Source organism: Amycolatopsis keratiniphila, from assembly GCF_000400635.2.
Classification (GTDB): domain Bacteria; phylum Actinomycetota; class Actinomycetes; order Mycobacteriales; family Pseudonocardiaceae; genus Amycolatopsis; species Amycolatopsis keratiniphila.
This window is the reverse complement of record NC_021252.1, coordinates 7,821,348-8,043,616: the sequence shown is the minus strand read 5'-3', so window position 1 is coordinate 8,043,616 and position 222,269 is coordinate 7,821,348. Positions and strand designations below refer to the sequence as shown.

Sequence of the window (222,269 nt, the reverse complement as noted above, 5' to 3'; positions counted from 1 at the left end):
CGACGGCGTGGCGTGGTCAGAACCACCTGGTCGTCGACGAGCTCGCCGAGCCCATGCAATCGAGCGGCCGACCCGTGGGAGATCACTCCTCCGTCCGGGTCGAGAAGCGGACGCTTCCACGCCGGTTCGGCGGCGTTGAGCATCAGCCAGACCGCCTGCTCGTGCCTGGCTTCGGTCACGACGGCGGTCGTCGCCGCGTAGACGCCGTGACGGACACGGTCGAAGTGTCCGACCTTCTCCAAGCGATGCAGTGTGACGCCGTCGACGCCGGCACCCTTGGCCTGCCGTGACGTGACCATGCCCCACTGAGCACTGGTGAACGCACTCAACCGCAGCAGTGCGTCACTCGTCTTCATACAGCGAAGTTTACATCGATTGACAGCGTTAGTTACATGCAGACGTAACTAACGCTGCACTGACGGAGTCAGGAGGGTGCGCACGGAGGTTTCGAGGGACGGAAGGAGAGCGGCGGGGTCGGCGGCGGTGAGCATCCGGTTCGCGAAGCCGTCCGACAGGGCGAGGACGGCATCGGCCAGGTCGCTCGCCGCGAGGTCGTCCCGGACGTGGCCCTCCGCCTGCGCTTTCGAGATGTACTGCGTCGTGATTTCCGCGAGCTCGTCGTAGCCGGTGCGGATGAACTCGGCCCAGGACGGCCGGACGGCGGCGCGGGCGGTGAAGGCGTTGATGACGATCACCTCCGCGCGGCGCTGCTCGTCGAGCGGCATCGCCTCGAAAAGCAGGCGCAGCAGCAGATCCAGCAGGTCGCCGGACTGATCGAGGGTTTCCCAGCGTTGTTCCAGGAACTCGCTCGTCATGTCGAGAGCGAAGCGGAACAGGTCTTCCTTGGTGGAGAAGTACTTCTGGACCGCGCCCGCGGACACCCCGGCTTCGACGGCGACCGAGCGCACGCTGACGGCCTCGACGCCTTCGCGCGCGACGATGCGCAGGAGGGCGCCGGCGATCTCCCGGCGGCGTTCGGCGCGGTCCACGATCTTCGGCACGGATGCATCTTCCTCTCCTGTGGCGGGTCGGTCAGGTGGGTCGTGAGTGGCGTTTCGGGTTAGAACCCGAAACGCCACTCACGACCCACCTGGACCGACTGGGCACCCGACGCCTTGCCTGGCCGCCACTTTATAGAATACAGTCGTATCCGAACAAGGGGGACTGGGGTGGACGAGGTAGCACACAAGAAACGCGCCGAGGAGAACCAGCTCGCCGCCGCGCTGACCAAAGGTCCGGCGGAGGTGCTCGATTTCCTCCTGCCGCTGTGGGTGGGGAGCCAGCTCGGCGCGTCGGCCGCCGAGGTCGGGGCGTTGACCGCGCTGGAGACGTTGGTGTCGTTCGTGGTCCGGCCGATCGCGGGTTCGCTCGCGGACCGGTTCGACCGGGGGCGGATCGCGGCCGTCGGTGCGGTCCTCTATGGACTGTCCTTTGTGGTATACGCGGTGACGCCGGGCATCGGGGTCGCCTATCTGGCCGCGGTTCTCGGCGGCGCGGGTGGCGCGCTGTTCTGGGTCGCGTTGCGGGCACGGGTCGGGGAGGGGCTCGCGGCGGACGACGGCGCGTTCAGCAAGCTGTTCGCGGCCGAGGGCGGCGGCACGTGGATCGCCTTCGTGGTCGCGCTGACCGCGATCGCCTGGATCGACTACCGGGGCGTTTTCTGGCTCGGCGCGGCGGCCTGTGCGGTGGCCGCGGTGGTCCTGCTGGGCACGAAGTCCGTGCAGGTACGCGAGGAGGACGCGCCACGGCTGCTGCAACTGGGCAAGAGAATGCGCCCGATGCTCGCGCTCGTCGCGTTGACCGCGATGGCCGAGGCCGGCGTCGCCCTGTTGCTCCTGATGCACCTGCAACGCGGGCATCAGCTCCAACTCGGCGAGATCGCGGCGGTCTTCATCCCCGGTTTCATCGTGTACAGCCTGCTGCCGGACTACCTGCACGGTTTCGTCCGGAAGGTCGGCCGGACGCGGGTGCTCGCGCTGGCGATGGTGGCGAGCGCGATCTTCGCCGCCGGGCTGTCCTTCGCGCCGAGCCCGCCGGTGCTCGCGGTCATGTGGGTTCTGTCCGCGGCGGCGTTCGCGGCGGCCATCCCGGTCGAGCAGGCGGTGGTCGCCGAGGCGGCCGGGCTGAGCCTCGGCCGGGCGATGGGGATCTACGAGAGCGCGACGCTACTCGGAGCGACGGCCGGAACCTTTCTCGCGGGACAGCTCTACGGCTCGGACGCCGGATGGCGGGTCGCCTGCTTCGGCGCGGCGGGGCTCCTGCTCTTCGGATCGTTCGTGGTTCGTGCCGCCGTACGGCGTGTCGGAGTTGCGGAGTTTCCCGTGGAACCACGAAAAACGGTGTCACAAAAGGAAAAGCCGGTACCCCGCACGATCGAGGACCGTCCACAAGCGGCCGAATCGGTGACGGAGGAGGCGAACAAGCGCGCGAATCCGCTCCGGAACTGGGCCATCCACGCCGGGGTCTACATCGTCGCGCAGGTGGCGCTGGCTGTCGCCGGCCACAGCTGGCCCGTCGAAGCCTTGTTCGGCGGCTCTCACCCGGCCGACTGGTACTGGAACTCCAGTGGTCACTGGCTGTTGAACCTCGGGCGTATCTGGACCTTTGTCCTCGTGATCGACACCGCGTGGACCTTCGGCCGCGCGCTCTTCAAAAAGCGGCCTTATTGACAAGTTGTCTAACATGACACTATGTCTCACAAGTGGGTGACGGCCAGCGACGGTGTCCGCCTTTCGGTCCGGGTGACCGGCGTCGACGACGCGCCCACGGTGGTGCTCGTCCACGGCTATCCGGACAACGGCTCCATGTGGGACGGCATCGCCGCCCTGCTGGAACGCCGCTACCGGGTGGTCGTCTACGACGTTCGCGGCGCGGGCCGCTCGGACAAGCCTTCTGGACGCGCGTCCTACAAACTGGACCAGCTGTCCGAAGACCTCGCCGCGATCGTCGACGAGGTCCAGCCCGAGGGCATGGTCCACCTGCTCGCGCACGACTGGGGCTCCATCCAGACCTGGCATTCGGTCACCGGGGACAGGCTCCGAGGACGGCTCGCGTCGTTCACCTCGATCTCCGGGCCGAGCCTCGACCACGCGGGCGCGTGGTTCCGCGCGCAGGTGCGCCCGAGCCCGAAACGGCTGAAGAACGCGCTCGTCCAGTGGGCGCATTCGACGTACATCCTCGGCTTCCAGATTCCCCTGATCCCGCAGGTGCTCTGGCGCACCGGCGCGATGGGCGCGCTGATCGGCCGGATGGATCCGGCGGCCGCCACTCCGTCCACTTCGGACGGCCTGTACGGCCTCAACCTCTACCGCGCCAACATGTTCACGCGCCTTTCCCGGCCGAGGCCGCGGCCTGCCGAGATCCCGGTGCAGGTGCTCGCGCCCACCGGCGACAAGTTCGTCACGACGCCGCTGCAGACCGAGATCGAGCGCTGGGCGCCGGACCTCCGGATCCGCCGCATCGTCGGCACGCACTGGGTGGTCCGCGAGAAGCCGCAGGTGATCGCCGACGCCACCGCCGAGCTGATCGACCACGTCGAAGGCGGTGAGGAGAGCCGTGCGCTCAAACAGGCCAGGACGAAAGGCTTCGCGCACAAGCTCGTCGTGATCACCGGCGCCGGCAGCGGGATCGGCCGCGCGACGGCGCTCGCGTTCGCGGAGAGGGGCGCGGACGTCGTCATCACCGACATCAACGGCTCCGCCGCCGCCGACACCGCGAAATTGCTGCGGGACAGGGGTGTGACCGTCGGCGAGTACACAGTGGACTCTTCCGACGCCGAAGCGGTGGAGAAGTTCGCTCAGCGGGTCAAAGAAGAGTTCGGCGTCCCGGACATCGTCATCAACAACGCGGGGATCGGCCTTTCCGGACCGTTCCTCGACACGACGGTCAAAGACTGGGAACGCCTCATCGACGTGAACCTGTGGGGCGTCATCCACGGCTGCCGCGTCTTCGCCGAGCAGATGCGGGAACGGGCGGAAGGCGGCCAGATCGTCAACGTCGCCTCGGCCGCCGCGTACCTGCCGTCGAAGATCCTTTCCGCCTACGCCACCACGAAATCCGCCGTGCTGACCTTGAGCATCTGCCTGCGGGCGGAACTCGCGGCCGAGAACATCGGCGTCACCGCGATCTGTCCCGGCATCGTGAACACGAACATCACCAGCACCACCCGTTTCGTCGGCGTCGACGACATCGAGCAGAAGCGGCGCCAGAAGTCGAGCAGCAAGCTGTACGCGAAGCGCGGCTTCGGCCCGGAGAAGGTCGCGCGCGACATCCTGCGCGCCGTCGAGAAGGACAAGGCGATCCAGCCGTCGACGCCGGAGGCCAAGGCCGCGCTCGTCCTCTCCCGGCTCACCCCCGGACTGCTGCGGGCCGCGGCGAAACTGGACGTCACCCCGTGACCGGACGTCCGCGCCGGATGTCGCCGGAAGCGCGCCGAGAGGACCTGATCCGCGCCGCGCTGGACCTGTTCGGCTCGCGCGCGCCCGAACTCGTCACGGTCGACGACATCATCGCCCGCGCCGAGGTCTCCCGGCCGCTGTTCTACCGGTACTTCTCGAGCCTGCGGGAACTGCAGGTCGAGGCGCTGAAAACGGTCACCGAAGGGCTCATCGACGGCCTCGCCGGGCTTGAGGAAGGCCCGCCCGAAACCCGGCTGCGGGCCGCCGTCCGCGGGCTGATCGACGTCGCCGACCACTACCGGGCGGGGTATGTCGCGCTGTTGCGCAGCGGCTCGGTGATCGCGACTTCGGAGACGGACGCGGCGATCGACGAGGTCCGCAACCGCGCCGTCGAGCTCATCCTCGGCGCGCTGGGGGTGTCGGAGCCTTCGCCTATGCTCCTGCTGACCTTGCGGTGCTGGACCGCGGTGGTGGAGGGCGCCCTGCTGAGCTGGCTGCAGGAGCGTTCCGTGCCGCGCGAGGCGCTGGACGGGTGGCTGGTCGATCAGCTGACGGCGATGCTCTCGACGACCGCGGCGCACGATTCTTCGGTCCCGCAGATGCTATGAACGGTCCGTTCCTTGCAAATTTTGCAAGGAACGGACCGTTCATAGCGCGCGTCAGGACTGCTTGACCACCAGGTCCCAGCCTTCGACGTCTTCCGGCTTCCGCGGCTCCGGCCCGACGTACTTGGCCGACGGGCGCACGAGGCGGCCGGTCTTCTTCTGCTCCAGGATGTGCGCGGCCCAGCCCGCGGTGCGTGCCGAGCTGAACATCGCGGGCATCATGTGCGGCGGCACCTGGGCGAAGTCCAGGATCACGGCCGCCCAGAACTCGACGTTGGTCTCGATCGGGTGGTCCGGACGCCGCTCGCGCAGCTCCTTCAGCGCCACCTGCTCCAGCTCCGCGGCCGCCTCGTAGCGCGACGCGCCGAGCTCCTGGCAGGTCCGGCGCAGCACACGCGCCCGCGGGTCCTCCGCGCGGTACACGCGGTGCCCGAAGCCCATCATCCGTTCCTTGCGGTCCAGGATGCCCTTCACCAGGCCGACCGCGTCACCGGTCTTCTCGACCTCTTCGATCATCGGCAGCACCCGCGCCGGCGCGCCGCCGTGCAGCGGGCCGGACATCGCGCCGATCGCGCCGGACAGCGCCGCGGCGACGTCGGCGCCGGTCGAGGCGATCACCCGGGCGGTGAAGGTCGAGGCGTTGAGACCGTGCTCGGCGGCCGACACCCAGTAGGCGTCGATGGCCTTGACGTGGGCCGGGTCGGGCTCGCCGCGCCAGCGGACCATGAAGCGTTCGGTGATCGACTTCGCCTCGTCGACCCGGGTCTGCGGGACGGCGGGCTGCCCGATGCCGCGAGCGGACTGGGCGACGTACGAAAGCGCCATCACCGAGGCGCGGGCCAGCTGGTCGCGCGCCTCGTCGTCGGTGATGTCCAGCAGCGGCCGGTAGCCCCAGATGGGGGCGAGCATGGCCAGCGCGGCCTGGACGTCGACGCGGACGTCACCGGTGTGCACCGGCAGCGGGAACGGCTCGGCGGGCGGTAGCCCATGGCCGAAACGGCTGTCGACGAGAAGACCCCAGACGTCACCGAAGGTCACCTTGCCGGCGAGATCCTCGATGTCGACACCGCGATAACGCAGCGCGCCGCCGTCACGGTCGGGCTCGGCGATTTCGGTCTTGAAGGCGACCACGCCTTCGAGACCCGGTCGGAAACCGTCGTCGACCTGCTCGGACGGCTGATTGGTGCTGATCGTGGAGGTACTCACTGTGGTGAAACCTTTCGATGCGCATTCCCCGGCTTTGTGTTCATGCGTGGACGGGATACACGCAGCGAAGGCGCGCCTCATCGCACGGATGGACAAACTTTGCTCCACGTCGCGGCCCGGGGCAATCGAAAGATGTGGTGCTTTCGGTCACGATTACGAGAACGATTCAGTGAAAAGTACCTTCGTACGCGAAGAGTTACGGCGACGTTCACTTTGCGTGTACCGCGCGCCGACGTAAATCCTGTGTTTCGAGAACCGGCGGCGGGCCGTTTCCGGTGATAGACCTTTCCCATGCACCTGAGCCCCCAGGAGCGGGACAAACTGCTCATCCACGTCGCGGCGGACGTAGCTCGCAAACGCCTGGAGCGCGGGGTCCTGCTGAACTACCCCGAGGCGGTCGCCCTGATCACCGATCACGTCCTCGAAGGCGCTCGCGACGGCCGGACGGTGAGCGAACTCGTCGCGAGCGGCCGGTCGGTGCTCGGCCGGGCCCAGGTGCTGGACGGAGTGCCGGAGATGGTCGATTCCGTGCAGGTCGAAGCCACTTTCCCGGACGGCACGAAGCTCGTCACCGTGCACGACCCGATCGTCTAGAAAGGGCCGCGAGTGCGACCAGGAGAGATCATCACCGGCGACGCGCCGATCGAGCTGAACCCGGGCAGGCCGCGCGTCCGGCTGCTGGTGCGGAACCTCGGCGACCGGCCCGTCCAGGTCGGTTCGCACTACCATTTCGCGGCGGTCAATCCGGGGCTCGAATTCGACCGCGAAGCCGCCCGGGGACATCGGCTCGACGTGCCCGCGGGAACGTCCGTCCGTTTCGAACCGGGGGTCGAACGCGAAGTCGACCTCGTCCCGCTGGCCGGGAATCGCTCGGTGCCCGGACTGCGGAAGGAGTCCTGATGCCGTCGATCGATCGCGAGCGGTACGCCGAACTGTTCGGCCCGACCACCGGCGACCGGATCCGCCTCGCTGACACCGATCTGCTCATCGAAGTCACCGAAGACCGCAGCATGGGGCCGGCGGGTAGCGGCGACGAGGTGCTGTTCGGCGGCGGCAAGGTGATCCGCGAATCCATGGGCCAGGGGATGGCGACGCGGGCCGAAGGCGCGCCCGACCTGATCATCACCGGCGCGGTGATCCTCGACCACTGGGGGATCGTCAAGGCCGACGTCGGTGTCTGCGACGGCCGGATCGTCGGCATCGGCAAGGCGGGCAACCCGGACACGATGGACGGGGTCGACCCGGCGCTGGTCGTCGGGCCGTCCACGGAGGTGCTGTCCGGCAACGGGAAGATCCTCACCGCGGGCGGCATCGACTGCCACGTCCACTTCATCTGCCCGCAGCTGACCGACACCGCGCTGGCGTCCGGGCTCACCACGCTCGTCGGCGGCGGGACCGGGCCGGTCGAGGGCAGCAAGGCCACGACCGTCACACCGGGCGCGTGGAACCTCGGCCGGATGCTGCAGGCGATGGACGGCCAGCCGGTCAACGTCCTGTTGCTGGGCAAGGGGAACACCGTCCGGCACGAGGCGCTGCGCGAACAGCTCGCCGCCGGCGCGGGCGGGTTCAAACTGCACGAGGATTGGGGCAGCACCCCGGCCGCGATCGACGCCTGCCTGACCGTGGCGGGCGAATCCGGTGTCCAGGTGGCGATCCACACCGACACGCTGAACGAGGCGGGCTTCCTGGAGTCCACTGTGGACGCCATCGGCGGCCGGTCGATCAACGCGTACCACACCGAAGGCGCGGGCGGCGGGCACGCGCCGGACATCATCCAGGTCGCCGGGCTGCCCAACATTCTGCCGTCGTCGACGAACCCGACGCGCCCGCACACCGCGAACACCCTCGACGAACACCTCGACATGCTCGTCGTCTGCCATCACCTGAACCCGTCCGTGCCCGAGGACCTGGCGTTCGCCGAAAGCCGGATCCGGCCGACGACCATCGCCGCCGAGGACGTCCTGCACGACCTCGGCGCGATCTCGATGATGAGCTCGGATTCGCAGGCGATGGGCCGCATCGGCGAGGTGATCATCCGGACCTGGCAGACCGCGCACGTCATGAAACGGCGGCGTGGCGCGCTTCCCGGCGACGGCGCGGCCGACAACCTGCGGGCCCGTCGCTATGTCGCCAAATACACGATCAACCCCGCGATCGCGCACGGAATGGAGCGCGAGATCGGCTCGGTGGAGGTCGGGAAACTCGCCGATCTCGTGCTCTGGGAGCCGAAGTTCTTCGGCGTGCGGCCGCATGTGGTGCTCAAGGGCGGATTCCCGGCGTGGGCGGCGATGGGCGACGCGAACGCGTCCATCCCGACGCCGCAGCCGGTGCTCGCCCGGCCGATGTTCGGTGCCGCGCCGGTGGTCGCCGCCGCGAGCAGCTTCCATTTCGTGGCCCCGGAAGCGCTGGATAGCGGCGTGGCGGAGCGGTTCGGCATCGCGCGGAAGCTCGTGCCGGTCTCGAACACCCGGGCCCGGGGCAAGGCCGACATGGTGCTCAACGACGCGACGCCGGACATCCGGGTGGAGCCGGACAGTTTCGCCGTGCACGTCGACGGCGAGCTGATCGAGCCGCGGCCGGTGACCGAACTGCCCATGACGCAACGGTACTTCTTGTTCTGATGGATCTTTCAGCGATCATCTTGGCCGACTCCCGGTTTCCCGGGGGCGGGCACGTCCACTCCGGCGGGCTCGAAGAAGTCGTGACCCGGAAGCTGATCACGCACGAACGTGACCTTCCGGGCTTTCTCGCCGGGCGTTTGCGCACGGCGGGCGCGCTGGCCGCGGTGTTCGCCGCCGCGTCGGCACACGCGGCCGCACGTAACGTCCGAAGTGGACACTGGCGCAGGCTCGACCTGGAACTGGACGCCAGGACGCCTTCGCTCGCGCAGCGGGAGGCGTCCCGGGCCCAGGGGCGGGGGACCGCCAGGGCGGGAAAGGCGGCCTGGCCGTCGCCGGTGCTTTCCCAGCTGCTGAAGGAAACCCCGCGACCGCATCATCCGGTGATCGTCGGCGCGCTGATCGGGGTGCCCTTCGACGCCGCGATGGCGGTGGCCTACCTCGCGATCAGTGGTCCCGCGAGCGCGGCCGTACGGCTGCTCGGCCTCGACCCGTTCGCCGTCAACGCCGTCGTGGCCCGCCTCGCGGAGGAGGTCCGGGAGGTTTCCCGGCGGGCCGCCGAGGTCGCGGGCGACGATCCGGCCGATCTCCCGGCGCCGGGTTCACCGGCGCTCGATCTGTTCGCCGAGGCACACGCCCGGCATCACAAGGAAGAGGTGCGTCTCTTTGCCAGCTGAGCATGGTCACGGTCACGGACATGTGCACCCGGTCAACTTCGACCCGACCGCCGCGGAACCCGACCACTACGAGCAGGCGCCGACCGCCGGGCGCGCGTACCGGATCGGGATCGGCGGGCCGGTGGGGAGCGGGAAGACCGCGCTCACCGCGGCGCTGTGCCGGGCGCTCGGCGACGAGGTGAACCTCGCCGTCGTCACCAACGACATCTACACCACCGAGGACGCCGACTTCCTGCGCAAGGCCGGGGTGCTCGATCCGGAGCGGATCGAGGCCGTGCAGACCGGCGCGTGCCCGCACACCGCGATCCGTGACGACATCACCGCGAATCTCGACGCGGTCGAGCGGCTGGAGGAGCGGTTCCCCGGGCTGGACCTGGTGATCATCGAGAGCGGCGGGGACAACCTCACCGCGGTGTTCAGCCGGGGACTCGCCGACAGTCAGGTGTTCGTGGTCGACGTCGCCGGTGGTGACAAGGTGCCGCGCAAGGGCGGGCCAGGCGTGACGACGGCGGATCTGCTGGTGATCAACAAGATCGACATCGCGCATCTGGTCGGGGCGGACATGGAGGTGATGACCTCGGACGCGCACCGGATGCGGGGTGAACTGCCGGTGATCACGCAGTCCCTTGTGGACACTCCGAACGCACCGGCGGTGGCGGACTGGGTCCGCTCGCTGCTCCCGGTCCGCGCGGGGTGAAGGCGCACGCGCGGCTGACCGCCTGCTTCGAGGGCGGCCGGACCGTACTGCGTGAGCTGCGCTCGATGGCGCCGCTCACGCTCCTTCCCAAGCGGGGCACCGGTGCGACGGCGGTGGTGCATCTGGTCAATTCGGCGACGTCGCCGCTGGGCGGCGACGAGCTGAAGCTGACCATCCGGGTCGGTGCCGGTGCTTCGCTGAGGCTTTCCGGGGTGGCGGCGACGATCGCGCTGCCCGGCTTGCACGGTGAAGGAAGTTCGTCCCTTGTGGACATCGTCGTGGACGACGGTGGGTCTCTGGAGTACCTGCCGGAGCCGACCGTGGTGACCGCCCGCGCCCGGCACGCCGCCGTGTTCCGGGCCTCGTTGGCGCCCGGCGCCTTCCTGCACACACGAGAGGTGCTGGTGCTCGGGCGGGCGGGCGAACGGCCTGGTTCTCTGGTGACGACGCAGCAGGTGACCCGGGATTCCGTGCCGGTGCTGCGGCAGACGCTGGAGATCGGGGACTCTGCTTTGGACGCCAGTCTCGCGCATCTGGCCGGGCGGCGGGTGCTGGCGACCGATCTGGTCGTCGGTGGTCCCGTGGTGCCCGAGGCTTCCGGTGAGTGGTGGTCGCGTACGCCGCTCGCCGCCGGTGGGACGCTCACGACTTCCCTGGCGCCGGACGCCGTCACCGCGCTTCGGGTGTTCGAAAATCCGTGAAGGCCCCCTTGCCTACCCTGAGGGTAGTGAAGGAGGCCTTCACGGACCGACTCCCCGTCAGAACTTGGTGCCCAGCCAGGTCATCGCGACCGGCCCGCCCGCCGACACCCCGCCGATGTGTTCCAGCAGCGGGAATTCCTGCCAGGTGACGTCGGCGCCGAGGGCGCGGTAGCGGTCGAGCAGGCCCTTGCCGACCGAAAGCGGGATCAGTTCGTCCAGCGACGCGTGGTACAGGAAGACCGGCGCGCCCGGTTTGGTCTTGCCCGCGAGGTTCTCGCCGAGCCGGGCCTGCCAGCGCGGGTCCGACGAAACGTTCGGCACGGTCGTGAAGTCGTTCAGCCGCGCGAAAGGCGCAGCCGCGCCGAGTTCGACGGTGCACGCTTCCTTGACCTTCGCGACGGCCCTCTCACCCTTCGCGTTGAGCACCTCGGTGAACGGCAGTTCCGGATACGCGGTCGCGTAGCCGACGGCGGCGCCGAGCACCAGACCGAAAGCCGGACCGCCGTCGTTGAACTTCAGGACCGCGTTCAGATCCGCCGGGACACCACCCTCCGCGACCCCGACCAGGTTGACGTCGGGTGCGTAGGACGGTTGCAGTTCGCCGGCGAACGCCGCGGCCTGGCCTCCTTGCGAGTAACCGAAAACGCCGACCGGCCCGGTCTTGGACAGGCCCGCTTCGGGGACGTTCGACGCGGCGCGGGCGGCGTCGAGGACGGCCCGGCCCTCGGACTGGCCGACGGCGTAGGTGTGCGTGCCCGGGGTGCCGAGGCCTTCGTAGTCGGTCACGACGACCGCCCAGCCGCGCGAAAGCGCCTGGCTCATCAGGAGGACTTCGTTCTCGGACCCGTTCGTCAGCCGGGTCGACGGCGCGCAGCGGTCGCCGAGGCCGTGGGTGCCGACGGCGTAGCTGACCAGCGGGCGCGCGCCCTTCGTCCACGGCGAATGCGGGACCAGCAGGATGCCCGACACCGTGTTCGGCTGTCCCGTCGCCGAAGTGGAGCGGTAGTGGAGTTTCCAGGCCTTCGCCGGGGCGGTGGCGACGACCGGTTTGTAGTCGACCAGGTCCCCGGGCGCGCTCGGCGCGGCTTGCGCGGCGGGCGCGCCGATCAGGGTGGCTGCGAGGGCCGAGACCAGAACTGTCCGAAGCACCGTTGCCTCCAGTTTGGTAATCGAGATTTTCGCAATGTAGGCGCTGTTGCTAGCATCTGGCAATCCCTGTTACCGAATCGGGGGAGGTCGAGTGGCCCGCACCTATGGCGGGGTCGCGCCCGAGCAGCGGCGCGCCGAACGGCGTGAACGCCTGCTCCTGGCGGCCCTGGACCTGTTCACCTCGACGGGCTACCAGCACGCGAAGATCACCGAGTTGTGCACCCGCGCCGGCGTCTCCACGCGGAACTTCTACGAAGAGTTCGAGAGCAAGGAGAAGGTGCTGCTCACCCTGCACGAGCGCATCAACGCCCTCGCGCTGGAGCACGTCACCGGCACCCTGGAACGGCTGGAGGACGCCGACGCGGTCACTCGGATCGGGACGCTGCTGGACGTCTTCGTCAGCACGGTCACCTCGGATCCCCGGATGCCGCGGCTGAACTACGTCGAGGCGGTCGGCGTCAGCGCCGCCTTGGAGGCACAGCACCAGGAATGGGTCGACCGGTGGGCCGCGTTCATCGAAGCCGAGGCGCGGCACGCCGCCGCGCACGGGGTGGCGCCCGATCGCGACTACCACCTGACGGCGATCACGCTCGTCGGTGCGGCGACCGGCCTGCTGCGCGAGTGGCAGGCGCACACCCCGCCGCTGCCGGTCGCCGACGTCGCCGCTGAACTCCGGGCCCTGATGCTGGCCGCGATCACCCGGCCCATCTGACGCCCGCCGGATGTCATGAAAGGGTCGTTCAGGACGAAAAACGTCAGGAACGACCCTTTCATGACACTCGGGGCACGCGTCAGGAGGCGGCCGAGGCCCGCCGGAAGGTGTTGTGCAGCACGGCGAGCAGGGCGTCCCGCACGGAGAGGCGTTGCCGCGCGTCGAAGGTGATCAGCGGGACGTCTTCGCCCACCGCGAGCGCCCAGCGCACGTCTTCGAGATCGTGCTTGAGCGAGCCGTCGAAGACGTTTACCCCGACCACGAACGGCAATCCGGCCTTCTCGAAGTAGTCGACGGCCGGGTAGCAGTCGTCGAGCCGCCGGGTGTCGACGATGACGAGCGCGCCGAGCGCGCCCAGCACGAGGTCGTGCCACATGAACCCGAACCGGTCCTGCCCCGGCGTGCCGAAGAGGTACAGCTTCACCTCTTCGTCGATGGTGATGCAGCCGAAGTCCAGCGCCACCGTGGTGGTGGTCTTCGACGGCACCTCCCCGCCGGAGCCGTCGACGGCCGCGCCCGCCGAGGTCATGGCCGCCTCGGTGGTCAGCGGTTTGATCTCGGAGATCGCGCCGACGGTGGTCGTCTTGCCGACCCCGAACCCGCCGGCGATGACGATCTTGACCGGTGTCGGCGGCTTGGCCGACGCCGGTTCAGCGAATTGCTTCGAGTCCACGAATGACCCTTTCGATCATGCCGAGGTCCTGGGTGAAGGCTCCCGCCGGGCGACGGAGCACGACGTAGCCGAGCGCGGCGAGATCCGCCACGAGCACCCTGGCCACGCCGATGTGCAGGCCGAGCATCGCCGCCACTTCGGCGACGGATTTCGTTTCCCGGCAAAGGGAAACGATCTCCCGTCGTTCGAAGGTCAGCCTCGCGTGCGAGGCCGCGCCGAGCCTGCTCGTGAGCACCTGAGCCTCGATTTCGAGCGTGCCGTCCACCGGCTGCGCGCGGCCGGCGGTGAGCAGATACGGGCGTAGCGGCGAGATGCCCTGTCCGGCGCCTCGCGGCTGGGGTACCTGATCGTCGCTCATTCCCTTGTCCCCTCGTCAGTTCAGCTGCCGACGCTCTTCTTGAGTTCCTCGATCAGCGCGGGGGTGAGCACCTCGGTGGCCCGGTTGGCGAACATCGCCATCTCGTAGGCGATCGTGCCGAGACTGGCCTGTTTGGTGGCGAGCACGCCGAGCGAACAGCCGATGCTGATCGTGCAGACCAGCAGGTAGCCCTGCTCCAGCTCGATGATGATCTTGTCGGGCGAACCGAGCGGGTGGCTCTCGGAGACGCCGTGCGCGAGGCCGAGCATCGCCGAGCAGATCGCGGCCAGCCGGTCGGCGTTGGCCCGTTCCAGCTCGGACGACATCGCGATCAGCAGGCCGTCGGCCGAGACGGCGATCGCACCCATCGCGCTCGCCGTGTTCTGTGCGAAGCGCGTCACCAACCAGTTGAAGTTCCGGGCTTCGACGCTGACTCCGGTCGTCATCTCTTGCTCTTCTCTCTCTGTTGCATCTCCGGGTTGACGGCTTTCTCCAACCCGTCACTGAAGGCGTCGAACGCGGCACGCTCGGCCTCGGGGTCACGCATGCCCTTGGGCTTGGTGGTGTTCAGCGCCGCCCGCGCGGTCTGGTGCCGCGCGGCCGGACCTTTCGCCAGTCCCGGCGCCAGTTGCGCGCCGGGGACCCGCCTGGTGAGACCGCCGCGGGAAGCGGCGGGCACCGGTGTCGGGGTCGGCATCGGTGCCGGGGCGGCGGCCGGTGGTGGTGACGCGGTGGCCTTCGCGAGTCCGGCCTCGAACCCGTCGAAGGCCGCTTTGGCCGCTTCTGGATCATGCCTGGACTTCTGCCGCGCCGGCGCTTCGGGGGCACCGGGAAGCTGCGCGCCCTTGACCCGCCGTCGCAGCCCGCCGCGGGTCTCGCCGGGTTCGGCGGCGGTGAGCGTCGGCGCGGGAGCCTGGTACACGGGCTCGGGCACCGGTGTCGGCAGGGGCGGTGGTTCCAAGATCTCTCCGTCGGTCTTGCGGAACCACCGGAAATCCTTGGGTTGCCTGCCGTCGCGCGGGATCATCCCGGCGATCGCCAATGTCGGCGGTTCGCTCGGAGCCGCCTTCAGCCGCGGCTCGGGCAGCGACGGCGGTTCGGGCTCGTCGCCCGGTTCCGCCGTCGGCCACACCGGCGGCGCCGGGACGGATTTCGGCGCGGGCGGCCGGTAGGTCAGCAGATTCGGCGGGACGGTGAGCCGCGCGGTGATACCCGCGCCCGGCTCGGTCTCGGTCAGCTCGACCTTGAGCCCGTGCCGCCGCGCGAGCCGTCCGACCACGAACAGCCCGAGCACACTGGTCGGCGCCAATTCGAGCCGCTCGCGTTCGACCAGCCGCCGGTTCTCCTCGGCGAGCCGTTCGGCGGTCATGCCGATGCCCTGGTCCACGATCACGATCAGGCAGGAGCCGTCGGGCAGGATCTTCGTTCCGACGTCCACAAAGGACTCCGGCGGGGAGAACGACGTCGCGTTCTCCAGCAGCTCGGCGAAGATCAGCACCAGATCGGAGCCGAACGGCGACGACAGCAGGACGTCGCCCATCGAGCCGAGCCGCACCCGCTGGTAGTCCTCGATCTCCGCGAGCGCCGAACGCAGCGCGGTCGAGAGTTCGATCGGCCCGGAAATCCGTGCCTCGTCCCGGTTTCCCGAAACGACGAGCAGGTTGTCCGCGTTCCGGCGCAGGCGGGTGGAGAGGTGGTCGAGCCGGTAGAGGCTCGCCAGCAGGGCGACGTCCTGCTCGTTGCGCTCCAGCTCGTCGACCAGCGCGAGCTGCCTGCCCACCAGGTTCTGTGTGCGCTTCGCGACGTTGGCGAACATGAGGCCGACGTTGCGCCGCGTGACGGCCTGCCGTTCCACCAGTTCGGCCGCGGTGGCCTGCACCCGGTTGAACGCCTCGGCCAGCTTGCCGAGTTCGTCCTGCGAGGACACGTCGATCGTGGCCAGCCGCGGCGCGAGTTCTTCGTCCTGCTCGGTGTCGGTGACGCGGACGAGTTCGGTGCTCGCGAGGTCCGCGACCGACGTCGCCGCCGTGGTCAGCTTCCGCAGCGGATCGGCGATCGACCGGCTGACCGCGATCGCGAGGCCACCGACCAGCAGGAACAGCACACCGGCGCCGACACCGATCGTCCACGCCAGGTTCTGCGCGGCGTCCGCTCGCGCGGTCGCCGCGTCGGTGATGCCGGTGGTGACGGCGTCCTGCGCGAGGCGCCGCTGGTTCGACTGGGCGTCGACGGCGCCGAGGATGTCCGGCAACAGGCTCTGCACGGCCTGCGGACCGCGAGCTTCGGGGATCCTGGCCTCCAGCGCGTCGACCCGGCGGCCCGTGTCGCCCTGCTCGACCGCGACGACCTGCGTGGCCTGGGTGACGTCGGCCTGCTGCACGAACCGTTCGAGGAACAGCGAAGACTGCTGCTTCGCGTCGGCCAGCACCGGCGCGCCCGATTCGGGGGTGATCAGCACGATGATCAACGCCATCCCGCGCAACGAGTTCTCCTCGTTCGCGCGCAGCAGCGCGTCGAGCGCCGTCAGCTGCTGGGTGCCCGCCGCGTCACTGGTCTGCTGCGGGACGAGGCGGAGCGCGTTGATGACCGCGTCGATCACCGCGTGATACGTCCGCGCCACGCTGTCGAGTGAGGCACCGCGCCGCAGCGCGTTTTCCCGGATCTCGTTCAGCGACCCGATGCGCACCAGTGCCGCCGCGAGTTCCTCCGGAGCGTCGGCGCTCAGCCCCGCCCGCACCTGGTTCACCGTTTCCGCGACCACGCCCTGCTGCTTCAGCATCGCCGAACTGCTCGCCGACGTGGACGCGATGTAGTGCGCCGTCAGCAGCCGCTCGCGCTGCAGTTCCCAGGCGAGCGTGCCGAGCGCGCGGGCCTGCGACGCGACGTCGGCGGTGGTGCGGGCGGACCGGGCGTCGTCGATCTCCCCGGCGACGTAAGGCACCGACACCAGGACGACGGCGGTCAGCGGCAGCATCAGGAGCAGGTTGAGCTTGCCCCGGATGCCGAGTCTGCCCAGCAGTCCGGATCGCGACCCGCGGTCCGGCCGGGTCTTCCCGTGCCTCATGGTCACCTTTCTCCCCGGCTCCGCCCGAGATGTCCGCGGTGCTGTTCCCGGACGAGGTCTTCGATGGACGCGCGCAACGAGACGAACTCGGGCGTGCGTTTGATCCCCAGGTCGCGTTCACCGGGCAGGTCGACCGCGATGTCCGCGGCCACCCGGCCCGGATCCGAGGCCAGCACCACGACGCGCCCGCCGAGGAACACGGCCTCCTCGACGTCGTGGGTCACCATCAGCACGGTGGTGTGCGTGTCGGTCCAGATCCGGCGGATCAGCACCTGCATGTCCTCTTTGGTCTGGACGTCCAGCGCGCCGAAGGGTTCGTCCAGCAGCAGCACGTCGGGCTCGCACACCAGCGCCCGCGCGATCGCGACCCGCTGCTTCTGCCCGCCGGAAAGCTGTTTGGGCAACGACTTGCGCAGATGATCGAGCCCGGTCTCTTCGAGATACCAGTCGATCCGGCGCGCCCGCTCGGCCTTGTCGAGGCTCAGCAGTTCGAGTCCGAACGCGACATTGCCCTCCACCGTGCGCCACGGGTACAGCGCGCCGTGCTGGAACACCAGCCCACGCTCCGGGCCCGGCCCGGTCACCGCGTCACCGTCGAGGGTGATGAGGCCTTCGGTCGGTTCGGTCAGCCCGGCGATCAGCGACAGCAGCGTCGATTTGCCGGACCCGCTCGCGCCGACCACGCAGACGAAGTCGCCGCGCGCGATGTCGAGGTCGATCCCGTCGAGGGCCCGGGTGGTCTTGCCGCGGACCGTGTAGTCCTTGGCGACCGCTTTCAGCTGAAGCGTCATGCCGCCCACTTCCCGACTCTGGCCCGCAGGAGCCGCAGCGCGATGTCGATGACCAGTCCGAGCAGGCCGATCACGATCAGCAGCGCGAAGATCCGGTCGGTCTGGGTGAACCGCTGCGCCCGCATGATCCGCAGGCCGAGCCCGGCGGTGGCGTTGATCAGTTCGGCGACCACCACGAAGTTCCACGCGGCCGCCGCGTTGACGCGGGTCGCGTCGATCATGCCGGGCAGGGCGTGCGGGACGATCACCTTGCGCAGCACCTCGCCGCGCCGCGCGCCGAGCGTGTAGGACACGTCGAGCAGCGAACGCGGCACCCCGCGGACGGCGTCGGCGATCATCAGCGTGTTGAAGAAGACCGTGCCGAGGAACAGCACCGCGACCTTCGACGGCTCGCCGAGGCCGAGCCAGATCATCAGCAGCGGGATGAACGCGCTCGCCGGCAGATAGCGCAGCATCGCGATGACCGGCTCGAACAGCGCCAGCCCAGCGTCGAACGTCCCCATCACGATGCCGAGCGGCACCGAGACGAGGATCGCGAGCCCGAAGCCGAGCAGCACCCGCTGGGTAGTGGCCCAGAGGTCGCTGAACAGTTCACCCGACTCGATCATCTTCGCCAGCGCGTCGAACACCGCGACCGGCGTCGGCAGGAACATCGGCTTGATCGTGCCGAGCGCGTTCAGCGTCACCCAGATCAGCAGCGGGATGACGAACGAGGCCACCGCCAGCGTCCACCGCCACCGCGCGGGGATCGGCGTCCGGAGCGAGAACAGCGGGGAGGCGTTCGGCTTGAGGCCCGCCCGGCGGGGCAGCGGCGACCAGTCGGGTCGCGCGCCGCGCCGCTCTTCCTGCGCCTCGGCGAGCCGCTGCTCGTGTTCGAGACGGCGTGCCTCGGCCTCGTCAGCGGCGTCCGTCCGCTGAGCGGCCCGCCCTGACGCGTCCGTGGCGCTCACTTCACCGCCTTGACGTACTGGTCGTCGAACAGCCCGTCGAAGTTCGGCCTGCTCTGGGCGAGGCCGTTGGAGACGATGAAGTCGGCGATCTTGCCTGCCTGGAAGTTCAGGTGGGCCGGGGTGACGCCGGGGGTGAACGCGTCGAGGTTCTGCTGCTTGGTGAAGATCGTGGTGCCCGCGTCGTAGGACTTGTACTCGTCGATCGACACCGCGCCGCGTTTCGCCATGATCTTCACGGCCTCTTCGCGGTTCTGCTTGATCCAGTCGATGGTCTCGAACCAGGTGTTCACCAGCGCCTGGACCTCCTTCTTGCGCTCCTTCGACATCTGCTCGGAGACGACGAGGTGGTCCGGGATGGCGCCGGGGAACTCGGCGGACGTCGCGATCGCGCGGCTGCCGGGGCGCTCGAGCGCCTTCGAGGTGAAGGGGGCGAAGGCGGCGACGGCGTCGACCTGCTCGCCGACGAACGCGGCCGCGGCGGCGTCGGTCAGCAGCGGGACGATTTCGACGTCCTTCTCGGTCAGCTTCGCCTCCTGCAGCGCGAGCAGCAGCAGGTAGTGGTCGACGGTGCCCTGCTCGACGGCGATCTTCTTGCCCTTGAGGTCGGCGACGCCGGTGATGCCCCGGCGGGCGATGATCTTGTCGTTGCCGGTCGAGTTGTCGTTGACCAGCACCACCGACAGTTTCGCCCCACCGCTGACCGAGGCGAGGGTGTCGTTCAGGGTCTGGCTGTTGGCGTCGATCGCGCCCGAGGAGAGGGCGTTGATGCTTTCGGTGTAGCTGTCGAACCACTTCAGGTCGACGTTCACGCCGTTCTTCTCGAAGAGGCCCTTCTCCTGGGCCACCGCCCACGGGAACCACCCCGGCCAGGCGCTGTAACCGATGGTGACCTTGGTGCCGGAAGCGGCCGTGCTGTCGGAACAAGCCGAAAGGGCGGTCACGCCCGCCAGCGAAAGGGCGCACAACAACGCCGTCAGCAGACGGCGGGAACGGGAAATCACAACGCACTCCTGGGGAAGGGGAGTAACTCGGGCGTGGAAAGTTCCGGCTGTTCGAGCGCAGGACTGATCGACCGGTGTCGGACTCCCTCCCGGAAGCCCGGCCGGCAATGGCGGATGGTGCGGCCGCACACCCGGCCGTCCCGTCCAAACCTCTGAACATATTGGATAGAGGTGATCACCCCGTTGCTCTCGGCGGCGATCCTATCGAGTGGCGCAAGGTCTACCTAGTGTGATCGTCGGCTCTTGCACGATTCGCTGTCACATTCTGCTAAATCCGGCCGTTCGCCCCAAAGGGCGGAGTCTCGGGGAGTGGACAACCCGGTCCCGGACGCCGTACGTCCATCGGGTGGCGGGTGAAAATTTCCGGAGGGAGCAGAGGATGAAAATTCGTTCGGCCGCGTTGTGCGTCGCGGGGGCGGCGATCTTGTCCACCTTGGCGGGCGCGGGGCAGGCGAACGCGACGAGACCGTCCAGTCTGGTCATCAGCCCGAGTGCCGTCGTCGCAGGTGGGACGGTCACCGCGGACATCTACTGCCTGCGCCCGTCGGGTGCGGGTGAGCTCGCGACGTCCCTTGTCGCGGACGGTCTAGCGGCCCCGATCCCCTTGCGGGTGGTGGGCGACGGCGGCACGGGCGGCATCGGTGTCGCGTTGCGCGGCGACGGCCCGGTGGGGACGGTGCCGGGGCGCTACACGGCCACTTACGACTGCTGGGGCTGGATCGTCCGGGCGGAGTTCACTGTCACGAACTGACAGAAGCGAAGGCCGGTTTCGGGACGCGAATTGCCGTCCCGGAGCCGGCCTTCGCTGACACATCCGGGGGAGATGTTCCGGGCGGTAATTTCTGTCAATCGACAGAATTGCCCGGGCCGGGCCCGGCGGCCGCCGTGAAAACCGGAAGAATTGTTCGCGGAGTCCCGAAATATCGGCGAAACAAAAGCGGAAAGAATTCCTCGCCGATCCGCGTGCACCCGGTCTGTCCAGGGCATTTCCGTCATTGGTGAAGCCGGGCGCGATTTCGCGGGCGGGCGGAAGGAATCGGAGTGAAGGCTTCGGGCGGCCGACGTTCGACCTTGATCGATCAGGCTCGGCCAGGTAACGGGGAGGTGACGGCTTGCGGTCCAGCGGCTACACACAGATGATCCTGCAGGGGTGGCGGGTGTCACCGTTCAGTGGGTTTCGCCGCCGCGTCGGAGGCAATACCGTCGGCGGCAAAGCCGAAGTCACAGATGCCCCGACCGGGTACGGAGGTTTGGCGGATGATGCCGGAGATCAAAGAAGGCGCTGCCGGGAACGGCGACGCCGTCGTGCGCCTGCCCGGGATGCGGGTGGCCTACGAAGGGGCCGCCTTCGACGAGTCCGCGCTGGCGGAGACCTGGACCGACCAACTGCAGGATTGGCTGAACCAGGCCGTCTCCGCCGGGATCGCCGAACCGAACGCGATGGTGCTCGCCACCGCCGACCCGGAGGGCAGGCCGTCCTCCCGGACCGTCCTGTGCAAGGGCCTCGACGAGCGTGGCGTCGTGTTCTACACGAACTACACCTCCACCAAGAGCCACGACCTCACCGCGACGCGCTACGCGTCCGTCACCTTCCCGTGGTACCCGCTGCAGCGTCAGGTCCACGTGCGCGGCGAGGTGGAGAAGGTCAACGTCGCCGAGACCGCCGAGTACTGGGCGTCCCGCCCGAGGGGTTCGCAGCTCGGGGCCTGGGCCTCGCCGCAGTCGCGCGTCGTCGACGGCCGCCGCGCCCTCGAGACCGCGCTGCACGGCATCGAGCGCCGCTTCGCCGACGTCGAGCACATCCCGTTCCCGCCGCACTGGGGCGGGTGGCGCATCCGGCCCGACGTCGTCGAGTTCTGGCAGGGCCGCGAGGACCGCATGCACGACAGGCTCCGCTACGTCCGGACCGACGACGGCTGGCAGATCGAGCGCGTCGCGCCGTAATTCAAAGCGCGTGAAGGCCCCCTTCCCTCGGCTCAGCCGAGGGAAGGGGGCCTTCACGCGTGACCGGGTGACATAAATCGCGCGCGGATGGTTAGTTAGCGCGGCTAAGCTGTCTGGTTGTGAGTGACGACGTGGGGGTTGAACAGCGCAAGGGTGTCCGCAAGCTGTTCGGCTCGATCGTCGTCGACACCCGGCCGCTCAAGATCCCCGCGTTCCGCCGCCTCTGGCTCTCCACCGCGGTCACCGCGATCGGCAGCCAGCTCACCGCCGTCGCGGTCCCCAAACAGGTCTTCGACCTCACCGGCTCGTCGGCGTACGTCGGCCTGACCGGCCTGGTCGCCCTGATCCCGCTCCTCGTCTTCGGCCTCTGGGGCGGCGCCATCGCGGACGCCGTCGACCGCCGCAAGCTGCTCCTCGTCACCAACGTCGGCGTCACGCTCACTTCGGTGGTCCTGTGGCTCCAGGCGTTCCTGAACGTCGGCTCCGTCTGGCTGGTGCTGGGGCTGCTCGCGGTCAACCAGGCGTTCTTCGCGGTCAACATGCCGACCCGCAGCGCCGTCGTCGCCCGGCTGGTCCCGGACAACCTGATCGCGCCCGCGACCGCGCTGAGCAGCACGATGGCCACCTTCGGCGCGGTCTTCGGCCCCTTGCTCGCCGGATCGCTGATCCCGATCCTCGGCCTCTCGACGCTCTACCTGATCGACGTTCTCGCACTGACCTTGACCCTCGTCGCGGTCTACCGGCTTCCGCCGATCCCGCCGCTCGGCGAGATCGCGCGCCGGGCCGGGATCCGCGACATCATCGACGGCTTCAAGTACCTGGCCACGCAGAAGATCCTGCTGGCGTCGTTCCTCGTCGACATCATCGCGATGGTCGCGGGCATGCCGCGTGCGCTGATCCCGGAGATGGCGGAGCGCACCTTCGGCGACCCGCCCGGCGGCGGTCCGGCGCTGGGCTGGCTGTACGCCGCGCTCCCGGCGGGCGCGATGCTGATCGGCCTCTTCTCCGGCTGGCTGACCAGGATCCGCAACCAGGGCGCGGGCGTGATCGTCTCGGTCTGCGTCTGGGGCGCCGCCGTCGCCGGTTTCGGGCTCGCGAACTCGCTGTGGCTCGCGGTCTTCTTCATGGCGCTCGCCGGCGCGGCCGACATGGTCAGCGCGATCTACCGGATGTCGATCCTGCAGGTCGCCACCACCGACGAGATGCGCGGACGGCTGCAGGGCGTGTTCACCGTCGTCGTCGCGGGCGGCCCGCGGATCGCCGACCTCACCCACGGCTGGGCGGCCGCCGGGGTCGGCACGGCCGCCGCGGCCTCCGGTGGCGGGGTGCTGGTCATCGTGCTGGTCGTCGGCGCGGCGCTGCTGATCCCGTCGTTCTGGCGGTACCGGGCCCCGGCGGACTGAGCCGTCCCGTCTATCGTCGGGCCCATGCGTATTTCACGGGCGATCGTCCTGTTCGCCGCTGTCATCGCGACCCTTTCCGCCTGTTCGTCCGGGGGCGAAAAGACGGACAACGCGGCCAAGCCGTCGAGCCAGGCCCCCTCGTCCTCCGCCGCGCCGAGTTCCTCGGCCGCGCCCACCGGTGGCGCCGGTGCGAAGGAACCGTGTGCGCTGCTGTCAGCCGAGGCCGTCGGCAAGGCCGTCTCCATCCAGGGCGTGACGTCGGCGCCGGGCCCGGTGCAGGACAACGCCGCCAACGGGGGCAAGGCCAAAAGCTGCGTCTACTCGGCCGCCGGAAAGCAGATCGGCGCGCTCGCCGTGACCCGCTTCGAAGGCAACAAGATCAAGCCCCCGGAGATGGTCGCGGCGCTGAAGAAGGCGAAACAGAACGCGAAGGACGTCGCCGGTGTCGGCGAGGGCGCCATCTACTACACCGACGAGAACAAGACCGCGACGCTGGCGGCCGCCGAACTCGTGGACGACGTCCCGGTGCTGATCAACTACACCGGCCCGGCGAAGATGACGCAGGACATGATGCTCCCGCTGGTGAAGACCGCGGTCGACGCCAACTGAGCGAATTACCCAAAGGCGCCCTTCGTCAACCCGTGACGAAGAACTGACCAAACCGGACTGTCGGCACCAGACGTGATGCGGCACACTCTTGCCGCATGGCGGACACGACGACAACAGAACAGACCGGTCCGGCCGGTCAGCCGAGCCTCAAACGGGTCATGGGTTCAAAGCTCCTGCTGTTCTTCGTGGTGGGGGACATCATCGGGACGGGCGTGTACGCGCTCACCGGGCAGGTGGCCGGCCGGGTGGGCGGCGCGCTCTGGCTGCCGTTCCTGATCGCGTTCGTGGTCGCGTTCATGACCGCGTTCAGCTACCTGGAACTGGTCGGGAAGTACCCGCAGGCGGCGGGGGCCGCGCTCTACACGCACAAGGCGTTCAAGATCCGCTTCCTCACCTTCATGGTGGCGTTCGCGGTCATGTGCTCCGGGATCACATCGGCTTCGTCTGCGGCGAAGGCCTTCGGGGACACCTATCTCAAGGAGTTCATCACCGCGCCGATGCCGCTGGTGGCGATCCTGTTCGTGATCGGCCTCGCGCTGATCAACTTCCGCGGGGTCTCCGAATCGGTGAAGACCAACGTGGTGCTGACCTGCATCGAGATCAGCGGTCTGCTGATCATCATCGGGGTCGGTGTGTGGGCGGTGCTGAACGGCAACGGGGACGCCTCGCGACTGGTCGAGTTCGACACCGAGAACCAGACGATGCTGGTGGCGATCACCTCGGCGACGTCGCTGGCGTTCTTCGCGATGGTCGGTTTCGAGGACTCGGTGAACATGGCCGAGGAGTGCAAGGACCCGATCCGGATCTTCCCGAAGGCGATGCTGTGGGGCATGGTCATCGCCGCGACCATCTACATCATGGTGTCGGTGACCTCTTCGCTGCTGGTGCCCGCGGACGAGCTGGCGGCGGCCAAGAGCAGCGCGCTGCTGAAGGTGCTCGACGTCGGGGCGCCCGGCTTCCCGCGCGAGGTGTTCTCCGCGATCGGTCTCTTCGCGGTCATCAACTCGGCGCTGATCAACATGCTGATGGCCAGCCGTCTGCTCTACGGTATGGCGAACCAGCGGATCATCCCCAAGCAGCTGGGCACCGTGCACCCGTTCCGCCGCAGCCCGTGGGTGGCGATCGTGTTCACCAGCCTGATCGCGATCGGCCTCGTGTCCTTTGTGGACATCGGCGTGCTCGGTGGCACGACGGCGTTGCTGCTGCTGGCGGTGTTCGCCATCGTCAACGTCGCGGTCTTGGTGCTGCGCAAGGAGAAGGCGGCGCACAAGCATTTCCGGGCGCCGACGATCATCCCGGTGCTGGCCGCGATCTTCTGCGTCTACCTGGTGACGCCGTTGTCCGGGCGGCCCGCGCGTGACTACAAGGTCGCCGCGATCCTGCTCGGCGTCGGCATCGTGCTGTGGGGGATCAACTGGCTCGTCATGCGGGCCACGCACAGTGAAGAAGACCGGCAGCCCGTCGAGCCGCCGGTCGGCTAGGCGCTAGCCGCGGCTGAGCGCCTGGTACTCCACCGGGCTGTGGGCCGAGAACACGGTGACCTCGTCGGCGTGTTCTCGGCTCAGCTCGCGCAGCCGCTCGACGTTCTCCAGCCGCGGTTTGCGCAGCGTCTGCACCATGTTCTGGAACGCGGTCATCCCCGGCGGGCAGTGCGGCTTCACCGGATCCATCTGACCGTGGAAGAAGTACGCGTCGCCCGCGTGCAGCAGCCAGCCGTCGCCGGTGTCGACCGCGACGCCGGTGTGGCCCTTGGTGTGGCCCGCGAGCGGCACGAGCAGGATCTCCGGCGGCAGACCCTTGAGCTCACGGACGGCCTGGAAGCCGAACCAGTCGTCCCCGGCCTCGTCGTACATGCTCCACAGTGGACGGTGGGCGAACTGGTTGGCCCGGAACCGCAGCTTCTCGCTCTGGTTGGCCGGCGACGTCGCCGCGTCGTGCTCCGCGGTGCGGACGTGCACGACGGCGTTCGGGAAGTCCGCGAGCCCGCCCGCGTGGTCGACGTCGAGGTGGGTGCAGATGATGTGCCGGACGTCTTCGAGCTGGTGGCCGAGCGCCTCGACGTGGTGGGCCGCCGTCTCCGTCTCGACCGGCTTCGCGCCGACCATGATCGTGAACGGCGTCCCGAGCCACGCGCCGGGATCCGCGACGCCCTTGCGGCCGAAGCCGGTGTCCACCAGTACGAGCCCGTCGCCGGTCTCGATGAGCAGGCAGTGCGCCACCAGCTCCGAGCGGCGCAGCAGCCCGGGCTGGCCGTCGAGCAGCTTGCCTCCCGGTGCGCGCATCGTGCCGCAGTTCAGGTGGTGCACCTTCATAGCCTGCTCCTCTGGCTGAGCCGTTCGAATGCGGTGGCGTCGTGCGCGGCGAAGACCGTCACTTCGGCACCGTTGTTACTGACAAGTTCGCGCAGCCGGCGCTGGTTGTCCAGTCGTGCCGTCTTCTCCGTCTGCATGTACGACTCGAAGAAGCCCAAGGCCAGAGGGATATGCGGTTTTCGCTCCAGCTCGCCGCCGTGGAAGACGGCGTCACCGGCGTTGAGGAGCCAGCCGTCACCCGTGTCGACCGCGACGCCGGCGTGGCCGCGGGTGTGCCCGGCGAGGGGGATGATCAGGACGTCCGGGACCCCGTCGAGCTCGCGGACGGCGTCGAAACCGAACCACGGCTCGCCGTCGGCGCGGTACGAGCGCCAGATCGGCCCGTGATCGAACTGGACCTTGCGGTAGCGGCTCGCCTCCTTGCGGTCGATCGGCTTCTCCAGCGCCTGGAGCTCGCGATCGTGGACGTGGACCCGCGCGTGGGGGAAGTCGACGAGCCCGCCCGCGTGGTCGAGGTCGAGGTGGGTGAGCACGATGTCGCGCACGTCGGCCGGGTCGAAGCCGAGCTTGCGGATCTGGGTGGGGGCGCTCAGGTCGTCGTCGCTGTCGGGGTGCACCAGCCGGACGAAACCGGCGCCGAGCCATTCGACCGGCCGGGTGACCGTGGGGGTGCCGACACCGGTCTCGACGAGCACGAGCCCACTGTCGGTTTCCAGCAGCAGGCAGTGACAGATCAGCTCGGCGCGGCGGAACAGGCCGGGCTTGCCGTCGATGAGTTTGCCGCCGACCGGCCGCATGGTTCCGCAGTTCAGGTGATGGACGCGCATCAGGAGAGCTCCCGTTCGAGTGTGGTGCGAAGGTGCGGGGCGATCGCGCGCAAGGGCGCGGTGTCGTGCAAGGTCTTGGCCAGCAGCAAGCCGCCCTCGATGGCGGCGAGGACGACCGTCGCCAGGTGGTCCGCCTTGTCGGTGTCCAGCGCGTCGGCGATGACGGTGTGCCAGGACTCGTAGCCGTCGGCGCAGGCCTGGCGGATCACCTCGCTGTCCCCCGACGCGTCGAGCGCGACCGTCGCGAGCGGGCAGCCGCGCTGGAAATCCGACTCCTCCAGCGAGGTCGCCAGCGCGTCGACCACGTTCTCGATACCGGTGACGATGTCGGGCGCGTTCGCGGCGATCGTGCGCAGCTGGTCGCACAGCCGGTCGGCGGACTGGCGGATCGCTTCGGCGGCCAACTGCTCCTTGCCGCCGGGGAAGTGGAAGTAGAGCGACCCCTTGGGCGCGCCCACTGCGGCGACAAGCTGGTTGAGCCCGGTGGCGTGGTAACCCTGCTGGTGGAAGAGATCGGCGGCGGAGTCGAGCATGCGCTGCCGGGTGTCGGTGCGGCGGACCATGCGGCCGACTGTAGCCCAAACTATGACGACCGGTCTAGTAAGCCTCGGGTGATCCAACGCGGATCTCGCGTGATTGGAGGCGTAACTCGCGTGATCAGACGCCGCACTCATGAGTTCGCCGTCCAATCACGCGAGTTGCGCCTCTGATCACGTGAGTTACGTGTCTGATCACGCGAGTCACGCCTTGCCGCTCACAAGGCCGGGTAACGTCCGGCCCGTGTACACGCCCTACACCGAACTCGACCAGGTCCTCACCGACCTGGTCGACTCAGCCCGCGAGATCCTCGGCGACACGTACGTCGGCGCGTACGTCCAGGGCTCCTTCGCGCTCGGCGCCGGTGACCTCCACAGCGACTGCGACTTCATCATCGCGACCACCGAACCGCCGAGCGGCCGGATCGAAGCCGATCTCCGTGTGCTCCACGACGAGCTCCCCGCCGGAGAAGGCTTCTGGTGCAAGGAAATCGAGGGCTCGTACGCGGACATCGCGTCGCTGAAGACCAGCCAGGGGCTCGGCACCCCGTGGCTGTACTGCGACCACGGCCATCGCGTCCTGATCTGGGACACCCACTGCAACAGCCTCCACACGCGCTGGATCCTGCGCCACAAGGGCATCGTGCTCGACGGCCCGCCGATCGCGAGCCTCGTCGACGAGCCGCCGCCGGACGCGATGCGCGCGGCGATGCGCGAGGAACTGCACGGCTTGGTCGACGGCGTCCGGGCGTGGGCGCCCTTCGACATCGCCTGGACCCAGCGCTACATCGTGTCGACTTGTTGCCGCGTGCTCTACACCTTGCGCACGGCCGAGGTCGAGTCGAAACGCGGCGCGCTCGAATGGGCGCGCGAGCAGCTCGATCCGCGCTGGCGCCCGTTGCTCACGCAGGTGCTCCAAGACCGCGAACTCGGCTGGGACCCCGGCGATCCGCCGCGTCCCGGCAGTCTCGAAGCGGCCTGCGAATTCGCCGCGTACGCCGAGTCGCTAGACGCCGATCGCGGACGCTGACCCGCCGAACTGTTGCCGCAGCTCGCGTTTGAGCAGTTTCCCGGACGCGTTCTTCGGCAGTTCGCCGACGAAATGCACCGACTTCGGCACCTTGTGCGCCGCCAGCGACTTCTTCGCGAACTCGATCAGTTCCGCTTCTCCGACGGGTTCCTTCACCACGACGATCGCGGCGATCGCCTCGATCCAGCGTTCGTGCGGCAGGCCGACAACAGCGACCTCGGCGACGGCGGGATGCGCGTACAGCGCGTCTTCCACCTCGCGCGACGCGACGAGCACGCCGCCGGTGTTGACGACGTCCTTGATCCGGTCGACGACGAACAGGTAGCCCTCCTCGTCCTGCCGCACCAGGTCGCCGGAATGGAACCAGCCGCCCGCGAACGCCTCCACCGATTCCTCGGGTTTGCCCCAGTAACCGGTGCACAACTGGGGAGAGCGGTAGACGACTTCGCCGAGTTCGCCCGGCGGGAGGTCGTTCATCTCGGCGTCCACCACGCGCGTCTCGACGAAAAGGATCGGGCGGCCGACGGAATCCGGGCGTGCGTCGTGCTCTTCGGGCCGCAGCACCGTCGCGAGTGGACCGATCTCCGACTGCCCGAAGCAGTTGTAGAACCCGACTTCCGGCAGCCGTGCGCGGAGCGCGTTCAGCACCGGGACAGGCATGATCGAAGCGCCGTAGTACGCCTTGGTGAGGCAGCTCAGATCCGCGTCGGCGAGGCCGGGATGATTCGCGAGTCCCACCCAGACGGTCGGCGGGAAGAACAGCGAAGTGATGCCCTGACGGGGAATCCGCGCCAGGATGTCGCCGAGGTCTGGCCCCTCGACGAGATGGTTCGTCGCGCCGACGGCCAGCCCGGGCATGAGGAACACGTGCATCTGCGCCGAGTGGTACAGCGGCAACGCGTGCAGCGGCACGTCGCGGTCGCTCAGGTCGAGCGCGGCGATGCAGGACGAGTACTCGTGCACGAGCGCGCGGTGGGTGAGCATCGCGCCCTTCGGCCGCGAGGTCGTCCCGGACGTGTAGAGCAGCTGGACGAGGTCGTCGTCCGCGACCCCGGATTCCTCGTGCGGCTCGACGGTCTCGTCCAGAGCCCAGTCCAGAACGTCCAGTGTGGACACATGATCGACGCCGACGTGCTCGGCCAGCGCGGGGTCGACGAAGGCGACGGCGGGCTCGGACTGGGTGAGCAGGTACTCGAGTTCCTCGCCGCGGGCGTTGAAGTTCACCGGCACGTGCACCAGCCCTGCCCGCGCGCAACCGAGGTACAGCAACAAGTACGCGTCGGAGTTCTTGCCGAAGGCCGCGACCCGATCACCGTGGACGAGCCCGCGATCGAGCAGCTTCGCCGCGACCCGGCCCGCCGCGCGGTCGAGCTCCGCGTACGTCCACACGCGATCGGCGAAGGTGAGGGCGACCCGGCCCGGGACGCGGCGCGCGCTCCGTTCCAGGACACGGCCGACGGTGCTGGGGTAGCCGGGAACGGTCATCGCGGCGGTCTCCTTCGTCCGGGCGTGGCGTTCTCACAGTAACCTCGTCGGCATGGCCAATCCCACCGGAGAGCAGTTCGAGATCACCCGCGGCAACGCGCGAGCCGTCATCACCGAGATCGGTGCCGGGCTGCGCGCGTTCGAGGTCGGCGGGGTGCCGTACGTCGAGGCGTTCGCCGAAGACGAGAAGCCGCCGAAGGGCGCCGGGCAGGTGCTGCTGCCCTGGCCGAACCGCACCAAGGGCGGCCAGTGGGACTACCAGGGCGAGAAACAGCAGCTCCCGATCACCGAAGGGGCGCGCGGCAACGCGATCCACGGCCTGACCCGGCATGAGGAGTGGGAGCTCCTCGAACACGCGGAGTCGTCGATCACCCTGGCCATCGACGTCCCGGCGCAGGAGGGCTGGCCGGTGCCGCTGCGCGCGACGATCACCTACGAGATCTCGCCGCGCGAGCTGGTCGTCACGCACGAGATCCGCAACGAGGGCGAGAGCCCGATCGGCGTCGGGCTCGGCACGCACCCGTATTTCCGCATCGGCGACGCGCCCACCGACGAGCTGACCCTGACGCTGCCCGCGAGCCGGGTCCGGCCGTATCTCGGCGACGAGCAGATGCCGTACGCCGACGAGCAGGACGTCGAGGGCACCGAGTACGACTTCCGGTCCGGCAAGCTGCTCGAGGGCGTCGACCTCGACACGGCGTTCGGCGGGCTGAGCCTCGCCGAGGACGGCAACCACCACCACGTCCTCTCGCACGGGGACCGGGAGCTGCTGGTCTGGGCCGGGCCGGACTTCCGCTGGGCACAGGTCTTCACGCCGGACGATTTGGTCGGCCGTGGCCGGGCGGTGGCGATCGAGCCGATGACCTGCCCCGCCGACGCGCTCAACACCGGCACCGACCTGATCGAGCTGGAGCCCGCTTCGTCGTGGACCGGGAGCTGGGGAATCCGGGTGCGCTGAGATGTCGCTTCTCCGCCTGGGGCCCGCTGACGCGGGCGAAGTGCTCACGCTGCAGCGCGCGGCGTACGTCCCGGAGGCCAGGGCGCACGAGAACATCGACCTCCCGCCGCTGATGGAGACCTTCGAGCAGACCGTGGCGGCTCTGGGCGATCCCGCGTGTTCCACCTGGGGCATCAGGGAATCCGGGCGGCTGGTGGCGAGCGTGCGGATCGTCGTGGACGGCGACGCCGGTCTCGTCGGCAGGCTCATCGTCGCCCCGGACAGGCAGGGACACGGGCTCGGCAGCTCCTTGCTGCTCGCCGCCGAAGACGCCGCGCCGCCTTCGGTGACCGTGTTCCGCCTGTTCACCGGGGAGCGCAGCGCCGGTCCGCTGCGGATGTACCGGAAGCTCGGCTACGTCGAGACGCACCGCACTCCCGAGAAGCACTACGAACTGGTCCATTTCGAAAAGCCCCGCGTGCGGACCGGCGGCCCAGTTCGTTAGCGTGTCAAAGTATGTCTGACAAAGCACAGGTCAAGGCCATCGTCGGTGGTTACGTCGTCCCGGTCGACGGTGATCCCATCGACGGCGGCACGGTCCTCATCGAGAACGGGAAGATCGCCGCGGTCGGCACGGCCGCCGACGTCGACATCCCCGACGACGCCGAACTGATCGACGCCGCGGGCAGCTGGGTGCTGCCCGGGTTCATCGACGCGCACGCCCACCTCGGCGTGCACGAAGACGGCGAAGGCTGGTCCGGGAACGACACCAACGAGATGACCGACCCCAACGGCGCGCGGTTCCGCGCGATCGACGGGATCGACCCGTACGAGCCCGGCTTCGACGACGCGCTGGCGGGCGGCGTCACCAGCGTCGTCATCAAGCCCGGCTCGGGGAACCCCATCGGCGGGCAGACGATCGGCGTCAAGACCTGGGGCCGGACCGTGCTCGACATGATCTTCGCCGAAGGTGTCAGCGTGAAGAGCGCGCTCGGCGAGAACCCGAAACGCGTGTACGGCGAGAAGAAGCAGACGCCGTCGACCAGGCTCGGTGTCGCGTCCACCATCCGTGACGCCTTCACCGCCGCGCGCAACTACGCCGCCCAGCGCGAGCACGCCGCCGGCGAGGGCAAGCCGTTCGACGTCGACCTCACCAAGGAGACGCTGGCCAAGGTCCTCGACGGCGAGCTGTACTGGGACCAGCACGTCCACCGCGCCGACGACATGGTCACCGCGATCCGGCTGGCCGACGAGTTCGGCTACAAACTGGTGATCAACCACGGCACCGAAGGCCATCTGATCGCGGACCTGCTCGCCGAGCGGGACGTGCCGGTGATCCTCGGGCCGCTGTTCACCACCAAGTCCAAAGTGGAGCTGCGCAACCGCACCCTGCGCGCGCCCGGCATCCTCGCCAGGGCGGGCGTGCGGATCGCGATCACCACGGACCACCCCGTCGTGCCGATCAACTTCCTGGTCTACCAGGCCGCGCTGTCGGTGAAGGACGGCCTGGACCCGGAGACCGCGCTGAAGGCGCTGACCGTCAATCCCGCCGCGATGCTCGACCTTGACGACCAGGTCGGCTCGCTGAAGCCGGGCCTCGACGCCGACGTGGTCATCTGGTCGGGTGACCCGCTGGACGTGATGAACCGGGCGATGCGCGTGTTCGTGCGCGGTCGCGAGGTCTATCACTTCGACGAGGAGACCGGGGTCGGCGTCACCGAGGAGCGGCGTTACCGCGAGGCCTGACCTGGTCTTGCCATGGCGGCTCCACCTGTGCTCTCATGTGTGACACATTGGGGAGGGTGTGTAACACATGAAGCGCTGGGTCTTCGTCTTGGTCGTCGGTATCGGATTCTTGGTCGTCACCTTGCTGTTCTCGCGAGAGGACCCGAATCTCATCAAATGCGGGGGCCGGATCATGTCGCCCGGGGACGTCTGCGAGACCACGAAGAACGGTCGCACCACCGGCGAGGACACCTACGCCGAGATGAAGGCCGCCGCCGAGTCCCGTGCCGAGACGTTCCGGAATCACGGTCTCTGGATGGCAGGGGTCGGTGTCGCGCTGACCGGCTTGGGGGCGACGATGCTGATCCGCGGGAAACGGCGCAAGGACCGCGCCATCGCCGCGGCTCGGCAGGACGTGCAGTGGCAGGCGCAGCCGGGTTTCCCGCAGCAGCAGGGTTTTCCGCAGCCCCAGTGGCAACCCGCACCGGGGCAGCAGCCTTATCCGCCGCAGAACGGATGGCCGCGGCAGCCCGGTCCGCCGCCACAGCAGTTTGGTCCGCCGGGGCACGGAGGCTCGTGAGTGTTTCGGGTCGTTCTAACGACCCAAAACACTCACGAGGCGACACCTGCGGCCGAACCGCCGCTCCCCGTGGCCGACCGGGGGCGAAGGCTCCTTTCGTCGCATCAGACTCGGTGAAGGGAGCCTTCAGCCCACACCACTCCGCTAGTGCCTACTGACGCAGGTTGGATCAGCCGCAGCCGCGCTCCGCGTAGATGCTTAAGACACCCTTGGCTCTAACGACCCGAAACACTCACGACAGCAGCCGGTCGAGATCCAGCTTCACCGGAAACGGTTCGACGGCCTGGAATTCGCCTGTCATGGCCGGAGCGTCCTGATAGCCGAGTTCGCCCGCCTGGTGACAGGCGACAAGCGAGACCGGTTCGCTGAGGTCGACGATCCAGTAATGCGGGATCCCCGCGTCGGCGTACTCGCCGTGTTTGGTCACGTAGTCGGTGCGCTTCGAGCCAGGTGACACGATCTCGACCACCACGACGACGTCGTCCGCGTGATACATCGTGTCTTCTTCGTCGATCCGTTCGCCCGCCTCGCGAAGGGCGATGATCAGATCCGGTCGCCTGGCGAAGCCAGGCTCGCCTGGCGGCACCAACCCCAGATCGACGTCGATGTCCTGGACGAATTCGAGGTGATCGGGCAGCTGCGACTCCAGCTGCCTGGCCAAGGCGTACAGCGCCTTGTTGTGTCTCCTCTTGGGGCTCGGTGACATGACGAGGCGGCCTTCCACGAGCTCGGTGAATCCGGAATCGGGCTCACCGAGCGCCGCGTACTCCGCGACCGACAGCAGGTGATCCGGGATGGCCCACCCTGGTTCACCGTGCGACCCGGTCGTGGAATGGGGAACGGCTGTCACAGCGTCTCCTCACGTCATCCACAGTGTCTCACGGCCAACGAGATGACCATCGGTGATCGTATCAGCGCGGAGTGTCAGCCTTTCCGCAGTTCCCGCGCGATCACCATGCGCTGGATCTGGTTCGTGCCCTCGAAGATCTGCGGCACCTTCGCCTCCCGCATGTACCGCTCCACCGGGAAGTCCTTCGTGTAGCCGGCGCCGCCGAGGACCTGCACGGCGTCGGTGGTCACCTTCATCGCGCCGTCGGTCGCGACGAGCTTCGCGATGGACGCCTGCCGCTGGAACGGCAGCCCGCGGTCGCGGCGGCGGGCCGCGTCAAGGTACATCGCGCGCGAGGTCTCGACTGTCGCGGCCATGTCGGCCAGCAGGAACTCCAGGCCCTGGAACTCGATGATCGGCCGCCCGAACTGCGTGCGGCCCTTCGCGTACTCGAGTGCTTCGTCCAGCGCGGCCTGCGCGAGCCCGACGGCGCACGCGGCGATGCCCAGTCGCCCGGAGCTGAGCGACGACAGCGCGATCTTCAGCCCCTGGCCCTCTTCGCCGATCCGGCGTTCGGCGTCGACGGCGGCGTCTTCGAACATCAGCTGGGCCGTGGTCGACCCGGTGAGGCCCATCTTCCGCTCGGGCGGCGCGGCCGAGAGGCCGGGCGTCGCCGCGTCGATGAGCAGGCAGCTGATGCCCTGCCCGCCCTCGTCGCTGGTGCGCACCATCGTCGTGTAGAAATCGGCCTCACCCGCATGGGTGATCCACGCCTTCGTGCCGTTCACGACGTACTGGTCACCGTCGAGCCGCGCGCGAGTGGACAACGCGGCCGCGTCGGAGCCGGCGTGGGTCTCCGAGAGCGCGTACGCGCCCAGCAGGCCGCCTTCGAGCATCGCGGGCAGCCAGCGGTCACGCTGTTCGTCGGTGCCGTGGTGCGCCAGCGCGAAGCAGGACATCGTGTGCACGGAGAGCCCGACGCCCACCGACATCCACGCCGCGGCGATCTCCTCCAGAACCTGCAGGTAGACCTCATACGACAGCTCGCCGCCACCCCAGCGCTCCGAGTACGGCAGGCCGAGGAGCCCCGCCTGGCCGAGCAATCGGAACTGCTCGCGCGGGAAGTGCGCGGTCTCTTCGTACTTGCTCGCGATCGGGGCGAGTTCCTCGCGCGCGATCTCCTTGGCCAGGTCGATCAGGTCCTGGGCCTCGGTGCTGGGCAGCAGACGGTCCGCCGGCATGGCTCCTCCGAGCTGAACGGTACTAAAAACAGTACTGTGGGCTGATTCAGCGTACAGTAGACGGCGCTGGGGGTACATCGTTCGCGTAGGGGATAGTGATCCGATGACCTCGCGCCGCCAGCCCACCGCGCGCCAGAGAGCACTGCTCTCGGAACTTGAAGCGCTCTTCCTCGCCGAGGGGTTCTCCCAGTTCACGCTGGACGACCTGGCCGCGAGGCTCCGCTGCTCGAAATCGACCCTCTACGCGCTCGCCCCCAGCAAGGAGCAGCTCGCGGTGAAGGTCGTCACCCACTTTTTCAAGGGGGCCGCCGAGCTGCTGGAGGAGCGGATCGCCGGGATCGACGACGCCCGCAAGATCCTCGGCGAGTATCTCGCTGGGATCTCCGAATACCTGAATCGCGCCTCGGCCGCTTTCATGACCGACATCGCCGAATTCGCGCCGGCGCGGGACGCGTATCAGCTCAACAGCCGCGCCGCGGCCGCCCGGATCCGGTCGTTCATCGACCGAGGGGTCACCGACGGTGTTTTCCGTGAGGTGCACGCGCGGCTGATCGCGGAAATGGCGGGATTGATCATCGAGGGAATCCAGACCGGCGTGATCGGGCAGCGCGCCGGGGTGACCGACGCCGAAGCGTTCACCGCGTTGTCGGAGCTTTTGCTTGGCGGCCTGGCGACAAAAAATGTCCTGAACTGACAATTCTGGTGGTGGAACCACCGCCTCGGCTAGCATCGCGCCCGTGATCGTGGTGGGTGGAGAGGCGCTGGTCGACCTCGTTCCTGGTGAACCGTTGGATTCCACTGTGGACGGTGGGTTGCGCGCGCTGCTGCCCCGGATGGGTGGTGGTCCCTACAACGTCGCGCTCGCCGCCGGGCGGCTCGGTGTCCCGACGGGTTTCCTCTCGCGCGTCTCGAACGACCGTTTCGGTGTCGCGCTGGTGGACCGCCTGCACGCCTCCGGCGTCGACACCGCGTTGCTGCAGCGGGGAAACGAGCCGACGACGCTGGCCGTGGTCGCGCTCGACGACACCGGCTCCGCCCGGTACACCTTCTACACCGAGGGCACCGCGGACCGGCTCGTCGCCGACCCCGGCCCGCTCCCCGAAGATGTGACGGCGCTCTCCCTCGGCACCCTCGGCATGGTCCTGGAGCCGGGCGCGAGCACGTACGAAACGCTGTTGCGCCGCGAATCCGCGCGCGGCGTGCTGACCGTCCTCGATCCGAACATCCGTGCGGCGCTGATCGAGGATCCGGCGGCGTACCGGGCGCGGTTCGAGTCCTGGCTGCCGCATGTCCGCCTGCTCAAGATCTCCGACGACGACACGGAATGGCTCGCCGAAGGCGCCGACCCGATCGACGCGGCAAAGGTCTGGACCTCTTGCGGAGTCGATGCCGTCGTGCTCACCCGCGGCGCGCGCGGGTTGTCCGTCATCACACGAGCGGGCGAAATCGCGCAGGTCCCGTCACGCCGGGTCGACGTGGTCGACACGATCGGCGCCGGTGACACCGTGCAAGGCGCCCTGCTGGCCTGGCTGTACTCGAACGGCGTGCGGGACGTGTCCACTCTCGACCCCGGCGGCTGGCGTACGGCGCTCGAATTCGCGGCGAAAGCGGCGTCGATCACCGTCTCGCGGAGCGGGGCGGAACCGCCGACGGCCGAAGATATGGCATCCGCCGTGTGAACCTGGTCCCAAAGGGGCTGTTGTGAGCAACTCACCCGCTGCGCGTTGACCCCATTCTCGACTAGCGTGGAGGGGAATTCATACCCCAGCGGGGCGGTGTGCAGCGAGGCCGTGGGTCACGCGCGTGAAAGAGGGCGTACCTGTGGAACCTACAGGCGCCGCCGGCCCGTGCTGAACGTGAGAGGGACTTACATGTCCGACGCGACGACGGCTGCGGGGCAGTCCGGCGAGACCGCGACGCTGCGCCTGCCCAATGGCGAGCACGAGTTCAAGGTGATCCACCCGGTGGAGGGTGCGCCTGGGATCGAGCTGGGGAAGCTGCTGGCGACGACCGGGTACATCACCCACGACCCGGGCTTCGTGAACACCGGCGCCGCGTCCTCGGCCATCACCTACATCGACGGTGACGCCGGCATCCTGCGCTACCGCGGGTACCCGATCGAGCAGCTGGCCGAGAAGTCGACCTTCATCGAGGTCTCGTACCTGCTCATCTACGGCGAGCTGCCCACGCAGGCTCAGCTGGAAGAGTTCACCGGGAAGATCCAGCGGCACACCCTGCTGCACGAGGACCTCAAGGCCTTCTTCAGCGGCTTCCCGCGCGACGCGCACCCGATGCCGGTGCTGTCCAGCGCCGTATCCGCGCTGTCGACCTTCTACCAGGACTCGCTCAACCCGTTCGACGAAGCGAACGTGGAGCTGTCCACCATCCGCCTGCTGGCCAAGGTCCCCACCCTGGCCGCGTACGCGTACAAGAAGTCCGTCGGCCAGCCGCTGCTGTACCCGGACAACTCGCTCGGCCTGGTCGAGAACTTCCTGCGGATGACCTTCGGCTTCCCGGCCGAGCCCTACGAGGTCGACCCGGACGTCGCCAAGGCGCTCGACCTGCTGTTCATCCTGCACGCCGACCACGAGCAGAACTGCTCCACCTCGACCGTGCGCCTCGTCGGCTCCTCCGAGGCGAACCTGTTCGCCTCGATCTCGGCCGGCATCAACGCGCTCTTCGGCCCGCTGCACGGTGGCGCCAACAGCGCGGTCCTGGACATGCTCGAGGGCATCCAGGCCGAGGGCGGCGACGTCGCGAACTTCGTCCAGCGCGTGAAGAACAAGGAAAAGGGTGTCCGCCTGATGGGCTTCGGGCACCGGGTCTACAAGAACTACGACCCGCGCGCGAAGATCATCAAGAACACCGCGGACGAGATCCTCTCCAAGCTCAAGGGCGGCGACCAGCTGCTCGACATCGCGAAGAAGCTGGAAGAGACCGCGCTCTCGGACGACTACTTCATCGAGCGCAAGCTGTACCCGAACGTCGACTTCTACACCGGCCTGATCTACCGGGCGCTCGGCTTCCCGACCAAGTACTTCACGGTGCTGTTCGCGCTCGGCCGCCTGCCGGGCTGGATCGCGCACTGGCGCGAGATGATCCAGGACCCGGCCACCAAGATCGGCCGCCCGCGGCAGATCTACACCGGCTACGCGTCGCGGGACTACGCGCCCATCTCGGAGCGCTGATCCTCCCTCCCGCAAGTGTCATGAAAGGGTCGTTCCTGACGTTTTTCGTCAGGAACGACCCTTTCATGACATCCGGGCGTGCGGAGGCGCGAGAGCACGCTTAGGGTTTCCCGAGTGACCAGAGAAGCCCCGGTAGTCCTGTGGTTCCGCCGCGACCTCCGCCTCGGCGACCACGCCGCCCTCCTTGAGGCCTCGAAGCACAGCAAGCACGTCCTCGCGCTGTACGTCCTCGACGACGCGCTCCTCAAACCCTCCGGCGCCCCGCGCGTCGCGTTCCTGCACGGCTGCCTGAAGGCGCTGGACGACCAGCTCGGCGGACGCCTGATGCTGGTCAAGGGCGACCCGGTCAAGGAGGTCGTCAAGGCCGCGCGCGAGGTCGGCGCCGCGACCGTGCACGTCAGCGCCGACACCGGCCCGTACGGCCGCCGCCGCGACGACGAGGTCGAGAAGGCGTTGGCGGAGCACGACATCGCCTGGGCCGAGACGGGTTCGTCGTACGCGATCACGCCCGGCCGCATCACCAAACCCGACGGGGATCCGTATCGCGTGTTCACCCCGTTCTACCGTGCGTGGGTGCGCCACGGCTGGCCGCGCCCCGCCGACACCGGGAAGTCCATTGTGGACTGGGTGGAGCCGCCGCGATCGGTCGAACTCCCGAAATCCCCGTCGCTCAAAGGGATGGAGCTGCCCGAGCCCGGCGAGAAGGCGGCGTTGGAGCGCTGGCACGAGTTCCTGGACGACGGCCTGGAAACCTACGACGAGGATCGTGACCGTCCCGATCGTCCCGGTACGACAAGGCTTTCACCGTATCTGCGCTGGGGTTGCGTCCATCCGCGCACCCTGCTGGCGGACCTCGCCGGGAACGAAGGCTCCGGCGCCAAGGCACTGCGCGGTGAGTTCGCCTGGCGCGAGTTCCACGCCGACGTCCTGTGGCACCGCCCCGAAACCGCGCGGAAGAACTACGATTCGCGGTTCGACGCCATGGAACACGAGAGCGACGACGAGGCTTTCCGGCGGTGGTGCGAGGGACGCACCGGGTTCCCGATCGTCGACGCCGGGATGCGCCAGTTGCTCGCCGAGGGCTGGATGCACAACCGCGTCCGGATGATCGTGGCGAGCTTCCTGGTCAAGGACCTGCATCTGCCGTGGTGGCTCGGCGCCCGGCATTTCATGAAGCATCTGGTCGACGGCGATCTCGCGTCGAACCAGCTGAACTGGCAGTGGGTCGCGGGCAGCGGCACCGACGCCGCGCCCTACTTCCGGGTCTTCAACCCGACCACACAGGGGGAGAAGTTCGACCCCGCCGGTGACTACGTCCGCCGCTACGTCCCCGAACTCCGGTCTGTGCCGGGCAAAGCCGTGCACAAACCGGAGAACGTGAAGGACTATCCGGCGCCGATGGTCGACCACGCGCACGAACGTCAGGTCGCCCTGGAGCGCTACGGCGCCATCAAAGGTTAGCCGCGCAGGGCTTCCGAAAGCTTGATCCGGCTGCCGACCCGCAGGACGCTGTTCTGGTAGATCCGCGCGCCCAGCCAGGTGAACAGGGCGATGGCGGCCACGGTCAGGCCCAGTGACGCCACGATCTCCCACACCTCGACGGTGCCCGCCGCGATCCGCGCGGGCATCAGCACCGGGGAAAGCAGCGGCACCAGGGAAAGCACCTTCGTCCCGGTGCCTTCCGGTGCCTGGGCCAGCAGGTTGAAGCCGACGACGAAGCCGAGGATCAGCACGATGTTGACCGGCCCGATCACCGACTGGGTGTCCTCCTGCCGGGAGACCAGCGAACCCATGGCGCCGTAGACGGTGGCGTAGAGCAGGAAACCGAGCAGGTACCACACGACACCCCACAGCAGGGCGCTCGTCGCGACCCCGGACAGCGTCAGCACGTCGGTCGCCGAGGCGACGATGAATCCGGCGCCGCCGATGATCACCAGCTGCGTCAGCCCGACCAGGCCGAGCCCGATCACCTTGCCCAGCAACAGATGCCACGGCCGGACCGTGGACAGCAGGATCTCCACCACCCGGCTGGACTTCTCTTCGACCACACCCTGCGCGACCAGCGTCCCGTAGGTCACGATGCTCATGTACAGCAGCACCGCGACGATCAGCCCGATCACCATCCGCTGCGACTTCTCGGGATCCGGCGGTTTGATCGAGTCGACCTCGACCTGCGTCTGGTGGACCGTACGCATCACCTGCTCAGGGGACTCCTGGGCTTCGGAAAGGATGCCGTTCAACACTTCCTGCTGGGAAACGCCGTTCAGCAGCGCGCGCAGCTTGGTGTCCAATTCGGACTTGACGAGCACCTTCAGCTCGGTGGCGTTGCCGGACAGCAGCGCGTCGAGATCACCGTTTTCGACCTGCGAGCGGCCCTGCGCCGGATCGGCGACCGTGACGGTCTCGATCTTCTCGCCGATGGCTTCGCCCGCGGTCTTGAGCTGCTGCGCGATCCCGGCGGTCTGCCCGGTGAGGCCGACCTTGCTCTTGTCCTCGTTGCTGATCAGCGTGGACTGCAGCAGGACGTAACCCATCAGCATGACCAGCAGGACGGCGGTGCCGACCACGAAGGACCTGGTGCGCAGCCGGGTGTTCAGCTCGCGTTTGGCGATGAGCCAGACCGCGCGCCATGAGGAAACGGTGTTCATGCGGAAACTCCCTGTGCCGCCGGCTTCTCGGCGACGGCGTCGCGGAAGAGCTCGGTCAGCGAACGCCTGCGTTTGGTGAATTCGGTGACCGGCCCGGTCGCCAGCGCCGCGGCGAGCACGGCCTGATCGTCGGCACCCGTCTCGAGTTCGAGGATCGTCGTCGGGCCGTTCTGCTCGATCGTCCGGACGCCGGGAACGGCCGAAGCCCAGCCGGGGGCGGCGGCGGGCGCGGTGACGACGAGCCCGTTGCCCGCGCCGGCGGTCAGCTCCTCGACGGTGCCGGAGGCGACCATCCGTCCACTTCGGATGATGCCGACCCGGTCGCACAGCCGCTCGACCAGATCCAGCTGGTGACTGGAGAACACCACCGGCACGCCGGTCGCGGCCTTCTCCCGCAGCACCCCGCTCATCACGTCCACGGCCAGCGGGTCGAGGCCGGAGAACGGCTCGTCCAGTACGAGGACCTTCGGATCGTGCACCAGCGCGGCGGCGAGCTGCACGCGCTGCTGGTTGCCGAGGCTCAGCTTCTGCACCTCGTCCTTGCGCCGTTCGGTCAGCCCGAGCCGGGCGATCCAGTTCTCGGCGCTGCGGTGGGCGTCGTTGGCCGACATCCCGTGCAGCTCGGCGAGATAGACCAGCTGCTCCAGCACCTTCATCTTCGGGTACAGCCCGCGTTCCTCCGGCATGTACCCGATATGCGTGCGGGTCTCGTGCGTGATCGGGGCGCCGCCGAAGCGCACCTCGCCGGAGTCGGCCGCCAGCACCCCGAGCACGATCCGCATCGTGGTGGTCTTGCCCGCGCCGTTGCTGCCGACGAAACCGAACAGCTCACCGGGCTGGACCTCGAAGCTCACCTCGTCCAGCGCCACCTTCGCGCCGTAGCGCTTGGAGATCTTGTCGATCTCCAGCTTCCCCTCGCTCATTTCCACTTCCCCTCTTCGAAATACCGCACCAGCGCCGCGAATCCCCGATGGACGCCGGAAACCGTGCGGTTCCGTTCGATCAGCCCGTCCAGCTTGACGTTGCTCACCACCGAGGTGGCCCGGTACACCAGGACCGCCCTCCCCGCGCCGGCGAGGACCCCACCCGCCACCAGCACGACGGCGACCACGCCGATGGACATCTTGTGCCGCTTCTTCTCCCCGGTCATGCCGGAGTCACCCCCTCGAAGTCTTCGGGGTCGTCGTCCGGCAGCCGCCACGCGAGCCACAGCGCCGGTAGCGACGTCCCGAAGACGAACAACGCCGCTGTCATCGCGGACAGCAGGGAACCGGAATCCGGTTGCCCCGCCGCGTAAAGCCCGTACCCGAGATCCACCAGCATCAGCACGCAGATCCCCTGGAACGCAGCGTAGTGCGCGCGATTTCGCAGCAGCAGTTCGCGTTCGTCGAGATCCTTCGCCGCGGAGCCGGGCCTGCCGACGGCCTTGCGCAGCACCGCCGCGGTGCCGACGCAGAGACACAGCCCCGGGCCCATCAGGCCCACGGCGAACCACAAGGTCGGCTCGCGCAGCAACGCGGCACCGGCGATCACGACCAGATGGCCGATCACGGCCGCGACGGCGAGCCGTCGGCGATCCGCTCGTGTCCGGGTGGTGGTCATGCGGGGCTCACCCCTTCGAAATCCTCGGGGTCGTCGTCCGGCAGCGACCAGCCAAGGATGACGGCGGACACCGTGGTGCCGGTGATCAGCAGCGCGCAGGCCATCATCGCGCCGCCGGCTTTGGGCCCGGGGACCAGGAGCCCGTACAGCACCGCGAGCAGCATCAGCCCCACGAGGATCTGGTAACTGACATAGGTGACGCGGTGGCGCATCTCCCGCTCGCGCTCGTCGAGCCACATCGAAAAACCGCCGCTCATCTTGCCGGTGAGGATCCGCAGCAGGTACTGCGCGCCACCCGCCACGACACCGCCGCCGAGCCAGCACACGAGGAAGGCCCCCGTCTGCCCTGTCTGGTAGAAGACCGCTCCGGCGATCAGGATCAGATCACCCGCCAGCACCAGCACACTCAACGCCCGTCGCCGTTTCCGCGTGCGCCACGTCGGCAGCTTGAGCGCTCGCTTGCGTTCCACCTCGTCCAGCCGCTCCTGCTGACGCTCCCAGTACGCCGCGAGACGGCCTCGCTCCTCGCTCATGTTCCCCCCTCCCGGTAGACCTGAGTGGACAGCGGCGTGAACGGTTCGCGGCTGAACACGGCTTCGACCGGGAGGTCGAACACCGCGCAGATGCGGAACGCCAGGTCCAGGCTCGGGTAGTGGTCTCCCCGTTCGAGCGCGCCGATGGTCTGCGGGTTGACCTCGACGGCCGTCGCGAGGGCGGCTCTGCTCAGTCCACGCTCCGCCCGGAGCACGGGAAGCCGGTTGTAGATCGGCAGCTCTTTGCCGCGTCTTACCGGGCTCATGGAACATACTGTTGCAAAAACCCAACGACTCGTCAAGCTGAGGGCATGACTCGCCGCATTTATCGAGGGGTAAGTCGAATGTGGCGCGTCCGCGCCGCTGCGGCGCAGACCTTCTTCGTGGGCCGACCGGTCCTGAGTGCCTGCAAGGGGCGTCTCGTGTCGATCGGATGTCCGATTGATACCTGTGTATCCGTTTCCATGCTGGGGTCGTGAGTGGCAAAGAGGGTTAGAACGAGCATCGCCACTCACGACCCCGGGCCGAAGGCTCCGTTGGCCGCGTCGGACGCGGCCAAGGGAGCTTTCACCCCGGCGGAGGCCTCGATCACGAACACGACACGTTTGACTTGCCCCTCAATAGAACCACCCAAATCACTCACGACCCTCGCGCACGGTGGCAATCGGACGTTTCGCTCGAACAAAGCGGGAGGGTCAGGCGAGGCCGGCGAGCGACTTGTCGACAAGCTCCTGGACGCGGGCGTGGGCTGCCGCGGCGTCGGGGGCGACCAGGCCGAGCCGGGTGCGGCGCTCCAGGATGTCCTCGACGTCGAGAGCGCCTTCGTGCCGCACGGCCCAGACGACCTCCGCCGCGCTGATGTCGCTCCCGTCGCACAGGGGCAGCCCCAGTTCCGGGTCGACCTCGCCGAGTGCCGCCACCCGCGGCGCTTCGGTGCCGTACTTCGCGACCAGCCGAGGCGGCGCGTCCACAGTGGACAGACGATCGCGCGGGGTCGCGCCGAGCAGCGGAAGCCGGGACGTGGTCGACGGCCCGGCGAGCAGCCCGGACCGCTTCAGTGCGGCGTCGACGGCGTCCTCGGCCATCTTCCGGTACGTCGTCAGCTTGCCGCCGACGACGGTGAGCACGCCATCGGCACCGGTCACCACCGCGTGCTTGCGCGAGAGATCCGCACTGCGACCACCACCGCCTTCGACCAACGGCCGCAGCCCGGCGAACGAGCCCGCGACATCGGCGCGAGTCAGCGGGCGGGTGAACGCCGTCGACGCCACTTCGAGCAGGAAGTCCACATCGGACTCCGGCACGGTCGGCACCCGCGGCACCGGGCCGTCGATCGGTTCGTCGGTCACCCCGACGAACACCCGGCCGTCCGGTTGCGGCAGCAGGAAGACGAAGCGATTGTTCTCGCCGGGGACGGGCACGTTGACCGAAGTCGCGCCGATCCGCGCCGCTCCTGAGGCCAGGATGAGATGCGATCCGCGCGAGGGCCGCAGCCGGACCGACTCCGCCAGTTCGCCCGCCCAGACACCTGTCGCGTTGATCACCTGACGGGCGTGGATCTCGATTTCCTGCCCGGTGAGCCTGTCCCTGGCCAGCACCGATTCCGCGTCGAGCCGGAGCGCCTCGACCCTCGTCAGGATCTTCGCGCCGCGTGCCGCGGCTGTGCGGGCGAGGCTCACCACCAGGCGCGCGTCGTCGGTCAGCGCGCCGTCGTAGGCCAGCAGCGCCCCGCGCAGGCCTCGCGGGGACAGGCCGGGCGCGAGCGCCAGCGCCTCCGCGGCCGGGATCGACCTCGGGCGGGGCAGTACCGACGCGGGAGTTCCGGCCGCGCGGCGAAGGCCGTCGCCGGCCACGAGACCGGTCATGATGAAGGCCTGCTGGCCGCGGGAGGTCTTGCGGTACATGGGGAACAGCTGCGGGATCGCCCTGGTGAGATGCGGGGCGGTGCGGGTCATCAGGATGCCGCGTTCGACGGCGCTTTCGTGTGCCAGCGCCAGATCGCCCTTGGCGAGATACCGGAGCCCGCCGTGGACCAGCTTGCTGGACCAGCGCGATGTCCCGTACGCCAGGTCGTACGCTTCGATCAAGGCGACCGAGAGCCCGCGCGCGGCCGCGTCCAACGCGATGCCGGTGCCGGTGACACCGCCGCCGACCACCACCAGATCGACCCGCTCGCCACCGGCCAGCGCCGTGAGTTCCCGGTCGCGTCGCAGGGCGTTGAGCGAGCCCGGCGTCACGGGCGCAGCGCCGCGTCGAGCACGTTGGCGAATTCCGCCATCAGCTTCTTCTCGTCCACGTCCGCGATGGCGGGACGGTACGAGAACGCGAAGGACTGGATGAGCAGCAGCAGCGTGCGAGCCTGCGAGGCCGGATCACCCTTGCGGATCGAGCCGTCCTCGTGGCCGGACTTCAACAGGTGCAGGATCACGCCTTCGGCGAAGCGCTGGGTCTTCCCGAACCGTTCGACGATGTAGGGCAGGACCAGTTCCGAATCGAGGTCCAGCAGGGTGCGGAACAGCGGGTCGCCCGACAGCGCGGCGACGGCGGCGGAAGAGCTCTGGACGAGCTTCTCGCGGAAGTGGGCGGGCTCGACCTCGGGTTCCGCGGCGCCCTGCAACAGGCTGCCGAACTCACGGGTCATGAGGGTCGCGAGCACACTGCGCACGTCCGGGAACCGGCGGTAGACGGTCATGCGGCTGACCTTGGCCGTCCGGGCGATCTCGGCGAGGGTGGTCCGCCGCACCCCGACGGCGAGCACGCACTTCTTCGCGGCGTCGAGCAGAACGTCGTCGGACACACGTGTCGAGGCCTGGCGGGATCGGGTGTCCGCCAGCGCCGAAACGCCTGTTTCCGCAGGTGAGTGACGTTTTACGTCCATATGTAACACTGTAGTCGTGACCGAGCTTATTGACCACCGGTTAAGACGATCCTGGACGCCCGAGGCCGGTGACGCCGCCCACCTTCCGGCCAAGGCCTTGAGGTGGCTCGTCCAGCGTATCGGCCCGTTGGGCTCCGCGGCGCCCTTCGCGCCCGATTCGGCGCTGTCCGTTCCCGAACCGGTGCTGGACGAACGGCCCAAGCGAGACCTCGAAGAGCTCGTCGGCGCCGAGCACGTCCTGACGGCGCCGGGGGAACGGCTCGCGCGGGCCAGTGGTCTGTCCTATCTGGACTTGATACGGCGACGGGGGTTCGGTGATTTTCCGGTGCCGGACGCCGTCGTCCTGCCGGAGAATCCCGCCGAAGTCCAGTCGGTGCTGGAAATCTGCGCACGGCACGACGTCGGCGTCGTCCCGTTCGGCGGCGGGACGTCGGTGGTCGGCGGGGTCGCCGCACTGCGCGGTGACAAGACCTCGGTGATCGCGCTCGACCTCACCCGGCTCGATGAACTGGTCTCGGTCGATCCCGTTTCCCGGATCGCGGTCCTGCAGGCGGGGGTCACCGGCCCGGAGGCCGATCGGCTGCTCGCCGCGCACGGTTTCACCCTCGGGCACGTGCCGCAGTCCTACGAACGTGCCACCATCGGCGGCTTCGCCGCGACCCGGTCCGCAGGGCAGGCCTCGTCGGGCTACGGCCGGTTCGAGGACATGGTCAAGGGGGTGCGGCTCGCGACCCCGCGCGGGGAATGGAAACTCGGCGTCGCGCCGGCTTCGGCCGCGGGGCCGGACCTGCGGCATCTCGCCATCGGCAGCGAAGGCGCGCTCGGCGTGATCACCGAGGTCGCTCTCCGCGTCCGGCCGGTGCCGGAAGTGCGCCGTTATGAGGGTTTCGTCCTCGACGGCTGGGAGAAGGGCACCGACGCGGTCCGCGAACTCGCCCAGCGGCACGTGCTCGCGGACGTGACGCGACTGTCCGATGTGGACGAAAGCGAGGTTTCGCTCGCGCTCAACGACAGTGTGAAGACCAAGGCGCTGCGCCGGTATCTCAAGGCGCGGGGAGTGCACGCGCCGTGCCTGCTGATCGTCGGCTGGGAAGGCGCGTCGAAACGCGAGGTCGCCCGGCGACGGCAGGAGACCACCGGCGTACTGAAGGAGTTCGGCGCCGTCCGGATCGGGGCCGCGCTCGGGGAATCCTGGCGCCGCGGCCGGTTCTCCGGTCCTCGGCAGCGGGACGCCTTGATGGACAACGGGGTCTGCGTCGAAACCCTGGAAACCGCCGCGTACTGGAACGAACTGGGTGACCTGCGGGACGCCGTCCGCGCCGCGCTCACCGCGACCCTCGGCAACGCCATCATCATGTGCCACGTCTCGCACGCCTACGAAACGGGCGCGTCGCTGTACTTCACCGTGCTCACGCCGCGCGACGAGGCCGACCCGATCGCCCAATGGCAGCGGGCGAAGGCGGCGGCCTCGGAGGCGATCACCGGCATCGGCACGATCTCGCATCACCACGCCGTCGGTGTCGACCACGCCCGCTATCTGGCGGCGGAGATCGGCGAGATCGGCGTCGAAGTGTTGCGAGCGGCGAAGAAGGCCGTCGACCCGGGCGGGATCCTCAATCCCGGGAAGCTGGTCTGATCAGCGTGCAGTCCAGACCGTGTGTTTCGGCGGGGATCCCGTCCAGCGCCGCGGCCCGGCGCTGTTCGAGGTCGGCGACGCGGATATGCCTGCCGTCCACCAGGATCGGCAGGCGGATGTCCGCAGCGCCGACGTACGCCACCACGTCGTCGAGCACGGTGCCGTCGTCGAGGGTGATGGCCGGGGCGGTCAGCCGCACCAGGTTGTAGCGCATGCCGTTGCCCTCGCATTTGTCGAGCACGGCCAGCTGTTCGGGGGTCGCGAACCAGACGGCGTGCTCCTCGACGACGCCAGGGGCGGCGGCCAGCGTCGCGGGGCGCTGCCCGTCCCGGAACCGCAGGCCGGACGCCCAGACCGCGGCGAGATCGGTGCAGCGCGCGTGGCAGACGACGACCGGGCCCTCCAAGCCCATGTTCTCCCGCAACCAGGTGATCTTGGACGGGCAAGCATTCGAGCCGTAGGCGAGTACGGCTTGGCGTTCGCGCCAGCCCTCCGGTGCGGTGTCGAGGCTGTGCCCGGCACCGTCGAAGTGGACGAACGAATGCCCCGGCCGCGCTCCCGGATACGGATCGGCCGGGAAATCGGCGTCGGTGAAGAGTTTCACCACGTCACCACGCTGCGGAGGACGTCTCCGTCGTGCATGCGCCCGAAGGCCTGCTCGACACCGTCGAGGGCGATCCGCTCGGTGACGAACTTGTCGAGCGGGAGCCTGCCCTGGAGGTAGAGGTCGATCAGCATCGGGAAGTCGCGCGAGGGCAGGCAATCGCCGTACCACGAAGACTTGAGCGAGCCGCCACGCGAGAAGAAGTCGATCAGCGGCAGATCCAGCCGCATGTCCGGGGTCGGGACGCCGACGAGCACCACCGTGCCCGCCAGGTCGCGCCCGTAGAACGCCTGCCGCCAGGTTTCGGGCCTGCCGACCGCGTCGATCACGACGTCCGCGCCGAACGAATCGGTGTACTCCCGGATCGCCTCGACGACCTGGTCTTCGCTCAGTCCCTTGCTGTTCAGCGTGTGCGTGGCGCCGAAATCCCCGGCCCACGCGAGTTTCCGGTCGTCGGTGTCGACGGCGACGATGGTCTTCGCGCCGGCCAGGTTCGCCCCCGCGATCGCGGCGTCACCGACACCGCCGCAGCCGATGACCGCGACGGAATCGCCGCGGCTCACCGCGCCGGTGTTCAACGCGGCACCGAGGCCGGCCATCACCCCGCAGCCGAGCAGTCCGGCGACGGCGGGCTCGGCGGCGGGGTCGACCTTCGTGCATTGTCCACTGTGGACGAGCGTCTTTTCGAGGAACGCCCCGACGCCGAGCGCGGGCGACAAGGCGGTGCCGTCGGCCAGGGTCATCGGCCGGGCGGCGTTGAACGTGGAGAAGCAGTACCAGGGCCTGCCCCGGCGGCAGGCGCGGCAGGTGCCACAGACCGCGCGCCAGTTCAGGATCACGTAGTCGCCGGGTTCGAGGCCGGTCACGCCGTCGCCTACGGCTTCCACGAATCCCGCGGCCTCGTGGCCGAGAAGGAACGGGAACTCGTCGTTGATCCCGCCTTCGCGGTAGTGCAGGTCGGTATGGCAGACACCGCACGCCTTGACCGAGACGACGGCCTCGCCGGGCCCGGGATCGGGCACCGTCACGGACTCCAGCGAGACCGGTTCACCCTTGGCGCGGGAAACGACGCCTTGGACCTCGTACGGCATGCCCACCTCCGAGTAGTCCATCCATGCCCCCGCCACCGCCCTCAACGGACGCGCTGGCGCGCGCGATATCGATCCACGCAGCCTGCCATGGATGCAGGCCACGTCGCGACATCCGCTCGGGTGGGGAACCGATTCAGTGTCCGGGCGTGATGATGTAAGCGATGCCGCCGGGACCGCTCGAAACTCCGCCATTCGTGTTGTACCGCTTGGTGCGCTGCCAAATCGTTTCGAACTGGTGTCGTTTGTAGACATTTCGGACCCGGTCGTTGCTGCTCGCGGCGGGGTCGTTCGCGATCACGTCACCGTCCTTCGTGAAGCCGACGACGACCATGATGTGCCCGGCCGTGCCGTAGCCCGCGCCGTCGAGTTCCTCGGCCTTGAACGACTGCGACGTGATCACCGGGATGCCGCGCGCGATGTACTTCTCGAGTTCGTTCAAGGAGTGCAAACGGGTGATGTGCCCACGCAGTCCGAGTGAAGCGGCGTACGCGGTGTTGAACGGCCAGTTGCCGGTTCCGTCGTAGGCGTAGTCGAACGTGTAGCGGGCGGCGTACGCGACGGTCGGGTCGACGTAACCCTCCGGGATCCACTTCATGTCTTCGGGCTTGGGCCGTTTGCCCCAGTATTCGGCGACCATTTCGGTGGACGTCGGGCTGCACCAGTTCTCGCCGCCGCCGCCGTACTCCGGGAACTGTCCTTTGTGGAGGTTCTGCGCGTAGGCTGGCACCTTGAGCTCGATCCCGGTGGCGCGGCCCGGTTTCGTCGCCTGGACCTCGAAGCGGTCCGGGACCAGCGATGTCATCGCGCCGACCGACGTCACCGACGGCGTGGCGCGGGAACCGGCTTCGCGGTACAGGCTGACGCGGAGCTGGTACGAGCGGAGCGCCACACCCGCCTTCATGACCAGCGTGTCGACGTCGACCGCGGCGTTGGCGTCGCTCTGGCCGTCGACGCTGGTGCGCTTGATGTCGGCGTCCCCGCTGGCCCAGCGGCCCATCACGTACCAGGAGGTCTCGGTGCCCGACGCGGTGCGGCCCTTCGCCTCCACCTTGACCCAGGTCTTGGCCGGCGTCTTCGCGTTCCACGAGGCGACCAGCTGGGAGGCGTCGAAGCCGTGGGTGTGGCTCCGCGACGTCCATTGGCCGTATTCGTAGGTCTTAGTGGTGCCGAGGGTGGGTTCGGTGTGCTCGATCGTGCCGATCGGGCGATCGATGCGCAGGGCGCCGTGGTCGATGCCGAGCCCTTCGAGCCTGCCGTCGCGGAAGCCGGGGTGACCGGACCATTCGTGGTAGTCGATCGACTCGTCGTCCGGACGGCCGGGACCCGCCTCCGCCGTCTGTGCCGTCACCGCGGTCATCGTCGCGATCGTCAGCAGCGTGACCAGCCCTCGTCTGCGCATCCCGGCTCCATCCCTCGATTCCACCCAGTAGGGAAGGGATTTTCGCGGGTCACGCGAGGTATGTAAACAGTTGCCTGCAAGACGGCCCGAGTCTGTGTCGCTTTCGCGACCGGCACGCGGGGGAATCAGGCGAGCGGGTGGGGCAGCAGCAGCTCCGTGTTCTGATCCTGGGCCGTCCCGACCGCGCCCAGCGAGGCGTGGATGTCGTTGTACGAGAACTCCCGGTACAGCGACGCAAGCGCTTGCGTCGAGGTGTCCGAGTACGAAGCCTCGTACGGCGCTTCCGCCTCGATCAACGTCGTGAACAGCGACAACGTGCCGTCCGCGTTGTCGGCGACCTCGATGATCCGCGCGTGCTGCGGGAAATCGATGTGCGAGGCGGTGTTGATCTCCCAGAAGCCCTGTTTCGCGGTCTTGCCGACGTGCGGGGTGATCTTGTTGTGGTGCGTGTGCCCGTTGACCCACGCCAGCACGTTCGGGAACCGGTGCAGCAGCGAGACGAACGTGTCGCCGTTGAGCCGGATCTCCAGCGGATGCCGCGCGTCCGGCAGCACGTTGCCCATGGTGTCGCTGGTGTGGTGGCTGAACAGGATGAACAGCTCGTCGGTCACGTTCTGCGTGACCTTGCGCCCGAAGAAGTCGTAGTACGTCGAGCTGTTGCGCTTGAGCGTGTTCTCCACCCAGGTGAACTGCCCGAGCCCGATCGACCCGTCGGCCAGCCCGGCCATCGTCGTGGTGTCGAGGCTGATGCCGGTGATCCCCGGCGCGATGCGGAAGGTGTAGTACACGTTCCGCCCGTCGGCGTTGTTCCCGCTGAACCCGTGGCCCACCGGGCCGGGGCCGGTGTTGGCGGAGTCGAGGTGGTGCTGGACGAACTCCGCGGTGCTGAACGGCCGCCGCCGCTCGTCCGGGGTGATCTCGCGGATCGTGCCGGAGCCGCCGAACAGCTCGGTGATCGGCACGCCGGAGCCGGACCCGATCGCGTTGGCGAGCTTCCGCGACGTCGTCTCGTCCTTGCCGATGACCTTGAAGCGGCCGGTGTACCAGGCGTCCATCCCCGGCAGATCCGGCACCGTGCCGACGATGCTGTCGTCGTGGTTGCCGAAGGTGCAGAACCACGGGACGTCGAGGCCGGGCGAGGTGAAAGTGTTCGACGCCGCGCCGAGCAGGCCGGGCAGCTGCGGGAAGCCCTTCTTCGTGTACGCGTCGTCGAGCGGCTTGCCGGGGTTCCAGTAGTGCGAGGACCCGGACGTCTGGACACCCTCGTGCACGTTCGGGTCGCCCGAGGTCGGGTTCACCGTGCCGCCGTTGAGCACCTTGAGGAACCATTCGAGCTCGATCAGCTCGTGGTTGTCGGTGTTGTCGCCGGTGGTGACCATGAAGTCGATCGCCCGCCCGGTGAACGGGCCCGTCTTCAGGCTGTTCACGCGTTCGACCAGCGCCGTCGTCGCGACCGGGCCGAGGGTCTCCTGCGGCCGGTGCGCCGAGCCGACGAACGGGTGCAGGTACTCGAAGCGCGCCGGGCTTTCGGCGTCGGTGAAGTGCAGGTCGGTGAACTGCGCGAAGGACGCCATCGCGCGGCGCCGGTCGTCGCGGCCGGACTTCGGCGCGGCGAGGTCGCCGCGGACCACGAGCGGCCAGCCGGGGCCCGCGGTCAGCCGCGTGTAGCCGGGACCGCTGGTCCGCGGGGCCGCCGCGGCCTCCAGTGTGGTGCCCGCGGTGCGGACCGCGCGGGACGCGGTGCGCGCCAGCGCGCGGTCGAGCGCGTTGGCGGTCGGTGTGCACAGCAGCAGGCCGACGCCGGCGGCGCCCGCCGCGGTGAAGGTGCGCCTGGAGATGACGGACATGGCGGTGCCCCCAGTCGTCGCGGGTGGGTATCGCGGAAGGACGATGCCGGACGACGTTAGCCGTGGGGTGAACGCCAGAAAAGGGTAATGCGAAAATTTGTCACGTTCGGCCGAATACGCAAGTAGCCAAGCGGGCTGGTTACGCTGGCCGCTCGACGAGCGAGGAGGTGGCCAGGTGGGTGCTTCGGCTTGGTCCGTCCGCGGCCGGTTCGACGGCGACCCGGAAGCGGCGCTGGACGCGATGAAGGCGCGTGTCTTCGAAGAGGGCGACTACCTCTGGGAAGAGGACGAACTCGGCCGCCCGGACTCGATCGACGAGCTGTACGAGGTGGAGAGCGTCCAGGAGTCCGGGACCCATTCCGTGCTCGACGTCCACGAGTTCATCAGCGCCACGGGTGAGGACGACTTCGGCACGATCCGGCCGCTGACCGACGCCGAACTCGTCGCCGCGTTCGGCACCGAGGAGCCGTCCGTGGCCGACTTCGACGAGCTCGACAAGGCGGGGCGGTTGCCGTACGAGCGTCGGCCGCGCTGGAGCGCGAACTGCGCGCTGCTCTACGAGAACGACGTCGCCGTCGAGCTGGCGATCTGGGGTGTGTCCGGCGACTAGGGCCGGTCCAGGTGGTCGTGAGTGGCGATTCGGGTTCTAACCCGAAACGCCACTCACGACGTTGGCCTTGACCCGAATCGCGACCCACTACAGCCGTGTCGCGAGCCCGTCGAGAATCACCTCGACACCCAGCTCGAACAGCTCCTCGCCGCTCTGCGCCGCGAAAGCCGGACCCAGCCTGCCGACATGCGGATACGCCTCGAGCCGGGCGAGGAACCCTTCGTCCGGCTCCCGCGCGGGGAGCGTTTCGACCGACGCCAGGACATGCGCCGTGAGCAGTCGCGAAATCCCCGCGGTGTCCTCTTCGGAGAAGCCCGCCTCCAGCAGGATCCGCGCGGTCGTCTCGATATGGCCCAGCCGGTGCGGCCCGGCCGGCGGCCGCTCGCGCAGCAGCGCGGCCGCGTCCCGATGCCGCAGCAGCAGGGCGCGGAACTGGCGGAGCCCGCTCGCGAGCTGATCGCGCCACGGCAGTGATCGATCGATCTCGAAGGCGTCGGCGCAGATCGCTTCGGCGACGAGGTCCAGCAGTTCCGCCTTGTCCTTCACGTGCCAGTACAGCGTCGGTGAGCTGACGCCGAGCTTCGCCGCCAGCCGCCGGGTCGTCAGCTCCGGGAGGCCGGCCTCGTCGAGCAGTTCGACGGCCGCCTCGGTGATCTTGGCGAGGTCGAGCGAGCCTTTGCGTGCCACTCGCGGACTCTATCAGTGATAGATTTGTCTCTATCACTGATAGAGAACGGGGGAAGTGATGCTCTGGACACCGAAGATCCGCCTGGTCACGGTGCTGTGCTCGATCGTCTTCGTGCTCGGCACGGCGGTGCAGAACTACCTGATCATCGATCTGGGCCTGATCGAGGCGAGCATGCGGCTCAAGGGCGCGGACACCGCCGGCGCGCCCGCGTACCTGAGCGCGTTGCGGCTGGTGGGGAACGTCTTCATCGTCGGCAACGCGCTGGGGCTGTTGGTGTGGTTCGGGTGGCGTCGGCTGTTCTGGCCGGTGCTCGCGGTCAACGTCGCCCAGGCCTTCGGCGTGTACGTCGTGCCGTTCGAGGTGCACCGGGCGGCGATCGCCGAACACGGCTGGCCGGGCGTGCTCCCGTCCCTGGTCACCGACGGTGGCGCGGTGATCCTGTCGATCGTGCTGATCACCGCTTATGTGCGGTCGTTCAGGCGGAAAGGCGACCCAGCTCGGCTTTGACGGCCTCGACGGCGGCTTTGGTCTCGGTGGCCGGGTCGGCGCCGTCACGGGCGATCCGGCCCAGCGCGTCGACGAGCGCGGTGTTCGCCGCCGGTGTCCACAGTGGACCGGTGGCGCGGCCGTTCTCCTTGACCAGCTTCGCGGCGTCGCCCGCCGCGGTGACCTTGTCGAGCACGCTCAGCCGAGCGGGCAGATGGAAGCCGAACTTGGTGGCGAACTCCTGCTGGAAGTCGACCCGCTCCAGCCACAGCCATTTGACGAAATCCTTGGCGGCGTTGGGGTTCAGGCTCTTGGCGTGCACCATCGAGCTCAGCCCGCCGACCGGGACGGACGGCGCGCCCGCCGCGTCGAGCCGGGGGAAGGCCAGGACACCGAAGTCGTCTTTCAAGGTGTCCTGGATCTTCGGCAGGTTCCACAGCCAGGTCCACTGCATGGCGGTGAGCCCGTCGATGAACGGGAGCGGATCCGGCCAGTCCGTCGCGGCGCCCAGCAGCAGCGAACCGTTGAGCTCGTGGAGTTTCGCGAACGCCGTGGCGGTGCGCGGATCGTCGAAGCCGACGGACTTCCCGTCCTTGACGTGGTCGAGCCCGGCCGACCACACCAGCGGCCCGGCGAGCGCCGCCGCGCCCGCGTCGTTGCCGGCGAAAAGTCCTTTGACGCCGTCCTTGGAGAGCTTCTTCGCCGCGTCGACGAGTTCGTCGAGCGTCTGCGGCGGCTGAACCCCGGCCTCCTGCAGGAAACTCTTGCGGTAGAAGAGGACCTGTGTGTCGAGCGACTGCGGAATGCCGTAAAGCTTGCCGTCGACGGACTGCGCCGCGAGCACCGAGGGGTTGAAGTCCCCGCGTACGGGCCCGACGACGTCGTCCAGCGGGACGAGAAGGCCCTGCCGGACCCGCTCGACGGTGACCTGTCCTTCGAAGACGTCCGGCACCGGGCCCGCCTGCAGCGCGGCGTTCAGTTTCGTTTCGTAGTCGTCGGGATTCCACTGCACCGCGACCTTGGACTTCTGGTACGCGGCCGCGTAACGCGTGACGGCTTCCTGCACCCCCGCCTCGGGATACGGGTGGTACCACTGCGCGAGATCCACCGGTTTCGGTTTCGGCCTGGTCACCCCGGCGGAGTAGGCGGTCGAGGGCGGCGGGCTTCCTCTTTGGACGGTGTTGGACCCGCAGGCGGAGAGTATCGTCGTCCCCGCCAGTGCCAGGAACGCCCGCCTGCTTGTCTTGCGCACCAACAAAACCCTTCGCCGAACGCCGTGAAGGCCATCTTCAGGGACCAGCGTCCCTCAAGATGGCCTTCACTGAAGCGCAGGCGCGCGGGAGATTAACCCGTTAGAGCTGACTGACGTCGAGTTTGCCCTCGGAGTGGAACGCCCGGAGCCGCTTCTTGTCGAACTTGCCGACACTGGTCTTCGGGACTTCGTCCACAAAGGTCCAATTCTCCGGAAGCTGCCATTTCGCGACCTTGTCGGACAGGAAGTCGCGGAGGTCCTCGGCCGTGGCGCTCTGGCCCTCCTTGAGCACGACGGCGACCAGCGGGCGCTCGTCCCACTTCTCGTCGGGGATGCCGACCACGGCCGCCTCGGCCACCGCGGGATGCGCCATCACCTGGTTCTCCAGGTCCACCGACGAGATCCACTCGCCGCCGGACTTGATGACGTCCTTCGCGCGGTCGGTCAGCGTCAGGTAGCCGTCGGGGCTGATCTTGCCGACGTCGCCGGTGCGCAGCCAGCCGTCGTGGAACTTCTCCGGGTCGGGTTCGTCACCGGCCTTGCCGCCGTAGTACGACGCCGCGATCCACGGGCCCTGCACTTCGAGCTCGCCGACGCTTTCGTTGTCCCACGGCAGTTCCTCGCCGTTGTCGCCGATCAGCCTGGCGCTGACGGACGCCGGGAAGCGGCCCTGGGTGTAGCGGTAGTCCCACGCCTTCTCGCCGGTCGCGGAGGCGGGCGGACGCGCGACGCTGCCCAGCGGCGACGTCTCGGTCATGCCCCACGCGTGGAGGATCGGCACGCCGTAACGGTCTTCGAAGGCGTGCATCAGCGACGGCGGCGCCGCCGAGCCGCCGACGACGACCTCGCGCAGATGCGAGATGTCCTGCGGGTTCGCGTCGAGGTGGGAGAGCAGGCCCTGCCAGATCGTCGGGACGGCGCCGGCGAAGGTCGGCTTCTCGGCGGCGAGCATCTGCGCGATCGGCGCGGGCTGGAGGAAGCGGTCCGGCATGAGCAGCGAGGCGCCGACCATCATGGCCGCGTACGGCATGCCCCACGCCATCGCGTGGAACATCGGGACGATCGCGAGGGCCTTGTCGTGCTGGGCCAGCCGCATGCTGTCGGACATCGTGACCTGCATCGAGTGCAGCCAGATCGACCGATGGGAGTACGCGACGCCCTTCGGATCACCCGTGGTGCCCGACGTGTAACACATCGCGGCGGCCGACCGCTCGTCCACCTCGGGCCAGTCGAAGGTGTCCGGCTGGCCGGACAGCAGTTCGTCGTAGGAGTGCACCTGGACGCCGTCCGGCGCGGGGAGGGTGGAGGCGTCGCCGTTGGCCACGATGACGTGACGCACGGTCTTCAGCTCGGGCAGCTGCTTGGCCAGCAGCGGGACGAGCGTGCCGTCGACGATGACGACCTGGTCTTCGGCGTGGTTGGCGACGAAGACGAGCTGCTCGGGGAACAGCCGGATGTTCAGCGTGTGCAGCACCGCGCCCATCGCCGGGATGGCCAGGTACGCGGCCATGTGCTCGGCGTTGTTCCACATGAAGGTGCCGACGCGCTGGTCGCCGGTGACGCCGAGGCTCCGGAGCGCGTTCGCCAGGCGAGCGGCGTGTTTGCCGAGCTCGCCGTAGGTCTCGCGGCGGGCTTCTGAACCGGTCCAGGTGATGACTTCGCTCTCGGAGTGCACCGTGGTGCCGTGGCGGAGCAGCCTGCCCAGTGACAGCTGCCCGTCCTGCATCGTGCTCAACATCGCGTACTCCCGTGGTGCTCGTTCTCCGGTGAACTGGGGTTGCGCCGACTCTAATCCGGGAGGGGTGAACCGGTCAGTAACATCGCAGGCAACCGTTCGGTCACAGTGTCGCGCTAACGGGTGTTCGCCGGTTCGGGCCAAGATCATCAATAATTCGTATTTTTCTTACCATGAAACGAAAAATGGCTGACTGTGCGAAGTGATGGCATCGCTCATAAGGGTGATGAACACAGGCGAATCGCCGCTCGAACGGCGTGTTTCCGCAGGCTGGGGCGGGTTGCCCGTGGCGTGGTCGAGGGGTAATAAGTGCGTGTCGGTTTCACGGCCGAGGAACGGGTGGCGTTTACTGGAGCCGTGGTACAGAGACGGCTGGCCAGCGCTTGCTCTTGCAAGCATGGTTAAAGGCCGTCGGCCGCGAAAGCGGAGACCTGAGATGAAAGGACTACTACGTTGGCTCTGCCCACGTTGACTCCGGAGCAGCGCGCCGATGCCCTCGCCAAGGCGGCTGAGGCTCGCAAAGCGCGCTCCGAGCTGCTTGCGTCGATCAAGTCCGGCAAGGAGAGCATCGACAAGGTGCTCAAGCAGGCCAAGGAGAACAAGACCATCGGCAAGACGAAGGTCACGCAGCTGCTGAAGGCCGTGCCCGGCCTGGGCGCGGTCAAGGTCGCCGCCCTGCTGGAGCAGGCCGGGATCGACCCGGACCGGCGTGCCGCCGGCCTGGGCGAGCGGCAGCGCGAGGCCCTTCTCGAGGCGCTGAAGTAACGCTTCCGCAGGTCACGGGCTGTCCGGGGGAAGGTGTTGCCTGAGAGGCTGTTGCCCGGGCAACACTTTCCCCTGGTCTCAGCCGGAGCCTGGGACGCTGGTGGGGTGACGACCAGTACCGCACCGGCGACCCCGGCAGACCTGGCCGCCCGCTACGAGCGGGGCGACTTCCTCCTGGCCACGGCACGGCACGCGCTCCTCGCGAGCGGGGCCGTGGCCACCGCGACCGACACCGAGCCGTCGCGGCTGTCCGGGGCGCTCCCCGGGCTGTTCACCGACTCGGGTGCTTCGATCGCGGTCGGTGTGCTGCCCTTCGACACCAGTGACACCACGTCGACACCGGGGCATCTGGTGCTCCCGCGCGCGGTCCATCGCGCGTCGTCCGACCACGCGGCCGTTCCGCCGCGCACCTCGCTTCCGCGGCCGGTCAAGGTCACGCCCGTGCCGGAACCGGAGGCCCATCTGGCCGCCGTCCGCGCGGCCGTCTCCGCGCTGAGCGACCGTGACCTGCGCAAAGTCGTCCTGGCCCGCGCTCTCGATCTCGACTTCGACGAGGCCGTCCCGGTCGCCGAAGTCGTCCGGAACCTGGCGAACGGGAACCCCCGGCACACCACGTACGCCGCGCAGCTGCCCGACGGGCGCACGCTGGTCGGCGCGACCCCCGAACTCCTGCTTTCCCGCACCGGCGGTGCCGTCGTGTCCCGGCCACATGCCGGGTCGATGCCCCGGTCGGCCGACCCGGCGATCGACAAGGCGAACGGTGAGGCGTTGCTGGCGTCCGAAAAGGACCACGTCGAGCACGCCGTGGTGGTGGAGTCCGTCGTCGAGATCCTGCGGCCGTTCTGCCGCACGCTCGACGTCCGGGGGCCCGAGCTGGTCTCGACGCCGGCCATCTGGCATCTGTCGACCACCGTCACCGGCGAGCTGATCGACCAGGACGTCACCGCGCTCGACCTCGCCGCCGCGCTGCATCCGACGCCGGCGATCTGCGGCACGCCGACCGATGCCGCGCGTTCGCTGGTCAAGGAGCTGGAGCCGTTCGACCGCGCGTACTACGCGGGCGCCGTCGGCTGGGTCGACGCGGCGGGGGACGGCGAATGGGCAGTCGGGATCCGGTGCGCGGAGATCGCCGACACCGCCATGCGGCTGTACGCCGGCGGCGGCATCGTGCCCGCCTCCGACCCGCGGACCGAACTCGACGAGACCTCGGCGAAGTTCCGCACCCTGCTGGCCGCGATGGGCCTGGAGATCTGACGCGTTTCGTCCTCTGGATGCGGTCCTTGCGTGTGCAACTACCGGATTCAGAGGACGAAACGCGGGAGGTCAGAGGGGGCCTTCGCGCGCCGCCGGCGTTACTGAGCGGCGATCTCGTGTGATTGGGCGGCGCACACGCGTGATTGGAGGGCGCACACGCGTGATTGGGCGGCGAACAGCGCGGTCAGAGGGGTGCGAAGTCTTCGGTGACCGAGATGTCGTCCGAGGTGATCAGCGCGACGGCCGCCCGGTAGCCCTCGGCCGCCTTCAGGTCCGCGAGCCGCGTCCGGTCCGGGTCGAGCGCCTGGTGGGTCGACCGGACCAGCCGCGCCTGCTCGTCGTAGCCGGAGAACGTGATGCTCTGCAGCGGGATCTTGAGGCCCTTCCCGGTGGCCTTCATGACCGCTTCCTTGCGCGTCCAGTAGGTGAAGAACGCCGTCGCGCGCTGCTCGTCGGAGAGCCCGGAGATCGCGGCCAGCTCCGCGGGCGTCAGCGCGTACTCCATGAGCGAGTCCTCGGCCCGCCTGGTGGCCGTCTCGACGTCGAGGCCGACCGGGGTGCCCGCGGTGGCCGCGACGCCGATGAGGTCGCCGGAATGCGAGATCGACAGCATCAGCGGCGCGCCGGGGACCTTAGGCCTCCCGTGCGGTTTGCCGCAGTCTTCGCAGGTCGCGTCGAACTTCACGGCCTCGACGGCCAGGCCCAGCCGCTCGGCGGCGACGGTCTTCGCCAGCACCCGGCCGGTCAGGAACCGGCGTTTGTCGATGTCCTGGCGGTAGTTCGCGTACCGGCCCTGCTCCGGCTCGTCGAGCAGGGCCAGGAACCGGGGTTCAGCGGGCAGGGGCTCCGACCAGCGGACGGCGCATTCGATCACGTCTCCTTCATACCCGATTCCGTGGTCGACTCACTCGCGTTTTCGTCGAGCAGGGTCGCTTCGTCGAACGGTGACTCGCCGTTCAGCGTACGGTCCAGCTGCTCCCGGTCGATCTCGTTGGTCCAGGTGCCGATCAGCACGGTCGCGACGGCGTTGCCCGCGAAGTTCGTCAGCGCGCGGGCCTCGGACATGAACCGGTCGATGCCGACGATGAACCCGACGCCGTCGACCAGCTCCGGCCGGTGCGAGGACAGCCCGCCCGCCAGCGTCGCGAGCCCCGCGCCGGTGACCCCGGCCGCACCCTTCGACGCGATGATCATGAACACCAGCAACGAGATCTGCTCGCCGATGGTCAGCGGTTTGTCGAGCGCGTCCGCGATGAAGATGGACGCCATCGTCAGGTAGATCGCGGTGCCGTCGAGGTTGAACGAGTACCCGGTGGGCACGGTGATGCCGACGACCGGTTTGGAGACGCCGGCGTGCTCCATCTTCGCGATCAGCCGCGGCAGGGCCGACTCCGACGACGACGTGGACAGGATCAGCAGGAACTCGCGGCCGAGGTATTTCAGCAGCTTGAAGATGTTGACCCTGGCGAGCAGGCCGATGATCAGCCCGAGCACCACGAACACGAACAGCGCGCAGGTGATGTAGAAGCCGAGCATGATCACCGCGAGGCTCTGCAGTGCCTTCCAGCCGGTCTCGCCGACGACGGCGGCGATCGCGCCGAACGCGCCGACCGGGGCCGCCCACATGATCATCGCGAGGATCCGGAACACGAGCCGCTGGATGTGCTCGATGCCCCGGCGGATCGGCTCGCCCTTGGTGCCCAGTTTCTGCAGCGCGAACCCCGCGAGCAGGGCGACCAGCAGTGTCTGCAGCACCTCGCCCTCGGTGAACGCCGAGACCAGCGTCTTCGGGATGATCCCGAGCAGGAACTCGACGGTGCCTTCGCTCTTGGCGATCTGGCCCTGTCCCTTTTCGGCGATCTCGGGCGTCAGGTGCAGGCCGGTGCCGGGCTGCAGGATGTTGCCGACGACCAGGCCGATGACCAGCGCGACCGTCGACATGATCAGGAAGTAGCCGATCGCCAGCCCGCCGACGCGGCCGACCTTCGCCGCCTTCGCCACCGAGCCGACGCCGAGTGCGATCGTGCAGAAGATGATCGGCGAGATCATCATCTTGATCAGGTTCACGAACCCGGTCCCGAGCGGTTTCAGCTCCTTGCCGACCTCGGGGAGCAGGATGCCGACCGCGATGCCGAGGCCCACCGCCACGATGACGGCGATGTAGAGGTAATGGGTGCGATCCCGCTTCGCCGCGGGTGCTGCCGTGCTCATGGGTGCCCTTCGACGAGATGGGGACAGGTTGCGAAAACTTATGACAACTCCTCGGCTAACGACAACCGAAGCGGTACGCTGAACTAAGCGAGCGCTTAGTCACTGTCGAACAGGAGCGGGCTGACCATGGATTTCTCTCTGAGCGTCGAGGAACGCGAGGTGCGCGACTGGGTCCGCACGTTCGTCCAGCGCGACCTCATGCCGCGTGAGCAGGAGGTGCTGCGCCGCGAACGCGCCGGCCAGCCCGGCCTGACCGGCGACGAGCTGCGCGAGCTGCAGCTGAAGGCCAAGGAGTCCGGGTTCTGGGGTGTGCAGACGCCGGAGGAATACGGCGGCATGGGCCTGTCCGCGGTGATGACCGCGCTGCTGGAGGCCGAACTCGGCCGCACGTTCGTGCCGTTCCGCTTCGGCGGCGCCGCGGACAACATCCTGTACTACGCCAACGACGAGCAGAAGGAGCGCTACCTGCTCCCGACGATCTCGGGCGAACGCAAGTCGTGCTTCGCGATCACCGAACCCGGCGCGGGCTCGGACGCCAAGGCCATCCGCACCTCCGCCCGCAAGGACGGCACCGACTGGGTCATCAACGGCGAGAAGACCTTCATCACCGGCGGAAACGAGGCCGACTTCGTGATGGTCTTCGCGATCACCGACCCGGAGAAGGGCGCGAACGGCGGCGTCACCTGCTTCCTCGTCGACCGTGACGCGGGCTGGAAGTCCGAATACATCGACACCATGGGCGAATGGGGCCCGGCGGCGCTGGTCTTCGAGGACGTCCGCGTGCCGGAGACGCAGATCCTCGGCGAGCTCGGCCACGGCTTCGACCTGGCCATGCAGTGGATCGGAGCGGGCCGCTACCTGCTGCCCGCGCGCGCCATCGGCTCCTGCGAGCGGCTGATCTCGATGGCCATCGAGCACGCCAACACGCGGGAGACGTTCGGGCAGAAGATCGCCGAGCGCCAGGCCATCCAGTGGATGATCGCGGATTCCGGCACCGAGCTGGAGGCGCTGCGCTGGCTGGTCCTGCACGCCGCCTGGCAGGTCGACCAGAAGCTGGACTCGCGGCACGCGCAGTCGATGGCGAAGCTGTACGGCGGCGTGAAGGCGAACGAGATCGTCGACCGTGTCCTGCAGATCCACGGCGGAATGGGCTACACGCGGGAACTGCCGGTCGAGCGGTGGTACCGCGAACTGCGGCTGCTGCGGATCTACGAGGGCACCGACGAGATCCAGCGCCGGACCATCGCGCGCAACCTGCTCAAGGGGCACGTCAAGGTCGGCGGCACGCTGGGCTGACGCTCGCCCGTGCAGGTGGTCGTGAGTGGCGATTCGGGTTAGAACACGAATCGTCACTCACGACGGCCGGGCGGCGACTCGCTACGCGAAAGACGCTGTACCCGCATGTCATGCGACGAAGGCTCCCTTCGCCGAGCTGAGGCGCCGGAGCGTCCCCTTCGGCCCACGCGGGTGCCCGCCACATGCGATGAACGGGCCGTTCCTCGCAGATTTCGCAAGGAACGGCCCGTTCATCGCGTCGGCCCTAGTCTTCGTCCTTCTGGTTCCGCATCGCGATCGGGACCCCGGCCAGGTCCTCCTCGTTGCAGAGAAGCTTCACGTCGTAGTAGGGCGAACCCTTGCGGTCGTCATAGTCGAGATGGACGGCCAGCACATCGACCGGTTCCCCGAGCCACTCCTGAGCCTGGCGTAGCCATGTCGCGCACCGTTCGAGGGCCGTGGGCAGGTCGTCGTCCCGGAATCCCACCGGGCGGTAGGGGACGTCCTGCACCTGATCACGGGGGTTCGAAGGCACCGGCAACGCCGGCGAGAGACCCGAGTCGTCCAGTTCGAGTTGGATCGTTTGCTCAGTCACCCTTCGAGCGTCCCCCAGAGAAGCCGTCTGAGCAAGGCGTACAGGCCTAAAGTCGGCGCTAAACGGGCACTCGCCACACTCCCGAGACCACTTCACGGCAGTTTTGCAACGCTGTGACGTCGAGCCGCCGTTCGCAGGCGAGCGCCCGAAGCGCCAGCTCCGCGTAATGGGACGCCAGCTGATCCAGGGTGAGCGGCCCCTTCGGCGAATACCAGCGCGCGACCCCGCTGCACATCTCCACCAGTGCGAGCCGGGTGACCGAAGGCTGCCCGGTGTGGAAGACGCCGGCCGCGACACCGTCTTCGATGGCGTCCGCCCACAGCTTTTCGTAGGCATCGCGCAGGGCCACCACGTCGGCCCTGGCGCCGGGGGTGAGCGCGTGGACCTCGTTGTCCACCACGCGGGTGTCATCCGGTTGGATGGCGTGCGCGAGCACGTGCAGCGCCACCAGGGATCCGAGCCGTGACACGGGATCGGTGAGCCCGGCGGTCGCCTGCTCGGCCGCGTCGAGCAGCCGCCGCAGCGACTCGTTCATGATGGCGACCAGCAGATCCTCTTTGGTGCCCATGTAGTGGTACAGGCTGGCGGACGACAGCTCCGCCTCCTGCGCCAGATCCCGGATGCCGGTGCCGTGGAACCCCTTGGCGGCGAACAGTTTCACCGCCGCCTGCCGGACCCTTTCCCGGGTGCTCACAACCATGTTCCGGTGGTCCTGTCCCACGAACCGGCGCGGAGGTCTTCCACCTTCTTGAGCTCGCCCTTCGCGACCCGCTCCGACGGCGTCATCGGCAGCTCCGTCACGATCGCCCAGAACCGGGGAACCTTGAAGTAGGCCAGTTTCGCCGAGCAGAACTCCGCCAGCTCGGCCGGTTCGCACCGGTGCCCCTCGTTCTCGTCGAGGACGATGTACGCCTTGACCTCTTCGCCGCGGATGTCGTCCGGCACCGCGATGACGGCGGCGAGCTTGACCGCGGGGTGCAGCTGCAGCGCCCGTTCGACCTCGTCGGCGGAGATGTTCTCCCCGCTGCGGCGGATCATGTCCTTGGTGCGGCCCACGTAGTACACGCGGCCTTCGTCGTCCATTGTGGCCAGATCGCCGGTGTGGAACCAGCCGCCGTCGAAGGCGCGCCTGGTCGCTTCGGGATCGTCGTGGTAGCCGTGCATCAGGCCGACCCCGCGGATCAGCAGCTCGCCGGTTTCCCCGCGCGGCAGCGGTTTCCCGTCCGTATCCGCGATCATCACCTCACGGGTGGGCGCCGGCCTGCCGAGGCAGCCGGTGCCGACGGTCTCCTCGTGATCCGCCGGGTACATCCGGATGTCGCCGCCGGTCTCGGTCATGCCGAAGGCCTCGAACCACGGCGCGCCCCAGCGTGCTTCGAGCGCGGCGTGCAGGTCGCGCGGGATGGCCGAAGCGCAGATCGCGCGGACCTGGTGCGCCTTGTCGAGCTCGCTTTCCGGCTGGCGCAGCAGAAGGGTGGGCATCAGGCCGAGGCAGTAGAACCAGGTGACGCCGTGTTCGCGGATCTTCTCCCAGAACGTCGACGGGTGGAAGCGGTCGAGCACCACCAGTGTCGCGCCGCCCGCGAGCCCGAGCGCCACGTTCCACTGTGGATCGATGTAGTGGAACGGTTGCGCGGTCAGGATGACGTCGTCCGCGCCGACCGCCGGGAAGTCCGTGGCCAGGCTGATCGCCAGTGTCGTCCAATACCTGTTCGGCAGTACGCAACCCTTGGGGGCGCCCGTGGTGCCCGAGGTGTACTGGATGTTGACCGGGCGTTCGCCCTCGCTCGTGAAGTCCGGGGCGGCCCCGGAACCGGTGAGTTCGCCGGGGGTGAGCACGCGTTCCAGCGAGGTCTCCGGCGCGATCTTGTTCAGCAGTTCCAGGAATTCCTCGGCGGCGACGGCGAACCTGGCTCCGGAATGCCGCAGCACGTGGGCGCCGTCGAACTCGCGGTACCCGGTGTTGACCGGGACGAGCACCCCGCCGATCTTGGCCAGGGCCAGCCACAGCAACGGGAATTCGGGCTGGTTGCGCAGCATCACCGCGACCCGGTCGCCCGGTGTCACGCCGAGGTCGAGCAGTGCGCGGGCGAACTCGGTGCTGCGCGCGTCGACGTCGGCGAAGGTGAAGCTCTCCCCGGTGGAGTCGAAGATCCACGCCGTCTTGTCCGGCCAGAGCGCGGCGGCCCTCGCGGTCAGGCGGGAGAGGGTGTCGATCCCGGCGAGCGAGGTCATGACCGGCTCCGGAAGGCCTCGGACGAAGCGGCGACCTCGGCGGAGTGTTCGGTGATCAGCGCGTGGCTGACTTCGAGTTCGAGCGCGGCGTCGAGTGAGCTGTCGATGCCGGAGTCGAGGGCGCGTTTGGCCATGGTGGCCGCGGCGGCCGGATGCGCGGCGATCCTGGCCGCCCACGCGAGCGCGGTGTCCATCAGGTCGTCGACGGGCAGGGCGGCGTTGACCAGGCCGAGCTTGGCCGCCTCGGTGCCGCTCACGCGTTCGCCCAGCAGCAGGAGCTCCTTGGCCTTCAGCGGCCCGACCAGCAGCGGCAGCAACCGCGACGCCGCCCCCGTGACGCTCAGGCCGAGGGAGACCTCGGGGAAGGCGAACACCGCGTCTTCGGCGGCGAGGATCAGGTCGCAGCCCATCGCGAACTCGGCACCCGCGCCGATCGCGTAACCGTGGACGGCGGCGATGACGGGCTGGCGAAGGCCGCGAAGGCGGCGCGTCACGTCCTGTAGCCGGTCGAGTCGCGGGCGTGAATCACCCTCCGGGGTGGGCTCCTTCAGGTCGTGGCCGGCGCAGAACGCGCGCCCGCGACCGGCGAGCACGACGGCGCGCGCGTCCGACTTCGCGGCGGCGTCGAGCGCCTCCAGCAGGTCGTCGACCAGTTCGGCGACCACCGCGTTGAGCCGTTCGGGGCGGTTCAGCCAGATCACGGCGATGCCGTCGTCGAGTGCGTAGTCCACGGTGCTCATGACACCGAGCCTAGACGACCGATCGATCGATCGATAGGGTCGAATCCATGCGGGTCGACACGGTCTACGAGAACGCCCGGTTCCTCACTGGAACGGGGGAATCCGTAGCGCTTGCTGCGCTCAATGGACGAATTGTGGCGTTAGGGCACGACGCGGCGGCGCTTTCCGCAAAGCGCCGCGTGGACCTCGGCGGCTCGGTGGTGGTGCCCGGGTTCCACGACGCGCACAACCACATGGCCTGGTTCGGCATGGCCCTCGACGACGTCGCCCTTTCGGATTGCCGCAGCGTCGACGAGGTGTACGACGCCGTCGCGCGGCGCGCGGCCGAGACCCCGCCGGGCGGCTGGATCATCGGCAGCGGCTACGACCAGAACAAGCTCGCGGGCGGCCATCCGACGAGGCAAGGGCTCGATCGCGCGGCTCCCGGGCATCTCGTGCGGCTCAAGCACACGTCCGGGCATATGACCGTGGTCAACTCCGCGGTGCTGGAGAAACTCGACCTGGGCGACGTGCCCGTCGGCGGCGACGTCGTCCGCGACGAGGACGGTTCGCCGACCGGGCTGCTGCGGGAGCAGGCCCAGCTGATGCTGCGGCCGCTGACCTACCCGACGCCGGTCGAGCGGGTCGTCCGCGGGCTGGACCGGGCGAGCGAGCGCTACCTGGCCGAGGGCATCACGAGTGTCCAGGAGGCCGGGATCGGCGGGGGTCTCGTGGGGGAGACCCCCGCCGAGCTGGCCGCGTACCAGCTGGCGCGCGAACGCGGCGTGCTGCGGGTGCGAAGCACGGTGATGGTCGCGGCGAGCGTGCTCCACGACCTCGATGCGGGAGCCGGCTTCGGCCTGGACCTGGGGATGCGCACCGGCTTCGGCGACGAATGGCTGCGGATCGGCGCGATGAAGCTGTTCGCCGACGGCTCGCTGATCGGCCGCACCTGCGCCATGCACGAGCCGTTCGCCGGCGAAACGGACAACGTCGGCTACTTCCAGGTGCCCGAGGACGAGATCGCGCGGACGATCGCCGCCGCGCACAAGGCCGGCTGGCAGATCGCGACGCACGCCATCGGCGACCGCGCGATCACCGTCGTCCTCGACGCCTACGAGGCCGCGCTGAAGGCCGATCCGCGTCCCGGCCACCGGCACCGCATCGAGCACTGCGCGGTGCTGCGGCCCGAGGAGCTGAAGCGCCTGGCGGCGCTGGGGCTGATCGCGTCGCCGCAGGGCAGGTTCGTCAACGAGATCGGCGACGGCATGCGGGCCGCCCTCGGCCCCGAACGCGAGCCCTGGTGCTACCGGCTCAAGAGCCTGCTCGACGCGGGATGCGTGCTGCCCGCCAGCTCGGACCGCCCGGTCGTCGAGGGGGCGCCGCTGCTCGCGCTGGCCGACATGGTGCGGCGGAAGACCGCGTCCGGGGTCGTGCTGGGTCCCGATGAGCGGCTCACCCCCGCCGAAGCCCTGCGCGCGTACACCTACGGATCCGCGTACGCCGCTTTCGCCGAGAAGGACCTGGGCACGCTCGAGATCGGCAAGCTCGCGGACTTCGCCGTCCTCTCGGCCGACCCGACCGACGAGTCCACTTTGGATTCGATCCACGTCGTCGCCACCGCCGTCGGCGGCGACATCGTCTACGAACGGAGCTGAGACCCATGCCGGTGCGGGACGCGGTCGCGGACGACATCGAGGAGATCTGCGCGCTCATCGAGGAGCACGCGGTCTACGAGGACAAACACGATCTGAAGCTCGACAGGCAGGAGATGGCCGGGTTCCTCTTCGGGCCCGATCCGAAGGCCTGGGTGCTGCTGGCCACCCCGCCGGGTGAGCCGGGCAAGGTCGCGGGCTTCGCCTTCTGCAGCTGGAACTTCTCCACCTGGGAGGCGCGTCCGGGGATCTGGCTCGACGATCTCTTCGTGCGCCCTGAGCACCGTCGTTTCGGCCTCGGGCGGGAGCTGCTCGAAGAGCTGAGCGCGCGGACCCCCGGCCGGGTCGAATGGGACATGCAGGAGGGCAACGAGAAGGGCGAGGCGTTCTACGCCCAGCTCGGCGCCGACCCCGTCCCCGGCTGGATCCGGTACCGCTGGCGGCCGCACGCTGGGTGATCCGCGACCGGGCGGCAAGCCGTAAACTCGCACCCATGGGTGAAGGGGCAAGTCGCAGGTCGTCGTCCGTGGAGGACTACGTCCGGGTGATCTACGGGCTGGTGGAGCGCGGCGAGGCCGTCACCAACACGTCGCTGGCCGGACGGCTGGAGGTCAGCCCGTCGTCGGCGTCCGGCATGGTCACCAAGCTGTCCCAGCTGGGACTGGTCGCGCACGTGCCGTACCGCGGGATCGAGCTGACCACCGAGGGCAGGCTGCTGGCCCGCTCGGTGCTCCGCCGCCACCGGCTGATCGAGACCTACCTGGTGTCCGAACTCGGCTACACCTGGGACGAGGTGCACTCGGAGGCCGACGCGCTCGAACACGCGGTCTCGGACCGGCTCGTCGAGCGGATCGCGGCCAAGCTCGGCAACCCGATGCGCGACCCGCACGGCGACCCCATCCCCGCCCCCGACGGCAGCGTCGAGGAGATGCCGATGCGCATCCTCGACGACCTCCCGCCCGGCGCGGTCGGCGAGATCGTCCGCGTCTGGGACACCGATCCGGAGCTCCTGCGGTACCTGACCGAGCATTCGATCGGCCTCGGCGAGCGGATCGAGGTCGTGGAGCGCCAGCCGTTCGGCGGCCCGATGGTGGTCAAGGTCGGCTCGCCGCCCGACGCGGCCACCCACGCGATCGGCAAGGAGATCGCGCAGGCGCTTTCGGTCGCGCTGCGCTGAACCGTGTCCATTGTGGACCGGTATCGGCCGCGGTGGGAATTTTCCTATGTCTCTGCATAATTACGTCACCCGCCTGCCACGCCGATAGGTGATCTAAGGCCCTTCCGATCATGTGTTCGCCCGCCTAGGCTGCGCTATTCCGGGTGGCTAGCGAGCGTGCGAAGGCGATGAAGATGACCGGTCAGCGGACACACACCATCGACCGGGGGGTGGCGGAAGGACGTGAACTCAGGCGGCTCTTGGAGACCGGACCGTTCGCGGACGCCCTCAGGGCGGCGATCAGGGCGAGGGGCCTCGGGCTCGATCGGATCCGGTACCGGCTGAGAGGGCGGGGTTGCTCGGTGAGCCTCGCGACCCTGAGCCACTGGCAGTCGGGGCGCTGCCGTCCCGAACGGCCGGAATCCCTGCTGGTGCTCAAGAATCTCGAGGAGATCCTCGGGGTGCCGCCGGAGTCGCTGTCGCGGCTTCTCGGGCCGCCGCGCGGGCGGGCGGCCCGGTGTACGGTGCCCGGCGAGGGCCTCGTGATGCCGAGAGGCCGGGACACTTAGGGAGCGCGGGTGCGGGCGGTCGTCTTCGAGGAGTTCGGGGTGCTGCCCGAGGTACGCGACGTGCCGGATCCGGTCGCGCCGCCGGGCGGGGTGGTGATCGCCGTCGAGGCGACCGGGGTGTGCCGCAGCGACTGGCACTCCTGGCAGGGGCACGACACGTCGGTGAAGCTGCCGCACGTCGCCGGGCACGAACTCGCCGGCCGCATCGCGTCGCTCGGCGAGGGTGTCCGGGGCTGGTCGGCGGGCGACCGGGTGACCGTGCCGTTCGTCTGCGCGTGCGGCACCTGTGCCCAGTGCGCCGCCGGTGACCAGCAGATCTGCGACCGCGAGTTCCAGCCGGGCGCGACCCACTGGGGCTCGTTCGCCGAGTACGTCGCCATCGAAAACGCCGAGGTCAACCTCGTGGCGCTGCCCGGCACGCTGTCCGCCGCCGAGGCCGCGGCGCTGGGCTGCCGGTTCGGGACGGCGTTCCGGGCCGTGCTGCGCCAGGGCGGGGTCCGGCCTGGTCAGTGGGTCGCGGTCTACGGCTGCGGTGGCGTGGGTATCTCGTCGATCCTGCTCGCCGTCGCGGCCGGTGCGTCGGTCGTCGCCGTCGACCCGTCTCCGCAGGCCAGGGCGCTGGCCTCGCGGATGGGGGCTGCCGTGTGCGTCGACCCGTCCGCGTTCGACGGGCACGAGGCGGTCTCCGCGCACGTCCGGGAGCTGACCGGCGGCGGCGCGCACGTCTCGCTCGACTGCCTCGGCTCGCCGGCCACCTGCGCCGCCTCGATCGGGAGCCTCCGCAAACGCGGACGGCATGTCCAGGCCGGGCTGATGCCGCCCGCGCAGGGCATCGCGCCGATCCCGATGCACCGCGTGATCGGCGGGGAACTGGAGATCGTCGGCATCCACGGCCTGCAGGCGCACGAGTACCCCGAGATGCTGCGCGTGGTGGAGACGGCCGGGATCGACCTCGAAGGCATGATCGGCAAGCGGGTCGGCCTCGACGACGTCCCCGCGGTGCTCGCGGAGATGAACGACCCGGTGCCCGCGCGGGCCGGGGTGACGGTGGTCGAATTCGCACAGTGACCGGGTGAACGCACTGCGGTCAACCGGCCGATCGGAGTAGCCCGAAAGGTGGCTTCTCCCGCCGCTTTGTGGCAGCTTCGTTGGCCGTGACAGTCATGGATGCCCCGGTGGAGCCACGATTCGGCCGTCGCGTGCTGCGCTTGTTCGCCATGGCCGGTGTCATGGTGCGGGGCCACCGGATCATCGGCGCGCGCCCTGGCAGACTCGACGTGTGGACGCGCTGATCCCCCGACCGCGGACCGAAGTCGCGCCCGGTGCCGTGCATGTTCCGGACTGGCTCGACCTCGACAGTCAACGACGTCTGGTCGAAGCCTGCCGCGGCTGGCGCGGTTACCGGCGGACGCGGCTGCCGAACGGCGGCGTCATGTCGGTGCGGACGGTGTGCCTCGGCTGGCACTGGCATCCGTACCGGTACGCGAAGGTGACCGAAGACGGCTCCCCGGTGCTGCCGTTTCCTGCGTGGCTGGGGGATCTCGGGCGGCGGGCCGTCTCCGACGCCTACGGGACTTCGTCGTACGAGCCGGACATCGCGCTGGTGAACTTCTACGATCCCGCCGCGAAAATGGGGCAGCATCAGGACAAGGACGAGGCTTCACTGGAGCCCGTCGTGTCGCTGAGTCTCGGGGACGCCTGCGTCTTCCGGTTCGGGAACACGATCGATCGCGGGCGGCCCTATACGGACGTGGATCTGCGCTCGGGGGATCTGTTCGTGTTCGGCGGGGAGTCCAGGCTGGCTTTCCATGGGGTGCCCCGGGTTTTGCCGGGGACCGCCGATCCGGCGCTGGGGTTGGCGGGGCGGTTGAACATCACTTTGCGGGTTTCGGGCCTCGTGAGTGGTAAGGACGGTTAGAACCGTCCTTACCACTCACGAGAGCCGGAAAAGCACCCGTTGCCCCGGCCGCACCTGCGCGGCCAGATCCAGATCCGCTTCCTCCACCACCGCGATCACCGGATAGCCCCCGGTCACCGGGTGGTCGGCCAGGAACAGGATCGGCTGCCCCGAAGGAGGTACCTGCAACGCCCCCGGCACGGCGGCCTCGGGAGGCAATTCGCCACCGCGCGCCCGCGACAACACGGGACCGTCCAGCCGCACGCCCACCCGATCGACGTCGGCGGTGGCGACGTAACCCGTGGAGACCAAAGTGGACAGTGCGTCGTGAACGAACCACGACACCCGGGGCCCCGGAGTCACTCGCAGGACCGGGACGTCCGGCAAGGGCGCACGAGGAGCGAGATCCACGCCAGGATGGGGCAGCACCCGCTGTCCCACCGGCAAGGTCGTCCCGGCCGAGAGCGCGGGCGGGCCGAGTTTGCCCAGTGTGTCGGTCGCCCGCGCGCCCAGCACCGAGGGGACGTCTATGCCGCCGCGCACGGCGACATAGGAACGCAAACCGTGAGAAGCCATCCCCAGGACGAGTTCTTCGCCGGGGCCGACCGGGATCGGTGAGCCGGGGCCGAAGGCACGCGCGCCGACGGTGATCGAGCACGGCGCGCCGGTGACGGCGACGGTCGCCGGAGCCGGGAACCGGAGGGCGAGGCCGCCCAGAACGCATTCCAGGGCCGCGTGGCCCTCCGGGTTGCCGACCAGCCGGTTTGCCAGCCGCAGCGAACCGCGGTCGGCGGCGCCGGACCGGCCGACGCCGATCGCGGCCAGCCCCGGTCGCCCGAGGTCCTGCACGGTGGTGAAAACGCCGGGCCGGAGCACTTCGATCTTCGCGGTCATGAAGTGAACCGGATCCGCGTGCCGGGGGCCAGCAGGTTCGGCGGCTCGCGTTCGACGTCCCACACCGGCAGCGTCGTGCGCCCGATCAGTTGCCAGCCGCCGGGTGAGGAGTTCGGGTACACCGCCGTGTACTCGCCCGCGATCGCGACCGAGCCGGCGGGCACCCGGGTGCGCGGGCTCGTCCGGCGCGGCAGGTGCAGCGCGGGGTCCAGCCCGGTCAGATAGGCGAAACCCGGGGCGAAGCCGCAGAACGCCGACACGTAGGTGCCGTCCTCATGCCGCCGGACGACCGCCTCCGCGGACATGCCGGACGCGGCCGCGACGTCGGCCAGGTCCGGGCCGTCGTAGCGCACCGGCACGACGATCTCGGCCGCCTCGCGTGGCTTGGTGTCCACTCCTGCCCGATGGAGGACGTCTTCGGCGAGCCGGTCGTGGTGGGTGCGGCCGGGGTCGAACCGGATGAGCAGCGTCCGCGCGGCCGGGACCAGTTCGAGGACGCCGTCCGGCGGGTCCTGCTCCAGTGACGCGTGCAGCCCGAGCACCTCCGACGGATCGTCGAAGTCGGCCATGGCCGCACGCGCCCCATAGGGCAGCAATCGCATCATGCGGCCTCGATGAACGATCCGATGTGGACACCGGAGGCGTCGAGTCCCGCGCGGATCCGGCGCGCCAGTTCGACGGCGCCGGGGGTGTCGCCGTGCACGCACAGCGAATGCGGCTGAAGCGCCAGCTCGGTCCCGTCGGCGGCGACGACCTTGCCGGTGGTCGCCATCGCGACCGCCCGGGAAGCGACCTCGTCGGCGTCGTGGAGCACGGCGCCCGGCAGTTTCCGGGAGACGAGAAGGCCTTCGGGGGTGTACGCGCGGTCCGCGAACGCCTCGGCGTACGCGGGGAACCCGGCCTTTTCCGCCTGCTTGGCCATTTCCGATCCCGGCGGGCACAGCAGCGCGAGCCCGGGACGGAACCGCCGGATCCCCTCGACCACAGCGGCCGCCTGCTCCGGATCGACCGCCGCCGTGTTGTACAGCGCCCCGTGCGGTTTGACGTACCGCACGCTCGTTCCCGCCGCGCGGGCGAACGCGTCGAGCGCGCCGATCTGGTAGAGCACGTCGTCGGCCAGATCGGCGGGGGCCACGTCCATCGCCCGACGCCCGAAGCCCGCCAGATCGCGGTAGGCGACGTGGGCGCCGATGACGACGCCGCGCTCGGCCGCGCGTTCGCAGACGCGCCGCATCACCGACGGGTCGCCGGCGTGGAAGCCGCAGGCGACGTTCGCGCTGGTGACGATGTCGAGCATGGCGTCGTCGTCACCCATCTTCCAGGCGCCGAAACCTTCGCCGAGGTCACTGTTGAGATCCATCAAGCCACCCTGAACTCACTGTCGAGCTTGTCGGTCACGAACATGTAGCCCGGCGCGTGCGTGATCGCGAACGGCGGCCGCGAAGCCATCAGCGCCGCCTGCGGGGTCACGCCACACGCCCAGAACACCGGCACGTCACCGGGTTCCGCGACGACCGGGTCGCCGAAATCAGGCTTGCCGAGATCGGCGATGCCGAGTGCGGCGGGATCGCCGATGTGCACCGGCGCACCGTGCACGGCGGGCATCCCGCGGGTGATCCGCACGGCGTCGTCCACACGGTCTTCGGGGATCTGCCGCATCGAGACCACCATCGGCCCGTGCAGCCGCCCGGCCGGGACGCATTCGCGGTTCGTCACGTACATCGCCACATTGCGGCCCTGCTCGACGTGCCGCAGCGGGATGCCCTCCGCGGCCAGCGCCGATTCGAAGGTGAAACTGCAGCCGATCGAGAACGTGACCATGTCGCTGCGCCACAACCCGGTCGCGTCCGCGAGCTCGCCTGCCAGCGCGCCGTTCTGCCAGACGCGGTAGCGCGGCAGGTCGGTGCGCAGATCCGCGCCGGGAGCCAGCCTGGTCGACGGGTCGCCCGGGTCGCTGACGTCCAGCACCGGACAGGGCTGCGGGTTCCGCTGGCAGAACAGCAGGACGTCGTAGGCCCAGTCCTCGGGGACGGCGATCAGGTTGGTCTGGGTGAACCCGTTCGCCCAGCCGGTGGTCGGGCGGGCCGTGCCCGCGCGGAACAGGGCACGCGCCTCGCCGGGGGACAACGTCGCCGGGTCGTCGAAGGTGGTCATCGTGGTGCCTCCTCTTCCGATTGTGGTCACAGCAGTTCGCGGCCGCGAGTCTCGGGCAGGCCGAGCAGCGCCAGCACGGCGATGCCGTAGCCGACCGCGCCGAACACCATCGCGCCGCCCGCGCCGAGGAAACCGACCACGGCGGGGAACGTCGCGCCGATGGCCCGGCCGAGGTTGTAGGTGAAGCCCTGCCCGGTCCCGCGCAGCGCCGACGGGTACAGCTCGGCGAGGAAGGCGCCGAACCCGCTGAAGATCGCGGACATCGAGAACCCGAGCGGGAAGCCGAGGAACAGCACGAGCGTGTTCGCGCCCGCCGGGATCTGCGTGTAGGCGACGATGAGGCCCGCCGACAGCACCGAGAACAGCAGGAACGTTTTCTTACGGCCCAGGAGATCCGTGAGGTAGCCGCCGGTGACGTATCCGATGAAGGCGCCGGAGATCAGGAACGCGAGATAGCCGCCGGTGCCGATGACGGTGAGACCGCGGGTGGTCTTCAGGTAGCTCGGCAGCCAGGTCGCGAGCGTGTAGTAACCGCCCTGGACACCGGTGGCGAGCAGCGCGGCGAAGAACGTCGTGCGCAGCAGGTCCGGTTTGAAGATGCCCGCCAGCGAACCGCGCTCCTTCTTCGTGGCGCGGGCGGCCTCCGCGACGGGCGCGTCCTGGACGTTCCGCCGGACCCAGAGGACCAGCAGCGCCGGGATGACGCCGGTCCAGAACATGACGCGCCACGCGACGTCCGGGCTCCAGATGCTGAAGACCACCGTGTAGACGACGACGGACAGCGCCCAGCCGACCGCCCACGCGCTCTGCACGAAGGCGACTGTCCGGCCGCGGTACTTCGCCTGCGAGTACTCCGCGACCAGTGCGGCTCCGGCCGCCCATTCGCCACCGAAGCCAAGGCCCTGCAGGGCGCGGAAGACCAGGAGCGTCTCGAAGTTCGGCGCGAACCCGCACAGCACGGTGAAGATCGTGTACATCGCGATGGTGAGCTGGAGGGTGCGGACCCGGCCGATCCGGTCGGCCAGGATGCCGGCCCCGATCCCGCCGATCGCCGAGACCACCAGCGTGGTGGTGCCGAGCAGACCCGCCTCGCCGCCGGAGAGGCCGTAGTAGGCGGTGATCGCGGCCAGGCCCAGCGGGAGGGTTTGGTAGTCGAACGAGTCGAGCCCGTAGCCGCCGAACGCGCCGACGAAGGCCCGGCGGCCTCGTGAACCGAGCGTGCGGAACCAGGCGAAGGGGCGTGTGTCTTCGGTAGTGGCTGTCGCGTCCATCGGCACCTCCAGAGGGTGAATCCATCGTGGCACGGGTCACATGGATAGCCACTGTAGGTATTGTTCAACAATTCCACAAGAGGATCCTTGGCCCGCTCTCTTGTAGCCGGTTAGAATCGGTCACGTGACGATCGCGGAGGGTGGGCCTGCTTCGGTTCAAGGACTCGAAGCGGATCGCGGCATGGTGAGCCGCACCAGCACGGCCGAAAGGGTCGCGGGCGTCCTCCGCACGCGCATCGCGGAAGGGTTCTTCCTGCCCGGCGTCCGGCTGTCGGAGCACGACATCGGCTCGGCGCTCGGCGTCTCCCGCAACACGCTGCGCGAGGCGTTCCGGCTGCTCACGCACGAACGCCTGCTCACCCACGAGCTCAACCGCGGGGTCTTCGTGCGGGTGCTGCCCGTCGAGGACGTCGTCGACCTCTACAAGGTGCGCAAGGTCGTCGAGTGCTCGGCGGTGCGTGCGGTGACGGAGAAGCCGCCGACGTTCGCGAAGCTCGCGCGTCTGGTCGAGGACGGCAGGGTCGCCGAGCGGAGTGAGCGCTGGCAGGACCTCGGCACGGCGAACATCCGGTTCCATTCGGCGATCGCCGAGCTGAGCGGCAGCGAGCGGATCGACGAGCTGATGCGCGGCATCCTGGCCGAGCTGCGGCTGGTGTTCCACATGATGGCCGACCCGCGGCGTTTCCACGAGCCGTACCTCAAGCGCAACGCGGAAATCCTCGAGCGTATCGAGGCCGGCGACGGCCTCGGCGCCGAAAAGCTCCTCGCGCAGTACCTCACCGACGCCGAAAACCAGCTCGTCGAGGCCTACGCCGAGCGTTCCCAAACGCGTTCAGAGGACTGAATGCGGTAGTTCGTAGCCGAACCACCGCATTCAGAGGACGAAACGCGTGCGCGCTCTTTGGTCTCGGGGTGGGTGAAGGGGACTTTCACCGCATGTGATGCGGGTAAGGCGCCCTTCGCTGCGTGAGATGAGAGGGCCGGCGAACTTCTGGCTCGGAACTAGGGCGTCGTCCACTTCTGGTTCGCGCCGCCCCCGCAGGTCCAGATCTGGAGTCTGGTCCCGTTCGCGGAGCTGTTCCCGGTGGCGTCCAGACATTTGTTCGCCTGAGGGTTCACGATGTCCCGCGCCCCGCTGATCGCCCACTTCTGCGCGCCGGATCCGTTGCAGTCCCACAGTTGCACGGCGGTGCCGTCCGCGGTCCCGCCGCCGGAGACGTCCATGCACTTGCCGAGCGCGCGGATCGTCCCGTCGCCGCCGACGGTCCAGTTCTGCGCGGCGTTCCCATTGCAGTCGGTGATCTGGATCGGGGTGCCGTTGGCGGTGTTCGCCCCGGCGACGTCGACGCATTTGCCGCCGATGCCGGTGATCCGCCCGGTCCGCCCGGCGGTGTCGCTGGAGTTGACGTGCACGTAGTCGACCACGAGCCGCTGCGGGAAGACGGTGCTGGAGTTCGGGTCACCCGGCCAGTAGCCGCCGACGGCGAGGTTCAGGATCAGGTAGAAGGGGTGGTCGAACACCCAGCGGTTGCCGTTGAGATCGGCGGGCGTGCGGGTCTGGTAGAGATTTCCGTCCACGTACCACTTGATCTGGTTCGGCGCCCAGTCGACGGCGTAGGTGTGGAAGTCGTCGGAGAAGTTCGGGCCGTTGTAGGCCGCGCCGATACCGCCCGCGCCGGAGTAGCCGGGGCCGTGGAGGGTGCCGTGCACCGTGTTCGGCTCGAAGCCGACGTTCTCCATGATGTCGATCTCGCCGCTGTTGGGCCAGCCGACGTTGCCGATGTCGGCGCCGAGCATCCAGAACGCGGGCCACATCCCTTGTCCGCGCGGCAGTTTCATCCGCGCTTCGAACCGGCCGTAGGTCTGGGTGAACTGGCCCTGCGTGGACAGTCGCGCCGAGGTGTACTCGCAGCGCCCGTACCAGCAGTTGTAGTTGCCGGGGTTCTCCTTCTTCGCGGTGATGACCAGGTTGCCCTGGCCGTCGAGCGCCGCGTTGTTCGTCCCGGACGTGTACCACTGCCGCTCGTGGTTGTTCACGTTGTCGCCGGTCTCGAAATGCCACTTCGAGGTGTCGATGCCCGCGCCGGCGGGCCCGTTGAAGTCGTCGGTGAAGGTCGCGGCCATGACGGCGGCCTCGGCCGGGGCCGGTGCGGTGGCGGGGAGTGAGCCGAGGAGAACGCCGGCGGCGAGGACTGCCGCCCAGCGAAAACGGGAGGAGATGGACATCGTTGTCGCCTCTCTTCGCAGGCAGAAAACTACTTTGTTGTGCCTGACAACAAAGTATGCATGGTCTCTACCACTGCGACAAGACGTATTTTTCGACCTCGAATTAAGGTTAGGCGGCGGTACCCCGCTTCGATCCGGCCGTGCGCGGGTCCGCGCCCTGCTCCAGGAGGGCGGCGACCGGGAGGGTGGCGGCTCCTATGGCGACGGCGTCCGGCCCCAGCTGCCCGAGCTCGATCTCGGTCTGGTCGAACACGTGCGCCAGCGCGTGCTCGCCGGCCACGCGCCGGATCTCGGGCAGGTAGTGCTCGCCGAGCGCGAGCCCGGCCCAGCCGCCCAGCACGATCCGCTCCGGATTGAACAGATTGATCAGATTGCCGATGCCGGCGCCGAGATAACCCGCGGTCTCTTCCAGCACCTTGGCCGCTGCCTTGGCCTTGCCCGCCGACTCCAGCAGGGCCGCGAACTGCGTCTGCTCGTCTTCGTCCGAGGCCGTCTTTCCGCCGCGCGCCTTGCGATAGCGGGCGAGGACGCCCTCCGCGCCGACGTAGGACTCCAGGCAACCGCGTGCCCCGCAACGGCATTCCTGTCCGCCATAGACGATCGTCGTATGGCCCCATTCGCCCGCGCTGCTGGTGGAGCCCCGGTACGTGGTGCCGTCGGTGACCACGGCCGCGCCGACGCCGGAGCCGATCAGGGCGATCACCGCGTGCCGGGCGCCGCGGCCGGCGCCGAACCACATTTCGCCCTGTCCCTGGGTTTTCGCGCCGTTGTCGACGAACAGCGGCAGCTCGACACCCTCCGCGCGCAGGAGGTCGACCAGCGGGACCTCTTTCCAGCCGATGGTGGGCGCGTGCACGCGAAGCGCCTCGCCCTGCTGGACGGTGCCGGGGACGCCGACGCCGACACCGAGCACGGTCGCCTCGTCGATCCCCGATTCCGCGATCACTTCCCGGAGCCCGGACGCCACCTGGGTGACCGCCGCGGCCGCGTCCGGCCGCGGGGAGGCCAGCGGGTGTTCGACGGTGGCGAGCCGGTTCATGGTGAGGTCGAACAGCTCGACCTTCACCCCGGTCTCGCCGATGTCGACGCCCGCGACGTGGCCGTACGCCGGATCGACGCGGAGAAGCACGCGCGGCCTGCCGCCATCGGACTCGACGAGACCGGCTTCGACGATGAGGCGTTCCTCGCCGAGTTCGGCGGTCACGTTGCTGACGGTCGCGGCGCTCAAACCGGTCAGACCGCTCAATTCGTGGCGGCTGAGCGGGCCGTCGAAGTAGAGTTTCGACAGGAGGAGGGAACGGTTGTGCCGCCGCAGGTCACGGACGGTGGTGCGCTTGGCAGGCATGCGGATACCCATCTTATGGCGGCGGACCTTTCCAGGATGCCCCACGACCTTAGCCTCCGCCATGTATCAACTGGTGAAATAAGGCGGGAAGAGGGTCATGACGCGGGAGGACGAGCTCATCGGCTCCTTGCCGCCGGACTTCCGGTGGGGCGTCGGCAGCTCGGCGTACCAGATCGAAGGCGCGGTCGCCGAAGACGGAAGAACACCGTCCATTTGGGACACCTGGGCCCGCTCGCCGTGGTCGGTCGACAACGGTGACACCGGCGAGATCGCCTGCGACCACTACCACCGGATGCCCGCCGACATCGCGCTGATCAAGGAACTCGGTGTCGACACCTACCGCTTCTCCGTCTCCTGGCCCCGCGTGCAGCCGCGCGGACGCGGCGGCGTCAACCCCGCCGGGATCGCCTTCTACGACCGGCTGGTCGACGAACTGCTCAACAACGGCATCGATCCCTGGCTGACGCTGTATCACTGGGATCTGCCCCAGCATCTCGAAGACGCGGGCGGCTGGCCCGCGCGCGACACCGCCGTCCGGTTCGCCGACTACGCGATGCTCGTGTTCGAGCGGCTCGGCGATCGTGTCCGCCACTGGACCACGCTGAGCGAGCCGTGGTGCACGGCGATGCACGGGTACGTCCACGGCGTGATGGCGCCCGGCCGCCGGGACGCGAAGGCGGGGATGGCGGCGGCGCATCACCTCCTGCTCGGCCATGGGCTCGCCGTGCGGCGGATGCGGGAACTCGCGAAACCCGGCACGGAATTCGGCATCACGCTCAACCTGAGCACCGCGGACCCGGCCACGCCTAGCGAGGCCGATCGCGAAGCCGCCCGCTTCGAGGACGGGCTCGGGACGCGGTTCTACCTCGACGCGCTGGTGCACGGCCGGTACCCGGAGGACGTCCTCGAGACCCTCGCGCGCCAGGGCATCCGCCTGCCGTCCGAGCCGTGGGATCCGTCGATCATCGCGGCACCACTCGATTTCCTCGGCGTCGACTACTACTTCGGAACGCGGTATTCCGGCGTGGAGGAGAACGGCGACGCGGTGGAGCATTTCGGGTTGCCCGCGTTCCGCAAGGTGCCGTTCGGGGCGCCGTCGACGGCGCTGGGCTGGGAGATCCTGCCGCAGAAGCTCACCGAACTGCTCGTTCGCGTCGGCCGGGATTACCCGGGCCTGCCGCTTTACGTCACCGAAAACGGCGCCGCGTTCGCCGACGTCCCCGACGAGACGGGGTTCGTCCGCGACGACGACCGCGCCGCGTACCTGTCCGCGCATATCGCCGCCACGGCCGCGGCGCGACAGGCGGGCGCGGACGTCCGCGGCTATTTCGCCTGGTCCTTTTTGGACGGTTTCGAATGGGCGTACGGCTACGCGAAACGGCTCGGCCTGGTCCGGGTCGACCGCGAGACGCAGGCGCGGACGATCAAGCAGAGCGGCCTGGCCTACCGCGACGTCGTCCATCGGGTGCGTGGCAGCCGGCGGTAGGGCCCGCTCCACCATCGAACCGGCGGCCCGCTCCATTCTTCCGCCACGCCCCGCGTTCTAGGTTCGACAGCGAAAGTTCTTCGCCGGTACCGGAAACGTGGGGGATAGTGATGACCGTCAGGCTGGAACGTCGTGATCGGCCGGAGACGGCGCCGCGGAAAACGTGGTGGCGAAGGCCTTGGATAGCGCCGATGGCCGTCATCATCGTGGTGTTCCTGGCCTTTTCGATGCCGCCGTATCTGTCGCTGGACCCGTCGCAGTCGCGGGTGCCGCAGCCGCCGGGGTTCACGTCGCACTATTGGTTCCTTTCGGCGCATGTGCTGTTCGGCTCGATCGCGATGATCTCCGCGTTGCTCCAGATCTGGCCGTGGTTCCGGGCGAAGTACCCGGCGGTGCACCGGAAGCTCGGCCGCGTGTACGTCTTCGCGGGGGTGCTCCCGGCCGGATCGATGGCGCTGACCGTCGGCGCCCTGAGCCCGTTCGGCCCGGCGACGCGGGTGGCCAACGTGGTGGCCGGGGTGTTGTGGCTGGGGTGCACGTTCGCCGGCTGGCACGCGGCACGGCAGCGCCGGTTCGCCGATCACCGTCGCTGGATGGTCCGCAGTTTCGCGCTGACCATGTCGATCATCGTCAGCCGGGTGACCGGGCCGATCGCGCTGATCACGTTGCAGCCGCAGCTGGAGACCACGTTCGGCGGAAGCGAACTGGCCTTGACCCAGTCGGTCGCCGCGATCTCGGCCTGGGTGAGCACGACGCTGGTCCTGTTCGCCGCGCAGTGGCACCTCGACCGGCGTCCGGCTAGGAAGAAGCCAGCGACCGCGCGATGATCGTGCGCTGCACTTCGGACGCGCCCTCGTAGATACGCGGCGCCCGGACCTCGCGGTAGAGGTGTTCGAGCAGATGGCCTCGCCGCAGCGCCCGGGCGCCGTGGATCTGCACGGCCGAGTCGACGACGTACTGCGCGGTCTCGGTGGCGAACAGTTTCGCCATCGCGGCCCGGCCGGCGAGGTTCCGCTCGCCCGCGTCGTACGCGGCGGCCGCGGCGTAGACGAGCAGGCGTGACGCTTCGGTGCGGGTCGCCATTTCGGCGAGGGTGTGCGCCACGGTCTGCTGCTTCAGCAGCGGCCCGCCGAACGCCACCCGGCTCTGGGCGTGGGCGACGGCGGCGTCGAGCGCGGCCTGCGCCATCCCGACGGCGAACGCGCCGACACTCGGCCGGAACAGGTCCAGCGTCCGCATCGCCACGCCGAAGCCGCGGTCCTGCTCGCCGAGCAGTTCGTCGCGTTCGACGCGGACGCCGTCGAAGACCAGGGTGCCGATGGGATGCGGACTGACGAGGTCGAGGTGTTCGCCCGACAGCCCGGCCCGGTCGGCGGGGACGATGAACGCGGAGACCCCGCGCGATCCGGCTTCCGGTGTGGTGCGGGCGAAAACGCTGTAGAAATCGGCCTCGGGGGCGTTGGAGATCCACATCTTCTCGCCGGTGAGCCGCCAGCCGTCGCCGTCGGGCTCGGCGGCGAGTTCCAGCGCGGCCGCGTCCGAACCCGCGTTCGGCTCGGTGAGCGCGAAAGCGGCGACGGCGTCGCCCGCGGCCACGGCGGGAACCCACTTCGCGACCTGCGAGTCCTGCCCGGATTGCAGCACCGGATACGTGCCCAAACCCTGCAGCGCCAACGCCGTCTCGGCTTCGGTGCTCTGGCTCGCGAGTGATTCCCGCAGGATGCAGAGATCCGTCGCGGCGGCCTCCCGGCTCGGGCTGCCACCGTCGACGCCGGGGAACAGCCGGGCGAGCAGGCCCAGCGCGCCCATTTCCTTGAGCAGCGGCCGGTTGACCGCGCCTTCGGTGCCGGATTCGGCCAGCGGGCGGAGTTTTTCGGCGCCCAGCCGCCGGACTTCTTCGGCGAAGGACTGCTGATCGGGGCTCAGTGCGAAGGCGGTCATCGGTCGCTCCCAGGTCGCCAGCGGGCGTGCGCGGTGCCGGGTTCTCCCGAGCGCAGCAGTTCCAGCCGTGGTTTCGGCCCGTCGGTGCGGCCGCCCTGCGGTTTCCGGCTGCCCGCCGCGAACTGCTTCGGCCACGGCATCGGATAGCCCTGCTCGGCGGCGGCGTGCAGTGTCCACTGTGGATCGTAAAGGTGGGTTCTGCCGAGCGCGCACAGATCCGCGCGGCCCGCGAGGATCAGCGAGTTGACGTCGTCGTAGGAGGAGATCGCGCCGACGGCGATCACCGCGATCCCGTATTCGCGGCCGATCTCGTTGCGGATCCGGTCGGCGTACGGCGTCTGGTAGCTGCGGCCGTACTCGGGTTTCTCCTCGCTGACGACCTGCCCGGTCGACACGTCGATGCCGTCCGTGCCGTGCTCGGCGAACGCGCGGGCGATCTCGACGGCGTCGTCGACGTCGATCCCGCCGTCGTACCAGTCGGTCGCGGAGATGCGGACCGTCATCGGCCGCTCGGCGGGCCATGCGGCACGGACGGCGTCGAAGACTTCGAGCGGGAAACGCAGCCTGTTCTCCAATGAGCCGCCGTACTCGTCGGTGCGCCGGTTGGTCAGCGGGGACAGGAACGACGACAACAGGTAGCCGTGCGCGCAGTGCAGTTCGAGGAGGTCGAACCCCGCCCGTGCGGCGGCTCGGGCGGACTGTGCGAACTGGTCGCGGATCTCTTGTAGTTCAGCGACCGTGAGTTCGCGCGGGGTCTGGTTCGCTTCGCTGTACGGGATCGCGGACGGGCCGCAGATCTCCCAATTGCCCTCGGGGAGCGGCTGGTCGATGCCGTCCCACATCAGTTTCGTGGAGCCCTTGCGCCCGGAATGGCCGAGCTGGACGCCGATCCGCGCGGGCGAGTGCCCGTGGACGAAGTCGGTGACCCGCCTCCACGCTTGTTCTTGTTCCTCGGTGTACAGCCCGCCGCAACCTGGGGTGATCCGGCCGGTCTCGGAGACGCAGACCATTTCCGTCATCACCAGGCCGGCGCCGCCGAGCGCCTTGCTTCCCAGATGTACCAAGTGGAAGTCGGTCGGGACACCGTCCTCGGAGGAGTACATGTCCATCGGCGAGACGACGACGCGGTTCGGCAGGTCGAGGTTCCCGATGCGGAACGGCTGGAACATCGGCGGCCGGACTTCGGAGTCCAAAGTGGACGCGAACCAGCTGTCCAGTTCCGCGGCGAACTCGGGATCGCGCAGCCGGAGGTTGTCGTAGGTGACGCGGCGGCTGCGGGTGAGGATGTTGAAGGCGAACTGCGCCGGATCCTGGTGGGTGTACTGGCCCAGGTTCTCGAACCATTCGAGGCTCGCCTGCGCGGCGCGCTGGGTCGAGGTGACGACCGGCCTTCGTTCCGCCTCGTAAGCTGCCAAGGCACTGTCCATATCGGACTGCTCGTGCAAGCAGGCGGCGAGCGCGAGCGCGTCCTCCATGGCGAGCTTCGTGCCGGAACCGATGGAGAAATGCGCCGTGTGCGCGGCGTCGCCGAGCAGGACGACGTTCTCGTGCCGCCAGCTCGCGCAGCGGACGGTGGCGAAGGCGGTCCACTTCGAATTGTTGGCGAACACCTGATGGTCGCCGAGGACGTCCGCGCACAGCTCGCGGATGACCTCGATCGACTTCTCGTCGCTCTCGCCCGGCGCCAGTGACGTGGCGGCGATCTCGCCGAACGCGCGCTGCCAGACGTCCTCGTGCAGTTCGAGGATGAACGTGCTCGCGGTGTCGCTGTACGGATAGCCGTGGATCTGCATGATCCCGTGCGGGGTTTCCAGGACGTGGAACTTGAAGGCGTCGAAGACGAGGTCCGTGCCGAGCCAGATGTACTTGCAGCGCCTGGTCTGGAGGCTCGGCCGGAAGCTCTCCGCGAAGGCGTTGCGGGTCGGCGAGTTGACGCCGTCCGCCGCGACGACGAGGTCGTACTCGGCGCTCGCCTCGGCCGCGCTCGGCGCCTCGGTGCGGAACCGGACGTCGACGCCGAGCTCCGCGCAGCGTTCCTGGAGGATGCCGAGCAGCCGTTTGCGGCTCATCGCGGCGAACCCGTGCCCGCCGGAGGTGTGCACCGTGCCGCGGAAGTGGACGTCGATGTCGTCCCAGCGCGCGAACTCCCGGCGCATGGCCGCGTGGATCACCGGATCGGCGTGCTCGATGCCGCCGAGTGTCTCGTCGGAGAACACCACCCCGAACCCGAAGGTGTCGTCGGGCGCGTTGCGCTCCCAGACGGTGATCTCGTGATCGGGATGGAGCTGTTTCGCCAGCGTGGCGAAGTAGAGCCCCGCCGGGCCGCCGCCTAACACCGCGATACGCACGCCGCTCAGGGTATGTCGCGGTATGTACGACCGTCAACGATACGGGATATGCTGACCCGTATGGAGCGCATCAACCCGCCCGAGCTCGGCCGCCCCTCCGGCTTCTCGCACGCCGTCGCGGCGAGTGGCCGGTTCGTCTTCCTCGCCGGTCAGACGGCGTTGGACGAGGAGAACCGCATCGTCGGCGACGGCGTGGTCGAGCAGTTCGAACGCGCGCTGTCCAACCTGCTCACCGCGTTGCGCGCGGCGGGCGGGAAGCCGTCGGACCTGTGCAGCGTGACCATCTACATCGTCGACATGGACGACTACCGGGCCCACGCGCGCGAGATCGGCGCGGTGTGGAAGCGGCTCGCGGGGAGCGAGTACCCCGCGATGGCGGGGATCGGCGTCAGCCGGCTTTGGGACGTGGAGGCGCTGGTGGAGGTGCAGGGCTTCGCGGTCGTCTAGGGCAGGGTGCGCGAGACGTGCGCGGCCGCGGCCTCACCCAACCGCGAGTGCAGCGTGAAGAACAGGTCCGCGGCCCGGATCCCGGCCCAGCCCGGCGGCAGCAACTCGGCGGGTAGGCCCGGGTCGAGGTACGGCAGGCGCCGCCAGTCGGTCAGCACCCGGACGTAGTCGGCGAACGCTTCGGCCTCGTCCGTGGTCTTGCGCCGCTGCCACCGCCGGAGCGCGGCCGCGTGCTCGTCGACGAAGGCGGTGTACAGCGCTTCGAGCTGGTCGAGGTCCCACCACTCGCGGATCTTCTCCCGCACGTCGCCGAACGCGAGGTGCTCGGCGTGGAAAAGGTCGGCGTAGCCCTCGAGTTCGAGCCGCCGGAGCATGTCGGACGTCGCGTCCCGCAGATGCGCGGGCGCGATCCAGACGCCGGAAGACGCGGTCCCGAAGCCGAGCCGGGCCAGTTGCGTGCGCAGAACGTGCCTTTTGTGCCGTTCAGCCTCCGGGACGGAGAACACCGCGAGCAGCCAGCCGTCGCCGGGGGTGGCGCGTTCGCGGCGGAAGATCCGCTCGTCGCCTTCGCGCAGGATCGCCAGCGCGGTCTCGGAAAGCTCGTACCCGGCGGCCCCGTCGCGGCGCACCGCGGACAGGATCCCGCGCCGCTTCAGCCGGGAGATCGACGACCGGACGGCCGGTTCGTCGACGTCCACACCGGCCAGCAGGTCGATCAGGGAACGGACGGAGAGCCAGCCGCCCTCGCCGCGCGAGTAGAGGCCGTACACGGTCACGATCAACTGGCGCGGTTGCGCCGTTCGCCCCGCGCCGTCGACTTCGGTTGCCTCCGACACGGCCGTCACCCGGTCACCATACAACGACGATGAGCTCATGTTTCGGCCGTGACCGAAGCGTTCCGCACTTAGCGTCACGGTATGGAGAATCCCCTGATCGAAGCCCCCGTTCCGCCGGTGCCCCAGGACGTCGAGCCGGGTGGCGTCCGGTGGTTGCGGGCGAACGTCGCCCGGTTCAGCCGCCCCGAGGACCACGCGCGGCGGCGAGCGCTCGTGCTCACCGAGCTGGCGCCGATGGGCTCCTTGCGGGACAAGGCTTTCACGCTCGCCATGGTGATGCGGGACGAGGTGGAGCGGGTTCCGGTCGCCGTACTGGCCGCGGAACTCGGCCTGCCCGACGTTTCCCGCGACATCGCGGCGGTTTCCGCCGCCTATCACCCGCATACGGAAATCGGAGCCGACGCCGAAGAAGCCATGCGCAGGCTGGTCGAGGTCTGCGGCGGTGACGCCGACGAGCGGACGGCCGCGCGGATCGGGCTTCTCGTGCAGGCCTGCGACGCGACGGCCAAACTGCTCGGCAAGGCGCTGGCCGCCCATCGGCCCGGTGAGGACGCCGAAAGCCTGATCGACCGCGTGCTGCGCGAGGATCCACCGGTCCGGATCACCCGGCGGTGGGTCGGCGGCGAAGTGGTCGAGGTGGACCTGTCGGGGCATCCGTTCGGAGCAGGGCCGAAACAATGCCCCGGGGAAGCGTCGGCGCGGCAAGTGGCCGCGGGAATTCTCGACGCCCTGCTGTGCTAAGACTTACCCCGGTCATCTGGAACTGGGGAGTCTTTCGATGCTGTATTTCAATGGTTTCTTCGGCGTTCTCACGCTCGGTCTGTGGATCTTCTGCATCGTCGACGTGATCACCACGGACGAGGGATCGTGCCGCAACATGCCCAAGGGGATGTGGCTGCTGCTGGTGCTGATCGTCCCGCTGATCGGCTCGATCGTCTGGCTGGTCGCCGGGCGCCCGCAGCACGCCGCCCGCGCGCCGCGCGGACGGTACGAAAGGGAGACGCCGGCGTTCCCGGAGTACGACCGTCCGGGCCGGTTCGCCGCGACGAGCGCGGCCGACGACGAAGAGTTCCTCCGCAAGTGCCGGGAGCGCGCCGAGGAGCAGCGCCGCAAGGCCCGTGAAGGCTGAGTAGCCTCGGCGGAGAGATCGACACTGGAGGAAGACATGTCCGAAGCACTCGACTGGAACAAGAACATCATCAAGGAGTTCCGCGAGAACGAGGGGAAGGTGGGCGGCCCGTTCGAGGGTGGCTCGCTGCTGCTGCTCACCACCATCGGGGCGAAGAGCGGCGAGCCGCGCACGTCGCCGCTCGCGTACGCGATGGAGGACGGCAAGTACGTCGTCGCCGCGTCGTACGCCGGGGCGGACAAGAACCCGGCCTGGTACCACAACATCGTCGCGAACCCGAAGGTCACCATCGAGGTGGGCACGGAGAAGTTCGAAGCGACCGCGACCGTCGTCCTCGAAGACCGCGCCGAGCGCGACCGTCTGTACGCGAAGATGGTCAGCATGATGCCGGGCTTCGCCGAGTACGAGCAGAAGACCGACCGGGTGATCCCGATCGTCACCATCTCGCGCTGACCTCCCCGCGCGCCGCTGGGTGGGCGGCGACCGATCGTGCGTGGGCTGAAGGCTCCCTTCACCGCGTCTGATGCGGCAAAAGGAGCCTTCACCCCGGCCGGATGCGGGTCGTGAGTGGCGCTTCGGGTCAGACCCCTGTCCTCTGTACCTACCGGTCCGAAGTCCGTGAAGGCCTCCTTGAGGGACCCAGGGTCCCTCAAGGAGGCCTTCACGGACTAGGCACACAGGCGCGCGGTGTGAGCCAAGGCGTGACTCGCGTGATCAGGGACGTAACTCGCGTGACTGGAGGCCGCACTAGCGTGTTCCGCCGCTGATCACGCGAGTTCCGCCTTCAATCACGTGAGTGCGTGCCGTGTCCTCGTGAGTGGCGTTTCGGGTTAGAACCCGAAACGCCACTCACGACCAGCTGTACAGACGCGTGCAACGACCGCATTCAGAGGACGGAACGCGAGGGGTCAGCGCGCGCCGCTCGGGGCTTCCACGGCGTCCGGCCGCTTGAGTTCGGCTTCGGCCGCGCGCAGCGCCTTGCGCTCCTGGCGGCGCGCGATCAGCTTCTTGCCGGTGAGGATCATCGGCTGCTCCACCCAGCGGTGGATCAGGTCCGCGATCGCGAGCCCGACCGCGAACACGGTCAGCGCGCTGATCATCCGGTGCTCGCCCAGCGGCGGGATCGCCGCGACCACGGCGAAGTGCACCGGCCCCTGCAGCAGGTAGAGCGAGTACGAGCGCTCGCCGACGAACCGCATCACCTTCGTCGCCAGCAGCCAGCGCAGCGGCCCCGGCGAGACCAACACGACCAGCAACATCGCCGAGAGCAGGCCGTAGGCGATCAGCAGGCCGAGGTTGCTGCCGGTCTCCCACCACAGGCTTTCCATGTTGACGTGCAGCACGGCGAACGCGCCGAACACCGGGATCGCCGCGAGCGGATGGGTCAGCGGTTTGATCACCGCGTAGGACCGCCGGTAGTGCATCGCGATCGCCAGCACGCAGCCGATCAGCAGGATCGCGTAGTGCACGGTCGAGCGGTAGATCGGCACCTGCGGCCCGTTGAGCACCCAGCCGCTGGTGACCCCGACCAGCCCGGCCATCAGCGCGAACGCGGCGATCGCCAGCGCGAGTTTGCGCCACGCCGCGGCCAGCCCGACGGCGCCCGCGACCACCAGCAGGAACGGCCAGAACAGGTAGAACTTCTCCTCGATGCCCAGCGTCCACGAGCCGCTGAAGAAGTTGTCCGAGCCGTTGCCCCCGCTGGCGGGGAAGAACTCGTTGAAGAAGGTCAGGTAGTACTTCAGCGCGTGCGGGAAGTCGCGGGTGAAGAACTCCCCGCGCAGCCACACGAACACGATGATCCCGCCGAGGATCACCAGATACGGCGGCAGGATCCGGAACACCCGCCGCAGGTAGAACGCCGAAAGCGAGATCCGGCCGGTCCGGTCCTGCTCACGCAGCAGCAGCGTCGTGATCAGGAAACCGGACAGCACGAAGAAGATGTAGACACCGACCCAGCCGGACAGCCAGCTCCACTTCGGACCCGCGAAGTGGAAGAGGATCACGATGGTGGCCGCGATCGCGCGCAGCCCGTCGAGCGCGGGGAACCGACGCATGGCGAGGAACTCGTCATGGTCCAAAGTGCGCACAGTGCCCCCTAATGGCGGTATCGGCCCGGAAGTATACGGGTGCCGCCCACTGTGCCTTCGCCCCGCATGGGGGCCTCCTACCAGCGGATTTCGGAGATCACCCAGCGTTACGCGCGGGTTCGACGTTATGGGTCAGCCGGAACCGGTTCGCCGGATCGACGGCCGCTTTGACCTCGGCGAGCCGCCGCAGATCGGCGGGCGAGTACACGTTGGCCGCCTCGTCGCCAGCGCCGCTGTCGCCGTAGACGAAGGTCAGGAGCTTGCCGGTCGACTTGGGCTTCAGCGCGTCGAACAGCTTCCCGTGGGCCGCCTTGATCTCGGCCATGCCCGCGTCGTCCACTACGGACAGTGCCCGGACGGTGAAGCGGGCCTCGCGGTCCCAGCCGACGCCGGGGTGTTCGGGCAGATCGGACAGCGCGCCGCCGAGCAGGTCCAGCAGGACGACGGTCGGCACCGGGGCGCCGGGGCCGGCGTGTTCGAGGATCGCGTCGAGCATCGTGTCGTCCAGTTCGGACACGGTGGCGTTGTCGGCCCGGTAGCCGTGCGGGAACGGCGGCTCGTTCGCGATCTTCCCCGATTCGGTGAAGGGGATCTCGGCGAGCGTGTCACCCAGTACGGGGGCGGCGGCGCGCAGCGGGGCGACCAGGCGTTCACCCTCGGCGGCGTCGCCGAGGTAGGCGATGCGGATCTGCGCGACGTGCTGTCCGCGCAGCGGCTCGGGCACCATCGGCAGGTCCGGCATCGGGACCATGCCCAGCGACGACGTCATCTCGCGCGGCAGGTCCGCCGCCCAGTCGCGCCAGGCGTGGAGCACCGCGGACAGCGACGCGGTGCCGAACTGCAGGCTCCCGCCGTACAGCCGGGTGACCGGGACGAGCCGGAACTCCAGCGCGGTGACGATCCCGAAGTTGTCGCGGCCGCCCCGCAGCGCCCAGAACAGGTCGCTTTCGGTGTCCGGGGTGGCGCGGCGGAGTTCGCCGTCGGCGGTCACGACCTCGATCGCGGTCACCTGGTCGGCGGCCAGCCCGTACTTGCGGCCGAGCAGGCTGAACCCGCCGCCGAGGGTGTACCCGACGACGCCGACTCCAGGGAAGGAACCGCTCAGCGGCGCGAGCCCGTGCTTCGCGGCCGCCTCGATGACCGCACCCCAGCGCACGCCCGCGTCGACTCGTGCGATGCCGTCTTCGATCCGGATCCCGGTCATGCGGTGGGTGGTGACGAGGACGCCGCCCTCGAAGGGGACGCCCACGCCGTGCCCGGTCGAGTGGACGGCGATCGGGAGATCGTGCTCGGCGGCGTGACGGACCGCCTCGACGACGTCGGCGGCCGAAGCGGCGGGCACGATGACGTCGGGACGGCGGGGCACTGCGGTCTGGAAACCGGCGAGTTCGGTGTCGTAATCGGGGTCGCCGGAGCGGAGCATCGTGGTCATGAGACCAGCGTGATCTCGATTCGGCCAGAAGTCCAAGATCTGGTTTGTCTGGCAACTAGAATCATCGGTTATGGAACTGCGCCAGCTCGAATACTTCGTCGCGGTGGCCGAGGAAGCGAACTTCACCCGCGCCGCCGAGCGGCTGCACGTCGCGCAGCCCGGCGTCAGTGCCCAGATCCGCCGCCTCGAACGCGAACTCGGGCAGCCGCTGCTCGACCGGTCGGCCAGGGCGGTGCGGCTGACCGAGGTCGGTGCCGCCGCGCTCCCGCACGCGCGGGCCGCGCTCGCCGCCGTGGCCGGGGTGCGGCAGGCGGTTGACGATCTCACCGGGCTGGTCCGCGGCCAGGTCGCGATGGGCATGGTGTCCTCGCGCGGGCCGGTCAACCTGCCCGATCTGCTCGCGCGCTTCCACGAGCGGCATCCGGCCGTCGACATCACGCTCGCCGAGGCGACCTCCGACGTCCTGCTCGCGGGCGTCGCCGACGGCCGGTTCGACGTCGCGCTGATCGGCGTCTCCGGCGAACCGCCGCCGGGGATCGGCCTCGAGGTTGTCCTCGACGAGCCGCTGGTCGCCATCTCCGGTCCGGACGATCCGCTCACCGGGCAGGCCACGATCACGTTGTCGGAGCTCGAAAGCCGGTCGCTGGTGAGCCTGCCGAAGGGCACCGGCATGCGTGCGATCGTCGACGCGGCGTTCCTCGCCGACGGCGCGCAGCCTCGGGTGACGCTGGAGGCGGGCGATCCGAACGTCGTCGCCGAACTGGTCGGGCGCGGGCTCGGTGTCGCCGTGGTGCCGATGTCACTGGCGACGCATTACACGAAACTGCACGCCATGAAGATCACGCGGCCGGCCGGGCTGCGCGCGAAACTGGCGCTGGCCTGGCGGACGGAGGGGCCGGTCAGCCCCGCCGCCCGCGTGTTCATCAGTCAGGCACGGGCGCTGCTCGGGTTGTGAGCCGCCACAGCGAAGTCACCTCCTTCGCGTCGGCCCGTCGATGCCTCGGCCGGATGTCCTCCCTGCCCACCACTTCGAGACCGGACCGCTCGAACATGTCGAGGAGTTCTTCGCGACGGCGCAGGCCCAGTAGTTCGGCAAGATCCGAGAGGATCAGCCACGCCTCCCCGCCGGGTTCGAGATGCCGCGGCAGCCGGTCGAGGAACGCCTTCAGCATCCGGCTTCCCGGGTCGTACACGGCGCGTTCGAGCGGGGTGTGCGCGCGGGCGGGCAGCCAGGGCGGATTGCAGACGATCAGCGGTGCGCGGCCCGGCGGGAACACGTCCGCCTCAAGGATTTCGATCCCGCCGAAACCCAGGCGATCGAAGTTCTCCCGCGCGCAGGCGAGCGCGAGGGGTTCGTTGTCCGTCGCCACCACGCGTTCGACGCCCCGATGGGCGAGGACCGCGGCGAGCACGCCGGTCCCGGTGCCGATGTCGAACGCGAGTTCCTTGGCGGGCAGGGGAGTTCTCGCCACCAGATCGACGTACTCGCCGCGGACGGGGGAGAAGACCCCGTGGTGCGGGTGGATCCTCGCGCCGAGCGCCGGGATCTCGACGCCCTTCATGCGCCATTCGTGCGCGCCGACGACGCCGAGCAGTTCACGCAAGGACACCAGCGACGCGGCTTCGGACGGCCCGTAGACCTCGGTGCAGGCCTCGCGGACGTCCGGCCCGCGGCGCAACGGCAGGACGTGGCCCGGATCCAGCGGGACCAGCAGCCTGCCGAGGATCCGCGCCCGGCGTGACCGCTGGTTCCGCTGGTCCGGAAAGGGTTTCCCGGCCGCCGTGCCGCATCGCCGGGACATCGCGGCGAGCAGGTTCCGTGCGCCGGGGAAGTCGCCGTACCAGACGAGTCCGGTGCCGGACACGGCGAGCCGGAACGCCTCGTCGGCGGTGATGCGATCGTCGACGTCGACGAGGCGTTCGGGGCGTTTCGTGCCGACGGCGGTCAGCCAGCGCCGACCACCGTCCTTTGTGGACAGGGGGTTCATGGTTTCCGTTCCTGTTTTCGCCCGCGGCGAAGAGGCCCCGCGGGCTCCGTGGGGTGATTTCAGGAACGGCGGTTAGTGGACCACCGCGGCATGAACCGGTGTCGACACGAAGCCGAGTTTAGCGGAACGACGCCGCGTGATCGGCGGTCCAGACCTCGAAGTCCAGCCCTGGCCTGCCGGTGACGTCCTGGACGGTCGAGGTGACTTCGCCCGGTTTCGTCACCAGTTCCCGGAATCCGGCCAGCATCGTGTCGACGATGAAGTCCGGCATCCTGGTGAGCAGGGCGGCACGTGCTTCGCCGAGCGGGATCTCCTCCCAGCGCGCCGGACGGCCCGCGGCCTCGCCGATGATGCGGACCTGCTCGGCCTGCGTGATCGGCCGTGTGCCGGTGAGCGTGTACTTCGCCCTCGCGTGCCCGTCGCCGGTCAGCGCTTCGACGGCCACCGCGGCGATGTCCTTCTCGTGGACCAACGGCATCGACGCCTCGCCGTACGCGCCGCGGACGACGCCGTCCGTGCGGACCGACGGCGCCCAGGCGAGGGTGTTGGCCGCGAACGCGTGCGGCCGCAGGAAGGTCCACTCCACGCCCGCGGCTTCGATCGCCTCCTCGACGGTGCGATGCCAGGCGCCGATGGCGTTGTCCTGCTCCGCGAGGGAATCGTCGACGGCACCCGAGGAAAGGAACACCACCCGCTTCACCCGTTCCCCGAGCAGCGACACCGTGGGGACCAGGGCCTCGGCGGCGCCGGAGAGCATCAGGAACACGGTGTCGACGCCGTCGAGCACCGGCGCGATCGTTTCCGGTTTCGCCAGGTCGCCGCGGACGCCGTCCGGCGGCGGGTTCCGGCTCAGCGGCCGGACCGGGACGTCTCGCTCCCGCAACTGGGCGACGACCTGCGAGCCGACGTTGCCCGTCGCGCCGGCGACCAGGATCGGCTTCATGCCGCCACCGCCGAGAAGACCGGGCGGTACCGCTTGACCGACCCGCCCGACATCCCCGGGTAGGTCTGCACCTTCTTCCACTCGTCCGTCGTGCCGATGCCGTCGGCGCCGGGGGCCGCGAGCGCGGCGAGGTGGGCTTCGGCGCTGACCCATTCGGCGTAGTTCAGCACGCGGGTGCCGTCGGTGCTCACGTGGAAGTACCCCGAGATCCCGCCTTTGGGGTACGCGGGTTCGGATGCCAGCGCTTCGAAGACGAGGTCGATCCAGTCGCGTTGCCGCCGCTCGTCGGGTCCTTCGAACTCGACCGAGACGATCACGAGGCAGCCTGGCACTCCTTCGCCGCGGTGGCCGCGGTAGAGGTGGAACACGGGTGCGCCGTCCAGGTTCCGGATGGCTTCTTCGCTGGTCCACTGCTCGTAAGTGAAGGCGTCGTCGTGGTCGATGCCTTCGTACGCGGTGAAGGAAACGAGCCCTTCGTGGCTCTTGTACGCCGCCCGTGCCGCGTCGGCGTCCGGCCATTCCCGCGCCACGACGACGGTCGCGTCGTCGGGCGTCGGCCAATGTCCTTTGTGGATGGTCATTTCGGAGGTCCCCTGTACTGTCATGCCTCCAGCATGAAACTTAAACAAGGGTTGAAGTCAAGCTAGGATCACGGGCATGTCCGAACTCCCGGCCGAACTCACCATCGGGGAGCTGTCGCGGCGCAGCGGTGTCGCCACCTCCGCCCTGCGGTTCTACGAACGCCAGGGCCTCATCAGCAGCAGGCGGACCAGCGGAAACCAACGTCGGTATCCCCGAAGCACGCTTCGCCTCGTCGCGTTCATCCGCGCGTCGCATCATCTCGGCATCCCGCTCGAGGTGATCGGCGGCGTACTCGACTTCCTGCCGGAGGGCGCCGCGCCGGATCACGCGTTCTGGCGGCGGGCTTCGGCCTGCTGGAGCGCCGAGCTGAACAAACGCATCGAGCAGCTGGAGTGCATGCGGGACCGGTTCACCGAATGCATCGGCTGCGGCTGCCTGTCCTTCGATCAGTGCGTGCTGGTGAACCCCGGCGACTTCCTCGCCGCCAAGGGACCCGGCCCGGCGCGGCTGATCAACGACTGAGCACGGCCAGTTTTCGTTCCAGCAGCCGTCGTTCGGCGCTGTTGCCCGCCTGCCGGATCGCCTCTTCGTACTCCTGGGCGGCTTCGGCCGTGCGGCCCGCGCGGTGCAGCAGATCGGCGCGGATGGCGTGGTAGAGGTGGTATCCCTCCAGGTCGAGGGCGTCGATCACGTCGAGCGCCTTCTCCGGGCCGCGTACCTCGGCGACCGCGACGGCCCGGTTGAGCGCCACGACCGGCGTCGGATTCATCGCGAGCAGCAGGTCGTACAGCTCGACGACCTGCGACCAGTCGGTGCTCGCCGTGTCGGCGGCGTCGCTGTGGACGGCGTTGATCGCCGCCTGGATCTGATACGGCCCCGGCTGGTTCCGGCGCAGGCAGGCGCGGACCAGCTCCTGCCCTTCGGCGATGAGCGCCCGGTCCCAGCGTGACCTGTCCTGCTCCGCCAGCAGCACGACGTCGCCGTCTTCACCGGTGCGGGCGGCGCGGCGCGATTCGGTGAGCAGCATCAGCGCCAGCAGGCCGGTGGCCTCCGGTTCGTCGGGCATGAGGCCGGCCAGCAGCCTGCCGAGCTGGATCGCCTCGGCGCACAGGTCCTCCCGCACCAGCCGCTCACCCGAGCTGGCCGTGTATCCCTCGTTGAACACGAGGTAGATCACGGCGAGCACCGAACGCAGCCGGTCCGGCAGGTCGGCGTCGCCGGGGACGCGATACGGGATCTTCGCGTCGCGGATCTTGCCCTTCGCGCGGACCAGCCGCTGGGCCATCGTCGTCTCGGGGACGAAGAACGCGTGCGCGATTTCGGCGGTGGTCAAGCCGCCCAGCAGTTTCAGCGTCAGCGCGACCTGCGCGGGGACGGCCAGCGCGGGGTGACAGCAGGTGAAGATCAGGCGTAGGCGGTCGTCGCGCACCGGGCCCTCCTCCACTGGTTCGCTGTCCGCGTTGAGCAGCGCGGCCTGGGCGTGCTTGTCGTCGCGCGCGGCTTCCCGGCGCAGACGGTCGACGGCCTTGTTGCGGGCGGTCGTGATGATCCAGCCCGCCGGGCTCGGCGGTGGACCGCTGGACGGCCACCGGTCCACCGCCTCGGCGAAGGCGTCCTGGACCGCGTCTTCGGCGATGTCGATGCTGCCGAAGACGCGGACCAGCACGGATACCGCGCGGCCGTACTCCTGTGCGAAGACCCGGCCGATGTCTTCGGAGGTCAGGGCACGCACGAAGGGTCTTCCACACCCTGGAACGGCCGGACCTCGACCGGGAGATAGGTGATCTCGGCGATCCGGCGGCCCCAGTCGAGCGCGGCGTCCAGATCCGGCACCTCGACGATGGTGAAACCGCCGAGATGTTCCTTCCCTTCGAGGTACGGGCCGTCGAGCGTCGCGATCTGACCGTTCTCCGAGGCCCGCAGCACGGTCGCGGTGGTCGGCGGGTGCAGGCCGGCGGCGAACACCCACACCCCCGCGGTCTTCATCTCGTCGTTGAGCGCCTGGATCTTGCGCGTCACCGACTCGAGGAACTCCGGCGGCGGAAGGGGGCCGTCGGGGTGGTAGAGGCTGATCAGGTACTGGGTCATGGCGTCCTCCTCGTTCGTGCGGACTTTCACTCCCTATACGAAGGGCGACCCGCCGATTCGACAGCGACGGCGATCTTTCCGGTTTTTTTCTTTCCGCGCATTTCGTCGCAGGTCAGGCGGGCAGACGGCAGCCGGGGCGGGACAGGTCGAGCCGTGCGCCCTTGGTCAGGCAGGCCGAGATCCGATGGACCTGCTGGCCGTAGCCGCGGCCCTGCACCGCGGTCACGGTGCCGTCCCGGCCGACCTCGCACGGGTTGCCCTCGGTGCATCGCCCACCGTCCCGGTTGTGGGTGTTGTTGACGCCCATCACCGTATTCCCGTCGAGGGACAAAAGCGCCGAGCCGGAGGCGCCGGGCCTGCTCATACAGGTGTCGCTCTGGGCGTAACGGACCGCGTCGTCCTGCTGGTACCCGGCCTCACGCAGATGCGGCACCACCGCCTCGATCGTGCACTGCGGGCGGCCGCTGGAGTAGGACATGAGCAGCCGGTCTCCGGCGCGCATCGGGGTGGTGGTCAGCCGGAAGACCTTCGCGCCTTCCCTGGCCAGCTGTGCGTACGTCTTGTTCAGCCGGTACAGCGCGATGTCGGTGCCGGTCATCGTCGCGTACACCAATCGGGTGGCGCCGGCGCTGCTCTTCGGATAGCCGTCCCGGCCGGCGATGGTGACCGGACGGGGCAGGTCGGCGGGCCGGTCGACCAGGGCCTTCCCCGGTGCGGGCCGTCCGCTCGGCACGCAATGGCCGTTGGTCAGCACCAGCGCCGGATCGTGGGGACGCGCGGAGGCCGGGCGCACCACCGCGCCCACGCAGTCGCCCACCGCGGCGGTGCCCTCCACGTTCGGGCCGGGGTCGTCCGGCGGGACGTCGGTGCCGGTCACGATGCCGTCGATCCAGGCCGAGTTCTTCGCGACGTCGGTGTACATGTCGGGGAAGTCGGAGCCGCGGATACCCGGTCCGATGACCGTTCCCGCCAGCGCCCAGCCGTCACCCGAACGGATCAGAGCGGGACCGCCGGAATCCGTCATCCCCGGCCCGACCGGCGGATCGGTGCGGCCGACGCACAACGGCAGGGTGTGCCCGTCGTCGTCCCAGCAGCGGTCGAGCGGCACGACCTCGGTATCCGCTTCACGCAGCTTGCTCGGGTAGCACTTCGGGTCGGCGAAGTCGCCGCAGCCGGTCGAAGCGGCGCCCCAGCCGAGGATGCGCACGGGGGTTCCGACGGCAGGGGAGCTCGCGGCGAGCCGGATCGGCTTGGCCCGCACCGGTTCGCGCAGGTGCAGCAGCGCGATGTCCTCACCGGGCGGGTTGTAGGAGAGGTGGCGCCGGTAGAACTTGTCGACTTCGGTGACCTCGCCCCCGGCGGTGGTGTCCAGCGAGCCGACGCGGACCTTCCAGCCGCGGGGGACGCCCGCCGTCGCGCCGTTCGGGGTGTTGGCGCAGTGGCCGGCGGTCACCGCCCACTGCGGGGCGATGAGCACCGCCCCACACCGATGACCGTCCGGGCGGGGAGCCTCGTATTGGAGCGAGACCATGAAGTCGTAGGGCGTGGTGGACTCGGTGCCGCCGATGACGGCCGCCGCGGGGGCGGCGGTCGCCGTCATCAGGGTCAGCGCGAGCGCGAGGGATCGGATTCGCATGCGGATCACGGTGGCCGGTCCGTGTCCGCGGAACTCGATGAGCACGTAACAGTTCCGTGCGCGGCCTGACTGGTACTGCCGGACCCAGGCTGGACAGACCGTGCCATCTCCGCGCGTGGCCCGGTTTTCTGGACTCATCACCCGAGTCCACTTAGGAGAAACAGAGATGACGAATTCCCCGGCACCGCACGCGAACAGGGTCGCCGTCGTCACCGGAGCGTCCAGCGGGATCGGCGAAGCGGCCGCGCGGCGGCTCGCCGTCTCCGGTGCGGCGGTACCGCGCTCGTGCTCGCGGCCGACGTCGCCGACGCCGAGGCGATGCGGGCCGCCGCGGCCGAGGTCGAAGCGAAACTGGGCCGCGCGGACCTGCTGTTCAACAACGCCGGCGTGATGCTGGCCGCGCCGATCGACGAACTCGCCACCGGCGACTGGCAGCGCATGATCGACGTCAACATGACGGGCCTGATGAACGCCATCGGCGCCTTCGTCCCGCATCTGGTCGCTTCGGCGGCCGAAAAGGGCGTCGCGGACCTGGTGAACACCTCGTCCATCGGCGCGCAGGCCGTCTTCCCCTCCTTCGCCGTGTACGTCGCTTCGAAGGCATACGTGACGCACCTGTCGAAGAACCTTCGCGCCGACCTCGGCCCGAAGGGGGTGCGAGTCGCGGCGATCGAGCCGGGCTTGGTCGAGACCGAACTGCAGGGTCACGTCACCGACGCCGGCGCGCTGGAGTGGCTGGACGGCGCGCGCGAGACGCTGACCTGGCTGAAGCCGGAGGACATCGCCGAGACCGTGGCGTTCCTGACCTCGCTCCCGGCGCGGGTGAACCTCCAGCAGGTCACCGTGATGCCCACCGCGCAGGTTTGATCACGGGAACAGGATCCGGGCGATCGCGCGGGCGGCGGTGTCCGGATCCTCCTGGAGCTCGGCGCGCAGCGCGCCGGTGAGCCACAGGTTCGCGAACCCGTGCATCAACGACCACGCGGCGACCCCCGCCATCGCGTCGTCGCTGACCGACGACGCGCCGCTGGTCAGCAGGGCCCCCGCGCGGTCACGGGCCGCGGTCAGCGCCTCGTCGTCCTCGCGGTGGAGCTCGGGGCGGAACATCACCTCGAAATGCGCGCGATGCTCGATCGCGAAGCGCACGTACGCCACCCCGACCTCGACGAAGCCCTGGTCGCCCTCGTCCGCGAGCGCGTCCGCGAGCAGGTCGAACCCCTCGGCGGCCAGCGCGGTGAGCACCCCGGCCTTGTCGCCGAAATGGTGCACCGGCCCGGCGTGCGAGACCCCCGCGCGCCGGGCGAGGTCGCGGAGGCTGATCCCGGCCGGGCCGTGTTCGGTGATGGCCGCGACGGCGGCGTCGAGCACGGCCCGGCGGAGGTCGCCGTGGTGGTAGGGACTCATGACGATGAATCTAGTCATTGACAAGATGGCCTGCAACAGCGCATCTTGTCACTGGAAAGATTCACTGCTCGGAAGGCAAGGTCATGGATCCCGGTCTCGTACCCGTACTGATGCTGATCACCGTCACGGCGACGCTGTTCCTGCTGGGCGTCTTCGGCGTCCGGCGCTTGAAGCCGTGGCCGGTGGCCGTGCGCGGCGGTGTCGCGGCACTGTTCGTCACCACCGGTCTCGCGCACTTCATCGGCATGCGCGAGGAACTCGTCGCGATGGTGCCGCCCGCGCTGCCCGCGCCGGGGCTGCTGGTCACCGTCACCGGCGTTCTCGAACTCGCGGGCGCCGCGGGGGTGCTGTGGTCGCGGACCGCGCCGTGGGCGTCCGCCGGGCTGACGCTGTTGTTGCTGGGGATGTTCCCGGCGAACGTGTACAAGGCCCTGCACGGCCCGGTGACTTCGACGATGGACGAACTGGTGCCGCGCAGCCTGATGCAGGTGGTCTTCCTGGCCGCGACGGTGTCGCTGGTGGTGTATTACGCGCGTACGCCGGACAGACCCTTTTCTCAAAGGAGACCTTAAGTCTTTCCCAAGTTCGGGGCCTCGCACCGAGAACGGCCCTACCCTCTGAGAATGAAGATCTCATTGTGGATCGGATTCTGTGGGCTGTGCATCCTCGCCGGGCACATGCTTCTCGGTGCTGTCGGTGTCGTACTGCTGATGAGCTGCCTCCCGGCGGGGCACGAACACGAATCCGGTGAAAGGAAAGCGCCCGCACGGCTGGCCTGAGCTCACCCCAGCGCGCTGGCGAAGGCGAGGCCGCCCAAAACGGGAACGGCGATCGCCGCGAACAACACCGTCCGGCGGCTCGGTTTGGGACTTTCCAGTAATGCGCGGACACCGGCCGGAACCAACGCGAGACAAAGTCCGGCGGTGCCGATGATCGACACGATTTCGGTGCCCTTCAAAACACCCAGCGGCAGAAGTCCCATCGTCGCCAGCCCGATCGACCCGGCGATGCCGAGCACTTTCGCCCGGTAAGCGGCGAACGCGAGCACGTACCAGCCGAACATGATCGTGAACGACAGAAAACTGAACAGATGCAGATCCTGGTACGACTCGCTGACCACACTTTCGGCGAATCCGGCTCCGCGTCGTTCGGCAAGGCTGAGGGCGGCTTGGTCGATCCCGGCGTGAAAGGTCCGCTCGAAGAGTCCGAAAAGGACGAACAGGCCGCCCCAGGCGGCCAACGCCGGCCTGGTACGGCCGATCTTCGTGGCGAGCGCGACGATCGCGGGCCACAACACGACGTTGCCCGCCAGGAAACACGTGTACGCGGCCGTCATCAGCGCGGGATGCTCGCTCATCGCTTTCAGCTGGTCGGGGAAGAAGAAGTCGAAGCGTGACCGCAACAGCGTCCCGGTGAGCAGCAGGAGCGGGCCGAGGATCATCGAGACCGCGGCTATGCGGCGGCCGGGGAAGGCGTGGTCGGTTTCCATGCTTGGTGAGCGTGCCGGTCGCGGTGGGTTCGCGGATCGGGTCAGGGGCCGATTTGCGGGGTCCGCCCGTGGGTGGAGTCTTTGAGCGGTGGGCTGGGTGGTGTTTCGGCGACCGGCCGGGCTGTCGCCGTTTTCCGGCGACGGGCCGGAACAGTGAAACTTTGTCAGCGGTGGGTCGCAGCTGAGTCCGGCAACTCGCCTGTCGCCGTTATTCGGCGACCCTCCGCACACGACCCGGGCGTCGCCGTTTTCCGGCGACAGCCTCAGCACGGTGGTGGTTCGTCGTTCGTTGGGCGGGGTTCGTGGAGCGGCGGCGGTGTGCTGTCGTGGCGCTGCCCGGTGGGAGTGGTGATGGTGAGGGTGCCGTCAGAGGAGAGGTGGTAGGTCCAGCCGGGTTCGTCTTTCAGCCGGTGGTCACGGCGGCAGAGGTCGACGAGTTCGGTGTCGGCGGTGTGCCCGCCGTGCTGCCACGGCACCGCATGATCGAGGTCGCACGCCTGAGCCGGCCGATGACAGCCGGGTCTTCGGCACTCACGATCCCGCACCCGCACGAACTCCGCCAAACCCGCCGTCGGCCGGTACCGATCCCGGCCGAGATCCAGAACCTGCCCGGACAGCGGATCGGTGACGATCCGCCGCAACACACTGTTCTCACCGCTAGCGATGTGCCGGGCCAACGCCGCGGGGATCGTGCCATGCCCTGCCAGTTCCGCGGGGTCGTCGTTCAAACCGAGATAGGTGAACAAGTCCATATAGAGGAACACTTCGCTGCGCTCGCTCACCCCGCCCTGGCCGCCGAGCAGCAGATCGAGCGCGACATCCGCCCGCAACTGATCCAGAGTTCGAGTCTCGCCAGCGCCTCTGAGGGCGCGTGCTTCCCGATCGATCCGCTGATACGCGGCAGCGACCTTCTCCACCGGGCCGTCCTCGACCTCGAGCGACGCCACCCCCGTTTCGCCGTGCCGCATAGTGAGGCGACGGCCTTCGCGATGCTGCTCGGCCCGTTTGCCGGCACCGTCGGGGTCGATGGTGTTCGCCGCGTGGTTGGCGGCTTTCCGAACCTGATCCGGATTCTTCTTCGCGATCCGACCCTCCAGCAACGCGTCCACCGCACGAGCGTCCTCATCGGAGAGCCATACGGTCGCCGAAGCGACTTTCATCGCGCTGAAACCGGCTAGCTTTCCCTCATCCATCAGGTGCAGAGTGCGGGGCGGGCGGGTGGTCAACGCGTCGGCCGCGGCGACCATCGCACCCGCATGATTGTCCGTGACAGACAACGCCAACGCGACCTCCTGCGCCACACTCCGCACCCCCTCACGGTGCCGGTTCAGCTGCGCGAGTGCCCGGAACCGCACCGCCTCCAGCCGGGCGATCCCGGCCGACGCGGCTTGCGCCAACGCCACGGAATCCTTGTCGTCCAACCTATTCGCGGCATCGTTCACCGCTGCCAGCACCTCGGGGTCGGTGAGGCTTTCCAGGAGCGCCACAGGCGCGGAATGAGTATCCACCCCACGAACCTACGACCCACCACCGACAATTCCGGGGCCTCACGGGCAAGCGAAGCATTACCGATTTTCGGCAACAAGGAATCGGTAAAGGGCGGCTGGTCTCGCGGGTTGGTGCCGCCGTCTTCCGGCAACGCGCCCCTTCGGAAAGCCGCAGGGTTCAGTCATCACACCGAATCGCCGATTTCCGGTAACGAGCACTCAGCGGAAGAAGCGTCGCCGATTCCCGGCCACCGCATGCCGGCGGAAGACCGCAGCCCGCGATCACCGAGCAACGTCGCCGTTTTCCGGCAACGAGGCCGAGCAAGCGGATCGGGCAGCCCGTTCACTTCTGCCGACTCCGGGGTCTTCGGCGCAATGCCCACACACCACAATCCGGTGCCCGCCCCAAAGGCCGGACACCGGACAGCGGCGTTCCCCACTCAGTTCGTATCGAGCGCCACCGCGACATCCGCGATCGGCAACGGAAAATCGCCGACCTTAGCGGCAGCACCGGTCAACAGATTGACGCTGTAGAAACTCGAAGGCCCGGAGGCCGGGTTGAGCACGGCGAAAGCGCTCACCGAAGTCGTCTTGCCGTTGGTCAGGTCGCTGTAGATGTCGAATCCCGCCACCGGGCCGGTGTCGACGCCGAGCGCACCGGTCGGGCTGAGGAAGCCGTTGTTGGCGGGCGCTTGGACGAGTACCTGGTCGGTGAGCGTGCCGATGTCGAACAACGTGGTCGCGGTGTCGGGGTTGAGATCGTTGTTCGTGTAGGCGGCCGCCGTGACGCCCCTGGTCGGCCCGCCCGCCGGCGGTGTGGTCAGGATGGTGTCTTCGATCGTGACGTGGTCGGCGAGGTTGTGCCGCAGGTTCTGGCCGTAGTCGCTGATCACCCGGAGCCGGTCGGCGGCCGGGTTGAAGTCGACGCCGAAGTCCTTGCCGTACAACGGAACGCTCAGTTGCGAGACCTTCGTGACGACGACATCGGGTGCCGCGGGCGGGAACTTGATCGTGTAGATACAGCCTTTCTCGCCCACGCCGTACAGCAAACCGTTCTGGACGCGGAAATCGAGCCCGATCAGGCGCGTCTCCCCGCAGGTGAGCCCCTGCACGAGCCGGACCCAGTCGAGGACCTGGGGTGTGTCGGTGTAGAAGGTGGCCATCAGCTTGCCGTCCGACGAGATCGCGAACGCCCGCGGACCGGCGGCCTGCGCCGAGTTCGCGGTCCCGACGACGAGCGCCGTCGCGAGCGCCGCCACGGCCAAGACCTTCGTGAGTCGTGCCCTCATCCGTACTCCCCTCAGCGGAAACTGTGCGAGCACAAGCTATTCGGCGGCACTGGACGGCCATTGGACGTCGATTGGACCCGGCATCCGGCGGCTTGCGGCCGGGCGGATGCGGCGGAACAGTGGGAGAGATGAACATCCTTGCCTGCTCGATGGTCCTCGGCGCCGGCCTCGTCTTCGCCGCACCCGGTGAGGCGGAAGCGGCCCGGGAATGCGGTTCCGGCGTCAAGGTCATCGAGCCGGTCGTGCTCGAAGATCCGGGGAGGTGGACCTACACGTTCGACCTCGCGTGGTGCGCGGACGGTGGCAGCATCATTTGGGCGGAGCCCTCGGTGACGCCGCGGGTGCACAGCCCGGCCTGCCGTTGGGTCGGCCGTGTCGAGGAGTCGATCAGGCAACTCCCGGACAAGGCGTGGAGCGTGTTCGACATGAGCGAGTTCTCCTGCCAGGACGGCGCGGGCAAGGAACACGGCGTCAATCCGTGGGTGGTCGTGACCTTCCATCCGGCGGGCGCGTACGACACCAGCGGCGACATCGCGGTCTAGGCCCGGAGGATCGACTCCACCGCGGCCGCCGCCCGTCTTCGCAACGCGCGATAACCCGCTCGCTCGGCGAGCGCGAGCGCGTGACGGGCCTGCCCGAGGTCGCCGGTGACGGTGGCGAGCCCGATGAGCGCGTCGACCTCGGGATACCGGTCGCCGGTCTCCCGCAACAGGACCAGCGCTTGCCGGTACCGGCGGACGGCCTCCTGCCGGTGTCCCGCGCGCTGGTGCACGCTCGCGAGCGCGACGAGCGCTTCGCCTTCACCGCGCGGTTCACCGGTCTCCCGCGCGAGCCGTAGTCCTTCGCGCGCGTGGTCGAGCGCGTCGGCGCGACGGCCGAGATCGCAGTACACCGAGGCGAGCCTTCCGAGCGTTTCCGCTTCCCCAGCGTGATTCCCGGCTTCGCGATGCAGTGCGAGCGCCTTGGCGAGCAGCCCGGCGGCCTCGGTGACCCGGCCGCGGGCGTGCTGCGTCTGCCCGAGGTTGGCCAGGTTGATCGCCTCCCCGTACCGCGAGCCGACGCCGCGATACCGGCGCAGCGCCTCGACGTAGTTTCCGGCGGCTCCGGGCAGATCGCCCATCTCCCACCGCACCAGCCCCAGATTGCCCAGCGCGACGGCCTCCCCGGCGGTTGTTCCGGCGCGTCTGCTCAGCTCCAGCCCCCGCGAGAACCGTGCCGCGGCCGCCGGGAGCCGTCCTGATTGCCAGTACACGCAACCGAGATTGCCCAGCACCGCGGCCTGCGCCTCCATCCAGCCCGCCCGCCGGGCGAGCACGAGCGCGCCGGTGTAGCCACGGACGGCCTCCCGATACCGCCCCTGCCGGAAACCCAGGTCCGCCAGGCTGAACCGGGCGGACGCGCGGGCACGGAGATCGCCGTCCTCCTCGGCGGCGGACAGCGCGGCCCCGGCGGCCGCCCGCCATTCCACCTGGCGCGACGACATCCAGAAGTAGCCACGCAGGGCGTCGGACAGCAGCCAGGCGACCGGAAGCGGTCCGGTCCGCGCCGCGTCTTCGGCGACGGCGGCAAGACTTCCCAGTTCGGTTTCCAGCCACTCCGCCGACGCGGCGGGAACCGGGCCGTCGGGCACGGACAGCGGGAGACGGAACATGTGCGGGTACAACAGTTTCGCCGCGACGTCGACGCCACGCAGGTACCACTCGTGCAGGCGGCGGCGGGCGGACGCGCGTTCCGCCGGGGATTCCCGCGCTTCCAGGCGATCGGCCGCATAACGGCGAAGCAGATCATGGAAGTGATAGCGGCCCGGCGCGTGTTGCTCGACGAGATGCGCGCACGCGAGTGTGTCCAATATCCGGCCCGCCCGATCGGAACCGGTGAGGATCTCGACCGCCTCGACGCCGATGTCGTTGCCCGGCACCAGGCTCAGCAGCCGGAACAGGCGGCGTGTTTCGGCGGGCAAGCCCGCGTACGAAAGGTCGAAGGCGGTCCGGACGGCGATCTGCTCGTCGCCCGGTACGGTGAGCGCGGCGAGCAGATTCCCCTTGCGCAGCTCGATGGCGTAGTCCTCGATGCCGTTCCCGGGATCGTCGGCCAGGTTGGCCGCGGCGATCCTCAGCGCCAGCGGCAGATACGCGCACAGCCCGGCCACCTCGGCGGCCGCTTCGTGTTCGGCCCGGATCCGCTCGGCGCCGAGCAGCCGCGCGAGCAGTTCCAGCGCTTCGCCGGTATCGAGCATGCCCAAAGTGAGCCGCCGGGCGCCGTGGAAGGCGACCAGACCGGCCATCCGATCCCGGGCGGTGACCAGCACCAGGCAGCCCGGACCGGCGGGCAGCAGCGGCCGGACCTGAGCGACGTCGACGGCGTTGTCCAGCACCACCAGCGCCTTCCGGTCGGTCATCAGCGTCCGGTACAGCGCGGACGCGGTCTCCGTGTCCGCGGGAAGGCGTTCGGCGGGCACCTCCAGCGCGGCCAGGAACTGGGTGAGCACTTCGAGTGCCGTCGCGGGCGCGCCACCGGAATGGCCGCGCAGGTTCGCGTACAACTGCCCGTCCGGGAACCGGCCCTTCACCCGATGCGCCCAGTGCACGGCCAGGGCGGTCTTCCCGGCGCCCGCGGTCCCCGTGACGGCCGCGAGGGCCACCGTCCCGCCGGAGCCGCCGGGCCGCGGCACCAATTCGTCCAAAATGGACAGTTCGATCGCCCGTCCGGTGAAGCCGGGTGGTTCGGCGGGCAACTGCCGGGGGACCCGGGCGGCGGAAGGCGGGCCCGGGAGCGGTTCCCCGTCTTCGAGCAGCGCGGCGTGCGCCGCCACGAGTTCCGGCCCGGGTTCGACCCCCAGTTCTTCGAGCAGCCGCTCACGAACCTCCTGGTAGAGTCGGAAAGCCGACGCCCGCTGGCCCGCGAGATGGTACGCGCGGAGCAACCGGGCCTGCGCGGGTTCGTCCAGCGGCTGATCCGCGGCGGCTTCGACCAGTTCGGTCAGCACCTCGTCGGCGGCGCCGATCGCGAGCATCGCGTCGCCGTACCGGGCGAGCAGCGCGCGGCGTTCCGCGAGCAGGGCCACGACCTTCGGATGCGTTGCGAGCAAAGGGACATCGGCCAGCGGCCTGCCACGCCACCGGCGCAGGGCCTCGCCGAACAGCGCCGCGGCGCGCCCGGTCTCGCCGTCGCGCTGGGCGCCGGTCGCCTCGGCGACGAGCCCGCGGACGTGCGGCAGGTCGATTTCGACGGCGTCCCAGCGCACCGCGTAACCGCCGCCGACATGCGGCAGGATCTCGCTCCCGGACCGCGACGGACGGCCTGGTTCCAGCAGCCGCCGCAGATGTTTGACGTGGGTCTGGAGGACGTTCACCGCGCTGCGCGGCGGCCGGTCACCCCACAGCGCGTCCACCAGTTCCTGCTTGGACATCGCCTCGCCGCCGGCGAGCACGAGCAAGCCGAGGACGGCGCGGCGGCCCGGTGGGCCCAGGTCGACTTCCGCCCCGGCCAGCCATACGCGCAGCGAGCCCAGCACCTGGATCCGCACAGCCACCGGCAGGAACGTAGCGAGCCCTCCCGCGCCGCACAAGGAACAACGACGGAAAGGGCCCCGCTGCGCCCGGCTTTGGGGCCGCTCAGGCTAATGCCCCGCGGGCTGGAGGTCGTGGCCGTTCCAGGTGAACCGGGCCGTGGTGACCGCGTCGTCGCCGTCGCCGCCGGTGATGAGCTGATGGATCCCGACGCCGCCGAGTTCGGCGTAGGTGCACCATTCGTGGTCCGAGGTCAGCATCAGGTCGAGGTCGAGTGCGGACAGCAGGCCGAACACCTGCCCCCGGTTGGTGGTGTCGACGCCGACGAACACCTCGTCGAGCAGGATCACCCTCGGCGCCTCGGGCGCGGCCTGGTAGTGCGCGGCGACGGCGGCGAACAGCGGCAGATGCAGCGCGATCGCCTTCTCCCCACCGGAAAGCGCGCCGTGCAGCTTCTTGGTCAGCAGCTGCCAGCCCGCCCCGTTCGCGCGGTCCACCTTGACCACGAACCGGTGCCACGACGTGTAGTCGAAGACCTGCGCGAGCTGCTGTTCCCAGCTGGTCGCCGTGTCGTCCGCCTTCGCCTGCTCGACGCGTTCACGGAAGAACTTGTGCAGTGACACGCGATCTTCGGCGGTCAGCTGATCCGGATCCTTCAGCAGCAGATCCCGCGCGGTCTTGGTGCCCGGCGGCAGATCCGGGGAGACCTGCCAGACCAGCCGGACGGCGACCCGCGACGCGGTCCGCACGCGTTCCAGCCGCGCGTTCATGCCGTCGACGAGGTCGTTGGCCTGCCGGATGCGGGCCGCGAGATGACGGCGGGTGTCGCCGGTGAGGGTCTTGTCGAACAGGTCGCTCTCGCGGTCGGTGATCTCGTGCCTGCTCTGTTCCGCTTCCGCGTAAAGGATCTTGAGCAGTTCGGCCGCGCCGACCCGCAGCCCGTCGACGACGGCGGTGAAGATCTGGACGTCCTCGTCGGTCTCCAGATCGAGTTCCGCGCGCGAGCTGAGCGTGTTCCGGCACGTGTGCACGGCTTCCGACAGCCGGTGCAGTGCCTCGCCGAGGTTGCTCGGCGCGTGCGGCACGGACGGCCACGCCGCGGCCACCAGCCGGGCGGTGTCGAGCGCGGCACGGACACTCTCGGACGCGGACAGGGTGGCCTGGAACTTCGGCAGATCCTCGATCCCGCCGTCCGCGGGGAAGATGCCGGTGGCGAGCTTCCGGAACCGGAGCGCTGCCGCGTCCTGTTTCTTGGCCGCCTCTTCGCGTGCCCGCGCGTCGGTCGTCCGGCGGACGCCGAGCGCGCCCAGCGACACCGCGAGTTCCTTGGCGTCGGCGTTCGCCGCGCGGAGTTCACCCGAAAGCTCGCGCAGTTTCGTGCGCAGGCCGTCGATTTCGGCGAGCACCTCGCGCTGGCCGGTGCCGACCGTGCCGTCGATCGCGTCGAGCATCGCGGTGAGCTTGGTGCGTTCGGCTTCCGCGTCGGCGGCCTCCTCCTCGCGCCGGGCCGCGTTCCCCTCCGACCGGTCCGCCTGTTCGGCGCACAGCTCGGCCCGCTGGGTCGCGGTGAGCAGGTTCCCGTGCTCGTACAGCCAGTTCTCGCCCTGGTCGGAGTACGTGCGCAGGGCCGTGGCGAGCGCGGCCAGCGGCGCGCGTTCGGTCGGCAACCCGGATTCCGAAGCCCGGGCGGTCAGCTCGTGCAGCGCCGTCTTGGCCTCGGTCTCCAGCGTGGAGACGGTGGCCTCCAGATGCCGGACGGCGGCGTCGGCCGCGGTCAGCTCCGCCTCGGCCGTGGTCAGGTTCCCGGTCGCGACAAGGAGATCGTCGTGACCGGGACGGGCCGCGCGTTCGATCTTGATCAGCTCGCGCCTGCCGCGCAGCGCGGCCAGCTCGCCCTCCAGCTCGGCGATGGTCTTCTCACGGAGGGAGATCTTGTCCCGCAGCGCGGCGATGCGGCGTTCGCGGGCGCGCAGCCGGGCGGAACCGCCGATGTACGCCGGGGCGTCCTTCGTCCAGCTGCCCGACAGGCCGCCCATCCGCCAGGCGCCGTCCGCGCCGATCGCCGCGGGACCGGCGGGGAGCGTGTCGTCGAAGGCGATCACTTCCAGGATCCGGCGGATCTTCGTAGGGGAAACCTCCGCGTCGGGTTCCGGCACGAGGACGTCGGCGAGCGAACGACCGGAGGCCACCGGCAGCGTGCCGGACTCCGCGAGCACGTCGTGCCCGTCGACGACACCGTGGGAGTTCACCCAGGCGTCGAGCAGCCCGGCGCCTTCGAGCGCGGCCTCGATCCCCGCATGCGTGCTTTCCGGGACCGAGCCGGCGAAATCGACCAGCCGCCACAACGGCGCGCCGCTCATCTCGGCCCGGTCCGTCGTGCGGGTGCGGGGCGGCTCGGGCGCGAGGACGTCCTCGGTTTCGAGCACGCCCGCCTCGACGAGGAGTTCGTCGTGCTCGGTGCGCGCGGTGGCCAGCGCGGCACCGGTCGCCGCCTCCCGCCGGATGATGTCTTCGAGCACGGTCTCGGCGACGGCGCCGAGCCTGCCCAGCAGTGAGACCTCCGCCTCGGCGTCCCGGACGACCGCTTCCACGTCGGGGAACCGCAGCTCGCGGCAGCCGATCGCCCATTCGGCGAGCCGGGTGCGCAGATCGCTCAGCGCGAGTTCCCGCGTCGCCGTGGTGAGTTCCACCCGCTCCTGCGCGACGGAGAAATCCGCTCGCGCGCGGTCCAGGTCCGCCTCGGCCTGGTGGCGCCGCCCGACGGCGCGTTCGTGTTTGTCCAGCGCCCGGCCGATCGTCTCGACCTGGTCGCGTTTGCCGCGCACGGCGGCCTGCAGCAACGGGCGGAGCCGGGCCGGTTCGTCCAGTCCGGCGACGAGTTCGTCGTGCACCCCGGCCAGGTTCGCGCGGGTCGCGGCGGCGCGGACCTCGGTCTCCAGTGAGCGCACGAGGTCGGCCTGTCGTTTCGCGGCCTGCTTCGCCACCCGCGAGCGCTCCTCGTCGGCGTCCGCCTCGGCACGGAGCCGGTCCGCGTCCGCGCGCAGTGCCTCCGCTTTCTCGCGCGTGGACAAGGTCCGTTGCCGCAGCTTGTCGAGCTCCTGGCCCTTGCGGTACGACTCGGATTCGGTCAGCCCCGACAGACGCGCTTCGGTCTCTTCGACGTCCTTTTCCAGCTTCGCCGCCCGTTCCTCGGCGGCCTCCTTCTTCGCGGCGACCTCGTCGTGCTCCTCGGCCGAACGGCGGGCGGCCGCGGCGAGTTCGTCGAGTTCCGTTGTGGCGTTGATGAGGTTCGCGGCGCCCGCGCGCAGCACACGCTGTGCGTAGGTCTTCTGCCGCGCGGCGAGCGCGCGGGTCGCGTCGACCTCGGTCTCCAGTGAGCCCAGCCGTTCGCGTTGCGCGTCGAGCCGCTCGAAACCCTCGGCGAGATCCGCGATCTCCTGCTGTCCCAACGGCGGAAGCGCGCGGGAGAGCAGGTTGGACAGCAGGCTCGGGTCGAGCCGCTGCGAGAGTTTGGGCATCCGCAGCTGGAGCAGCGCGGTGATCAGCGCGTCGTACCGCTGTTCGCTCAAGGTGGGGAACAGTTTCGCGCGGATCTCCGCGCGGTACTCGGCCGCGCCGTCGTGCACCGTCCCGTGCTCGCCGAGCGCCTCCTCCAGCGCGCCCTTGGTCAGCGGCTGACCGGCCTCGTTGACCAGCGGCAAGCCGTCGCCCACGCGCTGATCGGTGGTGAAGAAGTCGGCGTGCACCGTGCTGGTGTGCGTGCTGGCCTGGAGCCGCGCGCCGCAGGTGAACCACTTCTCGCCCGCCATGCCGAATTCGAGCCAGACGTACCCGACCCGCGTGGCGCCGGAAGCGCCTTCGCCCATCAGGTTCCAGTGCATGCTGCGCTCGCTGGTGCCGAAGGTCGACAACCGGTTGGCGCGCAGGCTCGCGTCGAACAGGAACGGCAGCAGCAGCTCCAGCGCCTTCGACTTCCCGCTCCCGTTGGGGCCGCGCAGCAGCAGGCGCCCGTCGTGGAACTCGAAGATCTCGTCGTAGTAGCGCCAGATGTTGAGGATGCCCGCACGGGAGGGGATCCACCTCGTCACGGTCACGGCGCCTCCTCGGTGCGGTCGGTGTACCTCGCGGCGGCCGGGAGCGGCCGGACGAGTTCGGCTTCGGTGCGGACCAGCCCGAAGCCGGTCAGCACGGCGAGCGCGTCGACGGTCAGCCGTCGCACGCCGTCCTTGCCCCGGTAGGTCTTGGCCCAGCGCGGGAAGCGTTTCAGCAGTTTGGCCGTGGCCTTCTGCAGATAATCGATGGTCCGCGGCTCGTCGAGCGCGTCGAGCAGGAGGAGCGCGGCGACCTTGGCGTTGCTGCCGTCGTCCGGGAACCGCTCGTCGGTGGCCAGCCCGTCGACGTCGACGAGTAGCACACCCTCCGCGCGTTCTTCGAGGACGAAACCGCCCTGCTCGGCGGCACGCCGCAGCAACTGGCGTCCGGTCGGCGTGCCGAGGTACGCGCGTTCCTCCGCGGTCAGCTCGGCGAAGTACAGCACCGGATCGTCGACGAGACGGCGGAACACCGTGTGCCGCAGCCAAAGGTTGCGCTGGACGTCCGACGCGCTCGGCGTGTCCTCGTGGCGGCCGGAGGAAAGGCCGTAGCGCTGCTCGTGCGACACCGCCTCCAGCAGTTCCTCGAACCGCAGCGCGACGTCGTCGGCGGGCACGGCGAGCTGGGAAGGGCCGACCGGCGCGGCGAGCAGCCGCAGCAGCAGCGTCGCGTCGACCCGGAACAGCACCTTCGCCGCCGGATCGTCCACAAAGGACTCCGGATCGCCGTCGGCGGCTTCGAGCACGCCGTAGGACTCCAGGAGCTTGAGGACGTCCACGAACGCCAGCCGCTCCGCCCTGGTGGCGACGTCGAACGTGGTGACGAGGTCGTCGGCGGCGCTCGCCTGCGCGACGCGGCCGGCGAGCAGGCCGATGGTCGTCACCGGCACGGTCAGCAGTTCGGCCGCCACCACGCACAGCAGGACGTAGCGGCGGCGGTCGAACGCCGCGCGCCCCGAGCGCAGCCGTCGCGCCGGGCGGGTGGGGTCGGCGGCCGCGCGGACCTTGACCAGCCGGGCGTAGCCGAGCCGCGGTTCGACCGTGAGCGTCCAGCCGCAGTAGTAGTCGAACCACTGCCGGATGGGCTCGCGGCGGCGCCGGATGAGGTCGAAGGTCTCGGGGGAGCCGCGTTCGCCGATCAATGGGGTGGCCAGCAGGGCCCGGATCCCGCGCGCGACCTCTTCGCGTTCCGCGATGACCAGTTGGTTCGTGAGGCTCACGCACCGCCTCCGGCCGTGCTGATCTCGATCTCGTAATCGGGGCCGCGGAAGACGCCGCTCGTGGTGGTCAAGCGGGCGACCGCGCCGTTCCTCGGTGGCCGCAGGACGATCTCGATCTGGCCGTCGGACGTCGTGCTCCGCCTGGTGCCCTCCGCGCCGGGCGGCCTGCCCAGCGCCTGACCCAGCAGGTCCAGCAGCCGCTCGAAAACGGTGTGATCCAGCTTCTCGAACGCCGAAAGCCGCACGACGCCGCCGGTGTCGAGCATGTTCCACGCCGCTTCGAGTTCGGCGCGTTCCTGCAGGGCTTTTTCGGCTCTCGCGGCTCTGATCGCGCTGACGTCGCGGACCCGTCCGGTCCGGGTGAACCGCTCGGTGCGGCCCGCGGAGCGCAGCAGCTCCGACACCTCGACCGGCGGCGCGTCGAGCCACGAGGCCGTCGTGCTGACCACTTCCGGGTCGGCGTGCGCGAGATGCGCGTGCCGCGCGGAGCTCAGCCCGAACATCGTGGACCACAGGCGATGCAAGTCCTCCTGCGCCGGGACGACGGTGAACCACCGCGCCAGCTCACGGAAATCGGCGACCGCGCTGCTCGCGCGCCGCCGCGACTCGGTGATCCGGTCCAGGACCTGGAGAAGCGTGATGATCGCCCGCCGCGCGAGGTTGTGGAGATCCTCGACCCGCGGCGTCGCCCCGTCCTCGGGCAGGAACCACGCGCGGAGCCCGTCCCAGCGCGCCTTGCGGACGTCGAGCCAGCGCTGATCCGGATTGAGGAGGGCCGCCCCGTTGAGCGCCCGCCGGTGCACGCGCTCGATGCCGTGGTCGTCGATCTCCTTGATGCGGGTGGCGATGGTGTGGGTGTGATGCTCGAGGTCGTTCAAGAACTCTTGCAGATACGCGACCGTGGCCGCCTTGACCTCGTGGAACGTCGCCATGTCGGCCTCCGCGTGCAGGAGGCGCTGGAGGTCGCCGTTGAAGCGCTTCGTGTTGTCGCGGAACGCTTCGAGGTGGCCCTCGACTTCGGTGAGCGTGCTGAACACGCGCCTGTCGGTGCCGTCTTCGAGCTGCTTCGCGAGCTCACCGAGCCGCTCACCGAGCGCTTCGAGCGTCGCGGTCTGAAGCGCGCCCGTCGCGTTGAGCACCTCGTTCGCGCGGACCACACCCGCGTACGCCGCTTCGCCCTGCCTGGTCAGCGCGTACTGGAGATTGCGGCGCTCGTACTCGGACGCGGTCCGGTAGTCGCCCGCGTGGCTCTGAACGGTTTCCAGATGGCCCTGGTCCTTGAGCTGGTCCAGCGTTTTGACGAGGTCATCGTCGTCGAGCGTCTCCAGCCAGCCGACTTCGCGCAGCCGAGTGCGGACGTCGTCGATCCCGAGCGCCGTCTCGAGCCGCTCGTTCGCCTCACCGAAGGCGTGCAGGATCGCCAGGGGGAGCCCTGATCTGCTGCCGTCGGTGAAACGGAACAGCTCGGGCGGTACACGGAACGGATCCATGCGTCCTCCGGCGGATGATGCGTGGAGGTACACGTTAGGGGGTCACCCAGGCGAGTCCGAACGGCCCATCTTTTTCACGCAGAGTGCTCACGTAGTGAACATCTCGAGGCGCACCGTGGTCCCCTCGACGGTGACCTTGCGGACCACGCGGCGGCCGTCCACGAGCCGGTCGTCCTCCATGACCCCTGGCGCGAAGTTCGACGCTTCGAGCAGCTTGGGCACGTCCTCCACCGGCAGGGTGAGGACGACGACGTAGCGCGAGTCGATGCCCCGGTCGTACTGCGTTTCCAGCACCTTGCCACTCGCGGGCATCGAGATCCCGCCGAACCGGAAGGCGTCCTCGGGCGTCGGGCTTGGCGGGGCCGTCGCACAGCCGGTGAGGAGGAGGACGAGGACCGCGAGGAGGGCTTTCACCTAGCGTGAGACGCACGGTGGACGTAAGCGTTCCGTCACGTCGGCGATCAGAAGATCCCCGCGGTCGAGCGGTGAGACCTCCAGTAGTTCTGCGAATATCTCGAGCATCGCCCGATGCTCGGTGGCACGTCCGGTAAAGGGTTCCTTGCCGGACCAGCGGAGCCATCCACCGTCCACCATGGCGCCACCGTCGAGGGTCGAGAACGGCGCGTCCGGCGTTCCCACGCCGTGCAGGTGCTCCGACTTGGCATCGAAGAAACCGGGAGTCGGGCCCTCGACCAAGGCCCCGGCCGCGCGCAGGTCCGAGACGATCGAGCACCGGCCGTGGGACGAGGTCGGCCGCAGCATGAACAGGGCGAGACATTCCAGCGGTTCGGTTCTCACCGCGTAGCCGACAAAGCTGACCGGATCCAGTGCGGGGTCCGGCCTGCCTCGCAACCGAAGTCCATGACCGCCGGAAATCGAGAAGTACGGCACGCCCAAGGCGGACACCATGACCGCGGCCGCGCGTCGCGCCGGCTGATCCGGTACTTCCGGTGGGACGGCCGCGAGACGGACATAGCGCCGAAGATCGTCCATCCCTTGCCTCCGCCGGTCGTCACGTTGTCAGAGTTCCAGACCATGGAACGCGCGTTCTCGCCTCGGGACAGGGCTGTGTGCTCGATCGGCAACAACTTTGCGGAACTGTCAAATTGCGATCCGGGCAACGCCCTACTGCCGCGGCTGCCCGTTGCGGGACCATCGCCGGGGAGGTCGCCATGGACGCACTCCACCCGTTTTGGTCGTCGCCCGAGATAGTGCAGGCCGCTGCGATGGCTCGGTACGGCTCGTTGGCCAGGGCCGTCCGGCGCGCTCGACAGCTGACGCTGGCGCAGGTGGCGGGCCGCTGTCATCTCTCCCTGAGCACGTTGTCGAGGATGGAGACGGGCCAACGCAAACTCATCGATGTCCATTACTTGCGGACTCTCTCCGAGGTACTCGAAATCCCGCCCCACCTCTTCGGTCTCGCACCCGCAATCACCGGCGCGGCGCAAATGCGCGAGGATGGCACGCCGGTTAATGTCGGCACTGCTATCCCCGGTGGACAGGACGGTGACGAGGCGATGCGGCGACGATAGGTGCTCGCGGGGCTGGTCGGTGTCACGATCGCCGGGGTCTTGCCTGGCACAGCGCGTGCGTCCGCAGGCGAGGAATCTTTAGAGGCCTTGTTGCTGGCGAAGTCACAGTGCCCCGCTGTGCCGGTGCCACTGGTCTCGCTTTCCCAGGCGCTCGCCGAAGCGCAGAGAAAATTCGAAGCCTGCGAGTATGCGCATCTCAGCCGAGCGCTGCCTCAATTGATAGCCACCGCACACGTGAGCAAGGACGCGTCCGCCGGGCAAATGCGGGAGCGGATGTCCGCGGCACTCTCCAGGGCGTATCTGCTCGGTTCGGAACTGGCGGTCAAACAACACCGCGATTGCGTCGCACGCGTCGCCGCCGATCGGTCACACTCGGCGGCGGAGTCGAGCGGCGACCCGTTGGTGATCGCCGCGAGTTCCCGGGCCATCGCGATCGGAATGCGGCGGCATGCGCTCAGCGCTCCCGAGAAGATCGACAGAGACGCCGGTCTGAACGGTGCCATCACCATGCTCACCAGGACCGCTTTCGACCTGGGAGCCGATCAAGGCAGTCCTCCGGATCGGCAACTCGCGTCCTATGGCTCGCTCTTGTGCACGGCGAGCTATTCGGCGGCCCAGAACGGGAACAGCGCTCAGGCCGTCGCACTCATCGAAGAAGCAGAGGACGCCGCGCGGCGGCTGAAGGCCACCGGAAGTGGAATGGGCAACGCGCAATTCAGCGCGACCACGGTCGCCGTCTATCGCATCGGTGTGCACACCACTCTCGGTGACACCGCCCGCGCGCTGACGTATTTCGACTCGGTCGATCCGCAGCGGCTGCCGAGCGCCGAGCGACGTGCACGAGCGTTCGTGGACGGCGCCCGAGCCTGGAAGGACCATGGCGACGTCGAGCGCGCCACCGAGGCGTTGAACCGTGCCCACGACTGTGCGCCTCAAGAGCTCAGCAGGCCGTCGGTCCAGCGGCTCATCGCCGCCATGGTCGATGCACCCGGGCGTACCCCGGCCGCCCTCTTTGCGCTGGTCCGTCGGACGTAAGCGTTCCGTCACACTTGGACGGGGATGACAGGGGCGGTGCGACACGTTGTACTGGGTGTCAACGACCGAAGGAGATCTACAGTGACGGAAAAGGCTGTTCTCGCGGGCGGCTGCTTCTGGGGCATGCAGGACCTGTTCCGCCGGCACCCCGGGGTCGTTTCCACCAGGGTCGGCTACACCGGTGGCGACGTGGAGAACGCGACCTACCGCAACCACGGCTCCCACGCCGAAGGCATCGAGATCGTCTTCGACCCGGCGCAGCTGACGTATCGGCAGATCCTGGAGTTCTTCTTCCAGATCCACGACCCGACGACCCGCAACCGCCAGGGCAACGACATCGGCACGAGCTACCGGTCGGCGATCTTCTACACCGACGACAAGCAGAAGCAGGTCGCCGAGCAGACGATCGCGGACGTCGACGCCTCCGGGAAGTGGCCGGGCAAGGTGGTCACCGAGGTGACCCAGGCCGGTGACTTCTGGGAAGCCGAGCCGGAGCACCAGGACTACCTGGAGCGCATCCCGAACGGCTATACCTGCCACTACGTGCGGCCGGAATGGCAGCTCGGCGAGCGCTGATCGTCGCGCTGCACGTCTCTTCCGTGCACGCGTACGAGGGCCGTCCCGCCTTGGGGGCGCGCCCTGATCCGTCCCCGGTCTCGCGCGACCATGTCGAGGTGCGCGCGGGACTGGGGCTGGTGGGGGACCGGTACTTCAACCACCCCGCGCATCGTTCCGCCGCGGTCACGCTCTTCTCTTCCGCTGTCCCTGGTGATCCGCTGCTGGCCCGGCGGAACATCGTGCTGTCGGGCTTCGATGTGGACGCTTTGCCGCGGGGCTCGGTCGTGACTCTGGACTCCGGTGACGGCCCTGTGCGCTTCGAGGTCCACCGGCCCGCGAATCCGTGCGCCTGGATGGACGTCGTCTACCCGGTCGGGACTTTCGCGGCTTTGCGGGGCCGCGGTGGGAAGCGGTGCGTACCGCTGGACGACGGTGTTCTACGCGTTGGGCCGGTAGAGATCTACTAAGCCATTGGCCACGGCGAGGCGCTGGTCGGCTTCGTCGAGGTCGAAGTGAGCGGGATCGAACTGGCCAGGGTCGTCGAGACCGAACCAGTCGACTATGTCCTGGTGTTCCGGATGCCCGGGATCGCCGAGGATCTCGATCAGTCGGGTATACCCACCGGTTCCGCCGACGTCCTCCGGCGGGCAGGCCGATTCGCCCGCGATACACCTCGGATAACGCCCATTTGACGTGGCGACCGTGGCTTCCTCGACGAGGACTTCGTGGTCCCAGCTGTCGCCGAAGTCGTAGTTGTACAAGAGGCGGCCGCCGGGCTTCACGAGGTCGTCCAGCCGCACCTGCCGCTCGTCGCGGTACTGCAGCTCGGGCTCGGCTTCGCCGTAGTAGGTCTCCCCGTCGAGGAAGTAGTGCAGGTGGTAGTTCTCCCAGCCCATCGCGGCCTGGATGACGATGTGCAACCTGTCGAGCGGGATGGCCGACGGGACCAGCAAGCGTCGCCATACCGGGAGACTCTCGTTGTCCAGCAGAGTGATTTTCACCTGGTAGATCGGATCGCCGACGTCCGGCTCGCCCAAGAGCCGTCGCATACCCGATCGGCCGAGCTCGGTCATCTCGGCTGATTCGTCCCGGAGGATTACGGCCCCCAATTGACGAAGGGCATCGAGTGCGCGCTCGGTGTCGCGATCGGTGGCGATGCGCAAAGTCTCGAGCTGGAGCTCGTTGAGATCTTCCAGCACATAAGGCGCGCTTACGACGTCCCAGACCAGCGCACACAAGCTGGCGATCGCGACAGCACCGTCCGCGGCGTACAACGACGCCAACGCGGCGCGGCTGCCATGCGTGAACTCGGGGCGCAGCAATGACTCGCCGAATCCCGAGTGCAGGAACGCCTCGCCAAGTTTTTCGAAACCGGTGAATAAGGCGAGCCACAGTTTCCGTGGGTCCTTGAGAAGCGACTGATTCTTCTTCACCGGAACCAGCCGTTGCCCCGTCCTGCGAACCAGCCCCGCCGCCTTGGCGCACTCCACGACAAGCATCAGATTGAGAAGGCGCTCGCTCGACCTGGTCCGGTATACGTGGCTGCCGATGGTCTGCTCGAGCACGTCACCGGTCTTCAACAACGGCACCAGCGCTTTGGCATCTGCCAAGGTGATACGCCCGGTCTGGGTGAGTTTCCGTCCTGCACCCACCCATTCGACGAACGCACGCACCTGCTCGACCAGTTCGGACTTTATCGCGAGATCCATGCCACCCCTTCCGGACTTGCCGCGACACTAGTCATCGAGCCGGCATAGGTCGTTCAAGCCCGCTTTGATCTGCTCCGGCGTCATGCTCTGGCGCTGGTAGACGTACTGTGCCGCCGCCAGTGGCGCGAGGAGCGCATCGGCCCTGAAGTGAGCGTCCGCTTCCGGCTCGATCTCGCTGATCAACGCGACCAGGTGACTGTGGTGCAGCCGGTACGCGCCGGTCACGAACCGCGCCATCGGCGTCTCTGTCTCCGCGACCATGAGCAGCTCGCCATGCGTCTCAAGCCTGTCGACGTACGCTTCCAGGAACGCCTTCAGCCTTTGGGGCGTGGGTGCCCCCGGCCCGAGTGGCGGCGGCCCGCCGATGAACGCTTCCTGGAACTCGCGCTCGTTCTCGTCGAGTAGCGCCTGCGCCAGCGCGCCCTTGTCCGGGAACCGGCGATACACGGTCCCGATCCCGACGCCCGCCTCCGCCGCGACCTCGTCCAACGCGAGCCCGTCGATCCCTTTGGCCGCAACGAGCTTGGCCGCCGCACGGACGATCTTCTGCCGGTTGCGAGCCGCGTCCGCCCGCTCTACCGGCCCGGATCTTGCGATGGGAAGCACCCAGTGAGCCTAACCGGTAGACAAGTGGAACTTTCTCCAGTTAACTAAGTGGAAGAACTTCCACTTAAGGAGACCTGGATGTCCGTCGAACACTTCACGAGCGATGACGCTTCGACCTGGTTTCAGAGACTCGACCAGCAGATCTTCTTGGCCGACGTCCTCGCACAAGACAGCGGCGCGTCCATATCCGTCGGCTTCGCCCGCTATGGCAAAGGCGAGAAGAACCCCTGGAAGATGACCTACGACGAAGCCCTCGTCATCACCTCGGGCGTCTTCACCGTCGAGGGCCCTTCGGGTTCGGTGACGGCTCGGGCCGGCGAGGTGATCTACCTGCGTTCCGGTGCCGAGGTCGTCTATGTGGCCGATGAGGACACGGAACTGGTCTATGTCACCTATCCGCATTGGCTGGCCGCCACGGAGTCGTCGGCCGAGGCGCATCGCCTCCACGACTTCCACGAGGCCTGACGGCGGCTTGAACCTCTCAAATAGGACAAGTAGTCTCAATCTGAGGGGGAGGGGTCTATGACGGGGTTCGAAGCTGATCCGAAAGCATTGCGGGATGCGGCCGATCAGGCCAAGCGAGCCGCGGGAATCGTGCGTGCGCTGGATTTGGAGCGGGTGGCGGCGCTTTCGGGCGCATTGACCGGTAGCGAGTCCGCGAAGACCGCCGCCCAGCTCGGTCCGCATTGGGAGAATTCCATCGGCGTCTGGGCGAAGGGTGTGGATTCCTACGCCGCGTCGCTGACCACTGCCGCGACTGCGTACCGCGCTCGAGATGGCGCCGGTGAGCAGGAATTCGGCGGGCCGGGTGGTAATTGATGGTCACCTGGGCCGATGTCAGCCAATGGAAGGCTGACGGGATAGGACAGATCGGTGACCACTTGGCCGCGCAGAACCGCCAGGTGCTGGGGTTGCAGGACGAGATCGACGGTGCCAAGCCCGCCGGGTGGGCCGGAGAAGCGGCGGACGCGGCGGCCGAGAACTTTCGCGCCCGATGCCAGGAACTCGAGGATCTTGCGGCGCGCCTGTCCGCGGCTGTGAAGATCATTGATGACACGGAGCAGGCGGTGCGCGATTTGGTGCGCAGTGTCGAGACGACCGAGGACTTCGCCGCCAAGAACGGCTTCCGGATCGACAACGGCAAGGTCGTCGAGACCGAAGAAGCCACCGGGTTTCTCTCCAGCGTGCTCTTGCAAGTCGAAGTGGAAGCGATCCTGGCCCGCGCCGGCCAGATCGACACCGAACTGAACTCCGTGCTTCAGCGCATCATGGCCGGCGAGATCGGTGACGCCGGCGCGACAACCTTGGCTGCGGCCGCCGCGGCGGGTGAAGACCGTATCGCCGATGAACAGCGGCACCGCGACCTCCTGGCGAAATACCAGGTCAAGACGGACGGCACGACAGTGTGGCCGAGCGGCTTGACCGGCTGGCTCGCGGAACGGGCGGGTTTTTCGAAGGAGAAGATCACCCAGTCCGAGGCCAAGTTGCTCGACGATCTGCAGATGCGCAAGGGCTTGCTCGGGCTCAAGGAATTCGCCGACATCCGGCAGGACGCCCTGCACGTCGCCGAAGGCAAGTTCGAGGGCAAAGGCCTGACCGACGGGCACGCCGACGCGTTCCGCCACGCCTACTGGAACGCGATGATGACGCAGCGGTACGGAGAGGAATGGGCCCGCGACTTCGCCACGGCGCACGAGCGGAACCCGAGCAGCCACCACGTCCCGGTCGCCATGGACCTGCACAACAACGAAGTCGGCCGCGCGATCGCCCGAGCCAACCCGGACGCCAGCCCCGAGGAGATGGCGAACCTGATCGAACAGGCGGTCAAGGACGGCAAAATGGTGGTCATCGACAAGAACGACACACTGGTATCGTCCAACGAATCGTCTCCTGGCGAGACCCGCGAAACCAAGAATAAGCCTTGGCCCACGGACAATCCGGGGCGCAACGACGACCACGACCCCGGCGACCCGTCGGCGTATCCGGACCAATACTGACCATGCGCTTGATAGTGACTCTGCTCGCCCTGCTCGCCCTCGTGGCGGGCTGTGGCCCGAGCACCCCAGGAGTGACAGTGGAATTCGACGAAGGTCTCGAAAAGACGATCGGCGATCTCGCCAGGACCGGCGGCTCACGACCGCTCAAGGAACTGGCACCCGGCGATTGGACGTCGGTCCACATCCTCACCGGCCCCGCTTCAGGCGCACGAATCGAACGAGAACTCGGCCGGCCCGTCACTGTCGAGGGCGATGGCACCCACAGTGGCGACTACGTCCAGGACGGCAACCTGCTGGTATTCGACCGCGACGGCGCCACCACACGGATGGTCAGCCTCGGCACCCTCGCCGCCCTGGGCGAGGGGAAGTACCGTGCCGACGTGGTCCTGCAGGCGCGGGGCGGCGCCATCACGATGACAGACCCGGACGGCCGTCCCGCGGGTCGCTGATCAGGGCGCGTTGGGTGCGGAGATTGTTCGTTGGTGCGATCTCATCGGCATATGGGCGGTCGCAGCGCATGTTGGTCGCCCGCATCGCGCAAAGCTCGATGAACTCGTATCCCTAATCGAGGCCTATCCGTCATCGCCTTCCTGAATGCGGACCGCGACATCGAGAATGTGCATCGGACGGATGCGATCGTTTGCACCAGAGGCTGTGCTGAGTGTCAGATCGCTCCGGCTGCCGACCCACATGCCTATGAGCAGGTCTCGAAGGTATTGGCTGAGTCCGATTGCCGCGTGTCGGATCTCGGTGTACCGGACAGTTATGGATTTTGCGGCGTTGGTCACCGAGTGTGCGCCTGTCTTCGCGGAGGTGATCGCGTGCAGAAGTTTTGCTGGTAAACACAGTACGCTTCCGGATTTCTGGATCAGCCAGTACGCTGAAGTTGGACTATGCTCTATGATGTCATTCAGCTGTTTGATGTCGATACGCCAAGACTCACTTGCCCCGGTGGCACCGTGAAGTTGCTTTGACTTCTTGACTTGAATCAGCTCACCAAAACTGACTCGTAGTCTCTGTGGAAGTTCAATGGTGATAACCAGACCGATGTCGGCACCGATTGCCCTTTCATCTGACTTGCGTACCGGGCGCTGCGCAAGCGATATCTCGGGTATGCGCGCAGCGTGAGGCGTTGTGATCTCCATATGAGTATCGATTTTCGAAAACTCTTGCTCGAGGCAGCCGAGAAGTCGTGTCGTGAGCACGTCTTCCTCTGCCGAGCCTTGAAGATGGACAATCTCAGAAAAACTGACAAGGCTGAAATCGATATGATTTTTTATCAGGTTCTCAAGAGGGCCATGAGACAGCCAGGTATGGGTCGGGGCCGCAAGAGGTTGAGGGAACGCCTGAATGCGTCTTCGGTCGCCGTCGAGAACACCGGCGACTATTTCGAGCAAATGTTCACTGAGCTCGACCTCGGCTGTACCTTCTGCGCGAGCCAGTACGCCATCTGCTGGCATCCTTATAGCCAGGTGCGGATGATTTGCGGCTGACTCGACTGCCTTGCGGAAACGGCTGTCTCCCATGGCCACTGTGGCTACGAGCAGGGAATCCAGATATCCATGCGAATTCTTGCTCGACGCTAATAGCCAAGGCATCGCTTCCGTCCATGCCTCGGGGTGCTCGTGCAGGTGCTGCTCAAGTCGGCTACGTACAGCCGTATCGTGTAGGGCAGGTTGGTCCCGGTGCCTTAGCCGCCTCAACTCGACGAGCATTGTCAGGTTGGCCCATAGATCGCAGTGGCTTTTCGGTGCCACCTGAGCCAAGCGAACCCGGGATAGATCTTCCGTATGACCTTCCTCGTACCGTCTCCAGTGGTGCAGTTGGCTTTCTCCGATGATTTCGCGGACAGCCTGCCGTCCGGTCAGTACGCCGGCGGCCACGCCAACGGCAATTCGGAGCTCGTGCCACACTCGCTCGTCAAAGTACTTGGATTTCTCTGCTAGCCACTCCACGACTAGTGGCGCTTGTCGGTCGGCCAAGAGATCTTCGTGGCTAGCCGTCAATAGCGCCTGTTCCACGGATCCGGCGTCGTATGCGGCGATTAACGCACTTTCGCGCTCGTCATAGGCGTACTTCAGCGAGTTCGGGTTGTGCCGTAGCTCGCCGATGATCTTCGGGAGGTGCGCAGCGAGGTCTCGTCCTTCCTGGGTGGCTACCTCGTCCGGCGGCGATAGTCGCCACAGTTCGGATGGTCCGTTCGCGCTCGGCATTCGCCGAGTGTAGTAACACGCGTTGTATGGCGATCCGGATCCTCGGAGGCCGGTGAACGAACAGACGACTGTGTCGCAAAGTGTGGCGGTCGGTCTGAGATGTGCCCCCGGCAGGATTCGAACCTGCGACACCCGCTTTAGGAGAGCGGTGCTCTATCCCCTGAGCTACGAGGGCATGTACTGCCAGGCGCAGCCTACCGGGTGACGCGAGCCGCCCGAGCGCGAGGTCGCAAGTCACACCCGGGCGGACCAAGCGGCCGGCCCCGAATGCCCCGAACGGCGGTTGCGCGCCAGGCGGCCCAAGATCGGCGGCCGGACAGCGACAGTGGCCGTCCAGTGACACTCGACCTGCGGATCCGACCGGGAGCGGCGACACTCGACCCAGGCAAAACAGGGTCTGAATCGACGCCTAGATCGACACAGATGACCCGCGTGGGTCACTCGTACGTGTCTGGTTTCGAAACCCTGAACAACAGTAGGTAATCTTCGTTAACGGGACGCGAGACGCCGCTCCCCCGGCTGCCGGAGGGCTTCGTTGATCAAGCTCATGTTCGCCGACGACGAGGAACTGGTCCGTTCGGGCCTGCGTGCCATGATGTCGGGCGCTGCCGATATCGAGATCGTGGGCGAGGCGAGCGACGGGAGATCAGCGGTCGAGGTCGCCCGGAGGTACCACCCCGACGTCGCGCTGCTCGACATCAAGATGCGGGCGCCTGACGACGGCATTCGCGCGCTGAGGGCCATCCTCGCCCTGCCGGATCCGCCGACCGTGGCCATGTTGACCACGTTCGACATCGACGACTACGTCAGTCTCGCGCTCAGGCTCGGGGCCAACGGCTTCCTCCTCAAGGACATCGACCCGGCGGCGCTGCTCAGGGCCGTCCGCGACCTGGCCCGCGGCGGCGCGGTGCTCGACCCGGGGGTCGCGGCGCGCATGGTCCAGTCGCATCGGGACGAGCAGCGGGCCGCGCAGCCGGCGCGCAAGCTGCTCGCGTCGCTGTCCGAGCGGGAGCGTGAGGTCGTCGGGCTGATCGGCCAGGGGCTGTCCAATGCCGAGATCGGCGGCCGCCTGCATCTGTCCGAGGCCACGGTCAAGGGCTACGTCTCGGCCGTCCTGTCCAAGATCGGCGCGGCGAACCGGGTGCAGGCCGCGCTGCTGGCCTACCGCGGTGGCCTGCTCGACCAGTAATGATCCTCACCGCCCTCGAGTTCCTCGGCTTGATCGCGTTCGCCGCTTCGGGGGCGCTCGCGGCGGTGCGGTCCAGGTTGGACGTCTTCGGGGTCGTGGTCGTCGGGTTGACGACCGCGCTCGGCGGCGGGGTCATCCGCGACGTCCTGCTCGGGATCACGCCGCCCACGACCCTGCGGACCTGGCCCTATCTCGCGGTCTGCGGCGGGACCGCGCTGGTCGTGTTCGTCTTCCATCCGCAGATCGCGAAGCTGCGGCGCGCGGTACTCCTCGCCGACGCGCTCGGGCTCGGGGTCTTCGCGACGGCGGGGACCACCATCGCGTTGAACGCGGGCGCCACCCCCTACGCGGCGTGCCTGATCGGCATGACGACGGGTATCGGCGGCGGTGCGGTGCGTGATCTCCTGCTGCGGGAAATCCCGCTCGTGCTGCGGAAGGAGATCTACGCGGTCGCGGCGCTCGCGGGGGCCGTGCTCGTCGTGATCGGTCACGCTCTGCGACTGCCGCCGGGGCCGGTGACGGTGGTAGCAGCCGCCGCCGTCGTGGGGGTCCGGATGCTCGCTTTGTGGCGGAGATGGAACGCACCCGTTGCAAAAGGCCCCGAGACCGGCTGAAACGTCTTCCGGACCGCCGGATTTCCTTTGTTGGTTCTGTGTGTGTTCTTAGGCGAGTCTCAGCACTCTGCGTAAGACTGTCGCCATGCGCATCCTCGTAGTGGACGACGACAGGGCCGTCCGTGAATCACTCAGGCGATCCCTTGAGTTCAACGGCTACCAGGTGGAGCTGGCCGGGGACGGCGCGCAGGCCCTGGAAGCGATCATCGCCAACAGACCCGACGCGATGGTCCTCGACGTGATGATGCCGCGGCTCGACGGCCTGGAGGTCGCCCGGAGGCTGCGAAGCACCGGCGACGACCTGCCGATTCTCGTGCTGACCGCGCGGGACACCGTGTCCGACCGCGTCTCCGGCCTCGACGCGGGCGCGGACGACTACTTGCCGAAGCCCTTCGCGCTCGAAGAGCTGCTCGCGCGCCTTCGTGCGCTTCTGCGACGCGCGATCCCGGATCCGCAGGCCGCCCAGAACGCCGAGGTCCTCTCGTTCGCCGACCTCACCTTGGACCCGGGGACGCGCGAGGTGCGCCGCGCCGGGCGGGAGATCAGTCTCACCAGGACCGAATTCGCCCTGCTGGAGCTGTTCCTCTCGTACCCGAAGCACGTGTTGACCCGCAGCCGGATCCTGGAGGAAGTATGGGGATACGACTTCCCGACGTCGGGCAACGCGCTGGAGGTCTACGTCGGCTATTTGCGCCGAAAGACCGAGGCTGGGAGCGAACCGAGGCTGATCCACACGGTGCGGGGAGTGGGCTACGTCCTGAGGGAAACCCCGCCGTGACGGAGCCGGTGCCGGTCGTCGACGTGTCCGAAAAGGATCCGCGCGGCGACCGCTGGGGCACGCGGCGCTTCTCGCTCCGCGGCCGGGTGACGCTGCTCGCGGCCGCGTCGGTGGCGGGCGCGGTGGCCCTGGTGTCCCTTGGCGCGTACCTCGTCGTGCGCGACAACCTCTACCAGCAGGTGGACGACAACCTGCTCGCCCGCGCGCAGGCCGCGGTCGAATCGCCGCAGGTGCAGACCGAGCTGCAGCAGGTGCCCGGCGCCTTCCTGGCCAGCGCGGACCTGCAGATCGGCCAGCTGACGGTGGGGCAGAAGGTGCGGCTGACCTATCCGCAGTCCGGCAGCCGCCCGCCGTACGGCGACGACGAGATCGCCGTCGCCTCCGGGGACAAGGCCTTCTCCCTGCGCACCGACCCGAAGACCGACAGCCGGGTCGTCGCCCTCCCGCAGGGCGCCGGTCAGGCGATGGTGCTCGCGCAGTCGCTCGGCCCGACCAAACGCACCCTGAACGAGCTTTCCGTGGTCCTGTTCCTGATCGGCGGCGCCGGGATCCTGGTCGCCGCGGCCGCGGGAACGGCCGTCGCGAGAGCGGGGCTGAGGCCGGTCGACCGGCTCACGTCGGCGGCGGAACGCGTCGCCACCACGGGTGACCTGCGGCCGATCCCGGTCAGCGGCGACGACGAACTCGCACGTCTCACCCAAAGCTTCAACACGATGCTGGGCACGGTCGCCGAATCGCAGGAACGCCAACGACAACTCGTCGCGGACGCCGGACACGAACTCCGCACGCCGCTGACGTCGCTGCGAACGAACCTGGAACTCCTCCTGTCCGCGAGCAGGCCGGGCGCGCGGACGTTGTCCGACGAGGACCGCAGCGACATCGAGGCCGACATCCGCGGCCAGCTCGACGAGCTGACCCAGCTGATCGGCGACCTCGTCGAGCTCGCACGCCAGGACGAGCCGCGGATCGAGCACGAGCGGGTCGAGATGGTCGACGTCGTCGAGCGCGCGCTGGACCGGGCACGCCGCCGCGCGGGCGAGATCGAGTTCGACGTCTCGCTCCAGCCGTGGGTGCTGACCGGCGACACCAGCGCACTGGAGCGTGCGGTGCTGAACCTGCTGGACAACGCGGTGAAGTTCTCGCCGGAAGGGTCGACGGTCGGGGTCCGGCTGTACCCGGTCGGCGACGGCACCGCGGTGCTCGAAGTCGAGGACTCCGGGCCGGGGATCGCCGACGAGGACCTGCCGAAGGTGTTCGACCGCTTCTACCGCTCGTCGGAGGCGCGGACGCTGCCCGGTTCCGGGCTCGGCCTGGCCATCGTCCAGCACGCGGCGCAGCGGCACGGCGGTGACGTCTACGCGGGCCGCGCGGCCACCGGCGGCGCGCTGATGACCTTGCGGCTCCCGGGAGCCCCGGCCTGATGGGTGACTACGACAAGGGCATCGAACTGCTCCGGCTTCTCGGCGGCGTCGAGAACCCGGCCGTGCTGGAGCTGTTCGACGCCGTCGAGGCGGTGGACTACGGCAGGGAAGCGGTCGCCTTCGTCTACGGCGGCGTGTACCAGCGGCCGGGGCTTTCGCTGCCACAGCGGCAATTGATCACCGTCGCGGCGCTGGAGGCGTTGGGATACGCGGAGGCGCAGCTTCGGTTCCACCGCGACGCCGTGGCGAACGTCGGCGGTGACCTGGCGCAGGACGACGAAACGACCAGGCGGCTCAAGCGAATCGCGGTGTACACGGCGAAGGGCGGCGTGGCGCCGGAGTTGGCCGACGTCCTTCGCGAGGCGCGGGAGGCGGGAGAGCTCCGGGAAGCTGTCGAGGCGATCCTCCATCTCGCCGTCTACGTGGGCTTCCCCGCCGCGCTCAACGCGCTCGCCATTACGCTGACGGGTGATGAGCACCGAGAACGCGCCTGAGCCGCCGCCCCGCCGTCTGCTGTGGACACTGCTGGTGGCCGCGGTGCTGCTGGCCGCGGACCAGCTGACCAAATGGTGGGCCGTCGACGCCCTCACCGGACACGCACCGATCCCGGTGATCGGCGACTTCATCCGGTTCCGGCTGCTCTACAACCCGGGCGCGGCGTTCTCGCTGGGGGCGAACTCCACCTGGATCTTCGCGATCCTGGCCGCGGTCGCGGTGGTCGCGCTGCTGTGGATCTCGCGCAAGGTCCGTTCGGCGGGCTGGGCGATCTCGCTCGGGCTGCTGCTCGGCGGCGCGACGACGCATCTGGGCGACCGCCTGTTCCGCGAGCCCGGTTTCGCGCGTGGTCACGTCGTCGACTTCATCGACTACAACGGCTGGTTCGTCGGGAACGTCGCCGACATCGCGCTGTTCTTCGGCGCGGTCTCGCTTTTCGTGCTGAGTTTCCGCGGCGTCCCGATCGAGGGCGTCAAGGAGACGGCCGAGGAGTAACGAGACAGAACTCGTTCCCTTCGGGATCCGCGAGCACGACCAACCCGTCTTCGGGTTGTGCGAGTACGTGTGCGCCCAAGCCGACGAGCCGTTCGACGCTGTCTCCGGTCAGGTCCAGATGCACGCGGTTCTTGACGACCTTCGATTCCGGCACCAGGTTGAAGAAGAGCCGCGGTCCCGACGCGGCTTCGACCAACACCGAAGGGTCTTCTTCGGGACCGGAAAACCCCAGCGAACGAAGGCGATCAAGCTCCTCTTCTTCATAGGGTGCGATTTCGTAGCCGTCGAGCGCGGCCGCCCAGAAACGGGCGAGCGAAGCCGGATGCCGGCAGTCGAAGACGACGTCGCGAAGCCTGGCCATGGCCTCATGGTGGCAGGCGGCACGGCTCGTCGCGCCATGTTTGATCGCGTAGGATTTTGTGTAGTTGATCCAGGGAGGATTCGTGCTCGCGCGGCAGCGACAGGCGGTGATCCTCGAGGAGGCGCGCCGGACCGGGGCGGTCCGGGTCAGCGATCTCGTCGTGAGGCTCGGCGTTTCCGATATGACGGTGCGCCGCGACCTCGACGTGCTCGCGAGCCGCGGCCTCGTCGAGAAGGTCTACGGCGGCGCCACCTCCGTCGTCGGCAAGAGCACCGACGAACCCGGTTTCGAGGCCAAATCCGTGCGCCAGCGCGCGCAGAAGGAGGCCATCGCCGCCCTCGCGGCCGGGCTGGTCCGGCCGGGCACCGCGATCGGCATCTCCGCCGGCACCACCACGTGGACGCTGGCCAGGGCGCTCGACGATATCCCCGGCCTGACGATCGTCACGAACTCCATCCAGGTCGCCGACGTGCTGCGCGGCGCGAACCAGCCGGATCGCACGGTCGTCCTCACCGGCGGTGTCCGCACCCCGTCGGACGCGCTGGTCGGGCCGGTCGCCGTGCAGAGCCTGCGGTCGCTGCACCTGGACGTCGTGTTCCTCGGCGTGCACGGGATGGCCGACGGCCCCGGCTTCACCACGCCGAACCTCACCGAATCCGAGACCGATCGCGCGCTGGTCGAAGCGGGCCGCAAGCTGGTCGTGCTGGCCGACCACACCAAATGGGGCATCGTCGGGATCTCCACCATCGCCGGGCTCGAAGAGGCCGACGTGGTCGTCTCGGACGACGGTTTGTCCGACAACGCAAGGGAAACGCTCGCCGAGCAGGCGGGTGAGCTGATGATCGCCGAAACGGCGGAGACGGCTGAGGCCGAAGAAGCCTGATAAGCAGCGCGCCACCCGCCGATGGGGCCATACTTCATGTGCGATGCACAGCTTTGGCTCAGGAACCTCTCAGGACCATCCCGCAAGGTGAAGACATGACCGAGAACGACGCCGAGAAGGCGCGGCCCGCCGGCGATCGGCCGGACGCGGAGCAGAGCGCGAACTGGGCGGCTCAGCCCGCGCCGCAACAGCCTGACGCGACCGGCCTCGGCGGCCATGCCACTCCGCACACCGGAGCGCAGCAGGCCTACCCCGCGGAGCAGCAGCAGTACAACCCGTGGTCGCCTCAAGCCCAGCAGACTCAGACCCAGGAGCACCAGGCGCAGGGGCAGTACACCCAGGGCCACCAGATCCCCGGCCAGCAGACGCCGTTCACCCAGCCGGGTCCGTCGGTCTACGCGGTCCCGCAGCAGCGCCAGGCGCAGAAGTCCACCTCGGGCAAGCTGCTCGCCGGTGTCGCGGCGATCGCGCTCGTGGTCGGCGGCGTCGCGGGTGGCACGGTCGGCTACCTGACCGGTGACGGGTCCGGCGGTTCCGCCGTGAACGCGCTCGACGCGCCGAAGCCGGCCCAGCAGACGGGCAACCTGCCCGCCGGTTCGGTCGAATCCGTGGCGCAGAAGCTGTCGCCGAGCGTGGTCGAGCTGCAGGTGTCCGGCCGGTCGGGTGCGGGCGAGGGCTCCGGCTTCGTGCTCAGCACCGACGGTTACGTGCTGACCAACAACCACGTCGTCGAGGTCGCCGCCGGTGGCGGGCAGATCCAGGCGGTGTTCCAGGACGGCAAGAAGGGCACGGCGACGGTCGTCGGCCGCGACCCCACGACGGACATCGCCGTGGTGAAGGTCAGCGGTGTCAGCGGCCTGACCCCGGTGGAGCTCGGCCGCTCCGACGACCTGCGGGTCGGCCAGCCGGTGGTCGCGATCGGTTCGCCGTTCGAGCTGACGGGCACGGTCACTTCGGGCATCGTCAGCGCGCTGAACCGGCCGGTGAGCGCCGGTGGCAATGGCGACCAGACCACGGTGATGTCGGCGGTGCAGACCGACGCGGCGATCAACCCCGGGAACTCGGGTGGCCCGCTCGCGAACATGGCGGGCCAGGTCATCGGCATCAACTCGGCGATCTACAGCCCGAAGTCCGCGCAGGGGCAGGGCGGCGAGACCGGCGGCAACGTCGGCATCGGCTTCGCGATCCCGATCGACCAGGCGCGCCGCACGGCCGACGACATCATCAACACCGGCCAAGCGACGCAGACCTTCATCGGCGCGCGAGTGCAGACGGCGCCGACCGGCGGAGCGCAGCTCGGTGAGATCTCGCCGGGCAGCCCCGCGGAGAAGGCGGGCCTCAAATCCGGCGACGTCGTGACGAAGCTGGACGACCGGTCGATCCCGAACGCGGACGCGCTCGTCGCCGAAATCCGCACCAGGGCGCCGAACGACAAGGTGAAGTTCACCCTCAGCGGGGGCAAGGTCATCGAGGTGACCCTCGGCGGCCAGCCCGTCACCCCGAACTAAGAGACGCTCGGCCGCAGTGCGCGGCCGAGACCAGCTCCGGCTCGAACCCCCAGCGGGCCGGACCCAAGAGGCCACGTGCGACCGGCTGCCAATCCCGGTCGCGCGTGGCCCCTTTTTATCGAGGTATAGGGCAAGGGCGCTACCCAGGTCAGGGTGCGTGGTGTTTCGCCCTCCGGCACGGCCGCTGGACGTCCCCGAGCGGGCAGCCCGGGCCTCACCAATGTGTCTTCCGCCTGAGGAACACGGCCACGAGCACGCCGAGCCAGACGACCGCCAGGGTGACGAGCAGGCCGGTGACGGTGTCGGCGTCGTGCAGGCCCGGGTTCCGCGCGCCGCCGAACGGCCGCCACAGCAACGGGAACGCGAGCAGCGTCAGGACACCGGTGAGTACCGCGCCCGTTTTGACCGGCGTCTTCCATCGGTCCGGGAGGAACCTGCTCAGCGCGATACCCACGGCGCCGACCAGTGGCGCGACCAGCAGGTCGTGGACCAGCGGACCGCCGGCGAGCCAGCCGAGCGTCCCGAAGACGTCCGGGCGCAGCGGGAAAGCGTACTCGGCGAACAGCACCACACCCCACGCGAGCGCGGCGAGCCCGGGCAGGAACAGCAGCAGCCGCAACGTCTTCACAGCGTCTCCAAGCGGGTGACCCATTTCGTCTGCAGGACACCGGGCCGGTTCGGGGCGATGATCCGGCACGGGAAGCCGTGGTCGGCGTCGAGCACCTCACCGTTGAGTTCCAGTGCCAGCAGGGTGAGTTCGTCCGCGGTGTGCTCGCCGGGGAGATCGCTGATCCCGTACGGCCCAGCCTTCTCCAGCGAGAACACGCGGACCGGCGTGCCCGGTCTGCTTCCGGCGTGCCGCAGCAGTTCCGGCAGGGAGACGCCGCTCCAGTGCGCGGATTCACTCCACCCCTCGACGCACGCGATCGGCAGTTCCGCCGAAGTTCTCGGCAGGGCACGGAGCTCGTCCAGCGAATAGGTTTTCGTGCCGCGCGGCGTCACTACCGCGAGCCGCCAGTTCGGGTCTCTCGCCGAGTCGAGGACACCGGCGGCCTCGGCGGTCCGGTTCACCGGCAGCCCCTGCGGTCCCTTGCCGCTCCGCCAGGACAGCCCGGAAACGTTACGCAGCAACGGAACCGTCGCTCCGGCCGTCGCCACGACGGCGACCCCCGCGGCCAGCCAGGTCGTCCGGAGGAAGGCGCGCCGCGACGGTTCGGGCTTCGTCGCGAGCGAGCGGCGGACGATGGGGAGCTTCACCGCGATGTGCACCAGGATCGAGCCGATCGCCACCCACGCGACCGCGTAGTGCAGCTGCGGGAAGTAGAAGTTCCACGGATAGTTCTGCGCGACGTTGAACAGGCCGGTGACGAGTTCGAAGAACGCGGCCGCGGAAAGCACGAGGATCGACAGGCGTTCGAGCGCGTGCGGCAGCGACCGGATCACCGGACGCTCGAAGAGTTTCGGGTAGACACTCCAGAGTTTGGCCAGCAGCAACGGAATCGACGCGATCCCGGAGATCACGTGCGTGCCCTGGGTGACCCGGTACAGCCAGACCGGACGGCTCGGCCAGCCGAACCACGACGGCGGATGCTGGATGAGATGGCTGAGCAGGCCGGTGACGAAACACAGGGTGAAGGTGACGGCGAGGGCGAGCCCGATCCGGGACGTCACGCGCTCCGAAGGCGTGTTCATGCTTTCTCCAGGCAGGCGAACCAGCGGTGGCCGTGGCTGGTGGACCAGGCGACGCGGAACGCGGTGCGGGCGGCGAGGTCCGCGATCGCCTCGACACCGACCCACGCCCAGGTGAACCAGGCGCCGTCCTCGGGCCGCAGCCGGACCCGGTCCTGGCGAAGGCCGCGGCCGGGCGGGTCGAGTTCGACGAGCACGGTCCCGCTCTCGGTGAGCAGTTCAGACATCCGCGTCAGGAGGCGGTGTGGATCGCCACCGATGCCGATGTTCCCGTCTGCCAGCAAAACGTGCCGCCAGCGTCCTTCGCCGGGAAGCCGATCGAAGATGTCTCGATGGAGCGCGGCGGCGCCCCGGTCGTGGGTGAGCCGCACGGCGGTGGCGGAGATGTCGACGCCGAGCGCGGCAACTCCGCGTTCGGACAGCGCGGCGGTGAGCCTGCCGGGGCCGCAGCCGACGTCGAGGGTCGGGCCCTCACAGGCGTCGAGAAGGACTTCGTCGCCCTCGCAGGGGATGGCCGTCCAGCGGTCCACCGGCAGGTCGACGCGTTCGCCGGTCGCCAGTTCCAGCCAGCAGCGGTGGCCGAGCAGGCCGCGGTCGAAGGCGGTCACCGGACTTCGGCCACCGCTCGGGCGAACCGGCCGTGTGGTGCCACTTCGGCGACCCGGCGCGCGTCCGCGATCGTGTCCACATCGGACAGTGTGGCTAGGTGTCCTGGAGACAGCCCTGCTTCGCTCAGCGCGCGCAGGGTCTGCCGCCCGGTGTCGTCACGCGACATCGGGACCCCGGCGAGAGCCTTGGCGTGTAACGGGTCCTTGAGTCCCAGAGCCCACCAGCCGCCGTCTTCGGCAGGCCCAAGCACCGAGTTATCGGCCCGGCTCGCCGCTTGAGCCAGGAGTGCCGGGGTGACCTGCGGGGTGTCCATCCCGATCTGCAGCACCGATTCCCCGGGGCGAGAGGCGTCCGCGTGCGCGTTGACGAGCCGCATGTCGAAACCTTCACCGCGCTGGGGGATCACCTCCGCTTTTCGCAGTACCGCGGCGATTTCCGTGCCGCGGGCGGCTTCGCCGAGTTCGCCGGTCATGGCGACGACCACGCGCGCGTCCGGGGTCGCGAGGGCGGCGTCGAGGGTGTCGAGCAGTGAGGCGGCCGCGATCTCGGCGGCCTGTTCCGGTGTCGCGGGCGGGCACAGCCGCGTCTTCGCGAAACCGGGCACGGGCGCTTTGGCGACGATGAGCAGGCAGAAGGTCATCGGCTCAGCACCCGCCCGAAATCCCGTGCGGCGCGCAGGGTGCCCCGCAGCGAGCCGGAGACCTTCGACTTCGTGCCCTTCGCGCGTTCGCCGTAGGACACGTCGAATTCGGTGACCCGCCAGCCCGCGCGCCTCGCCTTGACCAGCAGTTCGAGCGGGTAGCCGAAGGCGCGATCGGTGACGCCGAGATCGAGGAGCGCCCGTCGCCGGACGGCCCGCAGCGGCGCGATGTCCCGGACCGGCAATCCCTTGTGCCGCAACAACGACGAGATCAGCGCGTTGCCGGCTCTCGCGTGCCATGGCCAGACTCCCGGCCCGGACGGCACCCGCCGCCCGACCGCCAGATCCGCGTCCGCGAGGCCGCGGACGAGCATCGGGAGTTCGGCGAGATCGAGAGAGCCGTCGGCATCGGCGAAGCAGACGACGTCCGCCGTCGCCGCTTCCAGCCCGGTGTGCACCGCGGCGCCGTAGCCGCGCCGGGGTTCGTGGACGACCTTCGCCCCGAGCCCGGCCGCGATCTCGGCGGAACCGTCCGTGGAGCCGTTGTCGACCACGATCGCCCGATACCGCTCGGGCAGCGCCGCCAGTACGCCGGGCAGGGCGCCGGCCTCGTCGAGACAGGGGAGCACGACGTCAACCTGGTCATCGTTCACGCAACGCACGTTAAATCCGGGATGGACGGACGAAAACCCTTGCCGTGCTTACCGAATCATGACGTCGGCGAAGTCCTTACCGAGTTCTGACGGATCCCGCGTTCAGCCCGATGGGCGCGGGGAACGCGGTTATGGTGCCGGTGATGTCCACTGTCACCGCCCCTTCCCGTACCGGTCGCCGGGCCGATCTGATCGCCGTGGGGCTGGCGATGCTCGTGGTCGCCGCCGCGATCGGCGTCGGCCTCTACTACAACCGGCCCGGCTCCGGCGTGGTGATCTACGCGTTCGCGCCGCCGCTGTTCGGTTTGTGGCTGCCGCATGTGGGGCCGGGTTCGGTCGCCGCCGTCGTGCTCGCGCTGCTGGTCGTCACCAAAGGTCCCTCGCTCGCCGCGCGGCTGCGATGGCGTCCGCTGCTCGCGCTCGGCTACGTGACCGCGCTGGCGTGGACGTTCTCGCTGGCGATGATCGACGGCTGGGCGCGCGGTTTCACCGGCAGGCTCACCACGGAACACGAGTACCTGCACGAGGTCCCCGGCATCACCGACATCCCGGCGATGCTGAACGAATTCTCCTCCCGCATCCTCGACTTCCAGCCGGATTCGTGGACGACACACGTTTCCGGGCATCCGCCGGGCGCGACGCTGGTCTTCGTCTGGCTCGACAGACTCGGCCTGCAGGGCGGTGCGTGGGCGTCGACGGTCGTAGTTCTCGTCGGTTGCCTGGCCGTGGTCGCGGTGCCGGTGACGCTCGCCGCGCTGGGCCGCGAGGACGCCGCCAGGACGGTCCTGCCGTTCGCGGTGCTCACTCCGGGCGCGATCTGGATCGGGGTGTCCGCGGACGGGCTCTTCGCGGGGGTCACGGCGACCGGGATCGCGCTGCTGGCGCTCGCCAAGCGACGACGGATCCTCGCGCTGCCCGGTGGTCTGCTGCTCGGGTTCGGGCTCTTTCTCTCCTACGGTCTCGTGCTGCTGGCCGTGCTCGTGCTGGCCGTCGTCGTGCTGACCCGCGAGTGGCGGATCCTGCTCCTCGCCACGGCGGGTGTGGCCGTGGTCGTCGTGACGTTCGCGCTGGCGGGTTTCTGGTGGCTCGACGGCTATCACCTGGTCGTCGAGCGCTACTACCAGGGGATCGCCACGCTGCGCCCGTACTCCTACTGGGTCTGGGCGGATATCGCGGCGGTGCTGATCGCGATCGGCCCCGCCGTGATCGCCGGCACGCGACGGGCGGGCGCGGACTTCCTCGCCGAGCCGAAACGGTCGTTCCGCGAGCCGGTCACGCTGATCGTGCTGGCCGCGGCGCTGACGATCGCTTTCGCCGACCTGTCCGGCCTGTCGAAGGCCGAGGTCGAACGCATCTGGCTACCGTTCGAGGTGTGGCTGCTGCCCGCGGTGGCGCTGCTGCCGTCGAAGGGGCGGCGGTGGTGGCTCGCCGCGTCGGCGGCCACGGCGCTGGTGGTGAACCATCTGGTGCTGACGAGCTGGTGAGGTGGATGACATGACAGAGCAGGGCCGGGTGCTCGTCGTCGACGACGACGAGACCGTGCGGGACGTCGTCCGGCGGTATCTGGAGGTCGCGGGTTTCGAGGTCGACGTCGCCGGGGACGGCACCGAGGGGCTGCGGCTGTTCTCCACGACCGGGCCGGACCTCGTGGTCCTCGACGTCATGATGCCCGGGCTCAACGGGCTCGAGGTCTGCCGTCGGCTGCGGCAGGTGAGCCAGGTGCCGGTCGTGATGCTGACCGCGCTCGGCGAGGAGGAGAACCGGATCGCCGGACTCCAGCTCGGCGCCGACGACTACGTCACGAAACCGTTCAGCCCCAAGGAACTCGCGTTACGGGTGGCGTCGGTGCTGCGGCGGGCGCGGATGCCGCGGCCCGAACCGGCCGCCCGCGTGATCACCGACGGAGACCTCGCGTTGCAGATGTCGGCGCGGCAGGCGGCCCTCGGCGGTGTGGAACTTCCCCTGACCAGCCGGGAATTCGATCTCCTCGCGTTCTTCCTCACCCATCCCGGGGTGGCGTTCTCCCGCGCCGACCTGCTGGAGAAGGTCTGGGGCTGGGACTTCGGCGACCAGTCCACGGTGACCGTCCACGTCAGACGGTTGCGGGAGAAGATCGAGAAGGACCCGGCGAAACCCGTCCGCGTCGCCACCGTATGGGGCGTCGGCTACCGGTACGACCCGGTGCGGCGATGATCGGCTCCGGGGAGTCGCTCGGCGAGATGCTGGCGCACGCCTGGCACATCCTGCCGTTCGCGCTGATGTTCGCGCTGCCGGTGGTGCTGCTCGGCGGGCTGGCGCTGTACCTGCTCCGGCACGGTTCGCTCGCCAGCACGATGACGATCCTCGTGCTGATCCCGGTGTTCGCGACGCTGATCGCGGTGCTCGGCATCAGCGGGTTCATGTTCACCCCGGCGCTGACCACGATGACCCTGGTCTGCCTGCTGGTCGCGCTCGTGACCGTGCCGGCGGCGCTCGTGCTCGGCCGCGCGATCGCGCGCCGCAGTGTGTGGGAACGGGAGGCACGGAAACGGGAGCGCGCGGCCGAGGCGTCGCGGCGCGAATTGGTCGCGTGGATCAGCCACGATCTGCGAAGCCCGCTGGCCGGGATCCAGGCGATGGCCGAGGCCGTCGCGGACGGCGTCGTCGCCGACCCGATCGAGGTCACCGGCTACGCGCGGCGGATCAGCGGGGAGACCACGCGGTTGTCCGGCATGGTCGGCGATCTGTTCGAGCTTTCCCGGATCACCGCAGGTGCGCTGCAACTGACGATGGCCGCGGTGCCGCTGCGCGACGTCGTGAGCGACGCCGTCGCCGCGCAGGCGCCGCTCGCCGAGCAGAAACGCGTACGCATGATCGAATACGCCAACGTGTGGCCGGTCGTTTCCGGCAGTGACCCGGAACTGGCGCGGATCGTGCGCAACCTGGTGTCCAACGCGGTGCGGCACACCCCGCCGGACGGGACGGTCGCCGTCCAGATCGGCATCGAGGGCGGCGAGGCGCTGCTCGCGGTTTCCGACGGCTGCGGCGGGATCCCCGACGACGAAATCGGCCGCGTCTTCGACGTCGCGTTCCGCGGGACGAGGGCTCGGACGCCCGAACGAGGTGGGCTGGCGAGTGGCGGCGGACTCGGCCTCGCGATCGCGAAAGGCCTGGTGGAAGCCCATCGCGGCCGGATCGGAGTCCAGAACCACGGACCCGGCTGCCGGTTCGAGGTCCGGCTTCCGCTCGCCATGCCCTGACGTGTCAGCGGCGTGTCACCGCGGTGTCAGCGCGGACGGCGATCGTTGCCGCCATGACCACTTCAGCGAAGCGATTCTTCCGACGGGCGACGATCACCGCGATGGCGGCCGCGCTGCTGGCCGGCATCACCCCCGGCCTCGCCGCCGCGGACAGCGGACGGGACCGGCCGGACCTGCGGGCGATGGCCGAGGAGATCGCCGCCTCCGGTTTCGCCGGCGCGCAGCTGCGGGTGCACGACCCGCGAGGCGACTGGACCGGCAGCGCCGGGGTGCGCGAGCTGGGCTCGGCCGCCAAGCCGCCGACCAACGGACGGTTCCGGATCGGCAGCAACACCAAGACCTTCGTGGCCACCGCCGTGCTGCAGCTGGTCGGGGAGGGCAAGGTCGGTCTGGACGCGCCGGTGGCCGGGTACCTGCCCGAGTTCGGCCTCGACCGGCGGATCACCGTGCGGATGTTGTTGCAGCACACCAGCGGCCTGTTCGACTACACCGGCGCGATGCTGCCCGACGGCACGATCGTGCCGGGAATCCCCTTGACGGGCAAGGAGTTCCTGGACAACCGGTATCACACCTACCGGCCGGAGGAGCTGGTGCGTTTCGGCCTGTCCAAGCCGCCGCTGTTCGCGCCGGGCACGGACTGGACGTACACGAACATCAACTACGTCCTGGCCGGGCTGGTGATCGAGAAGGTCACCGGCCGTCCGTACGGCGACGAGCTCCAGCGGCGGATCTTCCGGCCGCTCGGGCTCCGGGACACCGTGGTTCCCGGCACCTGGCCGGGCATCCCCGGGCCGCACGCCCACGGCTACTACCGCTACGAGGAGAAGCCCGGCCAGTGGAAGACGGTCGACATCACCAACCAGAACCCGTCGTGGGCGTCCAGCGCCGGTGAGCTGATCTCGACCACGAAGGACCTCCACACGTTCTTCTCCGCGCTGCTGGGCGGAAAGCTGCTGCCCGCCCCGCTGCTCGCCGAGATGCGCAAACCGCACCCGAAGGGCGGCTACGGGCTCGGCCTGTACGTCCAGGAAGCGAGCTGCGGCACCGTCCTCAAGGGGATGGGCGGTTTCCACGGCTTTGGAACGGTGATGGCCGGCACGGCCGACGGCAGCCGGACCTTCGAGCTGTCCATGACCTACGGCGACTCGGCGGCCGATCTGGGGCAGGCCTACAACAAGGCGGACCAGCTGCTCACCGACAAGGTGCTGTGCGGCAAGTAGGTCAGAGCCGCAGGAACCCCATGTCCGGGAAGTGGGCCGGCGCGATGATCGCGCCGGTCTCTTCCGCTTCGGCGAGAAAGCGTTGCCGGGTACGGAGAGCGAGATCGGGGTCGACGTCGCCGAGGAAACCGACCCGCGAGTCCGTCAGCTGCGCGGGAGTGTGCAGGACGTCGCCGAGCAGCAGCAGACGCTCGTCGTCCGCGGTGATGTCGAGGACGTAGTGGCCGGGCGTGTGTCCCGGAGCGTGCCGCGCCACGATCCCGGGCGCGATTTCGACGGCGTCGCCGCTGATCGCCTCGGTCAGCCCCGCGCCGCGGGCGGTCTCCATCCCGACGCGGCTCCATTCGCTCGTCCCGGCGGGCGCGATCAGCGCGTCCCAGTCGAGCCGGCCGAAGACGACCTGGGCACCGGGGAAGGTCAGGTCGCCTTCGGGGGCGATCCAGCCGATGTGGTCGTTGTGCAGGTGGGTGAGGAAGACGGTGTCGATCTCGTCCACCGGGCATCCGGCCTTGTCCAGCGCGGCGGCGAGGTCGCCACCCGTGCCCATCGGCGGCGTCGGATCGCCCTTGGCGGGCGTCATCCCCGGCGGGAAGGCGAATTCGCGCGGGCCGAGGCCGGTGTCGACGAGGATCGTGCGGCCGTTGCCGCGGATCAGGTACGCGCCGGTCGGGACGTGCACGGTGCCGTCCTCGTCGAAGACGTCCGGGTGGGCTTCGGGGTCGAGACCGGGGAAGAACGCGAGCGGCAGCCGGATCAAGCCGTCCCCGATCGCTTCGATCTCGATGTCTCCGACGGTGATGCCCACCAAAACCCCCAAAAAAGTCGATTCCGTTGCCGGGAACGACAACCGGCCGGGGGTCCGGTCTGTTCCCGGTTTCAGGAACCGACCGGTTCCCGCAGCTCAGCGGTGGCGAAACCGGCGATGCCTTCGGCGAAACCCGTCCGCGCGGTGAAGCCGAGCAGCCGCCGGGCGCGGGCGGGATCCGCGACGACATGCCGGACGTCGGCGGGCCGGGCGCCACCGGCGATTTTCGGGGCAGGCCCGTCACAGGCCTTCGCCAGCTCTTCGGCGAGTTCGCCGACGGAGTGTGGCTGCCCGGAACAGATGTTCAGCGGAGTCAGGTCGCCTTCGGGGCCGTCGGTGCTCAGCGCCAGGACGTTCGCCCTCGCCACGTCGTGGACGTGCACGAAGTCGCGCTGCTGCTTGCCGTCCTCCAGCACGATCGGCGCCTCGCCGCGCAGAAGCGAGGAACGGAACAGCGACGCGACACCCGCGTACGGCGTGTTCTGCGGCATCCGCGGACCGTAGACGTTGTGATAGCGCAGCGCCCAGACCGTTCCGCCGGTCTGCCGGGCCCACGCCGCCGCCAGATGTTCCTGCGCGAGCTTGGTGGCCGCGTAGGTGCTCCGCGGCCGCAGCGGCGCGTCTTCGGGGACCAGCCGCCAGCCGAGCTCGGCGCCGCAAGCCGCGCACGTGGGCTCGAAGCGTCCGCCATCCACATCGGACTGTTTCCGCGGCGACGGTGCGACGATGCCGTGGGCAGGGCATTCGTAGCGACCCTCGCCGTAGACGACCATCGACGAGGCGAGCACCAGTTTCCGGACTGCCGCCCGGTGCATGGCCGCGAGCAGCACGGCGGTCCCGTAGTCGTTGTTCAGCGCGTACGACGGCGCGTCGGAGGGATCGACCCCGTGCCCGACGACGGCCGCCTGATGGCAGACCGCGTCGACACCGTCCAGCAGTTCCGCGACCAGCTCCGTGTCGGTGACGTCGCCCCGAAGGAACCGGTGGCGACCGGTGTACCCGGGCGGGCGCGGCGAACCATGCGCGGTGCCGAGGAGGTTGTCGAGGACGACGACCTCGTGACCTTCATCGGACAGCAGATCGGCCACGTGGGAGCCGATGAACCCGGCCCCGCCGGTTATCAGTGTTCGCACCGCTCCGACGCTAGGGGCGATTTCCGGCGGCAGCGCCGGATCACCGGCTCACGTCAGGGAATCGTCACAACTACGCGGCACCGCCGAAGCGAAGATCAGCCGAAACCGGATACGGTGTGCCTATGGAACGGAGCGCACAACGGCTGGGCCGCGCACTGGTGGTCATCGTGGACGATCGCGTCGCCCACGGCGAACACGAGGACAACACGGGACCGTTGGTCACGGAGCTGCTCGAAGAGGCCGGGTTCATCGTCGACGGCGTAGTCGTGGTCGAGGCCGAGACGGCCGCGATCCGCAACGCGCTCAACACCGCGGTGATCGGCGGCGCCGACCTGGTGATCACCGTCGGCGGCACCGGGGTCTCCCCGCGCGACCGCACACCCGACGCGACGGCCGGTGTGCTCGACCGCCCGATCCCGGGCATCGGCGAGGCACTGCGCGCGTCCGGTCTCGCCGCCGGCGCGGTGGACGCGGGCATCTCCCGCGGGCTCGTCGGTGTCTCCGGCAGCACACTGGTGGTCAACCTCGCGGGTTCACGCGCGGCCGTCCGCGACGGCATGGCGACGCTCTCGTCGCTGGTGCCGTACGTGATCGACGAGCTGTCCGGGCTCGAAGAGGCCTAGTTCTTCGGGGCGGGTCCGGGCTCTGTCCCGGGCTCGCCCTTTTTGTCGTGGTGCAGCACTCCTTCCACCTTTTCGGTGACCTGGCCGATCTTGTCCTCGAACCGGCCACCGGTGACCTTGTTCGCCCCGGCCGACGCCGCCGAGACACCCTTGGCCGCGACGTCGCCCGCCTTCTCGGCCAGCGGCCCGGCCTTCTCGCGGACTTCGCCCGCGACCTCTTCCGCTTTGTGGATGGCCTGCGCGGCCAGCCCCTTCGCTTTGTCGACAATGCTCATGCGCTGATGGTCCCACCGGCCGGGGTACCTCGCGACCGGTGCGAAAATGGACGTCATGCCAGGTGAAGACGAGGACAAGCGCTCCGCCGCGGCGGCGAAACGACGGGTCGACGAGATCTTCGGCGACGTCCTGCCGGACACGACCTCCGACGAGCGAGAGCCGGGGCAGCGCACCCCGGACTCCGACTCGTGGTTCCTGGAGAACCGGCCGCCCCATCACGACCGGTGAACCGGGTCAGCTCTGGCGGTTCTGCTGCGCGCGCAGCAGGTCCCGGATTTCGGTGAGCAGTTCGACGTCGGTCGGCTCCGCCGGGCCTGCCTCCTCGCCGCGCTTGCGCCGCTCCTGGACGTGCTTGACCGGCAGCACGATCACGAAGTAGACGACGGCCGCGACCAGCACGAAGTTGATCGCCGCGTTGATCACGCCGCCGAAGTCGAGGAACGTGGCGTCGTTCTCGGCCAGGATGTTGAACCCCAGCCCCTTGGCGGCGTCCGACCCGCCGATGGTGTTGATCAACGGTTTGATCAGGCCGTTCGTGAAGGCCGTGACGATCGCGGTGAACGCGGCGCCGATGACCACCGCGACCGCGAGGTCGACGACGTTCCCGCGCATCAGGAAGTCCTTGAAACCCTTGAGCAAGTCGCTCTCCTCTTCACCTGGGACGGTTCGCCGACCGTCCCTTTTCCATACCGGGGGGACGCAGGCGCCCGCCGCCATAGGGCAGGCGCGAGCTAGCGGAGGGTAACCGTTATGGACCGTTCCAGCGAGGTGGCCGCGACTCGTGTCGCGATCGCGGAGGGCAGGGAAAGCAGCACCAAAGGTCCCTTGCTCCCGGCGCCGGGAGTGGTCGGATCCCGGGCACCTTGTTCGCCGACGGCGGCCACGACGGCCATGCTGGCCAGCACAGATGCTTCACGTCTGGCTTCGGCGGCCGCGACGACGTCGACGCGCTGGCCCGGCCTGAGCAGTTCCGCGACGCCGGCGTCGGCGAGCCTCACCGGGACAGTTGAACTCTCGGGATCACCCGATCCGGGGATGTCCGCGTCCAGCAGCCGGACATCGGTCAGCGGTTCACCCGCCCTCGCGGCACCGACGAGCAGCCGTCCCTCCACCGAGGCGGGCAGGCCGGTGGCGCCCTGTGGACGGACGTCGTCCGGGAGGTCGACGAGTTCGAGGTCGGTGGCGCGCAGCACCGACCCGGCCGGGAGGTCATGGGCGGAGACCACGGTCGCGGTGCCGGGCGCGCCGCGTGCGGACTCCGGCAGGAAGAGCGCGACCAGGCCGCTGAGCAGCAGGGACAGGGCAAGCCAGCGGCGCATCAGCCGCGCGGGCCTGCCGCGGAGTCTTCGCAGGACGGGCAGATCGTGGAGCACGGGATTCCCCTCGTCGATCGGTGATGATCTCGACGCTAGGGGCGGCACGCGGCCGTGGAAAGAACGAAAACCCCCGGCTGTGGATAACCGGGGGCCTGTGGACAACTCGGGACGTCAGGAAGCGGCGGCGGCCGTTTTCGTGGTACCCGTGGAGGAGGATGCCGGGCTCTTGGTCTCCGACTTGGACTCGGTCTTCGACTCCGACTTCGTCTCGGTCTTGGCCGGGGCCGCGGTCGTGTTGGCCTTCGAGTCGCGCGAATCGTTGCGGTAGAACCCGCTGCCCTTGAAGACCACGCCGACCGAGCTGAAGACCTTGCGAAGCGGGCCCGAGCACTGCGGGCACACGGTCAAGCTCGCGTCGGAGAACGACTGCACGGCCTCGAAAGCGTGGTCGCATTCCTTGCAGGCGTATTGGTAGGTGGGCACTGCTGCTCCTTCGTGCATTGGCACTCAGCCGACAAGAGTGCTAACGCCTAACGGTACCGGGGCATTCCGCCGCAGGTCAAACAAGGTTTCCCAAGGTCACATGACGCCCTGGTCACGGCCTATCGTCCCGAAGGCCTTTCGAGGCAGGATGGCGTGGGGACCATCGTGGAGGAGCGCGTCCGGATGAGTGAGTTGCGAGATCTGCTGGCCGGCGTCGCCGCTCGCGTCGCCCAGTACCGCGAAAACGTCGCCGACGTCCCGGTCTTCCCGGACGACACGACGGGCGTCCGCGAAAAACTCGGGGATCTGCCCGAGAAACCCGTCCCACCCGCCGACGTGATCCGGCGGCTGGCCGACGCCGTCGAGCCGGCGCTGGTGGCGAACACCGGGCCAAGGTACTTCGGTTTCGTCACCGGCGGCGCGCTCGACGCCGCGACCGCGGCCGACATGCTGGCGACCGGTTGGGACCAGCCCGCGTTCAACCAGGTCACCTCGCCCGCCGCCGCGATCGTCGAGGAGGTGGCGGGCGAATGGCTCAAGGAGGTCCTCGGTATCCCGGCCGGTGCCTCCTTCGGCTTCGTGACCGGTGGACAGGGCGCGAACACGGTCGGCCTCGCCGCCGCCCGGCATCACGTGCTGGCGCGAGCCGGATGGGACGTCGAGCGCCGGGGGCTGCAGGGAGCGCCGCCTCTGCGGGTCGTCGCCGGAGAGGAGCGGCACGCGTCGATCGACCGGTCGCTCCGCTTGCTCGGCCTGGGCACCGACGCCGTGCGGCCGGTGCGCGCGAACGGACAGGGCGCCATCGACATCGCCGATCTCGAGCGGACGCTCGACGGGCCCGCAATCGTTTGCCTCCAGGCCGGGAACGTGAACACCGGTGCTTTCGACGATTTCGCCGCCGCGACGGAGATCGCCCACCGGCACGACGCGTGGGTCCACGTCGACGGCGCGTTCGGGCTCTGGGCGGCCGCCGCTCCCACGCTCAGGCGATGGACCACCGGACTGGCGGCGGCCGATTCCTGGGCGGTCGACGGGCACAAGTGGCTCAACGTCCCGTACGACAGCGGCTACGCCTTCTGCGCCCACCCCGAGTCGCACAGGGCCGCCATGGCGGTCACCGCCGCATACCTGACCGGTCAGGGTGACGGCGGCGGGAGAGCGCCGGGTGACTTCGTGCCGGAGTCCTCCCGCCGGGCGCGAGGATTCGCGACGTGGGCCGCGCTCAGCGAACTCGGCCGCGAGGGGATCGCCGAGATGGTCGAGCGATGCTGCGCGCTGGCGAGGAGGTTCGCCGAGAAACTCGAAGCGTGCGAGGGCGTCACCGTCGTGAACGACGTGGTGCTGAACCAGGTGCTCGTCGCCTTCGACGGCGAAACGGACCGCGTCGTGGAAACCCTCCAGCGGTCCGGCGAGTGCTGGATGGGCGCGACCACTTGGCGCGGACGGCGCCTGATGCGCATCTCCGTGTCCAACTGGAGCACGACCGAAGCGGACGTCGATCGCAGTGTCGAAGCGATCAAGGCCGCCTGGAAGAGCGATCAGGAATCGAGAAGCGTCGAGAACCGGTCTCACCTAGCGTGACCATCATGGACATCGCCATTCACGGGAGCTTCCTCCCGCAGACCGACCCCGAAGCCGCACTGGCCTTCTACCGCGACCTCCTCGGCTTCGAGGTGCGCAACGACGTCGGCTACGACGGCATGCGCTGGCTCACCGTCGGCCCGCCGGGACAGCCCGTGTCGATCGTGCTGCACCCGCCCGCCGTCGACCCGGGTATCACCGACGACGAACGCCGCGTGATCAGCGAGATGATGGCCAAGGGCACCTACGCGGGGATCCTGTTCTCCTCCGACGATCTCGACGGCCTCTTCAAGCACCTGCAGGAGGCGGGCGCCGAGATCATCCAGGAGCCGACCGACCAGCCGTACGGCCTGCGTGACGGGGCCGTCCGTGACCCGTCCGGGAACCTGATCCGTATCCAGCAGCGCGTCTGATTCACCGGGTGCGGGCGCGGACGTGGATCCGCTCGCCCTGTTCACCGAAGAGGCTGAGCACCTCGACCCGCCCGCGGCCGGTGGCGCCGAACCAATGCGGCGTCCGGCAGTCGAATTCGGCGGCCTCGCCAGGGCCGAGCACGACGTCCTGGTCGCCGAGCACGAGCCGCAGCCTGCCTCGCAGCACGTAGAGCCATTCGCGGCCGCCGTGCGTTCGGGTGCGGGGCTCGTCGTCGCTCGCCGGGATCGTCATCTTGTAGGCGCGGGGCCCGTCTTCGTGCCGGGTGAGCGGGATGAGCACCCGGCCGTCCGAAGGCGCTTCGAGCACTCTCGGTGAGGCGACGATCTCGTCGACGCGCAGGCCCAGCGCGGCGATCACCGGCAGCAGTAGTTCAAGGCTCGGCTTGCGCTGCCCGGATTCGAGGCGGGACAGGGTGCTGGTGGAGATGCCGGTGGCGCGGCTGAGCTCCACCAGCGTCGTGCCTTTCTTCTCCCTGGCGCGGCGCAGCCGGGGCGCGATCAGTTCGATCGCCGCGGTGACGGCGGGTTGGCTCTCCATGCGGCCAGCACAGCAGCTCGTCCCGGTTCCGGCAAAGTTCTTTGCCGAAACAGCCAGAATCTCCCGATGCTGGCGCCATGATCGAGACGAAACGCCTTCCCGCCGGGGTCTACCTCCTCGCCTTCAGCCTGTTCGCGATGGGGAGCGCCGAGTTCCTGATGGCCGGGGTCCTGCCCTCGGTCGCGGCCGATCTCGGCGTCTCCCTGTCCTCCGCGGGCGCGCTCATCACCGCGTTCGCCCTCGGTGTCGTCCTCGGCGGTCCGCCGTTCGCCGTGCTGAGCCTGAAATGGCCGCGGCGTACGGCGCTGATGACCACACAGGCCGTCTTCGCCGCCGCCATCGCCGTCGGCCTGCTCGCCGACGACTACTGGCTCCTCCTGGTCACCAGGTTCGTCGCCGGTCTCGCCTACGCCGGCTTCTTCGCGGTCGCCGCCGTGACCGCGATCAGCCTGGTGACGCCTGACCGCAACGCCCGCGCCTCCGGCGTCGTCGTCACCGGGCTCAGCGTCGCGATGGTGGCCGGGGGACCGGCGGGCACCCTGCTGAGCAACCTCACCGACTGGACCGGTGGCTTCTGGGGTGTCGTGACGCTGACCGTCGTGGGCGTGATCGCGTGCGCCGTCGGCCTGCCCGCGACCGCGCCTTCGGTGGAACCCAGCCTTTCGGGGGAGCTGCGCGCCATGCGGACGCCACGCCTTTGGGGCGTCTACGCGATCACCATCCTGAGCACCGCCGCGTACATGGTGTCCTTCAACTACCTGGCGGCGATGCTCGCGGACGTCGTTCCCGCGGTCTGGCTCCCCGCGGTCCTCGCGTTGTTCGGGATCGGTGCCTTCGCCGGACTGTCGATCGGTGGCCGGATCTCCGACCGTCGCCCGCACCACGCGCTGCTCGGCGGCGGCGCCGGCATCGCGGTCTTCTCGGTGATGCTCGCGCTGTTCGCCACTTCCGTCTGGGTCGTCGTGCCGACGGTGTTCCTGCTGGGCGTCGCGGCCTTCGTGCTCAATCCGGCGCTCTACGGGCGGGTGTTCACGATCGCCGCTTCCGCCCCGACCCTCGCCGGTGCGACCACGGTCTCGGCCTTCCAGCTGGGCATCAGCCTCACCCCGGCCTTCGCCGCCGGGGCGCTGAATCTGGGCGCTTCGCTGGCCGCCATCCCGTGGATCGGTGCTGGTCTGGCGCTGATCACGGTGGCGCTTGTGCTCGTTTGCTAGCATGCGAGCATGGCTCAGGTCGAGAAACGGCAATTCAACGTCTATCTGCCGCCCGACCTCATCAAGCGGGTGAAGCACGCCTCTGTCGACGCCGACGAGTCGCTCTCGTCGTTCGTCGAACGGGTGCTGGAGGAGTACCTGCTGCGGACCAGTGAGGAACGCGAGCGATGAAGATCATGCCGATCCGCTACAGCGCGGACGTCGAGGCCATGACGCGGTTCTACGAGGTGCTCGGCCTGCGGACCGGGCCGGTGTCGCGCCCCGGCGGCTGGGTCGAGATGCCCGCCGAGGCCGGGATGCTGGCCCTCCACCGGGCGTCCGGCGAGGACGTGGGCCGCTGCGAGCTGGCCTTCGAGGTCGACGAGCCGCTGGAAGACGTGGCGGAACGCCTGCGGGCCGCCGGATTCGACCCTGGGCCGCCGATGGACGAGGGCTTCGGCCACTCGCTGCGCGTCCAGGATCCGGACGGGGTCTGGGTGCAGCTGAACCGGTACGACCGAGATCTCTACACATGACGGGAGTCCGGCTGGCGGTCGGCATCGTCGCGCTGGAGTTCGCGGCCGCCGTCACCGGTTTCGTCGCCTCCACCTTGCTGCCCGTCGTCGCCGTCGATCTCGACGCGAGGAACGACCTCGGACTCCTGATCGCCGGCTCGACGCTGGGCCTGTTCGTCGCGCTTCCCTTGGCGAGCAGGGTTCTCGCCCGGCTGGGCCCTCGCGGCACGCTCGCCGCCGGGATGATCGCCTACCTCGGCGGGCTCGGCTTGGCCGCGTCGGCGCGGACGGCGTGGATGTTCGCCCTCGGCCAGTTCTCCGCCGGGCTGGCCAGCGGGTTGCTGGCGATTTTCGGTGTCAGCTCGGCGATCCGGCATCTCGACGACCGGCTGCGGATCCGCGTGATCGCGGCGTCTTCGGCGATGTGGATCGTGCCCGCCTTGGTCGGTCCGGCCGCGACCCTCGGCCTGGAACACCTCGTCGGCTGGCGGTGGACCCTGCTGCTGCCGGTGCCGTTCGTCCTCTTCGGACGGTTGCTGGTCGTGCGTGCCGCCCGTGGTGACGCCCCCGATGCCGCTTCACGGCCCTTGCTGTGGACGCTGTCGGTGCCGCTGGGGGCCGCGATCGTCGTGTTCAGCGCGGGTTTCTGGCCGCTCGCGCTCGCCGGGGCGGCGATCACCGCCGTCGGGACGGTCGCGATCCTGCCGCCGGGCACCGCGCGGCTCCGGCCGGGAACCCCCGCCGCGCTCGGGGCGATGGTGCTGTTCGCGATCGGCTATTTCGGCGCGGACAGCCTGATCACCGTGCTCCTGACGAGTGTTTTCCACGTGACTCTCGGGCAGGCGGCGATCGTTCTGAGCGCCGCCCCGCTCGGCTGGGCGGTGACCAGCCTCGTGGCGGCCAAGTTCTCCTCGGCGCGCTTCCCTGTCGTAGGCCTGAGCCTGACCGCCCTCGGCACCGCGGCCGTGGCCTTCGGCGGTTCGTTCGCCACGGCCCTCGTCGCCTGGGCCGTCGCCGGAATCGGCGTCGGGCTCGCGTATCCGGGTCTGTACCTCAGGGCCACGACGGCGGACGCGAGCGGTTTCACCGCCGCGGAACTCGCGACCGCCGTCATCACCGCGGAATGCGTCGGACAATTGCTGGGCAGGGCCGTCGGTGGCGCCTTGAGCTCCTCCGGCACCGGCTTGCTGGCCTCGTACGCGCTTTTCGCGGCCGCCCTGGCGGCGGCCGCGTTCGCCGCGAGTCGTCAGTCGATAAGGACGTTCTTGTAGAACAGGTTCGCGTAGCGGTTGATGTTGTCCATGCTGCTACGCGATCCGAAACCCATGTACAGCCGGGTTTCCCCGGCCAGGCTCCGGTAGATCCCGAGCCCCTCCGGCTCGCGGAACACCAGGGACTGGCCCGCCTTGGTCAGCGCGCGGCTCTTCACCGTGCCCGTGTTCATGTCGATGCAGGTGACGTAGGAGTTGATATCGGCGGGATCCGCGTGGCCCGTACCGTCCAATGTGTACAGATATTGGCCGTAGATGGTGTACCCCTGGAAGGTCACCGGCACGGTGGACAGCGCGGGCTGCGCGAAATGCGCCAGCGGCGAGCTGAAGTTCCCGGCGGCCGCGGAGGCGAGCGGATAGACGCTGTAGAACATCTTGCCGCCCTCCTTGCGGCGTACCGCGATCCGCTTGTTGATCGGATCGGTGGCGCAGGTGATCGTGTCGCTGCCGGTGAGGAACTTCGTCACCGATGGCGTGCCACCGTTGACGAACTTGAACCGCGCCAGCGCCGTCCCGCGCCCCGTACTCGTCGGCCCGTCCGAGTCGCATTCCATCCAGATGTAGGAGTCGGTGCCCACCGGCTCGACGCCGATCGAGACCCCGTGCCCGGCGTTGTTCAGATGCATCGAACCCTGGATCTCGCCGGAGAAGTTGACCTGGGTGACGCACAGGTCGTCTCCGGTCCCGCCGTTGCGGGCGTTCACGATGAAGATGCGCACGTTCTGGTTGTCGAAGGCGAAACCCTGCATCACGTGGTGCGATTCGTGCAGGATCTTGCTGCGGAACTCGTCGTAGGACGGCTTGGTGAGGTCGAACCGCTTGGACGCCGGTACCGCGGCCGAAGCGGGCCCGGCGAACACCGCGCCGGTACCGAGCAGCGCCGTCGTCGCGGCGAGACCACCGCCGGCTCGCAGCAGTGAACGCCGGGAGAACGGGGATCGGACGGGATCCGGGGGCACCTGCTCGGACATGGGCGCTCGCCTTCGTCGGGTTTCTCGGTCCGATCGAAGGTTCTTCACGCTCGTACAAGATTCGTACAAGCCGACTGCGCGACAACTAAAAAAGGGTCTTCCCAATTTCTTGGGAAGACCCTTTCGAACTGTGGAGCTGAGGGGAATCGAACCCCTGACCTTCTCGATGCGAACGAGACGCGCTACCAACTGCGCTACAGCCCCTGGTGAAGCTTGCCCCTGCGTTTGAGGCTCCATGAGCTTAGCAGTGGCTCTGGAGGCTCAAACGCAGGGGGGTCACTCTCCGGAGGCCCGTCGGAAAGGCCTGGTCCCGGGCTCGTCGAGCTCGTGGAAGGCCGGGTCCTCGTCGTCGAGGTCGACGACGACGGCTTGGCGCCGGAGGCGGGACATCGGGGACGGCTTGCGTTCCACGACGGCCGGGCGTTCGGTGGCGACGACCTCGATGTCCTCACGGGACTCATGCGCATCGTGGTCTTCGTCGTCGATCGCCGGGCGGCGCGGGGCGCGGGTGCTGTTGAAGCGGGCGAGGCGGCGCTGCCGGATCTCGTTCTCGATGCGGACCTGGCGGCGGAGGTACACGAGGTAGCCGATGAGGACGGCGTCGACGACACCGTTGGCCCACCAGACCGTCGGGGTCAGGAAGCCGGCGACGGCCGCGGTGGTGACCACCAGCACCAGGAGCGCGATGACGACCCGCTGCCGGAACGCGTACTTGGCGCGGGCGGCGATATCCGCCGCTTCCGGGTCGAATCCGCCCCGGCCGGGCCGGTAGCCCGTGCCCTGGCGTTCTCTTTCCGGGCGGGCCGTGTGCGAGGGCTGGGGAAGCGGTTCGGCTTCCGGTGCCTCGTCTTCGAGGTCGGCGTCGAGCTCCGCCTCGAGTTCGGCCAGGTCGTCTTCTACCGATGGTTCCGTGTTTTCCGCCATCGCGAACTCCTCCGGTCCCTCGTGGCGTGTGCTCCCGCTCCGCACGACTCGCGCCGCCAAGGCCGAGTCCGTCGTCCGTGCGACCTGCTGGCGCTTGCGGGCGACCATGGGCACGAGAACGACGAGCCATGCCGCTGCGAGCGCGACGATGATCACCGAACTGGGCATCTCCCGTCACCTCCCCCGATCCACTGCTGTAGTCACGCTAGCCACAACAGTCACACACGCCGCGCAGACTCGCCGGTTTCGATCACGGAAAATGCATCACCAAATTAGGTGAATCTCACAGCTTGTGGTAACGCGGTCACCGGAACGGCCCCGTAACGGGGTCAAACGCGCTCCGCGAGGCCCTTCGAGACGAGCCGTGAGACCAGTCCGTCACCGGTCTCCTCCTTGGTGACGGCGTAGCAGAAGTGATCCCGCCAGCCACCCGCGACGTCGAGATAACGCTCGAAAAGTCCCTCTTGCCGGTAGCCCGCTTTGGCGAGAACCCGCAGGCTGGGGGTGTTTTCGGGGCGGACGGTCGCCTCGAGGCGGTGCAGCCCGCCGAAGTCGAAGACATGGTCGGTGACGAGGGCGACGGCGCCGGTCGCGACGCCGCCGCGGACGATGTCCGATGACACCCAGTAGCCGATCCAGGCCGAGCGGAGCGACGCCCGGATGACGTTACCCACAGTGATCTGTCCGGCGAAGCGTCCATCCACCGTGATGGTGAACGGGAGACATTGACCGCGCCTGGCCAAGCCGCGCAGTGCCAGCCATTGGGACGGCCATGACCAATACGCGTTGCGATCCGGCCATGGCCCGACGCCGGTCGGCTCCCACATTTCCAGGTGTTCGCGGTCGCGCAGCCGGACGCGGCTCCACTCGCCGGCGTCGCGGAGGCGGACCGGCCGGACGGCGAGGATCCCGGCGGGCACCCGGAGCGGGCCCAGCTTCGCGGGCCAGCCCGGATGCCTGCTCTCGATCGGATACGCGACGCCGGAAATCGGTGCGCCCATTACGCCCGCTGGGCCAGGAAGGTCACCTTGACCTGCTCGCCCGCGGCGACCTCGGTGAGGTCTTCGTCGATGTTGATCAGGCAGTTCGCTTCGGCCAGCGACGCGAGCAGATGCGCGCCGGAGGTGCCGAGCGGCTGCACCAGGTACTCGCCGTTGCCCTCGTCACGCAGCAGTTGCCCGCGCAGGAACCCTTTCCGGCCCTTGGTCGAGGTGATCGGGGAGAGCAGCCGCGCGCCGACGATCCGGCGGTGCGGGTTGCGGGTGCCGCGCGCGGCGCGGATCAGCGGGCGGACCAGCACCTCGAACACGACCAGCGCGCTCATCGGGTTGCCGGGGATCAGGAACGTCGGGACCGAGTCGGGGCCGAGCCTGCCGAAACCCTGCACGGAGCCGGGGTGCATGGCGACGCGGGTCATGTCGATGTGGCCGAGATCGGACAGCGCGGCGTGCACTTCGTCGCCGGCGCTCCCGCCGGCGCCGCCCGCGACGACGACGATCTCCGACATCAGCAGACGGCCTTCGACGACCTCCCGCAGGCGTTTCGGGTCGCCGGGGACGATGCCGACGCGGCTCACCTCGGCGCCCGCGTCCCGCGCGGCCGCGGACAGCGCGTAGGAGTTGACGTCGTAGACCTGCCCGACCGACGGGGTGCGGTCGATGTCGACCAGTTCGTCGCCGACGGAAACGATCGAAACGCGGGGCCGCGGGTAGACCAGCACCTTCGCGCGGCCGACCGCGGCGAGCAGGCCGACCTGGGCCGAGCCGATGGTGTCGCCCTTGCGCACGGCGACGTCGCCGATCTGCACGTCTTCGCCGGTCCGGCGCACGTAACCGGCCGACGGCACCGACCGGTGCACGGTGACCTTGGCCTGATGGCCGTCGGTGTAGGCGGTCGGGACGACGGCGTCGGCGAGCGTGGGCAGCGGCGCGCCGGTGTCGACCCGCACGGCCTGTCCCGGCTGCAACCGTCGCGGCTGGCGGGAACCGGCGGCGATCTCGCCGACCACCGGCAACTGCACCGGCTCCTGGCCCGCGGAGCGGACGTCGACACTTCGCACCGCGTAACCGTCGACGGCGGCCTGGTCGAAACCGGGCAGCGCGTGCTCGGCGACGACCTCTTCGGCGCACAGGAGGCCTTGGGCCTCGGAGATGGCGACCCGGACCGGACGCGGGCGTACCGCGGCGTCCAGCGTCAGGGAGATCTGATCCTCGACGGAACGGAACTGTCCCGCGTCTTCGGTCTCGGCCGCTTCGGCGATGGGTTCCGTCATGGCTGGGGGAGCTCGATCCGTTCGTTCGACCAGGCACCCGTCGAAGGCCCGTCGGTGAACTGAAGTTCACCACCGTTACCAGGAGTGATGCGGTCCGAAGCCGCGGAAATCGCCCGATCGGGCAAGCTCCTCGTGGTCCGTGCCGCCGGGGTGGTCGCTGCGCCTGTCATAGGCGTGAAGCCTAACCTGACCACGTGGTCGAGCCCGGCAATGAACACCTGAGCAAAACGGAGTGGCGTTCCCGGATAACCGCCGAACGACGTTCGCAGGTGTCGGAAGAGCGTGCGCGGGAGGCCGTGGCGCTCGCCGCGGCCGCCGCCTGGCTGCCGGGTGAGGTCGTGTGCGCCTATGTTCCGTTCGGTACCGAACCAGGGTCGACCTCGCTGCTTGATCAACTTCTCGACCAGGGCAAACGGGTACTGCTGCCGATCGTCCCCGACGTGCCGGGCCCACTCGAGTGGGCCGTCTACGAGGACTCGTCGAGCCTCGGGCCGGGACGGCTGCGGGGGTTGCTCGAGCCGGCCGGGCGCCGCCTCGGTCCCGACACGCTGGGGACGGCCGATCTGGTGCTGATCCCCGCGCTCGCCGTCGACGACGCGGGCGTCCGGCTCGGCCGCGGCGCCGGGTACTACGACCGGTCGCTCTCCTTCGCCGCGCCCGGCGCGGCGCTGATCGCCGTCGTCCGGGACGCCGAACTCGTGCGCGAATTGCCCGCGGAACCGCATGACGTCCGCATGACCGGGGTACTGACCCCGGAGCAGGGCCTGGCGCCGCGCCCGGTAATAGACTGACGCCCCGACGCAGTGGTTCAGAAAGGGCACAATGAGCTCTGAAGCGCACCTGTCCGATCATTTCGCCGAAACGCTGTCGAAAATGCGTTCCGCGGGCGCCCACCCCATGGAGCTGGCCGCCCTGCGACGGCGTCTCGAGCAGCTGACCGAACCCGGCGCCGGTGAATTGCCGGGAAACGAACTCGAACCTCTCGATGACATCAGCAGGCTCGTGGATCTGCCGGAGCCGGACGCCGAAGAAGCGCGCCGGGTGCTGGACCGCACCGCCGTCCTGAAGCTCAACGGCGGGCTCGGCACGAGCATGGGGCTCACCGGGCCGAAATCGCTGCTGGAGATCAAACCGGGGAAGACGTTCCTCGACGTCATCGCCATGCAGGTGCTTTCGACCCGGGAGAAGTACAACGCGCGGCTTCCGCTGATCCTGATGAATTCGGCGGGCACGCGCGAACCTTCGCTCGAGTTGTTGAAGAAGTATCCCGATCTCGCCGACGACGTGATCCCGGCCGACTTCCTGCAGGGACGCGAACCGAAGATCACCGCCGACGGGCGGCCCGCCGACTGGCCCGCGAACCCGGAGCTCGAATGGTGCCCGCCGGGACACGGCGACATCTACGTCGCGCTCGCGGTGAGCGGGATGCTCGAAACCCTGCTGGCGGAGGGAATCCGCTGGTGTTTCGTGTCCAACTCCGACAACCTCGGCGCGCTCCCGGACGCCCGGATCGCGGCATGGCTCGCGAAAGAGGACATCCCGTTCGCGATGGAGACGGTGCGCGGCACCGCGGCCGACCGCAAGGGCGGGCATCTCGCGCGGCGCGCCGGCCGGATCGTCCTGCGTGAATCGGCGCAGGTCCCCGACGGGGACGACTCGTTCGGCGATGTCGGCAAATGGCGTTTCTACAACACGAACAACATCTGGGTCGATCTCGAACGGCTGAAGGCGCTCCAGGACGCCGACCCGGCGGCGCCGCATCTGCCGCTGATCGTGAACCGCAAGACCGTCGATCCCGCCGACGCCGCCAGCACGCCGGTGATCCAGCTCGAAACGGCGATGGGCGCGGCGATCGGCTCGGTCGAGGGCGCGCGCGCCATCGAGATCCCGCGGACCCGGTTCGCGCCGGTCAAGACCACCGACGATCTGCTGGTCGTCCGGTCCGACGCGTACGTGCTCGACGACGGCGGGGAGATGGTCCCGGAGTTCACCACCACGCCGCCGGTCGTGTCGCTGAGCAAGGAGTTCTACAAGCTCCTTCCGGACTTCGAGGCGCGTATCCCGGCCGCGCCTTCGCTCAAGGAGTGCACGAGCCTCGCGGTGGACGGTGATGTCACCTTCGGCAAGAACGTCGTCGTCCGCGGCGATGTGAAGATCACCGGGCCGAAAACCATCCCGGACGGCGAAGTCCTCTAGTCCCGCTGGGCGATGAAAACGTACTCGCGTCCTGGACGGTCGGGGGCGTCCCGGACGTCCAGGACGCGAAAACCGTGTTCCGTCAGCAAGGACTCCAGGTCTTCGCGTTCGCGGAACCACAATGTCGAGTCCGAGGTGACGACCTCGCCGTCGGAGAACCGGTAGCTGTACCGGAACGACACGAACGGGAGGTTCACCTCGGTGACCTCGCGCCATTGCTCGACCTCGCCGACGCCCGGGACGTCGATGGTGTCGTGTGCCGTGTCGGCCGCCCAGTCCTCCCATGCCCGGCGTCCGGGGCGCCGGATCTCGAAGACCAGATGACCACCCGGCACCAGCGCGGCGCGGATGCCTTCGAGGGTCCGGCTCCATTCGTCGTCGGTCAGGAAGACCTGGGCCACGTTCCCGGTCATCACCGCGAGATCCGCTCCCACGTCACCCGCCGCCTTCGCGTCACCATGGATCCAGGTGATCTTCCCTTCCGGGTCCTTGGCCTTCGCGACGTCGAGTGACGCCTTCGCGGGATCGACACCGACGACCTCGATCCCGCGCGCGGCCAGGAGAACGGCCAGGCAGCCGGTGCCACAGCCGACGTCGAGCACTCTCTTCGCCCCGAGTTCGCCGATGATGGCGAGGTAGTGGTCTAGGTCGTCGCGAGCGCCGTCGAAGGCGTCGTAGATCGGTGCGAGCCGGGCGTGGGCGAAGAGCGCGTCAGGCATTCGGCGACGATAGTTCCGGTACGCGTTCGGGAGCCACGGATTTACGGCCGCGCCGCCAGGCCCGTTCTCCCAGCAGCGCCAAGAAAGCCGGCAGCAGCACGCCGCGGACCAGTGTGGCGTCGATCAGGACGGCGACCGCCATCCCGACCCCCATCATCTTGTACTCGATCGCGCTCAACGTGATGAAGACGCTGAACACGCCGACCATGATCACCGCCGCGCCGCTGACCACGCCGGCGCTCGTGCCGGTGCCGCGGACGATCGCGGCGATGGCGCCTTCCGCCCGGCGTTCACGGATCCGGCTGAGGATGAAGATGTGGTAGTCCATGCTCAGCCCGAGCAGCAGGACGAACATGAACATCGGCAGCCAGCCGACCACCCCGCCGTACGGGGTGAATCCCAGCAGGGAAGCGAAATGGCCGTCCTGGAAGATCCAGGTGAGCACGCCGTAGGCCGCGCCGATCGACAGCAGGTTCAGCACGATCGACACGATCGCCACCGGGATCGACCGGAAAGCCAGCAGCAGCAACACGAACGCCGCCAGCAGGACGAATCCGAAGACCAGCGGCATCCGCTCGATCACCCGGTCGGCGAAGTCGCGGGCATTCGCCGTCCGGCCGGAAACCGCGTACTCGACGCCGTCCACCTTCCCGATCGTCTCGGGGAGTACTTCGGTGCGCAGCTTCGCGAGCGCCGCATCGGATTCCGCGTCGCGGCCGGCGCCGGAGAGCGGGACCCGGACGACCACGGCCTCGTCGACACCGCCGACGGCGATGGGTTTGTTCAGTACGCCCGAGGTTTCCCCGATCCGCCGTTCGAGATCGGTGATCGCCGACCGCAGGGCCGGGCTGTCGACCGGGCCGCCGTTCTGGGCCGTCACCACCACAGTGGCGGGATAGACCGCGCCCGGGAAGGCCTCCTGGGTGCGGACAGCGGCGTCGATCGTGGGCATCGACTTCGGCAGGCTCTCCGCCGGTGTCGGATCCTGCAGGCGCATGCCGAGCGCGGGCAGCGTGAGCAGGATCAGCAACGCGGCCCCCAGTCCGCCCCACAACGCCGGCCGCCGGGTGACCACACGGGCGGTCGCGGACCAGAACCGCGACTTCTCCGCCGTGGTGCGCCGCTTGCCCAGCCAGGGAATCCGGCCGCGATCGACCTTGTCGCCCAGCAGCGAGAGCAGCGCGGGTAGCACGGTCACCGAGCCGAGGACGGCGAGGCCGACCACGAACGCCGTGCTGATCGCGAGACCGGTGAAGTTGTCGAGCCCGGTGAGCACCAGCCCGCTCACACACAGGACGACCGTGAGCCCGGAGACGACCACGACGTGCCCGGACGTCCGTGCCGCGATGCGGGTCGCGGCGTCGATCGAGTGGCCGTGCGCGCGTTCTTCCCGTTGCCGCCTCAGGAAGAACAGCGAGTAGTCGACGCCGACCGCCATCCCGATGAGCAGGGTGATCACCGTCGTCGCGCTGTTGATCGGAGTGAAGTCGTCGACGACCGACAGGAAGCCGAACGTCGCCGCGACACTCGTGCCCGCCAGCAGCAACGGGACCGACGCGGCGACCAGCGCCCCGAAGACGATCAGCAGGATCACCAGCGTCAGCGGCAGGGAAAGGAGCTCCGAGCGTTTGACGTCCTCCCGGATGCCCTTGTCGACCACGGACGACAGGCTCAGATCCCCGGACTGGCTCAACCGGACCGAAGGATGCCGGGCGGCGACCTCGGCCACTCGCGCCGTCGCGGCCTCGAAGTTCGGGCGGATGTCCTTCTCCCCGCCCGCGATCGAAAACCCGACGAGCCCGGACGTGCCGTCCGCCGAGATCCGCTCGGCGCCTCCGTCGGCCAGCGGTGAGCGGACGTCGGCGACCGAGCCGCCGGTGGTGAGCGTGGTGACCAGGTCTTCGGTCGCCCGCCGGAGTTCTTCGTTCGCGGCGAACGGCGGCGAGCCGGGTTCCTTCGCCTCGACGAGGACGTTCTCGCGCAACGGGTCGAAGGTGTTCTGGGCGTTCAAAGCGGTCTGGGCGCGGCCGGACTCGCCGGGATCGGTGCTCCGGCGGCTTTCACCGTCCAGCAGGATTCCCGACAGCAGGGCGACGGCCACGAGGGCGACCCAGCCGACGAGGGTGACCGCGCGATGCCGGATGGACCAGGCGGCGATCTTTTCGGGCAGCATGAACTACAGTCCTTTACGTGAAGGAGTGAGATGCCTCGGGCGAGGTTTTTGCTTCTTCTTTCCTGGGCCGTCGAGTTGCCGCTCGGCGGCCCAGGGTCTTTCACCGGTGGTCAGTCGACCTCCTTGAGGATCCGCTCGACCGTGCCCACGCTTTTCTGGAGATCCGCGAGACGTCCGTCGAGTTCGGTCAGTTTGCGTTCGGTCTCTTCCTGCGCCTGGACGGCTTTTTCGGCGAGCCTGCGGTATTCCTGCTCGCGCGCGAGCGCGCCCCTGGCCCGGATGGTCGCGCCGAACTGCCACACGACCACCGTGATCACCACGGTGAGGAACACGAAGATGCCGATCAGCCCGGCGACCTCCTGCCATTGATGCCAGTTCACGATCGTTCCCCCTCGTCACCCGGTGCCGGTGTGCTCAGCGTCGGCGCCGCGACGGCGATGGTGTCCGGGCTCAGCTCGACCAGGAACGGTTTCACCTCGTAGAACTTCATCGCCTTCCCGTCCTCCGACAGCTCCAGTTCGGCCGACACGAGCCCGGCCGCCTCCAGTTTGCGCAGGTGGAGCTGCAGCAGCGCCCGGCTGATGCCGAGCTCTCGCGCCAGCTGGCTGACATACGCGCGCTCCGCACGCAGCGCCGCGACGATCCGCAACCGGTGCGGATTCGCCAGCGCCCCCAGCAGCCGCAGCAGCTCGTCGCCGGACGGTCCGGTGGCGGTCATGCCGAGCTCCTGCACATGCCAAAGAAACCTAGCAGGTGCTGGCTCCGTCTACCAGGTGCTCGAGCCAGGCGTTCGGCTCCGTGTAGACGCCGACGTCCAGCGCCGAGGAGGCGAGCACTGGCGCGATCCCGCCCGGCACGGCCGTCAGACCGTCCTGGAGTTCGATGCCGGTCCACGCCTGCCACTGGGCGAAGGTGCCGGTGACCGTCATCGCGAACGGCGCCACCTTCACGAACCGGGCACCGAGCCGTTCGTGCGTGCGCAGCCACGGATCCTCCGGCAGCCCGTCCGCGCGACGGCGGGCGACATAGTCCTCAAAGGACAGTTCTGGTTCGTTCTCCTTCCCGGCCGGGCGGACCGGCACGACGAGTTTGCGCATACCTGTCTCCGAAGCACGCTTTTTCAACGCTTCCAACGCTTTTGTGGCCAGACCGCCACCACGGCGGCCTGGCGCGACCATCACTTCGAGCGCGATCAGCGTATTCGTCTCACGGGAGCTCAGCAGGTCTTCCGCGGCCCAGATCAGGGCGGCGTCCCAGCCGTGGTCCGGCAGCTCCGGGCGTTCGGCCGTCGGGAAACCGACCGGGACGGCGGCGGTTCTCGCGACGGGAACACCGTCTTCCAGTAGTACGAGGAAGTATTCCGGCCAGCGGGCGGCCAGGTGGGACGACTTCGCCAGCAGACCTGCCAGGCCGTGCTGGAGGAATTCGCCGCCGACGCCGCCGAGGGCGAGCGCGGGCTCGCGCAGTTCGGGACGGGTGGCCAGGTCTTCGATCACGATCATGTCCTCAGTAGACCCGAGGACACGCGATTCTCACGAGGTAGTTTTCCGGTATGACAAGAGAAGGCGGAGCGTACGTCTGTTCTTGCTGTGGCTATCTCACGCTGGGCGAGCGCGGCGTGTTCGAGATCTGCCCGGTCTGCTTCTGGGAAGACGACCAGCAGGACGATCATGACGCCGACGTCGTCCGAGGTGGGCCCAACGGTGCCCTGTCACTTACGGTGGCTCGGCGGAACTTCAATCTTCACGGTGCCTGCGAAGAGGCACATGTTCACCATGTGCGGCCTCCGGAACCGGACGAGATCCCTGTCGACGGGAGCGCTCGCCCGCTGCCCGAAGACGCGAAGGTCAGGCGGGCGAAGCGGATGCGGTACTGATCAGCGCACCGGCAGCGCGCGGCGCCGTCCGGTGATTCCGGTGGTGTTGAGGTTGGCGCGCTCGCCGGCGGAGTGACCGTCGAGGTAGCCGCTGCCGGACAGCCGCCTCGGCGGAGCCGAGCGCAGGTCGCCGTATTGCTCATCGTACGCCTGTTTGACCATCGCCGTCCGATCCCGGATCACCAGTTCGGCCGAGCGGTGACCGGCGGCGGCCGTATGGGTCCTGGCCGCGGTGTCCTCACTGTTGCGGAGCCGTTCATAGACCGCGCCGGAGAATCCGTGCAGCCACGTCCGCCGGTACGCGGCCAGCGATTCGCCCGCGAACACGCGGTTTTCCGGACGGACCCTGGTCAGCTGGGTGGTCGCCTGCAGCAGCAGGCTCGTGTACAGCAGTTCCGTCCGCTCCAGATCGGAGCGGAAACCGAACACCGTCACCGCGGTGACCGATTGGCCGAGCCGGTGCAGCAGGGCACGGCAGCGCAGCGGATGCGCGATGTTCGTGAGCAGCCCCGCCTTGTCCCGGCTGTACGGGTTGTCGATCGGGATCTTGACCTGGGTGATCTCGTCGGCGGTCGCCCCGGAGGCGGCCAGCAACGCCTGATCGATGCCGTACCTGGCGATCAGTTCGGCGGCCTTGGTGTTGTACGACTCGGCTTCGGCCTCGGTGACCGCCGGGTCCTCCGCCTTCGCGAGGAGTTTCCGGACGCGCGCGAGCAGCGTGTCATGGTCGGGCATGGTCCTCCTTCCTGATTGGGTTGGAGCGGATCAATCTAGGAGAGAGGTCCGACAATATTCGGGCGAGCGGTCCGGATCCCGGTGAGGGGGCGGTATGTCGGTCGACGTGTCGGTGGTCGGTTCCGGCCCGAACGGGCTCGCGGCGGCGGTCGTGCTGGTCAGGGCGGGGCTGACGGTCGAGGTGCACGAGGCGGCGGAAGAGATCGGCGGCGGGACACGCACGGCTTCGCTGTTCGACGACGAGGTCCGTCACGACATCTGCGCCACCGGACATCCGCTGGCCGCGGCGTCTCCGTTCTTCCGCTGGTTCGGCCTCGCCGAGCACGGTGTCGACCTTCTCCGGCCGGAGATCGCGTACGCGCATCCCCTTGGCGGTGACCGGGCCGGTCTCGCGTACGAAGACCTCGACCGGACCTGTGACGCCCTCGGCGCGGACGGCCCCCGGTGGCGCCGCCTGATGGGTCCGCTGGCCGAACGCAGCCGCGAAGTGGCCGACCTGATGCTCGGCGACCTTCGCCATCCGCCTCGCGATCCGCGAGCGGCCGCCCTTCTCCCGGCCAGGATCGCGTTGCTCGCGTCCGGTTCGGAGCGCCGCCTGTTCACCGGCCCGGAAGCGCCCGCGCTGCTCGCCGGGGTTTCCGCGCACGTGATGAGCCGTCAGCCCTCACTCGCCGCGGCCGGCGCGACATTGCTGCTCAGTCACCTCGCGCACGCGACGGGCTGGCCGATCGCCCGCGGTGGGAGCCAGGCCATCACCGAGGCGCTGGCCGCCGATCTCCGTGCGCGCGGCGGACGGATCCACACCGGCAGCCGGATCACCGACCTGCGGCGATTGTCGAAGTCGCGCACGGTGATCCTCGACATCGCCCCGCGCGGTTTCCTCGAAATCGCCGGCGATCTGCTGCCGCCGCGATACCGGAGGGCGCTGGAGACCTACCGCTACGGACCGGGTGCGGCGAAGGTCGACTTCCTGGTGTCCGAACCGGTTCCATGGGCGGCGCCGGAGGTCGGCAAGGCGGGCACCGTCCATCTCGGAGGCCCGCGAGACGCGGTGTACGCCGCCGAAAACGCCATCGTGCGCGGGGAAGAACCGGACGACCGGTTCGTGCTCGTCTCGGATCCGATGAGGATCGACCCGTCCCGCGGGCTGCCGGACAAGCGGCCGGTGTGGGCGTATTGCCATGTGCCGCACGGGGATCCGCGAGACGTCACCGATCTCGTCCGGCGGCGGATCGAACGGTTCGCGCCCGGATTCTCCGACACGATCCTGGCGAGCCGTTGTGTCACCGCGCCGGAATTGGAGGCCTACAACGCGAACTACCCCGGCGGTGACGTCGCGGCGGGCGCGGTGAATCTGCGGCAGGTGCTCGGCAGGCCGGTCGCCCGGTGGAATCCGCATCGGACTCCGCTCGGCGGTGTCTTCCTGTGCTCGGCCGCGACGGCCCCCGGCCCCGGCGTGCACGGGATGGGCGGCTGGTACGCCGCGAAATCCGTGCTGGGTAAGGACTTCGAACGCGTGCTTCAGTCCAGGTAGGCGTCCAACGTGACGGCCAGCGCCCGCTCCGGTGACGGCGCGAAGCTCGCGCCCGCCAGCCCGCCCCAGAGCCACAACTGGGCGAGGCCGTGCAGCGACGCCCACAGCGACGAGGCGAGCAGCCGCGGATCGGTCGCGGGATGCCAGCCGCCTTCCTGAACGTCCTCGACCAACGCGGCGAAGAAGTCGAACACCGCGCTGCTCACCCGCGTGAGCTCGGGATCGTCCGGATCGATGAGATCGCGGCGGAACATCAGCTCGAACATCGCCGGATTGGCCAGCGCGAAATCGAGGTAGCCGTGGCAGGCCGCGATGAGCCGCTCTCGGGGTGTCCCGGCCGGCAGGTCGGCGCCGCGTTCCAGCAGCTCGACGTAGCCGCGGGTGGCGACCGCCGAAAGCAAGGCCGCACGACCGGTGAAATGCCGCAGCGGCGCGCCGTGCGAGACGCCCGCGGCCTTGGCGATCCCGCGCAGCGTCACGGCGCCGACGCCTTCCTCGGCCAGCAGGGTCGCCGCGGTGTCGATCAGGCGGGTTCGGGCGCCCACGACCGGGTCTCCTCGAGAACGGGCAGGAGGTCGGGACGTTTCGGCAGGAAGCCGTCACCCGGCTGGCGGCCGATGAGCCGGTTGCGGAACCGGCTGACCGCGACCGGGAAGACCTCCCTGGTCAGCCAGCGCAGATCAGCGCGCAGGCCGGGACGTCCGGCCGAACCGGGCAGCGGCGCGAGCCAGGCCGGGTCGTGGGTGACGTCGAGCTTGCCGAGCACGTGCCCGGCCAGACGCCGGTGGCCCTGTTCGGACAGGTGCAGCCGATCCGGGCCGAAGTAGCGGGAATCGTGCGCCGCGTCGTCCTGCCAGAGGTCGACCAGCGTCGCGCCGTAGCTGACGGACGCCTCGCGGACGGCGTCGTTCAGCGCGACGATGCGCGGGCGCATACGGTGCCCCATCGGCATGCGGTGGGAGATGTCGCTGAGGGTGAAGGTGACGACCCGCGGCGCGATCTCGGTGCAGGCGCGGATGGCCGTGTCGACGCGGCGGGCGACCGTGCGCGCGTCCCAGCCCCGGCTCATCACGTCGTTGCCGCCGCCGAACAAAGCGATCAGATCGGGCTGAAGCCTGGTCGCCGCCGGGGTCTGCTCGGCGTGGATCTGGTCGAGCCTGCGCCCGCGGACCGCGAGATTGGCGTAACGGAAACCGGGCTCTTCCTCAGCGAGCCGGTGCGCGACGAAGTCGGCCCAGCCTCGGTAGAAACCGCCCGACGGATGCGGATCGGCCAGCCCCTCGGCGCAGCTGTCGCCGAGCGCGACGAAACGTTGGTAGCCCATCCAGATCTCCGTAACCACGAGTTCACCTTGTAGACACTGTCTATCAAACTCATGTAGACGCTGTCTACTCAGCGGTCGAGACGGTTCCGATGGGTGAAGACGACGGCGCGCCGCGGATCGCCGTCCGGGAGCACCCGGCACAGCGCGTCGACGATCTCCAGGTCGTCGGCGCCACACGGGGTCTCCCAGTACGACCACAGCGCCGACGCGTCCCCGCTGCCGAGCACGACCCGCCGGACCGACGCGGTGACGGCCTCACGCTCCTCGCGCACGGCTGGCGACTCCGATTCGGCCAGCAGCGGACCGCGGAACGCTTCCGACGCGGCCGTGACGTCGCCGCGTTTGAGCGCCGCGCGGACCCGCAGGAAGTCGGCGTCCACGTCGGCGGAAAGCCGGTACGGCCGCGTCTGTACGATGTCCGAGCCGAGTTGCGTCCGAAGCCGGTGGATCTCCGCGCGCACGGTCACCGGATTGCCGCTCTCGCCGTAAAGCAGCAGGGCCAGCCGTTCCGCCGAGAGGCCGCCGGGGTTCAGCGCGAGTAGTGTGAGGATCTCCGCGTGCCGCAAGGTGAACGGCACCTCGCGACCGTCCACTGTGGTCGATGGCGGCCCGTCCGTGAGGAACTCCAGCGCCAGCCGCGGACGCCGCGAAGTGCCCCGGTTTCGCAGGCGCAGCAGGTAGCCCTCGCTCAACGGCTCGACCGTGCCCAGCCGCCCATCGGGCAGGGTGACCGCGCCGCCGCCGGGCCGGATGTCCACAGTGGAGGGAAGGTCGCCGCAGGATTCGGCCGCCAGCACGCGGCCCTTCGCCGAGAGCAGGGCGCCCGGTGCGCCGCGCAACGCTTCCAGGTGAGTCATGTTCGCGGCCCGCAGCCGCTCGTCGCGCATCGCGAGCCGGGCCCGCAGCTGGCCTTCGGCGAGCTGGGCTGCGGCCGTGACCAGCGCGAGCATCGCGGGATGGACCGTCCGCAGCGGACCGCTGACGTCGATCGAACCGAGCAGCGCGCCGGTCTCCGGATCGCGCACGGGCGCCGCCGCGCAGGTCCAGCCGTGATAGGTCCGCACCAGGTGCTCGGCCGAGTAGATCTGCACCGGCTCCCCGGTGGCGAGCGTGGTGCCCATCGCGTTCGTCCCGATGACGTCCTCGCTCCAGCGGGTGCCTTCGGCGAGCATCACGTCGTCCGCGCGCCGCAGCACGCCCGCGGCGCCTTCCCGCCACAGGATGTGCCCGGCCGCGTCGGTCACGATCATCATGTGCTCGGCGTCGTCGGCGATGCTCACCAGCGTCTGCCGCAGGATCGGCAGCACCGGGGCCAGCGGATGCTCGTCGCGCAGCCCGTTCACCTCGCCGGAGTCGTAGACCAGCGGGGCGACGCCGGTGTCCGGATCGACGTGCGCGGCGAGCGAGCGATTCCACGAAGCGGACACGATCGACCTGGGGGAACGCGGCGCGGGAACGCCGGAGAGGACGGCGTCGTGGACGTCCTTCAGCAGCCGCGCGTACGCCTGAGGGTCACGCGGCGACGACTCTCCAGCGGGCCGCTCTGCCACGTTTCCGAGAATAGGTGACCGGGCTCACTTCGTTGCAACGTGCGTGCAACCTCACCCGCCCTAGCTTCGCCGTCATCCGCCACCCCTAGCGATGAGGCAGGAAAGATGGCCAAGTACGCGGCACCGAACACCGAAGGCAGCGTCGTCAGCTACGAGTCGCGCTACGACCACTACATCGGAGGCGAGTACGTACCGCCCGCGAGCGGTCAGTACTTCGAGAACCCGACCCCGGTGACCGGACAGGTGTTCACCGAGGTCGCCCGCGGCACCGCCGCCGACATCGACCGCGCGCTCGACGCGGCCGAGGGCGCGGCCGCGGCCTGGGGCCGGACGTCGGTGGACGAGCGCGCGAACGTGCTGCTCCGGATCGCCGACCGGATGGAACAGAACCTCGAAGCGATCGCCGTCGCCGAATCGTGGGAGAACGGCAAACCGGTCCGCGAGACCCTGGCCGCCGACATCCCGCTGGCCATCGACCACTTCCGCTACTTCGCCGGCGCCCTGCGCGCCCAGGAGGGCGGCATCTCCCAGATCGACGACAACACCGTCGCGTACCACTTCCACGAGCCGCTCGGCGTCGTCGGCCAGATCATCCCGTGGAACTTCCCGCTGCTGATGGCGGTCTGGAAGCTCGCGCCCGCGCTGGCCGCGGGCAACGCGATCGTGCTCAAACCCGCCGAGCAGACCCCGGCGTCGATCCACCTGCTGATGTCGCTCATCGGCGACCTGATCCCGCCGGGCGTGCTGAACATCGTCAACGGTTTCGGCGTCGAGGCGGGCAAGCCGCTCGCGTCGAGCAGCCGGGTGCGGAAGGTCGCGTTCACCGGCGAGACCACCACCGGGCGGCTGATCCTGCAGTACGCCAGCGAGAACATCATCCCGGTCACCGTCGAACTCGGCGGCAAGAGCCCGAACATCTTCTTCGACGACGTCGCCGCGGCCAACGACGCGTTCTACGACAAGGCGCAGGAGGGTTTCGCGCTCTTCGCGCTGAACCAGGGCGAGGTCTGCACCTGCCCGTCACGGGCGCTGATCCAGTCCGGCATCTACGACCGGTTCCTCGGCGACGCCGTCGAGCGGGTCAAGAAGATCAAGCAGGGGCACCCGCTCGACACCGAGACGCAGATCGGCGCGCAGGCCTCGAACGACCAGCTGGAGAAGATCCTTTCCTACATCGACATCGGGCAGAAGGAAGGCGCGAAGATCCTCACCGGTGGCGAGCGCAGCGACCTCGGCGGCGAACTGTCCGGCGGGTATTACGTGCAGCCGACGGTCTTCGAGGGCGACAACAAGATGCGGATCTTCCAGGAGGAGATCTTCGGCCCGGTCGTCTCGGTGGCCAGGTTCGATGACTACGCCGACGCGCTGAAGATCGCCAACGACACGCTGTACGGCCTCGGCGCCGGTGTCTGGTCGCGCGACGGCAACACCGCCTACCGCGCCGGCCGTGACATCCAGGCGGGCCGGGTGTGGGTCAACAACTACCACGCGTACCCGGCGCACGCGGCCTTCGGCGGCTACAAGGCGTCCGGGATCGGGCGCGAGAACCACAAGATGATGCTGGACCACTACCAGCAGACCAAGAACATGCTGGTGTCCTATTCGGACAGTGCGCTCGGGTTCTTCTGATGGCCGAGCGGGTCGGCTTGACACCGGCCGCCGCGGATCTGCTGCGGCGACTGGTGTCACTCCATGGACCGGTGATGTTCCACCAGTCCGGCGGGTGCTGCGACGGGAGCGCCCCGATGTGTTACCCGGCGGGCGAATTCCGCACCGGGGCGTCCGACGTCCACCTTGGTGACCTGAGCGTCGACGGAATCGACGACGTTCCGGTGTGGATGTCGGGTCCCCAGTTCGAGTACTGGAAGCACACGCATCTGACCATCGACGTCGTCCCCGGCCGGGGGAGCGGATTCTCCTTGGAGGCGCCCGAAGGGGTCCGCTTCCTGATCCGGTCGCGGTTGTTCAGCGACGAGGAGTCGGCTGAGCTGAACGGCCCAGCAACGCGATGAGCCGTGCGCCGGGCCCGGCGTCCGGCGGTGCCTCGACAGCGTGGTCGAAGGCGCCGCCGGGCCCGCGCACCGGCGAGACGTCGGGATAGCGGCTCGCCACCTTCAATGCGGCCATCGCGAGCTCGTCGTCCCAGCGGTGCTCGCGGCCCAGGGCGGTGTTGAGGTCCCAGTCGTGGGTGAGCGTGTCGACGAACAGCACGGCCATCGCGTTCTTCCCGGGCAGCGGGCCGAAGTTGCCGAAATCGAAGGTCTTCTCCAGCGCTTCGGTGTCGAAGGCCGCGAGGAACTCGGCGGAGCTCTCTTCGTAGGACTTGGCGAGGTCCTCGTCGGCTGACGGCCGGGCCTTCATCGGGTGGCCGGTCGCCTCCGCGGTGCGCGAATCGTGCCCCTCGATCAGGTGTTTCACGATGTCACGGACGGTCCACTCGGCGCAGGGGGTCGAGCGGTCCCAGTCGTCCGCGCCGATTCCGGCGATCGTGTCCTTGGTGGCTTGATGGGCCCGGGTGGTGAGTGCGATGAGATCCATGGCGGCAATGTATACGAACGGTCGTGCTATCTTCTAGGTGTGAGCACTCTTGAAGTGAACGAGGTCTTCGTCGGGCAGCCGTCCGTGCTGGGGACGAAGCGTGACGTGCCGGTGTACAGCGCCATCGCGAAATCGCGGGTGGAGACGCCGTTCCTGGAATTGGACGAGATCAATCTGGCCGGTGACGACCAGGCCGATCGCACCGTCCACGGCGGCGTCGACAAGGCGGTCTACGTCTATCCGGCCACGCACTACGCGGCCTGGGCGGAGCAGGGGTTCCCGGTGTCGCCGGGGGATTTCGGGGAGAACGCCTCGGTGACGGGCGCCGACGAGTACGACGTCCGGGTCGGTGACGTCTGGGCCTGGGGAGACGCGCTGGTCCAGGTCTCGCAGCCGCGGACGCCGTGCTTCAAACTCGCGATGAAGACCGGGCGCAAGGACGTCATCCCGGCGATGATCGATTCCGGTCGCAGCGGCTGGTACCTGCGGGTGCTGCGGACGGGCGTGGTGCCCACGTCGGGACGTATGACGCTCGAAGAACGCGATCCGGTGAATCCGACGATCGCCGAGGTGTACGTCGCGTCGTTCACCAACGTCGCCCAGCTCGACGACGTGCGCCGGGACGCGTACTGGGCGCTGTTGGACCGGGTGCTCGCGGCGCCGGCGCTTTCCCGGCAGTACCGTGACGGCCTGGCATCGGCGAAGAGGCGGCGAGAGGAACGGAATGCCGGTTGACGGCCGGGTGGCCCGCGGTGACGCGACGAGGCGGATCGTGCTTCGGCGCGCCGTCGACATCGCGTCCGTCGAGGGACTCGACGGGTTGTCCCTCGGCAGGCTCGCCACCGAACTCGAATTGAGCAAATCCGGGGTGTTCGCCCTGTTCGGCTCCAAGGAGGAACTGCAGCTCGCGGCGGTCGAGACGGCGAGCGCGATCTTCGCGGAGAACGTCGTCGAGCCGACGCTGAAGGTCGAGCAGGGAATCGCGCGGCTGCGCGCGTTGTGCGCGAACTGGCTCGATTACTCGGAACGTCGCGTGTTCCCGGGCGGCTGTTTCTTCTTCAACACCGGCGCCGAATTCGACGCGCGGACCGGCCGGGTGCACGACGCGGTCGCGAACGCGAGCCGGGCCTTCGCCCAGTTCATCCGATCCACCGCGATCGAGGCGCGGAAGGCCGGGCACCTGCGCGAGTCCGTCGACGTGAACCGGCTGGCCTTCGAACTGAACGCGCTGGGGCGGGCCGCGAACGCCGATTCGGTGATGTTCGGCGGTACCGAGCCGTACGCGCTGGCTCGGGCCGCCATCACCGCCCGCCTCGACGCCGCGGCCGTGCGATGAAAGGTCCCTTCCTCGCAAAATTTGCAAGGAAGGGACCTTTCATTGCGCGCTACTTCCAGTCGACCTGCGTGGACCGGTAGAAGTCGATGCCCTGCTGAACCCACCGCGGGCTCTGCTTCGCCAGCCGGAGCCGATAGGCGTCCCAGGTCCGGGAATCCTTCGGCGACCACCCGATCTCGGCGTAACCCGGCAGCCTCGGGAACGCCATGAACTCGATGTGGTCACTGGTGATCAGCGTTTCCGACCACAGCGGCGCCTCCACGCCGATGACGTTCTTCTCCGTCACGCCCTGCAGGTACGTGGCCGGATCCCAGTCGTACCCGGTCTTGACCTCGATCAGGCCGGCCCAGCTCAGCCCGAGCGGCGTCCCGGCGTGGTACTTCATGTCCAGGTACGCCTTGTTCGCGGGCGACATCAGGATCTTGTTGCCCCGGGCCGCGGCCGCGGCGACGTTCGCGTCGGTACCCGTCGTGCCCCAGAACTGCGGGACGGCCGAAACCGGCGGGTTCGTCTTGGCGATGTCGTGCCAGCCGGTGATCGTCTTGCCGTACTTCGCGACGATCGGGTGCACCTTCGTGGCGAAGGTCTGGTAGTCCTCCGGGGAGGTCGAGTGCGCCTCGTCGCCACCGATGTTGATGTACTTCCCAGGGGTGATCGCCGACAGTTCGCGGATGACGTCGTCCACGAACTTGTAGGTGATGTCCTTGCCGATGCACAGCGAGCTGTAGCCGACCTCGATGTCCGTGCGCGGCGGTATCGGCTTGCCGTCGCAGTTCAGTTCGGCGTAGGAGTGCTGGGCCGCGTTGGTGTGCCCCGGCATGTCGATCTCGGGAACGATCGTGATGTGCCGCGAAGCCGCGTAGCGCACCAGATCCTTGTACTGCTCCTGCGTGTAGTAGCCACCGGGGGCGCCGCCGACGGCCGTCTGGCCGCCCACGGTCGCCAGCTTCGGCCAGCTCTTGATCTCGATCCGCCAGCCCTGGTCGTCGGTCAGGTGGAGGTGGAGATTGTTGATCTTGTACTGCGCGATCTGGTCGATGTACAGCTTGACCTGGTCCGGCGTGAAGAAGTGCCGGGCGACGTCGAGCATCGCGCTGCGGTAGCCGAAGCGCGGATAGTCGAGCACCGTGCCGCCCGAGACCACCCACGAACGCTTCTTGACGGTCTTCGACTCGATTTCGGACGGGAACAGCTGGCGTAGCGTCTGCACACCGAGGAACAGGCCCTCGTCGGTGTTCGCCTTCAAGGTCACGCCGGAGGGCGACACCTTGAGCTGGTAACCCTCGCTGCCGACGCGGCCGCTCGCGTGACCGGTTTCGAGCGAGATGGCGGGGCCGCCGCCGCGGTGGCCGCTGACGACAGGCAGCCGGTAGCCGGTGGCCGGCCGGAGCAGGCCTGCCAGGTACTCGGCGACCTGCTTGCCTTCGCGGTCGGTGCGGATGACGGTCGCGGGGCTGAGGCGGAAGTTCGCGCGGGGGTCGGGTTTCGCGTCGACCGGCGCGGGGACGACGTCGGTGACGGTCCGTTCGGCCTTCGCGTGCTGTCCCGCGCTCGCCGTGGCGGGCAGCCCGAGCGTCACGAGGCTCAGGACGGCCACGCCGAGCACGGTTCTGGACAGGCGTTTACTCATGGAGCACCTCCGGTCGGGGTACCTGGAGACTCTCTGCTTCTAGAGGTATAGACCAATAGGGCAAACACGACAACACCCGATCGGACCAGTACGCCGTACCGATCACCGGTCACTCGCCGCGCAGAACCGCTTTCAGGGCATCGAGAACGCTCGCGTCCTCGATCGTCGAGGGCACCTGTTCGTCGCGGCCGTCGGCGATACCGCGCATGGTCTTGCGCAGGATCTTCCCGGACCGCGTCTTCGGCAGCGCGTCCACAATGGACACGTCGCGGAAGGCGGCGACCGGGCCGATGTCGCGCCGCACCAGCGCGACCAATTCGGCCTTGAGGGTCTCGGCGTCGACGTCGGTGCCCGACTTCAGTACCACGAAACCGCGCGGAAGCTGCCCCTTGAGCTGATCCCGGACCCCGATCACGGCGCATTCGGCGACGGCGGGATGCGACGCCAGCACGGCCTCCATCGAACCGGTCGAAAGCCGGTGCCCCGCGACGTTGATGACGTCGTCGGTGCGGCCCATGACGAACAGATAGCCGTCTTCGTCGACGTATCCGGAGTCACCCGTCAGGTAGTGGCCTTCATACCGCGAAAGGTACGCCTCGCGATACCGCTCGTCGTCCTGCCACAGCGTCGGCAGAGATCCCGGCGGAAGCGGCAGTTTGATGGCGATGGCGCCTTCGTGCCCGGCGGGCAGCGGGTCGCCCGCCTGGTCCAGGATTCGCACGTCCCAGCCCGGCACCGGTTTCGTCGCGGAACCGGGTTTGACCGGCATCGGTTCCAAACCGCGCGGATTCGCCGCGATCGGCCAGCCGGTCTCCGTCTGCCACCAGTGGTCGATCACCGGCACGCCGAGCTTGTCGTGCGCCCAGTGGTAGGTCTCCGGATCGAGTCGTTCACCGGCCATGAACAACGTCTTGAATCCGCTGAGCTGGTATTTTTCGATTTCGACGCCGTCCGGATCGACCTTCTTGATCGCCCGCAGCGCGGTCGGCGCGGTGAACAACGCCTTCACCCCGTGATCGGAAATGACGCGCCAGAACGCGCCGGCGTCCGGGGTTCCGACCGGTTTGCCCTCGTACATGACCGTCGTCGCCCCGATCAGGAGCGGCGCGTAGACGATGTAGGAATGGCCGACGACCCAGCCGACATCGGACGCCGTCCACCACACGTCGCCAGGCTGGATGTCGTAGATCGCGCTCATCGACCAGGCCAGCGCGACCGCGTGCCCGCCGGTGTCGCGCACGACGCCCTTCGGCTTCCCCGTGGTGCCGGAGGTGTAGAGGATGTACAGCGGGTCGGTGGCCGCGACCGGTACCGGATCGGCGGGGGAGGCCTTCGCGACCAGCTCGGCCCAGTCGGCGTCGCGCTCACCCAGTTCGGCGCGGGCGCGCTCCCGCTGCAGCACCACGACCTTGTCCGGCTGGTGGGCGGTTCCCGCGAGCGCCTCGTCGATGATCGGCTTGTACTCGACGATCCGCGTCGGTTCGATTCCGCACGACGCCGCGACGATGACCTTGGGTTTCGCGTCCTCGATCCGCGCCGCGAGCTCTTTGGGCGCGAAGCCACCGAAAACGACCGAATGCACGGCGCCGAGCCGGGCGCACGCGAGCATCGCGACCGCCGCTTCGGGGACCATCGGCATGTACGCGATGACGCGGTCGCCCTTCCCGACGCCGAGGGAGGCCAGTGCGCCGGCGAAGCGCGCGACGTCGTCCAGAAGTTCCGCGTAGGTGAACCGGCGAACCGAATCGGTGACGGGCGAATCCCAGATCAGCGCGGTCTGCTCGCCGCGGCCGTCCCGCACGTGCCGGTCGAGCGCGTTGAACGCCGTGTTGAGCTCGCCGTCCGGGAACCAGCGGTAGAAGGGCGCCTTCGACGCGTCGAGTGCCTGCGTCGGCGTGCGGGTCCAGTCGATCGCCTGTGCGGCTTCGAGCCAGAAACCCTCCGGGTCTTCGAGGCTCCGCTGGTACGACTCGGCGTGCATCGAATGCTCCTTCGCGTTCGGGTACCGGACCATCATGGACTTCCGGACCGGCCGATGCCTGGTGGTAACGGCGGAGAGACGCCCGCGACAACCCGGCAACCCTGTGAGGGCATGGAGCGTCCTAAGCTGGACTAGGGGGAAAACCGCCGGAAACGGCCTCGACGAGCGAGGGGAGCAGGGTCCATGGGACTAGCGAGCGCGCTGCTTTCGTTCGCGCACAGCCTGTTCGGGCCAGGGATCTGGCCTGGGGACTGGGTGTGGGCGACGAGCACCGCGGGAGCGCTGGTCGCGCTGCTGCCCGCACTGGGAGCGATGATCGTCGCGATCATCCGCAAAGGCACCGGCAACCGCTACGACGTGGTGACCCTGTCGGTCTTCGGCGGGATCGGCGTCGTCGCCGTCTTCCTGCTGCCGTGGCTGCTGGCCACCGGGGTTTCGCAGACGTACCAGGAGGCCGCGTCCAAATCGGGCGGTCAATCCGGCTTCTCCGCCAGTGATCTGGCGACCTACAACGCCGACTACAGCCCGCTGATCGGCAAGCAGAGCGAGTATCTCGGCCGCGGCCAGAACGTGTACGAGGTCCTGTTCTACCCGAACGGGATGCAGCTCAGTTACATCTTCTACCTGATCCTGCTGGTCGGGCTGCCCGCGCTGTCGCTGCTGTTCGTGATGCTGCAGGCGCGCACCGCGTTCCGCCGCGGCCCGAAGTGGCCTTCGCGGTTCTTCTGGATCCCGTTCGTGCTGATGGTGCTGGCGAGCGTGGGCATGGGCGCGAACACGGCCGTGCATTTCTGGCTCGGGTTCCTGCCGTTCAGCGTGCTGGGCCTGATCCCGGTCGCGCTCGTCGGTCCGCCGCCGTGGTCGGTGATCAACCGGCCCGACCCGCAGCCCCGGCAGAAGGTGGAGCCGTACCGCCCCGAGCCGCCCGCCCCGAAGCCGCAACCGCAACTGCCGCCCCCGCCCGCCAAGCAGTACCCGGCGACCGCGCTGGCACAGGCGCCCGAACCTCCCGCGCTGGCCGCGGCCCCGGGCCCGATCCCGCCGCCCCCTGGTTCGCGTAACTCCGGTGGCAGCCGCTACAAGCGTGTCCGGCGGCTCGGCCACGGTGGCTTCGGCACGGTCTGGGAAGCGGTCGACACCCAGCTCAACCGCACCGTCGCGCTGAAGATCGCGCACGCGCCGGACCGGGACACCGAGGAACGGATGCAGCGTGAGGCCCGTGCGCTGGCCGTGGTTAACCACCCCAACTGCGTGAAGGTGTACGACCTCGTCGAGGAGCCCGACGGGCTCGCGCTGGTGATGGAGTACCTCGAAGGGCGCTCGCTGGCCGAAATCGTCGATTCGCAGGGCCCGCTCGACGACATCGCCGCCGGGCGGCTCTGGTCGACCATGGCGGGCGCGCTCGCGGCGGCGCACGAGAAGGGCGTGCTGCACCGGGACCTGAAGCCGTCGAACATCATCCTCGACCGCAACGGGCTCGCGCACCTGATCGACTTCGGCATCGCCCGCAGTCAGGGCGACTCGAAGATGACCGCGACCGGGATGATGATCGGCACGCCGGACTTCGTCGCGCCCGAGCAGGCGATGGGCTCACCGGCCAGCCCGGCGTCGGACGCCTGGCAGCTCGCCGCGACGGTCAGCTACGCGCTCTCGGGTCAACCGCCGCGCGGCACCCGGGAGACCCCGATGGCCGCGCTGATGGCCGCCGCCCGCGCCGAACCGGTGTCGAAGCTGCCGAACCGCAGCGCCCACGCCCGGATCCTCATCGCGTCGCTCGACCAGGAGCCCCGCCGCCGACCGACGCTCACCGCCGTGCGGCGCGACGTCGAAGGCTGGCTCGCCCGGGCGGGCAAGTCGCCGGACGGCCCGGTGACGCAGATCGTGACGCGTCGCCCTCCGCAGCAGCAACCGCAGCCTCACCAGCAGCCGCAGCCTCAACGCCACCCGCGCTGACCTGCGAAAAGAGAGCAAGGGACCTTTGCTACCACTTATCTCGACATCGAGACAGGTGGTAGCAAAGGTCCCTTGCTCTCTCAGTCGACGATGACCCAGGTCCCGCCCTGCCAGGCCATGGTGAACGTCTTGGGCTGAGCCGCCATCATCGCGATCTGCGGCGCGATCGCACCCGGCGGGACGACGACCTTGTCCGGCCCCTTGCTCTGCAGTTTCGCCCGGTCCACGCGGGTGGCCTTCAGCTTCTTCACGTCGTCGGCCGAGAGCATCCCGAACTGCATCGGGGTGAGCTGACGGCACTCCTTCATCCCGCCGTCGAACGCCGGCCCGGTGATCCGGCAGACGGTTTCGAGGTCCTTTTCGCCCAGCGCGTGGTGGTACTGCTCCATCACGCTCGCGGCCCCGTCCGGCGTGTGCGCCACCGCGCCACCGGCGGCGGGTGTGGTGGCCTCGGAGGCGGTCGCCGAAGGCCGCGAAGCACTGACTTGTGTCGTGCTGGTGGCCGGAGCCTCGGAAGTGCTCGGAACGGCCGAGGACTGCGGCGCCGCGGTTCCCGGCGTCTGCTCTTCACACCCCGCGATCAAGAACAACGCCGCGGCCGCACAGGCCGCTCCGAGCGGTCGGATCGTCATGATGCCCCCTGTAGAGCTGCTGTCGACCAGCGAAGAGTAACAACTCAGGGGAAAGTGTCACACTTGAATCGGGAAAATCGCGAGGTTGCAGGCCGGGCCGTGGTCACTTCCAGGACGGAAGCCACAACTCGGCGTTCCAGTGCTCGTTCGTGATCGCGTTGCCGTTCAGGATCGGCCACAACCAGGCGAAGTTGGCCACGACGAGTCCCACGTAGAGGGCGACGACTAGCAGGCCGGTGCCTCGCCGCTCGAAGCCGCGTTTCGCGCTCCCGAGGATCTGCCCGAGGACCAGCGTCAACCCGAGTACCAGGAACGGCGCCAGCGGCGTCGCATAGAAGTAGTACATTTGGCGGTCGAGGTTGGTGAACCACGGCAGGAACCCGGCGAGGTAGCCGACGAGCACGGCGGCGTAGCGCCAGTCCGCGCGGAAGACCGACCGCCACACGCTCCAGCCGAGCATCGGCAGGGCCAGCCACCACATCGCGGGCGTCCCGATCAGCATCGTCGCCCGCACACAGGTCGACTCGCCGCAGCCGGTCGCGTCGGTGCCGCCCGCGTACGCGTAGAGCATCGGCCGCAGCCCCATCGGCCAAGTCCACGGCTTCGACTCCCACGGATGCGGCTTGTCCTTGGGAGTCACCAGGTTCGCGTGGAAGTCGAGCACGTTCATCGAATAGTCGCCGAGTGACCGCAACGCGGGCGGCATCCAGGCCCAGAAACCGGGATCGATGTCCTTGATCACCACGTAGTTGCGGTCGGTCGCGGTCTCGCTCGCGAACCAGGCCCAGTAGCAGGCGAAATACACCAGGATCGGGATGACGACGATCGCCCACAGGGCAGGCAGCACGTCGCGGCGCAGCGTGCCGACCCAAGGTCGCTGCACCCCGGCGGCCCGGCGCGCGGCGACGTCGAAGAACACGGTGAGCAGGCCGAACGCGGCGATGTAGTAGAGCGCCGACCATTTGACGCCGAAGGTCAGCCCGATCATCAGGCCGCCGGCGAACCGCCACCACCGGAAGCCCAGCTTCGGGCCGAACCGGGATTCGTCGACCCAGCCTTCGCGGACGGCCACGGCGAGCCGTCGCCGCACCTGGTCGCGGTCGCACAGCAGGCAGGCGAACGCGGCGAGCACGAACAACGCGATGAAGATGTCGAGCATGCCCATGCGTGACTGCAGGTGCAGGACACCGTCGCTGATCACCAGGATCCCGGCGACCGCGCCGAGCAGCGTCGACCGCGTGAGCCGCTGGGCGATCCGGATGGTGAGGAGCACGATCAGCGTGCCTGCCAGCGCCGGCATGATCCGCCAGCCCCAGGCGTTGTAGCCGAACAGCCATTCGCCGATCGCTATGAGATGCTTCGCCAACGGCGGGTGGACGATCAGCTCGTAGCCGTAGTTGTCCTCGTAACCGCCGTTGCGCAGCATCTGCCACGCCTGCGGGACGTAGTGCTTCTCGTCGAAGACGGGGGTGCCCTTGTCCGTGGGCGTTCCCAGGTTCTGGATCCGGACGATGCCGCCGATGAGCGTCAGCACCAGCGTGACGATCCAGCCGCGCAGGCGGTCCGTCGGCATGCCGCGGCCGAGGAGGGTGGCCTCCCGGTCGTTCGGTGGCCTGAGCGCGTCGACCGGATCCGGCCGCACGCTCTCGTTGTCGCGGGTCAGCAGTGCGGTCACGGGGCATGATCCTACGGGCGGAAGAGTGAACTCGGTGTCCGGATCTGCGAACCGGTTAACCTTCGGGAATGACCGAAGGACGCCTCGTGCTGGCAGCCACCCCGCTCGGAGACGTCCGTGACGCTTCGCCGCGCCTGTCCGAAGCCCTCGCGACGGCCGACGTGATCGCCGCCGAAGACACCCGGCGCCTGCGCTCCCTCACCGCGGCCCTCGAGGTCTCGCCGGTCGGGCGCGTCGTCAGCTTTTACGAAGACGTCGAGACCGCCCGTCTGCCGAAACTGCTCGAATCGCTTCAAGCCGGCGAGACGGTGCTCCTGGTGACCGACGCGGGGATGCCGAGCGTCTCGGATCCCGGATTCCGCCTGGTCGCGGCCTGTGTCGAGGCGGAGATCGCCGTGACTTGCCTGCCTGGCCCGTCCGCGGTGACCACGGCGCTCGCGCTGTCCGGGCTGCCCTGCGACCGTTTCTGTTTCGAAGGTTTCGCTCCTCGCAAGCCCGGTGAACGGGCGAAGTGGCTCGGTTCGTTGAAGGACGAGCCCCGTACGGCCGTGTTCTTCGAATCTCCGCATCGCCTCGCGAGCACGCTCGCCGACGCCGCCGACGTCTTGGGCCCCGAGCGCCGCGCCGCAGTCTGCCGCGAACTCACCAAAACCTACGAAGAGGTCAAACGCGGCAATCTGCCGGATTTGGCCGCTTGGGCCGCCGAGGGGGTCAAGGGTGAGATCACCGTCGTCCTCGCGGGTGCGCCGCCGCGCTCGGTGAGCGTCGAGGACCTGGTCTCGGAGGTCTCTTCGCGGGTCTCGGCAGGTGAACGCCTCAAGTCCGCCGCCGCCGAGGTCGCCGAGGCGGCCGGGGTGTCGAAGAAGGAGCTCTACGACGCTGTTCTCGCTTCCCGCAAGCGCTAGGACAGCAAGGCCGTCACGGCCGCGTGCGCCTTCCCGGCATCGGGCTCGTCGCCGGTGATGACATCGGTATAGATGAAGGATTCGCCGATCCGCACCAGTAGATAGGCCAGGTCTTCGACCGGGAGGGGCGGAGTGAGCCGCCCGGCCTCGACCTCTTCGTCCAGGAACTCGCGCATCTTCGCGATCGCGCGACTCTGCACCACGCTGGCCTTCGTCGTCAGGATCCGCAACGCCCGCTCGGGCTCGTTGCGCAAGAACTCCCGGAACGGTTTCGAGCCGTTCACGGTGCGGACGAAGGTGCCGACGAGCTCCGCGATCCCTTCCGCGCCGCGACCGAGCTTGCCGGAAGACCGCGCTTCGAAGACCTCCACGGTCATCGACCACAGGATTTCGCCGAGCAGCTGATCCCGGCCGCCGACCCAGCGGTGCAGGGTCGCCCGGCTGATCCCGAGCTCGTTCGCCAGTTCGCCCATGTCCACGCGGCGCCCCTCCAGGAAGCGGGCGCGCGCGATCGTGAACGCGCGCAGGGCGTCCGGGCGCGGTGAAGTCAGCTGGCGTTCGAGTGCGGTTTCGATGGGTGAAACATATCAGGCGATGTCTCACGTATGAGACATATGCAAGAATGTCTCATCTCGACGAGGAGGAAGCGGATGCGCGCAGTACAGGTGACCGAGTTCGGCGGACCCGAGGTGCTCAACCTCGTCGACCTTCCCGATCCCGTCCCCGGCCCAGGTCAGCGGCTGGTCGAGGTCGACCGGATCGGCATCAACTACGCCGATACCCATCAGGCCGAGAACTCGTACCTCGCGCCGAGCAAGCTCCCGCTCGTCCCCGGTGGAGAGGTCGTCGGCCGCGCCGCCGACGGCAAGCGGATCGTCGCGCTGCTCAACGGCGGTGGCGGCTATGCCGAGCGCGCGGTGGCCGACGACGTCACCAGCTACGCCGTTCCCGACGGCGTCGACGACCTGACCGCGCTCTCCTTCATCGTCCAGGGCACGACGGCCTCCCTCCTGCTGCGCAAGAGCGCCCACCTCGAACCCGGCGAAACCGTCGTCGTGCACGCGGCCGCCGGCGGGGTCGGCTCCATCGCCGTGCAGCTCGCGAAAGCCTGGGGAGCGAGCCGGGTCATCGCGACCGCCAGCAGTGACGAGAAGCGCGCGCTCGCCCTCGAACTGGGCGCTGACGTCGCCATCGATTCACGGGCCGAGAACATGACCGACGCGCTCCGCGAGGCGAACGGCGGCAAACGCGTCGACATCGTGCTCGACATGACCGGCGGTGCGGTCACGGACCAGAGCATCGCGGCCCTCGCGCCGTTCGGCCGTCTCGCGTTCTACGGCATGGCCAGCCGCGAGAACCCGAAGCCGATCGAAGCCCGCAACCTCCTCGGGCACAGCACCACTGTGGCCGGGATGTGGCTGCCGCACGCGTTCAAACTTCCCGGCAACGTCTTCGGCCGCGCGCTCGACGAGCTCTTCGAGCTGGCCCTCGCCGGCCGGGTCCGCGCTGTCGCCGGGGGAGAGTACGCGCTGTCCGACGCGCGCGCCGCCCACGAGGCCCTGCGTTCGCGCGGCACGATGGGCAAGCTGCTGCTGGACCCCACCAAGTAGTCAGCCGAGCAGGCGCTCCAGCGGAGCGGATTTGTGCAGGCATTCCTGCCATTCCGCGTCGCTGTCGGAGTCGGCGGTGATCCCGCCGCCGACTCCGAGCGCGATCGTGTCTTCGTGGATTTCGAAGGTTCTGATCGCGACGTTCAGTTCCAGTCCGGCGATCGGCGAAGCGAGCCCGATCGCGCCGGTGTAGACGCCGCGCGCGGTGGGCTCCAGCTCGGCGATCAGGTCCAGTGCCCGGATCTTCGGCGCGCCCGTCACCGAACCCGGCGGGAACGTGGCCGCGAGCAGTGCCGCGTCGTCGATCCCCTCGGCGAGCGATCCCTCCACAGTGGACTCCAGATGCCAGACCCCCGGGGCGGGCCGGACCGCGAGCAGTTCGGGGACCCGGACGCTGCCGGTGGCGCACACCCGGCCGAGATCGTTGCGGACGAGATCGGTGATCATCACGTTCTCGGCGACGTCCTTGGTGGATTCCCGAAGGCGTCGCGCGAGGTGTTCGTCGGCGGCGTCCCGTCGCGGCAGGGTGCCCTTGATCGGCGTCGACCGAACGCTTCGTCCATGCCTGGCAAGGAAAAGCTCAGGGGAGAACGAGACGACCGAGCCCCAGTCTCCGGTGAGGAATGCCGCCCGGCGGGCTCCCAGACGACGCACGCCTTCGGCGAACAACGCGATCGGATCGCCCGTGAACCTACCGCCGAAGCGAGCGCAGATGTTCGCCTGGAAGAGCTCGCCGGCTTCGATCGCGTGCACGCACGCCTTGACGGCGTCGTAGTGTTCCGAAGGAAGCGGCCGCGACAACGGACTCGACCTCCAGGTCGTCGCTTCGGGAAGCTGGGCGAGCGCGGATTCCACCGCGGACACCTCGTCGATCGGATCCGGGTCGCCGTCGGGAACCAGGGCTTCGAACCACCACGTCCCGTCCGTGTCCAGCCGGAGAACCCGGTCGACCCAGCCCCACGCGGCCGGCGGAAGCGCGCCGGAACGGCCCGAGGGGTCGGTCAGGTCGTAACTGAGGTAACCGAACCAGCCGCCCCCGACCGCACCGGGCACCGCGTCCCGAACGTCAGGCATCCGAGTGGGGATCGAGAACGCTTCGGCCACGTCACGGACAGGAGTCAGGGAAGCGTTCAGCGCGATGACCGCGCGCGAAGAGAACCACTCTCCGCAAAGCGCGGCGGGCGGTGCGAGTCCGAGCTTCCCGGCGCGTGCGCCGAGGATCGCCAGTGCCCGTTCGGGCCCGACGTCGGTCCGCAGCTTCCGGCACATCAACCGCACGCGACATTGTCGCCGTTCGAGTGACCGGAAAAGCAACCCGCGCCCGCCGGAAAGTGAGATCCGCGACCACATGGTGACGTCGTGCGCATCCCTCGTCACGCAGCGGAAACTACAAGAGCACGTCGTTCAGTTTGAAGGGATAGACCACGGCGTCCTGCGCGATCGGTCCGTCCACACCGGGCAGCCCGGCGCCGAAACCGTGCTGATGCAATCCCAGCCGGGAGTGGAACCAACCCGGTCTTCCGGGGATTTCGTTGTGCCTGACCAGCCACAACACCACTTCGCTGTCCGCCCACTTGTCCGGCCGCAACCGGTTCGTCCAGCAGTCGAGCCCCGCGTACACCAGGACACGTTCGATGCGCGCCGCGTGCCTGACGTGTTTGATCCACGCCTTGATGAACCGGTCGTCGACGCTGGGCGCCTCCACTTCGAGCGCGGGCGCGAGCGAACCGGGCGCGAAGGCGCCGAGCGCGCTCGCCGTCCGGACGAAATGATCGGCTTGGTCATGGACGGCGCCAGGACGTGCGTAGTGCCGCGCGCCGGTGTGGATACCGGCATGCTGCGCGCCGGTCAGATTGCGTTCCGCCGCGGCGTCCCGCCAGTTGGTGTTCTCGGTGACGGTGACCGACGCGAACCGGATGTCGGCGCCGCGCACCGCCGCCCAGTCCTTCACCGTCTCACGGTGGGACAGGGTGACGCCGTGCTCGCCTTCCGGATCCAGCAAACCCACCTGCCTCGAATTTCGCCCCAGTACGACCGAAAGGTCACCATACGTCCGCGGAGCGGCCGCAAGGTGACCTTTCGGTACAGCGTGTCTCAGGCGTTTTCGCGTTGGAAGGTGCGCGAGCCCCACCAGATGGCCAGAACGGCCATGACCAGCACCACGACGCTCCCCGTGAACAGCGCGTCCATCGAGAAGTCCCCGCGGAAACTGTTCCGCTCGACATCCACCACATGCCGGAACGGATTGATACGGGAAATCGTGTACAGCCAATCCGGCGCCGTGCCCGCGGTGATCGGGATCAGGATTCCGGAAAGCAGCAGCAGCGGCATGAGAACCGCGTTGAGCAAAGCCGGGAAGGTGTCTTCGCTCTTGAGGGTCAACGCCAGCGCGTACGAGCACGACGCCAACGTGACCGACAGAAGGAAGACGATCACCAGGCTGACCACGACGCCGCTGAACGGCGCGTTCAGGTCGAAGACCAGATACGCCAGCGCGATGATGAGCAGAGCCTGGACGACGGTCTGCAGCGCGTTGGCGAGCACCTTGCCCAGCAACAACGCCACCCGGCTCACCGGTGTGACCCGCATCCGCTCCACCACGCCCGAGTGGTACTCCGCGAGGAGCCCGAACCCGACGAAAGAGGCGCCGAACAGCGCGAGCTGCGCGATGATCGCCGGAGTGAAGATCATCCAGCCGTCCACATCGGACAGCCCTTGCGCGTTGAGCGCCTTCACCAGAAGCGGCCCGAAGAAGAACAAATAGAGGAGCGGCTGCATGATGCCGATGGCCAGCCACGTCGGGTTGCGCAACGCCGTTAGCATGTCGCGGCGGAAGATCAACCAAGTGTCATGCAACATGCGTGGCCTCCTTCTCCGTGTCGGCTTCGACCGGCTCGCTCTCTTCGGCGTCGCGCAAGCTCCTGCCCGTCAGAGCCAGGAAGACGTCGTCGAGTGTCGGCCGGTGCACCTGCATGGAGGTCATCGCGATGCCACGCGCGTCGAGCGCCCGCAGCAGTTCGGGCATCGCGGTGTCGCCGCGCGGCACCCGGAAACGCACGGTGCCGTCGGCGACGGTCATTTCGTGCGCCCCTTCGAGGCGGCCCGCGACCTCCGCGGTCTCCTCCGCCGAATCCGGTGACACCCCGATGACGACACCGTCGCCGGAAACCCTCGCTTTCAACGAGTCCGGTGTGCCTTCGGCGACGATCTTCCCGTCGTCGATGACGATCAGCCGGTCGGAGAGCGCGTCGGCTTCGTCGAGGTAGTGCGTGGTCAGGAAGACCGTGACCCCATGCTCGTCGCGCAGCCTGCGGATGTGGTCCCACAGGTTCGCCCGGCTCTGCGGGTCGAGCCCCGTCGACGGTTCGTCGAGGAAGACGAGCCCTGGTGAGTGGATCAGCCCGAGCGCGATGTCGAGCCTGCGGCGTTGCCCGCCCGACAGCGTCGCGGTCGTCCGCTGGTCGAGCCCGGCCAGGTCCAGCTGCTCGGCGAGGACGGCTCCGCGCGCGAGCGCGTCCTCCTTGCTCATCCGGTACAGCCTGCCCTGGAACTCGATCTCCTCGACCACCTTGCTCGCCGGCGCGGTGCCGCCGCCCTGAGCGACGTAGCCGATTCGCCGGCGCACCCCCAGCGGGTCGGCGAGCAGGTCGCAGCCGCCGACCGTCGCCTCGCCGGCGGTGGGCTTGAGCAGGGTGGTCAGCATGCGAAGAGTCGTGGTCTTCCCCGCGCCGTTCGGTCCGAGGAAGCCGACCAGTTCCCCGGCCGACACGTCGAGGTCGACGCCCTTGACGGCGTGGACCTCGCCCCCATTGCGGCCCTTGCGGCGGAACCGCCGCTCAAGGCCGCGTGCCTTGATCATGTCTACTCCTTTCGGTACGTAGCTAGTCAAGTTTGACTAGTGGCTGGACGCACTTTGCCTTAGGAGTCGTTCCGTAGTCAAATTTGATTACTTGGGTGGCGCGCCGAACACGGCTTCGTCGTCCGCGCCTTCGCCCGCCATCACGTACTCGCCGGCTTCGAGACGGCCGATCAGATCCCTCATCCAGGTCACGTTCGCATCCGCGTGCACGCTCCACAGGCGGTACAGCTCACTCACGTGGGGCGGTTTCCCCAGATCGACGGCGTGTTCGCGGGCGTAATGGGTCGATTGGGCGTGCGCTTCCATATTCGCCAACTGCTGTTTCAGCAACGCCAGCACCTGTGCGCGGGGCAGCGTCGGCATGAAGATGACCGCCGCCGAGAGCGAGTACCCGGTGGCGTCCTCGCTCGACAACGCCCTGCCGAGTTGCACGACGAACTCGGTTTCGCCGTCTTCGGTCAATCTGTACGCGACCCTGTCGGGCCCGCCGTCCGCTTCCAGGTCCTCGACCTGTTCCAGAAGGCCTTCGGTGGTCATCTTCTTCAGCGCGTGGTAAATCGAACCCGGCTGGACATTGCCCCACTTGTCGGCCGCCCACGAGAGAAGCTCGCGCCGCACCTGGTAGCCGTGAGCCTTGCCGTACATGCGCACGACACCCAGCACCAGCAGACGCGTGGCGGACACCGAGGCCTCCGATCCTCTCCCGGACAACAATGCCTTAGACGACGTCCGTAGGCTAAACAAGCATGAGCACCCCAGTGTTGACTGCGGTGGCCTGGCCCTACGCCAACGGCCCCCGCCACATCGGCCACGTGTCCGGATTCGGCGTCCCGTCCGACGTCTTCTCCCGCTACCAGCGAATGGCCGGCAACCGGGTGCTCATGGTGTCCGGTACCGACGAACACGGCACCCCGATCACCGTCCAGGCCGACAAAGAAGGCATGACCTCCCAGCAGACGGCCGACAAGTACACCCGCCAGATCGGCCAGGACCTGCAAGGGCTCGGGCTCACATACGACCTGTTCACCCGCACCACCACGGGTAACCATGCCGAGGTCACGCAGCAGATCTTCCTCGCGCTGCACCGCAACGGTTATGTCGTTCCCAAGACGACCCGGGGCGCGATCAGCCCCTCGACCGGCCGCACCCTGCCCGACCGGTACATCGAGGGCACCTGCCCGATCTGCGGCTACGACGGCGCGCGCGGTGACCAATGCGACAACTGCGGCAACCAGCTCGACGCGGCCGAGTTGATCAACCCGAAGTCCCGGATCAACGGTGAAACCCCGAAGTTCGTCGAGACCGAGCACTACTTCCTCGATCTGACCGCGTTCGTCGACACCCTGGGCAAATGGCTGTCCAGCAAGACCGACTGGCGCCCGAACGTCCTCAACTTCACGAAGAACCTGATCGACGACATGCGGCCGCGGCCGATCACCCGCGATCTCGACTGGGGCGTGAAGATCCCGCTGGACGGCTGGCGCGACCAGCCGCTCAAGCGCTTCTACGTCTGGTTCGACGCGGTCATCGGGTACTTCTCGGCGAGCGTCGAGTGGGCGCGCCGGACCGGCAACCCGGACGCCTGGCAGGAGTGGTGGAGCAACCCGGACGCCCGCTCCTACTACTTCATGGGCAAGGACAACATCACGTTCCACGCCCAGATCTGGCCCGCTCTGCTCTTCGGGCACAACGGCGAGGGCGACCGAGGCGGCGTGCCCGGCAAGTACGGCAAGCTGCACCTGCCCGACGAGATCGTTTCCAGCGAGTTCCTCACGATGAGCGGCTCGAAGTTCTCGACCTCGCGCGGCACGGTCATCTACGTCCACGACTTCCTGCGCGACTTCGGCCCGGACACGCTGCGGTACTTCATCTCCGTCGCGGGCCCCGAGACCCAGGACACCGACTTCACCTGGGACGAGTTCGTCCGCCGGACGAACTTCGAGCTGGCCAACGAGTGGGGCAACCTCGTCAACCGGTCCATCTCGATGGCGCACAAGAACGTCGGAGCCATCCCGCGTCCCGACGCCCCCACGGCCGCCGACGAGGAGCTCAAGGAGCTCTCCCGCAAGGCGTTCGACACCGCCGGTGCCCACCTGCAGCGGTCTCGGTTCAAGGCGGCGGCGAGCGAGGCCATGCGCGTCGTCACCGCGGCCAACCGGTACCTCTCGGACCAGGAGCCGTGGAAGCTCAAGGACGACCCCGCGCGGCGCGACAGTGTTCTGCACACCGCCCTGCAGGTGGTCTCCGACGCCAACACGCTGCTGACCCCCTTCCTGCCCCACTCGGCGCAGAAGGTGCACGAGGCCCTCGGCGGCACCGGCGTCTGGGCGGCCCAGCCCGAGCTCCAGGAAGTCGAAGACCTCGACATCCCCGGCCGGATCAACCCCATCCTCACCGGTGACTACAAGGCCGAGCAGGCGCGCTGGAAGTCCGTGCCGATCGAGGTCGGCAAGCCGCTGGTGAAGCCGACCCCGCTGTTCGCCAAGCTGGACCCGGAACTCGGCGAGACCGGTCCCGAATGGGCACCGATCTCGAAATGAGCAACTGATGGGTGCGGAGAAGAAGGAGCCGCCGCCGATCCCGGACAGGTTGCCGGTTTCGGTGGTGGACGCGCACACCCACCTCGACGCGTGCGGCGCGGTCACCGCGGCTGATGTGACAGCCATGGTCGACCGCGCCGAACGCGCCGGCGTGTCGCGGGTGATCACCGTCGCGGACGATCTCGCGGCCGCTCGCTGGGCCGCGCAAGCGTCCACTTGGGACCCTCGGGTGTGGGCCGCCGTCGCGATCCATCCCACGCGCACCAAGGAATTCGGCAAAGCCGAGAAATCCGAAGTGGAGAGTCTCGCGAAACAGTCCAGAGTGGTCGCGGTCGGCGAAACCGGCCTCGACTACTACTGGGACTATTCGCCCCACGACGCCCAGCAGGACGCCTTCCGGTGGCATATCGATCTCGCCAAGCGCATCGGCAAGCCGCTGATGATCCATGATCGAGAGGCTCACGACGACGTCCTCCGGATCCTCGAGGAAGAGGGAGCGCCCGAACAGGTCGTCTTCCACTGTTTCTCGGGGGACGAGCAGGTCGCTCGCCGCTGTGTCGACGCCGGATACGTGCTGTCCTTCGCCGGGACGGTCAGCTTCCGCAACGCGCGAGGGCTCCATGAGGCGGCGCGGATCGTTCCGGCGGACCAGTACCTCGTCGAAACGGACGCTCCGTTCCTGACCCCGCATCCGTTCCGTGGGCGGCCCAACGAGCCCTACTGCGCCGCCTACACGGTTCGGCATCTCGCCACGCTCAGGGGCGAGGCGGTGCACGAAGTGGCCGAGTCGGTGCGAAAGACCGCTGAGCGGGTCTTCCGTTTGCCGACAGTCACGGCCGGTTGAACGGATTGCGACATTAGTGATCAGCAATGGTCCACTCTGATGAGTGACCAACGTCACGACACTCCGGGCGGTGTTTGCGCAACCCGGCGAGGTTCGTTACTGTCCCGTGATCGTGCCGGTCGGTGCCCGCTCAAGCGGTCTCCGGCTGTTACGCCCACAGTCACGTCAGTGCACGTCGGGGAAGCGGAACCAGGAGCGGTACGGCCTGGAACCGTGACGATGGCGCTGGCTGCGGGTGTCGGACTTCTAGAGGTGTGCCGAAGAGCGCATCGAGACGAAGGACGTAGTGGAGCGGTTGTCGAGCTCCTCGACGTCTTGGGAAAGGGAACGACCCAGTGACTGGTAGCAGTAGGCAGGATGGCTCGCGCCTCGGCGCAGAGACGAACACCTTCGCTTCCGCCGGCTCGGTCGCCGTGCTCGACCGCGACACCCACTACGGCGAGCTCGAGTACTCCGACGATCCGCGCATCACGCACCAGGACGTCCTGGCCGCGCTCGGCCCCGACGCCGACGCCCTGATGGCCGAGATCGACGTCGACGTCGACGAGCTGATCCGCCTCATCAGCGCCGAGACCACCATGCTCCCGCCGATCGTCATTCCGGACGAGCTGGCCGAAGACCGCACCGCGGGCGCGCCGATGAAGGCCGCGACCAAGGACGAGGTCATTTCGAACTCGACCCGCGTCTGGAAGAAGCGGTTCCTCAAGGGGACCGTCATGGCGGTGCTGCTCACCCTCGGCGGTGGCGGCGCGGCCGCGATGGCGATGAACAAGAGCGTCACGCTCGACGTCGACGGCAAGCAGCAGACGGTCCACAGCTTCGGTGACACCGTCGGCGAGGTCCTCGAAGACGCCGGTCTCTCGGTCGGCGCGCACGACTCGCTCTCGCCCTCGCCTCAGGCCGAGGTGGGCGACGGCGGCGTCATCAAGCTGGAGCGCGGTCGCAAGCTGAACCTGATCGTCGACGGCGCACCGCAGCAGGAGTCCTGGGTCCGCGCGACCAACCTCGGCGACGCGCTGAACCAGCTCGGCCGCGCCGACCTCGCCAAGGCCGGCACCTGGACCTCGCTCCCGCAGAACGGTGAGCTGCCCCTCGAAGGCGCCACCGTCGAGGTCAAGACCCTCAAGAACGTCACGGTCTACGACGGCGCGAACGAACCGCGCAAGGTGCAGACCAACTCGGTCACCACCAAGGAATTCCTCGGTGAGCTCCGGATGACCCTCGGCCCGGACGACGAGGCCGTCGGCGGTCTCGACGTCAAGCTGGTCGACGGCGCCGAGGTCCACATCAGCCGGACCGGCGTCACCATGGTCAAGCAGAACGAGGAAATCGCGCCGCCCGAGCAGAAGGTCGACGACCCGGAGCTCGAAAAGGGCAAGACCAAGGTCGAGGACCCGGGCACCCCGGGCCAGAAGACCGTGACCTACAAAGTCACCAAGCGCAACGGCAAAGAGGTCGGCCGCGAGAAGGTCTCGGAAGAGGTCATCACCGAGGCCAAGCCCAAGATCGTCAAGGTCGGTACCAAGAAGCCCGCCGACCCGGTCATCGGAGACGCCGGAGCCTGGGACCGCATCGCGCAATGCGAGTCGACCGGCAACTGGGCCGCCAACACCGGCAACGGCTACTACGGTGGCCTGCAGTTCAACAAGAGCACCTGGGACGCCTACGGTGGCGAGCAGTACGCCGCGTACCCGCACCAGGCCAGCAAGGCCCAGCAGATCGCTGTCGCCGAGAAGGTTCGCGAAGACCGAGGCGGCTATGGCGCGTGGCCGCACTGCGGCAAGAAGGCCTGACGCCGGATCACCCTCCTTCCTGAAGGTCACCATGTGGGTTCTGCCCGCACGGTGGCCTTCAGGCTGTTAGAGGCCTCTGGGGCTTTGTCGCGTTCCCCGGTCTCGGTCTCGACAGCCGTGTCCACCAACGAGGGGGACGCATGTGGGCGACATTCCGGGTTCGTTCAGCCGCGGGCCCCTCTCGAACGCCTTCATCGCCGCGGCGAGGGCTTTGGCGGCCCTGCGGTGGCGCCTGCGTGGGCTTTGGTTGGCTTGCGGGCCCGTTGGCGGGCTGTGCGGGCCGAGACTCCTCAGCGACCCGTTCCGAGGTCTGCCGGGGCAGGGGGATGTCAGGGCCGGCCTCCGCGAGATCGACGATCTCTGCGAACGCGTCGCCGCGTCTCTCCGCCGGCGCACGGTCGTCGGCTTCTTCGCCAGGAGCCGGATACGCCCGCGGGACCAGGAGCGCGTTCAGGCGGGCGCCTGTCTCGGGATCGAGATCGCCGCGCATGTCCCAGCGACCGGTCCGCTTCTGGCGTAACCAGAATTCGCTTCGCTGACGTTTCGGTCCGGGCTCCTCTTTGGGCTTTCCATCCGGGTCGTGTCGTGCGAGCAGGTCGGTGCCCGCCATCGTGACGTCGCGGGGCCTTGCGACGCCTGCGAGGTCGACAAGGCCCTTTTCGGCCTCGTGCCGTTTGTCCGCGTCGAGGTGGTCGGGCAGCCTCTTCATGACAGTGACGATTCGGTCGATACCGGCTTCTGCCAACGCGCCGGTGCCGGCCGAGATGCCGGTCAAGGGCGCGACGGGGTCGATCGACGTGCCGTCGCGCGCCCGTCTCGAATTTAGTGCGAGCGCTCTCTCGGCAACTTTGTTGGCCTCGGCGCGAGGCACACGAGCCACATGCTCGTAGAAGACGGCGATCGAGTTGTATCCGTAGAGGTCTCGGACCCCACGTGACTCGATCTCGGCCAGGATCTGGCCGACCTCGGCGAACAGACGTCGCCCTTCGCGTAGCCGTGTCTGCAACTCCTCGAGGAGCAGTTCGGCGTCACCTTCCGGCAGGTTGAGCGGGAAGGTCTTGGGAATGTTTGTGCTGGTCATCCCTCGATTGTCGAGGCAGATTCGAACGAATGCACGGTATCGATCGGGTGGATGATCATCACGCTCCGGCTGCGCTGACCTGCGCCGATCACACGGGAGTGGGATACGTGTCGGTTCGAAAAAGCCATCCGGATGGTGGGGGCGGGATCACGGCTCCGTGCTCGAATGGATCATCCGGTCCCACTCCTCGCGGAGCACCCCGTAGACGACGGAGTCGTGCACGCCTCCAGACCAGCGGCGAGCGCGTCGGAACCGGCCTTCCTCGACGAAGCCCAGCCGCCGGCCGACGGCGATCATCCCTGGGTTCCCCGAGAATGTGGCGAAGTCCAGGCGAAGGGTGTCGGTGCGGGCGAATAGGTAGGTCGTCCACAAGCGCAAGGACTCAGTGCCGTAGCCGCCGCCCCAGTACTGCTCGTCGTAGATCACCAGTCCCATCCGTCGCCAGTCGGTCTGCCTGCTTTCCCAGTACCAGCTGACCCTGCCGATCAACCGGTCGTCCCTCAGGTCGCATACGGCGAGGCTGGTGCGAGGATCGGATGGCTCGGCCTTGGCCGTGGTGAGCTCGCGCGCCGTCGAGTCGGCGGCCGCCGCGGTCGGAGTGCCGAAGTACGGCCCGTTCGTCTCGTGCCAAGGCCGCGCGGGATCGAGTAGGCCGCGCAGCGGTTGGAGGTCACCTGGCCTCCAGTCGCGCAACCGGACCTTCTCGCCTTCGAGTACGACGTCGTCCACCGGCCAATCGTGGCCTACCGGGGCTGGTTACGATCGTCGGGTGATTGAACTGCTCGGTCCTGCGGAGATCAGGGCGCTGGCGGCCGAGCTGGACGTACGTCCGACCAAGAAGCTCGGCCAGAACTTCGTGCACGATCCCAACACGGTGCGACGTATCGTCGACCTTTCGGGGGTCGGTGAAGGCGACGTCGTGCTGGAGGTCGGGCCGGGCCTCGGCTCGTTGACCCTCGGCCTGCTCGCGACCGGCGCCGAGGTCGTCGCGGTCGAAATCGATCCCGTGCTCGCAAGGCGCTTGCCGAACACCGCGGCCGAACGGGGCGGGGCCGAACGGCTGACGGTCGTCGGTGCGGACGCGCTGCGGATCACGGCGGACGACCTGCCCGCGCGTCCGACGGCGCTCGTGGCGAATCTCCCGTACAACGTCGCGGTTCCGGTCGTGCTTCACCTCCTTGCCGAGCTGCCGTCGCTGACCAGCGGCCTCGTGATGGTCCAGACCGAGGTCGCGGACCGGATGGCGGCCGGCCCCGGGAGCCGGACTTATGGCGTTCCGAGCGTCAAGCTCGCTTGGTACGGAAAGGCGCGCAAGGTCGCCGCCGTGCCTCGAGCGGTGTTCTGGCCTGTTCCGAATGTGGACTCCGCTCTGGTCGCTTTCGAACGGGGTGACGTGGTGTCGTCCGTGGAACGGGAGAAGTTGTTCGCGGTGGTCGACGCCGCCTTCTCTCAGCGACGGAAGACTTTGCGTGCCGCGTTGGCGTCATGGGCCGGTTCCGCCGAACGCGCGGGGGAACTGCTCGAGAAGGCGGGTATCGACCCCAAGACGCGCGGTGAGCAGCTGGACGTTCACCAGTTCGCGCGGATCGCCGCGGCTGTCGGCTGACCAACTGCCCGAGGTGTGACCGGCGCCGCGCGGACGTCCGCCGGGCCAGGTCAGCACGAGTGCGTAAGTCTTCTTCTCGATCTGTATAAGCCGACATCGTCTTAGCAGGTAGCGAGCCTGACGCAAGTCGGAGGCGCCTACTTCTGTTCCATTATATGGACACCCGATCCTGTATAATGGACGCGACCAGACGTGTGATCTGCGCCTACGCGCTTGCTTTCATCCAGTGGGATCGGTTTTACTCAGTGAGCCATCCCGAGCGACTGAGAGACCTGGCTCGCCGAAGTCGCAGCAACCACCCTCCACAGGGCAGGTGCTACAGCCAGGACCGATGGAGGCTGTGCCTAATGAACAGGGTCACCCACCCGCTCCTGCTGACCAGGCGACGTGTCGTCGATGAAGGTCGCCGCACGGTAAGTGCGTGTCGACGCTCCACCGTTACTGCCTGAGTCCTTTCGCCTTTACCTCTGAAACCCGTCCGTTCCCGGACGGTCACTCGGTGACGGTCGGCGCGCTCGAAAGATGCAGCGCCCCATTCGCATGGAGCCTCTCGTGATCACTGTCGAAAACCTGTCCAAATCCTTTCCCCTCAACGGAAATCCCGTCGTCGCGCTGCGCGATGTGAGCGTGGACATCCAGGCGGGCTCGCTGTTCGGAGTCGTCGGCCCGGCCGGTTCCGGCAAGTCGACCCTCGCTCGTTGCATCGGTCTTCAGGAGCGTCCCGACCGCGGCGTCGTCCGCCTCGACGGGCTCAACACCGGGACCCTCGACGGACGCCGTCTGCGCGAGATCCGGCGGCAGGTCGGCGTCGTGAGCACCAAACCGGAACTGCTTGCCGAGCGCACCATCGCCGGCAACATCGCGTCGCCGCTCGAACAGCTCGGTCTCGACGGGCCGCAGCGTCGCAACCGGGTCGGCAATCTGCTGGACCTGGTCGGCCTCACCCCGCGGGCGGGGCAGCGGCCGGGCGAACTGTCCGAAGGGCAGCTGCGCCGCGTGGCCATCGCCAAGGCGCTGGCCGCGGGGCCGTCTGTGCTCTTGGCCGACGACCCGACCGCAGGTGTGCAGTCCGAGGAGTCCGGCGCGGTTCTGACCGTGCTCGACCGGGCGCGTGCCGAGCTCGGAGTCACCGTGCTGCTCACTACTCCCGACGCCGGCGTCGTGCGCCGTGTCTGCGACGACGTCGCGGTTCTGGAGGCCGGGGCGATCGTCGAGCGTGGAACCGTGCTCGATCTGGTCTCCGACCCGAACAGCCGGACCGCGCAGGCGCTGCTTCCCGCGATCGAGACCGGGCGGGCGCAGGCCTCGAAGTACGACCGCGCGGTGGACGTCGTGCTCGTCGGCTTCGCCTCGGTCGGTGCGCTGCTTCCGGAGGCCGCTGGTCGCTTCGACGTCGAACTCGCCACGATCGGCGGCGGCCTGACCCGGATCGGCGACACGCCGGTGGGCCGGTTCCGTCTCGGTGTGCGCGGCGAACGCGCGGACGCCGCGCTCGCCTGGATCGCCGAACGTGGCGGCCACGTGACCCACCCGGTCCGCGGACCGCAGGGCGTCGCTGCCTGATTTCTCCACGTACGGGCCGCTCAGGACGAAAACCGTCCGGGGCGGCCCGTACGTGTGTCCGACTCGTCCTGTTCTCTTTTCTCCTGGTGACAGCGCAAGTGGAGCGGCCACGTAGGCTTGACGGGTGCTCGCCGTCGTACCGCCCCCAGTGACCGTCAGGGTTCCCGCCAAGGTCAACCTGCACCTGTCGGTCGGTGACGTACGCCCGGACGGCTACCACGAGCTGGTGACCGTGTTCCAGGCGCTTTCCTTGACCGACGAGGTGACCGTCGCGGTCACCGAGGACCCCGGCGTCGAGGTCTACGGCGAAGGCGAAGGCTCCGTACCGACGGGGGCCAACAACCTCGCTTGGAAGGCCGCTCAGGCGCTGGCGGCCCACGTCGGCAAGGCGGACGGCGAGTCCAAGGTCAGGGTGGTGCTGCGCAAAGGCATCCCGGTAGCGGGCGGGATGGCCGGGGGCAGCGCCGACGCGGCCGCGACCCTGGTGGGACTCGCGTCGCTCTGGAAGCTCGACATCTCCCGGGACGAACTGGCGGGTATCGCCGCGAAGCTCGGCAGCGATGTCCCGTTCGCGCTCTACGGCGGGACAGCGTTGGGCACCGGCCGAGGTGAGCAACTGGTGCCGGTCCTGTCGCGGCACACCTTCCATTGGGTCCTGGCCTTCGACCAACGTGGTCTTTCGACTCCGAGGGTGTTCGGCGAGCTGGACAAGTTGCGTGAAGAGGGCAGCCCGCCGCGGATCGGTTCGCACACTCCGGTGGTCGAGGCGTTGGCCTCCGGTGACCCGCGGCAGTTGGCGCTGCTTCTCGGCAACGACCTGCAGGCGGCCGCCGTCTCGTTGCGGCCGGGGCTGCGCCGCACCTTGCGGGCCGGCGTGAACGCGGGCGCGCTCGCCGGCACCGTCTCCGGATCCGGGCCGACCTGTGCCTTTCTGTGCGCGGATGCCCAGTCGGCCGTCGAGGTCGCCGCGGAGCTGTCCGGTGCGGGTGTCTGCCGCACGGTGCGCGTCGCACACGGGCCGGTGCCCGGAGCCCGGCTGGTCGGCGGTGACGACGCGCCGCGGCCGTCACCGCCGCGGGTGCACGCGTGAGGGTGTCCGAAAAGGACATCGACTAATTCGTTGTGGTGCAAGCTTTTCGGAAAGGATCGGCTGAGGCATGGCCAACTTGGTCAACCTGGAGTCGGTGAGCAAGTCCTTCGGGGTGCGCCCGCTGCTCGACGGTGTTTCGCTCGGTGTGGCGGAGGGGCAGCGTATCGGCGTCGTTGGTCTCAACGGCGGTGGGAAGACGACGCTGTTGGAAGTTCTCGCGGGGATCAGCGAACCGGATACGGGACGGGTCAGTCAGGTCCGTGGCCTGAGGATGGCCGTCGTCACCCAGCGGACCGAGCTCCCCGCCGGCAGCACCGTCGGAGATGTCGTGCTGGAGCGCTACGGCGCTGAGCACGAGTGGGCCGCTGACGCACGAGTCCGGTCCATTATGGACGGTCTCGGGATCACCGCTCTCGGCCTCGAGAAGGAAACAGCGAACCTGTCCGGTGGCGAACGCCGCCGGGTGGCGCTGGCCGCCGCTCTGACCGGTGAACTGGACCTCGTCGTCCTCGACGAGCCGACCAACCACCTGGACGTCGAAGGCGTGCGCTGGCTCGCGGATCACCTGTTGAACCGCAAGATCGCGGTCGTGGTCGTCACGCACGACCGGTGGTTCCTCGACACGGTCGCGAGCCTGACCTGGGAGGTCACCAACGGTCGCGTCGAGCAGTACGAAGGCGGGTACGCGGACTGGATCTTCGCGCGAGCGGAGCGGGCGAGGCTGGCGGCGACGGCCGAGGAAAAGCGGCAGAACCTGGCGCGTAAAGAGCTCGCCTGGCTGCGTCGGGGCCCGCAGGCCAGGACCTCGAAGCCCCGCTACCGCGTCGAGGCGGCGGAGGCGCTGATTTCCGACGTGCCGGAACCGCGTGATTCGGTCGAGCTGCAGGCGTTCGCCCGCCGGCGGCTGGGGAAGACCGTGCTGGAGATCGAGGACGCCACGTTGACCGTCGGCGACCGCACCCTCCTCGATCACGTCACCTGGCGGATCGGGCCCGGCGACCGGGTCGGTCTGGTCGGCGTCAACGGGTCGGGCAAAACGACGCTTCTCAAACTGCTCGGTGGCGACAAGGAGCCCGAAACGGGCCGGCGCATCCAGGGCAAGACGGTCAGCCTCGCGCATTTGCGGCAGGAACTCGACGACCTGCCGGGAGATCTGCGCGTGCTGCAGGCGATCGAAGAGGTGTCCGGCCGGGTCGTGTTCGGCAAGCAGGAGCTCACCGCTTCACAGCTCGCCGAAAAGCTGGGGTTCCCCGCGGCGAGGCAGTGGACGCCGGTCGAAGACCTTTCCGGTGGTGAACGGCGCCGCCTGCAGCTGTGCCGGCTTCTGATGGCCGAGCCCAACGTGCTGTTGCTCGACGAGCCGACGAACGATCTCGACATCGACACCTTGCAGCAGCTCGAAGACCTGCTGGATTCCTGGCCGGGCAGCCTCGTCGTCGTCTCGCACGACCGGTACCTGGTGGAACGCGTCTGCGACACGATCGTCGCCTTGTTCGGCGACGGGCAGGTGACCCACTTGCCGGGCGGGATCGAGGAGTATCTGGACCGGCGCGCGAAGAGCCTGGAGAAGGCCGGCAGTGACCGGAAGGCAGGCAACGCGCAGGTCTCCGCGCCCAAGAAGAGCGCCGCGGAGCAGCGTGCCGCGCAAAAGGAGCTGTCCCGTCTCGAACGCAAGCTCGACCAGCTGCACGCGAAGGAGGAGAAGCTCCATGCGGCGCTGCTGGCCGCGGCGACCGATCCGACGAAGCTCATCGAGCTGAACACCGAATTGAAGGCCGTCGAAACGGAGAAAGAGGAGGTCGAAGCCCAGTGGCTCGAGACCTCCGAAGCGATCGAATGAGTTCGCTCGACGGCGCGCGGGTCTTCCAGCGAGGACAGTAGTGTGACGCGCATGAGTCGGTTCGTGGACACGCTCGTCGCCACCGCGGCGGGGCGAGGTCAGCAGCGGGGAATGGTCACCGGGGAGCCCAAGGAGCCGGTTCGGCGGACCTGGGCCGAGATCCACGAGCAGGCCAAGCGGGTCGCCGGGGGTCTGGTGGCGGCCGGGCTGGAGCCCGGCAAAGCGGTCGCGGTCCTGGCGGCGGCGCCGTCACTGATCGCGCCGACGGTTCAGGCGGTTTGGCTCGCCGGCGGCAGCGTGACGATGCTGCACCAGCCGACGCAGCGCACCGACCTCGCGGAATGGGCCGAGGACACCGTTCGCGTGCTGCGGATGATCGGTTCCGGCTTGGTTCTGCTCGGCGAGCCGTTCGACCAGCTGGCGCCGGTGCTCACCGAGCACGGCATCGCCTTCCAGGTCATCACCGAACTGCTCGAGGCGGAGCCGCTGGCGGAGCCCGTGCCGACGGCCGAGTCGGACACGGCGCTCCTGCAGCTGACCAGCGGGTCGACGGCCGACCCGAAGGCCGTTCAGATCACCTACGGGAACCTGTATTCGAACGTCAAGGCGATGGTCGATCGGGCCGAGTTCGACTTCGACGTCGACGTGATGGTCTCGTGGCTGCCCACCTTCCACGACATGGGGATGGTCGGCTTCCTGACGGTCCCGATGACGTTCGGCGTCGAACTCGTCAAGATCACGCCGCTCGAGTTCCTGTCGGGACCGCTGATCTGGCCGCAGCTGATCAGCAAGTACAACGGCACGACCACAGCCGCGCCGAACTTCGCGTACGCGATCGTGGGCAGGCGGATGGCCCGCGTCGAGGACGACAACGCGTACGACCTCTCGAAGCTTCGGATCGCGTTGAACGGCGCCGAGCCGATCGATGAAACGGCCGTGCAGACGTTCGTCGACGCCGGGGCACGGTTCAAGATGCCCGCCGAATGCGTCTTCCCGGCGTACGGCATGGCGGAGGCGACTCTCGCGGTTTCGTTTGCGCCGCTGTTCACCGGCTTGACGCTGGACGTCGTCGAGGCCGACGCGCTCGAGACGGACAACCGGGCGGTGCCGGTCCCCGAGGGCGACCCGCGCCGCGGGACCGAAGAGGTCCGGTCCTTCGCGGTGCTCGGGCCGCCTCTCGACGGGCTGGAAGCCGAGATCGTCGACGACAAGGGGACCGTCCTCGGGGAACGCGAGGTCGGGGAGATCCGCCTGCGCGGCGAGGCCGTGACGCCGGGGTACCTGACCATGGAAGGTCCGCTCGCGACACAGGACGAGGACGGCTGGCTGCTCACCGGTGACCTCGGTTACCTGGTCGACGGCATGATCGTGATCTGCGGCCGTCGCAAGGACGTCATCATCATGGGCGGCCGGAACCTGTACCCGACCGACATCGAACGGGCGGCGACTTCGGTCGAAGGGGTGCGGGCCGGGAACGCCGTGGCCGTGCGGCTCGACGCCGGCAGCCGACGGGAACGGTTCGCCGTCGTCGTCGAATCGAAACTCGCCGGGGATCCGGAGACGGAGAAGGCACTGGCGAAGGAGGTCGCGGCCAAGGTGCGCGGCGCGGTCGACATGCGGCCCTTCGCCGTTGTGGTGCTCCCTGCTGGGAGCTTGCCGAAGACGCCCTCGGGCAAGGTGAAGCGGGCCGCGACCGCCGTCCAGTTCGCGGACAAGATCGCCAAGAACGCGGCGACCAGCTGATACGAAAGGGCCGGGCCGCGAGAGTCGCGGCCCGGCCCTTTCGCGGCACCTCCCGTTGGTCAGCGGCGTCGCCAGAGTGGCTTGCGGTTATGGGTGTGTTCCAGGGCAGGCGCTATGTAATAGCCGGAGGACTGGGACATCCCGGCCAGGGTTCCCTCGACGTCCCGCAGGAACGCGTCGACAGCTGCCGGGTCGTAGCCTCGTTTCGAAAGCGGCGCTTTGGCGAACGCCACGTTGTGGACGTCCGAAACCGTCAGATCGTCGTCGCCGTCGAGAGTCGCCGCGACCCGTTCGAGGAAGGCGTCGACAGCGGGTTCGTGGTAGCCACGGGCGCCGATCGGCGCCCTGTCGAATTGCCGGGTTCTGGCCTCGAACGCGGTGACGGGCACTAGCGCTCCCGCAGGGACTCGACGGGACCGCGGTCCGGAACGGCGCGTTCGGCGGTGGCCTCGTCCTCTTCACGGGCGCCGGGCAGGCGGAGCGCGTGCTGGCCGGTCCGGTGGGCGAGCTGACCCTCGACCTTGTCGAGGAAATCGTCGACTTCGCGTTCGTCGTAGCCGCGCTTCCCGATCAACGGACGCGAGAACATGACGTGATGGACCTCGGCGGCCGTCAGGTCGTCCCGGTCCGAGAGCGTGTCGGCGATCCGTTCCAGGAACGCGTCGACCTCGTGTTTGGCGTATCCGCGCCGCCCGATCGGGGCGTTCGGGAAAGTGGCGCCGGTGATGTCTTCGGCCGTAAACGACATGAAACTCTCTCCGGTTTCGGTGGGGAATGCGATCTCCGCATTCCGTCCTAACGGGTTTGAGAGTTCCCCGGAAGAGTTCGCGCTATTCCACGACTCGATCAGGGGCGTGGTGAAACGCCTTCGAGTGACGAGGTGTCACACACCGCCATGTGAGCGGATTCACCCAGCGTGGAAGGTGTTCTGGGCCGCCGCGAGACCGGTGCTGATAAGCGCTTCAACAGCGTCGGCGCAACGATCGATCTCGAAAGCGAGCTCTTTGCGTTCGACCGTCGAGAAGTCCTTCAGCACGAAATCAGCCGGATCCTGACGCCCTGGAGGCCTGCCGACGCCGAAACGGACACGGTAGTAGTCCTTCGTGCCCAGGGACTTGGTGATCGAGCGGAGACCGTTGTGGCCGTTGTCGCCACCGCCCAGCTTCATCTTGAGCGCGCCGAAGTCGACGTCCAGCTCGTCGTGGACGACCACGACACCCGCCGGGGGGATCTTGTAGAACCTGGCCGCGCCCACCACCGGGCCGCCGGAGAGGTTCATGTACGAACGCGGTTTGACCAGCACCACCCGCTGGCCTGCCAGCCTGCCTTCGAGGACTTCAGCGCCGCTCTTGTGGGCTTTGAACTTGCCGCCGACGCGGCCGGCCAGTTCGTCGAGCACCATGAAGCCGACGTTGTGCCTGTTGCCCGCGTATTGGGGGCCGGGATTGCCGAGGCCGGCGAGCAGGATCTGCTCGCCGGCCCCGGGAAGTACTGCTTCGGTCACATCGGTGACTTTATTCGGCGTCCTCGGCGGGGGTCTCCGCAGCCTCGGCCTCTTCGCCCTCGAGCGCGGACTCGGACGGCGCCTCGTTCACGGCGACGACCAGCGCCTCGGCGTCGGTGACCAGGGTGGCGCCCTGCGGCAGGGTGACCTGCGAGGCGAGGATCTGGGTGCCGGCTTCGACGCCCTCGACCGAGACCTCGACCTGCTCGGGGATGTGCAGCGCCTCGACCTCGACCTGAAGGGTGTCGAGGTCGGTGGTGACCAGGGTGCCCGGGCCCGCGGTGCCGGTGACGACGACCGGGACGTCGACGGTGACCTTCTCGCCGCGGCGGACGACCAGCAGGTCGACGTGCTCGATGTAGTTCTTCAGCGGGTGGACGACGATGGTCTTCGTCAGCGCCAGCTCGCTCTTGCCTTCGAGCTCGAGGGTGATGACGGCGTTGCTGCCGTTCTCACGCACGACGCGCGCGAACTCGAGGGCGGGCAGGGCGTAGTGGCGCGGGTCCGAGCCGTGCCCGTACAGCACCGCGGGGATCTTGCCGGCACGACGCGTGCGACGCGCGGCACCCTTGCCGAATTCGGTGCGGGGCTCGACGGACAGGCTTACCTCGGACACGGTGTAGCACTCCTTCAATTCACCAACATGTTCAGCGAAAGCATGCTGAGGTGGGGATGGTTCGGGCGGTTCGGGTGTTCGGCGGCGAATTCCACAGGCGTGCTCGACCGCGTGTGGCCACTCAAGCCGCCGCGTCGATCACGTCGGGCACCAGGTGCTCACGGAACCCGCCTCGCCGAGACCGGGAAAGTGTAGACCAAGCGGTCGTGCCGGGGTCCCGCCGGGTGGCTCGTTCAGATGACAAGTCGGTGACAGCTGCTTCGGGAACCCGTGGATGCGGTGGTGCGCGACCCCTTTCCTAGGGTGTGATCTCCTCGCACTCGAGACAAGGGGGCGGAATGGCGGCACGACGGTCGAGGATCGGCGCGATCGCCGCGTTGTGCTGCCTCGTGGCCGGTTGCGACGTCGCGATCGACGGGGCCGCGGGGATCTCGCCCGCCGAGCAGCAGCGGGTGGACCGGCGCGCCGAGCAGCGCGGCGCTGTCGAAAGTGCCCTGAAGGCGCTCGAGCAAGCTCCGGCCGTTGTATACAAGTCGACAATCAAGGACGCTGCCGGCAAACCCGCCGAATTGCAGTTCCGGATCACCCGCAACGGCAGCGCGCACGGCGCGTTGCCGGTCGACGGCCAGGCCATCCAGGTCCTGGCCGCGGATAAACAGCTGTACCTCTCGGCGACGCCGGAGTACTGGAAGGCGCACGGCCTCGGCAACAGCGAGCAATACGGCACCAACTGGGTCCGTACCGACGGCTCGGACCTGCCGGTGAACGCCGTCGAGGTGCTCAGCCCGCGCAAGGCCGCGTCGACACTGAGGACCGCGGTGTCCGCGATGGACCCGCTGACCGATCCTGTCCGGTCGAAGTTGCCCGACGGGACCGAGGTCTACGACATCGGCAGTGGGCTCGGCGCACTGCGCGTGACCACCGCGGCGCCGCACCGCATCGTCAGTTTCGCGCCTTCTCTCGTCGCCGCGGCGGGCGGTAAGACGCTCGGCGCCGAGATGCGGGTCGAACCGCTCGCCGGGGACGCGCTCAAGAAGTTCCAGACCGATCTGGACGGCGCGATCGGGGGAATCGGGCAGCCGTTCGACGCGCTCACCCAGGTGAGTGTCAGCGTCGTCAACGACAAACTGGACTGCACGGACTTCGTCGGAACCTGCCGGGCGACCATCGACGTCGCCAACACCGTCATCGGCGGCGCGAGCGGGACGCCCGTGCATCTGACGCTGACCGTCGATTTCACCGCGCAATCCCTCGGCGCGCAGAGCTGCACGGCGGCCGCCGACGCGGCACCCGGAGCCACGACGAGCATGACCTGCGAGGTCAAGTTCAAACTGCCGAATCGGAACGCCAGTTACCAGGTGCAGGCGAAGCCGTCAGCGCGCGGCGAGGTCCGGGCGCCGGTCGACGTCAACGCCGTCCGCGAGAAGCTCAAGTCCGAGTTCGCCGCGCTGGGTGGCTGACCTGCACACTCACCTCGAGGTGCGTTGCATACGTTGAAGTAGCCGATCTTGCGTTCTTAGCATCGGCGTGGTCGCCGATGAAAAGGGAGAAACGCGATGGCGAAGTTGGTTGTGTTCGGAGGAACCGGGTACGCGGGCGGAAAGATCGCCGCGGAGGCGCGCGGCCGCGGTCACGAGGTGCTGGCGGTGTCGAGGAACGCGGAAGGCGAGGGCACCAGGGCGGGCTCGCTCTACGACGAGGCCTTCCTGGCCGACGTCGCCAAGGGCGCGGATGTCCTGGTCATCGCGGTTCACGGGCAGAGCGGTCTGCTCGAAGCGGTGCCCTCGATCGCCCAGGTCGCGAAGGACAACGGCGCGCGGATCGGGGTCGTCGGCGGGGCAGGCAGCCTGAACGTGGCCGAGGGCGGGCCGCGCCTGATCGACACCCCCGAGTTCCCGGACGAGTACAAGGGCGAGGCGGGTGCGCACGCCGAGGTGCTGGAGGCGTTCCGGAAGCTTCCCGAGGACGTCGACTGGTTCTACCTCAGCCCGGCCGCGGAATTCGGCGCGTGGGCCGAGGGCGAGCGGACCGGCGAGTTCCGGCTCGGCGGAGACGTGCTCCTGACCGACGAAAACGGTGGATCGAAGATCAGCGGCGCCGACTACGCGATCGCGTTCGTGGACGAGATCGACAAGCCGGAGCGCCGCCGTCAGCGTTTCTGCGTCGCTTACTGACCGGACAGTTCCTTCACGACCGGCGCGAACGTTTCCAGCATCGGCTCGAACACCGTGATGTAGGAGAAGCCGTACCGTTCGCGACGCTCCTGGAGCTGCCGGACCATCTCGCCGGTGGTCCCGAACAGCAATTGGGGCGTTTCGAGCAGGGTGTCGACGTCGAGGCCGTCCTGATCTTTGACTTCTTCACGCCAGGACTCCGCGGCCGCGCGCCGGTCGTCCGCGACCACGACCCGCTGGACGAGCATGTTCAGTTCGGGATCCCGGTCGTTCGCGTGTGAACGGAAGAAGGCGACGCGCTCGTCCATGCGTTCGGCGTCGTCGAGCCGGAAGGTCCCCGGCGGCTTTCCCGGTGCTTGACGAAGGCCCGCGAAGCCGGCGATGTCGGCTTCGCGGGCGGCGAGGGAGAGCACGCCGTCGCTGTTGCCCGCGAGGAGCAGCGGCGGGGGCGTGATCCCTTCGGCGGCGAAGTGTTCGCGCAGGTGGTCAAGGCTCTTGGCGAGGTACTCGATACGTTCCTTGGCCGGGGTCCAGGGCAGGCCGGCATCGTCGAATTCCGATTTCATGTGACCGGAGCCGAGACCGAGGTCCAGCCGGTCGCCGGTCATCTTCACCGTCGTGACGACGTCGCGCGCGAAGAGCGCGAAGTTGTAGAAGGGCACGTTGGAGACGAGGGTGCCGACGCGGGGCCGTTGGGTCACCGCAGCGGCCATGGTCAGCGCCGGGAAAGGCGAGTTCCGTCCTGAGCCGAGATGATCCGGCACGGAGATGACGTCGTATCCGAGGGCCTCGACGCGGCGGCACTTCGCGACCCAGTTTTCGCGGTTCTCGGCGCCCCACAGGTTCACGCCGAATTTGAATTTCCCCATGTCGGAAACCTAGCCAGGCGGGGAGGCCGGGCGCGCGCCGTTTCGCGAGGAGCCGAAAACGAAGCAAGGGACCTTTGCTCTCACTCTCCGAAAGAGAGTGGTAGCAAAGGTCCCTTGCTTCCTCGGGGATCAGGCGTTGCCGTCGAAGAGGGACGTGACCGACCCGTCCTCGAAGACCTGCTGGATCGCCTGCGCCAGCAGCGGCGCGATGGACAGCACGGTCAGCCCGGGGAACCGCTTCTCCTCCGGGATCGGCAGCGTGTTGGTGACGATCACCTCGCGCGCCTTGCAGTTCGACAGCCGCTCGGTGGCGGGGTCGGACAGGATGCCGTGCGTCGAGGCGATGACGACGTCGGCCGCGCCTTCGTCGAGCAGGGCCTCGGTGGCCTTCACGATCGTGCCGCCGGTGTCGATCATGTCGTCGATCAGCACGCACAGCTGGCCGCGGACCTTGCCGACGACGCGGTTGGCGACGGCCTGGTTCGGCTTGTCCGGGTCGCGGGTCTTGTGGATGAAGGCGATCGGCCGGTCACCCAGCTGCGCCGCCCACTTCTCGGCCAGCCGCACCCGGCCCGAGTCCGGCGAGACGACGGTGATGTTCTCGTCCTGGTAGGTCTTGTTGATGTGCGCGGCCAGCACGTTCTGCGCGAGCAGGTGATCGACGGGACCGTCGAAGAAGCCCTGGATCTGCGCGGTGTGCAGGTCGACCGTCATGATCCGGTCGGCGCCGGCGGTCTTGAACAGGTCCGCGATCAGGCGCGCGGAGATCGGCTCGCGGCCCTTGTGCTTCTTGTCCTGCCGCGCGTACGGGTAGAACGGCATGATCACGGTGATCCGCTTGGCGCTCGCGCGCTTGAGGGCGTCCACCATGATCAGCTGCTCCATCACCCACTCGTTGATGGGCGCCGGGTGGCTCTGGATCACGAACGCGTCGGCCCCGCGCACCGACTCGTTGAACCGGACGAAGATCTCTCCGTTGGCGAAGTTGTGCGCGGTCTGCGGAACGATCGCGATGTTGAGGTGCCTGGCCACCTCTTCGGCGAGTTCCGGGTGCGCGCGCCCGGAGAACAGCATCAGGTTCTTCTTCGGTGTTCCGGACTTCGAGCTCATGCTGGCGACTCCCCGTCGTTTCCCTTATTTGAATCGGACACGGCGGTGGTGTCCTGCTTCGCGGCGGAAGCTGCTTCCGCCGCGGGTGTGCCCGGCCTGCGCCGGGACACCCAGTCTTCGATGTTGCGCTGCGGCCCGGTGGACACGGCGAGCGCGCCCGGGGGCACGTCTTGCCTGATCACGGTGCCTGCCCCACTGTAGGCGCCATCGCCGATGGTCACCGGGGCGACGAACGTGTTGTCCGCGCCGAGCCGCACATGGGAGCCGATCGTGGTGTGGTGCTTGTTCACGCCGTCGTAGTTCACGAAGACGCTGGAACACCCGATGTTGCTGTTCTCGCCGATGGTCGCGTCGCCGACGTAGGTCAGGTGCGGAACCTTCGTCCCGGCGCCGATGTCGGCGTTCTTCGTCTCGACGAAAGCGCCGAGTTTGCCCTTGGTCCCCAGTTTGGAGCCGGGACGCAGGTAGGTGAACGGGCCGACCTTCACGCCGTCGCCCAATTCCGAATCGGAACCGTGCGTCCGCACCACCGACGCGCCCGCGCCGACGGAGACGTTCTCCAGAGTGCTGTCCGGGCCGATCTGCGAGCCTTCGCCGACCGACGTCGAGCCCTTCAGCTGGACACCGGGTTCGATGACGACGTCGCGCGACAGGGTCACGCCCGCGTCGATCCAGGTGCTCGCCGGGTCGACGACCGTGACGCCCGCCCGCTGCCAGCCGCGGACGATCCGGCGGTTCAGCTCGGCGCCGAGGACGGAGAGCTGGACGCGGTCGTTGACGCCTTCGGTCACCCACGGGTCGTCGATGACCAGCGCGCCGACACCCTTGCCGTCGCCGCGGGCGATGCCGAGGACGTCGGTGAGGTAGAGCTCGCCCTGCGCGTTGTCGGTCGAAAGCTTCGAAAGCCCGTCGACCAGGACCGACGCGTCGAAGGCGTAGACGCCGGAATTGATTTCGGCGATTTCGTGCTGTTCGGGGGTGGCGTCCTTCTGCTCGACGATCGAGGTGACGACGCCGTTTTCGTCGCGGATGATCCGGCCGTATCCGGTCGGGTTCTCGACGACCGCGGTCAGCACGGTGACCGCGTTGCCGGTGGAGGTGTGCTCGGCGACCAGGGAAGCGAGCGTTTCGGTGTCGAGCAGCGGGACGTCGCCGTAGCTGACGACGACGGTGCCGGTCAGCCCGGCGGGCAGCGCCGAGAGCGCGCACGAGACGGCGTGCCCGGTGCCCTTCTGCTCCTCCTGGACGGCCGTGACGACCTCGCGGCCGAGCGCCTCGCCGACCTTCGCCAGCCGGGCGCCGACCGAGTCGCGGCCGTGGCCGATGACCACGACCAGGTGCTCCGGGTTCAGTCCCGCGGCGGCCCGCACCGCGTGCTCGACCAACGGGCGGCCGGCGATCGGGTGCAGCACCTTCGGGGTGGACGAGCGCATGCGGGTGCCCTCACCCGCGGCGAGGATCAACGTGCTCAGCGGGCCGGTCACGGCACTCCCAACATTTCACCAACGGTGGTTGTCGGGCATTGATCCTACGTGGGCTGCTCGGCGTCCCACGCGGGGTCGGTCGGAGCATCCTCGCCGGGCCATCCGGTCACCGGATCGATGGCCATCGAGTTCACCGACGAAACCTGGTTCCCGCCGCCGCGTTTCGCCTGGTACATGGCCGCATCGGCGCGGGCGAGGACCTGCTCGGCCCGCTCCTGCGGCCGGAGCGAGACAAGGCCGACGGAGAGGGTGACGCCGTGCGAAAGATGGTGCGGCAGAGATGCGACGGCATTCACAGAACGACCCAGCGCCTGCTTCGCCGCGGACGCCGGAGCCCCAGGTAGAAGCACGATGAACTCGTCTCCGCCGTAGCGGGCGACGACGTCGTCGCCGCGCAGGGCGTCGCGCAGCGTGCTCGCGATGACACGGAGCACGTTGTCACCTTCGGCGTGCGACTGCTTGTCGTTCACGTCCTTGAATCCGTCGAGGTCGACCAGTGCCACCGCGAGCGGCTGGGCGTCGGCGGACGACGCCAGCGAACGCAGCTTTTCGTCGAGCGCGCGCCGGTTCGGCAAGCCGGTGAGCGGATCCTGCAACGCCTGCTGGGTGATGGCGCCGTGCTCGGCGGAGAGCCGCTCGTGCTCCCGGCGCGCGTTGAGCGTGGCGATCTGCGATTCCCGCAGCGACCACATCTCCGTTTCCAGGATGGTCGCGTAGTCGATCAGCGACTGGCTCGCCCCGGACGCGTAGTCCGGCGTGGTGTCGAGCCTGGCCAGCTCACGGGCGAGGTTCAACCGCATCGACGGCAGCGAGCCCTCTTCGTTGTCCTCGCGGACCTCTTTGAGCACCTGCAGCGCGTCTTCGCGGCGGCCGTCGTTGTCCAGGCAACGGGCCAGCGCGATGGCGATGATCTCGCGTTCGTGCGGGAAGACCAGTTCCGGATGCAGCAGTGAGGTCAGCCGCTCGATATGCGACGAATCGGGCGACGCCAGCGCGGCCGCGGCGGCGAGCACGCCGACCTGGTCGATCGCGGGCACCCCGGCCTTGCGCGGGAACAGCGACTCGGTGAACGGGCCCTCGGCCGCCTGGGCCATCGACGCCGCGGTGCGGAACTTGTCCGCTCCCTCGTCGTACCGCTCGATGCGTTCGAGGCGCAGGCCCCAGCCCAGCAGCATCTTGACCCGGTTGATCAGCTGGAGCGCGATCTCGTGCGGGCTCGCGCTGTCGCGGATCGCCTGCGCGGCGCGGGCGATGGCCTCCTCGGCCGCCTCGTAGACGCCCAGCTGGTTCAGCACCAGCCAGCAGTCGACCAGGGTCGTGGACAGCATCCGGTCCCAGTTGCGCCTGCCGATCTGGCGGTCCGGGACGGCGGAATCGTCGAGGATGGCCAGCGCCCTGGCGATCTCGGTGAGGGCGGCGTCCTCCTGTTTGGCGATCACCAGCCGGCGGCCGCGCATGGCGTGCGCGTCGGCCCGCATCAGCGCGAGACCGTGCCGCCGGGTGTGCGCGAGCATCTCGTCGAGCCTGGGTTCGGCTTCGGCGGCGAGACCGCGGGTGACCAGCCTGGCCGCCGCGGAGTACCGCAGCAGCTGGGCGACCAGCAGGGGTTCGCCGCGGCGCTGCGTCTCGTCGAGGAGTTCGTCGAGGCTGGTGATGATGTCCAGCTGCTCGGCGAAGGAGACGCGCTGTATGGCCGCACCGAGTTCGCGCGCGCGACCGTAGAGCCAGGCGTCGGACATCTCCGCAAGCGCCGGCCGCCTGCCACTGGTCGTCGCGTCCTCGGTCAGCCGCACACACCCCCACCGTTGAAAACGCCGCTGGTCATCTGTTCGTCTGCTCCGCCGCCAGGATTCGAACCTGAACTGTCAGAACCAAAATCTGAAGTGCTGCCGATTACACTACGGCGGATCGATCCTGGTCAGGATAGCCATGTCGGGGACGTCCACGTGCGCCCGGGGGTGGCGTCACCGTCGCGGGCACTCCACAGGGGACGAAACCTCCTGTACCGTAACTTACGGCATCGTAGGTAAGGTCACCCTTAGGGAAGCCCTGGGGGTTGCGCATAGAAAAGAAGTGACTGCATGACGGCTACCCTGGACCGTTCCCAGAAGCCCGCGAAGGGCCCCAAGCCGGTAATCGAAGGACATCGATCGAGCGGCGTGCAGCTCTCGGTCTACCTCGGGGTCATCTTCCCGCTCGCCGCGTTGCTCGCGGCCGTCCCGTTCGCCTGGGGCTGGGGACTGACCTGGGTCGACGTCGGCCTGTTCGTGGTCTTCTACGCGATCAGCGGGCTCGGCATCACCGTTTCGTACCACCGCTACTTCACGCACGGCTCGTTCAAGGCCAAGCCGTGGCTGCGCGTCGCGATGGCGATCGCCGGCAGCATGGCCGTCCAGGGCCCCGTGATCACCTGGGTCGCCGACCACCGGCGCCACCACGCCTTCTCCGACCGCGACGGCGACCCGCATTCGCCGTGGCTGTTCGGGACGACACCGGTCGCCATCGCCAAGGGGTTCTGGCACGCGCACATGGGCTGGCTGTTCGACCGCGACCAGAGCAACGCCGAGCGGTTCGCGCCGGATCTGCTGAAGGACCGCGCCATCAAGAAGGTCGACGACCTGTTCTGGCTGTGGAGCCTGCTCACCCTGGTGCTGCCCGCGATCCTCGGTGGACTGATCACCTGGTCGTTCTGGGGCGCGGTGACCGCGTTCTTCTGGGCCGGGCTGGTGCGGGTCTGCGTGCTGCACCACGTGACCTGGTCGGTCAACTCGGTCTGCCACATGATCGGCGAGCGCCCGTTCGCGGCCCGCGACAAGTCGGCCAACTTCTGGCCACTGGCGATCTTCTCCTTCGGCGAGTCGTGGCACAACCTGCACCACGCCGACCCGACCTCGGCGCGGCACGGTGTGCAGCGCGGTCAGATCGACATTTCCGCGCGGCTCATCTGGATCTTCGAGAAGTTCGGCTGGGCCTACGACGTGCGCTGGCCGACCCCGCAGCGCCTCGCGCGCATCGCGACCGAAAGCAAATAGCGAGGTCGCGTTAGTCTTCTGCGATGGCGGGGAGAAGGCGGACCAAACGTGAAGCGGTCACCGGGGCGCGTCCTGTCGCCCCGGTGGCCCGGGTGCGGATGACGGGGACCGAGCGCAGACAGCAGCTGCTCAACGTCGCCAGGGCCCTTTTCGCGGAGAAGGGTTTCGAAGGAACGTCCATCGAGGAGATCGCGCACCGCGCGAACGTCTCCAAACCGGTGGTGTACGAGCACTTCGGCGGCAAGGAAGGCATCTACGCCGTCGTCGTCGACCGCGAGACGCAGCTGCTGCTCGACCGGATGGTCTCCACCCTCCACGGTGGACACCCGAGGGTGATGCTGGAGCAGGCGGCGATCGCGTTGCTCTCCTACGTCGAAGACTCGCACGACGGCTTCCGCATCCTGGTGCGGGATTCGCCGGTCGCGAGTTCGACGGGCACGTTCTCGACGGTGCTGAACGACATCGCCAGCCAGGTCGAGCACATCCTCGCGCAGCAGTTCGCCGCCCGGGGCTACGACGAGAAGCTGGCCGCGCTGTACGCGCAGGCGCTCGTCGGGATGGTGGCGCTCACCGGGCAGTGGTGGCTCGACGCCCGGAAGCCGAAGCGCGACGAGGTCGCCGCGCATCTGGTCAACCTGGCGTGGAACGGTCTGTCCAATTTGGAGCACAAGCCGAAGCTGCGGCTGCACTGAGAGCTGCGTCGCGCCGCCGTAACGTTTCCCCGGTGCCGAGCGCTAGCCCCCGTGGAGATCAACTACCTGGGGGAAGCACCGTGGAGAACTATCCCGCGCCCGCCGTCGAGCAGATGGTGCCGCAGAAGAAGAGAACGTGGCTGAAGCCCGTCATCCGCTTGGGCATCTTCGGCGTCATCGCCCTGATCGCGTTCTTCGTCGCGAATCCGTTCACGGCGTCGAGCACCGAGGTCGGCGCTTGTCTCAAGGGCGACGTCAACAACGCCGACAGCGTCGAAAAGTCCGAATGCGGAACTCCGGACGCGAATTTCAAGGTCGTCGGGAAGCAGGAGAACAAGTCGGAACTCGGGCTCAGGCTCTCGGGCGGATCCGAATGCGACGACTATCCGACGACCGACGCGTACTTCTTCCAGGGAAAGCGCGGGGCCACCGACGGCACCTTGCTCTGCCTGGAAGACCTGAAGAACCCGGGCGAGCGGGCGCCGGTCGTCGGTGACTGTCTGCCGGATGGCGTGGTCGACGCGAAGAAGCTCACGAAGGCGGATTGCGCGACAGCGCGGTACAAGGTCCTCGCCATCGAGAAGAGCGCGACCTTCCTCATCGACGGCAGCACGGTGTGCACCCAGGTGCCGTCGACCGACGAGAAGATCCAGTGGCAGCGGTCCGGCGGCACGCTTCCTCAGTCGCGGGTGCTGTGCCTGGACGACCTCAAGAAGTAGCGGTCAGCGCAGGAGGCCGGTCTCCCGCAGGTGGTCGAAGATGATCTTTCCGACCGCGGAGACCCGCTCCCTGTCCTCGTGACCCAGCCACGCGATTTCCTCGATCTCGCTGCTGGGCGTGGGGGTTCCGCTGAATTCGGCGAAATAGCAGGTCGTCCGGACCACGAGACCTGACGCGTGGCCATCGGCTTGAGCCTCGAACGATCCGGCGGGCTTTATGGTCGCCGGATCGATGTCGACGTTCAACTCTTCGCGGACTTCGCGGACCAGTGTCTCCGCGTCGGATTCACCGGGTTCACGCTTGCCGCCGGGTAGGTAGAACACGGTTTTGCCACGCGAACGGGCGCCGAGGACACGGCCGTCGTGGAAGTGCAGCCAGGCGATCTTGTCGATCATGGTTCAGTCCAGTGCGGCGGCGGTCTCGGCGGTCGTGAGCACTTCGCCCAGCCGCGGGAACACCTTCGTGATCGCCGATTCGTGCGAGATCGCGGCGATACCCGCCATCGCGTCCGAAACGGCGATGGTCTCGTAGTCGTGGTCGATCGCGGCCCGCAGCGTCGATTCGACGCCGTATTCCGTGGCGATCCCGGCGAGCACCAGTGTCTTCACGCCGAGTCCGCGCAGGAGTTCGTCGAGTCCGGTGCGGTAGAACGCGCCGATCGTGTTCTTGGTGATCAGGTGCTCGCCCTCGCGAGGCGTCAGTTCGGCGACCAGTTCACTGCCGGGCGGCTGCTCGTCGACGTTCGGCCGATGTGCCCGCACGTGGACGATCGGCGAGCCGGCCGCGCTGAAGGCGTCTCGCAGCAGGACTGCGTTCGATACGACTTCGGTGCCTTCGATCGGGACGGTCTCCAGCGCGACGATCCGGGTCTGGAGGTCGATCAGGACGAGCGCCGTCGTCGCCGGGTCGATCTTCGTCATGGGGGAAGCCTAGTGGCCCTGTGCTGCGGACATGGGGCAGAGCAGGGAAGTAGTGGTCACCGGCGGCGGAACGGGAATCGGCTACGCGTTCGCGGCGCGGGGTGACCGGGTGACGATCACCGGGCGTCGCGAGCAGTTCCTCACCGAGGCCGCCACGTTGCTCGGCGCGCGGGCGGGAACACCGACTTCCGCAACGGGCGGGCCGGGGACCTGAAGTCGTTCGCCGCGAACTGGCAGGCCAATCTCGACGCGAACGTGTTCACCGCCGTGCTGAGCGCCGGGCGTGGCTGATCGGCAAAACGCTGACCAAACGCGCAGGCGAGCCCGCGGACGTCGCCGAAGTGGTCGCGTTCCTGGCGAGCCCGGAGGCGCGGCACGTCACCGGGCAGGTCGTCCACGTCAACGGCGGCGCGCACCTCGGTCGCTAAGCGCCGGGCGTGACCTTCAGCAGTTTGTCGTCCTGGCCTTCCGAAGTGGTGATGTAGAGGGCGCCGTCCGGACCGCTGCGGACGGCGCGCAGCCTGCCGAACTTGTCGTCGAACTCGGGCGGCAGCGTCACTTCGGTGACCTTGCCCGCGTCGTCGAGGCGGAACAGCAGGAGTTTCTGCCCCTTCAGCGCGGTCACGGCGAGCGAACCTTCGAGCGCTCCCCATTGCGATCCGGCGAGGAACTCGGCGCCGCAGATCGCTTCGGTGATCTCACCGGTCGTCCACAAAGGACTGACGGCGTCCGGGAAGCGCTGCTTGTCGGTCATCGGGACGCTTTCGTCGTAACTGGTCTCGGTGCCGCCCTTGGACGGGTCCCAGCCGTAGTTCCCGCCCGCGGTCTCCAGATTGACCTCGTCGTCGATGGTCGGCCCGTGCTCCGCGGTGAACACCTGCCCGGTGCCCGGGCGGACCGTGACGCCCTGGACGTTGCGGTGCCCGTAGGTGAACACGCGCTGTTCGTTCGGGTTCGCGGATTTGGCGAACGGGTTGTCCGGCAACGCGTTCCCGGTTTTCGCGTCGATGCGCAGCACCTTGCCGCCGAGGCTCGTCCGGTCCTGCGGGTGCTGCGGGCGGGCGGTGTCCCCGGTGCCGACGAGCAGCGCGCCGTCCGCGCCGAACGCGGGCCGGCAGCCGGAGTGCCTGCCGCTGGGGTTCACCGGCAGTCCGGTCAGCAGGTCCTTGACCTTCGTGGCGCTCGCGCCGTCGTCCGAAAGCCGCCAGGTGACCAGCCGGATGTCGACGGCCTTGTCGCCCTCCTTGTGGGTCTGGCAGGTGATGAACTCACGCGACGTCGCGAAGTCCTTGCTGATCACCATCCCCATCAGGCCGCCTTCGCCGCGCACGTGGACGTCGGAGAAGTCCGCGGCGACGTCACGCTTCGCGCCGCCCTCGATCAGGGCCAGCTTCCCGGGGCGCTGGGTGACGAGGATCTTCCCGTCCGGGAGGAAACCGACGTCCCAGCCGTGTTCGAGCCCGGCCGTCACCTGCTCGACCTTCAGCTTCGACACCGCGGGCTTCGAGGTGACCGGAGGTGCGCTCTGCACCGTCTCGCTCGACGCCCCGGAACAGGCCGTGACCAGCAAGGACAGGGAAGCGAACGCGACGACGGCGGAAGTGCGCATGACATCAGCATGCCACCGTGCTCAACCGCCCGCGCGAACCAAACCGCTTTCATAGGCGAACACGACCGCGTGCACACGGTCGCGCAGCGAGAGCTTCGAGAGGATCCGGCCGACATGGGTCTTCACCGTCGTCTCCCCGATGTAGAGCTTCGCGGCGATTTCGGAGTTCGTCAGGCCGCGTGCGATGAGCGAGAGGACGTCCTTCTCGCGTTCGGTCAGCGTTTCGAGCCGCGCACTCTCACCGGAGTCCCGGTCGTCGGCCAGATAGCGGTCGAGCAGCCGTTTAGTCACCGAAGGGGAGACCATCGAATCGCCGCGGAGGACGCCCCGGATCGCCACGAGGATCTCGTCGGCGGGCGCGTCCTTGACGAGGAAGCCGCTGGCACCGGCACGCAGCGCGGCATACGCGTACTCGTCGAGGTCGAATGTGGTGATCATCAGGACCCGGGTGTCCGGAAGCGACCGGCAGATCCGCTCGGTCGCCGCGACGCCGTCGAGCACGGGCATCCGGACGTCCATCAGGACCAGATCCGGCCGCAGCTTCTCGGCGGCTTCGACCGCTTCGGCTCCGTTGGTCGCTTCGCCCGCGACGGTCAGGTCGTCCTGGCTGGTGACGATCATCCCCATCCCGACCCGGACCAGCTCCTGGTCGTCGCAGATCAGCACCTTCACCGCCGTCATCCCGCCTCCACCACCAGATTCGCGGCGACCCGGTAGCCACCGTCGCGGGTCGGTCCGGTGTCGAGGGTGCCGTGGAACATCTCGACGCGCTGGGTCATGCCGGCGATCCCCCGGCCGGACGACGGGAGCCGCGGCGCGACGGGCTCGCTCCCACCCGTGTTCGTCACCTCGATCCGGACGTTCCGGCGGTGCCCACCGTGGCCGAAATCGATCTCGACCTGGCCGCTCGCATCCCCCGGCGCGTGTTTGATCATGTTGGTCAGCGACTCCTGGACGATGCGGTACGCCTGCAGCGCGGCGCTCGGTGGCAAGCCCTCCGCGTCCCCGATGACCTGGAGATCCACGTCCCGTCCGCTCGCGCTGACCTGCGCGACCAGGTCGCGAAGCTCCGCGACGGTCGGCTGCGGGCTTCGGGCTGCTTCGCCGGCGTGGAGGACCTCCAGCAGACGGCGCAACTCGGCGAGCGCGTCCCGGCCCGCCTTGCCGATCGTGTCGAGTGTCCGGTCGACGACCTCGGGATCCTTGTCGCGCATGAGTTTCGCGCCCTCCGCGTTGATCACGATGACGCTCACACTGTGCGCGAGGACGTCGTGCAGTTCGCGGGCGATGCGGGTGCGTTCCTCGGCGACGGCGGCCCGGGCGCGGGCCTCCTGTTCGGACGCGGCCAGCTCGGCCTTCGTCGCTTCCTCCGCCGAAAGCCGTTGCCGCGCACGGAAGAACTCGCCGAGCGCCCAAGCCGCGACGTGCAGCGGGATCGTCGCGCCAATGGCGAGCCAGGTGCCCTGTTCGGTGGTGACTCCCCAGGCGAGACCCCACGCGACGTCGAGGGTGACGATCGCGGCGGCGATCAGCGCGGCGAACCGGCGGTTTCCCGCGCGGACCAGCGTGTAGAGCGCGACGGCCATCGCCAGTTCGCCGCGGCCGCGGTCGTAGGCCCAGAGCTCCGTGGCGTACTGCGCGGTCACCCCGGCGACGATCAGCACCGCCACGATCTCGGGATGACGCCGCCGCCAGAGCAGCGGGAGGAGGAAGAGGAACGGCACCAGCAGGACGGCCTTGGGGACGGACGACGATCCGGTCGGCGCGAGGAAGACGAACCACGCGTACAGGGGAAGGTCGGTTACCCAAGGGCGGGCGCGGAGCCGGTCGAGCAGCCTTTGCACCGTTCGAACGTAACCCCGCCCGGCACGGGAGCGCGTCGTCCTGGGGTACTCCCGGGGTCCTCCCACGGGAGGACGAAACCGGCCGGCGAAGCCGACGCGGGGCCACAAAGGCCGTTCCTAGCGTCGGGAACATGTCGATCACCAGGGAATTCCTCCGCCATCCCGTCCTGACCGGAGCCGTCGCGGCCAGCTCCCCGAAACTCGCGGAGGCCATGACCGCGGGCCTCGGGCTGGAGAGCGCCAAGCTCGTCGTCGAGCTCGGCCCCGGGACCGGGGTGTTCACCGGCGCCGTCGTCCGCCGCCTGCCACCGGGCGCGCGGCTGATCGCGGTCGAGATCAATCCGCGGCTGGCGCGGGAACTGCGGTCGCGGCACGGGGATGTCGAGGTCGTCGAGGGTTCCGCCGAGAATCTGCTTTCGTATGTGGACGAGGCCGCCGACGTCGTGGTCTCCGGGCTGCCGTGGACGGTCATGCCCGGTGAACGGCGGCTGCGGATCCTCGACCAGGTGACGGAGATCCTCGCCCCGCACGGACGGTTCACGACGTTCGCCTACGCGCACGCGGCCTGGACGACGCCAGCCCGGCGGTTCGCCGCAGCGCTGCGGGACCGGTTCGCGGTGACCGGCCGGACCCCGTTGGTCTGGCCGAACCTGCCGCCCGCCTTCGTGCACCGCGCCGCTTTGCCGCAGAAGACGGGGAGGCGACTTGGACAGCCTGTTACGGCCGCTTCTTGAGTCGCCGCCCGCGCTCGTCTACCTCGTCTGCGGCACGCTGATCTTCCTGGAAACCGCGCTGCTGCCGGGAATCGTGCTGCCGACGTTGTCCAGCCTGCTGCTGATGGGGTTCCTCGCCGGACGGGGCACGCTCGACCTGCCACTGGCGTTGACGGTCGCGATCGGTGCGGCCGTGGCGGGCGACCAGATCGCCTTCCTGGAGGGGCGGAGGCTGGGGCCGCGGCTGCGGACCATGCGGATCGGGCGGCGGTTCGGCCGGGATCGCTGGGACCGCGTGGAGCGGGCCGTCGCCCGGTACGGCGTGCCGGCCGTGATCGCCGGCCGTTGCCTGGCCGGGGTGCGGACCGTGCTGCCGCGCGTCGCGGGAGCGGCGGAGATGCCGTACCGGCGGTTCGTGCCGGGCAGCGTCTGCGCGGCCGTGCTGTGGGCGTGCGCCGAACTGTTCCTGGGCCACGCGGGCGCCTGGATCAACGGGTGAGGATCGCCGCCGTCTCGGCGTCGGCGGGAAGGAAGGTTTCCAGTTTCAATTCCGAAACCGTGACGTCGGCCGCGGTCGCGAACGTCGTGATGGCCGTGATCAGCCGCAGTTCGCCCGCCGAAGTGGACAGGCGCATCGGCACCGCGAAACCGAGGTGATCGGGCCCCGGCGGGCCGGGAGCCGGGACGTAACCTTCTAGTTCGGTCAGCAGTGCGGTGAGCCGCTCGTCGGGCGCGTGCGCGATCTCCTGCGTCAACCGTTCCAGGATGTGCCGGGCCCAGTCCGCGAGGTTGCGCACTCGCGGCGCCATCCCCTTCGGATGCAGCGCGAGCCGCAGGGTGTTGACCGGCTCCTCCAGCAGCTCCGGTGCCACGTCCTCCAACAGCAGGTCGAGCGCGTCGTTGCGGGCGACGAGCACGCCGTAGCGGTCGACCACGATGGCCGGATACGGACGGTGCCCGTCGAGCAGCCGCCGCATACCGTCGAGGACCGGCCGCAGGCTCGGATCGTCCAGTTCGGTTTCGGGGAAACCGGGGGCGAACCCGGCCGCGAGCAGCAGGCCGTTGCGTTCACGCAAGGGCAATTCGAGCGATTCGGCGACGCGCAGCACCAGGCCGCGGCCGGGGATCGACCGGCCGCCTTCCAGGAAACTCACGTGCCGTTGCGTGGTCCCGGCCCGGATCGCCAGCTCCAGCTGGGAAAGCCGTCGTCGTTCGCGCCAGCCCCGGAGCGCGGGGCCGAATCCGGAAACCATGGCCGCCATCTTGGCCGAGACGCCGGCGGCGTCGCCATTCCCTCGAAGGAATTGAGACGATTCCCCGCCGCGGAGAAGCTTCCGGCATGAAATACGGTCTGGTCGTCCCCACTTATCGGTCCATCCTCGACGCCGGGCGCACCGCGCCGGAAATGGTCGCCATCGCGGTCGAAGCCGAACGCCTCGGCTTCGATTCGGTCTGGGTCGGGGACACGCTCGCGAAGGCGCCCATCGATTCCTTGACGTTGCTCGGCGCGTTCGCCGCCAGAACCGAGCGGGTCACCCTCGGCACCGCCGCGCTGCTGCCTGCGTTGCGGGATCCGCTCCTTTCCGCGAACGCGATCCTCTCGCTCGACCTGCTCAGCCAGGGCCGCGTCACGCTCGGCGTCGGTGCCGGATTCGCGGGTCGCAGCGAACCCGAATTCGCCTTCACCCGGGTCCCGTGGGAACGCCGCCGCGCCCGCCTCGACGACATCGTCGCGTTGTGGCGGCACGTCTGGAGCGGGAAGAGCGGTCCGTTCCACGGCGACGTGCTGCACTACGACGCCCTGCCGGAGTACCCGGAACCGCACCGTCCCGGTGGCCCGCCGGTGTGGCTGGCCGCCTTCACCCCGGGCGCGCTGAAGCGTGCGGGGCGGCTTTACGACGGCTGGTTGCCGTACCCGCCCGACGTCGCGGACTACACCGACGGCCTCGCGAAGATCCGCGAAGCGGCCGTACGTCCCGTGACACCGGCTTTGTTCGCGACGGTGCTCATCGAGGAGGACCCGATCAGGGCACGAGAGCGGCTGGAGGACTACGCGCAGCGGAACTACGGTGTCCCGCTGGACTTCGTCGAGAAGATCCAGATGCAGATCGCGGGCAGCCCGGAGCAGGTCGCCGGCCGGTTGCGCGAATACCGGGACGCGGGTGCCGAACACGTGCTGATCCGCATCGCGACGCAGGAACCGGCCGAGTTCGACGAGCAGCTCCCGAAGGTCTTCGACGCCCTGCCCCGGTAATCGCGCGGCGGACTGTCGGTGCCCCCACGTAGGCTGGGACGGTGACAAACGCTCCATTGTCCGGACTCCTTCATTCCATCCTTCCCGATCCGGCCCTTCGCGGGGTCGTAGAGCGGGCCGGTGCCCCGGTGCTCGAACTCCAGGGCGCGATCGCCACCCGCCAGCTGGTCGCCGGTGCCCTCGCCGCGGACGAGGGCGCCGGCCGCCCCGTGCTCGCGGTGACCGCGACCGGCCGCGAGGCGGACGAATTGACCGCTTCCCTGAAGTCGTTCCTCGGCGAGGGCGCCGTCGTCGACTTCCCGTCCTGGGAGACGCTGCCGCACGAGCGGCTGTCCCCGCGGGCGGACACCGTCGGGCGGCGGCTGGAGGTGCTGCACCGGCTCAAGACGGGCGCCGACGACCTGCGCGTCGTCGTCGCGACCGTCCGCAGCCTGATCCAGCCGATGGCGCCCGGGCTCGGTTCGCTCGCCCCGATCGACCTGGTCGTCGGCGAGGAGCAGAGCTTCGAAGGGCTGCTGGAGCGGCTGGTCGAGCTCGCGTACACGCGCGTGGACATGGTCGAGAAGCGCGGCGAGTTCGCCGTGCGCGGCGGCATCCTCGACCTGTTCGGGCCGACGGCGCAGCATCCGGTGCGGGTCGAGTTCTGGGGCGACGAGGTCAGCGAGATCCGCGCGTTCGCGGTGTCCGACCAGCGGTCGCTGCCGGGCGAGATCCAGCACGTCAGCGCGCCGCCCTGCCGCGAGCTGCTGCTCACCGAGCCGGTCCGGGCGAAGGCCGCCGAGCTCGCGACGACGTACGAGGCCGACGCTCAGCTCACCGAGATGCTCACCAAGCTCTCCGGCGGGGTCCCCGTCGAGGGCATGGAGGCGCTCATCCCCGTGCTGTGCGAGGGCGAGCTGGACCTGCTGACCGACGCGATGCCCCAGGGCACGCACGTACTGCTGGCCGATCCGGAGAAGATCCGCGCCCGCGCGGCCGACCTGGTCCGCACCGGGCAGGAATTCCTCGAAGCGTCCTGGACCACGGCCGCCGCGGGCGGTCAGGCGCCGATCGATCTCGGCGCGTCCGCGTACCGGGATCTCGCGGAGATCGCGAAGCACGCTCAGGAGACGAAGCGTCCTTGGTGGACGCTGACGCAGCTCGCGAGCGACGATCCCGACGTCTACCGCGTCTCGATCGAGGCCGCGCCGAACTATCGCGGCGAGGTCGAGCGAGCGACGACCGATCTGCGCGCCCACACGGCCGCGGGCGGGACGGCCGTGCTCGTCGTCGCCGGGCACGGCACCGCGGCCCGCGCCGTCGAGCAGCTGTCGGCGGGAGAAGTGCCCGCGTCGCTCGCCGAAGGCATCACAGGTCCGCTGACGCCGGGCGTCGTGACGGTGACGTGCGGCGGTCTGTCGGACGGTTTCGTCTCGCCGGAGCGCGCCCTCGTCGTACTGTCCGAATCGGACCTCACCGGCCGCGGCTCTGGCGCCGGGACGTCCACAAAGGACTTCAGCACCAAGATGCCGTCGCGGCGCCGCAACGCCGTCGACCCGCTCGCCCTCAAGGCGGGCGACTACGTCGTGCACGACCAGCACGGCATCGGGCGGTTCGTCGAGATGGTGCAGCGCACCGTCGCCGGCGCGACCCGCGAGTACCTGCTGCTGGAGTACGCCTCCTCCAAACGCGGGCATCCGGGGGACCGGCTGTTCGTCCCGACCGACCAGCTCGACGAGGTCTCCCGCTACGTCGGCGGCGAGCTGCCCACGCTGAACAAGCTCGGCGGGTCGGACTGGAAGAACACCAAGGCCAAGGCGAAGAAGGCGGTCAAGGAGATCGCCGCCGAACTCGTGCAGCTCTACGCCGCGCGGCAGGCCGCGCCGGGGCACGCGTTCGCGCAGGACACCCCTTGGCAGGGCGAACTCGAGGACGCCTTCCCGTTCACGGAGACCAACGACCAGCTCGCCGCGATCGACGAGGTCAAGGCGGATATGGAACGCGGCGTCCCGATGGACCGCGTCATCTGCGGTGACGTGGGCTACGGCAAGACCGAGATCGCGGTGCGCGCGGCGTTCAAGGCGGTGCAGGACGGCAAGCAGGTCGCGGTGCTGGTGCCCACGACCCTGCTCGCGCAGCAGCACCTCAACACCTTCACCGAACGGATGAGTTCGTTCCCGGTGAAGATCAAGGGGCTCTCGCGCTTCACCTCGAAGCCGGAGTCGGACGCCATCCTCGAACAGCTCGCTTCCGGCGACGTCGACATCGTGATCGGCACGCATCGCCTGCTGCAGACCGGGATCCGCTACAAGGATCTCGGCCTGGTGATCGTCGACGAGGAGCAGCGGTTCGGCGTCGAGCACAAGGAGCACATCAAGGCGCTGCGGACGCACGTCGACGTGCTGACCATGTCGGCCACGCCGATCCCGCGGACGCTGGAGATGTCGCTCGCCGGCATCCGCGAGATGTCCACGATCCTGACCCCGCCCGAGGACAGGCACCCGATCCTGACCTACGTCGGCGCGTACGACGACAAGCAGGTCGGCGCCGCGATCCGGCGCGAGCTGCTGCGTGACGGCCAGGTCTTCTACGTGCACAACAGGGTTTCCTCGATCGAGAAGGCCGCGAAGCGCATTCGTGAGCTGGTGCCGGAGGCGCGTGTCGTCACCGCGCACGGGCAGATGAACGAGGAGAAACTCGAAAAGATCATCCAGGGTTTCTGGGAGAACGAGTACGACGTGCTCGTCTGCACCACGATCGTCGAGACCGGGCTGGACATCTCGAACGCGAACACGCTGCTGGTCGAACGTGGTGACCTGCTGGGCCTCGCGCAGCTGCACCAGTTGCGCGGCCGGGTCGGGCGTGGGCGCGAGCGCGGATACGCGTACTTCCTTTATCCGCCGGAGGCCCCGCTCACCGAGACGGCGCACGACCGGCTCGCGACCATCGCCCAGAACACCGAACTGGGCGCGGGTATGGCCGTCGCGATGAAGGACCTGGAGATCCGCGGCGCGGGCAACATCCTCGGCGCGGAGCAGTCCGGGCACATCGCGGGAGTCGGATTCGATCTGTACGTGCGGCTCGTCGGCGAAGCGGTCGACGCGTTCCGCCGGCACGCGGGCGCGGAGACCTCCGAAGAGGAGGAGCTCGCCGAAGTCCGCGTGGATCTCCCGGTGGACGCGCACATCCCGCACGACTACGTGCCGGGCGAGCGGTTGCGGCTGGAGGCGTACCGCAAGATCGCGGCCGCCCCGGACCAGGCCGGGCTCGACGCCGTCCGCGAGGAACTGATCGACCGCTACGGCCAGCCGCCCGCCCCGGTGCGGAGGCTGCTCGCGGTCGCCGCGTTCCGGCACACCTGCCGCGCGGCGGGGGTCACCGAGGTCGCCGTCCAGGGCACGTCGATCAGGTTCGCGCCGCTGCCGCTGGCGGATTCGCAGCTGGTGCGGCTGAAGCGCTTGTACCCCAAGGCTCTCTACAAGGCGGTGACGAACACGGTTTCGGTGCCGAAGCCGACGGAGGGCCCGGCGGGTGGCCGCATGGGCGCCCCGGCGCTGCGCGACGAGGAGCTGCTGGACTGGTGCGCGAAGCTGCTGACGAATCTGATGAAGTCACCGGCGCCCGTCGCGTGAGCCGAGCTCGAATCGCGACTTATGACCTGGTTCTCTCGCCGGGGCCGGTATGAGAGGGTAGGCCCTGTGATGCGGATCATGGGGCGCCGTCGCGCGCTGGTCGGGGTTCTTGCCGGTTCTCTCCTTCTCGCCGGATGCAACGCCGGTCCCGGGCAGGTCGGTGCCGCGGTGATCATCGAGGGCAAGACCGTCTCGGTGGATCGCGTGCAGCAGCTGATCGACAAGGCCGTCCGTGAGCACCCGTACGGGCAGCAGCTCGCCCGTGAGCACAAGCTCGACCTCGTCGGCCGCGAGATCGTGCGCCAGGAGATCCTGCACGACCTCACCGAGCGCGCCGCTCAGCGGGAAGGCGTCCGGGTCGACGAGTCCCTCGTCGTGAACGCGCTGCAGAAGGACCCGCTGGCCAAGCCGATGGAGGCCAACCCGCAGGACGACCCCGCGCTGAGCGTCCAGCAGCTCGTGGCGCGGGTGCGGGACCACCGTGATGCCCTGGTCGACGCGGCGCTGCAGACCCAGCTCGCGATGAAGTACCTGGACAAGCTCACCGTCACGTTCGATTTCAGCTCGGTCTCCTCGACCGACGCCACCGGTTCCGACGCGGACAAGCTGCGC

At 68.8% G+C, this 222,269-nt stretch carries 228 protein-coding genes, 3 tRNA genes, 1 pseudogene and 1 riboswitch (2 of these 233 cut by a window edge); of the genes and pseudogenes, 107 read left to right on the top strand and 125 right to left on the bottom strand.

Going from position 1 to position 222,269, the window contains the following annotated elements; translation table 11 throughout:
* Both AORI_RS77215 and AORI_RS77210 read right to left on the bottom strand, forming a co-directional pair.
* Positions 1 to 356, bottom strand: the 5' portion of a protein-coding gene (locus AORI_RS77215; RefSeq protein ID WP_016337512.1) for a type IV toxin-antitoxin system AbiEi family antitoxin domain-containing protein. Its footprint begins 337 nt before the window's first position; 356 of the gene's 693 nt are visible here — the first part of the coding sequence; the start codon lies at positions 354 to 356; its stop codon lies beyond the left edge, outside the window.
* 48 nt (positions 357 to 404) lie between these two features.
* On the bottom strand, positions 405 to 1,001 hold the full coding sequence (locus AORI_RS77210; protein ID WP_016337511.1) for a TetR/AcrR family transcriptional regulator: 597 nt from the start codon (positions 999 to 1,001) through the stop codon (positions 405 to 407).
* Positions 1,002 to 1,169: 168 nt separating this feature from the next.
* Between AORI_RS77210 and AORI_RS77205 the strand changes: the two genes are divergently transcribed.
* Genes AORI_RS77205 through AORI_RS77195 form a run of 3 tightly spaced genes read left to right on the top strand, consistent with a single transcriptional unit; the run spans position 1,170 to position 5,005 of the window.
* Positions 1,170 to 2,669 carry an MFS transporter gene (locus AORI_RS77205; RefSeq protein ID WP_016337510.1) on the top strand — a complete coding sequence of 500 codons (1,500 nt, stop codon included), beginning with the start codon at positions 1,170 to 1,172 and terminating at the stop codon, positions 2,667 to 2,669.
* A 36-nt stretch (positions 2,670 to 2,705) separates the two neighbouring features.
* Positions 2,706 to 4,397 carry an SDR family oxidoreductase gene (locus AORI_RS77200; protein WP_043848413.1) on the top strand — a complete coding sequence of 564 codons (1,692 nt, stop codon included), beginning with the start codon at positions 2,706 to 2,708 and terminating at the stop codon, positions 4,395 to 4,397.
* A gap of 17 nt (positions 4,398 to 4,414) precedes the next feature.
* A complete protein-coding gene (locus tag AORI_RS77195) occupies positions 4,415 to 5,005 on the top strand; it encodes a TetR/AcrR family transcriptional regulator (protein ID WP_043848412.1) in 591 nt (196 codons plus the stop codon).
* 51 nt (positions 5,006 to 5,056) lie between these two features.
* Here AORI_RS77195 and AORI_RS77190 read toward each other — a convergent pair whose 3' ends face one another.
* A complete protein-coding gene (locus tag AORI_RS77190; protein WP_016337507.1) occupies positions 5,057 to 6,208 on the bottom strand; it encodes a citrate synthase 2 in 1,152 nt (383 codons plus the stop codon).
* Positions 6,209 to 6,499: 291 nt separating this feature from the next.
* Here AORI_RS77190 and AORI_RS77185 point away from each other — a divergent pair, with 291 nt between their 5' ends.
* Genes AORI_RS77185 through AORI_RS77160 form a run of 6 tightly spaced genes read left to right on the top strand, consistent with a single transcriptional unit; the run spans position 6,500 to position 10,901 of the window.
* On the top strand, positions 6,500 to 6,802 hold the full coding sequence (locus AORI_RS77185; RefSeq protein ID WP_016337506.1) for an urease subunit gamma: 303 nt from the start codon (positions 6,500 to 6,502) through the stop codon (positions 6,800 to 6,802).
* A gap of 12 nt (positions 6,803 to 6,814) precedes the next feature.
* Complete coding sequence (locus AORI_RS77180; protein WP_016337505.1) at positions 6,815 to 7,108, top strand: urease subunit beta; 294 nt, start codon at positions 6,815 to 6,817, stop codon at positions 7,106 to 7,108.
* Complete coding sequence (locus AORI_RS77175) at positions 7,108 to 8,829, top strand: urease subunit alpha (protein ID WP_016337504.1); 1,722 nt, start codon at positions 7,108 to 7,110, stop codon at positions 8,827 to 8,829. Before AORI_RS77180 ends, AORI_RS77175 begins: the two co-directional genes overlap by 1 nt.
* The gene (locus tag AORI_RS77170) at positions 8,829 to 9,503 is read left to right on the top strand and encodes an urease accessory protein UreF (protein ID WP_016337503.1); all 675 of its coding nucleotides are present in this window, start codon (positions 8,829 to 8,831) and stop codon (positions 9,501 to 9,503) included. Before AORI_RS77175 ends, AORI_RS77170 begins: the two co-directional genes overlap by 1 nt.
* Positions 9,493 to 10,200, top strand: a complete 708-nt coding sequence (ureG, locus tag AORI_RS77165; protein WP_043848411.1) for an urease accessory protein UreG — start codon at positions 9,493 to 9,495, stop codon at positions 10,198 to 10,200. The genes AORI_RS77170 and ureG overlap by 11 nt, the downstream gene beginning before the upstream one ends.
* The gene (locus tag AORI_RS77160; RefSeq protein ID WP_016337501.1) at positions 10,197 to 10,901 is read left to right on the top strand and encodes an urease accessory protein UreD; all 705 of its coding nucleotides are present in this window, start codon (positions 10,197 to 10,199) and stop codon (positions 10,899 to 10,901) included. The genes ureG and AORI_RS77160 overlap by 4 nt, the downstream gene beginning before the upstream one ends.
* Before the next feature lie 57 nt (positions 10,902 to 10,958).
* Here AORI_RS77160 and AORI_RS77155 read toward each other — a convergent pair whose 3' ends face one another.
* Complete coding sequence (locus tag AORI_RS77155; RefSeq protein WP_016337500.1) at positions 10,959 to 12,050, bottom strand: lipase family protein; 1,092 nt, start codon at positions 12,048 to 12,050, stop codon at positions 10,959 to 10,961.
* 91 nt (positions 12,051 to 12,141) lie between these two features.
* On the opposite strand from AORI_RS77155, the gene AORI_RS77150 reads away from it, so the two are divergent.
* A complete protein-coding gene (locus AORI_RS77150) occupies positions 12,142 to 12,762 on the top strand; it encodes a TetR/AcrR family transcriptional regulator (RefSeq protein WP_016337499.1) in 621 nt (206 codons plus the stop codon).
* 79 nt (positions 12,763 to 12,841) lie between these two features.
* Here the strand turns inward: AORI_RS77150 and AORI_RS77145 are convergent, their stop codons facing one another.
* The 7 genes from AORI_RS77145 to AORI_RS77115 are packed head-to-tail and all read right to left on the bottom strand — an operon-like array spanning position 12,842 to position 19,599.
* Complete coding sequence (locus tag AORI_RS77145) at positions 12,842 to 13,435, bottom strand: GTP-binding protein (protein WP_016337498.1); 594 nt, start codon at positions 13,433 to 13,435, stop codon at positions 12,842 to 12,844.
* A complete protein-coding gene (locus AORI_RS77140; RefSeq protein ID WP_016337497.1) occupies positions 13,413 to 13,793 on the bottom strand; it encodes a DUF742 domain-containing protein in 381 nt (126 codons plus the stop codon). Before AORI_RS77140 ends, AORI_RS77145 begins: the two co-directional genes overlap by 23 nt.
* A 20-nt stretch (positions 13,794 to 13,813) precedes the next feature.
* Positions 13,814 to 14,239, bottom strand: coding sequence for a roadblock/LC7 domain-containing protein (locus tag AORI_RS77135; RefSeq protein ID WP_005156032.1), 426 nt, complete (start codon positions 14,237 to 14,239; stop codon positions 13,814 to 13,816).
* On the bottom strand, positions 14,236 to 16,857 hold the full coding sequence (locus AORI_RS77130; protein WP_016337496.1) for a sensor histidine kinase: 2,622 nt from the start codon (positions 16,855 to 16,857) through the stop codon (positions 14,236 to 14,238). The genes AORI_RS77135 and AORI_RS77130 overlap by 4 nt, the downstream gene beginning before the upstream one ends.
* Positions 16,858 to 16,859: 2 nt before the next feature.
* The gene (locus AORI_RS77125) at positions 16,860 to 17,648 is read right to left on the bottom strand and encodes an ABC transporter ATP-binding protein (protein WP_016337495.1); all 789 of its coding nucleotides are present in this window, start codon (positions 17,646 to 17,648) and stop codon (positions 16,860 to 16,862) included.
* Positions 17,645 to 18,598, bottom strand: coding sequence for an ABC transporter permease (locus tag AORI_RS77120; protein WP_016337494.1), 954 nt, complete (start codon positions 18,596 to 18,598; stop codon positions 17,645 to 17,647). Before AORI_RS77120 ends, AORI_RS77125 begins: the two co-directional genes overlap by 4 nt.
* Positions 18,595 to 19,599: an ABC transporter substrate-binding protein gene (locus AORI_RS77115; protein ID WP_016337493.1), complete on the bottom strand. Its 1,005-nt coding sequence runs from the start codon at positions 19,597 to 19,599 to the stop codon at positions 18,595 to 18,597. The genes AORI_RS77120 and AORI_RS77115 overlap by 4 nt, the downstream gene beginning before the upstream one ends.
* A gap of 379 nt (positions 19,600 to 19,978) precedes the next feature.
* Here AORI_RS77115 and AORI_RS77110 point away from each other — a divergent pair, with 379 nt between their 5' ends.
* From AORI_RS77110 to AORI_RS77090, 5 genes are all read left to right on the top strand, one after another.
* Complete coding sequence (locus tag AORI_RS77110; protein ID WP_016337492.1) at positions 19,979 to 20,350, top strand: hypothetical protein; 372 nt, start codon at positions 19,979 to 19,981, stop codon at positions 20,348 to 20,350.
* Positions 20,351 to 20,856: 506 nt separating this feature from the next.
* Entirely contained in the window at positions 20,857 to 21,543 is a 687-nt protein-coding gene (gene pdxH / locus AORI_RS77105; RefSeq protein WP_016337491.1) for a pyridoxamine 5'-phosphate oxidase, read from the top strand.
* Between the two features lie 119 nt (positions 21,544 to 21,662).
* A complete protein-coding gene (locus AORI_RS77100; protein ID WP_016337490.1) occupies positions 21,663 to 22,946 on the top strand; it encodes an MFS transporter in 1,284 nt (427 codons plus the stop codon).
* Between the two features lie 24 nt (positions 22,947 to 22,970).
* A complete protein-coding gene (locus tag AORI_RS77095; RefSeq protein ID WP_016337489.1) occupies positions 22,971 to 23,555 on the top strand; it encodes a DUF3558 family protein in 585 nt (194 codons plus the stop codon).
* 95 nt (positions 23,556 to 23,650) lie between these two features.
* Complete coding sequence (locus AORI_RS77090; protein WP_016337488.1) at positions 23,651 to 25,036, top strand: APC family permease; 1,386 nt, start codon at positions 23,651 to 23,653, stop codon at positions 25,034 to 25,036.
* A gap of 3 nt (positions 25,037 to 25,039) precedes the next feature.
* Here AORI_RS77090 and AORI_RS77085 read toward each other — a convergent pair whose 3' ends face one another.
* The 3 genes from AORI_RS77085 to AORI_RS77075 are packed head-to-tail and all read right to left on the bottom strand — an operon-like array spanning position 25,040 to position 27,257.
* Positions 25,040 to 25,867 (bottom strand): MBL fold metallo-hydrolase, encoded by an 828-nt coding sequence (locus AORI_RS77085; protein ID WP_016337487.1) that lies wholly within the window; start codon positions 25,865 to 25,867, stop codon positions 25,040 to 25,042.
* Complete coding sequence (locus tag AORI_RS77080; protein ID WP_016337486.1) at positions 25,864 to 26,694, bottom strand: MBL fold metallo-hydrolase; 831 nt, start codon at positions 26,692 to 26,694, stop codon at positions 25,864 to 25,866. Before AORI_RS77080 ends, AORI_RS77085 begins: the two co-directional genes overlap by 4 nt.
* Positions 26,694 to 27,257: a TetR/AcrR family transcriptional regulator gene (locus tag AORI_RS77075; protein WP_016337485.1), complete on the bottom strand. Its 564-nt coding sequence runs from the start codon at positions 27,255 to 27,257 to the stop codon at positions 26,694 to 26,696. The genes AORI_RS77080 and AORI_RS77075 overlap by 1 nt, the downstream gene beginning before the upstream one ends.
* Positions 27,258 to 27,474: 217 nt before the next feature.
* Between AORI_RS77075 and AORI_RS77070 the strand changes: the two genes are divergently transcribed.
* Positions 27,475 to 28,260, top strand: coding sequence for an aminoglycoside adenylyltransferase domain-containing protein (locus AORI_RS77070; RefSeq protein WP_016337484.1), 786 nt, complete (start codon positions 27,475 to 27,477; stop codon positions 28,258 to 28,260).
* Here AORI_RS77070 and AORI_RS77065 read toward each other — a convergent pair.
* The gene (locus tag AORI_RS77065; protein ID WP_016337483.1) at positions 28,237 to 29,745 is read right to left on the bottom strand and encodes a fatty acyl-CoA synthetase; all 1,509 of its coding nucleotides are present in this window, start codon (positions 29,743 to 29,745) and stop codon (positions 28,237 to 28,239) included. The genes AORI_RS77070 and AORI_RS77065 overlap by 24 nt on opposite strands.
* A gap of 52 nt (positions 29,746 to 29,797) precedes the next feature.
* On the opposite strand from AORI_RS77065, the gene AORI_RS77060 reads away from it, so the two are divergent.
* The 4 genes from AORI_RS77060 (at position 29,798) to AORI_RS77045 (ending at position 32,987) form a co-directional block, all read left to right on the top strand.
* On the top strand, positions 29,798 to 30,703 hold the full coding sequence (locus tag AORI_RS77060) for an aldose 1-epimerase family protein (protein WP_016337482.1): 906 nt from the start codon (positions 29,798 to 29,800) through the stop codon (positions 30,701 to 30,703).
* Between the two features lies 1 nt (position 30,704).
* Positions 30,705 to 31,187, top strand: coding sequence for a GNAT family N-acetyltransferase (locus AORI_RS77055; protein ID WP_016337481.1), 483 nt, complete (start codon positions 30,705 to 30,707; stop codon positions 31,185 to 31,187).
* Positions 31,188 to 31,198: 11 nt separating this feature from the next.
* Positions 31,199 to 32,428, top strand: coding sequence for an amidohydrolase (locus tag AORI_RS77050; protein WP_016337480.1), 1,230 nt, complete (start codon positions 31,199 to 31,201; stop codon positions 32,426 to 32,428).
* Between the two features lie 67 nt (positions 32,429 to 32,495).
* Positions 32,496 to 32,987, top strand: a complete 492-nt coding sequence (locus AORI_RS77045) for a hypothetical protein (RefSeq protein WP_016337479.1) — start codon at positions 32,496 to 32,498, stop codon at positions 32,985 to 32,987.
* A 232-nt stretch (positions 32,988 to 33,219) separates the two neighbouring features.
* Here the strand turns inward: AORI_RS77045 and AORI_RS77040 are convergent, their stop codons facing one another.
* Both AORI_RS77040 and AORI_RS77035 read right to left on the bottom strand, forming a co-directional pair.
* Positions 33,220 to 33,837, bottom strand: coding sequence for a Uma2 family endonuclease (locus AORI_RS77040; RefSeq protein ID WP_016337478.1), 618 nt, complete (start codon positions 33,835 to 33,837; stop codon positions 33,220 to 33,222).
* Positions 33,838 to 33,911: 74 nt separating this feature from the next.
* Entirely contained in the window at positions 33,912 to 35,057 is a 1,146-nt protein-coding gene (locus AORI_RS77035; protein WP_016337477.1) for an acyl-CoA dehydrogenase family protein, read from the bottom strand.
* 103 nt (positions 35,058 to 35,160) lie between these two features.
* On the opposite strand from AORI_RS77035, the gene AORI_RS77030 reads away from it, so the two are divergent.
* From AORI_RS77030 to AORI_RS77015, 4 genes are all read left to right on the top strand, one after another.
* Positions 35,161 to 35,751 (top strand): TetR/AcrR family transcriptional regulator, encoded by a 591-nt coding sequence (locus AORI_RS77030; protein ID WP_016337476.1) that lies wholly within the window; start codon positions 35,161 to 35,163, stop codon positions 35,749 to 35,751.
* Between the two features lie 43 nt (positions 35,752 to 35,794).
* Positions 35,795 to 36,736 carry a carbohydrate kinase family protein gene (locus tag AORI_RS77025; protein ID WP_016337475.1) on the top strand — a complete coding sequence of 314 codons (942 nt, stop codon included), beginning with the start codon at positions 35,795 to 35,797 and terminating at the stop codon, positions 36,734 to 36,736.
* 192 nt (positions 36,737 to 36,928) lie between these two features.
* Positions 36,929 to 38,245 carry a citrate synthase gene (locus tag AORI_RS77020; RefSeq protein WP_016337474.1) on the top strand — a complete coding sequence of 439 codons (1,317 nt, stop codon included), beginning with the start codon at positions 36,929 to 36,931 and terminating at the stop codon, positions 38,243 to 38,245.
* Positions 38,246 to 38,359: 114 nt separating this feature from the next.
* Positions 38,360 to 39,706, top strand: a complete 1,347-nt coding sequence (locus AORI_RS77015; RefSeq protein ID WP_016337473.1) for a cryptochrome/photolyase family protein — start codon at positions 38,360 to 38,362, stop codon at positions 39,704 to 39,706.
* Here the strand turns inward: AORI_RS77015 and AORI_RS77010 are convergent.
* The 8 genes from AORI_RS77010 to AORI_RS76975 all read right to left on the bottom strand — a co-directional run bounded on the left by AORI_RS77010 (position 39,703) and on the right by AORI_RS76975 (position 45,825).
* Complete coding sequence (locus tag AORI_RS77010) at positions 39,703 to 40,893, bottom strand: ABC transporter permease (protein ID WP_016337472.1); 1,191 nt, start codon at positions 40,891 to 40,893, stop codon at positions 39,703 to 39,705. The two genes, AORI_RS77015 and AORI_RS77010, sit on opposite strands and share 4 nt — an antisense overlap.
* Positions 40,890 to 41,816, bottom strand: coding sequence for an ABC transporter ATP-binding protein (locus AORI_RS77005; RefSeq protein ID WP_016337471.1), 927 nt, complete (start codon positions 41,814 to 41,816; stop codon positions 40,890 to 40,892). Before AORI_RS77005 ends, AORI_RS77010 begins: the two co-directional genes overlap by 4 nt.
* Positions 41,813 to 42,043: a hypothetical protein gene (locus AORI_RS77000; protein WP_016337470.1), complete on the bottom strand. Its 231-nt coding sequence runs from the start codon at positions 42,041 to 42,043 to the stop codon at positions 41,813 to 41,815. Before AORI_RS77000 ends, AORI_RS77005 begins: the two co-directional genes overlap by 4 nt.
* A complete protein-coding gene (locus tag AORI_RS76995) occupies positions 42,040 to 42,495 on the bottom strand; it encodes a hypothetical protein (RefSeq protein WP_016337469.1) in 456 nt (151 codons plus the stop codon). The genes AORI_RS77000 and AORI_RS76995 overlap by 4 nt, the downstream gene beginning before the upstream one ends.
* A complete protein-coding gene (locus AORI_RS76990; protein ID WP_016337468.1) occupies positions 42,492 to 43,028 on the bottom strand; it encodes a hypothetical protein in 537 nt (178 codons plus the stop codon). Before AORI_RS76990 ends, AORI_RS76995 begins: the two co-directional genes overlap by 4 nt.
* On the bottom strand, positions 43,025 to 43,294 hold the full coding sequence (locus AORI_RS76985) for a helix-turn-helix transcriptional regulator (protein WP_005155992.1): 270 nt from the start codon (positions 43,292 to 43,294) through the stop codon (positions 43,025 to 43,027). Before AORI_RS76985 ends, AORI_RS76990 begins: the two co-directional genes overlap by 4 nt.
* Positions 43,295 to 43,723: 429 nt before the next feature.
* The gene (locus tag AORI_RS76980; protein WP_016337467.1) at positions 43,724 to 45,265 is read right to left on the bottom strand and encodes a glycerol-3-phosphate dehydrogenase/oxidase; all 1,542 of its coding nucleotides are present in this window, start codon (positions 45,263 to 45,265) and stop codon (positions 43,724 to 43,726) included.
* On the bottom strand, positions 45,262 to 45,825 hold the full coding sequence (locus tag AORI_RS76975; RefSeq protein WP_016337466.1) for a TetR/AcrR family transcriptional regulator: 564 nt from the start codon (positions 45,823 to 45,825) through the stop codon (positions 45,262 to 45,264). The genes AORI_RS76980 and AORI_RS76975 overlap by 4 nt, the downstream gene beginning before the upstream one ends.
* 97 nt (positions 45,826 to 45,922) lie before the next feature.
* On the opposite strand from AORI_RS76975, the gene AORI_RS76970 reads away from it, so the two are divergent.
* Positions 45,923 to 47,542, top strand: coding sequence for an FAD-binding oxidoreductase (locus AORI_RS76970; protein ID WP_081809747.1), 1,620 nt, complete (start codon positions 45,923 to 45,925; stop codon positions 47,540 to 47,542).
* On the opposite strand, the gene AORI_RS76965 is transcribed toward AORI_RS76970, so the two are convergent.
* The 4 genes from AORI_RS76965 to AORI_RS76950 form a co-directional block, all read right to left on the bottom strand.
* The gene (locus AORI_RS76965; RefSeq protein WP_043848410.1) at positions 47,520 to 48,149 is read right to left on the bottom strand and encodes a gamma-glutamylcyclotransferase family protein; all 630 of its coding nucleotides are present in this window, start codon (positions 48,147 to 48,149) and stop codon (positions 47,520 to 47,522) included. The genes AORI_RS76970 and AORI_RS76965 overlap by 23 nt on opposite strands.
* Positions 48,143 to 49,237 (bottom strand): S-(hydroxymethyl)mycothiol dehydrogenase, encoded by a 1,095-nt coding sequence (locus AORI_RS76960; RefSeq protein WP_043849192.1) that lies wholly within the window; start codon positions 49,235 to 49,237, stop codon positions 48,143 to 48,145. Before AORI_RS76960 ends, AORI_RS76965 begins: the two co-directional genes overlap by 7 nt.
* A gap of 133 nt (positions 49,238 to 49,370) precedes the next feature.
* Positions 49,371 to 50,636 (bottom strand): C39 family peptidase, encoded by a 1,266-nt coding sequence (locus tag AORI_RS76955; protein WP_016337462.1) that lies wholly within the window; start codon positions 50,634 to 50,636, stop codon positions 49,371 to 49,373.
* A gap of 125 nt (positions 50,637 to 50,761) precedes the next feature.
* A complete protein-coding gene (locus AORI_RS76950) occupies positions 50,762 to 52,483 on the bottom strand; it encodes a TIGR03767 family metallophosphoesterase (protein WP_016337461.1) in 1,722 nt (573 codons plus the stop codon).
* Between the two features lie 175 nt (positions 52,484 to 52,658).
* Between AORI_RS76950 and AORI_RS76945 the strand changes: the two genes are divergently transcribed.
* Entirely contained in the window at positions 52,659 to 53,093 is a 435-nt protein-coding gene (locus tag AORI_RS76945) for a hypothetical protein (protein WP_016337460.1), read from the top strand.
* Between the two features lie 87 nt (positions 53,094 to 53,180).
* On the opposite strand, the gene AORI_RS76940 is transcribed toward AORI_RS76945, so the two are convergent.
* Entirely contained in the window at positions 53,181 to 53,780 is a 600-nt protein-coding gene (locus tag AORI_RS76940; protein WP_016337459.1) for a TetR/AcrR family transcriptional regulator C-terminal domain-containing protein, read from the bottom strand.
* A gap of 58 nt (positions 53,781 to 53,838) precedes the next feature.
* Here AORI_RS76940 and AORI_RS76935 point away from each other — a divergent pair, with 58 nt between their 5' ends.
* Positions 53,839 to 54,288 (top strand): hypothetical protein, encoded by a 450-nt coding sequence (locus tag AORI_RS76935; protein WP_043848409.1) that lies wholly within the window; start codon positions 53,839 to 53,841, stop codon positions 54,286 to 54,288.
* Here AORI_RS76935 and AORI_RS76930 read toward each other — a convergent pair.
* Positions 54,257 to 55,519, bottom strand: a complete 1,263-nt coding sequence (locus tag AORI_RS76930) for an ABC transporter substrate-binding protein (protein WP_016337457.1) — start codon at positions 55,517 to 55,519, stop codon at positions 54,257 to 54,259. The genes AORI_RS76935 and AORI_RS76930 overlap by 32 nt on opposite strands.
* A gap of 100 nt (positions 55,520 to 55,619) precedes the next feature.
* Entirely contained in the window at positions 55,620 to 57,257 is a 1,638-nt protein-coding gene (locus tag AORI_RS76925; RefSeq protein ID WP_016337456.1) for a long-chain fatty acid--CoA ligase, read from the bottom strand.
* Positions 57,258 to 57,707: 450 nt separating this feature from the next.
* Between AORI_RS76925 and mihF the strand changes: the two genes are divergently transcribed.
* Together mihF and AORI_RS76915 are read left to right on the top strand one after the other, a co-directional pair.
* Positions 57,708 to 58,019 carry an integration host factor, actinobacterial type gene (gene mihF, locus AORI_RS76920; protein ID WP_005155963.1) on the top strand — a complete coding sequence of 104 codons (312 nt, stop codon included), beginning with the start codon at positions 57,708 to 57,710 and terminating at the stop codon, positions 58,017 to 58,019.
* Positions 58,020 to 58,124: 105 nt separating this feature from the next.
* Complete coding sequence (locus AORI_RS76915) at positions 58,125 to 59,273, top strand: isochorismate synthase (RefSeq protein ID WP_016337455.1); 1,149 nt, start codon at positions 58,125 to 58,127, stop codon at positions 59,271 to 59,273.
* 184 nt (positions 59,274 to 59,457) lie between these two features.
* Here AORI_RS76915 and AORI_RS76910 read toward each other — a convergent pair whose 3' ends face one another.
* Together AORI_RS76910 and AORI_RS76905 are read right to left on the bottom strand one after the other, a co-directional pair.
* Complete coding sequence (locus AORI_RS76910) at positions 59,458 to 60,147, bottom strand: 4'-phosphopantetheinyl transferase family protein (protein WP_016337454.1); 690 nt, start codon at positions 60,145 to 60,147, stop codon at positions 59,458 to 59,460.
* Positions 60,144 to 61,484: a C4-dicarboxylate transporter DctA gene (locus tag AORI_RS76905; RefSeq protein ID WP_016337453.1), complete on the bottom strand. Its 1,341-nt coding sequence runs from the start codon at positions 61,482 to 61,484 to the stop codon at positions 60,144 to 60,146. The genes AORI_RS76910 and AORI_RS76905 overlap by 4 nt, the downstream gene beginning before the upstream one ends.
* A gap of 126 nt (positions 61,485 to 61,610) precedes the next feature.
* On the opposite strand from AORI_RS76905, the gene AORI_RS76900 reads away from it, so the two are divergent.
* Positions 61,611 to 62,780: an acyl-CoA dehydrogenase family protein gene (locus tag AORI_RS76900; RefSeq protein ID WP_016337452.1), complete on the top strand. Its 1,170-nt coding sequence runs from the start codon at positions 61,611 to 61,613 to the stop codon at positions 62,778 to 62,780.
* Positions 62,781 to 63,024: 244 nt separating this feature from the next.
* On the opposite strand, the gene AORI_RS76895 is transcribed toward AORI_RS76900, so the two are convergent.
* From AORI_RS76895 to AORI_RS76880, 4 genes are read right to left on the bottom strand one after another with little or no spacing between them, the layout of a single operon-like run.
* The gene (locus AORI_RS76895; protein ID WP_016337451.1) at positions 63,025 to 63,354 is read right to left on the bottom strand and encodes a hypothetical protein; all 330 of its coding nucleotides are present in this window, start codon (positions 63,352 to 63,354) and stop codon (positions 63,025 to 63,027) included.
* Between the two features lie 58 nt (positions 63,355 to 63,412).
* Positions 63,413 to 64,054 (bottom strand): TetR/AcrR family transcriptional regulator, encoded by a 642-nt coding sequence (locus AORI_RS76890; protein WP_016337450.1) that lies wholly within the window; start codon positions 64,052 to 64,054, stop codon positions 63,413 to 63,415.
* Positions 64,045 to 65,589, bottom strand: coding sequence for an ATP-dependent acyl-CoA ligase (locus tag AORI_RS76885; protein ID WP_016337449.1), 1,545 nt, complete (start codon positions 65,587 to 65,589; stop codon positions 64,045 to 64,047). The genes AORI_RS76890 and AORI_RS76885 overlap by 10 nt, the downstream gene beginning before the upstream one ends.
* The gene (locus AORI_RS76880) at positions 65,586 to 66,329 is read right to left on the bottom strand and encodes an enoyl-CoA hydratase/isomerase family protein (RefSeq protein WP_016337448.1); all 744 of its coding nucleotides are present in this window, start codon (positions 66,327 to 66,329) and stop codon (positions 65,586 to 65,588) included. Before AORI_RS76880 ends, AORI_RS76885 begins: the two co-directional genes overlap by 4 nt.
* Before the next feature lie 47 nt (positions 66,330 to 66,376).
* On the opposite strand from AORI_RS76880, the gene AORI_RS76875 reads away from it, so the two are divergent.
* The 6 genes from AORI_RS76875 (at position 66,377) to AORI_RS76850 (ending at position 71,606) form a co-directional block, all read left to right on the top strand.
* Positions 66,377 to 67,966 carry an amidohydrolase gene (locus tag AORI_RS76875; RefSeq protein WP_043848407.1) on the top strand — a complete coding sequence of 530 codons (1,590 nt, stop codon included), beginning with the start codon at positions 66,377 to 66,379 and terminating at the stop codon, positions 67,964 to 67,966.
* Between the two features lie 5 nt (positions 67,967 to 67,971).
* Complete coding sequence (locus AORI_RS76870; protein WP_016337446.1) at positions 67,972 to 68,421, top strand: GNAT family N-acetyltransferase; 450 nt, start codon at positions 67,972 to 67,974, stop codon at positions 68,419 to 68,421.
* Positions 68,422 to 68,456: 35 nt separating this feature from the next.
* Entirely contained in the window at positions 68,457 to 69,140 is a 684-nt protein-coding gene (locus AORI_RS76865; protein WP_037347949.1) for a metal-dependent transcriptional regulator, read from the top strand.
* 167 nt (positions 69,141 to 69,307) lie between these two features.
* Positions 69,308 to 69,688 carry a hypothetical protein gene (locus AORI_RS76860; protein WP_016337444.1) on the top strand — a complete coding sequence of 127 codons (381 nt, stop codon included), beginning with the start codon at positions 69,308 to 69,310 and terminating at the stop codon, positions 69,686 to 69,688.
* Positions 69,689 to 69,697: 9 nt separating this feature from the next.
* The gene (locus AORI_RS76855) at positions 69,698 to 70,756 is read left to right on the top strand and encodes an alcohol dehydrogenase catalytic domain-containing protein (RefSeq protein ID WP_016337443.1); all 1,059 of its coding nucleotides are present in this window, start codon (positions 69,698 to 69,700) and stop codon (positions 70,754 to 70,756) included.
* Positions 70,757 to 70,967: 211 nt separating this feature from the next.
* Positions 70,968 to 71,606 carry an alpha-ketoglutarate-dependent dioxygenase AlkB family protein gene (locus AORI_RS76850; RefSeq protein WP_016337442.1) on the top strand — a complete coding sequence of 213 codons (639 nt, stop codon included), beginning with the start codon at positions 70,968 to 70,970 and terminating at the stop codon, positions 71,604 to 71,606.
* A gap of 15 nt (positions 71,607 to 71,621) precedes the next feature.
* Here the strand turns inward: AORI_RS76850 and AORI_RS76845 are convergent, their stop codons facing one another.
* The 5 genes from AORI_RS76845 to AORI_RS76825 are packed head-to-tail and all read right to left on the bottom strand — an operon-like array spanning position 71,622 to position 75,904.
* Positions 71,622 to 72,479, bottom strand: a complete 858-nt coding sequence (locus AORI_RS76845; RefSeq protein WP_016337441.1) for a 5-oxoprolinase subunit C family protein — start codon at positions 72,477 to 72,479, stop codon at positions 71,622 to 71,624.
* Positions 72,476 to 73,081, bottom strand: coding sequence for a 5-oxoprolinase subunit B family protein (locus AORI_RS76840; RefSeq protein ID WP_043848406.1), 606 nt, complete (start codon positions 73,079 to 73,081; stop codon positions 72,476 to 72,478). Before AORI_RS76840 ends, AORI_RS76845 begins: the two co-directional genes overlap by 4 nt.
* On the bottom strand, positions 73,081 to 73,839 hold the full coding sequence (locus AORI_RS76835; RefSeq protein ID WP_016337439.1) for a LamB/YcsF family protein: 759 nt from the start codon (positions 73,837 to 73,839) through the stop codon (positions 73,081 to 73,083). The genes AORI_RS76840 and AORI_RS76835 overlap by 1 nt, the downstream gene beginning before the upstream one ends.
* Positions 73,839 to 74,633, bottom strand: coding sequence for a putative hydro-lyase (locus AORI_RS76830; RefSeq protein WP_016337438.1), 795 nt, complete (start codon positions 74,631 to 74,633; stop codon positions 73,839 to 73,841). Before AORI_RS76830 ends, AORI_RS76835 begins: the two co-directional genes overlap by 1 nt.
* A gap of 26 nt (positions 74,634 to 74,659) precedes the next feature.
* Positions 74,660 to 75,904, bottom strand: coding sequence for an MFS transporter (locus tag AORI_RS76825; RefSeq protein WP_016337437.1), 1,245 nt, complete (start codon positions 75,902 to 75,904; stop codon positions 74,660 to 74,662).
* A gap of 181 nt (positions 75,905 to 76,085) precedes the next feature.
* Here AORI_RS76825 and AORI_RS76820 point away from each other — a divergent pair, with 181 nt between their 5' ends.
* The gene (locus tag AORI_RS76820) at positions 76,086 to 76,748 is read left to right on the top strand and encodes a GntR family transcriptional regulator (protein WP_016337436.1); all 663 of its coding nucleotides are present in this window, start codon (positions 76,086 to 76,088) and stop codon (positions 76,746 to 76,748) included.
* A gap of 158 nt (positions 76,749 to 76,906) precedes the next feature.
* On the opposite strand, the gene AORI_RS76815 is transcribed toward AORI_RS76820, so the two are convergent.
* Both AORI_RS76815 and AORI_RS76810 read right to left on the bottom strand, forming a co-directional pair.
* On the bottom strand, positions 76,907 to 78,130 hold the full coding sequence (locus AORI_RS76815; protein ID WP_016337435.1) for a glycoside hydrolase family 16 protein: 1,224 nt from the start codon (positions 78,128 to 78,130) through the stop codon (positions 76,907 to 76,909).
* A 109-nt stretch (positions 78,131 to 78,239) separates the two neighbouring features.
* Positions 78,240 to 79,487 (bottom strand): ROK family transcriptional regulator, encoded by a 1,248-nt coding sequence (locus AORI_RS76810; RefSeq protein ID WP_016337434.1) that lies wholly within the window; start codon positions 79,485 to 79,487, stop codon positions 78,240 to 78,242.
* Positions 79,488 to 79,572: 85 nt separating this feature from the next.
* On the opposite strand from AORI_RS76810, the gene AORI_RS76805 reads away from it, so the two are divergent.
* Together AORI_RS76805 and AORI_RS76800 are read left to right on the top strand one after the other, a co-directional pair.
* Positions 79,573 to 80,961, top strand: a complete 1,389-nt coding sequence (locus AORI_RS76805) for a GH1 family beta-glucosidase (RefSeq protein ID WP_016337433.1) — start codon at positions 79,573 to 79,575, stop codon at positions 80,959 to 80,961.
* Between the two features lie 191 nt (positions 80,962 to 81,152).
* Complete coding sequence (locus AORI_RS76800; RefSeq protein ID WP_016337432.1) at positions 81,153 to 81,788, top strand: DUF2306 domain-containing protein; 636 nt, start codon at positions 81,153 to 81,155, stop codon at positions 81,786 to 81,788.
* Here AORI_RS76800 and AORI_RS76795 read toward each other — a convergent pair.
* Together AORI_RS76795 and AORI_RS76790 are read right to left on the bottom strand one after the other, a co-directional pair.
* Complete coding sequence (locus AORI_RS76795; protein ID WP_016337431.1) at positions 81,760 to 82,902, bottom strand: acyl-CoA dehydrogenase family protein; 1,143 nt, start codon at positions 82,900 to 82,902, stop codon at positions 81,760 to 81,762. The genes AORI_RS76800 and AORI_RS76795 overlap by 29 nt on opposite strands.
* A complete protein-coding gene (locus AORI_RS76790; RefSeq protein WP_016337430.1) occupies positions 82,899 to 85,250 on the bottom strand; it encodes a bifunctional salicylyl-CoA 5-hydroxylase/oxidoreductase in 2,352 nt (783 codons plus the stop codon). Before AORI_RS76790 ends, AORI_RS76795 begins: the two co-directional genes overlap by 4 nt.
* A 48-nt stretch (positions 85,251 to 85,298) precedes the next feature.
* Between AORI_RS76790 and AORI_RS76785 the strand changes: the two genes are divergently transcribed.
* Positions 85,299 to 85,697: a RidA family protein gene (locus tag AORI_RS76785; RefSeq protein WP_016337429.1), complete on the top strand. Its 399-nt coding sequence runs from the start codon at positions 85,299 to 85,301 to the stop codon at positions 85,695 to 85,697.
* Here AORI_RS76785 and AORI_RS76780 read toward each other — a convergent pair.
* Positions 85,694 to 86,542 carry a PaaX family transcriptional regulator gene (locus AORI_RS76780; RefSeq protein WP_016337428.1) on the bottom strand — a complete coding sequence of 283 codons (849 nt, stop codon included), beginning with the start codon at positions 86,540 to 86,542 and terminating at the stop codon, positions 85,694 to 85,696. The genes AORI_RS76785 and AORI_RS76780 overlap by 4 nt on opposite strands.
* 72 nt (positions 86,543 to 86,614) lie before the next feature.
* Here AORI_RS76780 and AORI_RS76775 point away from each other — a divergent pair, with 72 nt between their 5' ends.
* From AORI_RS76775 to AORI_RS76765, 3 genes are read left to right on the top strand one after another with little or no spacing between them, the layout of a single operon-like run.
* Positions 86,615 to 87,274: a cytochrome P450 family protein gene (locus AORI_RS76775; RefSeq protein WP_016337427.1), complete on the top strand. Its 660-nt coding sequence runs from the start codon at positions 86,615 to 86,617 to the stop codon at positions 87,272 to 87,274.
* Positions 87,275 to 87,311: 37 nt separating this feature from the next.
* Positions 87,312 to 87,662, top strand: a complete 351-nt coding sequence (locus AORI_RS76770) for a PLDc N-terminal domain-containing protein (RefSeq protein ID WP_016337426.1) — start codon at positions 87,312 to 87,314, stop codon at positions 87,660 to 87,662.
* A 36-nt stretch (positions 87,663 to 87,698) separates the two neighbouring features.
* Positions 87,699 to 88,115 (top strand): nitroreductase family deazaflavin-dependent oxidoreductase, encoded by a 417-nt coding sequence (locus AORI_RS76765; RefSeq protein WP_016337425.1) that lies wholly within the window; start codon positions 87,699 to 87,701, stop codon positions 88,113 to 88,115.
* Between the two features lie 455 nt (positions 88,116 to 88,570).
* On the opposite strand, the gene AORI_RS76760 is transcribed toward AORI_RS76765, so the two are convergent.
* Together AORI_RS76760 and AORI_RS76755 are read right to left on the bottom strand one after the other, a co-directional pair.
* Positions 88,571 to 89,752: an acyltransferase family protein gene (locus tag AORI_RS76760; RefSeq protein ID WP_016337424.1), complete on the bottom strand. Its 1,182-nt coding sequence runs from the start codon at positions 89,750 to 89,752 to the stop codon at positions 88,571 to 88,573.
* Between the two features lie 97 nt (positions 89,753 to 89,849).
* Positions 89,850 to 91,184 carry an FAD-binding oxidoreductase gene (locus AORI_RS76755; protein WP_016337423.1) on the bottom strand — a complete coding sequence of 445 codons (1,335 nt, stop codon included), beginning with the start codon at positions 91,182 to 91,184 and terminating at the stop codon, positions 89,850 to 89,852.
* A gap of 70 nt (positions 91,185 to 91,254) precedes the next feature.
* On the opposite strand from AORI_RS76755, the gene AORI_RS76750 reads away from it, so the two are divergent.
* The gene (locus AORI_RS76750; RefSeq protein ID WP_016337422.1) at positions 91,255 to 92,139 is read left to right on the top strand and encodes a LysR family transcriptional regulator; all 885 of its coding nucleotides are present in this window, start codon (positions 91,255 to 91,257) and stop codon (positions 92,137 to 92,139) included.
* On the opposite strand, the gene AORI_RS76745 is transcribed toward AORI_RS76750, so the two are convergent.
* The 3 genes from AORI_RS76745 to AORI_RS76735 all read right to left on the bottom strand — a co-directional run bounded on the left by AORI_RS76745 (position 92,108) and on the right by AORI_RS76735 (position 94,720).
* Positions 92,108 to 93,172, bottom strand: coding sequence for a methyltransferase (locus tag AORI_RS76745; protein ID WP_016337421.1), 1,065 nt, complete (start codon positions 93,170 to 93,172; stop codon positions 92,108 to 92,110). The two genes, AORI_RS76750 and AORI_RS76745, sit on opposite strands and share 32 nt — an antisense overlap.
* Before the next feature lie 118 nt (positions 93,173 to 93,290).
* Entirely contained in the window at positions 93,291 to 94,115 is an 825-nt protein-coding gene (locus AORI_RS76740; RefSeq protein ID WP_016337420.1) for an NAD(P)H-binding protein, read from the bottom strand.
* Positions 94,112 to 94,720, bottom strand: a complete 609-nt coding sequence (locus tag AORI_RS76735; protein ID WP_228688252.1) for an antibiotic biosynthesis monooxygenase — start codon at positions 94,718 to 94,720, stop codon at positions 94,112 to 94,114. Before AORI_RS76735 ends, AORI_RS76740 begins: the two co-directional genes overlap by 4 nt.
* Before the next feature lie 52 nt (positions 94,721 to 94,772).
* Here AORI_RS76735 and soxR point away from each other — a divergent pair, with 52 nt between their 5' ends.
* Positions 94,773 to 95,219, top strand: a complete 447-nt coding sequence (gene soxR, locus AORI_RS76730; RefSeq protein ID WP_016337418.1) for a redox-sensitive transcriptional activator SoxR — start codon at positions 94,773 to 94,775, stop codon at positions 95,217 to 95,219.
* On the opposite strand, the gene AORI_RS76725 is transcribed toward soxR, so the two are convergent.
* The 3 genes from AORI_RS76725 to AORI_RS76715 all read right to left on the bottom strand — a co-directional run bounded on the left by AORI_RS76725 (position 95,209) and on the right by AORI_RS76715 (position 98,421).
* Positions 95,209 to 96,429, bottom strand: a complete 1,221-nt coding sequence (locus AORI_RS76725; RefSeq protein WP_016337417.1) for an RNA polymerase sigma factor — start codon at positions 96,427 to 96,429, stop codon at positions 95,209 to 95,211. The two genes, soxR and AORI_RS76725, sit on opposite strands and share 11 nt — an antisense overlap.
* Positions 96,417 to 96,785 (bottom strand): YciI family protein, encoded by a 369-nt coding sequence (locus tag AORI_RS76720; protein ID WP_016337416.1) that lies wholly within the window; start codon positions 96,783 to 96,785, stop codon positions 96,417 to 96,419. Before AORI_RS76720 ends, AORI_RS76725 begins: the two co-directional genes overlap by 13 nt.
* 112 nt (positions 96,786 to 96,897) lie before the next feature.
* A complete protein-coding gene (locus AORI_RS76715; RefSeq protein WP_043849188.1) occupies positions 96,898 to 98,421 on the bottom strand; it encodes a trypsin-like serine protease in 1,524 nt (507 codons plus the stop codon).
* A gap of 69 nt (positions 98,422 to 98,490) precedes the next feature.
* Here AORI_RS76715 and AORI_RS82305 point away from each other — a divergent pair, with 69 nt between their 5' ends.
* Positions 98,491 to 99,288 (top strand): SDR family oxidoreductase, encoded by a 798-nt coding sequence (locus tag AORI_RS82305; protein ID WP_338024063.1) that lies wholly within the window; start codon positions 98,491 to 98,493, stop codon positions 99,286 to 99,288.
* Here AORI_RS82305 and AORI_RS76705 read toward each other — a convergent pair whose 3' ends face one another.
* Positions 99,289 to 99,825, bottom strand: a complete 537-nt coding sequence (locus tag AORI_RS76705) for a TetR/AcrR family transcriptional regulator (RefSeq protein ID WP_016337413.1) — start codon at positions 99,823 to 99,825, stop codon at positions 99,289 to 99,291.
* A gap of 83 nt (positions 99,826 to 99,908) precedes the next feature.
* Here AORI_RS76705 and AORI_RS76700 point away from each other — a divergent pair, with 83 nt between their 5' ends.
* On the top strand, positions 99,909 to 100,397 hold the full coding sequence (locus AORI_RS76700) for a DoxX family protein (RefSeq protein ID WP_016337412.1): 489 nt from the start codon (positions 99,909 to 99,911) through the stop codon (positions 100,395 to 100,397).
* Between the two features lie 51 nt (positions 100,398 to 100,448).
* Positions 100,449 to 100,604, top strand: a complete 156-nt coding sequence (locus AORI_RS83750; RefSeq protein ID WP_158509151.1) for a hypothetical protein — start codon at positions 100,449 to 100,451, stop codon at positions 100,602 to 100,604.
* Between the two features lie 2 nt (positions 100,605 to 100,606).
* On the opposite strand, the gene AORI_RS76695 is transcribed toward AORI_RS83750, so the two are convergent.
* From AORI_RS76695 to AORI_RS76685, 3 genes are all read right to left on the bottom strand, one after another.
* Entirely contained in the window at positions 100,607 to 101,314 is a 708-nt protein-coding gene (locus tag AORI_RS76695) for a hypothetical protein (protein ID WP_016337411.1), read from the bottom strand.
* A 263-nt stretch (positions 101,315 to 101,577) separates the two neighbouring features.
* Complete coding sequence (locus AORI_RS76690) at positions 101,578 to 102,801, bottom strand: HNH endonuclease signature motif containing protein (RefSeq protein WP_016337410.1); 1,224 nt, start codon at positions 102,799 to 102,801, stop codon at positions 101,578 to 101,580.
* Between the two features lie 440 nt (positions 102,802 to 103,241).
* Positions 103,242 to 104,090: a DUF4394 domain-containing protein gene (locus AORI_RS76685; RefSeq protein WP_043848403.1), complete on the bottom strand. Its 849-nt coding sequence runs from the start codon at positions 104,088 to 104,090 to the stop codon at positions 103,242 to 103,244.
* 128 nt (positions 104,091 to 104,218) lie between these two features.
* Here AORI_RS76685 and AORI_RS76680 point away from each other — a divergent pair, with 128 nt between their 5' ends.
* Positions 104,219 to 104,632 carry a hypothetical protein gene (locus AORI_RS76680; protein ID WP_016337408.1) on the top strand — a complete coding sequence of 138 codons (414 nt, stop codon included), beginning with the start codon at positions 104,219 to 104,221 and terminating at the stop codon, positions 104,630 to 104,632.
* Here the strand turns inward: AORI_RS76680 and AORI_RS76675 are convergent.
* The 6 genes from AORI_RS76675 to AORI_RS76650 form a co-directional block, all read right to left on the bottom strand.
* Complete coding sequence (locus AORI_RS76675) at positions 104,629 to 107,622, bottom strand: AfsR/SARP family transcriptional regulator (RefSeq protein WP_016337407.1); 2,994 nt, start codon at positions 107,620 to 107,622, stop codon at positions 104,629 to 104,631. The two genes, AORI_RS76680 and AORI_RS76675, sit on opposite strands and share 4 nt — an antisense overlap.
* 87 nt (positions 107,623 to 107,709) lie before the next feature.
* The gene (locus AORI_RS76670; RefSeq protein ID WP_016337406.1) at positions 107,710 to 111,693 is read right to left on the bottom strand and encodes a TIGR02680 family protein; all 3,984 of its coding nucleotides are present in this window, start codon (positions 111,691 to 111,693) and stop codon (positions 107,710 to 107,712) included.
* Positions 111,690 to 112,910 (bottom strand): TIGR02678 family protein, encoded by a 1,221-nt coding sequence (locus AORI_RS76665; protein ID WP_016337405.1) that lies wholly within the window; start codon positions 112,908 to 112,910, stop codon positions 111,690 to 111,692. Before AORI_RS76665 ends, AORI_RS76670 begins: the two co-directional genes overlap by 4 nt.
* Positions 112,907 to 114,400 (bottom strand): TIGR02677 family protein, encoded by a 1,494-nt coding sequence (locus AORI_RS76660; protein ID WP_016337404.1) that lies wholly within the window; start codon positions 114,398 to 114,400, stop codon positions 112,907 to 112,909. Before AORI_RS76660 ends, AORI_RS76665 begins: the two co-directional genes overlap by 4 nt.
* 87 nt (positions 114,401 to 114,487) lie before the next feature.
* Positions 114,488 to 114,814, bottom strand: coding sequence for a hypothetical protein (locus AORI_RS76655; RefSeq protein ID WP_016337403.1), 327 nt, complete (start codon positions 114,812 to 114,814; stop codon positions 114,488 to 114,490).
* Positions 114,815 to 115,393, bottom strand: a complete 579-nt coding sequence (locus AORI_RS76650) for a hypothetical protein (protein ID WP_016337402.1) — start codon at positions 115,391 to 115,393, stop codon at positions 114,815 to 114,817.
* Between the two features lie 179 nt (positions 115,394 to 115,572).
* Between AORI_RS76650 and AORI_RS84490 the strand changes: the two genes are divergently transcribed.
* The 4 genes from AORI_RS84490 (at position 115,573) to AORI_RS76630 (ending at position 117,992) form a co-directional block, all read left to right on the top strand.
* Complete coding sequence (locus tag AORI_RS84490; RefSeq protein ID WP_016337401.1) at positions 115,573 to 115,932, top strand: helix-turn-helix domain-containing protein; 360 nt, start codon at positions 115,573 to 115,575, stop codon at positions 115,930 to 115,932.
* Between the two features lie 117 nt (positions 115,933 to 116,049).
* The gene (locus AORI_RS76640; protein ID WP_043848402.1) at positions 116,050 to 116,967 is read left to right on the top strand and encodes a hypothetical protein; all 918 of its coding nucleotides are present in this window, start codon (positions 116,050 to 116,052) and stop codon (positions 116,965 to 116,967) included.
* 81 nt (positions 116,968 to 117,048) lie between these two features.
* Positions 117,049 to 117,543, top strand: a complete 495-nt coding sequence (gene msrA, locus AORI_RS76635) for a peptide-methionine (S)-S-oxide reductase MsrA (protein ID WP_016337399.1) — start codon at positions 117,049 to 117,051, stop codon at positions 117,541 to 117,543.
* Positions 117,522 to 117,992: an MOSC domain-containing protein gene (locus tag AORI_RS76630; protein ID WP_016337398.1), complete on the top strand. Its 471-nt coding sequence runs from the start codon at positions 117,522 to 117,524 to the stop codon at positions 117,990 to 117,992. Before msrA ends, AORI_RS76630 begins: the two co-directional genes overlap by 22 nt.
* Here the strand turns inward: AORI_RS76630 and AORI_RS84090 are convergent.
* Positions 117,963 to 119,234, bottom strand: a complete 1,272-nt coding sequence (locus AORI_RS84090) for a plasmid pRiA4b ORF-3 family protein (RefSeq protein WP_016337397.1) — start codon at positions 119,232 to 119,234, stop codon at positions 117,963 to 117,965. The genes AORI_RS76630 and AORI_RS84090 overlap by 30 nt on opposite strands.
* A gap of 27 nt (positions 119,235 to 119,261) precedes the next feature.
* Positions 119,262 to 119,840 carry a TetR/AcrR family transcriptional regulator gene (locus AORI_RS76620; protein WP_016337396.1) on the bottom strand — a complete coding sequence of 193 codons (579 nt, stop codon included), beginning with the start codon at positions 119,838 to 119,840 and terminating at the stop codon, positions 119,262 to 119,264.
* Positions 119,841 to 119,918: 78 nt separating this feature from the next.
* On the opposite strand from AORI_RS76620, the gene AORI_RS76615 reads away from it, so the two are divergent.
* From AORI_RS76615 to AORI_RS76600, 4 genes are read left to right on the top strand one after another with little or no spacing between them, the layout of a single operon-like run.
* Positions 119,919 to 120,305, top strand: coding sequence for a cupin domain-containing protein (locus AORI_RS76615; RefSeq protein ID WP_016337395.1), 387 nt, complete (start codon positions 119,919 to 119,921; stop codon positions 120,303 to 120,305).
* A gap of 57 nt (positions 120,306 to 120,362) precedes the next feature.
* Positions 120,363 to 120,659 carry a hypothetical protein gene (locus tag AORI_RS76610; protein WP_016337394.1) on the top strand — a complete coding sequence of 99 codons (297 nt, stop codon included), beginning with the start codon at positions 120,363 to 120,365 and terminating at the stop codon, positions 120,657 to 120,659.
* A complete protein-coding gene (locus AORI_RS76605; RefSeq protein ID WP_016337393.1) occupies positions 120,659 to 121,837 on the top strand; it encodes a DUF6973 domain-containing protein in 1,179 nt (392 codons plus the stop codon). Before AORI_RS76610 ends, AORI_RS76605 begins: the two co-directional genes overlap by 1 nt.
* Positions 121,838 to 121,839: 2 nt before the next feature.
* Positions 121,840 to 122,286, top strand: a complete 447-nt coding sequence (locus tag AORI_RS76600) for a hypothetical protein (protein ID WP_228688251.1) — start codon at positions 121,840 to 121,842, stop codon at positions 122,284 to 122,286.
* A 123-nt stretch (positions 122,287 to 122,409) separates the two neighbouring features.
* On the opposite strand, the gene AORI_RS83585 is transcribed toward AORI_RS76600, so the two are convergent.
* On the bottom strand, positions 122,410 to 124,050 hold the full coding sequence (locus AORI_RS83585; RefSeq protein WP_123798659.1) for a hypothetical protein: 1,641 nt from the start codon (positions 124,048 to 124,050) through the stop codon (positions 122,410 to 122,412).
* Between the two features lie 102 nt (positions 124,051 to 124,152).
* Positions 124,153 to 124,225: transfer RNA gene (locus tag AORI_RS76590), tRNA-Arg, on the bottom strand.
* Positions 124,226 to 124,585: 360 nt separating this feature from the next.
* Between AORI_RS76590 and AORI_RS76585 the strand changes: the two genes are divergently transcribed.
* The 6 genes from AORI_RS76585 to lspA all read left to right on the top strand — a co-directional run bounded on the left by AORI_RS76585 (position 124,586) and on the right by lspA (position 129,042).
* Positions 124,586 to 125,239: a response regulator gene (locus AORI_RS76585; RefSeq protein WP_005155565.1), complete on the top strand. Its 654-nt coding sequence runs from the start codon at positions 124,586 to 124,588 to the stop codon at positions 125,237 to 125,239.
* Entirely contained in the window at positions 125,239 to 125,853 is a 615-nt protein-coding gene (locus tag AORI_RS76580; RefSeq protein ID WP_016337390.1) for a trimeric intracellular cation channel family protein, read from the top strand. The genes AORI_RS76585 and AORI_RS76580 overlap by 1 nt, the downstream gene beginning before the upstream one ends.
* 85 nt (positions 125,854 to 125,938) lie before the next feature.
* A complete protein-coding gene (locus AORI_RS76575) occupies positions 125,939 to 126,631 on the top strand; it encodes a response regulator transcription factor (protein ID WP_016337389.1) in 693 nt (230 codons plus the stop codon).
* Complete coding sequence (locus tag AORI_RS76570; RefSeq protein ID WP_016337388.1) at positions 126,628 to 128,052, top strand: HAMP domain-containing sensor histidine kinase; 1,425 nt, start codon at positions 126,628 to 126,630, stop codon at positions 128,050 to 128,052. The genes AORI_RS76575 and AORI_RS76570 overlap by 4 nt, the downstream gene beginning before the upstream one ends.
* Complete coding sequence (locus tag AORI_RS76565; RefSeq protein ID WP_016337387.1) at positions 128,052 to 128,546, top strand: carboxymuconolactone decarboxylase family protein; 495 nt, start codon at positions 128,052 to 128,054, stop codon at positions 128,544 to 128,546. The genes AORI_RS76570 and AORI_RS76565 overlap by 1 nt, the downstream gene beginning before the upstream one ends.
* Positions 128,524 to 129,042 carry a signal peptidase II gene (lspA, locus tag AORI_RS76560; RefSeq protein WP_016337386.1) on the top strand — a complete coding sequence of 173 codons (519 nt, stop codon included), beginning with the start codon at positions 128,524 to 128,526 and terminating at the stop codon, positions 129,040 to 129,042. Before AORI_RS76565 ends, lspA begins: the two co-directional genes overlap by 23 nt.
* On the opposite strand, the gene AORI_RS76555 is transcribed toward lspA, so the two are convergent.
* The gene (locus AORI_RS76555; protein ID WP_016337385.1) at positions 129,020 to 129,403 is read right to left on the bottom strand and encodes a VOC family protein; all 384 of its coding nucleotides are present in this window, start codon (positions 129,401 to 129,403) and stop codon (positions 129,020 to 129,022) included. The two genes, lspA and AORI_RS76555, sit on opposite strands and share 23 nt — an antisense overlap.
* An 82-nt stretch (positions 129,404 to 129,485) precedes the next feature.
* Here AORI_RS76555 and AORI_RS76550 point away from each other — a divergent pair, with 82 nt between their 5' ends.
* Together AORI_RS76550 and AORI_RS76545 are read left to right on the top strand one after the other, a co-directional pair.
* Positions 129,486 to 130,286: a DeoR/GlpR family DNA-binding transcription regulator gene (locus AORI_RS76550; protein ID WP_043848400.1), complete on the top strand. Its 801-nt coding sequence runs from the start codon at positions 129,486 to 129,488 to the stop codon at positions 130,284 to 130,286.
* Between the two features lie 95 nt (positions 130,287 to 130,381).
* Positions 130,382 to 131,794, top strand: a complete 1,413-nt coding sequence (locus AORI_RS76545) for a S1C family serine protease (RefSeq protein WP_016337383.1) — start codon at positions 130,382 to 130,384, stop codon at positions 131,792 to 131,794.
* Positions 131,795 to 132,008: 214 nt separating this feature from the next.
* Here the strand turns inward: AORI_RS76545 and AORI_RS76540 are convergent, their stop codons facing one another.
* From AORI_RS76540 to AORI_RS76520, 5 genes are read right to left on the bottom strand one after another with little or no spacing between them, the layout of a single operon-like run.
* On the bottom strand, positions 132,009 to 132,422 hold the full coding sequence (locus AORI_RS76540; protein ID WP_016337382.1) for a hypothetical protein: 414 nt from the start codon (positions 132,420 to 132,422) through the stop codon (positions 132,009 to 132,011).
* A complete protein-coding gene (locus AORI_RS76535; protein WP_016337381.1) occupies positions 132,419 to 133,486 on the bottom strand; it encodes a molybdopterin-dependent oxidoreductase in 1,068 nt (355 codons plus the stop codon). Before AORI_RS76535 ends, AORI_RS76540 begins: the two co-directional genes overlap by 4 nt.
* Positions 133,483 to 134,091 (bottom strand): methyltransferase domain-containing protein, encoded by a 609-nt coding sequence (locus AORI_RS76530; RefSeq protein ID WP_016337380.1) that lies wholly within the window; start codon positions 134,089 to 134,091, stop codon positions 133,483 to 133,485. Before AORI_RS76530 ends, AORI_RS76535 begins: the two co-directional genes overlap by 4 nt.
* On the bottom strand, positions 134,088 to 134,732 hold the full coding sequence (locus tag AORI_RS76525; RefSeq protein WP_016337379.1) for a TIGR04282 family arsenosugar biosynthesis glycosyltransferase: 645 nt from the start codon (positions 134,730 to 134,732) through the stop codon (positions 134,088 to 134,090). The genes AORI_RS76530 and AORI_RS76525 overlap by 4 nt, the downstream gene beginning before the upstream one ends.
* The gene (locus AORI_RS76520) at positions 134,729 to 135,385 is read right to left on the bottom strand and encodes a glycosyltransferase family 2 protein (protein WP_016337378.1); all 657 of its coding nucleotides are present in this window, start codon (positions 135,383 to 135,385) and stop codon (positions 134,729 to 134,731) included. Before AORI_RS76520 ends, AORI_RS76525 begins: the two co-directional genes overlap by 4 nt.
* A gap of 131 nt (positions 135,386 to 135,516) precedes the next feature.
* Here AORI_RS76520 and AORI_RS76515 point away from each other — a divergent pair, with 131 nt between their 5' ends.
* Genes AORI_RS76515 through AORI_RS76500 form a run of 4 tightly spaced genes read left to right on the top strand, consistent with a single transcriptional unit; the run spans position 135,517 to position 139,844 of the window.
* Entirely contained in the window at positions 135,517 to 136,869 is a 1,353-nt protein-coding gene (locus AORI_RS76515) for a hypothetical protein (RefSeq protein WP_016337377.1), read from the top strand.
* Positions 136,870 to 136,879: 10 nt separating this feature from the next.
* On the top strand, positions 136,880 to 137,578 hold the full coding sequence (locus AORI_RS76510; RefSeq protein WP_016337376.1) for a response regulator transcription factor: 699 nt from the start codon (positions 136,880 to 136,882) through the stop codon (positions 137,576 to 137,578).
* A complete protein-coding gene (locus tag AORI_RS76505; RefSeq protein ID WP_016337375.1) occupies positions 137,575 to 138,624 on the top strand; it encodes a sensor histidine kinase in 1,050 nt (349 codons plus the stop codon). Before AORI_RS76510 ends, AORI_RS76505 begins: the two co-directional genes overlap by 4 nt.
* 53 nt (positions 138,625 to 138,677) lie before the next feature.
* The gene (locus AORI_RS76500; RefSeq protein ID WP_016337374.1) at positions 138,678 to 139,844 is read left to right on the top strand and encodes a serine hydrolase domain-containing protein; all 1,167 of its coding nucleotides are present in this window, start codon (positions 138,678 to 138,680) and stop codon (positions 139,842 to 139,844) included.
* Between the two features lies 1 nt (position 139,845).
* On the opposite strand, the gene AORI_RS76495 is transcribed toward AORI_RS76500, so the two are convergent.
* Positions 139,846 to 140,649 carry an MBL fold metallo-hydrolase gene (locus AORI_RS76495; protein WP_016337373.1) on the bottom strand — a complete coding sequence of 268 codons (804 nt, stop codon included), beginning with the start codon at positions 140,647 to 140,649 and terminating at the stop codon, positions 139,846 to 139,848.
* Positions 140,650 to 140,720: 71 nt separating this feature from the next.
* Complete coding sequence (locus AORI_RS76490) at positions 140,721 to 141,782, bottom strand: NAD-dependent epimerase/dehydratase family protein (protein WP_016337372.1); 1,062 nt, start codon at positions 141,780 to 141,782, stop codon at positions 140,721 to 140,723.
* 122 nt (positions 141,783 to 141,904) lie between these two features.
* Here AORI_RS76490 and AORI_RS76485 point away from each other — a divergent pair, with 122 nt between their 5' ends.
* Positions 141,905 to 142,405 (top strand): MogA/MoaB family molybdenum cofactor biosynthesis protein, encoded by a 501-nt coding sequence (locus AORI_RS76485; protein ID WP_005155592.1) that lies wholly within the window; start codon positions 141,905 to 141,907, stop codon positions 142,403 to 142,405.
* Here the strand turns inward: AORI_RS76485 and AORI_RS76480 are convergent.
* Entirely contained in the window at positions 142,402 to 142,680 is a 279-nt protein-coding gene (locus AORI_RS76480; RefSeq protein WP_016337371.1) for an Rv0909 family putative TA system antitoxin, read from the bottom strand. The two genes, AORI_RS76485 and AORI_RS76480, sit on opposite strands and share 4 nt — an antisense overlap.
* A 55-nt stretch (positions 142,681 to 142,735) precedes the next feature.
* Between AORI_RS76480 and AORI_RS83120 the strand changes: the two genes are divergently transcribed.
* A complete protein-coding gene (locus tag AORI_RS83120; protein ID WP_172843561.1) occupies positions 142,736 to 142,909 on the top strand; it encodes a hypothetical protein in 174 nt (57 codons plus the stop codon).
* A 6-nt stretch (positions 142,910 to 142,915) separates the two neighbouring features.
* Here the strand turns inward: AORI_RS83120 and mscL are convergent, their stop codons facing one another.
* From mscL to AORI_RS76465, 3 genes are all read right to left on the bottom strand, one after another.
* Positions 142,916 to 143,320 (bottom strand): large-conductance mechanosensitive channel protein MscL, encoded by a 405-nt coding sequence (mscL, locus tag AORI_RS76475; protein WP_016337369.1) that lies wholly within the window; start codon positions 143,318 to 143,320, stop codon positions 142,916 to 142,918.
* 92 nt (positions 143,321 to 143,412) lie between these two features.
* Positions 143,413 to 144,054, bottom strand: a complete 642-nt coding sequence (locus AORI_RS76470) for an SAF domain-containing protein (protein WP_016337368.1) — start codon at positions 144,052 to 144,054, stop codon at positions 143,413 to 143,415.
* 114 nt (positions 144,055 to 144,168) lie between these two features.
* The gene (locus AORI_RS76465; RefSeq protein ID WP_016337367.1) at positions 144,169 to 144,480 is read right to left on the bottom strand and encodes an FmdB family zinc ribbon protein; all 312 of its coding nucleotides are present in this window, start codon (positions 144,478 to 144,480) and stop codon (positions 144,169 to 144,171) included.
* Between the two features lie 183 nt (positions 144,481 to 144,663).
* Here AORI_RS76465 and AORI_RS76460 point away from each other — a divergent pair, with 183 nt between their 5' ends.
* Positions 144,664 to 146,061 carry a pyridoxal phosphate-dependent decarboxylase family protein gene (locus AORI_RS76460; RefSeq protein ID WP_043849183.1) on the top strand — a complete coding sequence of 466 codons (1,398 nt, stop codon included), beginning with the start codon at positions 144,664 to 144,666 and terminating at the stop codon, positions 146,059 to 146,061.
* A gap of 5 nt (positions 146,062 to 146,066) precedes the next feature.
* Positions 146,067 to 146,474, top strand: a complete 408-nt coding sequence (locus AORI_RS76455) for a VOC family protein (protein WP_038522339.1) — start codon at positions 146,067 to 146,069, stop codon at positions 146,472 to 146,474.
* Position 146,475: 1 nt separating this feature from the next.
* On the opposite strand, the gene AORI_RS76450 is transcribed toward AORI_RS76455, so the two are convergent.
* Positions 146,476 to 147,033 carry a helix-turn-helix domain-containing protein gene (locus AORI_RS76450; RefSeq protein ID WP_016337364.1) on the bottom strand — a complete coding sequence of 186 codons (558 nt, stop codon included), beginning with the start codon at positions 147,031 to 147,033 and terminating at the stop codon, positions 146,476 to 146,478.
* Between the two features lie 77 nt (positions 147,034 to 147,110).
* On the opposite strand from AORI_RS76450, the gene AORI_RS76445 reads away from it, so the two are divergent.
* The 4 genes from AORI_RS76445 to AORI_RS76430 are packed head-to-tail and all read left to right on the top strand — an operon-like array spanning position 147,111 to position 150,012.
* Positions 147,111 to 148,247, top strand: a complete 1,137-nt coding sequence (locus AORI_RS76445) for an MFS transporter (protein WP_016337363.1) — start codon at positions 147,111 to 147,113, stop codon at positions 148,245 to 148,247.
* Positions 148,248 to 148,256: 9 nt separating this feature from the next.
* Positions 148,257 to 148,418, top strand: coding sequence for a hypothetical protein (locus tag AORI_RS76440; protein WP_016337362.1), 162 nt, complete (start codon positions 148,257 to 148,259; stop codon positions 148,416 to 148,418).
* On the top strand, positions 148,415 to 148,762 hold the full coding sequence (locus tag AORI_RS76435; RefSeq protein ID WP_016337361.1) for a VOC family protein: 348 nt from the start codon (positions 148,415 to 148,417) through the stop codon (positions 148,760 to 148,762). The genes AORI_RS76440 and AORI_RS76435 overlap by 4 nt, the downstream gene beginning before the upstream one ends.
* Entirely contained in the window at positions 148,759 to 150,012 is a 1,254-nt protein-coding gene (locus AORI_RS76430) for an MFS transporter (protein WP_016337360.1), read from the top strand. The genes AORI_RS76435 and AORI_RS76430 overlap by 4 nt, the downstream gene beginning before the upstream one ends.
* Here the strand turns inward: AORI_RS76430 and AORI_RS76425 are convergent.
* The 5 genes from AORI_RS76425 to glp form a co-directional block, all read right to left on the bottom strand.
* Positions 149,988 to 150,983 (bottom strand): phage baseplate protein, encoded by a 996-nt coding sequence (locus AORI_RS76425; protein ID WP_016337359.1) that lies wholly within the window; start codon positions 150,981 to 150,983, stop codon positions 149,988 to 149,990. The genes AORI_RS76430 and AORI_RS76425 overlap by 25 nt on opposite strands.
* Before the next feature lie 131 nt (positions 150,984 to 151,114).
* Positions 151,115 to 151,187 (bottom strand) — tRNA-Ala (locus AORI_RS76420).
* Positions 151,188 to 151,259: 72 nt separating this feature from the next.
* Complete coding sequence (gene sepX, locus AORI_RS76415; protein WP_016337358.1) at positions 151,260 to 152,075, bottom strand: divisome protein SepX/GlpR; 816 nt, start codon at positions 152,073 to 152,075, stop codon at positions 151,260 to 151,262.
* A gap of 161 nt (positions 152,076 to 152,236) precedes the next feature.
* Positions 152,237 to 152,908, bottom strand: a complete 672-nt coding sequence (locus AORI_RS76410) for a GNAT family N-acetyltransferase (protein WP_016337357.1) — start codon at positions 152,906 to 152,908, stop codon at positions 152,237 to 152,239.
* A complete protein-coding gene (gene glp, locus AORI_RS76405) occupies positions 152,908 to 154,179 on the bottom strand; it encodes a molybdotransferase-like divisome protein Glp (RefSeq protein ID WP_016337356.1) in 1,272 nt (423 codons plus the stop codon). Before glp ends, AORI_RS76410 begins: the two co-directional genes overlap by 1 nt.
* 218 nt (positions 154,180 to 154,397) lie before the next feature.
* On the opposite strand from glp, the gene AORI_RS76400 reads away from it, so the two are divergent.
* The gene (locus AORI_RS76400; RefSeq protein WP_046200052.1) at positions 154,398 to 154,970 is read left to right on the top strand and encodes a 5-formyltetrahydrofolate cyclo-ligase; all 573 of its coding nucleotides are present in this window, start codon (positions 154,398 to 154,400) and stop codon (positions 154,968 to 154,970) included.
* Positions 154,971 to 155,001: 31 nt separating this feature from the next.
* On the top strand, positions 155,002 to 156,375 hold the full coding sequence (locus AORI_RS76395) for a UTP--glucose-1-phosphate uridylyltransferase (RefSeq protein ID WP_016337354.1): 1,374 nt from the start codon (positions 155,002 to 155,004) through the stop codon (positions 156,373 to 156,375).
* Here AORI_RS76395 and AORI_RS76390 read toward each other — a convergent pair.
* The 5 genes from AORI_RS76390 to AORI_RS76370 all read right to left on the bottom strand — a co-directional run bounded on the left by AORI_RS76390 (position 156,372) and on the right by AORI_RS76370 (position 160,769).
* Entirely contained in the window at positions 156,372 to 157,094 is a 723-nt protein-coding gene (locus tag AORI_RS76390; protein WP_016337353.1) for a class I SAM-dependent methyltransferase, read from the bottom strand. The genes AORI_RS76395 and AORI_RS76390 overlap by 4 nt on opposite strands.
* Positions 157,087 to 159,267 (bottom strand): MMPL family transporter, encoded by a 2,181-nt coding sequence (locus AORI_RS76385; protein WP_016337352.1) that lies wholly within the window; start codon positions 159,265 to 159,267, stop codon positions 157,087 to 157,089. Before AORI_RS76385 ends, AORI_RS76390 begins: the two co-directional genes overlap by 8 nt.
* A gap of 110 nt (positions 159,268 to 159,377) precedes the next feature.
* Positions 159,378 to 159,647: a hypothetical protein gene (locus AORI_RS76380; protein WP_016337351.1), complete on the bottom strand. Its 270-nt coding sequence runs from the start codon at positions 159,645 to 159,647 to the stop codon at positions 159,378 to 159,380.
* The gene (locus AORI_RS76375; RefSeq protein WP_043849182.1) at positions 159,644 to 159,985 is read right to left on the bottom strand and encodes an ArsR/SmtB family transcription factor; all 342 of its coding nucleotides are present in this window, start codon (positions 159,983 to 159,985) and stop codon (positions 159,644 to 159,646) included. The genes AORI_RS76380 and AORI_RS76375 overlap by 4 nt, the downstream gene beginning before the upstream one ends.
* Before the next feature lie 28 nt (positions 159,986 to 160,013).
* Entirely contained in the window at positions 160,014 to 160,769 is a 756-nt protein-coding gene (locus AORI_RS76370) for a GNAT family N-acetyltransferase (RefSeq protein ID WP_016337349.1), read from the bottom strand.
* 50 nt (positions 160,770 to 160,819) lie between these two features.
* Here AORI_RS76370 and AORI_RS84815 point away from each other — a divergent pair, with 50 nt between their 5' ends.
* Positions 160,820 to 161,143 carry a CPCC family cysteine-rich protein gene (locus AORI_RS84815; protein ID WP_081809744.1) on the top strand — a complete coding sequence of 108 codons (324 nt, stop codon included), beginning with the start codon at positions 160,820 to 160,822 and terminating at the stop codon, positions 161,141 to 161,143.
* Here the strand turns inward: AORI_RS84815 and AORI_RS76360 are convergent, their stop codons facing one another.
* Entirely contained in the window at positions 161,144 to 161,878 is a 735-nt protein-coding gene (locus tag AORI_RS76360; RefSeq protein ID WP_016337347.1) for a DUF2786 domain-containing protein, read from the bottom strand. It abuts the gene before it with no gap.
* 94 nt (positions 161,879 to 161,972) lie between these two features.
* On the opposite strand from AORI_RS76360, the gene AORI_RS76355 reads away from it, so the two are divergent.
* Positions 161,973 to 163,412: a phytoene desaturase family protein gene (locus tag AORI_RS76355; protein WP_016337346.1), complete on the top strand. Its 1,440-nt coding sequence runs from the start codon at positions 161,973 to 161,975 to the stop codon at positions 163,410 to 163,412.
* Here AORI_RS76355 and AORI_RS76350 read toward each other — a convergent pair.
* The 3 genes from AORI_RS76350 to AORI_RS76340 form a co-directional block, all read right to left on the bottom strand.
* The gene (locus AORI_RS76350; RefSeq protein ID WP_016337345.1) at positions 163,400 to 163,957 is read right to left on the bottom strand and encodes a TetR/AcrR family transcriptional regulator; all 558 of its coding nucleotides are present in this window, start codon (positions 163,955 to 163,957) and stop codon (positions 163,400 to 163,402) included. The two genes, AORI_RS76355 and AORI_RS76350, sit on opposite strands and share 13 nt — an antisense overlap.
* Positions 163,936 to 164,736, bottom strand: coding sequence for an SGNH/GDSL hydrolase family protein (locus AORI_RS76345; protein ID WP_016337344.1), 801 nt, complete (start codon positions 164,734 to 164,736; stop codon positions 163,936 to 163,938). The genes AORI_RS76350 and AORI_RS76345 overlap by 22 nt, the downstream gene beginning before the upstream one ends.
* Positions 164,737 to 164,804: 68 nt before the next feature.
* Positions 164,805 to 166,286 (bottom strand): helix-turn-helix domain-containing protein, encoded by a 1,482-nt coding sequence (locus AORI_RS76340; protein WP_016337343.1) that lies wholly within the window; start codon positions 166,284 to 166,286, stop codon positions 164,805 to 164,807.
* A 105-nt stretch (positions 166,287 to 166,391) separates the two neighbouring features.
* Here AORI_RS76340 and exaC point away from each other — a divergent pair, with 105 nt between their 5' ends.
* Both exaC and AORI_RS76330 read left to right on the top strand, forming a co-directional pair.
* Positions 166,392 to 167,915 carry an acetaldehyde dehydrogenase ExaC gene (gene exaC / locus AORI_RS76335; protein WP_016337342.1) on the top strand — a complete coding sequence of 508 codons (1,524 nt, stop codon included), beginning with the start codon at positions 166,392 to 166,394 and terminating at the stop codon, positions 167,913 to 167,915.
* A complete protein-coding gene (locus AORI_RS76330; protein ID WP_016337341.1) occupies positions 167,915 to 168,298 on the top strand; it encodes a DUF779 domain-containing protein in 384 nt (127 codons plus the stop codon). The genes exaC and AORI_RS76330 overlap by 1 nt, the downstream gene beginning before the upstream one ends.
* On the opposite strand, the gene AORI_RS76325 is transcribed toward AORI_RS76330, so the two are convergent.
* Positions 168,252 to 168,824, bottom strand: coding sequence for a TIGR03086 family metal-binding protein (locus tag AORI_RS76325; RefSeq protein ID WP_016337340.1), 573 nt, complete (start codon positions 168,822 to 168,824; stop codon positions 168,252 to 168,254). The genes AORI_RS76330 and AORI_RS76325 overlap by 47 nt on opposite strands.
* Positions 168,825 to 168,863: 39 nt before the next feature.
* On the opposite strand from AORI_RS76325, the gene AORI_RS76320 reads away from it, so the two are divergent.
* On the top strand, positions 168,864 to 169,559 hold the full coding sequence (locus AORI_RS76320; RefSeq protein ID WP_043848398.1) for an MOSC domain-containing protein: 696 nt from the start codon (positions 168,864 to 168,866) through the stop codon (positions 169,557 to 169,559).
* The gene (locus tag AORI_RS76315; RefSeq protein ID WP_016337338.1) at positions 169,549 to 170,160 is read left to right on the top strand and encodes a TetR/AcrR family transcriptional regulator; all 612 of its coding nucleotides are present in this window, start codon (positions 169,549 to 169,551) and stop codon (positions 170,158 to 170,160) included. Before AORI_RS76320 ends, AORI_RS76315 begins: the two co-directional genes overlap by 11 nt.
* A gap of 49 nt (positions 170,161 to 170,209) precedes the next feature.
* Here AORI_RS76315 and AORI_RS76310 read toward each other — a convergent pair whose 3' ends face one another.
* The gene (locus AORI_RS76310; RefSeq protein WP_016337337.1) at positions 170,210 to 171,790 is read right to left on the bottom strand and encodes a family 20 glycosylhydrolase; all 1,581 of its coding nucleotides are present in this window, start codon (positions 171,788 to 171,790) and stop codon (positions 170,210 to 170,212) included.
* A gap of 109 nt (positions 171,791 to 171,899) precedes the next feature.
* Entirely contained in the window at positions 171,900 to 173,807 is a 1,908-nt protein-coding gene (locus AORI_RS76305) for a propionyl-CoA synthetase (protein WP_016337336.1), read from the bottom strand.
* A 147-nt stretch (positions 173,808 to 173,954) separates the two neighbouring features.
* Here AORI_RS76305 and AORI_RS76300 point away from each other — a divergent pair, with 147 nt between their 5' ends.
* Positions 173,955 to 175,724: a serine/threonine-protein kinase gene (locus tag AORI_RS76300; protein ID WP_016337335.1), complete on the top strand. Its 1,770-nt coding sequence runs from the start codon at positions 173,955 to 173,957 to the stop codon at positions 175,722 to 175,724.
* 80 nt (positions 175,725 to 175,804) lie between these two features.
* On the opposite strand, the gene AORI_RS84485 is transcribed toward AORI_RS76300, so the two are convergent.
* Together AORI_RS84485 and AORI_RS76285 are read right to left on the bottom strand one after the other, a co-directional pair.
* On the bottom strand, positions 175,805 to 176,356 hold the full coding sequence (locus AORI_RS84485) for a hypothetical protein (RefSeq protein WP_228688249.1): 552 nt from the start codon (positions 176,354 to 176,356) through the stop codon (positions 175,805 to 175,807).
* 103 nt (positions 176,357 to 176,459) lie between these two features.
* On the bottom strand, positions 176,460 to 178,031 hold the full coding sequence (locus tag AORI_RS76285; protein WP_016337332.1) for a dolichyl-phosphate-mannose--protein mannosyltransferase: 1,572 nt from the start codon (positions 178,029 to 178,031) through the stop codon (positions 176,460 to 176,462).
* A gap of 68 nt (positions 178,032 to 178,099) precedes the next feature.
* Here AORI_RS76285 and rsmI point away from each other — a divergent pair, with 68 nt between their 5' ends.
* Positions 178,100 to 178,936 (top strand): 16S rRNA (cytidine(1402)-2'-O)-methyltransferase, encoded by an 837-nt coding sequence (gene rsmI / locus AORI_RS76280; protein WP_016337331.1) that lies wholly within the window; start codon positions 178,100 to 178,102, stop codon positions 178,934 to 178,936.
* Here the strand turns inward: rsmI and AORI_RS76275 are convergent.
* A complete protein-coding gene (locus tag AORI_RS76275) occupies positions 178,933 to 179,409 on the bottom strand; it encodes a QsdR family transcriptional regulator (RefSeq protein ID WP_228688428.1) in 477 nt (158 codons plus the stop codon). The two genes, rsmI and AORI_RS76275, sit on opposite strands and share 4 nt — an antisense overlap.
* Before the next feature lie 177 nt (positions 179,410 to 179,586).
* Between AORI_RS76275 and AORI_RS76270 the strand changes: the two genes are divergently transcribed.
* Positions 179,587 to 180,546: a quinone oxidoreductase family protein gene (locus AORI_RS76270; RefSeq protein WP_016337329.1), complete on the top strand. Its 960-nt coding sequence runs from the start codon at positions 179,587 to 179,589 to the stop codon at positions 180,544 to 180,546.
* Here AORI_RS76270 and AORI_RS76265 read toward each other — a convergent pair whose 3' ends face one another.
* The 5 genes from AORI_RS76265 to AORI_RS76245 form a co-directional block, all read right to left on the bottom strand.
* Complete coding sequence (locus tag AORI_RS76265; protein WP_016337328.1) at positions 180,547 to 181,824, bottom strand: aminodeoxychorismate synthase component I; 1,278 nt, start codon at positions 181,822 to 181,824, stop codon at positions 180,547 to 180,549. It lies immediately after the preceding gene.
* Positions 181,825 to 181,933: 109 nt separating this feature from the next.
* Positions 181,934 to 182,548, bottom strand: a complete 615-nt coding sequence (locus tag AORI_RS76260) for a glycoside hydrolase family 25 protein (protein ID WP_043849179.1) — start codon at positions 182,546 to 182,548, stop codon at positions 181,934 to 181,936.
* Positions 182,549 to 182,640: 92 nt separating this feature from the next.
* A complete protein-coding gene (locus AORI_RS76255; protein WP_016337326.1) occupies positions 182,641 to 183,405 on the bottom strand; it encodes an ABC transporter permease in 765 nt (254 codons plus the stop codon).
* Positions 183,395 to 184,405, bottom strand: coding sequence for an ATP-binding cassette domain-containing protein (locus tag AORI_RS76250; RefSeq protein ID WP_016337325.1), 1,011 nt, complete (start codon positions 184,403 to 184,405; stop codon positions 183,395 to 183,397). Before AORI_RS76250 ends, AORI_RS76255 begins: the two co-directional genes overlap by 11 nt.
* Before the next feature lie 87 nt (positions 184,406 to 184,492).
* Positions 184,493 to 185,089 carry a PadR family transcriptional regulator gene (locus AORI_RS76245; RefSeq protein ID WP_016337324.1) on the bottom strand — a complete coding sequence of 199 codons (597 nt, stop codon included), beginning with the start codon at positions 185,087 to 185,089 and terminating at the stop codon, positions 184,493 to 184,495.
* Positions 185,090 to 185,151: 62 nt separating this feature from the next.
* On the opposite strand from AORI_RS76245, the gene metG reads away from it, so the two are divergent.
* From metG to AORI_RS76230, 3 genes are all read left to right on the top strand, one after another.
* Entirely contained in the window at positions 185,152 to 186,945 is a 1,794-nt protein-coding gene (metG, locus tag AORI_RS76240) for a methionine--tRNA ligase (RefSeq protein ID WP_081809743.1), read from the top strand.
* 7 nt (positions 186,946 to 186,952) lie between these two features.
* Positions 186,953 to 187,789 carry a TatD family hydrolase gene (locus AORI_RS76235; protein ID WP_016337322.1) on the top strand — a complete coding sequence of 279 codons (837 nt, stop codon included), beginning with the start codon at positions 186,953 to 186,955 and terminating at the stop codon, positions 187,787 to 187,789.
* A gap of 413 nt (positions 187,790 to 188,202) precedes the next feature.
* Entirely contained in the window at positions 188,203 to 189,582 is a 1,380-nt protein-coding gene (locus AORI_RS76230) for a resuscitation-promoting factor (RefSeq protein WP_043848394.1), read from the top strand.
* A gap of 58 nt (positions 189,583 to 189,640) precedes the next feature.
* On the opposite strand, the gene AORI_RS83115 is transcribed toward AORI_RS76230, so the two are convergent.
* The gene (locus AORI_RS83115) at positions 189,641 to 190,663 is read right to left on the bottom strand and encodes a DUF222 domain-containing protein (RefSeq protein ID WP_081809742.1); all 1,023 of its coding nucleotides are present in this window, start codon (positions 190,661 to 190,663) and stop codon (positions 189,641 to 189,643) included.
* A 147-nt stretch (positions 190,664 to 190,810) separates the two neighbouring features.
* On the bottom strand, positions 190,811 to 191,392 hold the full coding sequence (locus tag AORI_RS76220) for a GNAT family N-acetyltransferase (protein WP_016337318.1): 582 nt from the start codon (positions 191,390 to 191,392) through the stop codon (positions 190,811 to 190,813).
* Between the two features lie 40 nt (positions 191,393 to 191,432).
* Between AORI_RS76220 and rsmA the strand changes: the two genes are divergently transcribed.
* The 5 genes from rsmA (at position 191,433) to AORI_RS76195 (ending at position 198,505) form a co-directional block, all read left to right on the top strand.
* Positions 191,433 to 192,269 carry a 16S rRNA (adenine(1518)-N(6)/adenine(1519)-N(6))-dimethyltransferase RsmA gene (gene rsmA, locus AORI_RS76215; RefSeq protein ID WP_016337317.1) on the top strand — a complete coding sequence of 279 codons (837 nt, stop codon included), beginning with the start codon at positions 191,433 to 191,435 and terminating at the stop codon, positions 192,267 to 192,269.
* A 247-nt stretch (positions 192,270 to 192,516) separates the two neighbouring features.
* A riboswitch (SAM riboswitch) is annotated at positions 192,517 to 192,607 on the top strand.
* A 214-nt stretch (positions 192,608 to 192,821) separates the two neighbouring features.
* A complete protein-coding gene (locus tag AORI_RS76210) occupies positions 192,822 to 193,832 on the top strand; it encodes a methionine ABC transporter ATP-binding protein (RefSeq protein WP_043849178.1) in 1,011 nt (336 codons plus the stop codon).
* A 124-nt stretch (positions 193,833 to 193,956) separates the two neighbouring features.
* Complete coding sequence (locus tag AORI_RS76205) at positions 193,957 to 194,922, top strand: 4-(cytidine 5'-diphospho)-2-C-methyl-D-erythritol kinase (protein WP_007028772.1); 966 nt, start codon at positions 193,957 to 193,959, stop codon at positions 194,920 to 194,922.
* Positions 194,923 to 194,989: 67 nt separating this feature from the next.
* The gene (locus tag AORI_RS76200) at positions 194,990 to 196,762 is read left to right on the top strand and encodes an ABC-F family ATP-binding cassette domain-containing protein (RefSeq protein ID WP_016337314.1); all 1,773 of its coding nucleotides are present in this window, start codon (positions 194,990 to 194,992) and stop codon (positions 196,760 to 196,762) included.
* Between the two features lie 51 nt (positions 196,763 to 196,813).
* Positions 196,814 to 198,505: a fatty acyl-AMP ligase gene (locus AORI_RS76195; RefSeq protein ID WP_016337313.1), complete on the top strand. Its 1,692-nt coding sequence runs from the start codon at positions 196,814 to 196,816 to the stop codon at positions 198,503 to 198,505.
* A gap of 59 nt (positions 198,506 to 198,564) precedes the next feature.
* Here the strand turns inward: AORI_RS76195 and AORI_RS76190 are convergent, their stop codons facing one another.
* From AORI_RS76190 to AORI_RS76175, 4 genes are all read right to left on the bottom strand, one after another.
* Positions 198,565 to 198,894, bottom strand: coding sequence for a DivIVA domain-containing protein (locus AORI_RS76190; RefSeq protein ID WP_016337312.1), 330 nt, complete (start codon positions 198,892 to 198,894; stop codon positions 198,565 to 198,567).
* Positions 198,894 to 199,253 carry a DivIVA domain-containing protein gene (locus AORI_RS76185; RefSeq protein ID WP_016337311.1) on the bottom strand — a complete coding sequence of 120 codons (360 nt, stop codon included), beginning with the start codon at positions 199,251 to 199,253 and terminating at the stop codon, positions 198,894 to 198,896. Before AORI_RS76185 ends, AORI_RS76190 begins: the two co-directional genes overlap by 1 nt.
* 159 nt (positions 199,254 to 199,412) lie before the next feature.
* The gene (pth, locus tag AORI_RS76180; RefSeq protein ID WP_016337310.1) at positions 199,413 to 200,009 is read right to left on the bottom strand and encodes an aminoacyl-tRNA hydrolase; all 597 of its coding nucleotides are present in this window, start codon (positions 200,007 to 200,009) and stop codon (positions 199,413 to 199,415) included.
* Positions 200,010 to 200,019: 10 nt separating this feature from the next.
* Positions 200,020 to 200,625, bottom strand: a complete 606-nt coding sequence (locus AORI_RS76175; protein ID WP_016337309.1) for a 50S ribosomal protein L25/general stress protein Ctc — start codon at positions 200,623 to 200,625, stop codon at positions 200,020 to 200,022.
* 338 nt (positions 200,626 to 200,963) lie between these two features.
* Here AORI_RS76175 and AORI_RS76170 point away from each other — a divergent pair, with 338 nt between their 5' ends.
* Both AORI_RS76170 and AORI_RS76165 read left to right on the top strand, forming a co-directional pair.
* Positions 200,964 to 202,085, top strand: coding sequence for a hypothetical protein (locus AORI_RS76170; protein WP_016337308.1), 1,122 nt, complete (start codon positions 200,964 to 200,966; stop codon positions 202,083 to 202,085).
* A 96-nt stretch (positions 202,086 to 202,181) separates the two neighbouring features.
* Positions 202,182 to 202,799, top strand: a complete 618-nt coding sequence (locus AORI_RS76165) for an NAD(P)-dependent oxidoreductase (RefSeq protein ID WP_016337307.1) — start codon at positions 202,182 to 202,184, stop codon at positions 202,797 to 202,799.
* Here AORI_RS76165 and AORI_RS76160 read toward each other — a convergent pair.
* The 5 genes from AORI_RS76160 to AORI_RS76140 form a co-directional block, all read right to left on the bottom strand.
* The gene (locus AORI_RS76160) at positions 202,793 to 203,668 is read right to left on the bottom strand and encodes a TIGR03621 family F420-dependent LLM class oxidoreductase (protein WP_016337306.1); all 876 of its coding nucleotides are present in this window, start codon (positions 203,666 to 203,668) and stop codon (positions 202,793 to 202,795) included. The two genes, AORI_RS76165 and AORI_RS76160, sit on opposite strands and share 7 nt — an antisense overlap.
* A 129-nt stretch (positions 203,669 to 203,797) precedes the next feature.
* Positions 203,798 to 204,778 (bottom strand): ribose-phosphate diphosphokinase, encoded by a 981-nt coding sequence (locus tag AORI_RS76155; protein ID WP_016337305.1) that lies wholly within the window; start codon positions 204,776 to 204,778, stop codon positions 203,798 to 203,800.
* Positions 204,775 to 206,262, bottom strand: a complete 1,488-nt coding sequence (gene glmU / locus AORI_RS76150) for a bifunctional UDP-N-acetylglucosamine diphosphorylase/glucosamine-1-phosphate N-acetyltransferase GlmU (RefSeq protein ID WP_016337304.1) — start codon at positions 206,260 to 206,262, stop codon at positions 204,775 to 204,777. Before glmU ends, AORI_RS76155 begins: the two co-directional genes overlap by 4 nt.
* 44 nt (positions 206,263 to 206,306) lie before the next feature.
* Entirely contained in the window at positions 206,307 to 208,055 is a 1,749-nt protein-coding gene (locus tag AORI_RS76145) for a GGDEF domain-containing protein (protein ID WP_016337303.1), read from the bottom strand.
* Positions 208,056 to 208,098: 43 nt separating this feature from the next.
* Positions 208,099 to 208,170 (bottom strand) — tRNA-Gln (locus tag AORI_RS76140).
* A 173-nt stretch (positions 208,171 to 208,343) separates the two neighbouring features.
* Between AORI_RS76140 and AORI_RS76135 the strand changes: the two genes are divergently transcribed.
* From AORI_RS76135 to AORI_RS76125, 3 genes are all read left to right on the top strand, one after another.
* Positions 208,344 to 209,294 carry an acyl-CoA desaturase gene (locus AORI_RS76135; protein ID WP_043848393.1) on the top strand — a complete coding sequence of 317 codons (951 nt, stop codon included), beginning with the start codon at positions 208,344 to 208,346 and terminating at the stop codon, positions 209,292 to 209,294.
* Between the two features lie 98 nt (positions 209,295 to 209,392).
* On the top strand, positions 209,393 to 209,986 hold the full coding sequence (locus AORI_RS76130; RefSeq protein WP_037342446.1) for a TetR/AcrR family transcriptional regulator: 594 nt from the start codon (positions 209,393 to 209,395) through the stop codon (positions 209,984 to 209,986).
* Positions 209,987 to 210,066: 80 nt separating this feature from the next.
* On the top strand, positions 210,067 to 210,705 hold the full coding sequence (locus AORI_RS76125) for an LppU/SCO3897 family protein (RefSeq protein WP_016337300.1): 639 nt from the start codon (positions 210,067 to 210,069) through the stop codon (positions 210,703 to 210,705).
* 3 nt (positions 210,706 to 210,708) lie between these two features.
* On the opposite strand, the gene AORI_RS76120 is transcribed toward AORI_RS76125, so the two are convergent.
* Entirely contained in the window at positions 210,709 to 211,101 is a 393-nt protein-coding gene (locus AORI_RS76120; RefSeq protein WP_016337299.1) for an NUDIX hydrolase, read from the bottom strand.
* A gap of 3 nt (positions 211,102 to 211,104) precedes the next feature.
* Positions 211,105 to 211,626: an isochorismatase family protein gene (locus AORI_RS76115; protein ID WP_016337298.1), complete on the bottom strand. Its 522-nt coding sequence runs from the start codon at positions 211,624 to 211,626 to the stop codon at positions 211,105 to 211,107.
* Between the two features lie 31 nt (positions 211,627 to 211,657).
* Here AORI_RS76115 and AORI_RS82655 point away from each other — a divergent pair.
* Positions 211,658 to 212,054 (top strand): annotated as a pseudogene (locus tag AORI_RS82655) (SDR family oxidoreductase).
* Here AORI_RS82655 and AORI_RS76105 read toward each other — a convergent pair.
* From AORI_RS76105 to AORI_RS76095, 3 genes are read right to left on the bottom strand one after another with little or no spacing between them, the layout of a single operon-like run.
* The gene (locus tag AORI_RS76105) at positions 212,051 to 213,235 is read right to left on the bottom strand and encodes a PQQ-dependent sugar dehydrogenase (RefSeq protein ID WP_016337296.1); all 1,185 of its coding nucleotides are present in this window, start codon (positions 213,233 to 213,235) and stop codon (positions 212,051 to 212,053) included. The pseudogene AORI_RS82655 and the gene AORI_RS76105 sit on opposite strands and share 4 nt — an antisense overlap.
* A gap of 21 nt (positions 213,236 to 213,256) precedes the next feature.
* Positions 213,257 to 213,916, bottom strand: a complete 660-nt coding sequence (locus tag AORI_RS76100) for a response regulator (protein WP_016337295.1) — start codon at positions 213,914 to 213,916, stop codon at positions 213,257 to 213,259.
* Positions 213,913 to 215,079 (bottom strand): sensor histidine kinase, encoded by a 1,167-nt coding sequence (locus AORI_RS76095; protein ID WP_016337294.1) that lies wholly within the window; start codon positions 215,077 to 215,079, stop codon positions 213,913 to 213,915. Before AORI_RS76095 ends, AORI_RS76100 begins: the two co-directional genes overlap by 4 nt.
* A 131-nt stretch (positions 215,080 to 215,210) precedes the next feature.
* Between AORI_RS76095 and AORI_RS76090 the strand changes: the two genes are divergently transcribed.
* Together AORI_RS76090 and AORI_RS76085 are read left to right on the top strand one after the other, a co-directional pair.
* Complete coding sequence (locus AORI_RS76090) at positions 215,211 to 215,813, top strand: class I SAM-dependent methyltransferase (RefSeq protein WP_016337293.1); 603 nt, start codon at positions 215,211 to 215,213, stop codon at positions 215,811 to 215,813.
* Complete coding sequence (locus tag AORI_RS76085; RefSeq protein WP_016337292.1) at positions 215,785 to 216,291, top strand: DedA family protein; 507 nt, start codon at positions 215,785 to 215,787, stop codon at positions 216,289 to 216,291. The genes AORI_RS76090 and AORI_RS76085 overlap by 29 nt, the downstream gene beginning before the upstream one ends.
* On the opposite strand, the gene AORI_RS76080 is transcribed toward AORI_RS76085, so the two are convergent.
* A complete protein-coding gene (locus AORI_RS76080; protein ID WP_016337291.1) occupies positions 216,281 to 217,045 on the bottom strand; it encodes a helix-turn-helix transcriptional regulator in 765 nt (254 codons plus the stop codon). The two genes, AORI_RS76085 and AORI_RS76080, sit on opposite strands and share 11 nt — an antisense overlap.
* Before the next feature lie 86 nt (positions 217,046 to 217,131).
* On the opposite strand from AORI_RS76080, the gene AORI_RS76075 reads away from it, so the two are divergent.
* The 3 genes from AORI_RS76075 to AORI_RS76065 all read left to right on the top strand — a co-directional run.
* Positions 217,132 to 218,046 (top strand): LLM class flavin-dependent oxidoreductase, encoded by a 915-nt coding sequence (locus AORI_RS76075; protein ID WP_016337290.1) that lies wholly within the window; start codon positions 217,132 to 217,134, stop codon positions 218,044 to 218,046.
* Between the two features lie 56 nt (positions 218,047 to 218,102).
* Positions 218,103 to 221,657 (top strand): transcription-repair coupling factor, encoded by a 3,555-nt coding sequence (gene mfd, locus AORI_RS76070; protein ID WP_043848392.1) that lies wholly within the window; start codon positions 218,103 to 218,105, stop codon positions 221,655 to 221,657.
* A gap of 69 nt (positions 221,658 to 221,726) precedes the next feature.
* On the top strand, positions 221,727 to 222,269 hold the 5' portion of the coding sequence (locus AORI_RS76065; protein ID WP_043848391.1) for a hypothetical protein. 462 nt of this gene lie beyond the right edge of the window; 543 of the gene's 1,005 nt are visible here — the first part of the coding sequence; it begins with the start codon at positions 221,727 to 221,729; its stop codon lies beyond the right edge, outside the window.

Bases quoted from the DNA above. Each gene is read 5' to 3' on its own strand.
- AORI_RS76235 (WP_016337322.1), top strand. From the start codon at position 186,953: ATGGGTGCGGAGAAGAAGGAGCCGCCGCCGATCCCGGACAGGTTGCCG.
- AORI_RS76880 (WP_016337448.1), bottom strand. From the start codon at position 66,329: ATGAGCACCGTGGACTACGCACTCGACGACGGCATCGCCGTGATCTGG.
- AORI_RS76575 (WP_016337389.1), top strand. From the start codon at position 125,939: ATGCGCATCCTCGTAGTGGACGACGACAGGGCCGTCCGTGAATCACTC.
- rsmI (WP_016337331.1), top strand. From the start codon at position 178,100: ATGACCGAAGGACGCCTCGTGCTGGCAGCCACCCCGCTCGGAGACGTC.
- AORI_RS76410 (WP_016337357.1), bottom strand. From the start codon at position 152,908: ATGGGCGCACCGATTTCCGGCGTCGCGTATCCGATCGAGAGCAGGCAT.
- AORI_RS76485 (WP_005155592.1), top strand. From the start codon at position 141,905: ATGGAACGGAGCGCACAACGGCTGGGCCGCGCACTGGTGGTCATCGTG.
- AORI_RS76100 (WP_016337295.1), bottom strand. From the start codon at position 213,916: ATGACGGCGGTGAAGGTGCTGATCTGCGACGACCAGGAGCTGGTCCGG.
- AORI_RS76430 (WP_016337360.1), top strand. From the start codon at position 148,759: ATGACGGGAGTCCGGCTGGCGGTCGGCATCGTCGCGCTGGAGTTCGCG.
- AORI_RS76715 (WP_043849188.1), bottom strand. From the start codon at position 98,421: ATGCGAATCCGATCCCTCGCGCTCGCGCTGACCCTGATGACGGCGACC.
- AORI_RS76445 (WP_016337363.1), top strand. From the start codon at position 147,111: ATGATCGAGACGAAACGCCTTCCCGCCGGGGTCTACCTCCTCGCCTTC.
- AORI_RS76825 (WP_016337437.1), bottom strand. From the start codon at position 75,904: ATGGACGCGACAGCCACTACCGAAGACACACGCCCCTTCGCCTGGTTC.
- AORI_RS76195 (WP_016337313.1), top strand. From the start codon at position 196,814: ATGAGTCGGTTCGTGGACACGCTCGTCGCCACCGCGGCGGGGCGAGGT.
- AORI_RS76310 (WP_016337337.1), bottom strand. From the start codon at position 171,790: ATGAGTAAACGCCTGTCCAGAACCGTGCTCGGCGTGGCCGTCCTGAGC.
- AORI_RS76815 (WP_016337435.1), bottom strand. From the start codon at position 78,130: ATGTCCATCTCCTCCCGTTTTCGCTGGGCGGCAGTCCTCGCCGCCGGC.
- AORI_RS76905 (WP_016337453.1), bottom strand. From the start codon at position 61,484: ATGAGCACGGCAGCACCCGCGGCGAAGCGGGATCGCACCCATTACCTC.
- AORI_RS76705 (WP_016337413.1), bottom strand. From the start codon at position 99,825: ATGAGTCCCTACCACCACGGCGACCTCCGCCGGGCCGTGCTCGACGCC.
- AORI_RS76810 (WP_016337434.1), bottom strand. From the start codon at position 79,487: ATGGGTATCCGCATGCCTGCCAAGCGCACCACCGTCCGTGACCTGCGG.
- sepX (WP_016337358.1), bottom strand. From the start codon at position 152,075: ATGCCCAGTTCGGTGATCATCGTCGCGCTCGCAGCGGCATGGCTCGTC.
- AORI_RS76555 (WP_016337385.1), bottom strand. From the start codon at position 129,403: ATGGCCAGGCTTCGCGACGTCGTCTTCGACTGCCGGCATCCGGCTTCG.
- AORI_RS77030 (WP_016337476.1), top strand. From the start codon at position 35,161: ATGACCTCGCGCCGCCAGCCCACCGCGCGCCAGAGAGCACTGCTCTCG.
- AORI_RS77075 (WP_016337485.1), bottom strand. From the start codon at position 27,257: ATGGTCCGCCGCACCGACACCCGGCAGCGCATGCTCGACTCCGCCGCC.
- AORI_RS76615 (WP_016337395.1), top strand. From the start codon at position 119,919: ATGTCCGTCGAACACTTCACGAGCGATGACGCTTCGACCTGGTTTCAG.
- AORI_RS76315 (WP_016337338.1), top strand. From the start codon at position 169,549: ATGCCGGTTGACGGCCGGGTGGCCCGCGGTGACGCGACGAGGCGGATC.
- AORI_RS76660 (WP_016337404.1), bottom strand. From the start codon at position 114,400: ATGGATCCGTTCCGTGTACCGCCCGAGCTGTTCCGTTTCACCGACGGC.
- AORI_RS76740 (WP_016337420.1), bottom strand. From the start codon at position 94,115: ATGAAGCCGATCCTGGTCGCCGGCGCGACGGGCAACGTCGGCTCGCAG.
- AORI_RS76305 (WP_016337336.1), bottom strand. From the start codon at position 173,807: ATGATGGTCCGGTACCCGAACGCGAAGGAGCATTCGATGCACGCCGAG.
- AORI_RS76135 (WP_043848393.1), top strand. From the start codon at position 208,344: ATGACGGCTACCCTGGACCGTTCCCAGAAGCCCGCGAAGGGCCCCAAG.
- AORI_RS76885 (WP_016337449.1), bottom strand. From the start codon at position 65,589: ATGACCTCGCTCGCCGGGATCGACACCCTCTCCCGCCTGACCGCGAGG.
- AORI_RS76995 (WP_016337469.1), bottom strand. From the start codon at position 42,495: ATGACCACCACCCGGACACGAGCGGATCGCCGACGGCTCGCCGTCGCG.
- AORI_RS76840 (WP_043848406.1), bottom strand. From the start codon at position 73,081: ATGCGATTGCTGCCCTATGGGGCGCGTGCGGCCATGGCCGACTTCGAC.
- AORI_RS76545 (WP_016337383.1), top strand. From the start codon at position 130,382: ATGACCGAGAACGACGCCGAGAAGGCGCGGCCCGCCGGCGATCGGCCG.
- AORI_RS76255 (WP_016337326.1), bottom strand. From the start codon at position 183,405: ATGTTGCATGACACTTGGTTGATCTTCCGCCGCGACATGCTAACGGCG.
- AORI_RS76785 (WP_016337429.1), top strand. From the start codon at position 85,299: ATGCTGACCCGTATGGAGCGCATCAACCCGCCCGAGCTCGGCCGCCCC.
- AORI_RS77090 (WP_016337488.1), top strand. From the start codon at position 23,651: ATGGCGGACACGACGACAACAGAACAGACCGGTCCGGCCGGTCAGCCG.
- AORI_RS76325 (WP_016337340.1), bottom strand. From the start codon at position 168,824: ATGGATCTCATCGCACTCACCACCCGGGCCCATCAAGCCACCAAGGAC.
- AORI_RS76960 (WP_043849192.1), bottom strand. From the start codon at position 49,237: ATGCCGTACGAGGTCCAAGGCGTCGTTTCCCGCGCCAAGGGTGAACCG.
- AORI_RS84815 (WP_081809744.1), top strand. From the start codon at position 160,820: ATGACAAGAGAAGGCGGAGCGTACGTCTGTTCTTGCTGTGGCTATCTC.
- AORI_RS77005 (WP_016337471.1), bottom strand. From the start codon at position 41,816: ATGAGCGAGGGGAAGCTGGAGATCGACAAGATCTCCAAGCGCTACGGC.
- AORI_RS76155 (WP_016337305.1), bottom strand. From the start codon at position 204,778: ATGAGCTCGAAGTCCGGAACACCGAAGAAGAACCTGATGCTGTTCTCC.
- AORI_RS76395 (WP_016337354.1), top strand. From the start codon at position 155,002: ATGAGCTCTGAAGCGCACCTGTCCGATCATTTCGCCGAAACGCTGTCG.
- AORI_RS77175 (WP_016337504.1), top strand. From the start codon at position 7,108: ATGCCGTCGATCGATCGCGAGCGGTACGCCGAACTGTTCGGCCCGACC.
- AORI_RS76820 (WP_016337436.1), top strand. From the start codon at position 76,086: ATGGTGAGCCGCACCAGCACGGCCGAAAGGGTCGCGGGCGTCCTCCGC.
- AORI_RS76565 (WP_016337387.1), top strand. From the start codon at position 128,052: ATGGGTGACTACGACAAGGGCATCGAACTGCTCCGGCTTCTCGGCGGC.
- AORI_RS76700 (WP_016337412.1), top strand. From the start codon at position 99,909: ATGGATCCCGGTCTCGTACCCGTACTGATGCTGATCACCGTCACGGCG.
- AORI_RS76080 (WP_016337291.1), bottom strand. From the start codon at position 217,045: ATGGTTTCCGGATTCGGCCCCGCGCTCCGGGGCTGGCGCGAACGACGA.
- AORI_RS76200 (WP_016337314.1), top strand. From the start codon at position 194,990: ATGGCCAACTTGGTCAACCTGGAGTCGGTGAGCAAGTCCTTCGGGGTG.
- AORI_RS76160 (WP_016337306.1), bottom strand. From the start codon at position 203,668: ATGGGGAAATTCAAATTCGGCGTGAACCTGTGGGGCGCCGAGAACCGC.
- AORI_RS76720 (WP_016337416.1), bottom strand. From the start codon at position 96,785: ATGACCCAGTACCTGATCAGCCTCTACCACCCCGACGGCCCCCTTCCG.
- AORI_RS76745 (WP_016337421.1), bottom strand. From the start codon at position 93,172: ATGAACCCCCTGTCCACAAAGGACGGTGGTCGGCGCTGGCTGACCGCC.
- AORI_RS83750 (WP_158509151.1), top strand. From the start codon at position 100,449: ATGAAGATCTCATTGTGGATCGGATTCTGTGGGCTGTGCATCCTCGCC.
- AORI_RS76695 (WP_016337411.1), bottom strand. From the start codon at position 101,314: ATGGAAACCGACCACGCCTTCCCCGGCCGCCGCATAGCCGCGGTCTCG.
- AORI_RS77010 (WP_016337472.1), bottom strand. From the start codon at position 40,893: ATGAACACCGTTTCCTCATGGCGCGCGGTCTGGCTCATCGCCAAACGC.
- AORI_RS76775 (WP_016337427.1), top strand. From the start codon at position 86,615: ATGGAGAATCCCCTGATCGAAGCCCCCGTTCCGCCGGTGCCCCAGGAC.
- AORI_RS76950 (WP_016337461.1), bottom strand. From the start codon at position 52,483: ATGTCCGTCATCTCCAGGCGCACCTTCACCGCGGCGGGCGCCGCCGGC.
- AORI_RS77085 (WP_016337487.1), bottom strand. From the start codon at position 25,867: ATGAAGGTGCACCACCTGAACTGCGGCACGATGCGCGCACCGGGAGGC.
- AORI_RS76355 (WP_016337346.1), top strand. From the start codon at position 161,973: ATGTCGGTCGACGTGTCGGTGGTCGGTTCCGGCCCGAACGGGCTCGCG.
- AORI_RS83115 (WP_081809742.1), bottom strand. From the start codon at position 190,663: ATGACCAGCACAAACATTCCCAAGACCTTCCCGCTCAACCTGCCGGAA.
- glp (WP_016337356.1), bottom strand. From the start codon at position 154,179: ATGACGGAACCCATCGCCGAAGCGGCCGAGACCGAAGACGCGGGACAG.
- AORI_RS76765 (WP_016337425.1), top strand. From the start codon at position 87,699: ATGTCCGAAGCACTCGACTGGAACAAGAACATCATCAAGGAGTTCCGC.
- AORI_RS76650 (WP_016337402.1), bottom strand. From the start codon at position 115,393: ATGGACGATCTTCGGCGCTATGTCCGTCTCGCGGCCGTCCCACCGGAA.
- AORI_RS76105 (WP_016337296.1), bottom strand. From the start codon at position 213,235: ATGCGCACTTCCGCCGTCGTCGCGTTCGCTTCCCTGTCCTTGCTGGTC.
- AORI_RS76270 (WP_016337329.1), top strand. From the start codon at position 179,587: ATGCGCGCAGTACAGGTGACCGAGTTCGGCGGACCCGAGGTGCTCAAC.
- AORI_RS76685 (WP_043848403.1), bottom strand. From the start codon at position 104,090: ATGAGGGCACGACTCACGAAGGTCTTGGCCGTGGCGGCGCTCGCGACG.
- AORI_RS77170 (WP_016337503.1), top strand. From the start codon at position 8,829: ATGGATCTTTCAGCGATCATCTTGGCCGACTCCCGGTTTCCCGGGGGC.
- AORI_RS84490 (WP_016337401.1), top strand. From the start codon at position 115,573: ATGGACGCACTCCACCCGTTTTGGTCGTCGCCCGAGATAGTGCAGGCC.
- AORI_RS77185 (WP_016337506.1), top strand. From the start codon at position 6,500: ATGCACCTGAGCCCCCAGGAGCGGGACAAACTGCTCATCCACGTCGCG.
- AORI_RS76455 (WP_038522339.1), top strand. From the start codon at position 146,067: ATGGACATCGCCATTCACGGGAGCTTCCTCCCGCAGACCGACCCCGAA.
- soxR (WP_016337418.1), top strand. From the start codon at position 94,773: ATGTCCGAACTCCCGGCCGAACTCACCATCGGGGAGCTGTCGCGGCGC.
- AORI_RS76770 (WP_016337426.1), top strand. From the start codon at position 87,312: ATGCTGTATTTCAATGGTTTCTTCGGCGTTCTCACGCTCGGTCTGTGG.
- AORI_RS76515 (WP_016337377.1), top strand. From the start codon at position 135,517: ATGGTGCCGGTGATGTCCACTGTCACCGCCCCTTCCCGTACCGGTCGC.
- AORI_RS76680 (WP_016337408.1), top strand. From the start codon at position 104,219: ATGAACATCCTTGCCTGCTCGATGGTCCTCGGCGCCGGCCTCGTCTTC.
- AORI_RS77140 (WP_016337497.1), bottom strand. From the start codon at position 13,793: ATGAGCGACGATCAGGTACCCCAGCCGCGAGGCGCCGGACAGGGCATC.
- AORI_RS76165 (WP_016337307.1), top strand. From the start codon at position 202,182: ATGGCGAAGTTGGTTGTGTTCGGAGGAACCGGGTACGCGGGCGGAAAG.
- AORI_RS76435 (WP_016337361.1), top strand. From the start codon at position 148,415: ATGAAGATCATGCCGATCCGCTACAGCGCGGACGTCGAGGCCATGACG.
- AORI_RS76385 (WP_016337352.1), bottom strand. From the start codon at position 159,267: ATGCTGCCCGAAAAGATCGCCGCCTGGTCCATCCGGCATCGCGCGGTC.
- AORI_RS76860 (WP_016337444.1), top strand. From the start codon at position 69,308: ATGAAGATGACCGGTCAGCGGACACACACCATCGACCGGGGGGTGGCG.
- AORI_RS77080 (WP_016337486.1), bottom strand. From the start codon at position 26,694: ATGCGCGTCCATCACCTGAACTGCGGAACCATGCGGCCGGTCGGCGGC.
- AORI_RS83585 (WP_123798659.1), bottom strand. From the start codon at position 124,050: ATGCCGAGCGCGAACGGACCATCCGAACTGTGGCGACTATCGCCGCCG.
- AORI_RS83120 (WP_172843561.1), top strand. From the start codon at position 142,736: ATGCCAGGTGAAGACGAGGACAAGCGCTCCGCCGCGGCGGCGAAACGA.
- AORI_RS76990 (WP_016337468.1), bottom strand. From the start codon at position 43,028: ATGAGCGAGGAGCGAGGCCGTCTCGCGGCGTACTGGGAGCGTCAGCAG.
- AORI_RS76985 (WP_005155992.1), bottom strand. From the start codon at position 43,294: ATGAGCCCGGTAAGACGCGGCAAAGAGCTGCCGATCTACAACCGGCTT.
- AORI_RS76755 (WP_016337423.1), bottom strand. From the start codon at position 91,184: ATGACCACGATGCTCCGCTCCGGCGACCCCGATTACGACACCGAACTC.
- AORI_RS76185 (WP_016337311.1), bottom strand. From the start codon at position 199,253: ATGTCGTTTACGGCCGAAGACATCACCGGCGCCACTTTCCCGAACGCC.
- AORI_RS76865 (WP_037347949.1), top strand. From the start codon at position 68,457: ATGGGTGAAGGGGCAAGTCGCAGGTCGTCGTCCGTGGAGGACTACGTC.
- pdxH (WP_016337491.1), top strand. From the start codon at position 20,857: ATGATGCCGGAGATCAAAGAAGGCGCTGCCGGGAACGGCGACGCCGTC.
- AORI_RS76630 (WP_016337398.1), top strand. From the start codon at position 117,522: ATGGCAGCTCGGCGAGCGCTGATCGTCGCGCTGCACGTCTCTTCCGTG.
- AORI_RS77135 (WP_005156032.1), bottom strand. From the start codon at position 14,239: ATGACGACCGGAGTCAGCGTCGAAGCCCGGAACTTCAACTGGTTGGTG.
- AORI_RS76925 (WP_016337456.1), bottom strand. From the start codon at position 57,257: ATGTTGAGCACGATGCAGGACGGGCAGCTGTCACTGGGCAGGCTGCTC.
- AORI_RS77065 (WP_016337483.1), bottom strand. From the start codon at position 29,745: ATGACCGTTCCCGGCTACCCCAGCACCGTCGGCCGTGTCCTGGAACGG.
- AORI_RS77055 (WP_016337481.1), top strand. From the start codon at position 30,705: ATGTCGCTTCTCCGCCTGGGGCCCGCTGACGCGGGCGAAGTGCTCACG.
- AORI_RS76600 (WP_228688251.1), top strand. From the start codon at position 121,840: ATGCGCTTGATAGTGACTCTGCTCGCCCTGCTCGCCCTCGTGGCGGGC.
- AORI_RS77095 (WP_016337489.1), top strand. From the start codon at position 22,971: ATGCGTATTTCACGGGCGATCGTCCTGTTCGCCGCTGTCATCGCGACC.
- AORI_RS76510 (WP_016337376.1), top strand. From the start codon at position 136,880: ATGACAGAGCAGGGCCGGGTGCTCGTCGTCGACGACGACGAGACCGTG.
- AORI_RS76275 (WP_228688428.1), bottom strand. From the start codon at position 179,409: ATGGGCGAACTGGCGAACGAGCTCGGGATCAGCCGGGCGACCCTGCAC.
- AORI_RS77125 (WP_016337495.1), bottom strand. From the start codon at position 17,648: ATGACGCTTCAGCTGAAAGCGGTCGCCAAGGACTACACGGTCCGCGGC.
- AORI_RS76805 (WP_016337433.1), top strand. From the start codon at position 79,573: ATGACGCGGGAGGACGAGCTCATCGGCTCCTTGCCGCCGGACTTCCGG.
- AORI_RS76500 (WP_016337374.1), top strand. From the start codon at position 138,678: ATGACCACTTCAGCGAAGCGATTCTTCCGACGGGCGACGATCACCGCG.
- AORI_RS76120 (WP_016337299.1), bottom strand. From the start codon at position 211,101: ATGATCGACAAGATCGCCTGGCTGCACTTCCACGACGGCCGTGTCCTC.
- AORI_RS76375 (WP_043849182.1), bottom strand. From the start codon at position 159,985: ATGACCGCCACCGGACCGTCCGGCGACGAGCTGCTGCGGCTGCTGGGG.
- lspA (WP_016337386.1), top strand. From the start codon at position 128,524: ATGAGCACCGAGAACGCGCCTGAGCCGCCGCCCCGCCGTCTGCTGTGG.
- AORI_RS76845 (WP_016337441.1), bottom strand. From the start codon at position 72,479: ATGACCGCGAAGATCGAAGTGCTCCGGCCCGGCGTTTTCACCACCGTG.
- metG (WP_081809743.1), top strand. From the start codon at position 185,152: ATGAGCACCCCAGTGTTGACTGCGGTGGCCTGGCCCTACGCCAACGGC.
- AORI_RS76605 (WP_016337393.1), top strand. From the start codon at position 120,659: ATGGTCACCTGGGCCGATGTCAGCCAATGGAAGGCTGACGGGATAGGA.
- AORI_RS76425 (WP_016337359.1), bottom strand. From the start codon at position 150,983: ATGTCCGAGCAGGTGCCCCCGGATCCCGTCCGATCCCCGTTCTCCCGG.
- AORI_RS76835 (WP_016337439.1), bottom strand. From the start codon at position 73,839: ATGGATCTCAACAGTGACCTCGGCGAAGGTTTCGGCGCCTGGAAGATG.
- AORI_RS76795 (WP_016337431.1), bottom strand. From the start codon at position 82,902: ATGACCGCCTTCGCACTGAGCCCCGATCAGCAGTCCTTCGCCGAAGAA.
- AORI_RS76250 (WP_016337325.1), bottom strand. From the start codon at position 184,405: ATGATCAAGGCACGCGGCCTTGAGCGGCGGTTCCGCCGCAAGGGCCGC.
- AORI_RS76370 (WP_016337349.1), bottom strand. From the start codon at position 160,769: ATGATCGTGATCGAAGACCTGGCCACCCGTCCCGAACTGCGCGAGCCC.
- AORI_RS76090 (WP_016337293.1), top strand. From the start codon at position 215,211: ATGTCGATCACCAGGGAATTCCTCCGCCATCCCGTCCTGACCGGAGCC.
- AORI_RS77020 (WP_016337474.1), top strand. From the start codon at position 36,929: ATGTCCGACGCGACGACGGCTGCGGGGCAGTCCGGCGAGACCGCGACG.
- AORI_RS77050 (WP_016337480.1), top strand. From the start codon at position 31,199: ATGTCTGACAAAGCACAGGTCAAGGCCATCGTCGGTGGTTACGTCGTC.
- AORI_RS76750 (WP_016337422.1), top strand. From the start codon at position 91,255: ATGGAACTGCGCCAGCTCGAATACTTCGTCGCGGTGGCCGAGGAAGCG.
- AORI_RS76735 (WP_228688252.1), bottom strand. From the start codon at position 94,720: ATGACAGTACAGGGGACCTCCGAAATGACCATCCACAAAGGACATTGG.
- AORI_RS77110 (WP_016337492.1), top strand. From the start codon at position 19,979: ATGAAAATTCGTTCGGCCGCGTTGTGCGTCGCGGGGGCGGCGATCTTG.
- AORI_RS76390 (WP_016337353.1), bottom strand. From the start codon at position 157,094: ATGCCTGACGCGCTCTTCGCCCACGCCCGGCTCGCACCGATCTACGAC.
- AORI_RS76580 (WP_016337390.1), top strand. From the start codon at position 125,239: ATGATCCTCACCGCCCTCGAGTTCCTCGGCTTGATCGCGTTCGCCGCT.
- AORI_RS76800 (WP_016337432.1), top strand. From the start codon at position 81,153: ATGGCCGTCATCATCGTGGTGTTCCTGGCCTTTTCGATGCCGCCGTAT.
- AORI_RS76525 (WP_016337379.1), bottom strand. From the start codon at position 134,732: ATGACCTTCTGCCTGCTCATCGTCGCCAAAGCGCCCGTGCCCGGTTTC.
- AORI_RS76870 (WP_016337446.1), top strand. From the start codon at position 67,972: ATGCCGGTGCGGGACGCGGTCGCGGACGACATCGAGGAGATCTGCGCG.
- AORI_RS76610 (WP_016337394.1), top strand. From the start codon at position 120,363: ATGACGGGGTTCGAAGCTGATCCGAAAGCATTGCGGGATGCGGCCGAT.
- AORI_RS76360 (WP_016337347.1), bottom strand. From the start codon at position 161,878: ATGCCCGACCATGACACGCTGCTCGCGCGCGTCCGGAAACTCCTCGCG.
- AORI_RS76935 (WP_043848409.1), top strand. From the start codon at position 53,839: ATGCTCTGGACACCGAAGATCCGCCTGGTCACGGTGCTGTGCTCGATC.
- AORI_RS76300 (WP_016337335.1), top strand. From the start codon at position 173,955: ATGGGACTAGCGAGCGCGCTGCTTTCGTTCGCGCACAGCCTGTTCGGG.
- AORI_RS76330 (WP_016337341.1), top strand. From the start codon at position 167,915: ATGGCCGAGCGGGTCGGCTTGACACCGGCCGCCGCGGATCTGCTGCGG.
- AORI_RS76535 (WP_016337381.1), bottom strand. From the start codon at position 133,486: ATGAACACGCCTTCGGAGCGCGTGACGTCCCGGATCGGGCTCGCCCTC.
- AORI_RS76345 (WP_016337344.1), bottom strand. From the start codon at position 164,736: ATGGGCTACCAACGTTTCGTCGCGCTCGGCGACAGCTGCGCCGAGGGG.
- AORI_RS77195 (WP_043848412.1), top strand. From the start codon at position 4,415: ATGTCGCCGGAAGCGCGCCGAGAGGACCTGATCCGCGCCGCGCTGGAC.
- AORI_RS76075 (WP_016337290.1), top strand. From the start codon at position 217,132: ATGAAATACGGTCTGGTCGTCCCCACTTATCGGTCCATCCTCGACGCC.
- AORI_RS76115 (WP_016337298.1), bottom strand. From the start codon at position 211,626: ATGACGAAGATCGACCCGGCGACGACGGCGCTCGTCCTGATCGACCTC.
- AORI_RS77045 (WP_016337479.1), top strand. From the start codon at position 32,496: ATGAAGCGCTGGGTCTTCGTCTTGGTCGTCGGTATCGGATTCTTGGTC.
- AORI_RS77130 (WP_016337496.1), bottom strand. From the start codon at position 16,857: ATGAGGCACGGGAAGACCCGGCCGGACCGCGGGTCGCGATCCGGACTG.
- AORI_RS76505 (WP_016337375.1), top strand. From the start codon at position 137,575: ATGATCGGCTCCGGGGAGTCGCTCGGCGAGATGCTGGCGCACGCCTGG.
- AORI_RS76890 (WP_016337450.1), bottom strand. From the start codon at position 64,054: ATGGTTGTGAGCACCCGGGAAAGGGTCCGGCAGGCGGCGGTGAAACTG.
- AORI_RS76480 (WP_016337371.1), bottom strand. From the start codon at position 142,680: ATGAGCATTGTCGACAAAGCGAAGGGGCTGGCCGCGCAGGCCATCCAC.
- AORI_RS77035 (WP_016337477.1), bottom strand. From the start codon at position 35,057: ATGCCGGCGGACCGTCTGCTGCCCAGCACCGAGGCCCAGGACCTGATC.
- AORI_RS76955 (WP_016337462.1), bottom strand. From the start codon at position 50,636: ATGCGCAGACGAGGGCTGGTCACGCTGCTGACGATCGCGACGATGACC.
- AORI_RS77000 (WP_016337470.1), bottom strand. From the start codon at position 42,043: ATGACCGGGGAGAAGAAGCGGCACAAGATGTCCATCGGCGTGGTCGCC.
- AORI_RS76900 (WP_016337452.1), top strand. From the start codon at position 61,611: ATGGATTTCTCTCTGAGCGTCGAGGAACGCGAGGTGCGCGACTGGGTC.
- AORI_RS76830 (WP_016337438.1), bottom strand. From the start codon at position 74,633: ATGACCACCTTCGACGACCCGGCGACGTTGTCCCCCGGCGAGGCGCGT.
- AORI_RS76450 (WP_016337364.1), bottom strand. From the start codon at position 147,033: ATGGAGAGCCAACCCGCCGTCACCGCGGCGATCGAACTGATCGCGCCC.
- exaC (WP_016337342.1), top strand. From the start codon at position 166,392: ATGGCCAAGTACGCGGCACCGAACACCGAAGGCAGCGTCGTCAGCTAC.
- AORI_RS77060 (WP_016337482.1), top strand. From the start codon at position 29,798: ATGGCCAATCCCACCGGAGAGCAGTTCGAGATCACCCGCGGCAACGCG.
- AORI_RS76440 (WP_016337362.1), top strand. From the start codon at position 148,257: ATGGCTCAGGTCGAGAAACGGCAATTCAACGTCTATCTGCCGCCCGAC.
- AORI_RS76875 (WP_043848407.1), top strand. From the start codon at position 66,377: ATGCGGGTCGACACGGTCTACGAGAACGCCCGGTTCCTCACTGGAACG.
- AORI_RS76130 (WP_037342446.1), top strand. From the start codon at position 209,393: ATGACGGGGACCGAGCGCAGACAGCAGCTGCTCAACGTCGCCAGGGCC.
- AORI_RS76460 (WP_043849183.1), top strand. From the start codon at position 144,664: ATGAGTGAGTTGCGAGATCTGCTGGCCGGCGTCGCCGCTCGCGTCGCC.
- AORI_RS76170 (WP_016337308.1), top strand. From the start codon at position 200,964: ATGGCGGCACGACGGTCGAGGATCGGCGCGATCGCCGCGTTGTGCTGC.
- AORI_RS84485 (WP_228688249.1), bottom strand. From the start codon at position 176,356: ATGACGATCCGACCGCTCGGAGCGGCCTGTGCGGCCGCGGCGTTGTTC.
- AORI_RS84090 (WP_016337397.1), bottom strand. From the start codon at position 119,234: ATGGATCTCGCGATAAAGTCCGAACTGGTCGAGCAGGTGCGTGCGTTC.